The sequence below is a fragment of the Pseudomonas sp. GL93 genome (assembly GCF_003408955.1).
GTDB lineage: Bacteria > Pseudomonadota > Gammaproteobacteria > Pseudomonadales > Pseudomonadaceae > Aquipseudomonas > Aquipseudomonas paracarnis.
The window spans coordinates 1-218,122 of sequence record NZ_NKRF01000129.1 but is presented as its reverse complement, the minus strand read 5'-3'; the positions used below and the strand labels follow the sequence as shown (position 1 = coordinate 218,122).

Genomic DNA, 218,122 nt, shown 5'->3' with positions numbered 1-218,122 from the left:
AGGCTAGCGTGTAGTCACGCTGGCTCCGCCTTTTGCCTGAATCCATTGACTCCTCCTGAAGATAGGTCAGAAGGCGTAAACCTTATTCAGGACGGGACACCAGGCATGAAAAAGCCCGCAGCGACGGCGGGCTTTTTCTTACAAGCAGGAGGCAGACCTCAGATAGGTCGGCTGCCGTACTTGTTATCCGGCTTCTTCGGTGGATCAGCCACCACGTTGGCCTCGACTTCCTGCACTTTGCCGCCTTTAGCGAGGAACTCTTCCATCGCACGGGCCAGGGCATCGCGCTCTTTGTTCTTGGCTTCAACGCTCGGCAATTCGTCTACCGAAACAGCCGCCTTGGCTTTGCCTTTGGCTTTGGGAGCCGCGTCATCGCCCACACTGTCATCGGCGTCGTCAGCAACGTCTTCGGCCGCTACTTCAAGACCTTCTTCGGTGTCGTCTTCATCGCCTACTTCGAGGTCGTCTTGTTCCAGATCATCGTCGCTCATGTTCTACCTCATGACTTGCGAAAAGCAGATTAGTTATAGCCCAGCTTCACCCTCTGTCGAGGTCGCCGGAAAAAAATCAACATCCACCAGATAACCAGTGGCTTACGCCCCTTCACCGTGCAAGGTGGCGAGGACTTTACGAGCACCGCCATGATCACGGTGCTCGCCCAGATAAACACCTTGCCAGGTCCCTATCGCCAAGCGGCCGGCCTTGACCGGCAAACTCAACTGGCAGCCCAGCAGACTGGCCTTGAAGTGCGCCGGCAGATCATCCGGACCTTCGTCGTTATGTTCAAACCCTGCGCGACCCTGTGGCACCAGCAGGTTGAAAAAACGCTCGAAGTCACGGCGAACCGCCGGGTCGGCATTCTCGTTGACGGTCAACGAGGCCGAGGTGTGCTGCAGCCACAGATGCAACAGGCCCACACGGCACGCCTTCAACTCAGGCAAGCCGGCAAGCAACTCGTCCGTTACCAAGTGAAAGCCCCGGGGCTTGGCCCGCAGGGTAATCAGGGTCTGTTGCCACATACAGTTCTCCGCCCATCGGCGCGCATTCTAGCGCGCTCTGGGAAAAAACAAAGTGCCGAATACGCCTTCATGCCTGTAAGACATTTGCACTCTGAAAAGTGCCGTGTGGATCCCATCACAAAGTTGATAAAAAACCCATACACCTTTAGCCAAAGACAAACACCAGACAAAAAAATGCCCGGCAAGCCGGGCATGTTTTTTTCGCGTAGTTACAAGTTGTAGCCGCGCTCGTTGTGTTGCGCCAGGTCGAGGCCAACCGCCTCTTCTTCCTCGGTGACACGCAGGCCCATGACCATGTCGAGCACCTTGAGGATGACGTAGGTCACGATCGCCGTGTAGATCACGGTGAAGCCCACGCCTTTGCACTGGATCCAGACTTGGGCCGCGATGTCGGTCACGGTGCCGAAGCCGCCCAGCGCCGGGGCAGCGAACACACCGGTAAGGATCGCACCGACGATGCCGCCGATACCGTGCACGCCGAAAGCGTCCAGGGAGTCGTCATAACCCAGCTTGCGCTTGAGGCTGGTAGCACAGAAGAAGCACACCACACCGGCGACCAGGCCAATCACCAGGGCGCCCATCGGGCCCACGGTGCCCGCCGCTGGCGTCACGGCGACGAGGCCGGCGACCACGCCCGAGGCGATACCCAGTGCGCTGGGCTTGCCGTGGGTGATCCACTCGGCAAACATCCAGCCCAGGGCCGCAGCTGCGGTGGCGATCTGAGTCACCAGCATCGCCATGCCCGCGGTGCCGTTGGCCGCCGCGGCGGAACCGGCGTTGAAGCCAAACCAACCGATCCACAGCATAGCCGCGCCCACCAGGGTATAGCCCAGGTTATGCGGGGCCATCGGGGTGGTCGGAAAGCCTTTGCGCTTGCCGAGCACAATGCACGCCACCAGGCCAGCCACACCCGCGTTGATGTGCACAACGGTGCCGCCAGCGAAGTCCAGCACGCCCCAGTCCCACATCAGGCCGCCGTTGCCGCTCCAGACCATGTGCGCAATCGGCGCATAGACCAGGGTGAACCAGATAGCCATGAAGATCAGCATCGCGGAGAACTTCATACGCTCAGCAAAAGCACCAACAATCAGCGCCGGAGTAATGATGGCAAAGGTCATCTGGAAGGTGATGAACACGGCTTCCGGAAACAGCGCCGCCGGCCCGGTGATGCTGGCCGGGGTGACACCCGCCAGGAACGCCTTGCCCATGCCGCCGAAGAAGGAATTGAAGTTGACCACGCCTTGCTCCATACCGGTGGTATCGAACGCGATGCTGTAGCCGTAGACGACCCAGAGGATGCTGATCAGGCCAGTGATGGCGAAGCACTGCATCATCACCGACAGAATGTTCTTGGAGCGGACCATGCCGCCGTAGAACAGCGCCAGGCCAGGGATGGTCATGAACAGCACCAGCGCGGTGGCAGTGAGCATCCAGGCGGTGTCGCCCGAATTGAGGACTGGAGCAGCCACTTCATCTGCCGCCATGGCCAGGCTTGGCATTACGATGGACAGCAGGGCTCCGAGCCCTGCGAATTTACGCAGAGTCATATTGTTTTCTCCTGGGGCGTTGGGGTTTGGCGGCTTAGATTGCGTCGGTATCGGTTTCGCCGGTACGGATGCGAATAGCCTGTTCCAGATTGACCACGAAGATCTTGCCGTCACCGATCTTGCCGGTGTTGGCCGCCTTGGTTATCGCCTCGATAACCCGGTCAAGATCCTTGTCGTCAATGGCGACATCGATCTTCACCTTCGGCAGGAAATCGACCACGTATTCCGCGCCGCGATACAGCTCGGTATGACCCTTCTGCCGACCGAAGCCCTTGACCTCAGTAACGGTAATGCCCTGCACGCCGATCTCGGACAGTGACTCGCGAACATCGTCCAACTTGAACGGCTTGATGATGGCAGTGACTAGCTTCATGAAAACTCTCTCCCGAATTTGGTGGACTTGCCCCAGGAAAACAAACCCGTCTCAAGTCTAAGCGCAGTGCCTGGCTTTGTAACGCATCGTCGCCTCGGCATTTGCCGTCGCGACGCCAGCGAACCACTGGTGACGAGCCCTGTACCCCGGATCCGTCGGCGCACTGCATTCGTCACAGCGACTGCATCAGTGCATGGGTCATGATCGTCTAAGCAGAAACCTTGCCAGCTCCGTAAAAACCACTGAAATCAATCCATTGCCCGCTTGTGCCCACCTAGGGGGCGCCTGCGCGGCAGCATTGCGCATCAAAACAGTGCGCGGCCGCCCGCCCCAATGCGCGAAAACCGTGCGCAGCAGAGCGTGAAAATGACTATAGACGCTGCGTGATACACTGGCGCCCAACTGTTTTCCGGAATATGTCCAATGCTCGCGCCCAAAGACTTCCTCGACGCCCTGAGCGGCCACGCCTCTCGCCTGTTCAGCGGCGACACCCCGCTGCCCCGCAATGAAATCGAAAGCCAGTTCAAGGCTTTGCTACAGAGTGGTTTCAGCAAGCTCGACCTAGTCAGCCGGGAAGAGTTTGACAGCCAGATGGTGGTGCTGGCCCGCACACGTGCGCGGCTGGAGAGCCTGGAGGCGAAGGTGGCTGACCTTGAAGCACGGTTGGCGCCATCCTCTGCTGAATAAACACGGTTAGTGTGGGAGCTGGCTTGCCTGCTCCCACATTTGTTTTGCGTTGCCGCCCGGATACGTTCTGTAAAACCTCGCCCGTCCCGCTCCATCCAGCCTCGTCTACCCTTGAAAAAACCGCAGGAAGCGGCCCTCCCATTCAAGGAACGAGCATGTCCCTCGCCATCGTCCACAGCCGCGCCCAGGTCGGTGTAGAAGCCCCAGCCGTCACTGTCGAAGTGCATATGGCCAATGGCCTGCCGTCTCTCACGTTGGTGGGTTTGCCCGAAACCGCAGTGAAGGAAAGCAAGGACCGCGTGCGCAGTGCCATCCTCAACTCGGCGCTGCAATATCCGGCCCGGCGCATCACGCTCAATCTCGCGCCTGCCGACCTGCCCAAGGACGGCGGGCGTTTTGATCTGGCGATTGCCCTGGGCATCCTGGCGGCCAGTGTGCAGGTGCCGGCCTTGATGCTCGATGACGTGGAATGCCTTGGGGAATTGGCGTTGTCCGGCGAGGTACGCGCGGTGAAGGGGGTATTGCCGGCCGCGCTGGCGGCGCGCAAGGCCGGGCGCACCGTGATAGTGCCACGCGCCAACGCCGAGGAGGCGTGCCTGGCGTCGGGGCTGAAGGTGATTGCGGTGGACCACTTGCTGCAAGTAGTGGCGCACCTGAATGGGCACGTACCGATTGAGCCCTACAGGTCCGACGGCTTGCTGTACCTGAACAAGCCTTACCCGGACCTGAGTGAAGTACAGGGCCAACTCGCGGCCAAGCGAGCATTGCTGATCGCGGCGGCGGGCGCGCATAACCTGTTGTTCAGTGGGCCACCGGGCACCGGCAAGACGTTACTGGCCAGCCGGCTGCCGGGCTTGCTGCCGCCGTTGAGCGAGCAGGAAGCACTTGAAGTGGCCGCTATCCAATCCGTAGTCAGCCTGGCCCCTCTGAGTCATTGGCCTAACCGCCCGTTCCGTCAGCCACACCACTCGGCATCCGGGCCGGCGCTGGTGGGTGGCGGCTCGAAGCCACAACCGGGGGAAATCACCCTGGCCCATCACGGGGTGTTGTTCCTGGATGAACTGCCAGAGTTTGACCGCAAGGTACTGGAGGTGCTGCGCGAGCCATTGGAGTCGGGGCATATCGTGATCTCCCGCGCCCGAGACCGGGTGAGTTTCCCGGCGCGCTTTCAACTGGTCGCGGCGATGAACCCCTGCCCTTGCGGCTACATGGGCGAACCCAGTGGGCGTTGTCGGTGTACGCCGGAACAAATTCAACGCTATCGCAACAAGCTCTCCGGGCCGCTGCTGGACCGGATTGATTTGCACCTGACAGTCGCGCGGGAGGTCACTGCGTTGAGCCCCGCCCAACAAGTCGGTGACACCACCGCGCAAGCGTCCGCTCAGGTGGCGCAAGCCCGTGAACGCCAGCACCAGCGCCAGGGTTGTGCCAATGCGTTCCTCGATCTGCCACGGCTGCGCGAGCACTGCCAGTTGGCCAAAGCCGATGAAAGCTGGCTGGAAAACGCGTGTGAGCGGCTGACATTATCACTGCGCGCAGCCCATCGATTGCTCAAGGTGGCTCGCACCCTGGCGGACCTTGAGCAAGTGGAAGGCATCGCCCGCCATCATTTGGCGGAGGCCTTGCAGTACCGACCAGCCGCAAATGGCTAGCACTTGTCAGGCAAAATCCAGCAGCAGCCTCGCCACTTCCAACACTTCTTGCAGCACCGCTTCTGCGGACTCTGCGGAAGGCTTGAGCATCAGGTCATCGGCATAGCCCATCGCCAGGGCGAAGATCTGCCGTGCAACGCGTTGAGACGACTCGCAGCGAAAGACGCCATCGGCAACGCCCCGCTCGATCACCTCGGCAAGCATGCTTTGCCATTGGGCGTTGATCACCAGATAAGCCTGAGCCATTTGCGCGTCGTGCATGGCCTCGTCCCAGGCGTCAAGCCACAGCGCCCAGCCGGCATCAGCGGTGCTGGGCAGGCAGTCGCGCAAAAAACCCACGAGCGCCTCCAGCGGTGGCGCATCGGCCAACGGCTCGCGCACTTCATCCAGTTGCTCATTGGCAAAGCGTACGAAGGCTTCACGGCGCAGTTCATTCCAGTCGCTGAAGTAGTGATAGACATGACTGCGCGACAAGCCGGCATGTTCGGCGAGGTCACGGGTGGATACATCGGCGAAACCCTTGCTGCGAAACAGCTCCAGGGCGGCGGCGATGATCTGGTCTTTACGGTCGGTACGCGACATGGGCAATTCCTTCGAGCAAAAGCGGATAAGCGGCGCTTGCTTTTTGAGCGATCGCTCAAGGATACTTGAGCAGTCGCTCAATAATAGCGTCTATTACTCCTCTGGTGCACCCATGACATCCGTCACCCCACAAATTCTGATCGAAGAAAGCAAGAAAATCGGCCAGCAGTCTGCCAGCCAAACCCTCAAGGCTATTGCCAAAGCCTATCCCGGCAAGCTGTCTTGCACCTTGTCGCTGGTGGCGCTGGAGAACGCGCTGTTGTTGGCTTACCCACTGTTTGCCGGGTTCGCGGTGGACTCGATTATCCGCGGCGATGCCACCAGTGCGTTGTTCTATGCCGCCGTGGTCATGGCGTTCTGGGTGGTCGGGGCGGCACGGCGAGCGCTGGATACCCGCACGTTCACGCGCATTTACGCCGACCTTGCGGTGCCGGTCATCCTCAACCAGCGCCAACAGAACCACAGCACCTCGAAATCGGCGGCACGGGTGGTGCTGGCACGGGAATTTGTCGACTTCTTTGAAAAGCACGTGCCAATCATCGCCACTGCGTTGGTATCGATCGTGGGCGCTGCAGTAATGCTGATCGTGATTGAGCCGTGGGTAGGCATGGCCTGCCTGGCCGCGCTGCTGCTGTGCATCACCTTGTTGCCACGCTTTGCACAGCGCAATCAGGAACTACACGAGCGCCTGAATAACCGCCTGGAGAAAGAAATTGGTCTGGTCGAAAAAGTCGGCGCGCCGACCCTGCGACGTCACTACCAGGTGCTGTCACGCCTGCGCATCTGGCTTTCAGACCGCGAGGCTGCGGCGTACCTGTTTCTCGGTACGCTCGCAGCTTTGCTGTTTGTGGTCGCGATCAGCCAGTTGGCCTTGTCCCCAGCGGTCAAGGCTGGCCACATCTACGCGGTGATGACTTACCTGTGGACCTTTGTGACCAGCATGGATGAAGCGCCAGGTATGGTCGACCAACTGGCGCGGCTCAAGGACATTGGCAAGCGCGTAGACCCAGGGCTTGGGGAGCCCTGAGCCTCAACGAAACCGATCCACCTCATGGCGCAAGCCTGCCGCCAAGGTCTCCAGTTCCTTGGCGGTAACCGCCAGGTTGGACACCACTTCACGCTGCTCGCTGTTGGCCAGCGCAATGCTCTGTAGGTTGCTGCTGAGCAAGGTCGCGGTGCTGCTCTGCTCCTGGGTAGCGGTGGTGATCGCAGCGAATTGCTGGCCGGCCGAGCGGCTTTGCTCGTCGATACGCGCCAGGGCCGAGGCCACGTCGGCGTTGCGCGACAGGCCTTCCTGCATCAGCGCATTGCCGTGTTCCATGGTGCTGATGGCGTTGCCGGTTTCCTGCTGGATGCTCTGGATCATGCCGGAGATTTCATCGGTGGCCTGGCGGGTGCGCGAAGCCAGGTTGCGCACTTCGTCGGCGACCACGGCAAAACCACGGCCTTGCTCACCAGCGCGGGCGGCTTCGATGGCAGCGTTGAGCGCCAGCAGGTTGGTCTGTTCGGCGATGGCGGTAATCACACCGACGATCCCCCCGATTTCCTGGGAACGCTGGCCCAGGGTGTTGATCACTGCCGCGGTGCTGTTCAGCGCAGTGGCGATATGCTCCAGGGACGATGACGCTTCTTGCATCGAGGTGCGGCCGATACGGGTTTGTTGAGCATTCTCTTGAGCCAGGCGCTCGGTGTTGCCCATGTTGTCGGCAATATTCAGCGAGGTAGCACTGAACTCTTCCACCGCGCCGGCCATGCTGGTGATCTCGCCGGACTGCTGCTCCATGCCTTCATAGGCCCCACCGGACAAGCCCGACAGCGCCTGTGCGCGGCTGTTGACCTGTTCAGCGGCGGTACGGATATGCGATACCATGGTCGACAGCGCTTCACCCATCTGGTTGAAACTGCGCGCCAACTGGCCGATCTCATCATGGCTGGACACGTTGAGGCGCGCACTCAAATCGCCCGCGCCCAGGGCCTGGGCCTGGCGCACCAGTTCGCTCAATGGCGCCAGCTTGCTGCGCAACAGCCACACCGTGGCGCCCACTGCCAGCAACATCGCCAGCACGCTGCCGATCACCAGGCGGATGCCGACTTCCCAGGTCACTGCGCGAATCTCAGCCTTGGGCATGCTCGCTACCACCGCCCAAGGGCCGCCTTCGAACGGCACCGAGACGCTATAGAAATCTTCGTTCTTGTCGCTCCAGAAGCGGCCTGCACCCGGTTTTTTCGCCAGGTCGAGCATCACCGCAATCGCCTGATCCGGCGCTTGCACGCCAGCCGGCGGCACCAGCCAGTGCTTTTGCTCATCCAGCAGCGCGAGGGAGCCCGTCTGGCCGATGCGGAAGCGCTTGAGGTTTTCAAACTGGGCGTTCTGGGCATCGGTGTAATCGAAACCGATGAACAGCACGGCGATGACCTGCCCACTGCTGTCACGTACGGGGCTGTATTGGGTCATGTAGGAGCGGTCGAACAACACGGCACGGCCGATGTAGGTCTGGCCGCTCACAACGCGCTGGTAGGCCGCGCCCTGACGGTCGAGCACGGTGCCAATGGCGCGATTGCCATCCTGCTTGGTCAGGGAGGTGCTGACGCGGATAAAGTCGTCGCCGCTGCGCACGAATACCGTGGCCACGCCGCCGGACATCTGCTTGAACTCATCCACCTCTTCGAAGTTGTTGTTCAGCACCTCGTTGCCCAGGTAGAGGCTTGGCGTCTGCACGCCGGCCACGGCCACGGGCTGGTCCGTACGCACACTCAAGCCGGCGCCGAAGCGCTTTTCAAACAGCCCGCTCAAACGCTGGGTGCTTTCGCGCAACGTGCTGTGGAAGGTGTTGAGTTGGTCGGCGAGCAGACGCGCCTCGCTGGCCAGGTGTTCCTCGCGGGTGGCGAGGTTGGCGGAGTCGAGGGTACGCAGGGCAAAGACCGTACTGCCGCTGATCACGACAGCCAGAATCACGGCGAGTGCAAGGCCTAACTGGGAGGCAATCCGGGCACGGGGTTGAGACATGACAGCTCCTGGCCGAGGCCAGGATCATCCTGATCTCATAGCGCTGCTCGGCAAATTATCGAGTGGGAAACGGTAGTGCACGATGGTTCCAACACCTTTCTTCGGCGGCATTTGGCAATACTTGAGCGAAACACAGGGGTATCCCGCAAACGATTGCACCAACGGCCCGCCCCCCGTTAATCGAGGCGTTCGACTTGGGGCAATTCCATCGCCTTGACTTCACCCTGAAGAAATTCCGCCAGCCGTCGCAAACGTTCGCCACCCGGGCGGGTTTTCGGCCACACCAGGTAGTAGCTTTCCCCACTGGCGACCGCCGTAGGCCACGGCAGGCTCAAGCGTCCCTGTGCCACGTCTTCGGCCACCATCAACAAGTCACCCATGGAGACGCCATAGCCTCGGGCGGCGGCGATCATGCCCAGCTCGAGCGTGTCGAACACCTGCCCACCCTTGAGTGAAACGTGAGACGACAGCCCCATGCGCTGCAGCCAGTAACGCCAGTCGCGGCGGTCCGGGGTCGGGTGCAGCAGTTCGGCGGTTGCCAGCCGCGTCACGTCCCAGGGACCGTCGTCCAACAGATTGGGGGCTCCCACAGGGATCAGCATTTCCGCAAACAGATAACTGGCCTCCCAGTCCGCCGGAAAGTGCCCGTTGCTGAGCAAAACCGCACAGTCGAACGGTTCTTGATTGAAGTCCACTTCATCGATGCTCATCCACGCACTGGTGAGCTGCACCTCATTGCCCGGCTGCAAGGCCCGGAAGCGACTCAGCCTCGCCAGCAGCCAGCGCATGGTCAAGGTGGACGGCGCCTTCATACGCAGGATGTCATCTTCGGCATTCAAGGTATGGCAAGCACGCTCCAGGGCAGCGAAGCCTTCCCGTACGCCAGGCAGCAACAAACGCGCCGCTTCCGTGAGCTGCAACGTGCGACCGCTGCGCTGGAATAATCGGCAGGCGAAATAATCTTCGAGCGTACGGATATGCCGGCTGATCGCACTTTGGGTAATCGACAATTCCTCAGCCGCGCGGGTAAACGAGTGGTGGCGGGAGGCGGCTTCAAATGCCCGCAAGGCATAAAGAGGAGGAAGACGACGAGACATGCTGAAAGCTCCGACTGCGCAATCTGGAAACCCTACCAGAATCACTCATGCATGAGTTTTAATCATGCCAATGATCGCTTTTATCCTTTTGTGCAATGCGCTGAATGCGCCGAGAATCAACCCTTCCCCACCTTCCTGACCATTCGAGTGTGATGATCATGCAACATCCGGCACGTACCGAACTCTGGGCCATTCTGCGGCTATCGGGGCCGTTGATTGCCTCACAGTTGGCGCACATGCTGATGGTGCTGACCGACACCCTGATGATGGCGCGCCTGAGCCCCGAGGCCTTGGCGGGCGGCGGCCTGGGCGCGGCGAGCTATTCGTTCGTGGCGATTTTCTGCATCGGCGTGATCGCAGCCGTGGGCACCCTGGTCGCCATTCGCCATGGCGCGGGCGATATCGACGGCGCCACCCGCCTGACCCAGGCCGGGCTGTGGCTGGCGTGGTTGATGGCGCTGGCGGCGGCGTTGCTGTTATGGAACTTGAAGCCGGTACTGCTGATGTTCGGCCAGACCGAAACCAACGTGCAAGCAGCCGGGCAATTCCTGACGATCCTACCCTTTGCCCTGCCCGGCTACCTGAGCTTCATGGCCCTGCGCGGCTTTACCAGCGCCATCGGCAAGGCCACTCCGGTGATGGTGATCAGCCTGTGCGGTACCGTGGTCAACTACCTGCTCAACCATGCGTTGATCGAAGGCATGTTCGGCCTACCGAAACTGGGCCTGATGGGCATCGGCCTGGTGACCGCCATCGTCGCCAATGGCATGGCGTTGGCATTGATGTGGTACATCCGCAGCAACCGCGCCTACGCCGCCTACCCGCTGGGCACCGGCCTGCTGCGCCTGAATACCCACTACCTGCGCGAGCTGTGGCGCCTGGGCCTGCCGATTGGCGGCACCTATGCGGTAGAGGTCGGGCTGTTTGCCTTTGCGGCGTTGTGCATGGGCACCATGGGCAGCACGCAGTTGGCGGCGCACCAGATCGCCCTGCAGATTGTCTCGGTGGCCTTCATGGTGCCGGCGGGGATGTCCTACGCGGTGACCATGCGCATCGGCCAGCATTACGGCGCCGGGCAGTTGCTGCAGGCACGCTTGGCCGGACGAGTCGGCATAGGATTCGGGGCCATGGTGATGCTGGGGTTTGCGGCGGTACTGTGGCTGTTTTCCGACCCACTAATAGGATTGTTCCTAGACCATGACGACCCGGCGTTCCATGACGTCATCGTCCTGGCGGTGAGCCTGCTGGCCGTCGCCGCCTGGTTTGAATTGTTCGACGGTGTGCAGACCATCGCCATGGGGTGTATCCGTGGCTTGAAGGACGCCAAGACCACCTTCCTGGTGGGGCTGGGTTGCTATTGGCTGATTGGCGCACCGTCGGCCTGGTTGATGGCGTTCACCCTGGGCTGGGGGCCAACAGGCGTCTGGTGGGGACTGGCACTGGGCCTGGCGTGCGCGGCGGTGAGCCTGACCTGGGCATTTGAGGCGAAGATGAAGCGGATGATTCGGCAGGAGCCGGATGCTGATGTCGGACTCCGAGCGGCCCTGCCTGACTAGCGAGTGCACGCGGCCCATGTGGGAGCTGGCTTGCCTGCGATGACGGTCGCTCAGTTAAAAATTATTAGCCCGGCACACCGCTATCGCAGGCAAGCCAGCTCCCACACTTGACCGGGTTTACAAAGCTCAACCCAACAGCGCCTGCTGGCTTTGCCCAAACATCAGGTATTCCACCAACTCCGGCAACGGCAACGGCTTGCTGATCAGGTAACCCTGGACCTGGTCGCACCCAAACAAGCGCAAAAGCTCAAGCTGTTCAGGGGTTTCCACGCCTTCGGCGACCACTTCCAGGTTGAGGTTGTGGGCCAGGTTGATCATGGCGTGCACCAGCTTGCGGTTTTCTTCGCGCTCTTCCATGCCGCCGACAAAACTCTTGTCGATCTTCAACAAGGCAATCGGCAGGCTGTTGAGGTGCACAAACGACGAAAAACCGGTGCCAAAATCATCCAGGGAAAACCGCACACCCAGCCGGCCAAGGGCGTCCATGGTCTGCTTGACCAGGTCGCTGCGGCGCATCACGGCGGTTTCGGTCAATTCGAACTCCAGCCATTGCGCTTCCACGCCGCGCTCGGCAATCAGGCGGCTGAGGGTAGACAGCAACTGACTGTCCTGGAACTGGCGAAACGACAGGTTGACCGCCATGTGCAGTGGCGGCAGGCCGCGTTCGCGCAGGTCTTGCATGTCGCGCAGGGCTCGGGAGATCACCCAGTAACCCAATGGCACGATCAGGCCACTCTGTTCGGCCAGCGGCACGAATTCGCTGGGCGGCAACAAGCCGCGCTCACCGTGGCGCCAGCGCACCAGGGCTTCGAGGCCAACGATATGGCCGTCGTCCAGGTCCAGGCGCGGCTGGTAATGCAACTCCAACTCATCGCGGCGCAAGGCCCGGCGCAGTTCACTTTCCAGGTCGGCCAGGCTGCGGGCGTTGCGGTTGATGCGTTCATTGAAGATATGGAAGGTGCAACCCTGGGTACTTTTGGCCTGCTGCATGGCGATATGGGCGTGCCACATCAACGGGTCGGCACCGGCGCGGGCGCGTGCATGAGCCATGCCCAGGCTGCAACCGATCAACAGGCTTTCGCCATCCACCCAGTAGGGCTCGGCCATCACTTCGGTGATGCGCTCAGCCATCCACTCGGCGCGCTGGGGCGCCCGGCGGGTATCGATCAACAAGGCAAACTCATCGCTGCCCAGGCGCGCCAGTTGGTCCCCGGCTTCGAGCTGGCTCTTGAGCCGCGATACCACTTGCAGGATCAAACGGTCGCCCGCCTGATGGCCGAGGGCATCGTTGGCGTGACGAAAGTTGTCCAGGTCCAGGTGACCGAGGGCCAGGCCGCGGCCGTCGTTGTCCGCCAAGCGCGCGGCCAGCAAGGTCTGGAAGCCCTGACGGTTGGCAATACCGGTGAGCGGGTCCTGCTCGGCCAGGCGCTGCAAGGTATTCTCCAGCACGCCGCGCTCGCGCACATGGCGCAGGCAGCGGCGCAATGTGTCGGCGTCCAATGCCTCCAGCACCAACCAATCGCTGACACCCAGCGGCGACACCAGTGGCTCCTGCTCCAGCAGCAATACACACGGCAGGCTGCACCGGCCGGGGCCGGGCTGCAGGCTGGGCGTGGTCAATAACACAGCACCCTGGTCGTCATCGAACAGGCGGCTTACCGAGTCCCAGTTGGGCGCACTGATCAGCACAGCCCCTTCGCCCATCGGCGCCAGGCACTCGCGCAACAACGCTGCCCACTCGGGCTCATCGGCCAGCAGCAGCAAACGCAAGGGTTCGACAGGCGTAGACACGCTAACTCCCTAGACTCTGCAAAATTTCATTAGCGGTGCCATTATGACGTGCGGCCTGACAATGACAAAGGATGACAAATGATAGGTGTTATCAAATACGCAGACTGTAAATAATAGTCTCGGATATTCCTCCACATCCTGCGGCAAAGTAGCAAAACCGGCAAATTTAGATCGAGTGGTACGTCACACCGTCGTTCTATGGCAGCAGAATCTTTCCAGCCTGTTAAAATGCCCGCCCTTTTGAACAACGACCCCTAAAATTCCGTATGTCCCGACTCAATCCCCGGCAGCAAGAAGCCGTGAACTACGTCGGCGGCCCTCTATTGGTGCTCGCCGGTGCAGGCTCCGGCAAGACCAGCGTGATCACGCGCAAGATCGCGCACTTGATCCAGAACTGCGGCATCCGCGCCCAGTACATCGTCGCCATGACTTTCACCAACAAGGCGGCGCGGGAAATGAAAGAGCGGGTCGGCACCCTGCTCAAGGGTGGCGAAGGCCGTGGCCTTACCGTGTGTACTTTCCACAACCTGGGCCTGAACATCATCCGCAAGGAGCATGTGCGGCTGGGCTACAAGCCGGGCTTCTCGATCTTCGACGAGACCGACGTCAAAGCCCTGATGACCGACATCATGCAAAAGGAATACGCGGGCGACGACGGCGTCGACGAGATCAAGAACATGATCGGCGCCTGGAAAAACGACCTGATCCTGCCCGCCGAAGCCCTGGAAGCTGCCCGCAACCCCAAGGAGCAGACCGCCGCCATCGTCTACACCCACTACCAGCGCACGCTCAAGGCGTTCAACGCCGTGGACTTCGACGACCTGATCCTGCTGCCGGTCAAGCTGTTCCAGGAGCACAAGGACATCCTGGAGAAGTGGCAAAACAAGGTTCGCTACCTGCTGGTGGACGAATACCAGGACACCAACGCCAGCCAATACCTGCTGGTGAAGTTGCTGATCGGCACGCGCAACCAGTTCACCGTGGTGGGCGACGATGACCAGTCGATCTACGCCTGGCGCGGCGCCCGCCCGGAAAACCTGATGCTGCTCAAGGAAGACTACCCCTCCTTGAAAGTGGTGATGCTGGAGCAGAACTACCGCTCCACCAGCCGCATCCTGCGTTGCGCCAACGTGCTGATCTCCAACAACCCCCACGAGTTTGAAAAACAACTGTGGAGCGAGATGGGCCATGGCGACGAGATCCGTGTGATCCGCTGCCGCAACGAAGACGCCGAAGCCGAGCGCGTCGCCGTGGAAATCCTCAGCCTGCACTTGCGCACCGACCGGCCCTACAGCGACTTTGCGATCCTGTATCGCGGCAACTACCAGGCCAAGCTGATCGAGCTGAAATTGCAGCATCACCAAGTGCCGTATCGCCTGTCGGGCGGCAACAGCTTTTTCGGACGCCAGGAAGTCAAAGACCTGATGGCCTACTTCCGACTGATCGTGAACCCGGACGACGACAACGCCTTCCTGCGCGTTATCAACGTGCCACGCCGGGAAATCGGCTCCACCACCCTGGAAAAGCTCGGTAACTACGCCACCGAACGCAAGATCTCGATGTACGCTGCCACCGACGAAATCGGCCTGGGCGAACACCTGGACACGCGCTTCACCGATCGCCTGTCACGCTTCAAGCGCTTCATGGACAAGGTGCGCGAGCAGTGCGCCGGCGAAGACCCAATCAGCGCCTTGCGCAGCATGGTCATGGACATCGACTATGAAAACTGGCTGCGCACCAACAGTTCCAGCGACAAGGCCGCGGATTACCGCATGGGCAACGTCTGGTTCCTGATTGAAGCGCTGAAGAACACCCTGGAAAAAGACGAAGACGGCGAGATGACCGTCGAGGACGCCATCGGCAAGCTGGTGTTGCGCGACATGCTCGAGCGCCAGCAAGAAGAGGAAGACGGTGCCGAAGGCGTGCAGATGATGACCTTGCATGCGTCCAAGGGACTGGAATTTCCCTACGTGTTCATCATGGGCATGGAAGAGGAAATCCTCCCGCACCGCTCCAGCATCGAAGCCGACACCATCGAGGAAGAACGCCGCCTGGCCTACGTGGGCATTACCCGCGCACGTCAGACCCTGGCCTTCACCTTTGCCGCCAAGCGCAAGCAATACGGTGAAATCATCGATTGTGCCCCCAGCCGGTTCCTGGATGAACTGCCGCCAGATGACCTGGCCTGGGAAGGCAATGACGACACCCCCACCGAGGTGAAGGCCGTTCGCGGCAACACCGCCTTGGCGGATATACGCGCGATGTTAAAGCGCTAGAATCGACTACTTTTTAATCTACTTTCGGCGCACAACGCGCCATTAGAGGAAGCTTTCCGTGGAAGCACTGCACAAGAAAATTCGCGAAGAAGGCATCGTGCTTTCCGATCAGGTCCTCAAGGTTGACGCCTTTTTGAACCACCAGATCGACCCGGCACTGATGAAACTGATCGGCGACGAGTTCGCCGCACTGTTCAAAGATTCGGGCATCACCAAGATCGTCACCATCGAAGCTTCGGGCATTGCCCCGGCCATCATGACCGGGCTGAACCTGGGTGTGCCGGTGATCTTTGCGCGCAAGCAGCAGTCGTTGACCCTCACGGAAAACCTGTTGTCGGCCACGGTGTATTCCTTCACCAAGAAAACCGAAAGCACCGTGGCGATCTCCCCGCGCCACCTGACCAGCAGCGACCGCGTGCTGGTGATCGATGACTTTTTGGCCAACGGCAAGGCGTCCCAGGCGCTGATCTCGATCATCAAGCAGGCCGGCGCGACCGTAGCCGGCTTGGGCATTGTGATCGAGAAGTCGTTCCAGGGTGGGCGTGCAGAACTGGATGCGCAGGGTTATCGGGTTGAGTCGCTGGCGCGGGTGAAGTCGCTGGCCGGTGGTGTCGTGACCTTTATCGAGTAATTACTATGTGGGAGCTGGCTTGCCTGCTCCCACATGGGGTTTTGCGTTGGGCTGTCAGTGGGCAGTGGCCTGCAGGCCGGCCAGGAGCAAGCGTTGATACAAGTCTTCCTTGATGCCCTCCGGCTTATCCAAGCGCATGCGCTGCAAATGCTTGGCAAATGCCTCCGGCTCCGGCGCGTCGAGTGCCGCCTTGCCCAACTCCAGAATCTCCGTGAGCTTGAATTTGCTCTTGAGCCAGTTCAGCGCTCGTAGCAAATCCCGCTCTTCGTCCGTGAAGTCGCTGCCCAGGGGGTATTCCGGGAACAGGCGACCATGCCTGGCCTGAATCGCCTGAAGCCGCTCTGGCGTGTTGTCGGCGAAACGCGGATCCAGCTGAAAATCCTTGGGCAATTTGCCGGCCTTTTGCGCCTGCTCAATCAAGTCGTGCTGGAACCTTGAGTCAGTGATGTTCAGCAACGCCTCGATCACCTTGGCATCCGTTTGACCGCGCAAGTCGGCAATGCCGTATTCGGTAATGACGATATCGCGCAGGTGCCGGGGAATGGTGCAGTGGCCATACTCCCAGACGATATTGGAACTGACCTCCCCAGCCGACTCACGCCAGCTGCGCAAAATCAGGATTGAGCGTGCGCCTTCCAGTGCATGCCCCTGGGCTACGAAATTGTATTGCCCACCCACACCGCTGAGCACGCGACCGTCTTCCAACTGATCGGCCACGCCCGCGCCGAGCAAGGTGACCATGATGGCGCTGTTGATAAACCGCGCATCCAGGCGCTGCAAGCGCTTGAGTTCTTCCTGGCCGTACAGCTCGTTGATGTAGCTGATGCGGGTCATGTTGAATGCCTGGCGCTTGGCGTGGGTCATTTCCTGCAGGCGCTGGTAAAAACTGCGCGGCCCCAGGAAGAAACCGCCATGGATCGACACGCCATCGGGTTGCGCGGCGTCGTCCAGGGTGCCCGCGTTGGCCTGCGTCTGGGTCGCCACATCCGGATAGACCTTGCGCCGCACGATCCCGGCATCGGCCAGTACCAGCAGGCCGTTGACGAACATCTCGCTGCAACCATAAAGGCCACGGGCGAACGGCTCGACGCCGCCTTCGCGGCTGATCAACGGCGCCCACTGGTACACATCCAAGTCGGTGAGCAACAGGCGATAGGCTTCGTTGTCGGCCTGGCGCGCCAGCAAGGCAGCCGTCAGGGCATCGCCCATGGAGCCGATGCCGATCTGCAACGTACCGCCGTCACGCACCAGGGTGCTGGCATGCAGGCCGATAAAATGATCCTGAAAGCCCACCGGCATATTCGGGGTGGAGAACAACGTGGTGCTGTCTTTTTCATCCAGCAGGTAGTCGAACTCATCCATGCCCAACTCGGCATCGCCAGGCATGTAGGGCAAATCGCTATGGACCTGGCCGACGACCAGGATGGTCTCCCCGGCCGCGCGCCGCTTGGCGATCATGGGCAGCAGATCGAGGGTGATATCCGGGTTGCAGCTCAGGCTCAGGCGGTCGGGATGCTCGCTGCTACTGGCAACCAATTGCGCCACCAGGTTCAGGCCGGCGGCATTGATGTCGCGGGCCGCATGGCTGTAGTTGCTGCTGACGTAATCCTGCTGCGCCGCGGCGCTGTGGAGCAGGCTGCCCGGCTGCATGAAGAATTGCTGCACACGGATATTCTTCGGCAGGCTGCCCTTGTGCAGGTCCGCGAGGAAATCCAGCTCGGGGTAGTCGCCAAACACCCGTTCGATGAAAGGTTCGATAAAGCGCTTTTGAAGACCGTCACCCTGCGTAGGCCGGCCCAGGCTCAAGGCGGTATAGAGCGTCAGCGCCCGTTCGGGCAACTTTGCGATGCGCCGGTACAGCGCGTTGACGAACAGGTTGGGCTTGCCCAGCCCCAGCGGCATGCCCATGTGGATATGCGCCGGCAGGCGCTCCAGTACGTCGTCAACTGCTTGCTCGATTGAACACAACTGCACCATCCGACTGCTCCCGAACATTCCATGAATTAGGGGTTGGACCGAGCTTGCCGGGTCTTTGCTGCAATGAACAGCCTGAATACTGAATCTCGGGCACAAAAAAGCCGCTCGTAAGCGGCATTTTTGACGAAGATCGACCGATTACAGCCCGGACATCTTCTTGATCGCACCTTTGAGGTCGTCGTCCGAGCAATCAGCGCACGTGCCTTTGGGCGGCATGGCGTTGATACCGGTGATGGCCTTGGCCAGGATGCCATCAAGGCCACCTTGATGATCGGCGCGTTCTTTCCATGCGGCGGTGTCGCCAATTTTTGGCGCACCCAAAAGGCCGCTGCCGTGGCACGCGTTACAGTGCTTGGCGATGATCTCATCGGGGGTTTTCGCGCCGCCGCCGCCGGCTGCCACGGCAACTTCCATGCCCTTGCATTCCTGGCCCTGGACGCAAACCTGGCCCACAGGCTCCAGGCGCTTGGCAATGTCATCATTGGTCGCAGCTTGAGCGCTGACAGCCCATAGGGCCAGTACGGTTGCTGGTGCAGCCAGCATTTTCATAATTAGGTTCACGCGTTCACCCTCAATGGTGGCTATTCACGCCTGCGGCCACGGTTTCGCAGGCGGCGAAAGTATAACGGTTAGCCCGCCCGGCCGAAACAACCCTATTAAATAAAGGGAGATTCGACCTCACGGTGTACAGCTGCGGGAACCTCTGCAACGCTGGCAGGGCGCCTCTATTCTTAAAAGTTCGCGGGTGTGGCTGCGCTGATTAGTCGCGCCGGCACGTCGAACGGATTGCGAAAACGATGAGGCCTGGTGCTTTCAAAGTAGTAGCTATCGCCCGCTTCGAGCACAAAAGTTTCAAGGCCGACCACCAATTCCAGGCGCCCTTCCACCAGAATCCCGGTTTCCTCGCCTTCATGAGTGAGCATTTCTTCGCCCGTGTCGGCACCCGGAGGGTAGATTTCATTGAGAAATGCGATGGCCCGGCTTGGGCGCGCCCGGCCCACCAGTTTCATGGTGACGGCACCGTCGGAGATGTCGATCAGCTCATTGGCTTTATAGACGATCTGCGTCGGTATTTCCTGGAGGACTTCTTCGGAGAAGAACTCGACCATGGACATGGGGATACCGCCCAACACCTTACGCAGGGAGCTGATCGAGGGGCTGACGCTGTTTTTCTCGATCATCGAAATGGTGCTGTTGGTGACGCCCGCACGCTTGGCGAGCTCACGCTGGGAAAGACCTTTGAGTTTACGGATGGATTGCAGTCGTTCGCCGACGTCCAATGCAGGAGCCTCCTAGGATTCAGGCTTTGTTGTAATTGAGCGTTATCATGGCGACAGCGTTCAGTATTTACAACACTTGGGCCTAAATCCCGGCCTGCTCGGTTCGTTGCCGGCGGCTAAGCGCCGCTATAGAGCCTTGGCACTCGGCGCAGATTGCAGAAAATCTGATAGGGAATGGTCTCGGCGGCCACAGCAACATCACTGGCGAGGATGTGCTTGCCCCACAGCTCCACAATGGAACCAAGGCCCGCCTGGGGCAAGTCGGTGAGGTCGACACACAGCATGTCCATGGAAACGCGCCCCAGCAGCCGGCTGCGCTGGCCAGCGACCAGCACCGGTGTGCCGGTGGGCGCATGCCGCGGGTAACCGTCGGCATAGCCCATGGCAACCACGCCGATGCGCATCGGCTTGGGCGTGACGAACCTGGCGCCATAGCCCACCGGCTCACCGGCCGGCAATTCGCGCACGCAGATCACTTTGGACTCCAGGGTCATCACCGGCTGCAAGCGCGCCGCAATGGCCTGGTCTTCACCAAAGGGCGTTGCGCCGTAAAGCATGATACCGGGGCGCACCCAGTCGCTGGACACGCTCGGCCAGCCCAATACAGATGGTGAGTTGCGCAGGCTGACTTCAGCCGCCAACCCCTGGCGCGCCGCCTCAAACACCGTTACCTGTTCGTTGCTGCTGACGCAATCGAGCTCATCGGCGCGGGCAAAATGGCTCATCAACACGATTTTCGCCACTTTGCCGCTAGCCAGCAGGCGCTGATACGCCTCCTGGTAATCCTTGGGGTGCAGGCCCACACGGTGCATGCCCGAGTCCAGCTTCAGCCACACTGTCAGCGGCTTGCTCAAACGAGCTTGCTCGATGGCTTCCAACTGCCACAAAGAATGCACCACGCACCACAAATCCTGCTCGATGATCAGCGGCAACTCGTCGGCTTCGAAAAAACCTTCCAGCAGCAACACCGGCGCACGAATGCCGGCGGCGCGCAGTTCCAGCGCTTCCTCGATGCACGCCACAGCAAACCCGTCGGCTTGCGCCTCCAGTGCCTGGGCCACAGGCACCGCACCATGGCCGTAGGCATCGGCCTTGATCACGGCAAGGGCCTTGGCCCCGGTGACTTCTCGGGCCAATTGGTAGTTATGGCGCAGGGCTTGGAGGTCGATCAGGGCACGGGCTGGACGCATGGCGGCAGGCTTCTAGGCAGCAAAGTCAATAAAAAACCGGTGCCGACCAACAACGTCGGCACCGGGAGAGGGATGGTTGTTAAGGCAGCGCAGCCACGACAGACAGCTCTACCAGAATTTCGGGCTCGCACAGCTTGGCTTGCACCGTGGCGCGGGCCGGGGCGACGCCTTTAGGCAGCCACTTGTCCCATACCGCGTTCATGCCAGCGAAGTCGGCGTCGATGTCCTTCAGGTAGATCGTTACCGACAGCAACTTGGACTTATCGGTACCGGCAAGGTCCAGCAAGCGCTCGATATTGACCAGGGTTTCACGGGTCTGCTGCTCAATCCCGGCGCTCATGTCGTCGCCGACCTGCCCTGCCAGGTACACGGTACCGCTGTGGACAACGATCTGGCTCATGCGCTCATTGGTGAGCTGGCGCTGGATTGACATGTTGTGCGGACTCCTGGTGGTTGCCATAACGGGAAATATCGAGACCTGCGGCGCTGATCTGCGGCGTTTTTTTCGCCATCAGGTCGGCCAGCAAGCGACCGGAACCACAGGCCATGGTCCAACCGAGGGTACCGTGGCCTGTGTTCAGGAACAGATTCTTGAACGGCGTGGCCCCCACAATCGGTGTACCGTCCGGGGTGGTGGGGCGCAGGCCGGTCCAGAAACTGGCTTGGGCCAGATCGCCGCCCTGAGGATAAAGGTCGTTGACGATCATCTCCAGGGTTTCACGTCGCCGCGGGTTCAGCGACAGGTCAAAACCGGCTATTTCAGCCATGCCACCGACGCGAATACGGTTGTCGAAACGGGTAATCGCAACTTTGTAGGTCTCATCAAGAATGGTCGAGGTCGGCGCCATTGCCGGGTTAGTGATCGGCACAGTCAGCGAATAACCTTTGAGCGGGTACACCGGCGCCTTGATCCCCAATGGCTTGAGCAGCTTGGGCGAGTAACTGCCGAGGGCCAGTACATAGCGGTCGGCGGTTTCCAGCTTGCCGTCGATCAGCACACCGTTGATACGGTCGCCTGCGTAGTCCAGGCGCTGGATGTCTTGTTCGAAGCGGAATTCCACGCCCAATTGTTTGCACATTTCGGCCAGGCGCGTGGTGAACATCTGGCAATCGCCCGTCTGGTCGTTGGGCAGGCGCAGGGCACCGGCGAGGATATTCGTGACACTGGCCAGGGCCGGTTCAACCCGGGCAATGCCGGCGCGGTCGAGTAATTCGAACGGCACGCCGGACTCTTTCAGCACGGCGATGTCCTTGGCGGCGCCATCGAGCTGGGCCTGGGTGCGGAACAGTTGGGTAGTCCCGAGGCTGCGGCCTTCGTAGGCAATGCCGGTCTCGGCGCGCAATTCGTCGAGGCAGTCGCGGCTGTATTCGGACAGGCGCACCATGCGCTCCTTGTTCACCGCATAGCGGCTGGCCGTGCAGTTGCGCAGCATCTGCGCCATCCACAGGTATTGGTCGATATCGGCAGTGGCCTTGATCGCCAGCGGCGCGTGGCGCTGAAGCAGCCATTTGATGGCCTTGAGTGGCACACCTGGCGCGGCCCATGGCGAGGCGTAGCCAGGGGACACCTGACCGGCGTTGGCGAAACTGGTTTCCATGGCAGCGGCAGGCTGACGATCAACCACCACAACGTCGAAGCCGGCCCGCGCCAAATAGTAGGCACTGGTCACCCCAATGACGCCGCTACCCAAGACCAGAACGCGCATTTTTATATCCTCATCGCGGGCTTGGCCGCTGACGTGTGTTATTCGAGCAATGATGAGCGCAGTGTAAAAAACAATCGGCAGTGCATTTCACTATATAAATGCCTATATTTGGCGACAATTCTTGGCAAAAACCCTTTTGACAGAGGCGTATCCCCTATGCGTACCAACACCCAGACCAAGCGGGAGCTGGACAAGATCGACCGTAATATCCTGCGCATCCTGCAAACCGACGGGCGCATCTCGTTCACGGAGCTGGGGGAAAAGGTCGGGCTGTCCACCACGCCCTGCACCGAGCGAGTGCGGCGCCTGGAGCGCGAAGGGATCATCATGGGCTACAACGCACGGCTCAATCCCCAGCATTTGAAGGGAAGTTTGCTGGTATTTGTCGAGATCAGCCTGGATTACAAGTCGGGTGACACCTTTGAAGAATTTCGCCGGGCCGTGCTGAAACTGCCCCATGTGCTGGAATGCCACCTGGTGTCGGGTGATTTCGACTACCTGGTGAAAGCGCGGATCTCGGAGATGGCTTCGTACCGCAAATTGCTGGGCGATATCCTGCTCAAACTCCCCCATGTGCGCGAATCCAAGAGCTATATCGTGATGGAAGAGGTGAAAGAGAGCCTGAACCTGCCGATCCCTGACTGACCCACTGACACAACACGGTCAACTGTGGGAGCTGGCTTGCCTGCGATAGCGTCGGTTCAGAGGCATAGACGTTAGCTGATCCACCGCTATCGCAGGCAAGCCAGCTCCCACAGTTTTAACCGAGTACATCCGCTAGACCAACACCTGCCGGGTACTCGCCATGTACTCATGAATCTGCTTTTCAACCCGCGGATGAATCAGCTCCACCGGCCGCCTGCCATTGGGGCACGGCAAGGTCTTGGTGGTGCCGAACAGGCGACAGATCAGCGGCCGCTCGTCATACACCGTGCAACCCTTGGGGCCCAGGTGCACGCAGTTCAGCTCGTCCATCGCCGCCTCTTGCTCGGCGGCGGTCTTGCGCGGCAGGCGCGACATTTCCTCGGGCGAGGTGGTCACCGGCCCACAGCAGTCGTGGCAACCGGGGACGCACTCGAACGAAGGAATCTGGCGACGCAGCGCGCTGATTTTCTGACTGTTGCAACTCATCGAAACCCATACCGAACGGCGAATAGACGTGGATTCTGACGCAAAACGTCCCGCGCAGACAGCGTCGTGCGACCACTGTATCCTGCGTCAAATTTTCCAGACAGGGAGGTTCCCCATGACCGCCAGCGCCCGGCACACCGCTTCCTACTACGCCGCCAGCAGCGTGCCGCAACCGGATTACCCGATGCTGACGGGCCAGGTGAACGCCGATGTGTGTGTGATCGGCGGGGGGTTCTCCGGGCTCAACACCGCCCTGGAATTGGCCGAGCGCGGCTTTCGCGTGGTGTTGCTGGAGGCGCGCAAGATCGGTTGGGGCGCCAGCGGGCGCAATGGCGGCCAGTTGATTCGCGGTGTCGGCCACGGGCTGGATCAGTTCACCCAGGTGATCGGCAGCGACGGCGTGCGCCAGATCAAGCTGATGGGCCTGGAAGCCGTGGAGATCGTTCGCGAGCGTGTGGAGCGCTTCCAGATCCCCTGTGACCTGACCTGGGGCTACTGCGACCTGGCCAACAAACCCCGCGACCTGCAGGGCCTGGCCGAGGATGCCGAAGAGCTCCACAGCCTGGGTTACCGCCACGAAGTGCGCCTGCTGCAAGCCAGCGAGATGGGGACCGTAATCGGCTCTGATCGCTATGTAGGCGGCATGATCGATATGGGTTCCGGCCACCTGCACCCGCTGAACCTGGCACTGGGTGAGGCCGCCGCTGCCCAGCAGTTGGGCGTGGCGCTGTACGAGCAATCCCAAGTGACCCGCATCGACTATGGCCCTGAGGTCAAGGTGCATACCGCCCAAGGCACTGTGCGCGCCAAGACCCTGGTACTGGCCTGCAACGCCTACCTGAACGGGCTCAACCCGCAACTGAGCGGCAAGGTGCTGCCCGCCGGCAGCTACATCATTGCCACCGAGCCCTTGAGCGAGGCGCAAGCCACCAGCCTGTTACCGCAGAACATGGCCGTGTGTGACCAGCGCGTGACGGTGGATTACTTCCGCCTGTCCGCCGACCGTCGCCTGTTGTTCGGCGGCGCTTGCCACTACTCCGGTCGAGACCCCAAGGATATCGGCGCCTACATGCGGCCGAAGATGCTGCAGGTATTCCCCCAATTGGCTGACGTGAAAATCGACTACCAATGGGGCGGCATGATCGGCATCGGCGCCAACCGCCTGCCGCAGATTGGCCGCCTGGCCGATCAACCCAACGTGTATTACGCCCAGGCCTATGCCGGCCATGGCCTCAACGCCACGCACCTGGCGGGCAAGCTGTTGGCCGAAGCCATCAGCGGCCAGCAACAGGGGCGCTTCGATCTGTTTGCCCAAGTGCCACACATCACCTTCCCCGGCGGCACCCCCCTGCGTTCGCCGTTGCTGGCCCTGGGAATGCTCTGGCACCGCCTCAAAGAACTGCTCTGATCAATCGCGCCAGAAGGGTTTCAAACCCTCATGGCGCGCCTGCTCGGCGGTCAGCCCGATGTCGCGTAACTGCTCGCGGCTCAGGTCCAGCAGGGCCTTGCGCGTATGACGACGGCGCCAGAACAGACTCCAGCGGCCAGGTGCAGGGGCAGTGAGCGCCGGCTCCTGCCCCGCTTCCAGTTCCTGACTGCGTAACGCCAGCCGTACATCGCTCATGCCGCTCATTTGACTGCCCCTCATTGGCCTGTTGCCTTGAGTGATCAGCATGCGCGGGCGGCCAGAAGCATTACAGATTCAGCCAACTTTTATTAAATCCATACAGATACTGCCTCTGCGGGGCTGAATCCTGTATTTTCCCCCTATCTGTACTGGTCCATCGGGAGCGACCACCATGACCCTTTACCTCAACCTCGCCGAATTGCTCGGCACCCGCATTGAACAGGGCTTCTATCGTCCGGGCGATCGACTGCCCTCGGTGCGGGCCTTGAGTGTGGAACATGGGGTAAGCCTGAGCACCGTGCAGCAGGCGTATCGGTTGCTCGAAGACAATGGCCTGGCGATGCCCAAGCCCAAGTCGGGCTATTTTGTTCCGGTGGGCCGTGAACTGCCGGCACTCCCCGAGATAGGCCGCCCGGCCCAACGGCCAGTGGAAATCTCCCAGTGGGACCTGGTGCTGGAACTGATTCGTGCGGTGCCGCGCAAAGATGTGATACAGATGGGCCGGGGCATGCCGGATGTATTGTCGCCCACCTTGAAGCCGCTGCTGCGTAGCCTCGCCCGTGTCAGCCGGCGCCAAGACCTGCCGGGGCTGTATTACGACAATATCCTCGGCTGTATGGAGTTGCGTGAGCAAATCGCCCGGCTGTCATTGGACTCCGGTTGCCAACTGAGCGCCGAAGATATCGTGATCACCACCGGTTGCCACGAAGCCCTCTCCGCCAGCATTCACGCCATTTGTGAGCCCGGCGATATCGTCGCGGTGGATTCGCCCAGCTTCCACGGCGCCATGCAGACCCTCAAGGGCCTGGGCATGAAAGCCCTGGAAATCCCCACCGACCCGCTCACCGGCATCAGCCTGGAGGCCTTGGAACTGGCGCTGGAACAGTGGCCGATCAAAGTCATCCAACTCACCCCAAACTGCAACAACCCCTTGGGCTATATCATGCCGGAAGCCCGTAAGCGCGCCTTGCTGACTCTGGCCCAACGCTTTGACGTGGCGATTATCGAAGACGATGTGTATGGCGAACTGGCCTACAGCTACCCACGCCCGCGCACCATCAAATCCTTCGATGAAGACGGCCGCGTGCTGCTGTGCAGCTCGTTCTCCAAGACGCTGGCGCCCGGCCTGCGCATTGGTTGGGTCGCACCGGGACGCTATCTGGAGCGGGTGCTGCACATGAAATACATCAGCACCGGTTCTACGGCCACACAGCCGCAGATTGCCATTGCCGAATTCCTCAAAGGCGGTCATTTCGAGCCTCATTTACGTAGGATGCGCACCCAATACCAACGTAATCGCGACTTGATGCTTGATTGGGTCAGCCGCTACTTCCCCGCTGGCACGCGCGCCAGCCGGCCCCAGGGCAGCTTTATGTTATGGATCGAGCTGCCGGAGGGCTTCGACACCTTGAAGCTCAACCGCGTGCTGGTGGAACAAGGCGTACAGGTGGCGGTGGGCAGTATCTTCTCTGCCTCCGGCAAGTACCGTAACTGCTTGCGCATGAACTACGCTGCCAAGCCAACGCCGCAGATTGAAGAGGCCGTGCGCAAGGTGGGTGCCGCCGCACGCAAAATGCTGGCCGAAACGGCGGACTGACCTTTCCCGAGTAATTGCCGTCATATGCCACAACCGCCCTGACCTGGAAGCAGTTTCCTTGATGATTCGACGGCTTTTACCGTTTTGCCTGTTGGGCGCCCTGGCCCTGGGCGGCTGCGCCACGGTCGATACACCGCGCATCCCCAGCGACGCCCTGCCGGCGAAGGACTCCTCGTTCGGTCGCTCGATCCAGGCCCAGGCCGCCCCCTACCAAGGGCGCTCGGGCTTCCGGTTGCTGCCCAACAGCAGTGAAGCCTTCATGGCGCGCGCCGAGTTGATCCGCAACGCCCAGACCAGCCTCGACTTGCAGTACTACATCGTGCACGACGGCATCAGCACACGCATGCTTGTGGACGAACTGCTCAAGGCCGCCGACCGCGGGGTGCGCGTACGCATTCTGCTGGACGACACCACTAGCGATGGCCTCGACCAGATCATCGCCACCCTCGCCGCCCATCCCAAGGTGCAGATACGCCTGTTCAACCCGCTGCACCTGGGCCGTAGCACCGGCATCACGCGCGCCATGGGCCGTGTATTCAACCTGTCACTGCAACACCGGCGCATGCATAACAAGCTGTGGCTGGCCGATAACAGCGTGGCCATCGTTGGCGGGCGCAATCTGGGCGACGAGTATTTCGACGCCGAACCGAACCTGAATTTCACCGACATCGACATGCTCAGCGTCGGGCCGGTGGCCGAGCAATTGGGTCACAGCTTCGACCAGTACTGGAACAGTGCCCTGAGCAAGCCTATCGATGACTTCGTCTCGAACAAACCCTCCAAGGTCGACCTCGCGGTCGCCCGCGGGCGCCTTGAAGCCTCACTGGCTCAGTCCCGTCAGCAGAACCACGCGCTGTATAACCGCCTGCGCACTTACCAGACCCAACCTCGCATGGACATCTGGCGCCGCGAGTTGATCTGGGCCTGGAACCAGGCGCTGTGGGACGCACCGAGCAAGGTACTGGCCAAGGCCGACCCCGACCCGCGACTGTTGCTGACCACTCAGCTGGCGCCAGAGCTGGCGGGGGTCAGCCATGAGTTGATCATGATTTCGGCTTACTTCGTGCCGGGCCAACCCGGGCTGGTCTACCTCACAGGGCGTGCCGATGCGGGTGTTTCGGTGCGCCTGCTGACCAACGCCCTCGAAGCCACCGACGTACCGGCCGTGCACGGTGGTTACGCGCCGTATCGCAAAGCGTTGCTGGAGCACGGGGTGAAGCTCTATGAGCTGCGCCGGCAACCCGGCGACCCCAGCGCAAGCAGCGGCCCGCACCTGTTTCGGCATGGCAGCTGGCGCGGCTCGGACTCCAGCCTGCACAGCAAGGCGATGATCTTCGACCGAGAAAAGTCGTTTATCGGCTCATTCAATTTCGACCCGCGCTCAGTGCTGTGGAACACCGAAGTCGGCGTGCTGGTGGACAGCCCCGAGCTGGCCGAACACGTGCGCAACCTGGCGCTGGAAGGGATGGCGCCAGCGTTGAGCTATGAGGCCAAACTGCAGGACGGCCAGGTGGTGTGGGTGACAGAAGACAACGGCCAGATACACACTCTGACCCGCGAACCCGGCAGCTGGTGGCGGCGGTTCAATGCCTGGTTCGCCACTCGCGTTGGCCTGGAACGCATGCTCTAAAACCCCTGCAGGAGCGAGCTTGCTCGCGAAAAACGTCAACGATAACGCAGCGCATCAGGTTTAACGCGGCGCCCTCCGGTTTTTCGCGAGCAAGCTCGCTCCTACAATTGGTTGCATTTCGAGGTCAGGCCGGCTGCGTAGCGCCGAAAGCCCCCTGGCGCAGTAACAACACCACCAACCCCAGCGCCCCTGCCGCCATCAGCAGCGCCAGCGCATGCCCACTGATCCACTGGCTGCCCGCCCCCGCCACCAGCGGCCCGATCAGGCAGCCAATGCCCCACAGCTGCGCCACGTGAGCGTTGGCACGCACCAACGCATCGTCGCGGTAGCGCTCGCCAATCAAAATCAGCGACAAGGTAAACAACCCGCCGGCACTGGCGCCGAACAGCACCCACACCGGCCAGATCAGCAAGGTGTGCATCAATAACGGCACCGCGAGGCTCGACGCCAGCAACAGCAGTGCACAGGCCAGGAACAGGGTACGTCGTGGCAGGTAGTCGGCCAGCGCGCCAATGGGCAATTGCAGCAACGCATCGCCCACCACCACCGTGCTGACCATCGCCAAGGCGATCTCGGCGGTAAAACCCTGTTGCAGGCAGTACACCGGCAACAACGTCAGAATCATCGCTTCGAAGGCAGCGAACAACGCCACGGCCCAGGCAATCGCCGGCAGGCCCAGGCAAAAGCGCCACAGGTCGCCAAACGTCACGCTGAACGAATCCGCTGTCGGCGCCCCGGTACGTCCCAGCAACAGCAACGGCGCCACCACCAAAAGGCCCGCGCCGACCCAAAAGCCGTAGTCATGGTCGGTGCCAATCAGGCCTAGCAGCAACGGCCCCGACAGCTGGCTCAAGGCATAGCTACAGCCGTAGAGCGCCACCAGCCGGCCACGCCACTGCTCGACCACCAGTTGGTTGATCCAGCTTTCGCCAAGGATGAATACGATGGTCAGAATCACCCCGATCATCAGCCTGAGCACCAGCCACACCGGGTAGCTGGGCAGGATCGCCAGCAAGCCGATGGACACCGCACCGGCCCACAGGCACAGGCGCATCAGGTTGGCAGTGCCGAGCCAGGACGCCATACGGCTGGAGACCTTGGCCCCCAGCAGCACGCCGAACGCCGGCATCGCCGCCATCACGCCAATGGCGAAACTGCCATAACCCCAGCCTTCAAGACGCAGGGATACCAACGGCATGCTGACACCCAGGGCCAGGCCAACACTGAGTACCGAGGCCAGCACGGCGAAATAAGTCGCCCAACGCATTGCCACGCTCCTGTGGATTATTGGTTCGCAGAACGAACTGTAGGAGCGAGCTTGCTCGCGAAAAACGTTAACGATGACGCGTTCATGCTGGATAAACGCGGCGCCTTCAGGTTCTTCGCGAGCAAGCTCGCTCCTACAGGGGGATCAGCAGTGTTGCTTAGAGCTTGATCCAGGTCGCCTTCAGCTCGGTGTACTTATCGAATGCATGCAGCGACTTGTCGCGGCCATTACCCGACTGCTTGAAACCACCGAACGGTGCGGTCATGTCACCGCCGTCGTACTGGTTAACCCACACGCTACCGGCCCGCAGAGCCTTGGCCGTCAGGTGTGCCTTGGAGATATCCGCCGTCCACACCGCCGCAGCCAGGCCGTATTGGGTGTCGTTGGCGATGGCGATGGCCTCTTCGGCGCTGTCGAAGGTGATTACCGACAGGACCGGGCCAAAGATCTCTTCCTGGGCGATCTTCATGGCATTGGTCACGCCGTCGAAAATCGTCGGCTCGACGTAGGTGCCGCCGGACGCTTCCAGGGTGCGCTTGCCACCCGCGACCAGCTTGGCGCCATCGGCGTGGCCAGCTTCAATGTACGAAAGCACGGTGTTCATCTGCTGCGTATCCACCAATGCACCCACAGTGGTGGCTGGGTCCAGTGGATTGCCGGGTTTCCAGCCCTTGAGGGCCTCGATCACCAGCGGCAGGAAGGTGTCTTTGATCGAACGCTCGACCAGCAGCCGCGAGCCGGCAGTGCAGACTTCGCCCTGGTTGAAGGCAATGGCACTGGCGGCGGATTCGGCGGCCGCTTGCAGGTTCGGCGCATCGGCAAACACGATGTTCGGGCTCTTGCCACCGGCTTCCAGCCAGACACGCTTCATGTTCGATTCGCCGGAGCGGATCAACAGTTGCTTGGCGATCTTGGTCGAGCCCGTGAACACCAGGGTATCGACGTCCATGTGCACCGCAAGCGCATTACCCACGGTGTGGCCATAGCCAGGCAGCACGTTGAACACGCCTTTTGGAATACCAGCCTCTACGGCCAGCGCGGCGATGCGGATGGCAGTCAGCGGGGATTTTTCGGACGGCTTCAGGATGACAGAGTTACCGGTGGACAGCGCCGGGCCGAGTTTCCAGCAGGCCATCATCAGCGGGAAGTTCCACGGCACGATGGCGCCAACGACACCCACGGGCTCGCGGGTCACCAGGCCCAGTTGATCGTGGGGCGTGGCGGCGACTTCGTCGTAGATCTTGTCGATCGCCTCGCCGCTCCAGCTCAGGGCTTGGGCCGCGCCGGGGACATCGATGTTCAGGGAATCGCTGATCGGCTTGCCCATGTCCAGGGTTTCGAGCAGCGCCAGCTCTTCGGCGTTAGCCTTGAGCAGCGCCGCGAAACGGATCATGACGGACTTGCGCTTGGCCGGCGCCAGGCGCGACCACACGCCGGAATTGAAGGTGGCACGCGCATTTTCCACGGCGCGCTGGGCATCGCTGGCATCACAGCTGGCGACAGTGGCCAGCAAGCGCCCATCCACCGGGCTGATGCATTCGAAGGTGTCACCAGAAACGGCGGCGGTGTATTCGCCATTGATATAGGCGCGGCCTTCGATCTTCAGAGCCTTGGCGCGTTGTTCCCAGTCGGCACGGGTCAGGGTGGTCATGCGAGTGTCCTCCTCTTATTGAATACAAGGGCCTGGGAGGTTTATCCCGGCGCCATCACGAATGCTTGCCCGACCAGCCTGCTGTTCGGCTCAAGGCAGCTGCCACCCTAAACCAGCGGCTGGGGATGTTTCAATATATTTGACATAACGGTGGCAAACGCCCTTGCGATGTTCATTTTAATAAACATAGACTTTGGGCTCTCCAACCGCAGGCCAGACGGGAAATGCACATGAGCATCCAGGACATCGTCGATTTCAGCCAAGCCAACACCGCCCCCGAACGCTACCGCCCTGCCGCCGAGAAAATCCTCAAGGGCGATCCCGAGCAGACACTCTACAACCACTACAACAGCCCATGCGGCCAGATGAACGCCGGCGTCTGGGAAGGTGAAGTGGGCCAGTGGAAGGTCAACTACACCGAGCATGAGTACTGCGAGATCGTGCAAGGCGTGTCGGTGTTGCGTGATGCCGAGGGGAATGCCAAGACCCTGCGGGCCGGCGACCGCTTTGTGATCCCTGCCGGTTTCAGCGGTACCTGGGAAGTGCTGGAAGCGTGCCGCAAGATCTACGTGGTGTTCGAAGAGAAAGCCTGATCATTGATTGATCGACAACGGGACGCTGAGCGTCCGAGACGGCATTCCCACGCAGAGCGTGGGAACGATCAGGCAAAAAAAAGCCCGCATCGTGAGATACGGGCTTTTTTTCACAAGGAAGAAAATCAATTACTTGATTTTGCCTTCTTTGTAGATCACGTGCTTGCGAACGCGCGGGTCGAACATTTTCTTTTCGAGCTTGTCCGGGGTAGTACGCTTGTTCTTGTCGGTAGTGTAGAAGTGACCAGTACCGGCGCTAGAGATCATTCGAATCAATTCACGCATGATAGAGCTCCTTAGATCTTGCCAGCGGCGCGGATTTCGGCCAGCACGACAGTGATGCCACGCTTGTCGATAATACGCATGCCTTTAGCAGATACACGCAGGCGAACAAAACGTTTCTCTTCTTCAACCCAGAAGCGGTGATGCTGCAGGTTCGGCAGGAAACGACGACGGGTTTTGTTATTTGCGTGGGAAATGTTATTCCCAGTCACCGGACCCTTACCGGTAACTTGACAGACTCTCGACATGCCTCAGCCCTCTAAAACCACATGCCCAACCCGGCATGGGTTGGCCGCTTAATCTCTCAGTCATTTGGCGCCAGGCGCCGCGTTTCTTTAGGGTCTTACCGGCTACACCTACAGTGAAGGAACCGGGCCCCTAGAAAAGAGCGCTGCTTTATACCAGAAAGACCCCAGTGCAACAACAACCTGTGTATTTTTAGCAGCGAGAATCTTGGCCACAAGTGCCTGAACCGCTGCCAGGAGGGGCCGCTGTAACAGCCGACCGCTCGTCGCACAGAATGATTTACAACGCCTGCGGTCACAGGGAAGTGCACGGCGAAACACGCTGAGGCGCCATCAAAACAGCATTTAGGCCAAAAGCACAGGCAAAAATGGGCTAGTCATTTATCAATCAGACCTCTACGGTAGGCTTTTTCCAGACTGCACTCGCAGATGGGCCTTCGATCTGCACAGGAAACCGAATATGCGCCTCGCTGCCCTACCGCTATTGCTTGCCCCTCTCTTTATTGCGCCGATGGCCGTTGCGGCCACCAACTTGAGCGTATGCACCGAGGCCAGCCCCGAAGGGTTCGATGTGGTGCAGTACAACTCACTGACCACCACCAATGCCTCGGCCGACGTGCTGATGAACCGTTTGGTGGAATTCGACGCGGCCAGTGGCAAGTTGGTACCGAGCCTTGCAGACAGCTGGGAAGTGTCGCCCGATGGGCTCACGTACACCTTCAAACTGCACCCCGATGTGAAATTCCATCGCACCAGCTATTTCAGCCCAAGCCGCACCCTGACCGCCGAAGACGTACGCTTCAGCTTCGAGCGCATGCTCGACCCGGCCAACCCGTGGCACAAGATCGCCCAGAGCGGCTTTCCTCACGCCCAATCCCTGCAATTGCCCACACTGGTCAAGAAAATCGACGCCCTTGACCCACTGACCGTGCGCTTCACCCTCGACCATGCCGATTCCACCTTCCTACCCGCACTGAGCATGGGCTTTGCCTCGATCTATCCGGCTGAATATGCCGATAAATTGCTCAAGGCAGGCACACCCGAAAAGCTCAACAGCCAGCCCATCGGCACCGGCCCGTTTGTGTTCGTGCGTTTTCAGAAAGATGCCGTGGTGCGTTACAAGGCCAACCCGGACTACTTCGCCGGCAAACCGGCGGTGGATAACCTGATTTTTGCCATCACCCCGGATGCCAACGTACGCCTGCAGAAGCTGCACCGCGATGAATGCCAGATCGCCCTGTCACCCAAGCCCCTGGATGTGGGCGAGGCCGAAAAGGACCCGGCACTGAAGGTGGAAAAAACTGCCGCCTTCATGACCGCATTCGTCGCCATCAACAGCCAGCACCCGCCGCTGGACAAGCCCGAAGTACGCCAGGCGATTAACCTGGCCTTTGATAAGAGCAGCTACCTCAAGGCCGTGTTCGAAGGCACCGCCGAAGCGGCCAACGGTGTCTACCCGCCGAACACCTGGAGCTATGCCAAAGAGTTGCCAGGCTACCCGCAGGACCTCGCCAAAGCCAAGGCGCTGCTGGGCCGCGCCGGGCTCAAGGACGGCTTCAAGACCACGATATGGACCCGCCCGACCGGCAGCCTGCTGAACCCCAACCCGAACCTCGGCGCCCAACTGTTGCAGGCCGACCTGGCCAAGGTTGGCATCCAGGCCGAGATTCGCGTGATCGAATGGGGCGAGTTGATCCGCCGCGCCAAGGCCGGCGAGCACGACTTGCTGTTCATGGGCTGGGCCGGGGACAACGGCGACCCGGATAACTTCCTGACGCCGCAGTTCTCCTGCGCCGCGGTGAAGTCCGGCACCAACTTTGCCCGCTATTGCGACCCCACCCTGGATAAGTTGATCAGTGCAGGCAAGACCACCAGCGAGCAAGGTGTGCGCAGCAAGCTGTATCAGCAGGCCCAGGCGCAGATCCAGCAACAGGCGCTGTGGCTGCCACTGGCGCATCCGACGGCGTTTGCCTTGACCCGCAAGAACATCGAGGGGTACCAGGTAAGCCCGTTCGGGCGCCAGGACTATTCGAAGGTCAGCCTCAAGCCCTAAGGCACACGCCCCCACCTGTAGGAGCGAGCTTGCTCGCGAAAATCGTCAACGATGACGCGGCAAGCCTGACGCCCCGCGGGGCTCTCAGGTTTTTCGCGAGCAAGCTCGCTCCTACAGAGGCTGGGTTATTACAGCCAACCGTATTCAGCCATCGACAGCGGGTCACCATCGCCCACGATGATGTGGTCCAGCACCCGCACATCCACCACGTCCAGCGCCTTTTGCAGCAGCTTGGTCAATTTTCGATCAGCCGCACTGGGCTCCGCGCTCCCCGACGGATGGTTATGACACAGGATCAACGCTGCCGCGTTGTACGCCAAGGCGCGCTTGACCACCTGTCGCGGATAGACAATCGCAGCGTCGATGGTGCCCTGGGACATGATCTCGAACCCCAGCACCCGATGCTTGGAATCCAGGAACAGGCAACCGAAGATCTCATGGGGCTCATGGCGCAGCATCGCCTTGAGGTACTCGCGCACGGCCAGCGGGCTTTCCAGCACCGAGTCAGCCCGCAAGCGCTCAGCCAGGTGGCGCCGGGACATTTCCAGCACCGCCTGCAGTTGGGCGAACTTCGCCGGCCCCAGCCCCAGATGCTGGCTGAACAGCGTCTGGCTGGCCTCCAGTAACGGGCGCAGGCCACCGAATTGCGCCAACAGATGGCGCGCCAGATCCACCGCACTTCGGCCGGCAACCCCCGTACGCAGGAAAATCGCCAACAACTCGGCATCGGACAGGCTAGCTGCGCCGCCTTCCAATAACTTCTCCCGCGGACGCTCCGCCACGGGCCAATCACGAATACTCATCCCACCTCCCTGTATCTGCTCCGCTGTTGCCCGGCGGGCGCTGTGTTATCGTAGGGCCCTCTTTTTTGCCTGCGATTTCACCTGGGGAGGGGTCATCGCAGGCGTCACTGAACTGGCATCACTGAACTGGAAAGGCAAACCAATGCAGCGTCTGTATCGGAAACGCATCGTTCTCGGCGTCGGCGGCGGCATTGCCGCCTACAAGAGCGCAGAGTTGGTTCGCAGGCTCCTGGACCAGGGCGCCGAAGTGCGCGTGGTCATGACCCGTGGCGGCAGTGAGTTCATCACCCCGCTGACCATGCAGGCCCTGTCCGGCCACCCGGTTCACCTCGACCTGCTGGACCCGGCAGCAGAAGCCGCCATGGGCCATATCGAACTGGCCAAATGGGCTGACCTGGTGCTGATCGCACCGGCCACCGCCGACCTGATCGCCCGCTTGGCCCAGGGCATTGCCGATGACCTGCTCACCACCCTGGTATTGGCCACCGACGCCACCGTCGCTATCGCACCGGCCATGAACCAGGCCATGTGGCGCGACCCGGCCACCCAGGCCAATACCCAACTCCTGCAAACCCGCGGCCTCAAGGTGTTCGGCCCGGCGTCCGGCAGCCAAGCCTGCGGCGACGTGGGCCTGGGCCGCATGCTTGAAGCCACGGACCTCGCGCAATGCGCCGCCGAGTGCTTCCAGCACCTGGCCCTGACCGGCAAGCACGTGCTGATCACCGCTGGCCCAACCCAGGAAAACATCGACCCGGTGCGCTACATCACCAACCATAGCTCAGGAAAAATGGGCTTTGCGTTGGCAGAAGCCGCGGTCGAGGCAGGCGCACGGGTCACACTGATCACAGGTCCTGTGCATCTGCCCACCCCTGATCGCGTCACGCGGATCGACGTAGTCAGCGCCCGGGACATGTTGGCGGCCTGCGAAGCCGCCATTCCCTGCGACCTGTTTATCGCCTCGGCAGCGGTTGCGGATTACCGCCCGGAGGTCGTGGCCCCGCAGAAGCTGAAGAAAGACCCTACGAGCGGCGACGGCCTGCTCCTGCAAATGGTGCGTAACCCGGACATCCTGGCCACCATCGCTACCCGTCCGGACCGTCCGTTCAGCGTCGGCTTCGCTGCCGAGACCGAGCACCTGCTGGACTACGCCGCACGCAAACTGAAAGACAAAAACCTCGACCTGATCGTTGCCAATGATGTCGCCAACCCGAGCATCGGCTTCAACAGCGAGGAAAATGCGTGCAGCGTGATCGACCGCGAACTGCACGCCACCCTTTTCGCACAGACCAGCAAGGGCAAGATTGCCCGCCAACTGATCTCTTTTATCGCCCAACGGCTGAACCAGGTTTAATGTCCATGCACGCTTTGCAAGCCAAGATCCTCGACCCACGCCTCGGCAACGAATTCCCTCTGCCGACCTACGCCACACCGGGCTCCGCCGGCCTGGACCTGCGCGCCATGCTCAAGGAGGACACCCTCCTTGAGCCGGGCCAGACCATCCTGATCCCCACTGGCCTGTCGATCTATGTCGGCGATCCTGGCTTGGCGGCGCTGATCCTGCCGCGCTCCGGCCTGGGTCACAAACATGGCATCGTGCTCGGCAACCTGGTCGGCCTGATCGACTCCGACTACCAGGGCGAGTTGATGGTGTCGTGCTGGAACCGTGGCCAGACTGCTTTCAACATCGCCGTCGGCGAGCGCATCGCCCAACTGGTACTGGTGCCGGTGGTGCAGGCGCATTTCGAATTGGTGCAGGAATTCGACGAAACCCAACGCGGCGCAGGTGGTTTTGGGCATTCCGGCAGTCACTGACTAAGCTGAACGTGGCCGGATGCAATCGTCCGGCCACGCGCCACCGCCCGGCTTTTCAGGATGAAGAATGCGCGGAAAAAATCATCGAGATTTCTCTAATGAAATCAAAGGACTACGTAAAAACAATGCTAGCGCCAAAGCGCCGATGGCATTTTTACACCACGAACTCTCTGCCGAAAACGCCGTCATACCCTTCAGTTTGAGCCTGCCGGCCAGCCACATCAGGCCTGCCTTGCCCCCTTTCAGATGGAGTTTCCCCCGCGATGAGTACCGCAGCCCGCGTAGCCCCGACCTTTCCCGACAGCATTTTTCGCGCCTATGACATCCGTGGTGTGGTCCCCAAGACCCTGACCGCCGAAACCGCCTACTGGATCGGCCGCGCCATCGGCTCCCAGAGCCTGGCCCAGGGCGAACCCAACGTATCGGTAGGCCGTGACGGCCGCTTGTCTGGCCCGGAGCTGGTCGAGCAACTGATCCAGGGCCTGGCTGACAGCGGCTGCCACGTCAGCGACGTCGGCCTGGTGCCAACCCCCGCGCTGTACTACGCCGCCAACGTACTGGCCGGCAAATCCGGGGTCATGCTCACCGGCAGCCACAACCCGTCGGACTACAACGGCTTCAAGATCGTCATCGCTGGCGACACCCTGGCCAATGAACAGATCCAGGCCCTGCACACCCGCCTGAAGACCAACGACTTGACCCGCGGCACCGGCAGCATCACCAAGGTCGATATCCTCCAGCGCTACTCCGATGAAATCACCCGTGACGTTAAGCTCGCCCGCCGCTTGAAAGTCGTGGTGGACTGCGGCAACGGCGCAGCGGGCGTGATTGCCCCGCAACTGCTCGAAGCCCTGAACTGCGAAGTAATCCCCCTGTTCTGCGAAGTGGACGGCAACTTCCCCAACCATCACCCGGATCCAGGCAAGCCGGAAAACCTGGTGGACCTGATTGCCAAGGTCAAGGAAGTAGGCGCCGACGTGGGCCTGGCCTTCGATGGCGACGGCGACCGTGTGGGCGTTGTGACCGAAACCGGTGAGATCGTGTTCCCGGACCGCCTGTTGATGCTGTTTGCCCGCGACGTGGTTGCGCGCAATGCCAACGCCGAGATCATCTTCGACGTGAAATGCACTCGTCGCCTGACGCCATTGATCAAGGAATATGGTGGTCGCCCGCTAATGTGGAAGACTGGTCACTCGTTGATCAAAAAGAAAATGAAGGAAACCGGCGCGCTGTTGGCCGGCGAAATGAGCGGCCACGTGTTCTTCAAGGAGCGCTGGTTCGGGTTTGACGATGGTATTTACAGCGCCGCTCGCCTGCTGGAGATCCTCAGCAAGGAGAAATCCACGGCCGAAGAGCTGTTTCAGACCTTCCCGAATGATATTTCTACGCCAGAGATCAATATCCATGTGACCGAGGAGAGCAAATTCAGCATCATTGACGCATTGCACGATGCGCAATGGGGTGAAGGCGCCAACCTGACCACCATTGATGGTGTGCGAGTCGATTACGCCAAAGGCTGGGGCCTGGTTCGCGCGTCCAACACCACACCGGTGCTGGTCCTGCGTTTCGAGGCGGATACCGAGGCTGAGTTGCAGCGCATCAAGGACGTGTTCCACGCCCAGTTGAAACGTGTTGCCCCTGATCTCCAATTACCGTTCTGATTTTTTGCCCGGAGCCCTGAATGACCCTCGAACGCGAAGCCGCTGCCAACACCGCCAAGGTCCTGTCCGAAGCGTTGCCTTATATTCGACGCTACGTCGGCAAGACGCTGGTGATCAAGTACGGCGGCAATGCCATGGAAAGCGATGAGCTGAAAACCGGCTTTGCCCGCGACATCGTGCTGATGAAGGCCGTAGGGATCAACCCCGTGGTCGTCCACGGCGGCGGCCCGCAAATCGGCGACCTGCTCAAGCGGTTGTCGATCGAGAGTCACTTCATCGATGGCATGCGTGTCACTGACGCGCAAACCATGGACGTGGTGGAAATGGTCCTCGGCGGCCAAGTCAACAAAGACATCGTCAACCTGATCAACCGCCACGGCGGCAGTGCCATCGGCCTGACCGGCAAGGATGCCGAGCTGATCCGTGCGAAAAAGCTCACCGTTACCCGCAAGACACCCGAGATGACCCAGCCGGAAATCATCGATATCGGCCAGGTGGGTGAAGTGGTGGGCGTGAATACCGACCTGCTCAATCTGCTGGTCAAGGGTGACTTCATCCCGGTGATCGCGCCGATCGGCGTGGGCGCCAATGGTGAGTCGTACAACATCAACGCCGACCTGGTGGCGGGCAAAGTGGCGGAAGCATTGAAGGCTGAAAAGCTGATGTTGCTGACCAACATCGCCGGCCTGATGGACAAGGAAGGCAAGGTACTGACCGGCTTGACCACCCAACAGGTGGATGACCTGATCGCCGACGGCACCATCTACGGCGGCATGCTGCCGAAAATCCGCTGCGCGCTGGAAGCGGTACAAGGCGGCGTCGGCAGCTCGCTGATCATTGATGGCCGCGTGCCGAATGCGGTACTGCTGGAAATTTTCACGGATACCGGTATGGGCACGCTGATCAGTAACCGCAAGCGTCCTTAATATACAAACGAGCCCCACCTCCTGTAGGAGCGAGCTTGCTCGCGAAGAACGTTAACGATGACGCGTTTATTCTGGATAAACGCGGCGCCTTCAAGTTTTTCGCGAGCAAGCTCGCTCCTACAGAGGGTGGGGCTTTTTGATGTGTGCCAATTATTTATTGAACGCCAAACTGCTCGCGGTACGCCTTCACCGCCGGCAAATGCTGCTTGAGCTGCGGGTCATCTTCCAGGAACTGCAACACCTGGTTCAACGACACAATGCTCACCACCGGAATGCCGAAATCGCGCTCCACTTCCTGGATCGCCGACAACTCACCGTTGCCGCGCTCCTGGCGGTTCAGGGCGATCAGCACGCCGGCAGCCTTGGCGCCGTCCTGGGAAGCGATGATCTGCATCACTTCACGGATAGCAGTACCTGCGGTGATCACGTCATCGATGATCAGCACATCGCCGGTCAATGGCGCGCCGACCAGGCTGCCGCCTTCACCATGGGCCTTGGCTTCCTTACGGTTGAAACACCACGGCAAGTCCTGCCCGTGATGCTCCGCCAGGGCGACCGCCGTCGCCGCAGCCAGGGGAATACCCTTGTAGGCCGGGCCAAAGAGTACGTCGAAGGAAATACCGCTCTCAACGATGGCTGCCGCATAGAAACGGCCCAGCTGAGCCAGGGCCGAACCTGAGTTGAACAAGCCCGCATTGAAGAAGTACGGGCTGGTGCGCCCGGACTTGAGAGTGAACTCACCGAAGCGTAAAACGCCGCGATCGATGGCAAAACGAATGAAATCGCGCTGATACGCCTGCATGAAAAAAGCCTCAGATACCACGGATTTAGCTAATTGGGTGGACGGCGTGTATCATACACGCACGCGATTTTTGGGGCCATTTATGCGGATCATCAGTGTGAACGTTAATGGTATTCAGGCTGCAGTCGAGCGTGGTTTGCTCAGTTGGCTGCAAGCACAGAATGCCGACGTCATCTGCCTGCAGGACACCCGTGCCTCCGCCTTTGAACTGGACGACCCAGCCTTCCAACTGGATGGCTACTTCCTTTATGCCTGCGATGCCGAAGTGCCCACCCAAGGTGGCGTGGCTTTGTACTCGCGGTTGCAACCCAAGGCGGTCATCAGCGGCCTCGGCTTCGAGACAGCCGACCGCTACGGGCGTTACCTGCAAGCCGATTTCGACAAGGTCAGCATCGCGACCTTGCTGCTTCCTTCCGGGCAGAACGGCGATGAAGACTTGAACCAGAAATTCAAGCTAATGGACGATTTCGCCCGTTACTTGGATAAACAGCGACGCAAACGTCGCGAGTACATTTATTGTGGCTCGCTGTACGTGGCGCAACAAAAGCTGGATATCAAGAACTGGCGCGACAGCCAGCAATCCCCAGGTTTCCTGGCGCCGGAACGCGCCTGGATGGACGAGATTGTCGGCAACATGGGCTATGTCGATGCCCTGCGCGAAGTCAGCCGCGAAGGCGACCAGTACAGCTGGTGGCCAGATAACGAACAGGCTGAGATGCTCAACCTGGGCTGGCGTTTCGACTACCAGCTGCTGACCCCAGGTCTGCGCCGGTTCGTACGCAGTGCACGCCTGCCCCGCCAGCCGCGCTTCTCGCAGCACGCGCCGCTGATCGTGGACTACGACTGGACATTGACCATCTGAGGTCGTTTTCCAGGCACAAAAAAACCGACAGTGATGTCGGTTTTTTTGTGGCCGCTCGGTTACTTGACCAGGCGCCAGGTCCACGGATACCGATAGGCAATGCCTTTGTTGGCCTTGATACCGGCGATGATCGTCAGTATCAACGCCCCGATCACCAGCACGGTCATCAGCAAGAATCCGACCACCACGAAGCCCAACAACAGGCACACCAGCCAGGCGATCGCCACGGTGATCTGGAAATTCAGCGCCTCCTTGCCCTGGTCATCGATGAGCGGGTCCATGTCCTTCTTGAACTGCCACAGGATCAACGGCCCCAGCAAGCTTCCAAAGGGAAACACCAACCCCAGGAATGCCGCAAAATGACACAACATTGCCCACTGGCGTACTTCCTTGGACGGTGCCGGAACCGGCAACTGGCTGTCATTCATGGCGTTTCTCCTTGGGGCCGGCTCAGTCAGCCAGCGCGGCGTTCTGCAATTCAAAGATTTCGGTCATGCCTTTCTGGGCCAAGGCCAGCATGGCGTTCAGCTCAGCCGGCTGGAATGGCGCGCCTTCGGCAGTGCCCTGCACTTCGATGAAACCACCGGTGCTGGTCATGACCACGTTGAGGTCGGTCTCGGCGGCCGAGTCTTCCAGGTAGTCCAGGTCCAGCACAGGCTCGCCCTGGTACATGCCAACCGACACAGCGGCGATCATCTGCTTGAGCGGGTCACCCGCCTTCAGGCCGCCACGCTTCTTGATCACTTTCAAAGCGTCAACCAGGGCCACCATGGCGCCGGTAATGGATGCCGTGCGGGTACCGCCGTCAGCCTGGATCACGTCGCAGTCGACGTAGAGCGTGACGTCACCCAGCTTGGACATATCCAGGGCGGCACGCAGGGAACGGCCGATCAGGCGCTGGATTTCCAGGGTACGCCCGCCTTGCTTGCCACGGCTGGCTTCACGCTGGTTACGCTCGCCAGTGGCACGCGGCAGCATGCCGTATTCAGCGGTCAACCAACCCTGGCCCTGGCCTTTGAGGAAGCGCGGAACGCCGTTTTCGACGCTGACAGTGCAGATGACCTTGGTATCGCCAAACTCGACCAGTACGGATCCCTCGGCGTGTTTGGTGTAGTTGCGGGTGATGCGGATCGAGCGGAGCTGATCGGCAGCGCGACCACTTGGACGTTTCATAGGGGATACCTGTACTGAGGACGAAAAACTGCCGAGCATTATAGAGCCGCAAGCCGGTTCGGGGCACTTCTAAAAAATCCGGTTACCAATGCCCGGGTTTGGGCGCCCCCCTCCCACTGCGCTACAATCCTGCGCCTCCAGACTGTAGGAGCGAGCTTGCTCGCGAAAAACGCCAACAATTACGGGGGCTTCCTGATTCAGCGCGGCGCCCTTGCGTTCTTCTCGAGCAAGCTCGCTCCTACAGGTCGGCCTGGCCAATTTCTATTTATCCAACGCGAGGTACCTCCATGGTCCACAGCATGACCGCCTTCGCCCGTGTCGAAAAAGCCGGGGCCCAAGGCACCCTCAGCTGGGAGCTGCGCTCGGTCAACAGCCGTTACCTGGAGCCGCACCTGCGCCTGCCAGAGTCATTCCGCGACCTCGAAGGTGCCGTGCGTGAAGCGCTGCGCCAGGGCATCTCCCGCGGCAAGCTGGAATGCACCCTGCGCTTTACCGAAGAAACCACCGGCAAGCCGCTGCAGGTCGACCGCGACCGCGCCGCCCAACTGGTGGCCGCAGCCGAAACCATCGCTGGGCTGATCAAGCAGCCGGCCGCATTGAACCCTCTGGAAGTATTGGCCTGGCCTGGCGTGCTGGTGGCCGACGCGGCTGACCCACAGGCCCTGAATGCCGAAGCCCTCGCCCTGTTCAACCAGGGCCTGAAGGAACTCAAGGCCGGCCGTGAGCGCGAAGGCGCCGAACTGGCGCGCCTGATCAGCGAGCGGCTGACGTCGATCGAAGCCGACGTAGTGACCCTGCGTGAGCTGGTACCACAGATGCTCGCCACCCAGCGCCAGAAGGTCCTCGACCGTTTCACCGACATGAAGGCCGACCTCGACCCGACGCGCCTGGAACAGGAAATGGTCCTGCTCGCGCAGAAGAGCGACGTGGCCGAAGAACTCGACCGCCTGAGTACCCATATCCTTGAAGTGCGCCGCGTGCTCAAGTCCGGCGGTGCCGCCGGTCGGCGCCTGGACTTCCTGATGCAGGAACTCAACCGCGAAGCCAATACACTGGGCTCCAAGGCGTTCGACCCGCGCAGCACCACGGCGGCGGTCAACCTCAAAGTGTTGATCGAGCAAATGCGCGAACAAGTACAGAATATTGAGTAAGGCAACCTCCATGACCCACAGCACCGGCACCCTTTACATCATTTCCGCCCCTTCGGGCGCGGGCAAGAGCAGCTTGGTCAAGGCCTTGACCGACGCCGACGAGCAGATCCGCATTTCGGTCTCGCACACCACCCGCGCCATGCGCCCGGGCGAAGTGGACGGCGTGCACTATCACTTCGTCGAGCGTACCGAGTTCGTCAAGATGATCGAACACGGGGACTTCCTGGAGCGCGCCGAAGTGTTCGGCAACCTCTACGGCACCTCGCAGAGCCACCTGCAGCAGACCCTGGACGAAGGCCACGACCTGATCCTGGAAATCGACTGGCAGGGCGCCGAGCAAGTGCGCCAGCTGATGCCCAAGGCGCGCTCCATCTTCATCCTGCCGCCATCGCTCCAGGCCCTGCACCAACGCCTGACCAACCGCGGCCAGGACAGCGATGAGATCATCGAGGGCCGTATGCGTGAGGCCGTCAGCGAGATGAGCCACTACGTCGACTACGACTACCTGATCATCAATGACGACTTTACCCACGCCCTGGATGATTTGAAGGCGATTTTCCGCGCCAACCAACTGCAGCAAAAGCGCCAACAGCAGCGTTTCGGCAAATTACTCGCCGAATTGCTCGGCTGATTGCCTCTTCCCAAAACAGCTGCAAGGGCCTTACATTGGCACTTGTAGCGGTTTTGCGAAGGCCTGCGAAAAATCAGCGCTTCCCTAAACGCTGGTGATTTTTTAAACTGCTTAGTCCGCTCGCCCAACCGGGCAGCGCGCATCTTGCATTCGCTCCGAGGAATACCATGGCCCGCGTAACCGTTGAAGACTGCCTAGAACACGTGGATAACCGCTTTGAGCTGGTCATGCTCTCTACCAAGCGTGCCCGTCAACTGGCCACTGGCGGCAAAGAGCCCCTGGTCCAGTGGGAAAACGACAAGCCTACCGTTGTAGCCCTGCGTGAAATCGCTGAAGGCCTGATGAGCTACGAGTTCATCGCCAACGCCGAAATCGTTGAAGACGAACCGCTGTTTGCAGCGTTCGAAGGCGAGTCCAACGAGGACGTCTAAGCCTATGCCTGGTCGACGTAGCACGGCGCGGGGTCACAGCCATCGGCAGGAGTTCACACTTTGCCGAGCATAGACGCCCTCGCCGATCGCTTATCGGCCTACCTCGGCGCAGACCAGGTCAACCTGGTTCGCCGAGCGTATTTCTACGCCGAACAAGCCCACGACGGCCAGCGCCGCCGTAGCGGTGAGGCGTATGTCACCCATCCTCTTGCGGTGGCCAATATTCTTGCCGACATGCACATGGACCATCAGAGCCTGATGGCCGCGATGCTGCATGACGTGATCGAAGACACCGGCATTGCCAAGGAAGCGCTCAGTGCGCAATTTGGCGAAACCGTGGCCGAACTGGTCGACGGGGTCAGCAAACTGACCCAGATGAACTTCGAGACCAAGGCCGAAGCCCAGGCGGAAAACTTCCAGAAGATGGCCATGGCCATGGCCCGAGACATTCGGGTGATCCTGGTCAAGCTGGCCGACCGGCTGCACAACATGCGCACGCTGGAAGTGCTGTCCGGCGAAAAGCGCCGACGCATCGCCAAGGAAACCCTGGAAATCTATGCCCCCATCGCCAACCGGCTGGGCATGCACGCCATTCGTATCGAATTCGAAGACCTGGGCTTTAAAGCCATGCACCCCATGCGTTCGGCGCGCATCTACCAGGCGGTCAAGCGCGCACGGGGCAACCGCAAGGAAATCGTCAACAAGATCGAAGAGTCCCTGAGCCATTGCCTGGCGATCGACGAGATCGAGGGCGAGGTCAGCGGCCGGCAGAAGCACATCTACGGCATCTACAAGAAGATGCGCGGCAAGCGCCGGGCCTTCAACGAGATCATGGACGTCTATGCGTTCCGGATCATCGTCGACAAAGTCGATACCTGCTACCGCGTACTAGGCGCTGTACATAATTTGTACAAGCCCCTGCCGGGCCGCTTCAAGGACTACATCGCAATTCCCAAGGCCAACGGCTACCAGTCGCTGCATACCACCCTGTTTGGCATGCACGGCGTGCCGATCGAGATCCAGATCCGCACCCGCGAAATGGAAGAGATGGCCAACAACGGCATCGCCGCCCATTGGCTGTACAAATCCAGCGGCGACGAGCAGCCCAAAGGCACCCATGCCCGCGCGCGCCAATGGGTCAAGGGCGTGCTGGAAATGCAGCAACGTGCCGGCAACTCCCTGGAATTCATCGAAAGCGTGAAGATCGACCTGTTCCCGGACGAGGTCTACGTGTTCACGCCCAAAGGCCGGATCATGGAGCTGCCCAAAGGCTCAACGGCGGTCGACTTTGCCTACGCGGTGCACACCGATGTCGGCAACAGCTGCATCGCCTGTCGGATCAACCGGCGCCTGGCCCCGCTGTCGGAGCCGCTGCAAAGCGGTTCCACGGTGGAGATCGTCAGTGCACCGGGCGCTCGCCCGAACCCGGCCTGGCTCAACTTTGTGGTCACCGGCAAGGCACGTACGCATATTCGCCACGCGCTGAAATTGCAGCGCCGCTCCGAGTCCATCAGCCTGGGCGAACGCCTGCTGAACAAGGTACTCAACGGCTTCGACAGCGCCCTGGACAAGATCCCGCAAGAGCGCGTGCAAGCGATGCTCCACGAGTACCGCCAGGAAACCATCGAAGACCTGTTGGAAGACATCGGCCTGGGCAACCGCATGGCCTACGTGGTTGCGCGCCGCCTGCTGGGCGAAGGCGAACAGCTGCCGAGCCCGGAAGGCCCGCTGGCGATTCGCGGCACCGAGGGTCTGGTGCTCAGCTACGCCAAATGTTGCACGCCGATCCCGGGCGACCCGATTGTCGGCCACTTGTCCGCAGGCAAAGGCATGGTGGTGCACCTGGACAACTGCCGCAACATCACCGAAATCCGCCACAACCCGGAAAAATGCATCCAGCTCTCGTGGGCCAAGGATGTCACCGGCGAATTCAACGTCGAGCTGCGGGTGGAGCTGGAACATCAGCGCGGCCTGATCGCCCTGTTGGCCAGCAGCGTCAACGCCGCCGACGGCAATATCGAGAAAATCAGCATGGACGAACGCGATGGTCGCATCAGCGTGGTCCAACTGGTGGTCAGCGTGCACGACCGCGTGCACCTGGCCCGCGTGATCAAAAAGTTGCGCGCCTTGACCGGTGTGATCCGCATCACCCGCATGCGTGCATAACCGATCCATTACAAGGAGTCATTCATGACCAAGACAGTTATCACCAGCGATAAAGCTCCAGCCGCCATCGGCACTTATTCCCAGGCGATCAAGGCGGGCAATACCGTCTACATGTCCGGCCAGATCCCACTGGACCCAAAGACCATGGAATTGGTTGAAGGCTTCGAAGCCCAGACCGTACAGGTCTTTGAAAACCTCAAGTCCGTGGCTGAAGCTGCCGGTGGTTCGTTCAAGGACATCGTCAAGCTGAACATCTTCCTCACCGACCTCAGCCACTTCGCCAAGGTCAACGAGCTCATGGGCAAGTACTTCGAGCAACCTTACCCAGCCCGCGCCGCCATCGGCGTTGCCGCCCTGCCAAAGGGTGCACAGGTTGAGATGGACGCCATTCTGGTCATCGAGTAAAACACCCGGCGCAGCCCCAACAGGCTGCGCCGACTTCGTTTCAGAAGGATTTCGTAATGCGCAAAGCGCTTGTAGCCTCCTCGTTGCTCGCCCTGTTGCTCGGCGGCTGTGCCAGCAACCCCGCCGACCTGGATGTGAGCGGTACCTGGATCAACCAGGCCGCCATCGACGCGGCGGCCAAGGGCGGCCCTTTGCGTGAAGCCCTGCAGTCCTATGGGCCCAACCTTGAGTGGGAGGTCAACACCAAGGCCTTGCAGGCGCGCTACTACAACGGTTTTGAAGTGGCGGAAGGCAAGTTGTTGGCTGAAAAGCCCGGCGCGTGGAACGTGGATTTCTATGGCAGCTCTGCCACCGAGCTTAAGCGCAAAGGCAAGCAACTGCTGCAAGTGGCCAACGACAACGAGCCCGAGCAGCTGTTTGCCCGCGCCAAAGACCCGGCCCCAGAAGGCGCGCCACTGGGCGCCAACTTCGAACGCGCGTTGTACGCGGCCTATATGGGCGGCGACTGGAAGATCAGCGACGGCACCGGCAGCGGTGCCACGGTGCAATTCCAGGCAGACGGCAAGGTCGCCGGCCTGCCGGGGGTTGATCGCTATTCACTCTGCCTGGCAGGCGATTGCGCTTCCATGAGCGGCGGCTATGACAGCATCTGGCTGCAACTGAACGGCCAGGGCAACCCTTGGATCTTCGCGCGCAAAGGTGAGCAACTGGAGATCTTCCAGGCGATCAATACCGCGCAGGCCGATGAAGTGCCCCAGTTCACGCCTGGCCCTCGCCAATGGTTGCTTGAAAAGTAATAACAGCCTCACCCAAATCCAAATGTGGGAGCTGGCTTGCTGTGGCGAGCAAGCCTGCTTGCGCCGGGGGGCGAAGCGCCCCCAAACAACCGGAGACTGCTGCGCAGTCAGCGGGAGCAAGCTCCCTCGCCACAGCAAGCCAGCTCCCACATTTTTTGCCGCGCTTCAGCCTTTCAGAATCGCCGCATAGCCTTCCCGGTAAGTCGGGTATGTCGGCATCCAGCCAAGCGCCTTGATACGTGCATTACTGCATTGTTTGCTGCCAGCACGGCGCACACTGGCGTCCTCGGCCCACTCGGTCACACCCAGATACTCGCGCAGCCAGGCCACTACTTCGGCCAATGGCGCAGGCGCATCGTCGACGCCGATGTAGACTTTTTCCAATGCTCCGCCCTTTTCCACATGCCGCAGCAAAAAGGCGAGCAGGCCCGCGGCGTCATCAGCGTGGATACGGTTGCCATACAACGGCGGATCAACCGCTACGCGATAGCCTTGACGCACCTGGGTCAGCAGCCATTCACGGCCAGGGCCGTAGATGCCGGTCAAGCGCACGATGGTCGCTGGAATACCGCTGTTGAGCGCCACCTGTTCAGCTTCCAGCATCACCTGCCCGGAATAGCCCTTCGCTTGCGTCTCGGACGTTTCGTCGACCCACTCGCCGTTCTGCTGCCCATACACACTGCTGCTGGAAACAAACAGCAAATGCTTGGGCGTCTGGCCGTAGTCGTCCAGCCACTCCAACACATGCAGCAACCCTTGCACGTAAGCAGCGCGATAGCCGGCCTCGTCGTGGTCGGTGGCAGCGGCGCAGTACACCAGGTAATCCCCCCCGCCGATCGGCCAGGTGTCAGGGCAATCTTTTTTGAACAGGTCGCCGGCGATGCCGACCACCCCGTCGGGCAAGCGCGAAATATCGCGGCGCAGGCCGTGAACCTCCCATTCCGAGGCCAGCAATTGGCTAGCCAGCCGACTACCCACATCACCGCAACCGGCAATCACAACAGAAGGCACAGACATCACAAAACTCCATTCTTAAAGGCGCAGATTAGCCGCCAGAGATGACCAACGGCCAGAAAAAGCACAAATAAAGTTACTGTATTACTTCTGTTAACAAGAATTACTTGCAATAATAACCGCCCATTTGTCCTCGACCCCAAGGGTCTGGAAGGACGATCACCCATTTTTTCTCTCAGGTCCGGCCAGCATGACACGTCATACAAAACCCGCTTCGCCAACCAAGCTTCACAGTCCCTCCCGCGCCTGGCGTGCGATTGCTGCGATGCTGTTCAGCGTACTGCTGGCACCGACCGCCGCCTTCGCTGACGCCACTGCCCCCGCCGCTCCGGCAGCTGCCGAGCAAAATACTACTACCCCGGCGGCGCCTGCAGTCGCGCCAGTGGCCACCGACCCGGCCCAGGCCGCCGGCGCGGCCGCCCCTGCCGACGAAACCGGCGCGGTGCTGGAAGAAGACAACACCCTGGGCATGGCCCACGACCTGTCACCATGGGGCATGTACCAGAATGCCGACGTGGTAGTGAAGGCTGTGATGATCGGCCTGGCCATTGCCTCGATCATCACCTGGACCATCTGGATTGCCAAAGGCTTCGAGCTGTTGGGCGCCAAGCGTCGTCTGCGCGCTGAAATCGTCCACCTGAAAAAAGCCACCACCCTCAAGGAAGCGAGCGAAACCGCGACCAAGAAGGGCACCCTGGCTAACCTGCTGGTGCACGACGCACTCGAAGAAATGCGCCTGTCGGCCAACACCCGCGAAAAAGAAGGCATCAAGGAGCGTGTCAGCTTCCGCCTGGAGCGCCTGGTTGCCGCCTGCGGCCGTAACATGAGCAGCGGCACCGGCGTACTCGCCACCATCGGTTCCACTGCGCCCTTCGTCGGCCTGTTCGGTACCGTGTGGGGCATCATGAACAGCTTCATCGGTATCGCCAAAACCCAGACCACCAACCTCGCCGTCGTTGCCCCCGGCATCGCCGAAGCCCTGCTGGCTACTGCCCTGGGCCTGGTTGCCGCGATTCCAGCGGTGGTGATCTACAACGTCTTCGCCCGTTCGATCGCCGGCTACAAGGCCCAGGTATCGGATGCGTCGGCAGAAGTCCTGCTGCTGGTCAGCCGTGACCTCGATCACCTGCCTATCGAGCGCAGCTCGCAACCGCACATGGTGAAAGTGGGGTAATCGGCCATGGGCCTGCATTTGAATCAAGGCGACGACGAACTCGTCGAGAACCACGAAATCAACGTCACGCCGTTTATCGACGTGATGCTGGTGCTGCTGATCATCTTCATGGTGGCGGCACCGCTGGCGACCGTGGACATCAAAGTGGACCTGCCTGCGTCCAGCGCCAAGCCGGCGCCGCGGCCAGAGAAACCGATATTCCTCAGCGTCAAAGCGGACCAACGCCTGTTCCTGGGCGAAGAAGAGGTCAAGGCTGAAACCCTGGGGCCGGTGCTCGACGCCAAGACCCAAGGCAAGAAAGACACGACGATCTTCTTCCAGGCCGACAAAGGCGTGGACTATGGCGACCTGATGAGCGTGATGGATGCCCTGCGGGCCGCCGGCTACCTCAAGGTAGGCCTGGTCGGACTTGAGACGGCAGCCAAGAAATGATCACGACGCGCCACAAACTGACGCGTTATGGCACCAGCCTCGCCGTCGTGCTGGGCGTGCATGCCGTCGCGATCATCATCGCGCTCCAATGGTCCGCGCCGCAGGCGATCCAGCTGCCACCCGCCGCCATGGTCATCGACCTGGCGCCGCTGCCAGCACCGCCGCCGCCTCCAGCACCGCCCAAGGTCGTTGCGCCGCCGCCGCCACCGGTCGAAGAGCTGCCCCTGCCGAAGCTGGCCGAGGCGCCCAAGCCAACGATCCAGGTGCCCAAGCCGGTCAAGCCCAAGCCTAAGCCACAACCGCCAAAGCCGGTGGAGAAGAAGCCCGAGCCGCCCAAGGAGAAGCCTTCCGAGGAGCCACCGAGCGAAACGCCGCCGAGCAACGCACCTGCGCAGAAGTCCGCCCAGCCGACACCGGGCCCGTCGGCACAGCAGCTGGCCGCCCAGGCATCCTGGCAAAGCACGTTGCTGGCGCATCTGCAGAAGTACAAGAAGTACCCGCCCGGCGCCCAACGCAGTGGCAAGGAAGGTATGAACCGCTTGCGCTTCGTGGTCGATGGCGAAGGCAATGTGCTGTCCTACGAACTGGAAGGCCGCTCCGGCAACGCCGACCTGGACCGTGCAACCCTTGAGATGATCCGCAAGGCTCAGCCGCTGCCCAAGCCTCCGGCAGACCTGTTGAAAAACGGCAGCGTCGAACTGGTCGCGCCGTTCGTTTACAACATCGACAAGCGTCGCCGCTGACAGAGCACTGTGGGAGGGACTTGCTCCCTCCCACAGTCGCTTGATGACGTCAGTAAAATTCCGATACTCCCCACTCAATCCCGCACAAAGTTCTGATAACGTGCGTCTATCGATTGCAGCCGGTATGCTTGGCCCGCAACCTCATGGACGCCCGCTATGACTCTCACAGAATTACGCTACATCGTGACCCTCGCCCAAGAACAGCACTTCGGCCATGCAGCCGAGCGTTGCCACGTCAGCCAGCCGACGCTGTCGGTGGGTGTGAAAAAGCTTGAAGACGAACTCGGTGTGCTGATTTTCGAGCGCAGCAAGAGTGCCGTGCGCCTCACCCCCGTGGGCGAAGGCATCGTTGCCCAGGCCCAGAAGGTCCTGGAACAGGCGCAAAGCATTCGCGAATTGGCCCAGGCCGGCAAGAACCAGCTGACCGCGCCGCTCAAGGTCGGCGCGATCTATACGGTCGGCCCCTACCTGTTCCCGCACTTGATCCCGCAACTGCATCGTGTCGCGCCGCAGATGCCGCTGTATATCGAAGAAAACTTCACCCATGTGCTGCGCGATAAACTGCGCAACGGCGAGCTGGACGCGATCATCATCGCCCTGCCCTTCAACGAAGCGGACGTGCTGACCCTGCCGCTCTACGACGAGCCGTTCTACGTGCTGATGCCGGCCTCCCACCCGTGGACCAAGAAGGACACCATCGACGCCGGCCTGCTCAATGACAAGAGCCTGCTGCTGCTCGGTGAAGGCCACTGCTTCCGCGACCAAGTGCTGGAAGCCTGCCCGACCCTGACCAAGGGCAACGACGGCGCCAAGCACACCACGGTGGAATCCAGCTCCCTGGAAACCATTCGCCATATGGTCGCTTCCGGCCTGGGTATCTCGATCCTGCCGCTGTCTGCGGTAGACAGCCATCACTACGCTCAGGGCGTGATCGAAGTGCGCCCACTCACGCCGCCGGTGCCGTTCCGTACCGTGGCGATTGCCTGGCGCGCCAGCTTCCCGCGCCCCAAAGCGATTGAGATTCTCGCGGACTCGATCCGTCTGTGTTCGGTGGCCAAGCCGCCCGTTGCGAGCTAAGCCACGGTATGACTGAGCTGTCGCAGGTGTCGGTGACGGCACTCAAGGGTGTCGGTGAGGCCATGGCCGAGAAACTGGCCAAGGTCGGCCTGGAGAACCTTCAGGACGTGCTGTTCCACCTGCCCCTGCGCTACCAGGACCGCACCCGCGTGGTGCCCATCGGCCATTTGCGCCCTGGGCAGGACGCGGTCATCGAAGGCACCGTAAGCGGCGCCGACGTGGTGATGGGCAAGCGTCGCAGCCTGGTGGTGCGCCTGCAGGACGGCACTGGCGGCTTGAGCCTGCGCTTCTACCACTTCAGCAACGCACAGAAGGAAGGCCTCAAGCGTGGCACCCGTGTGCGCTGCTACGGCGAGGCACGTCCTGGCGCGTCGGGCCTGGAGATCTACCACCCGGAATACCGCGCCATTACCGGCGATGAGCCGCCACCAGTGGACACCACGCTCACGCCGATCTACCCGTTGACCGAGGGCCTGACCCAGCAACGCCTGCGTCAGTTGTGCATGCAGACCCTGACCCTGCTCGGCCCGCAAAGCCTGCCCGATTGGCTGCCCCTGGAGCTGGCCCGCGATTATCAGCTGGCGCCCCTGGCCGATGCGATTCGGTATTTGCATCACCCGCCCGCCGATGCCGATGTGGACGAACTCGCCCTCGGTCACCACTGGGCCCAACATCGCCTGGCCTTTGAAGAACTGCTCACGCACCAGCTGTCCCAGCAACGCCTGCGCGAAAGCATGCGTTCCCTGCGCGCCCCGGCGATGCCCAAGGCCACGCGACTGCCCGCGCAATACCTGGCCAACCTCGGCTTTGCGCCCACCGGCGCGCAACAGCGCGTAGGCAATGAAATCGCCTATGACCTCAGCCAGCAAGAACCGATGTTGCGGCTCATCCAGGGTGACGTAGGCGCAGGCAAGACCGTGGTCGCTGCCCTCGCCGCCCTGCAAGCCCTGGAAGCTGGCTATCAGGTGGCGCTGATGGCACCGACGGAAATCCTCGCCGAACAACACTTCATCACCTTCAAGCGCTGGCTCGAACCCCTGGGCCTGGAGGTGGCGTGGCTGGCTGGCAAGCTCAAAGGCAAGAACCGCGTGGCCGCCCTGGAGCAGATCGCCGCCGGCGCACCGATGGTGGTGGGCACCCATGCGCTGTTCCAGGACGAAGTGCAGTTCAAGAACCTCGCGCTGGTGATCATTGACGAACAGCACCGCTTCGGCGTGCAACAACGCCTGGCCCTGCGCCAGAAAGGCGTGGGCGGGCGCATGAACCCGCACCAGTTGATCATGACCGCCACGCCGATCCCACGCACCCTGGCCATGAGCGCCTACGCCGACCTCGACACCTCGATCCTCGACGAACTGCCGCCAGGGCGTACGCCGGTCAACACCGTGCTGGTCACCGACACCCGGCGCGTCGAAGTGATCGAGCGCGTGCGCGGCGCCTGCGCCGAAGGCCGCCAGGCGTACTGGGTGTGCACCCTGATCGAAGAGTCCGAAGAGCTGACCTGCCAGGCCGCCGAAACCACCTATGAAGACCTCACCAGCGCCTTGGGTGAGCTCAAGGTGGGGTTGATCCACGGCCGTATGAAACCGGCGGAAAAAGCCGCAGTGATGGCTGAGTTCAAGGCCGGCAACCTGCAATTGCTGGTGGCTACCACCGTGATTGAAGTGGGCGTGGACGTCCCCAACGCTAGCCTGATGATCATCGAAAACCCCGAACGCCTGGGCCTGGCGCAACTGCACCAGCTGCGCGGGCGGGTTGGCCGGGGCAGTGCCGCCAGCCACTGCGTGCTGCTCTATCACCCGCCGCTGTCGCAGATCGGTCGCCAGCGACTGGGCATCATGCGCGAAACCAACGACGGTTTTGTTATCGCCGAAAAAGACCTCGAACTGCGCGGCCCCGGTGAAATGCTCGGCACGCGCCAGACCGGCCTGCTGCAATTCAAGGTCGCCGACCTGATGCGCGATGCCGACCTGCTGCCCGCCGTGCGCGATGCTGCGCAAGCCTTGCTCGAGCGTTGGCCCGATCACGTCAGCCCGTTGCTCAACCGCTGGCTGCGCCACGGCCAGCAATACGGTCAAGTCTGACCCCTATCCTGTAGGAGCGAGCTTGCTCGCGAAGAACGCCAACGATAACGCGGACATTCTGGGTGATCGCGCCGTCAGGAAGCTCTTCGCGAGCAAGCTCGCTCCTACAGGGGATCGGCGCACAGCCAACCTCGTCACAAAGAACACTTATCCGACCAACACCCGTATCAAGCTGGTTATACTCCAATGAATGTAAGAAATTGGATCAGGCCATGTCAGAAGTTGCCCTCGCCACAGCCCCACTGCCCGCCCCGCCGGTCATTCGGGCGCTGCTCGCAAAGCTCGCCATCCCCTACACGGAAGTCATCGAACAGCCTGGCCTGAACCCTGCCCGAAAGGTCCAGGCGGTGTTGCTTGAAGATGCGGTTGGCGCGCTCATGGTGCTGTTCCCCCAAAGCCAGTTGCTGGACCTTAACCGCCTCGCCGAACTCACCGGTCGCCGCCTCACGGCCGTCGCCCCCGAGCGGGTCGAACGCATGCTGGGCAAGCATGACCTGAGCCTGCTGCCTGGCTTGCCGCCCCTGACCAGCTCGCCGTGCCTGTACGAAGGCCGCTTGCTCAATGAGCCGAGCCTGCTGGTGCATTCGGGCGAAGCCGGGCTGTTGCTGGAAATCCCCACCGACGCCTTCAAGGGCCTGCTCACCAAGGCCAGCGCCGCGCAGTTCGGTGAACCCTTGAGCAACATCCGCCCGAACCTCGACCGCCCCAATGATGACCGCGAGGAAATCACCCAGGCGATGCAAGCGTTCACCGCTCGCCGTATCCAGCAACGCCTGGAAGCGACCATCGAAATTCCGCCGCTGGCCGACACCGCGCAGAAGATCATCAAGCTGCGCGTCGATCCCAATGCCACCATCGACGACATTACTGGCGTGGTGGAAACCGACCCGGCCCTTGCCGCCCAGGTCGTAAGCTGGGCCGCGTCGCCCTACTACGCCTCGCCGGGCAAGATCCGCTCAGTCGAAGACGCCATCGTGCGCGTGCTGGGCTTTGATCTTGTGATCAACCTGGCGCTGGGCCTGGCCCTGGGCAAAACCCTGAGCCTGCCCAAGGACCGCCCGCACCTGTCCACGCCTTACTGGCACCAGTCGATCTACACCGCCGCCGTGATTGAAGGCCTGACCCGCGCCATGCCCCGCGCCCAGCGCCCGGAAGCCGGCCTGACCTACCTGGCAGGTTTGCTGCACAACTTCGGCTACCTGCTGCTGGCCCACGTGTTTCCGCCGCACTTCTCGCTGATCTGCCGGCACCTGGAGGTCAACCCGCACCTGTGCCACAGCTACGTCGAGCAACACTTGCTGGGCATCAGCCGCGAACAGATCGGCGCCTGGCTGATGCGCTACTGGGACATGCCAGACGAACTGTGCACCGCCCTGCGCTTCCAGCACGACCCGACGTATGACGGGCAATACGCCGAGTACCCGAACCTGGTGTGCCTGGCGGTGCGCCTGTTGCGCAGCCGGGGGATTGGCTCCGGGCCGGATGAATCCATTCCGGACGCGTTGCTGGAGCGCCTGGGCTTGAGCCGCGAGAAGGCCGAGGATGTGGTGGGTAAAGTGCTGGATGCCGAGGTGCTGTTGCGCGAGCTGGCTTCGCAGTTCAGCCAGGGGTAAATCTGGCGCCTGTTACACCGCTATCGCAGGCAAGCCAGCTCCCACAGTTGACCGTATTTCAAAGTTCTGTGGGAGCTGGCTTGCCTGCGATGAATCCAACGCGGTGTCCCTGCCCCCCCCTCGCTCCTACAGGTGTTACTTCTTTTTCTTCGGTTTCAAATACTTGGTCAGCCCCTGGAACCAGATCACCAGTGCCGGGTTGCCCTTGATCTGGATCGACTTGTCCTGAATCCCCGTCATGAACGCCAGTTGCTTGTTCTTCGCCTGCATCGTGGCGAAGCCGTAGGCGGCATCCTTGAAGGCAATTGCGAAGGCCGGCGCCGGGTGGACACCTGAGCGGCTGGTGATGCGCTGGTCTTTGACGATGAAGTGACGGGCAACCTTGCCGTCGAGAGTCTGCAGCTGGAAGGCCAGGTCTTTGTCACCCAGTTGCTGCTGGAAGGCGGGGTTGGTGCGGCTGGCTTTGCCCATCATCAGGCCCAGCACCCACAGGAGAAGACGAAATTTCATGCACACGGCCTCGGTGTATTTATTGGAGTGGCCGCAGCAGTGTAACGATTTGCAAAAAGAACGCCACCGATCTCGCGCTTTAGGCGCAGATCGGTTGGCGTTTAACGCTTATAGCAACAAGTACTTAAACGTTAGGGCATGGCACTGGCGCCCAGTCGGCCAGGTTTGGATTGCGGCAGGTTGCTTCGATCTGGGTCTTGCCCGCACTGGCGACCTGCTTGCTTTCAGCTTGCTTGGCCTGCACGGTCTGGATGCTACGTTCGGTGGTTACCGCTTCTTTCGGCACTGTCGGCAGCACCGGCTTCTTGGCCGGCTTGACGGCTTTCTTGCCCTTGGCCGGAGCGACCACTGGCGTGGTGTCGGCGGTGGCCACGGGCACCACATCACTGCGCTGTACGCCGACCTGTTGCAGATCTTTCTCGTAGGCCTGGGTGTAGTTGTTCAGGTCTTCACTGGCCTTGCCGTTGACCGTCACGATCAGGTCATTGGACTCCTTCAGGCCCGCGACGATTTCCGCCAGGCGCTTGCGGCCTTCGGTGTCGTTGACGGTCTTGGCCTTGCGATCAGCCACCAGCTTGGTGAATGCGCTCTGGTAGCACTGCTGCGAGGCCTTGGCATAGGCGGTGCTGCGGTCGATGTCCGAGGCGCTTTTGTTGAAGTCGGTGGAGTAGGACGCGATGCGCTGGTTGTCATCGGTGATCTGTTTCTGGCGCTCGGTGTAGTAACCCGCTGCGCCGCCAGCCAGGGCGCCGCCTGCGGCACCGATCGCGGCATTGCGGCCTCGGCTGTCCTTGTCGCCGGTCAGCGCGCCCAGCAGGGCACCGCCGGCCGCGCCGATCGCGGCACCGGTGACGACCGACTTGGTCATGTCCGAATCGGTGGCGCGCAGGTGCTGCACCGGCTCGTAGCAGTTGGGGTAGTACTCGACCTTGGTGCTCGACGCTACCTTGGATGCAGGCGACGTAGCGCAACCAGTCAACACGGTGCTGAAACCAGCTGCGATCAGCAGCAGGTGACGCTTGGAAACCGCCTTACGGGAAAAAAACATAGGTGTGATCTCTGTTAAGTTTGACTTGCCCAGCACGGCCCACCGCCGCCTGAGTCCCTTCCAAGCTCGCTAGACAGCCAACGATCAAGACCGCTGACCGCTCGCTGCGAGCAATTCCTTCAAGATCGTTGCCGGGTCGGCCCGCTGTTGCTTGCGGTAGTTGCCGACATGGCGAACGAACAGTGTCGCGCGCGTCACCAGGCTCTTGCCGAGCACTGGCTTGCGATCCAACTCTTCCTTGATCCGTTGAAACTGCGCCTGGATCACCGCATCGGTGTAGCGCGTGCCGGTGGCCAGGTTGTCGATGTAAATCGCCACCGCGCCGTCCAACGCGCTGCGTCCATTGGTGATGGCCATGTCGAACAGCTGCGTGCTGGCCTCGTCCTTGCTGTCCACCGCCTGCTGGCGACTCTTGCGCAGGTTGGCCAGGCGGATGTTGTAGTTGCTGATGGTCTCGGCCACCAACGCCGCCGACTGGATCAAATTGCCCGCGGCTTCTTCGCGTTGCTGGGCGATCAGCGACACGTTGCGCTTGAGCTCTTCGTTGACCAGGCCCAGCTCGGCTTGCAGCTTGGGATCGACACTGGCGGCGATGATGCTGTCCAGGCGTTTGGTCGGGTCCTGGGCGTCGTCGATGGCATCGGTCAGCGCGGCCAGGCGGCCTTCCTTCTGCCACTGGGCGAACAGTTCCTTGTAGCGTGAGCGCGGCGCCGACAACGCGCCAATCGCCACGCGAAAACCGGTGGTCTCGTTGCTTTGCTCGGTGCCATCAGCGGCAAACAGCGGGTATTCGCGGCGCATGCCGGTGAACAACGTGCCTTCGCCTTCCAGGTAATTGCCGCCCTTGACCACAAAGCCGCCGTAGGTGCCCTGGCGGCGGCCGGCGTGTACCAGTTGGAAGGATTCCTGGACCATTTCCGCGGCGTTGCCGATCACGTCGAACATGCCGATGGGGTTAGGCAATTTAGTGCCGATAGGCATCAACCGCGCCGCCTGGCCGGTGCCGCCGGCCACTTGGTTGAACACGGCGTAATCGGCCAGCGGGCCATCGCTTTCACTGCCCTCGGCGCGCCGTGGATACAGGCGGCCTTCCAGGTCCTGGCGGCTCACCGCCTGGCCGCCGCGTGCGGCGTACTCCCACTCCACTTCGGTGGGCAGGCGCACAAAGCCCAGGCCACCGTCTTCGGCCGACGCACCGCGCCCGCTCACCGGCAACAGTTCGCGGTGGTATTTCATCAGCCAGGCGCTGTACACCGCCGAAAAACGCTCGGCTTCAAAGCGTGACAGCTTCACCTTGGGTAAACGCCCGGCCATGCCGGTGGGCGCGTCACACGCCGGCGCCGGTTCGCCGCTGGCCAGGGACTGCGCCTGGGCCATCACCTGGGCGTATTGGCGGGCGGGCACTTCGTATTTGCCGATGAAGTACAGCATGGGCTTGAGCGGGGTCTTGGCGTCGGTCTTCGGCATCTGCGGCGCGATGACCTTGCTCCAGTCCTTGGGCAAGTCCTTGAGGGTGAACTGGCCGTTGATGAAGTCGCGGCGGTAGCCGGAAATAAACGACTGCTGATACCCCGCCTCGCCTTCGGCAAAGGGGTAGCCCAGGTTGATTTCACGGTCATCCAGGGTGCCCTGGGCCAGTATGTAGGCGTAGCGGAACACCATGTTGCCTTCGCAGGGTAGCGGCAGGCTCACGTCGTCCGGCAACGGCTTGGGGTTGTCGAGCTTGTCACTTGCCTCATCGGCCCAGGCCAGCGAGGCCAGGCTCAGCGCCACGCAGGCGCCCAGTAATTTATACATCTCTGATTCCTTCAGAAGCCTGGATACGTGCCACCCGCCAACCGCCACAGGCGGCCGCCACGGCACTGACGCCGAGCACCGCCACCAGGGCCAGGCCGTAATGGCGCGCCAACAGGTGGCTGGCGTACTCGCCCGGCACCTGCACAAAAAGCTTGTTCAACGCGGCCTCGGCCAGGGCATACAGCCCAACGCTGAGCACAGCGGCAAAACCCGCGCTGTACAGCGCTTGCAGCAGCACAAACAGCAACAACGCGGCGGTGGAAAACCCCAACAGGCGCAACACCGAGAGTTCCCGATGCTTGCGCGCCACCGCCGCCAAGGTGCCCGCAAAAATCGCCGCAAACGCCCCGGCCAACGCCAGCCCGGCGATGATCCAGAACACAATCGACAGGTTGCGGCTCAACGATTGCACTTGAGCGATGGTGTGCGCCTGGGTTGAAACCAACAGGTTCTGCCCGGCGAAATACACCCGCAACGGTTCCACATCACTGAGGCTGCGCGCATACAGGCGAAACGCCGGGTAGATACGCTGTTCACTCACGCTCGCCGCTTCACCGGCCCAACCCAACGCCTGCACCGCACGGCCGTCGCGGTAATCTTCTGCCGCCTCCAGCAACGCCAGATCGGCAAACAGACCCTCGCGAGCGAAGGCCTCCAGCGGCAACACCGCCAGCACCTGCAACCGCGTGCGCTGGGCCTCGACGCGCCCCGCCACTTGCCGCGCAAAACTGGTTTCCAGCCAGTCACCGGGCCTTGCCGCGAGCTTTTCGGCGGCGGTATGGCTGAGCACGATCTGGTCCAGGCCGTGGGGCATCGGCAAGCCTTCCAACAGCGGGTCCCCGGCCGCAGTCGGTAGCATTTCCAGGCTCAGGGTGCCCACCTGCGCGGTGGCCGCAATCTGCCGTGTGCGCGGTACAGCAAACGCCACATCGCTGCGCTCCCCCAATTGCGCGATAAACGCCGAGCTGAATCGACCACCGCCCAACGGGATGATTTCACGGCTGGCGGGGGCGGTCTCCAAGCGTTCGGTCAAACTGCTAACCAGTCCAAATTTCAGCCCGAATAACACCAGCAATGGCGCAATAACCGCCACCAATGCCAGCACCGAACAGGCCGACAGCCACCCATCGTTGCGGTAGTCCTGCCACGCAAGCGAGGCAACCAGGCCGATGCGCATCAGCACGCCTCCCCGAGGGTTGCGGTGACGCCGCCGTCTGGATCGCGCTGGCAACTGATACGCCGCACCTGCAAGCCACTGGCGCGGGCCAGCGGTTCGTCATGGGTGGCGATCACACAGGCCGTACGGTGTTCGCGGGCCTGGGCCAGCAGCGCCTGCATCACGCGCTCGGCGTTGAGCGGGTCCAGGGACGCCGTCGGCTCATCGGCCAGCACCAGTTGCGGCCCATGGGCCAGAGCCCGCGCACAGCTGACCCGCTGGCGTTGGCCCACCGACAACGCCGCCGGGCGCTTGGCCAACTGATCGCTGATCTGCAACTGCTCGGCCAGGCGCGCCACCCCGCCGTCGTCCTGCAAGCCCAGCAGTTGGCGCGACAGCGCGATATTGCCGCGCACATCCAGAAACCCCAGCAAACCCCCGGTCTGCGGCACATAGCCCAGGTGCTGGCTGCGCAACGCGGCCAGCGCCGATTGCCGATCAGCACGCCACAGCGCGCCGATGTCGTGTTGGTTGAATGCAAACTGCCCCACCTGATCCGGCGCCAACACCAGCGCCAGCACGTCCAGCAAGGTGCTCTTGCCGCAACCGCTGGGGCCGACAATCGCCAGTTGTTCACCCGCGCCCAGATGCAACGCCGGGATCACCAGGCTATAGCGCTGGCTACCGACGCCCCGGCTCTTGTGCACCGCGCTCAGGTTCAGCATTACGGCAGCGTCGACAGTGGCACGCGGTACAACGCATCGCCCGGTTCGGCATCGCCGAAACGGACCCAGTTGGCCACGTCGTTATGGAAGGTTTCATACAGGCGGATTTTCGAATCCAGCTCGTCGATAAAGTCTTCCTGCTCGGCCACGCTCAATGACAACCACAGGTCCTGGGTCATGTTCAGCGACTTGCTGCGGTACGGCAGGCCTTCGAGGTATTCACCGAGCAGGCCGCCGTCAGCCAGATTACCGCCCTTGCGCAGGGCCTGGGGGTCGCGGCTCATATAGGCCGAGGCGCTGGCGATTTCCTGGAAGAAATCCTTGGGCGAGCTTTGGGTTTTGCGCGCCGCATCCACGATCAACTTCAACGATTGTTGCAGGTCGTTGAGTTGCAGCTTGGTCAGCATCACGCACACTTGGAACGCTGGCAGCGCCGGGTTGGTCAGGTCGCGGTCCGCCGTCCAGGCGCTGACTAATTGCGGTGCCTGGCTCGCAGTTTTGCGCCCGAGGAAGTCCATGTGCATGGCATAGCCGACGGCGGCGGACTTGTCCGCCAGGCTCGGCGCGGCACTGAGCAACGGCACGGGCTGCGGCGTATTGCTGCGCACCTGATGCACCAGGTTGGCGAACACCGTGCCGATCTCATCGACGCGCTCACCCAGCTTGCGCACATCGCCCCCTGGCACCGGCGTGTACAGGTCGCCGATCTGCGGGTTGGCGTCGGCGGTGAGGACGCGATACTGGCTCTCGGCGCCGGCATGGGTTTTCTTGCCGGCGTCGGTGCGCAGGTGCAGCGCGTAGATCTTGATCTGCTTGCCCAGCGCCGCCTGGCGCACTTCGGCTTCGTTCATCTGGGTGGCGGCGAACGGGTCGTTCTTGCGCAGCGCGCCGGCATCGGAGACCAGCAAGATGATGCGCCCGCCGTAGCCGGACCAATCCATGCCGTCCACTGCCTGCATCACCCCGGCAAACGCATCTTCGTTGAACGAGTGGCTGGACACCGTCGACGCTTTGACCTGGCGCGCCATATCCAGAAAGCGCTGCGGGTCGCGGCCTTGGTCGAGGCTGATCAGGGTCTTGGCGACATACTCAAGGCCCGGGGTTTTCTGGATACTGCTGCGAAAGCCGACCATGCCGAAACTGACGCTGTCCAACTCGCCGCGCTCGGCAATGCGGGTTTGCAGCTCATGCACCACGTCGCGAATCTGGTCGATGTAGGGCTGCATCGACACGGTGGTGTCCACTACCAGCACCACGGCCGTGCGGAAGGCGTCGGCATTGGCGCTGAGCGTCGGGCTAGCGGGTTTGGCAGTGGCGCGGCTGCCTGGGTCGATGGAGGCCACGTTGAGCAACTGGACCGGCTGGCCGTTGTTGTCGAAGCTTTCTTTGGAGTCAAAAATCGGCAACAGGTAGAACTGGTTTTGCGGCACCGCGCTGGCGGTGGGTTCCAGGGCCAGGACTTGCTGGTTGTCTTCACGGTTGCTCTGCGCCTTGGCCAACACGCTTCTCGCGGCGGCAGGGTCGGCCAGCAGTTTTTCCACCTCACCGGGCTGGCGCAGGAACATCACGGGGGCCCGGCCTGAGCGCTCGGTGAACTTGAGCACCAGGCTTTGTTTCCAGTCGCTGACCTGGGAGGCTGGCAGCCAACCGTCGCTGCGACCATCAGTGGCAGCGCCGACGCGTACCCACGGGCTGCCATCGACCTCCTTGCGCTGGTACACGTAGAGCACGGAAAACGCCGGCAGCGTTTTACCCGGCGTGCTCCCTGCGTCCGCTGAAAGCTGGGCGCCGGGTTTGCTGAGTACACGCTGGAACAAGGTTTTCTTGCCTGCCATCAGCAACGGGCGTTGACCACCATCCACTTCAGCGACAGCCACGGGCGGCGTCACCTTTGGCACCACGGCGGCTGGCGGCTTGGCCGGTTCATCGCCGCCGCTCAACCACCAGTAGCTGGCGCCACCAATGGCCAACGCGACGGCGACCGCCACGGCGGCCAAGGCCAATACCGGACCACGGCGCTGCTCGGACGGGGCATTGTGCTGCGTCGGCGTGACCACCGGCTGACGCACTATTGGCTGCGGCTGCGGTTTATCCGTCGGAATATCGATGGTGACAGGGGTCATGCCCGCCAGATCAAAGCTCAATGGAATCGGCAGCGGCCGTACCAGCGTGGCGTCCGATTCATCCGCCGGTAGTTGATCCAGCGCCAACAACAACGCTGCCGCATCCGGATAACGCTGCGCCGGGTCTTTGGCCAACAACTTGCGCAGCACACCCTGGTAACGCCCGTGATGCACAGGCAATTCCGGCAACGGCTCAGTCAGGTGCGCCAGCGCAGTGGAAAGCGCATCGGTGCCGCTGTAGGGCAGCTTGCCGACGAGGATTTCGTACAGCACCACACCGAGTGCGTAGAGATCGGCGCGCCCGTCGATCTCCTGGCCCCGCGCCTGCTCGGGGCTCATGTAGCTGGGTGTACCCACGGCAAACCCGGCCTGGGTGAATTGGGTGCGGTCGTCCAGCGACTTGGCGATACCAAAGTCGGACAGTACTGCCGTGCCATCGGCCCGAAACAGAATGTTCGCCGGCTTGACGTCGCGGTGCACCAGCCCTTGGGCATGGGCATAGCCCAGGGCCGAAGCAATCTGGCGGATCAGCGTCACGCCCTGCTCCGGGGTCAGCCCAGCAGCAATGCGCTCCTTGAGCGTGCCGTTGGGCAGGTATTCCATGGCCATGTAATACAGCTCACCGACGTTGCCGATGTCATGGATGGTCACCGTGTGCGGGTGCGACAAGCGCGCCAGGGTCTTGCCCTCGCGCAGGAAGCGTTCGCAGAAACTCGGGTCGGCCGCCAGCGCTGCCGCCATCACCTTCAGCGCCACTTTGCGCTCCAGCGAACGCTGGGTCGCCAGGTACACGTTGGCCATGGCACCTTCGCCAATCTCGCCTTCAATGTCATAACCCGGGATGACGATGTTCATGACGAGACCTTCACGACGAGGGTGGTGATGTTGTCCGGTGCGCCGCGATTGAGGCCCAGGTGCACCAGGCTGCGCACGATTTCATCCGGCGCGTCATGGCTGAGCACCTCGCGAATTTCGTGGTCTTCGACGGTTTTGTTGAGGCCATCGCTGCACAGCAAATAGCTGTCGCCGGGAGCGATCAACAGGTCCACTGAGGCGACATCCAACTGGGCCTCCACGCCAATGGCGCGGGTGACGATATTGGAGCGCGGATGTGTGCGGGCGTCGGCTTCGCTGAGCAGGCCGCTGTCTTGCAGGTCTTGCACGTAGCTGTGGTCGCGGGAAATGCTTTCCAGCACGCCGTCGCGCAAGCGGTACAGGCGGCTGTCGCCGGCCCACAGGCACACCCCGCGCAAGCCGCGCGCGGCGAACACCACCACGGTGCTGCCCATCATGGTCACGCCACGGTTGGCGGTTTCTTCGCGCACGGCCGCGTTGATGCGCAGCAGGTCATTACGCAGCGCCGCCGAGTATTCGTCCAGAGAGCGGCCCAGTGGTACATGGCGCAGGCTGTCGACGATCAAGCTGCTGACATAGTCCCCCGCCGCGTGCCCGCCCATGCCATCGGCCACCACCCACAGGCGGTTCTCCGGCAGATCCAGAAAGGCATCTTCGTTGACTTGGCGAACCATGCCCACATGGCTTTTGCTCGCGGATTCGTACGTCACGCCCATCTACACCACACCTTCTTGTCCGAGCAAAAACTGCGCAAAATCGCTGGCGGCAGGCAGGCCCTGGCACCGTAATAAACCGGGGGGGATACGCTGCGAACCTCGCCCCCACCACAGGCTTGCGCCCTCGCACGCCTGTTCGGCCAGCGCGGTCATACGCTGGTGCGGCACGGTGGCTGCTACCCTTTGCAGGCCGGCGAAACGGCTGTCCACCGCCCGCGGCTCGCTGGCCGGCACGCCCAACTCGTCGAGCCCGGCGTTGAAGCTTTCGAAGGTCGCGCCGCTGTCGAGGGTGCTGAGCAACAAGGTTTCAGCCTGCTCGAACCAGACGTCCGAACCGCCCACCAGCGACGCCGGGTTGGTGTCGTGATCCAGCAAGGTCACCACCGCCAGCGGAAAGTACCGCCCGACCCGGTCAATGCTCGGCATCACCACGCCCGCCGCCGCATCCGGCCCGCACACGCCCGGCGCCAGCACAAAGCGCCACAACGGGCTGACCAGGTACGCATTCAGCCAGTCAGCGCCGAGGCTGTTCTGGCTGGCGAGCAAACCCGCCGCCAGCCAGCTGTCCCACGGGCCGATAAAGCTCTGGGGCAAGGCGCGGCTGACAAAGTCGCCGCGGCTGGCCAACTTGCCGTAAAAACCCAGGGCCGTCATAGCCGCTCCGGCAGGCTGAAGCCACTGAGCACGCGGCTCTTGAACGGGTTGAACGCACTGTTGGCGCGCAACTCGTAGGCGATGCTCGCGCCATCGACCCGCAGGCGCAGGTTGAAACGGTCCGGCGAGTTGCCTGCGGTGAGGTCTGATTGCTCCAGCAGACGGAACCAGGCCCACGGGCCGTCCAGGGTGATGCCGGAGCGACCACTGGCCGATGGCGGCATGATGGAAATACGCACCACGCCAATGCTGCCGGGGTTCGGCCATTGCATCGCTACCGGGCGGCTCGGGCCGTGGTCGTAGCTCAATTGCTGGCCGTCCAGGTCAAGCAGGAACTGGGTGATGGTGGGGTCCATCGACACCGGCTTGAGCTCGAAACGCACGATGGGCTGGGTGCCACCGGATCGGAAGAACGCGTCCCGAATCGTCGCCGCACGCTGGAAGGTTTGCAGCACGCCAGGGGCAATCCCGAGCTTCTGCGCCGCCCCCGGTTGCCAGCGCCAGGTCTGTGCCGACGTGTCCACATAGGGTTGCAGGTATTTGCGGAAGTAGTTGTCCATCACCCCGCCCACGCCGAAGAACTGACCGAAGTCATCCAGGGTGGCGTCCCGCGCACTGCCCGGCGACATCGGGTAGCGCCCGGCCAACGACTGGCGATACACGTTGACCACTTCACTGACCCAGGCCGCGTTGAGCTGGTTACGCACCCCGCCCATCATGCTGTTGGTGGTGGAATTGACCACCGACTTGACCATGCCCTGCACCAGCGGTGGCTGGCGCTCGGCGTTCAGGCTGACCCGCGTGGCTGCAGCCGCCGCCTGGTTCTTGGCCTCGCCGAGCAAGGCATCGCCGCTGGCACCGACCATGGCGCTGACCTGCACATACAGTGCATTCATGTCCGACAGCAGGCCGTCGATGGCCGCCGGTTCACCTTCGTTTTTGCTGACGATGCTGTTGAGTTCGGCAAAGTGCGCGGTCACCGGATCATCCGCCGGTGCCGGGGCATTCGCCGTCGGTTGCGCCTCGCCCAGCAAGCTGCCAAGGCGCTCCTTGAGCTTGTCCACGCCGCCTTCCACTGGCACGCCTTTGGCGGCCAATTGGCGTTCTTCGGCTTGCAGGTCGGTTTCCCTGGCGACCGCCACCAACAGCTTTTTCAGCGGCGAGGTGGGGCCGGAAATCACCCGCAGCACATCGGCGGCCTGGGCCACGCTGGTGATCGGCACAAAGTCGATGTCGGCGAGCAACGCGTCCCACTGGCGCTGGTAATCCTGGAAGTACAAGCGGCGCACGTCGGCGGCCAGGCTCACCACGTTCTGCTGGTCGGCCTGTTCATGGCCCAGCACCCATTGCTCTTCGGCCAGGGTGCCGGTCTGGTTCAGGCTGCTCAGCAAGAACGCCTGGCGATAGCCCTTGGCAGTGAAGAAACCACTCAACGGCTCACCCAACGGCTTGCCGCTCTTGCGGCTGAACACTAGCGCGGCATCGCGACCGGCGGCCTCGTTGAGGCGAAAGTCCGGGATACCCTCGGGTAGCTTCTGGCGCTTGACCCGGTCGTACACGCGCTGGGCTACCGGCAATTGCTGCAATTGGCGACGCAGGTCGTCGATCAGGCGTGGGTCCAGGCGCGCGCTCGGCGGGTGGCGTTCGAACAGCGCTTGCAAGTGCCCGGCCAGGGCCTGGCGCTGGTCGGCCGGCAGGTCGCGGGGCAGGTTGCGGTCCCAGTCCAGAGCGATCCAGGCCTTGATGAAGTCCGGGTCGTAATGCTCGGTGTCGGCGAGCATCAGGTAAGCCTTGAGGCCCTCGTAGAGAAAGTCCGAGTTGCCGCCGCCGTGCAGTTGCTCTTCGATACGCGTCACCAGGCGTGGCGCGAACACGGCGATCAACAGTTTGCGGTACACGCTCGCGGACTCGGCTTCGAGCATATCGCCCTGGTACAGCCCCAGCCCTTCGGACCAGCTCGGCGAATCCCCCGCCAGGTTCTTCACCGCGTTGAGCAACGGCAGCACGGCGAGCACTTCCCGTTGTGCCGGGCTCAGGTTCTGTACGGTCTGGCCCAGGGGCGCGACCTTCTGATCGACCTGGGCGATATACGCCTGGTTGGCGCGATAGCTCACCCACCACAGGCTGCTGACCACCACCACCAGCGTGACGGTGGCCGCCAGTACGCCACGGGCGATCCACTTGCGGCGCCGCTCGACTTTCGGGTTCACCCCCACCAGGCCGCGCTCGGCAAAGGCCACGGCGGTGAAGAGTTTCTCGATGAAGTAACTGCGCCCGGTGCCGCTCTGGCGTGCCAGGTGCTGGCGGTCCAGGTTCATGCTCTGGGCCATGGCACCGATCAGGCGGTCAATCGGGCTGCCTTCCTGGGTGCCGCTGGTGAAGTACACGCCACGCAGCAACACGCGCTCTTCAAAGGCATTGGGTTTGAATACGCCTTCGAGGAAGCTTTGCAGGCAATCTTTCAACGCGCCGAACTGCTGCGCGAAGCCGTAGATCAGGTCGCGTCGTGCCGGGTCGCGCTCCTGTTGCAAGCGCTCGACCAGGCGCTCGTTGAGACGCTGCTCCAGGCCCGCGAATTCGCTTTGCAGGTGCGCCAACGGGCTGTCGCTGTTTTTGCCGTCGTCCAGGGCAAAGGTCATGCCCCACACCTGGGCGCGCTCTTCCTTGCTCAGGTTGTCGAAGAACTCCATGAAGCCCGGCACCAGGTCGAGCTTGGTGAGCATCAGGTAGATGGGGAAACGCACGCCCAGCTGCGTATACAGCTCCTGGATGCGCAGGCGAATCGCGGCGGCATGGGCTGCGCGCTCGGCGTCGGTGCCCAGCAGCAGATCCGAGAGGCTGATGGCGATAAACGCCCCGTCAATAGGCCGGCGCGAACGCTGCTTTTTCAGCAAGTCGAGAAAGCCCAGCCAGGCGGCTTTGTCCACCGTGGAGTTGCTGTCCTGGGTGGTATAGCGGCCAGCGGTGTCGAGCAATACGGCCTGGTCGGTAAACCACCAGTCGCAGTTACGCGTACCACCCACGCCCCGCACCGCACCGGCGCCCAATTGCGCCGCCAGCGGGAAATGCAGCCCGGAATTGACCAACGCGGTAGTCTTGCCCGAGCCCGGCGGGCCGATGATCACGTACCACGGCAACTCGTAGAGGTTGCGGCGCTCATCGCCGCCCAGCTTGGCCTTTTTCAGCAGTGCCAGAGCTTCGTCCATGCGCTGGCGCAGCGTGGACAGCTCTTCGGCGGTCGCGACGCTGTTGGGGTCGACCGGGGTTTCTGCGGCCAGGCTGCGCATCACTTCGGCGGCCTGGCGACGGGCCTGGATGATGCGGAACACGCGGTAGGCCACCCACAGCGCAAATACCAGCACGATCAGCGCCCAACGGCGCCCTTCGGGCACCAGCACGTCCAGCAGTGGGCCAACAAACCAGATGATCAAGCTCAGGGCAATCAGGCCCAGCACGGGGATCACCCAGCGAATCATGAAACTGAAAAACGCCTTCACTCGACGCCCTCCGCCAATACGGTGATTTCAACCCGACGATTACGGGCACGGCCTTCGGCAGTACTGTTGCTGGCCAACGGCTCGGTGTCGCTGCGGCCTTCGGCACTGAAGCGCTCAGCCTGGCCAGTCTTGGCCGCGAGAATCTCCAGCACCGACTTGGCCCGGGCTTCGGACAACGCCCAGTTGGACGGGAAGCGCAACGTGGCAATCGGGCGGTTGTCGCTGTGCCCGGTGACACGCACCTGGCCCTTGACCTTGCGGATGGCGTCAGCGATGCGCAGCATCAGCGGCTGGTAGTCATCGACGATGCTGGAGCTGGCCGAGGCGAACAGCTCATCGCCACGAATGGTCACGACAGAGCGGTCAACCTTGTCTTCCACCGCCACGCGGCCGGCCTTGATGTCGTCGGCCAGGAACCCGGCCAGGCGCGGGCGCTCAATCACTTTGGGCTGCGCCACCGGACGGTCGATGGCCTGCACCGGGATCTCGCCCAAGGCATGAATATTCTTGAACACCGGTTCGGCGTCCGAGGCCAGCTTCATGCGCAGGCCGAACAGCAACGCCAACAGCAGCGCCAAGCCAATCGCCACGGCAATCCATGGCGGCATGAATTGCGCCAGGCGATCACGGGCCACGGTCACACCGCGCCAGTGCGGCGACAGCTCACGCTCGTGCTCGCCACGGGCGCTGCGTATCGCTGCGGCGGTGCGTTCGCGCAAGGCTTCCAACTGGCTGCGCCCGTCGGTCATCACGCGGTAACGCCCTTCAAAACCCAGGCACATGCACAGGTACAACAGCTCCAGCAGGTACAGGCGTTCCCGTGGGCTTTGCAGACAGTGGTCAAGCAACTGGAAAACCTTTTCGCCACCCCAGGCTTCGTTGTGCACGGTGATCAGCAGGCTCTGCTTACCCCAGTCACTGGTGCTGCCCCACGGCGTGCTCAGCACCGCTTCATCCAAGGCGGTGCACAGCGCGTAACGGGCCAACAGCACTTCATTGCGTGCCACACCGGCGGCTTCGGCGCGTTCTTCGAACTGGCGCAGGTACGCCAGCAACTGCGCACGCAGGCTGGCCGGCGCGGGATGGGCGATGGTGTTGCGCAGCCGCGTCAACAACGCCAGCAACGGGCCGGCGGCGCTTTCCAGCGGGTTGAGGCCCTGGCTCTTGCCGGTGAGGATCGGCGCAGCCGGCATCGACAGCGGCGCAGGTTCGGCACGCGCGGGTGCAGGCTCTCGGCCACCCGGGCGCGGCATGAACTGGGTGCGGTCATCATCATTGGGATGCATCGCCAATTATCCTCGGATCGCCCAGAAGGCTAGGTTCAAGCCCGGGAACTGCCCGGCGATATGGAAGGCGAAACCGCCGGAATTATTCAGCTGCTGCCAGTGCTCGCTGCCACGGTCCAGCTCGTAGTAGGTGCTGCCTGCGTGGTAGGGCAACTGGCGTGGCGCCACCGGCAACGGCAGCAGGCCAATGCCCGGCAGTTGCAGGTTGACCATGTCGCGGATGTGTTCCACCGAGCCGACCTTGCTCTGCTGGCCGAAACGCGCACGCAGGGTTTCGCCGGGCACGTCGGCGCGTACTACGAGGATGAAACTGGCGTTGTCGAGCAGGGTCTTGTCGGCCAGCATCGCCACATGGATGCCGTAGGCTTTCTCCACAATCGGAATGGGCGTGGCTTTGCTGTCGATCAGCATCGACAGCGCTTCACGCAGGGCCGCCATCACCGGCATGAAGCTCAGGGCCAGGTCGTCGTGCTGGTACTGCGGGTATTCCTGGGGGCGACGGCTGGAGGTTGAGAAGGTGGAAAACTCACCGGCCAGGCTTACCAGTTCGCTGAAGAAGCGCTCCGGGTGCAACGGGCTCAACTGGCTGAAGTGCTGGATCAGTGGCTGGGCGCGGTTGACCAGTTGCAGCAGCATGAAGTCGGCGATCTCGGAGGCACCACCGGCACCCGAGGCCACCACGCGACCGGCCAGGGCTTCGCCACGCTGGTGCAACAGGCCCAGCAGTTCGCTGCGAAAGGCCGTCAGCGGCTTGCTCGCGACCACGTCCAGCACCGGCGGGATGTAGGTCTCGTCGAGCACCAACGCGCGATCGGCGCGCTTTTCCTTGATGCGTACCAGGCCGATGGCGGCGTAGTCGCTGATGCCGTCCTGCGCCGTCAGCAGGCGCAATGCCCGCGACCCCACCGCCACCGGTGCACGGTTTTCGAACGGGGCGTTGTCGTCGCGCACTTCACGCACCTGGCTCACGTAGCGTGCGGCTTCCAGGGTTTGGCCCTCGTCCACCGTGTCACGGGCGCCGGCGCGCTTGAGCGGCAGGGCCAGGTACACCAGGCCGTCGCGCAGGTTGTCGTCGATGTTCAACGGACTCGGCGCCAGGTCGTCCTGGGGAATATTGAACGGCGTGCCATCGGGCAACAGGCCGCGGGCCGACACGATCGCCAGCTTGCCCTGGGCCAGCAGGCCCTGGTCGATCAGCAGTTCGGAGAACCCCCAGGCTCCCGCCGACAACGGACGGCTGCGGGCATCGATCAGGTTTTCCAGGTAACGGTCATGCTGCTGGAAGTGCTGCGTTCCGATGAACATGCCTTCCGACCAGACCACGCGATTGTTCCAGGACATGGGGGCTCCGATTGCTTGTTATTGGGCTGGGCTGGATGGGGAAGCCACGACGTCGGCGCGCACAGCATGCACGTCGAGGCTGATCTGGTATTCGCTGTATTGGCGCGGCGGCACGTTGATGACCGTGCGCCATTGCGCACGGTCCAACTCGCGGTAGCCCACCAGCAAGCCGATCTGGCGCGTGGACGGGTCGAGATCGCGCTGCAGGCTCAGTTGTTGGCCGGGCTGCACCACCACTTCGTCTTGGTCCAGCAGGTCGAGACCGAGGGTCGATTGCGCACGGTCAGCCAGGGCGAAGTAATCGGAGCGTGAAAAGGTCGCGGCGTTTTTCAATTCGAAAATGCGCACCCGCACCGGCGCTGCCTGGCCATTGGCACCGGGGTTAAGCCCGGCAATCGCGTGAAAATGCAATTCGACGGCGGCCGTGTCAGCTTCGGCCTCGGCAGCCGCCTGGGGTTTGGCAGTGTCGTTGGCACACGCCGTCAGCAGCAGCGCGGTGGCGGCTGCGAGTAAAAACCTGGGAATCATCCTGCGTCCTCAATGACGTATTTAGCTATCCGTTTTATCCATTAGTGCGAGGCGTTTTCAGCGTCGCTGTCGTGCACTGTGTTCTTCGTAGGCCCGGCTGAATTCGCGACCGAACAGGTCCTGGAAATCGTCCTGGGCCTCGCGGGAAATGTTGCTGTAGAGCTCGGTGAACTGCTGCCAGTACTGGGCCTGGCGCGAACCGTTGAACAGACTGGAGAGGCCGCCGGGCTTGCCCATGCGCTCCTCCAATTGCGCCGGTTCAAAGCGCGCGAGCAGGTGCTTGATCGCCGCTTCCACGCCAGCCATTACGGCCAACTGGTGGGCGCGCAGGTCGTCGAAACTGTCACGTACGGCAAGGTCCGGCGCCATGAACGCCTGGTTGCCATGACGCAGCAACAGCAGTAACGCTTCATCGGCATTCGGGGCGAATTTCAATGGGTTGTTTTCGGCGGGGCGGATCATAGTCTGCTGCATGCGGAACTCGCTCTTGAGGCTGGCACGGGCGCGCAGTACGTCGATCAGGCCCTCGACCATCAGCCGGTAGCTGCGGCCGATGCTTTCCATCTGCGCGCAGGCGTCGGCTCTGTCCAGGCGCAACTGCTCCAGGCCCGCACCGCGCAGGAAGGCTTGCAGGAGGTCCGGTGCTGGCTCGGCATCGGCCACGGGGAGCGCAACAGGCTCAACCACGGGTGGCGGCGGGATGATCGGTGCTGGGGCGGGCGCCGCATTGACGACGGGGGCGGACGCGTCGCTGAACAGGTCCCAGTCTTCGGGAATCACCGAGCCTTGCACCGACGGCTTTTCGGGCGCCGGTACGGCCACTGGAGCCGGAGGACGAAAATCGTGTTGCTCGGACGGCACATGGTCCGCCACGGTGGGCGGCGGCACGGCGGTGGGGCTGAGGAAGTCGAACAGGTCTGGCAAAGTTTCCATGGACGAGGCGCCCTGGAACTGCGGCGCGATCATCGGCGTGGGCGCAGGTTGGCTCGCCACGGCGCCCATCAACGCTTCAAAGCTGTTGGGTGAGTCACCGGCAAATGGCTGGCTGTCGATGGCCTGCACGTTGAAGTCGATGCGCGCCTGGATTTCGTAATCGCCGATGCGGATCAACTCGCCATCTTGCAATGGCTCGCTGTTACCCCGACGCATACGAATACCTGCCTTGACCAACTCCACACCATTGGTGCTGTTATCGGTCAAGTAATAACGGCCATCTTTGTATTGAATAACGCAATGTTGCGAAGAGACGAGACGCTCAGGGTCGGGCAATACCCAGTCATTGTCAGAACTGCGGCCAATAGCCATCACGCCCTGATCCATGGACTTTTCGGGGCATTGCCCAGGGGTGATCTTGTGATAACTAGTGATAGTCAAACACAGCGACATCTTGCCTCCTTGCTGATACATCGCGCGCAGCCCGCCCAGGAGGCAGCGCCGCCCTGGAGAGTCCCGTCCTGTCGTACAAACGACCGCCAAAATCTGCTTTTGCCAGCATGATCGCTGATCTTAACTGGCTTCCATGACAAAAATCCGCTCTGGGCGCGCCTTTCGACTCGCCAGTCGCGCAGGTTGTTAAACACCGCACATCTGTCACAGAGGGCGAATAGCTTACCTTGACAAGCCATAAGTACTACACCAAAAATGCACAACTTCTTGAACATCAGTGGTGGCGCAGTAGTGGCACTCTGATTGTATGACCAAGAAAACATGCACAGTTCATTACGCAACTAGTGCATGCATTGCCCGCTGTCCAGCGGGCCGATAAGGAGATCGAATTCAGTGGATGTGCCGTTGCTGCTCACCGCCGTTTCCGCGACGTCGCCCTGTGGCGAGGACATGGAATATGACGCGCAATTTCTGCAATTGGAACGTGATGCCAAGGGCCAACCCGAACGCAGCATGGGCGACTCGATCCTGCCCGCTGAGCCGCCCGAGTGGCGCAGCATCCAGCAGCAGAGCCTGGACTTGTTGCAGCGCAGCAAAGACCTGCGCATCACCCACTTTCTGCTGCAAAGCACCCTCGCCCTCCAGGGTGTGGCCGGGCTGGCCGAAGTCCTCACGCTGATCGACGCCTTGCTGCGCCAATACTGGGCCGAGCTGCACCCGCGCCTGGATGCCGACGATGACAACGACCCCACCGTGCGCATCAACGCCCTTACCGGCCTGACCTGCGAGACCAATATTCGTCTGCTGCGCGAAAGCATCCTGACGCGCTCGCGCACCTTCGGGCCCGTGACCCTGCGCGCAGCGCTCAACGCCAGCGGCCTGCAGAGTTTCGCCGATGAGCAGTTGGGCAACCAGCAACTCAATGCCGCGTTCCTGGACAGCGACCCCGAACAACTGCAAGCCACCCGTGACGCCTTGAGCGCAGCGCGTGCGGCGTGCGAGGCCATTGAGCAACAGGTCAATGACCAAGTCGGTTCCGCCCAGGGCGTGGACCTCAGCGCCTTGAAGCAGCCGCTCAAACAGGCCCTGCAACTGCTCAATCAAGCGGTGCCAGGCACCGACAGCAGCAGCGATCCCGAGGCCGTCAGTGAAGACAATGCCCCCTCGGTCGACGCCGCCGCGCCCGCAGCCCCTCGCCCGACTGGCGACATCGCCACACGCGACGATGTGCTGCGCAGCCTCGACAAAATCCTCGCGTACTACACCCGCCACGAGCCTTCGAGCCCGCTGCCGGTGTTGTTGAACCGAGCCAAGAATCTGGTACATGCCGACTTTGCGGCCATCGTGCGCAATCTGATTCCCGATGGCATGTCCCAATTTGAAAACCTGCGCGGCCCCGAAAGCGAGTAAGCCGCCGGACCGTGCAGTAACAACACCGTCGCTCAAGCGACCAGGAGCAGCAACGTGGCGAAGCAAAGTTCTCAGAAATTCATCGCGCGCAACCGTGCGCCTCGAGTGCAGATCGAGTACGACGTCGAGCTTTACGGCGCCGAGAAAAAGGTCCAGCTGCCCTTCGTAAGGGGCGTGATGGCCGACCTCGCCGGCAAGCCTGCCGAGCCGCTGGCACCCGTGGCCGACCGCAAGTTCCTTGAAGTGGATGTCGACAACTTCGACTCACGCCTCAAGGCCATGCAGCCACGCGTCGCGTTCCACGTACCCAATGAACTGACAGGCGAAGGCAACCTGAGCCTGGACATCACCTTCGAAAGCATGGACGACTTCAGCCCGGCCGCCGTGGCCCGCAAGGTGGACTCCCTGAACCAGCTGCTCGAAGCCCGCACCCAATTGGCCAACCTGCTGACCTACATGGACGGCAAGACTGGCGCTGAAGAAATCATCATGAAGGCGATCAAGGACCCGGCATTGCTTCAGGCACTTGCCAGCGCGCCCAAGCCTGCAGGGGAGCAGTAATCATGACGGACAATACCGCCCGCGAAGGCAGCCAGATCCTGGGTACCACCGAAGAAGCCAGCGAGTTCGCGAACCTGCTGCTGCAAGAATTCAAACCCAAGACCGAGCGTGCCCGCGAAGCCGTTGAAACCGCGGTGCGCACCCTGGCTGAACAGGCCCTGGCGCAAACCGACCTGGTGTCCAACGACGCGATCAAGTCGATCGAATCGATCATCGCCGCCATCGACGCCAAGCTCACCGCCCAGGTCAACCAGATCATCCACCACCAGGATTTCCAACAACTGGAAAGCGCCTGGCGTGGCCTGCATTACCTGGTCAATAACACCGAGAGCGATGAGCAACTGAAGATTCGCGTGCTCAACATCTCCAAGCCAGACCTGCACAAGACCCTGAAGAAATTCAAGGGCACCGCGTGGGACCAGAGCCCGATCTTCAAGAAGATGTACGAAGAAGAATACGGCCAGTTCGGTGGCGAACCTTACGGCTGCCTGGTGGGTGACTACTACTTCGACCAGTCGCCGCCCGACGTGGAACTGCTGGGCGAACTGTCGAAAGTCTGCGCCGCCATGCACTCGCCTTTCATCGCTGCGGCCTCGCCGACCGTGATGGGCATGGGCTCGTGGCAGGAACTGTCGAACCCACGCGACCTGACCAAGATCTTCACCACCCCGGAATACGCCGGCTGGCGCTCGCTGCGTGAATCGGAAGACTCGCGCTACATCGGCCTGACCATGCCGCGCTTCCTGGCACGCCTGCCGTACGGCGCCAAGACCGACCCGGTGGAAGCCTTCGCCTTCGAAGAAAACACCGACGGCGCCGACAGCTCCAAGTACACCTGGGCCAACGCCGCCTACGCCATGGCAGTGAACATCAACCGTTCGTTCAAGCACTACGGCTGGTGCTCGCGCATCCGTGGCATCGAGTCTGGCGGTGAGGTGGAAAACCTGCCGGCCCACACGTTCCCTACCGATGACGGTGGCGTGGACATGAAGTGCCCGACCGAAATCGCCATCAGTGACCGCCGTGAAGCGGAACTGGCGAAGAACGGTTTCATGCCGCTGCTGCACAAGAAAAACACCGACTTCGCCGCGTTCATTGGCGCCCAGTCGCTGCAGAAACCTGCCGAATACGACGACCCGGACGCCACCGCCAACGCCAACCTGGCCGCGCGCCTGCCGTACCTGTTCGCCACGTGCCGTTTCGCTCACTACTTGAAATGCATCGTGCGCGACAAGGTTGGCTCCTTCAAAGAGAAGGACGAAATGCAGCGCTGGTTGCAGGACTGGATCCTCAACTACGTCGACGGCGACCCGGCACACTCCACCGAAACCACCAAGGCCCAGCACCCGTTGGCGGCGGCCGAAGTGATCGTGGAAGAAGTCGAAGGTAACCCGGGGTATTACAACTCCAAGTTCTACCTGCGCCCGCACTATCAGCTTGAAGGGCTGACGGTGTCGCTGCGCCTGGTATCGAAACTGCCTTCGGCAAAAAGCGCATAAGTAACGGTTGAGCTAGCTCGTTCCCACGCTCCGCGTGGGAATGCCGCCCGGGACGCTCTGCGTCCCGGTGACGCGTAGCGTCACAGGATGCGTTACCACGCAGAGCGTGGGAACGATCACCCAATCAAGTGGCCTGAGCCACACAGGGAGAAAACATGGCTGTTGATATTTTCATCAAGATCGGCGACATCAAGGGCGAGTCCATGGACAAGGCCCACAAGGACGAAATCGATGTGTTGAACTGGAGCTGGGGCATGTCCCAGTCCGGCAACATGCACGTCGGCGGTGGCGGTGGCGCGGGCAAGGTGAATATCCAGGACCTGTCGCTGACCAAATACGTCGACAAGGCTTCACCCAACCTGATGATGCACTGCGCCAGCGGCAAGCACATCGACAAGGTCAAGCTGACCGTGCGCAAGGCCGGTGGCGAGAGCCAGGTCGAGTACATGGTGATCAACCTGGAAGAAGTGCTGGTCACCTCCTTGAGCACCGGCGGTTCGGGCAGCGATGATCGCCTGACCGAAAACGTCACCCTGAACTTCGCCCAAGTGATGGTCGACTACCAGCCGCAGAAAGCCGACGGCACCAAAGACGGCGGCGCCATCAAGTTTGGCTGGAACATCCGCTCCAACACCAAACGCTGATAGCCCTTGTGGCCGTGGCCCGGTGCCACGGCCATTGTGTCCCTCTCGCAACCCGTCCGTGGAGCTGCTTTGGTGGTAACTGAAATCGCTTCCCGCGACCGTCTGCAACCGTCCCTGCTGGACCGGTTGACCGACGACGACCCGACCAACCCCAAGGAAAGCGCCGACAAACGCGTGCTGTCCCTGACCCAATTGAAGGCCTCGGTGCTGCGTGACCTGGCGTGGTTGCTTAACACCACCTCGTTACTCGATACCGATGCCACGCTGCACACCCAGGCCGGCACTTCGGTGGTCAATTACGGCCTGCCGGCTCTGGCGGGCAACAGCGCTTCGAGCGTCGATATCAAAGCCCTGGAAGCCTTGATTTACCAGGCCATCGCCACTTTCGAGCCGCGTATTTTGCGCCACACATTGCGGGTCAAGGCGCGCATGGGCCATGGCGAGATGAATCACAACGCCCTGAGTTTCGAGATTGAAGGCGACCTGTGGGCACAGCCGGTGCCGTTGCGTTTGCTGTTGCAGACCGACGTGGACTTGGAGTCCGGCCATGTGCGCGTGCTGAATGCCGACCAGCGGAGACGCCCATGAACCCGCGCCTGCTGGAGCTGTACAACCAGGAACTGCACCACGTGCGCGAAAGCGCCGCCGAGTTCGCCAAGGAATACCCCAAGATCGCCAGTCGGCTGACCCTGTCCGGCATGGACTGCGCCGACCCGTACGTCGAACGTTTGCTTGAAGGCTTCGCCTATCTCACGGCCCGCGTGCAGCTCAAGCTCGACGCCGAGTACCCAACCTTCACCCATAACTTGCTGGAAATCGCCTACCCGCACTACCTGGCACCGACGCCGTCGATGACCGTGGTGCAACTGCAGACCGACCCCGATGAAGGCTCCCTGGCCGGCGGTTTCCCGCTGCCCCGGGACACGGTGCTGCGTGCCGCCCTGGGCCGTGAAACCCAGACCTGCTGCGAGTACCGTACCGCGCACCCGGTGACGCTGTGGCCGTTGCAGGTCAGCAACGCCGAATATTTCGGCAACCCCGCCGCCGTGCTCGGACGCCTCGCCGCCAGCGAACCGAAAGCCAAGGCCGGCCTGCGCCTGACCCTGCGCACCGGTGCCGAGCTGCCGTTCAACAGCCTCGACCTGGATACCTTGCCGCTGTACCTGAGCGGCGCTGATGAACAACCGTTTCGCCTCTACGAACAGCTGCTGGGCAATGCCTGCGCGGTGTTTGCGCGCCAGCCCGGTGGCGATTGGGTCGAGCGCCTGCCCCAGAGCGCGCTGCGCTCGCGGGGGTTCGACGATGCCGATGCGGCCATGCCGGTGGTGGCGCGGGCGTTCCAGGGCTATCGCCTATTGCAGGAATACTTCGCCCTGCCCCATCGCTTCCTGTTCGTTGAGTTCGCCGAGTTGAGCCGCGCGGTCAAGCGGTGTGACGGCAAGGAGCTGGAACTGATCGTGTTGTTCGACCGCCACGAACCGAGCCTGGAAGGCAGTGTCGGCGCGGCGCAGTTCTTGCCGTTCTGCACGCCCGCCATCAACCTGTTCCCCAAGCGCGTGGACCGCATCCACTTGTCCGACCGGGTCAACGAACACCACGTGATCGCCGACCGTACGCGGCCGATGGATTTCGAGATTCACTCCTTGAGCGGCATTACCGGCCATGGCACCGGACCGGAGCAGCCGTTCTTGCCGTTCTATGCGGTGCGCGATCCGTCGCGCTATGGCCGCGACCAGGCGTATTACAGCGTGCGCCGTGAGCCACGGGTGTTGTCCAGCGACCAACGCCGCAATGGCCCGCGTTCCACGTATGTAGGCAGTGAAACCTTCGTCAGCCTGGTGGACAGCCGCCAGGCGCCGTATCGCCATGACCTGCGCCAACTGGGCGTGACGGCGCTGTGCACCAACCGCGACCTGCCGCTGTTCATGAGCGTGGGCAACGGCAAGACCGACTTCACCATGGCCGACAGTGCGCCGGTACTGGCCGTGCGGTGCGTCGCCGGGCCAAGCCGCCCGCGTGCCAGCCACGCACATGACGCCAAGGCCTGGCGCCTGATCAGCCAGTTGTCGCTCAACTATCTCTCCTTGAGCGAACAGGGCCAGGGCGCCGGCGCATTGCGCGAGCTGCTGCGCCTGTACGGCGACAGCAATGACGCCGCCCTGCAATTGCAGATCGAAGGTCTGCGCGAAGTCAGCAGCAAGGCGGTGACTCGACGCCTGCCGATGCCTGGCCCGATTGTGTTTGGCCGCGGCCTGGAAATCACCTTGGAGTTCGATGAAAACGCGTTTCGCGGCACCGGTGTGTTCCTGCTCGGTGCAGTGCTGGAGCGCTTCCTGGCACGCTACGTGTCGATCAACAGCTTTACCGAGACGGTGATCCGTACCACCGAACGCGGCGAGATCATGCGATGGAAAGCCAAGCCCGGACGACGTCCGACCCTGTGAGAACCCTGGACGCGATGCACCAGGAGCCCTGGGAGTATGACTTCTTCCAGGCATTGCGGCGCATCGAGTGCGAAACGCCCGAGCTGCCACGCCTGGGCCATTCCCTGCGCCTGGCCGATGACCCGCTGCGCCTGGGGCAGCAGGCCGATTGCACCTTCGCACCCGCCACCCTTGCCTCGGTCGACCCCGGTGGCGACGGCAAGCCGGCGCGGTTGGAGCAGTTCTTCTTCGGCCTCGGCGGCCCCAATGGCCCGCTGCCGCTGCACATCACCGAGTACGTACGCGAGCGCCAACGCAATAACGCCGACAGCACCAGCAAGCAGTTCCTGGATGTGTTCCACCATCGCCTGCTGACCCTGTTCTATCGGGCCTGGGCCGAGGCGCGGCCACCGGTCAGCCACGACCGCCCGGACGATGACTACTGGCCCGCCCGCCTCGCCGCCCTGAGTGGCCGCGGGATGCCGAGCCTGCTCAATCAAGGGCTCATCCCCGATACCGCAAAGCTGCATTACAGCGGCCATCTGTCGGCGCAAACCCGCTACCCGGATGGCTTGAAAGCGATCCTCAGCGAGTACTTCGGCCTGCCGGTAGAGATCGAAGAATACGTCGGCCAATGGCTGGAACTGCCCGAACGCAGCCGCGTGGGGGTCAGCGCCAACCAGTTGGGCGTGGACTTCTGCCTGGGCAGCCACGTGTGGGACCGCCAGCACAAATTCCGCATCCGCCTGGGCCCGCTCACGCTGGATGACTACATGGGCATGCTGCCCGGCCAACAGCCGTTCAACGAGCTGGTGGCGTGGGTGGCCGAGTACCTGGGCCATGAATTGGACTGGGACTTGAACCTGGTTTTGCAACAACCCGAAGTTCCGGCGCTGCAACTCAACGGCCAGTTCCGCCTGGGCTTCAATACCTGGCTCGGCCAACCTGCGCATGACGCCAACGACCTAATCCTGGCCCGGCATTACGCCGACCACGCCACCACCTCAAGGAATCCAGAGCATGGGTGAAATCAGTCGCGCCGCACTGTTCGGCAAACTCAACAGCGTGGCCTACAAGGCCATCGAAGCCGCCACCGTGTTCTGCAAATTACGGGGCAATCCGTATGTGGAACTGGCCCACTGGTTCCACCAGTTGCTGCAACTGCAGGACTCAGACCTGCACCGCATCATCCGTCAGTTCAACGTGGAACCGGCGCGCCTGGCCCGCGACCTCACCGAAGCCCTGGACCGCCTGCCGCGCGGCTCCACGTCGATCACCGACCTGTCCTCCCATGTGGAAGAGGCCGTAGAACGCGGCTGGGTGTATGCCAGCCTGATGTTTGGCGAAAGCCAGGTGCGCACCGGTTATCTGGTGCTGGGCATCTTGAAGACGCCGAGCCTGCGCCATGCGCTGCTGGGTTTGTCCGGCGAGTTCGACAAGATCAAGACCGAGGCCTTGAGCGAACGTTTTGATGAATACGTCGGTGACTCGCCGGAAAACGCCTTGAGCGCCAGCGACGGTTTCAATGCCGGTGTCCCTGGCGAGGCCAGCGGCGCCATGGCGCCCAGCGCGATGGGCAAGCAGGAAGCGCTCAAGCGTTTCACTGTGGACCTGACCGAACAGGCTCGCAGCGGCAAGCTCGACCCAATCGTGGGCCGTGACGAGGAGATTCGCCAACTGGTGGATATCCTCATGCGTCGGCGCCAGAACAACCCGATCCTCACCGGTGAAGCCGGGGTGGGCAAGACCGCCGTGGTCGAAGGTTTCGCCCTGCGCATCGTCGCCGGTGACGTGCCGCCTGCGCTCAAGGATGTGGAGCTGCGCAGCCTTGACGTGGGCCTGTTGCAAGCCGGCGCCAGCATGAAAGGCGAGTTCGAACAGCGCCTGCGCCAGGTTATCGAAGACGTGCAGGCCTCGCCCAAGCCGATCATCCTGTTTATCGACGAAGCCCACACCCTGGTGGGTGCCGGTGGCGCCGCCGGCACCGGTGACGCGGCCAACCTGCTCAAGCCTGCCCTGGCCCGTGGCACCTTGCGTACCGTGGCTGCCACCACTTGGGCCGAGTAAAAAAAGCACATCGAGAAAGACCCGGCCCTGACCCGCCGCTTCCAGGTGGTGCAGGTTGCCGAGCCGTCGGAAGACAAGGCCCTGCTGATGATGCGCGGCGTGGCGTCCACCATGGAAAAACACCACCAGGTGCAGATCCTCGACGAAGCCCTGGAAGCCTCGGTGAAGCTCTCCCACCGCTACATTCCGGCGCGCCAGTTGCCGGATAAATCCGTGAGCTTGCTGGACACCGCCTGCGCCCGCGTCGCCATCAGCCTGCACGCGGTACCGGCCGAAGTAGACGACAGCCGTCGGCGTATCGAGGCCCTGGAAACCGAGTTGCAAATCATCGCCCGTGAACATGCGATCGGCATTGCCACGGGTACGCGCCAGAGCAACAGCGAAGCCTTGTTGAGCGCCGAGCGCGAGCGCCTGGCGACCTTGGAAAGCCGTTGGGCTGAAGAGAAAGCCTTGGTAGATGAACTGCTCGCCACCCGTGCAACCTTGCGGGAAAAAGCCGGTGTGGTGGACAGTGGCAACGATGCGCTGCGTGCGCAATTGGTCGACCTGCAACAACGCCTCACCGCCCTGCAGGGCGAAACCCCGTTGATCCTGCCGACCGTGGATTACCAGGCCGTGGCCTCGGTGGTCGCCGACTGGACCGGCATCCCGGTGGGCCGCATGGCGCGCAATGAGCTGGAGACTGTGCTCAACCTCGACCAACACTTGAAGAAACGCATCATCGGCCAGGACCATGCCCTGCAGATGATCGCCAAGCGCATCCAGACCTCCCGCGCCGGCCTCGACAACCCGAGCAAGCCGATTGGCGTGTTCATGCTGGCCGGCACCTCGGGTGTGGGCAAGACCGAAACCGCCCTGGCCCTGGCCGAAGCCATGTACGGCGGCGAGCAGAACGTCATCACCATCAACATGAGCGAGTTCCAGGAAGCCCACACCGTGTCCACACTCAAGGGCGCACCGCCAGGCTATATCGGCTACGGCGAAGGCGGTGTGCTGACCGAAGCGGTACGGCGCAAACCCTACAGCGTGGTGTTGCTGGATGAGGTGGAGAAAGCTCACCCGGACGTGCATGAGATTTTCTTCCAAGTGTTCGACAAGGGCGTGATGGAAGACGGCGAAGGCCGGGTGATCGACTTCAAGAACACGCTGATCCTGCTGACCACCAATGCCGGTACCGAACTGATCTCCCACGTCTGCAAAGACCCGGCGAACATCCCCGAGCCGGAAGAGATCGCCAAGGCCTTGCGCCAGCCACTGCTGGAGATTTTTCCGCCGGCACTGCTCGGGCGCCTGGTGACCATTCCGTACTACCCGCTGAGCGACGAGATGCTCAAGGCGATCACGCGCCTGCAACTGAACCGCATCAAGAAGCGTGTGGAGAACACCCATAAAGTCGCGTTCGAGTATGACGACGCAGTGGTCGACCTGATCGTCTCGCGCTGCACCGAGACTGAAAGCGGCGGGCGCATGATCGACACCATTCTGACCAATAGCCTGCTGCCGGACATGAGCCGCGAATTCCTCACGCGCATGTTGGAAGGCAAGGCCTTGGCGGGAGTGCGGATCAGCAGTCGGGATAATGAACTGCACTACCAGTTCAACGATTGACCTGAAGAAACACGATCAAAACTGTGGGAGCTGGCTTGCCTGCGATAGCGGTCTGACATTCAACATCAATGTTGACTGATCCACTGCCATCGCAGGCAAGCCAGCTCCCACACTGGATTCGGTTTCTTCAGTTATTACGACACTTACGGGTTAACCGATGCTATTCAACCAAGCCTCACGCCTGGCCAAGATCACCAGCCCCCTCGGGCCGGATGTGCTGCTGCTCAACGAAATGGGCGGCGGTGAAGAGCTGGGTCGGCTGTTCAACTACGAGCTGCAACTGACGTCCCTGGACGCCAATATCGACCTCAACCAGTTGCTGGGTAAACCGATGAGCGTCGGCCTGCAACTGGCGGACGGCGGCGAGCGGCATTTCCATGGGATCGTTGCGCGGTGCAGCCAGAACATTGACCAGGGCCAGTTCGCCAGCTACCAGGTCACTCTGCGCCCTTGGCTGTGGCTGCTCAGCCGCACCTCCGACTGCCGGATTTTCCAGAACCTGAGCATCCCGCAGATCATCAAGCAGGTGTTCCGCGACCTGGGTTTCTCCGACTTCGAAGACGCCCTGAGCCGGCCATATCGCGAGTGGGAGTACTGCGTGCAGTACCGCGAGACCAGCTTCGATTTCGTCAGCCGGCTGATGGAACAGGAAGGCATCTACTACTTCTTCCGCCACGAACAGGATCGCCATGTGCTGGTGCTGGCCGACGCCTATGGCGCTCACACCAACGTGCCTGGCTATGCGTCGATCCCCTACTACCCCAAGGACGAGCAGCAGCGCGAACGCGACCATATGCACAATTGGCACCTGGCGCAGGAGGTGCAGCCGGGCTCGCTGGAGCTGAACGACTACGACTTCCAGCGCCCCAGCGCGAGCATCGACGTGCGCTCGGCCATGCCGCGCCCGCACACCGCCGGCGATTACCCACTGTACGACTACCCCGGCACCTACGTGCAAAGCGCCGACGGCGAACACTATGCGCGCACCCGCATCGAAGCCCTGCAAACCCTGCATGAACAGATCGAGTTCAGCGGCAATGCGCGTGGCCTGGGCTCGGGCCATCTGTTCAGTCTCACCGGGTTCAGTCGCCAGGACCAGAACCGCGAGTACCTGATCGTCGGTTGCCGCTACTTCATCGTGCAGGAAAGCCTGGAAAGCGGTGGCGGCTCAGGCTCGGCGCAGTTTGAAAGCAGCCTGACCTGCATCGACGCCCAACAAAGTTTCCGCCCGCTGGCCAATACTCACCGCCCCATCGTCAAAGGCCCGCAGACCGCCTTGGTGGTAGGCCCCAAGGGCGAGGAAATCTGGACCGACCAGTACGGCCGCGTGAAGGTGCACTTCTACTGGGACCGCCACGACCAATCCAACGAAAACAGCTCGTGCTGGATTCGTGTGTCGCAATCCTGGGCCGGCAAGAACTGGGGCTCGATGCAGATTCCGCGCATCGGCCAAGAGGTGATCGTCAGCTTCCTCGAAGGCGACCCCGACCGACCGATCATCACCGGGCGGGTGTACAACGCTGAGCAGACGGTGCCCTACGACTTGCCGGAGAACGCTACCCAGAGCGGCATGAAGAGCCGCTCCAGCAAAGGCGGCACGCCGGCCAACTTCAATGAAATCCGCATGGAAGACAAGAAGGGGCTGGAGCAGTTGTACATCCATGCCGAGCGTAACCAGGACATCGTCGTGGAGGTGGATGAAAGCCACTCGGTGGGGCATGACCGGAATAAAAGTATTGGGCATAACGAGACGGTGACCATCGGCAGCAACCGCCTGCGGGTTGTGCGCAATAACGACACGGTGATCGTGGGCGCAGCCAAGTCCGACAGCGCCGCCACGAGTTACACCATCGAGGCCGGCGAGAGTATTCGCCTGGTGTGCGGCGACAGCGTGATTGAGCTCAAGGCTGGCGGCGACATCAACCTGACCTGTGGCTCGTTCAACCTGTTTTCCACCGGCAGCAGCAAGATCCAGACAAAGGGAAAATTGGACATCAACCTGGGCAGTGACAAGGGCACATCGCCCGGTGCCCAAGGCGTGCAAAGCACGATCAAGTCCGCCGTCGAATCAAAATTTTCCGGTAAGCCCGGTGCTGGTCAATAACGAGATTTCGCCACCATGAACTACCTGATCAACGAAGCCCAATTCACCCTGCCCGATGCCGAGGTACAGGACACCTCGATCAATATCCTCAAGTTCGCCAAGCTGGGCACTACCCTGGTGGTGAGCCGCAGCCCCTTGGCCGATGGCGAGAGCCTGCAAAGCAATTTCGAGGGCCAGCTGAAAAAGCTCGAGCAGCAGGTCAAGGATCTGCGCTATTCCCCGGCGCAAGCGGTCAAGGTCGGTCCGGCGCAGGACATCGACGCGTTTGAAGTACAGAACCGTTTCAACAAAGGAAGCGACAACATTTACCAATATCAGCTGGCAATGCAGATACCCGGCACCCGCCAACTGATTGCACTGAGCTACGTCAAGACCCAGCCCCTGGGCTCTGCCGAGGCAGCTCATTGGGCGACACTCAAAAACACGCTCAATTTTACTGCTACGCCCTGAGTCGAGCCTGAGCGATGAGTGACGATCTTTGGGCTGCCCGCGAAGGCGACGCACTGCTGCACACCTCGGTGATGGCCGACATTCTCGGTGGTGTGCTGGAAGTGGCCGCCTATGCGGCGATCACTACCGTGGGTTGCCTGGCCGTTGCCGGGGCAGTGTTCCTCGCGACCGGTGCGACCATCGCCACCGGCGGTGTGGCACTGGTGTTGGTGGTCGGCGCGGTCGTCGGGATTACCGCTGGCCTCACGGGGGCGGACTTGAAGATATCCAGTTGGTGCGAGTCCGCCGCCAACTGGGTGTTCCCGCCGGTGATCGATGCATTCATCACCGGCGGCTCGCACAACGTGTTTATCAATGGCAAAAAAGCTGCCCGTGCAGCCGGCAAGATGACCGCCGTGCCGGTCGCGCCCAGCGAGCCGGCAGCACCCAGCTTCCTGGATATGGCGGGGGAGTTTTTCTCGCAGATGTGGCGCCCGACCGTCGCCTCGCCCGCCCCCGGCACCGAGCCGTGCCCGCTGGACACCGTGGCGTGCAACAAGCACCCACCCATGCCCCTGCAGTTTATTGCCGAAGGTTCCAGCTCGGTGTTCATCAACGGGCAGCCTGCGGCACGCAGCGGGGATCGCAGTACCTGCGACGCGAAGATTGGGACGGCTGAGGGCCTGATTTCGCCGGATGTGCGCATTGGTGGTGAGACCATTGTGGTGCAGGAGATTCGTAGCGGGAAAACGCCGGGGGTGGGGCTGGCGATTGCCGTGGTTATGGCGTTGCGGGGCAACTTGAAATGTTTTTGGACCAAGTTGCCGTGTCTAGTGGGTGGCTTAGTATTCGGTGGCGCCGTCTCGTATGCGACCAGCAAGGTCACCTCTGCGCTCAAGAGCGCCATGAATGGCTCGCCCAATCCGGTGCACAGCGCGACGGGGGCCAAGGTACTGGGCGGGGAAGAGGAGCTGGATTTCATCCTGCCCGGCCTGCTCAACATCGTGTGGCAGCGTTTTTACAGCAGCCTTGACACACGTCAGGATGGTCTTTTCGGCGCGGGCTGGAGTGTCGGCTATGAGGTGGCGATAGAGATTGATGCCGATGAAAACCTTACCTATATCGATGAGCAAGGGCGCCGCCTAGAGGTTGGCTATATCCCGTTGTCTGGCGGCGCTTTCAGCCCTGGCGAGGGCTTGGCCGTCAGGCGCAGCGCAGAGGGGGCGGTACTGATCGAGAGTACCGAAGGCTTGTACCGGCTCTTCGAAACCGACCCGTTGAACAGCGCGCGGATGCGCTTGCACCTTCTGGGTGATCGTAATGAAGGGCGGATCTTCCTCGACTACGATAGTCAGGGGCGACTGTATCGCCTGCGCGACCCCCATGACTTGATGCATGTTGAACTGAGCTACTCGGCTGAACACCCAAGGCGCGTGAGCCACATCGAACGGCGTTACCTGCGCCAGGACCATTTCGATGCGCGCAGCGACATACTCGTCAGCTATCGCTATGACCACTCCGGCGACTTGGCTGAGGTGGTGGATGCACAAGGCGCAACCCAGCGGCGCTTCGCCTATGACAGTGCTCGGCGCATGATCGAACACCAACGTTCAAGTGGCTTGTGCTGCTTCTACCAATGGGCTGAGGTGCCTGGACCGCAAGGCTCGGAATGGCGCGTCAGTCGTCACTGGACCGATGCAGGAGATCAATACACTTTCGACTACGATCTGGAAGCTGGCATCACCCGCGTCACTGACGGCCTGATGCGGGTCAGCACCCGGCATTGGAACCCGCAGTACCAGATCACTCGCTACGCCGATAACCTGGGCCATACCTGGCAGTTCGATTGGAACGAAGACCGTCAATTGGTAGGCGCGATCGACCCGAAAAACGGCCAGTGGCACTTCAATTACGACGAGTCAGGCAACCTGAGCGCGGTAATAGACCCACTCGCCAGAACCACCAGCACACAGTGGCTGGAGCACTGGGCATTGCCCAAAGTCGAAACCGACCCTGCGGGTAATAGTTGCCACTATCGATATGACCAGCGTGGCAATTGCCTCGAAGAAATCGACCCCCTGGGAAATCGTACCCGCTACGTCTATGACGGTTTCGGGCAGCCGGTGCGCATCATTGATGCCACGGAAAAAACCAGGACACTTCATTGGAACGAGTGGAGCCAACTGGTCGAAGAAGTGGATTGTTCGGGTTATCCCACTCGCTACCAATACGACGCTTTCGGCAACCTGATAGTTCGGACTAATGCAGAAGGAGAATCGCTGCGTCATCGCTACAGCGCTGAGGGGTTGCTCCTTGAGCGGCAACTACCGGATGGTCGCCTCGAACAATTTCAGCGCAACGCCAGTGGTTATCTCACAACTTATGTCGACCCTGCCGGCAATACTTTTCGCTATGCCTACAACCTGCGCGGCCAGGTCAGCCAACGCTGGGATGCACATGACCGCACAGTTGTGTTCGATCATGACGCCTACGGACGGCTTTTAAGACTGACCAACGAAAATGACGAAAGCTACCGCTTTGAATGGGACGCGGCCGACCGCGTGGTGCAGCAGCAAGATCTCGACCAGAGTCGGCGCTGCTACATTTATGATTCGTTGGATGATGTGGTAGGCGTGGACCATCTACCAGGGAAGGAAGGCGAACCGGTAGCGCCGTTGTCCCGACAGTTTCAGCGAGATCCAGTTGGACGTCTGACCAGCAAAACCACTGCGGATGGCACCACCCTTTATGAGCATGATCTGAACGATAAACTGCTGGGCGTCACCTTCACCCCACTTGACGGTGCAGAGCAAGTACTGGGTTTTCGCTATGACGCGCTGGGGCAACTGCTGGAGGAGCAAAGCACTGCAGGGTCCTTGCAGCATCACTATGACGAGTTGGGCAACCTGATTCAGACCCAGTTGCCCGACGGTCGTTGGCTGAACCGCCTGTACTACGGCAGCGGCCACCTTCATCAGTTGAATCTCAACGGACAGGTCATCAGCGACTTCGAGCGTGACCGCCTGCATCGTGAAATACAACGCACTCAAGGCCAGCAAAAGACGAGTACAGCCTACGACCGATGTGGCCGGATTCGCTCACATCAACGCCGCACCATTGACCAACCCTGGCAACTGCCACCGGTGGTGGAGACCGACTACACCTACGATCCCAGCGACAACCTGATCGGGCGCCGGCATATCAACCACCAGCATGATCATCGAGAGCAACAGGGCTACGACAGTAGCGGGCGGATCCTTGCAAGCCTTCAGCCGGGCCAGAGCGAAACCTATGCCTACGACGCGGCGGCCAACCTTTTGGACGCACCACGACAAAGCAGTCTGGTTCGACTCAACCGACTGCTTGTCTACGAAGATAAGCGTTACAAGTACGACGCCTTTGGTCGAATGATCGAAAAACGCAGTAATACCCGCGGCTTGCAACGATTTGCCTACGATGCAGAGCACCGGCTGATCGAAATACGCAACTTAAAGGGTGAGCGGGAAACCGTGGTCAAAATGACTTATGACCCGATCGGAAGGCGCATTGCCAAAACAGAGCATGACAACCAAGGGCGCTGCCTGTCGCAAGTTCGATTTGACTGGGACGGCCTGCGCTTGCTCCAAGAACATCACCACAGCCAAACCAGCCTGTATTTGTATGAAGCAGGTAGCCATGAACCGCTGGCCCGTGTGGATGGCACCGGTGAACATCAGCGCATTCGCTATTACCACAACAATCTCAATGGTCTGCCCGAGCAACTAACTGAGGCGGATGGCAGTAAGGTATGGCAGGCCCGGTATCGTGTCTGGGGAAATACGACTGAGGAAACTCGTGAGTCCTACTACATCGAAGAACAAAACCTGCGCTTTCAGGGCCAATACCTGGACCGTGAAACCGGGTTGCACTACAACACACTCAGATTTTATGACCCCGATATAGGACGATTCACCACCCCGGACCCCATCGGTTTGGCGGGAGGAATAAATCTATACGTTTACGGTAGAAATCCGATCACCTGGATCGACCCACTCGGACTCGCCGGGTGCCCGATAAGCAAAATCATTGGCAACGCCAAAAATGGAAAGGTGCGACGTGGAAAGGATTATCACGGGCGATTGGGTAATGACTTGGAGCAACATGTTTTAAGTAGCCCTCAAGGGGTCTACCAAGCCAAGAACGGCAACCTGATATTCCACAATGAAGGCAATATCGTGGTAACCCATGGCAAGGGTGGGGCTCAGGGGAACGTGATTACCAGCTATGGGCCTGGCGGACCCCGTGGCGAAAGCGGTGCGGCTATTTATGGCGGCAAATCCACTGATCCGGGCCTGCCAATAACACCTGATATGATTTTGAAAGGGGAAATCCCGAAACCAAACGGTGAGTTCATCCCCCCCGCGACCAAAATGGACGGTTTTTAAAAATGCTGATTACCCCCGACATTGAATTGATAGAAACCTCGCAACTCTATTATGAGGATGCGTCTGTCAGATGGGTTTTCGACACCAATTCTTCCGTGGTCCGCCTCGACACATCACGCAAACCGCATACGAACTCCGAGCATTGGATTTCAGAGAATTCGGATCTCTTTTCATTCTCTGAAAACGGCGACCTGGCTTGCCTGGAGCTCTCCGTACCAGGAGAAAATCATCTGGCTACTTTCAGGATCGATAAAACAATAACCGGCCGCATCAAACTTCATAAGCCGGTCTTTAACGTTCTGCCGACCATGCTCAGACTATTTGATCCTCTTGGCCGACAGTTGTCTTGCTTCATGCGCCCTCCCACTAAAAAAGAAGCGCTCACCCGAGTCAACCTTGGAAAGGACTTCACGATACTCCTGGCGGAGGATCAGTATTTCGGTTTTGAGCTGTTCAACCCTCTGGATTATTTGGTAGGCCAGAATGATGCTCCGTTGGATCCTGACAACCGGGCGGGCAGCGATGAATATCGACTGTTTGCCGCACTGCTTGACATCATGTCGGACAACACTGTCGAAGCACTCGATAACGACATGGCTGCCGTGGCCAATGAACTTAAAACAAACATATTGCCGCATATCCCATCAATCAAAAGCGCCTCCAGAAAAAACACAGTCCAGTCCTCACTGGAAGACTTCATCGACTATTACGCATGAACCCAATAGCCGCTCAGCTCGAGCCTGAGCAATGAGTGAGGATCTTTGGGCTGCCCGCGAAGGCGACGCACTGCTGCACACCTCGGTGATGGCCGACATTCTCGGCGGTGTGCTGGAAGTGGCCGCCTATGCGGCGATCACTACTGTGGGCTGCCTGGCCGTTGCCGGAGCGGTTTTCCTCGCGACCGGTGCAACCATCGCCACAGGCGGTGTGGCACTGGTGTTGGTGGTCGGCGCGGTCGTCGGTATTACCGCGGGCCTCACGGGGGCGGACCTGAAGATATCCAGTTGGTGCGAGTCCGCCGCCAACTGGGTGTTCCCGCCGGTGATCGATGCGTTCATCACCAGCGGCTCGCACAATGTGTTCATCAATGGCAAAAAGGCTGCCCGCGCTGCCGGCAAGATGACCGCTGTACCGGTCGCGCCCAGCGAGCCGGCAGCACCCAGCTTCCTGGATATGGCGGGGGAGTTTTTCTCGCAGATGTGGCGCCCGACCGTCGCCTCGCCCGCCCCCGGCACCGAGCCGTGCCCGCTGGACACCGTGGCGTGCAACAAGCACCCGCCCATGCCCCTGCAGTTTATTGCCGAAGGTTCCAGCTCGGTGTTCATCAACGGGCAGCCTGCGGCACGCAGCGGGGATCGCAGTACCTGCGACGCGAAGATTGGGACGGCTGAGGGCCTGATTTCGCCGGATGTGCGCATTGGTGGTGAGACCATTGTGGTGCAGGAGATTCGTAGCGGGAAAACGCCAGGGGTGGGGCTGGCGATTACTGCATTGTTGATGCTACGCGGCAATGTGAAGTGCTTTTGGAGCAAACTGCCCTGCCTGTTCGGCAGTGTGGTTGTAGGGGCTGGAGTCTCCTATGGCACCAGCAAGATAACCTCTGCGCTTAAGAGCGCCATGAACGGCTCCCCCAACCCTGTGCACAGTGCGACCGGCGCCAAAATTCTAGGTGATGAGGATGAACTGGATTTCGTGCTTCCTGGCCTGTTTCCCATCGATTGGCAGCGTTTTTACAGCAGTCTCGACACACGGATCGACGGTCTCTTTGGAGCGGGCTGGAGCGTTGCCTATGAGGTATCGGTCGAGATCGATAAAGACGAAAACTTGTTTTATATCGATGAACAGGGACGGCGCCTGGAGATCGGCTACATCCCTGCGTCCGGCGGAGCATTCGACCCAGTCGAAGGTCTTGCGGTCAGGCGCAGTGGTGACGCAGCGGTCTTGATCGAGAGTACCGACGGCCTGTATCGGCTCTTCGAATTCGACCCGCAGAACCACTCTCGAATGCGTCTGCAACTGCTGGGGGATCGCAATGAAGGGCGGATCTTCCTCGATTACGACAATCAGGGACGGCTGTATCGCCTGCGCGACACCCATGACTTGATGCACGTAGAACTGAACTACTCGGCCGAACACCCTCGGCGTGTAGCCTACATCGAGCGGCGTTACCTGCGCCCAGAGCATTTCGATGCCCGCATTGATGTACTCGTCAGCTACCGCTACGACAGCAACGGCAACCTCACTGAAGTTTTGGACGGGCAAGGTATAACCGCTCGGCGCTTTGTTTATGACAATGCTCGGCGAATGGTCGAACACCAATTGCCGAGTGGCCTGTGCTGCTTCTACCAATGGGCCGCTGTGTCTGGGCCATACGGTGAGGAGTGGCGTGTGAGCCGCCACTGGACAGATGGTGGTGATGAATACAGCTTTGACTACGATCTGGATGCTGGCATTACCCGTGTGACCGATGGTCTGATGCGAGTCAGTACACGGCATTGGAACGCGCAATATCAAATCACTCGTTACGTCGATAACTTAGGCCATGCTTGGCAATTCGAATGGAATCAGGATCGCCAACTGTTCGGCGCCATTGATCCTCACGAGGGTCAGTGGTGCTTTAGTTATGACGAGTCCGGAAACCTGAGTGCAGTGACCGATCCACTGGCCCGGAGCCGCAACACACAATGGCTCGAGCACTGGGCGTTGCCCCAGGTGGAAACCGACCCGGCGGGCAATAGCTGGCATTACCGCTACGACCAGCGTGGCAACTGTATCGAGGAAGTCGACCCACTGGGTAACCGTACTTGTTACGTCTATGACGGTTTTGGTCAGCCCGTACAAATCATCGATGCAACCGGAAAAACCAGAACGTTGCATTGGAACGTGTGGAGCCAACTGGTCGAAGAAGTAGATTGCTCGGGTTATCCGACCCGTTATCAATACGACGAGTTTGGAAATCTGGTGGTGCAGACCAATGCCGAAGGTGAATCGGTACGCTACCGGTACGGTCCTCAGGGGCTACTACTGGAATGCCAGCTTCCAGATGGCCGCGTCGAACTGTTCCAGCGCAGCGCAAATGGTTATCTGACTGCCCACGTTGACCCTGCCGGCAGCACCACACGCTATGACTATGACGTTCGCGGCTTGGTCAAACAACGCTGGGATGCGCATAACCGTTCGGTGATGTTCGACCATGATGCCTACGGACGACTCCGCAAGCTGACCAACGAGAATGGCGAGAGCTATCGCTTTGAGTGGGACGCAGCCGACCGCATGGTGCAGCAGCAGGATCTGGATCAAAGCCGACGCTGCTACACCTACGATTCACTGGACGATATTGTTGCCGTGGACTATCTACCGGGAACAGAGGGCGAGCCGGTAGCGCCGTTATCGCATCAGTTTCAGCGCGATCCTGTTGGCCGCCTGGTCAGTAAAACCACCGCGGACGGCACCACGGTCTATGAACACGACCTGAACGACCAGTTGGTCGGTGTCACCTTCACCGCCCTTGATGGCCGCCAGCAGCTACTCGGTTTCAGCTATGACGCGCTGGGGCAACTGCTTGAGGAGCAAAGCTCGGCAGGGTCTGTGCAGCATCGTTACGACGAGCTGGGAAACCTGGTTCAAACCGGCTTGCCCGACGGTCGATGGTTGAACAGGCTGTACTACGGTAGCGGCCACCTGCATCAGTTGAACATCGATGGAAAAGTCATCAGCGACTTTGAGCGTGATCGCTTGCATCGCGAAGTACAGCGTACCCAGGGCCAACTAAAAACGAGTACCGCATACGACCGAAGTGGCAGGGTTCGCTCACGACAGCGTCGCCGCATTGACCAGCCTTGGCAGTTGCCCCCCCTGGTCGAGACGGACTATAGCTATGACTTCAGTGATAACCTGATCGGGCGACGTCGCATAAACCACCTGCACGATCGTCAAGAACATCTGGGTTACGACAGCACTGACCGAATCCTTTTAAGCCATCAGGTTGGCCGGACCGAAACATACGCCTATGACGCCGCGGCCAATCTGCTGGACAGCCAAAATCAAGGTGGTCTCATACGACATAATCGCCTGCTCGTCTATCAAGACAAACGGTATGCCTATGATGCTTTAGGACGAATGATCGAAAAACGCAGCTCTGCTCGTGGCTTGCAGCGCTTTGCCTACGATGCGGAAAGTCGGCTGGTTGAAGTGCGAAATGAGAGCGGCAACGTGGTCAGGATGACCTATGACCCCCTCGGGCGGCGGATCGAAAAAACCGAGCATGATTACAATGGCCGCCCGTTGGGCCAGACGCGTTTCAATTGGGATGGTTTACGTCTGTTGCAGGAGTTCAAACACAGCCAAACCAGTCTGTATCTATACGAAGGTGAAAGCTACGAGCCCCTGGCCCGGATCGATGGCATCGGCCCCCTGCAGAAAACCCGCTACTACCACAATGATCTTAACGGGCTCCCGGAGCGACTGACCGAGGCTGATGGGCAAATTACCTGGCATGCGACTTATCAGGTCTGGGGCAATACCTTGGAAGAGGTGCGGGAGCCACATTACATTGAAGAGCAAAATCTACGATTCCAAGGGCAGTATCTGGATCGGGAGACGGGGCTGCATTTTAATACATTCCGGTTTTATGATCCCGACGTGGGGCGTTTTACAACGCCGGACCCTGTCGGGCTAGCAGGAGGTTTTAACCTTTATCAGTATTCTCCTAACCCCTCGGGATGGATCGATCCGTTAGGATGGGCACCTTGCGGCTCAACCACTGCTAAGCTTCAAGCGCATGCCAATGCAGCGAAGAAGGCTGTCTACAGTAACCCCCAAAGGTCATTGACCCCGAGACAAAGAGCAGCGGTGAAACGAGCCTATGATAGAGGCGATCTCGGACAAGCACGTTCTCGCTATCGCAGGTATGTAGGGCAGAGAATTGATGCAAACTTCAAAACCAGAGTAAAAAATGATCCATCATTGGGACACTTGGAGGTATCGAAATCAGGGCAGCGTCTTCCCGATGTGTATGAAACTAAAACTAAAACCTGGTGGGACCTCACGACTAAGGCTGATTGGAAAAGAGGCACGCATCAGCGGCGTTATGGGGACTGGGGCAATGGTTATGAAGGAATATTATGGTGAATGACAAAATGCCATCATTCGTACTGTCAGGCATACAGCAGGACGGGCTTGTGTTACCTAAAAAAACGCGTTTTGAAAAAGAACGTATTATCGATTGTAAATTAAAAGATGCGACGCTCTCCGATCCGATTTTCGATCAATGTATATTGGAGAGCTGCAGCTTTGAGAAAAGTGATTTTTCCGGTTCAAGATTTTTCAATAAGACCTTATTAGCCCATTGTCACTTCAAGACGGTTGACTTTCAGGCTTCAGGCTTCAGCAACAGCAAATTCGAGAACTGTACTTTCATAAGGTGCAACTTTCGAGAAGCGTCTTTGAAAGATTGCGAATTCAGCAACTGCATATTTACCCAGTGCAAGATCATTGACAACTCGTTCAATGCCAGCAAAATAAACAACCTCAAGTTTTCGGGAAAATTACAAGAGGTAAGTTTCATATCCGAACCGCCCAACACTCCCCTTCTTGTTGATTTTGAATTGTGCAAATTGGACTGGGTAACATTTCAAAACTGTGACCTTGCGCAGATTATTCCCCCCGCAGATATCCAGCACGTTTTTTTCAAAGACGTGTCAGGTCGCGCCCGTAAAGCGCTTGCATCAATTACCTCCGAGCCAGACAACCAGATCAATAAGCTATTGAAACGCCGCCTGCAAAAACTCACAACGCAACGAGGCGCGCTCTTCAACATCAAAAATCTTGAAGAGTACGAAGGGCCTGAGTTCACCAAACAGTTTATTGCGCTCCTTCAGGCAGCTCAAAAAACGTTAGGACAGCCCTGAATTAAAATTTCCTGATGATCGGGACCCAAGTTTATTAAAGACTGCAAAAGGTGGGCAGATTATTTAGATCAAAGGCGACCAAATAAACCAAATAAATCCGCCCCCTATTCAGGTTTTATGATCCCGATTTACGACTCCCGACCCGATTGGTCTGTTGGGTGGGCAGAATCTATACGTCTATGCGCCCAACCCTATTGCTTGGATAGACCCTGAGGGTCTTAAATGTCACCTGCGACCTTATTTCAAAGCATACGCCCGAATGAAAAAATTCAGAGGGCGCCTGAAAATGGAAGTGCATCATCGAATTCCTCAGATGTACATCGGCGTTAAAAAATTGTTCCCAGAATCCATGCGAACTTCGTTGTCAAACCTGCAAAGGTTGCCAAGAAACGTTCACAGAAAAATAGTGAGTCCAATGGGGGCAAGCTTCAGGAAAAATAACCCTAAGCCAACCCGTGCCCAAATCGTGAAAAAAGCGATGGAAATCGACAAAGTCATCGCCGAACATATTAACAAGGTCAATTAACCATGAAAAACATAGTCTCAAGCATTGAAAACCTCTCAACTGACCCTGAAAAGATTAAGCTATTTAGATCATATGGCACTATGGTTGTACTGAAAAACATGGGAAAAGTCACGGGGGGGCTTGACAAGGAGTACATGTCGTTCCTGATGGAGACCAACGGCGCGTCTATTCTTGATTACTGTTTTTTAGGTTTCAAAAACCGCGAACTGGGCTTGAACCTTTATGAAAATATTATGGATTTATGGCAAGCAGACAATTCATTAGCCATGAAATTTTGGGCATTCGCGGGCACCAGTGCCGGAGATGCTTTCGGCTATCTGGATTTAAAAAATAAAAAAGGCTCCCACTTCATCGCTTACTACACCCCCGACCAACCCGAGCAAGTCACTGTCATCTCTTCGTGCTTTGAGCTTTTTATGAGGAAGTTCATAGCTGAAATTCAGATACTCATTCAAGCCAATGATGATTCATTTTGGATAGAAGACAACACATGGATGACATCTCTGGAAGGCTCATCAGTTGACGATGTTGAGCTGCAAGACTTTCTTGCAACGAACAGAAGCGCCTACTACAAACTTATCGGGTAATGGCGGCAAACAAGAAGACGATTTTACTTAATAAATACCTGTCAAGTGGATGCTAAAAATCAAATAAATCCGCCCCCGTTAACCGACATAAAGATCCCCACCCTGAGGGAGTGCATGCAGAGATCTATAAACGACTGAAAAATGCAAGCCGAAAGGGGCTTGATCAATTCAAGGCCGAGCTCGCAGAGCTTAGGAAGGAGGCACTGGACCCTACCTCCACGCTTAATAAGATTTTGAGGAAAGTAGACTTATGAATTACTTCAAACTTAATCCAAACGTTACCAGTAAAAAGTGGGAAGGTTATGTAAACCTGGGAGGGCTCTTTTATAAAGGAGAGGAATTAGACGATGTCGAGCTGTCTAATAGTAGAACGCCTTGTGCCTTCGAACCCCTGCACTACGAGATTCTCGTAGATGGAAAAACAGCTCCGGTCAACACCATCGGGGCTGACTTTTTTGTATTCGACGAAGCTCTCCAAGGATTGGATAACTTGCTGACGGAGCATGTGCAATTTTTGCCCATCAGCCACGAAAAACAAAACGTGCGTTATCGTCTTCTTCACGCTTACAAACATGTCGATTGCGTCGATTGGGCGCTGTCAGAATACGAGGCGTGGCCCGAATCACATGTGGTCAAAGAGTGGCAAAATCCAAGAGGTCGTTTCTTTTTCAACCCAACGTTAAGCAGAGAAAAAATTCCAAAAAACACAGAGGTTTTTCGCTTAGAGGGCTGGGGCGGAGCTTTCAACATCGTCATTTGCGAAGCGTATAAAGATAAGTTACTGAGCCTTGACTTTGATCATTCTTTTTTGGAATTTCACTCTATTGCCCTTGTGTAACGCAGTCTTATTCATGAGGCAGTTTATTTAAATGAACGCCCATCAAATGAATAATGTCCGTCCCCTTTGCAAAAGACTGATTGAAAAAGAGGCACGCATCAGCGGCGTTATGGGGACTGGGGCAATGGTTATGAAGGAATATTATGGCGAATGACAAAATGCCATCATTTGTGCTGTCCGGCATACAGCAGGACGGGCTTGTATTACCTAAAAAACGCGTTTTGAAAAACAACGTATCATTGATTGTAAATTAAAAAATGCGAAGCTCTCCGATCCGATTTTTGATCAATGTGTTTTAGAAAGCTGCAACTTTCGAGAAGCGTCTTTGAAAGATTGCGAATTCAGCAACTGCGCATTTACACAGTGCAAGATCATTGACAACTCGTTCAATGCCAGCAAAACAGCCAATGTCACGTTTTCGGGAAAACTACAAGAAGTAAGTTTTATATCCGAACCACCCAACACCCCCCTTCTTATTGACTTTGAACTGTGCAAACTGGATTGGGTAACGTTTATAGACTGTGATCTTGAGCAGATCATTCCCCCCGCAGATCCCCAGCACATTTTTTTCAAAGACGTGTCTGTTCGCGCCCGCAAAGCGCTCGCATTGATTATCTCTGAGCCAGAAAATTCGATCAATAAGTTATTGAAACGCCGCCTGCAAAAACTCACAACGCAACGAGGTGCACTCTTCAACATCAAGAATCTTGAAGAGTACCAAGGGCCGGAACTCACCAAACAATTTATTGCGCTTCTTCAGAATACTTAAGGCAGCCCTGTATCAAAAAATCGTGATGACCGCCGCTGAGCGAATTAGTTACAGGGTGCAAGAAGAGGACAGATTATTTAAATCAAAGACGATCAAATGAATTGAATAAATCTGTCCCCTGCCCCCCTTACCTTTAAAAACCTAGTCAGCGTCTGCTTCAATCTGTTTAGCCGCAACCAGTTTTTTGATCATCTTATTCATATACGCATAGCGCTTTTCTATATTTTCCATACGCGATGTGTCAGTCGGTGCCTCCGATGACTCAGGCGCCACATACGGTGTGTAGACAAGCCCGTAGCGCTTAGCAATATCTGGCATGTGCCCTTCTATCGCATCCATTCTCTTCTCAAGGTTAGTCAGGCGCCCCTGCGTATCCGTTGGCGCGTTGGGGCTAACTCCTACAGCGGCCGCGCCTGGGCCTTCGTTGATCAAAATGATGGTGTTGGTCAATGTCTCGGTATTTAATTCAGCGCCCGTGAGGCGCGCCTGCATTTTTTGCTCTGGCGTCGCAGCAGGGTCTACGGTGCCCTTAGTGCCGTCTGGCTTATTTACTTCTGCGCCAGGCATTTTAGAATGAGCGTCGATTCTCTCTTGGAGGGCGCCCGACGCCATTTGCTGCCCCACAGTGAAGGGGCTATTGACCAAGTTGTTAGTACCCGCAGTTAAAAAAGCATTACGCACAGTCGTGGCCGCTGAAGGAGAAACCGGCGGAAAGGCATTACTTTGCTGCAAGCTGGCAATGTTATTTCCAGTATTACGTGCCCCCCCAGGACCGTTCGATCCGCCCGCTGGCTTTGGAGTAGGTCCCTTAGGCTTGGCAGGTTTAGGTGCTGAAGGGCCCGGTTTGGGAGTACTCGGTTTTGGCTTGCTGGGCGCGGGAGTCTTAGGTTTTGGAGGCTTGAGTTTGACGCCGACTTGTGGCGGATTAAATCTTCCCGCAGCACGCTTACTTCGATTCACGAGCTCTTCAGGGCTTGCTTGCGGGTATTGAGCGCGCATATTCCCCTGGCTGTCATACAGTTTATCGTTTGAACTACCTGCTGCTGTGTGCGCATTACTCGAAGCCGAGGGAGCATTCGCCTCCACTTTTTTCTCTTGGGGTAAAAGGGGCGATGGAACAAAGGGCTGATCAATTTTCATATATACACCTCTAAAATTAGTTAGAGCCGCTCCCTGCTGTCTCGCGTTATATGTGTCTTCTCGTACAGATGTAGTTCCACAGTGAAGTAAAAAACATAAACCATAAAACAGTGATTCAAATAGTCGCTACTGTATTTATTAATACCTAAGCAAGTGGCAACTACTGTTATTCCACCGGAAACGCTTCTAACGCCCAACAAAAATGGGCACCCGACCCCGTCGGCGTGCCCATCTTCTTTACCGCCCCGCCTCCCTTCGAGACGGTACCGCTTAACTTACGGGTTAACGCTGTCTTTGAGCGACTTGCCCGGCTTGAACGCTACGGTGTTGCTCGCCTTGATTTTCACTGGCTCACCGGTTTGCGGGTTTTTGCCGGTGCGGGCGCCGCGGTGGCGTTGCAGGAAGGTGCCGAAGCCGACCAGGGTGACGCTGTCCTTGCGGTGCAGGGCGCCGGTGATTTCTTCAAGGACGGCGTTGAGGACGCGGTTGGCCTGTTCTTTGGTGAGATCGGCTTTTTCAGCGATGGCGGCTGCGAGATCTGGTTTACGCATATGTGAAGCCTCTTTGACGGTTTTTTGTTGTTATGTCCGTGCTGCTCTCTGGTGGAGCAGCGCCAAGGCGCCGCAGGCTCTACTCTGCGGCAGACGGGAGTGAGGATGGCATGCCCTCGGGCGCCGCGCCAGTCTCGCGGCGGCCTTTCTCGGGGTATGAACGTGATGTTTGCGACAGAACGGGTGGTATTTACGCCAGTAACGGCGGAAGTTCTTTGTTCAGCGCCAGTTTTTCCATGACAGCGCTGCCGGTTAGTGCATAACCCAGCAGGTGGCCGCTGGCATCGCGGCACAGGGCCTTAATGTCGGCACCCTGCCCTTCGACGCTCCACACACCTTCGGTGCCTCGCGGCGCAGGTGATACCACCAGCGGGCAGACCGGGGTTTTCACCGTGATCGGCATAGGCCCATAGCTCACCGCCGTGGCATTGCCGGCCAAGGTTTGCGCCAGGGCACGGGCGCAGCTCATCAATGGCATCACGTACAACAGGTTCAGGCCATCGACCTCGGCGCAGTCGCCCAAGGCGTAGATGTTGGCGTGGGAGGTCTTGAGATGGCGGTCCACCATGATCCCGCGGTTGATTTGCAGGCCGGCCGCTGCGGCCAGGTCTACACGCGGGCGCAGGCCAATGGCGGACACCACCAGGTCACAGTGGATCACCTCACCGTCCGACAGGTGCGCTTCAAGGCCATCAGCCGTGCGTTGCAGGCGATTGAGCACCGGGCCCAGGTGGAAACGCGCGCCGATGCCTTCCAGCCCGGCTTGCACCGCTGCGGCTGCCGCCGGGTGCAGCAGGGTCGGCATGACTTGCTCACAAGGTGCGACCAGATCGATTTCATAGCCGCCCAGGATCAGATCATTGGCAAACTCACAGCCGATCAGGCCAGCGCCAAGCAGCAGCACCCGCCGTTTGCCGGCAGCGGCAGCGCGAAAGCGCGCGTAGTCTTCCAGGTCGTTGATCGGGAAAATCAACTCAGCCGCATCGCCTTCGACCGGTACACGCACGGTTTCTGCGCCCCAGGCCAGGACCAGGTCGCGATAGGTCACCGCTTCCTCGCCGATCCACAGGCGCTTGTGGCCTGGGTCGATGCCGCTGATACGGGTATGGGTGCGCACCTGGGCCTTGAGTTGCTCGGCCATGGCGCCGGGTTCGGCCATGCTCAGGCCATCGGCTTCCTTGTTCTTGCCAAAGCCGGTGGAGAGCATGGGCTTGGAGTAGGAGCGTCCGTCATCGGCAGTGATCAGCAGCAACGGGGTCTCGCTGTCGAGCTTGCGAAACTCCCGGGCGACGTTGTAACCGGCCAATCCTGTGCCGATGATCACGACAGGTGCGTTCATTCCTTTCTCCTTGTAGTACGTTTCTTAAATTCGGGATTACGCGATTTCGATCATTTCGAAGTCCGACTTACCCACGCCGCAGTCCGGGCACAGCCAGTCTTCCGGGACGTCCTGCCACAGAGTGCCTGGTGCAATGCCGTCATCCGGCCAACCGTCCGCTTCGTTGTAAATAAGGCCACAGACGATACATTGCCACTTCTTCATTACGTGCTTCCTCAGGTTCAGGCGTGTTGGCCGGCGGTCGGTGGATCCAGCGTTGCCGCGCGGCTCAGGGCGTTTTGTACTGATCGGGGCCGGCAGATGCAAGCATGTTCGACGCAAACGGCCTGTTTGGCACGGTAAAATATCAGGACGTCATGGTAAGCTCGCCGCCTCTTTTGCTGCCAATACTGACTCACCGTGCCGCACTCAATCGCCCTCCCCGATGCTTGCCAATGGCTGACCCAGAGCCTTCTGAGCCCCTTGCCCACGCCCTTGACCCTTAACTGGCTGTTTGACGAAGGCTCGCTGACGCGACGCCTGACGTGGCTGTCCAACGAGGGTTTCAGCGTGACGCCGCTGTTCGAAGGCTGGCAACCGTTGCGCGACGATGAATGCGCCGCCCTGGACCTGCCGCCGGCCAGTATCGGTTGGGTACGCGAGGTGTATTTGCGCGGGCACGGCCAGCCTTGGGTGTTCGCCCGCAGCGTGGCGGCCCGCAGTGCCTTGCAGGGCGATGGGCTGCACATGGACGAGTTGGGCAGCCGTTCGCTGGGCGAGTTGCTGTTCTGCGACCGCGCCTTTACCCGTCAGGCCATTGAAGTGTGTCACTACCCTCGTGCCTGGCTGCCGACAGCGGACCAGGCCGATAATCTGTGGGCGCGCCGCTCGCGCTTCGACCGCGAGGCGCTGAGCGTGCTGGTGGCGGAAGTCTTCCTGCCGAGTTTCTGGCACGCGCTGCATGATCATCCGGAGAACTGCTGATGTACCAACGTCTGCTCAAGTCCTTGAACCGCCTGAACCCCAGGGTCTGGGATTTCATTCAGTTGACGCGCATGGACAAGCCCATCGGCATCTACCTGCTGCTGTGGCCGACACTGTGGGCGCTGTGGATCGCCGGCAAGGGTTCGCCGTCGCTGACCAATATCGTGATTTTCGTGCTGGGCGTGGTGCTCACCCGGGCCGGCGGCTGCGTGATCAATGACTGGGCCGACCGCAAGGTCGATGGCCATGTGAAACGCACCGAGCAACGCCCGCTGGTGAGCGGCAAGATCAGTTCGAAAGAAGCGCTGGTGTTTTTTGCCGTGCTGATGGGCATCAGTTTCCTGCTGGTGCTGCTGACCAACGCCAGCACCATCCTGCTGTCCCTGGGTGGCCTTGCTCTGGCGGCAAGCTACCCATTCATGAAGCGCTACACCTATTCCCCCCAAGTGGTGCTGGGCGCGGCGTTTTCCTGGGGCATGCCGATGGCGTTTACCGCCGAGACCGGCCATTTGCCTGCCACGGCGTGGCTGCTGTACATCGCCAACCTGTTGTGGACGGTGGGCTACGACACCTATTACGCCATGCCCGACCGCGATGACGACTTGAAGATCGGGGTGAAATCCACCGCCATTCTATTTGGCGATGCCGACCGCGTGATCATCCTCACCCTGCAAGGCCTGGCGCTGGCGTGCCTGTTGCTGGCCGGTGCACGGTTCGAGCTGGGCGGGTGGTTCCACCTGGGGTTGCTGGCGGCAGCTGGCTGTTTTGCCTGGGAGTTCTGGTACACACGGGACAGGGACCGCATGAAGTGCTTCAAGGCGTTCTTGCACAACCACTGGGCGGGGTTGGCGATTTTTGTCGGGATTGTGGTGGATTACGCGGTTCGCTGAAGATTTTGGGTGACTGTTGGGACGCCATCGCGGGCAAGCCCGCTCCCACATTTGACTGTATTCGCACATCAGAATGTGGGAGCGGGCTTGCTCGCGAAAGTCTCACAGCCTCCGCGTGGTCAGGGTTTGATGATGTGCCAGACGCTACCCTTGCCATCACCCGTCTTGTCACCGGTTTTCTTGTCGTCCTTGTAGGTATAGACCGGCTTGCCTTTGTAGGCCCATTGGCTGGTCTGGTCGTCGCGGGTGATCACCGTCCAATCGCCGGTCTTGGTGTCGGTGGATTCTGCTTTCAGCGGTGGCCAGTTGGTCGCGCACTGGTCCTTGCACACTGATTTGCCATCAGCGTCCTTGTCGAAGGTGTAGAGCGTCATGCCCTTGTGATCCACCAATATCCCGTCTTTGGTCATCGCCGGCTCTGCCGCAAACGCCAGGCCTGGCAGCGTCAATACCGCAGATACCAGCAGGGCTTTCCAGGAAACAGTGCTGTAAGTCATCGGAACCTTCCTTTTGTGGTTGTCAGGATTCGGACCCAAAGGGTAGTCCAGAGTGCCGTTAATTGCCCAAGCGACTAAATTACTGTCACACGACTGCAATAATTCCGTTATCTAATGCGGCGCAAGACAGTTAAATGACAAGAGGATTGAGCATGGTTGGCAGGAGCATTCTGATCGTTGACGACGAAGCGCCCATTCGCGAAATGATCGCCGTCGCGTTGGAAATGGCCGGCTATGACTGCCTGGAGGCGGAGAACTCCCAGCAGGCCCACGCCATTATCGTCGACCGCAAGCCGGACCTGATCCTGCTCGACTGGATGCTGCCCGGCACCTCGGGCATCGAGTTGGCCCGCCGTCTCAAGCGTGACGAGCTGACCGGGGATATCCCGATCATCATGCTCACCGCCAAGGGGGAAGAGGACAACAAGATCCAGGGCCTGGAAGTCGGCGCCGATGACTACATCACCAAACCGTTTTCCCCACGGGAACTGGTGGCGCGCCTCAAAGCCGTGCTGCGCCGCGCCGGCCCGACCGATGGCGAAGCGCCTATCGAAGTCGACGGCTTGATCCTGGACCCGATCAGCCACCGCGTGACCATCGACGGCAAGCCTGCGGAGATGGGACCGACCGAATACCGCCTGCTGCAGTTCTTCATGACCCACCAGGAGCGTGCCTACACCCGTGGCCAACTGCTCGACCAGGTGTGGGGCGGCAACGTCTATGTGGAAGAGCGCACGGTGGATGTGCATATCCGCCGTCTGCGCAAAGCCTTGGGCGATGCGTACGAGAATCTGGTACAAACCGTGCGCGGTACCGGCTATCGGTTTTCTACCAAAGGCTGAACCAGCCGTTTCGTGACTTAATCGCCTGACTTAAACAGCTGACAAGGACGCATGTTCAAGTGAACCAAAACTGGCATGGCACCCTGATCCGCCACATGCTCTTGCTGGTCACCGGCTGCCTGTTGGTGGGGCTGGTCAGCGGCTACTACGGCTGGAGCCTGGCCGTGGGCATTGCCTTGTACCTGGGCTGGACCCTCAAGCAGTTGCTGCGCCTGCATGAATGGCTGCGCCAGCACAAACCCGATGAAGCCCCCCCCGATGGCTACGGCCTGTGGGGCGAGGTGTTCGACAGCATCTACCACCTGCAACGCCGCGACCAACGGGTACGCGGGCGCCTGCAAGCGGTGATCGACCGGGTGCAGGAGTCCACCGCCGCGCTCAAGGACGCGGTGATCATGCTAGACAGCGACGGCAACCTGGAGTGGTGGAACCGTGCCGCCGAGACCCTGCTGGGCCTCAAGACGCCCCAGGACAGCGGCCAGCCGGTGACCAACCTGGTGCGTCACCCGCGCTTCAAGGAGTACTTCGAGCAGGACAACTACGAAGAAGCCCTGGAAATCCCCTCGCCCACCAACGACCGCGTGCGCATCCAGCTGTACCTGACCCGCTACGGCAACAACGAGCACTTGATGCTGGTGCGCGATGTGACACGCATCCATCAGCTGGAACAGATGCGCAAAGACTTCGTCGCCAACGTCTCCCACGAGCTGCGCACGCCGTTGACGGTGATCTGCGGCTACCTGGAGACGTTGCTGGACAATGTCGACGAGATCAACCCGCGCTGGAGCCGCGCCCTGCAGCAGATGCAGCAGCAAGGCTCACGCATGCAAACCCTGCTTAACGACCTGCTGTTGCTGGCCAAGCTTGAAGCCACGGACTACCCCTCGGACAACCACCCCGTGGCGGTGCAGAGCCTGTTGCAGACGATCAAGAACGATGCCCTGGCGCTCTCGGGCGAACGCGGGCAGCAGATCACGCTGGAGGCCGACCCAACCGTATTGCTCAAGGGCAGCGAAGGCGAATTGCGCAGCGCCTTCTCCAACCTGGTGTTCAACGCGGTGAAGTACACCCAGGACAAGGGCAATATCCGCATTCGCTGGTGGGCCGACGAGCACGGCGCGCACCTGAGTGTGCAGGATTCGGGTATCGGTATCGACGCCAAGCACCTGCCGCGCCTGACCGAGCGCTTCTACCGTGTCGACTCCAGCCGCAACTCCAACACCGGCGGCACCGGGCTGGGCCTGGCCATCGTCAAGCATGTGCTGCTGCGCCATCGGGCCCGTTTGGAAATCAGCAGCGTGCTGGGACATGGCAGTACCTTTACCTGCCATTTTCCGCCGGCGCAGGTGACCCGTGAGCGAGCGGTCGAGGCCGATAATTAAGTTGAAGTGAGCACGACCTAATGTGGGAGCTGGCTTGCCTGCGATGGCGGCGGGTCAGCCAAATCATCGGTAGCAGGCAGGCCGCCATCGCAGGCAAGCCAGCTCCCACACGGGCTCTGCGACACGACTTTGCAGCCCCGCCCGGCAGCGGGCACTAGGCAAGCGCCCCGTCAGCCGCTACATTGGCCGACTTGTGCCTGCCTTTCAGGCCCACCTGTCACCCCTTATTGAACACACGGAACCTGCAAAACCCCATCATGGACCCTTCCCCTGGCATCACCCTCGCGACACTCTTCGCCGATTTCGGCATGATTCTTTTTGCACTGATCCTGGTACTGCTCAACGGTTTCTTCGTTGCGGCGGAATTTGCCATGGTCAAACTGCGCGCCACCCGCGTCGAGGCCATCGCCCATAAGAACGGCTGGCGCGGGCAGATCCTGCGTACCGTGCACAGCCAGCTCGACGCCTACCTGTCGGCTTGCCAGCTGGGTATCACCCTGGCGTCCCTGGGCCTGGGCTGGGTCGGTGAACCGGCCTTTGCGCATATCCTCGAGCCGATGCTGGGCGCGGTCGGCGTGCAGTCGCCGGAAGTGATCAAGGGCGTGTCGTTCTTTGCCGCCTTCTTCGTGATTTCCTACCTGCACATCGTGGTCGGTGAACTGGCCCCCAAATCCTGGGCGATTCGCAAACCCGAGCTGCTGTCGCTGTGGACGGCCGTGCCGCTGTACCTGTTCTACTGGGCGATGTACCCGGCCATCTACCTGCTCAACGCCAGTGCGAACGCCATTCTGCGCATCGCTGGCCAAGGCGAGCCTGGCCCCCACCATGAGCACCATTACAGCCGCGAAGAACTCAAGCTGATCCTGCACTCCAGCCGAGGCCAGGACCCCAGCGACCAAGGCATGCGCGTACTGGCCTCCGCCGTGGAAATGGGCGAGCTGGAAGTAGTGGACTGGGCCAACTCCCGGGAAGACCTGGTGACCCTGGACTTCAACGCCCCGCTCAAGGAAATCCTCGCGCTGTTCCGTCGCCATAAATTCAGCCGCTACCCAGTGTATGACGCGGTGCGCAACGAGTTTGTCGGCTTGCTGCACATCAAGGATTTGCTGCTGGAACTGGCGGCCCTGGACCATATCCCCGAATCGTTCAACCTGGCCGAATTGACCCGCCCGCTGGAACGCGTCTCGCGGCATATGCCGCTGTCGCAACTGCTGGAGCAGTTCCGCAAAGGCGGCGCGCACTTCGCCCTGGTGGAAGAGGCCGACGGCAAGATCATCGGCTACCTGACCATGGAAGACGTGCTGGAAGTATTGGTGGGCGATATCCAGGACGAACACCGCAAGGCCGAGCGCGGCATCCTCGCCTACCAGCCCGGCAAACTGTTGGTGCGTGGCGACACGCCGTTGTTCAAGGTGGAACGCCTGTTGGGCGTCGACCTGGACCACATCGAAGCCGAAACCCTGGCCGGCCTGATCTACGACACGCTCAAGCGCGTGCCGGAAGAAGAAGAAGTGCTGGAAGTTGAAGGCTTGCGGATCATCATCAAGAAGATGAAAGGGCCGAAGATAGTACTGGCCAAGGTCTTGCTGCTGGACTGACCTTCGATTGCCCAATGCAAAATTGGGCAATATCCCGAGCGTCGTGACGACCTAAATGATCGTCACGCAGGCAGCGCGTTGAAACAGATATCCACATTCATCCGCGCCGCGGCCGACAGATTGACTAGCGCATCAAGAGAACACTTGTCGATCTTGCCGTTGAGTACGTCGTTCAAGCGAGGCTGGCTGATACCCAGCCTTAGTGCCGCATCCTTCTGGGACAGCTCCCAGCTACGAATGGTGTTGCACAACTCCAACAGCAGCTTTGAGCGTAGGCGCATATTGGCGGCTTGCGCTGGCGTGTCCTCCAGAGCATCCCACACAGAGTTGAAACGTTCGGTATGTAACTTTTGATTTGTCATGGGCTTAACCTAACTCCTGCAATCTGGCACGCGCCAATTCGATATCCCGCCCTTCGGTTTTCCGTGTGGTCTTGCGCAACGCGTGCAGCACATAGACAGCTTCCGGCCGATTGACCACGTAGAACACTCGAAACGCTCCCGACTCTTCAGTGATCCGAATCTCATTGACCCCCTTCCGATCGTTTTCATCGGCTTGCAATCGAAGGGCTGCTCACCCTGTTGCAACAGATCCAACTGAAAACCGGCTGCCCTTCGGGCGTCGAGAGGAAAATCCTTGAGATCCTTGAGCGAGCTTCCTAGAAACACCACATCCTTGTGCCTTGGCATTGATTTCTCCTTTCCTGGAAAGAAAAAGCGTAATCGACGACTCAACCAAAGGCGGTGCAGCTTTGTTTCAAGGCATAGCAAAGGCTCGACAACACTGAAGCGTTATCGAGAGCCTATATCGGAACAGATATAAATCAAGCCATCCAGCAGGAATCAGACAACCGGTCGGTTGCTTGATTCAGGCCATCAGGCACCCGGCACAAAATGCTTCTGCGCCGTGCCACGGGCGATCAGGCGGGAAATGTAGTCCAGCTTCTGCGCATCCTGGTCGATAAAGCGGAAGGTCAGCTGCAACCAGTCGCTGTCGGGCTTGGGCTCGTAGGCGACGATGGCGTGCAGGTAGCCGTTGAGCCGTGCGACTTCGGCGTTGTCGCCCTGTTCAAGGTCGAGCACGGCGCTTTCCAGCACCTGAGGCAGGACCTCGCCACGCTTTACCACCAGCAACGCTTCCTTGATGCTCAGGGCCTTGATCACGCATTGCTGGGTGCCGCTTGCGAGGCGCAACTGGCCCTGACCGCGACTGCCAGCCGGCGCCGCTGCTGCGGGGGCCTTGACTGGCGGGGTGTTGAGCAGGCCTTTGCTGGGCGCCGCCACCGACGCTGGCTTGACCGCTTCGGGTTTGCCGCCGGTCAGGGCGCTCAGGGAGTCGTTGCCGAAGGCTGAGTTCATCTTGGTCGGCGCGCTGGCGATCAGTGCATCAAGGCGACCGATCTTGTGCAGGGCCTGCTTGACCTTGTTCAGCAACTGCTCGTTGGTGAACGGCTTGCTGACGTAGCCGGAAACGCCCGCCTGAATCGCCTGCACCACGTTTTCCTTGTCGCCACGGCTGGTCACCATCACGAACGGCATGGCCTTCAGGTGCGCTTGCTCGCGGCACCAGGTCAACAGCTCAATGCCGGACATTTCCGGCATTTCCCAGTCACACAGCACCAGGTCGAAGGTTTCGCGCATGAGGATGGATTGCGCCTTTTTGCCGTTCACCGCATCTTCGATCTTGATTCCGGGGAAGTAATTGCGCAGGCACTTCTTCACCAGGTCGCGAATAAACGAGGCGTCATCCACCACCAACACACTGACTTTACTCATCGACCCTTCATCCTATAAAAACGTCGGCATGCAAAACGCCTGACTGATGGCATTTTGCCAAAACTCGCGGGTCACAGAAGGACTTTATGGCGCCTGCTGTGCAAAAAATTCAGATGCCACAAACGAAAACGCCCGGCCAGAGGCCGGGCGTTAATTTCTCGGGCAACCTTACTTATCGTCAGATTCGCCCGAAACATTAGGGATTAGATCAGCAGTGCCTTCAACTTCGGCCTTCATGCGCTTGAGGCCCATGTGCCGCACGTCGGTGCCGCGCACCAGATAAATCACCAACTCCGAGATATTGCGCGCATGGTCGCCGATACGCTCCAGGGAACGCAGCACCCAGATAATGTTCAAGACCCGCGAGATCGAGCGCGGGTCTTCCATCATGTAGGTGGCCAACTCGCGTAGCGCAGTCTTGTATTCGCGGTCGATAATCTTGTCGTACTGCGCCACCGATAACGCCAGTTCGGCGTCAAAGCGGGCGAAGGCGTCGAGGGCATCGCGCACCATGTTGCGTACCTGATCGCCGATATGACGCACTTCCACGTAGCCACGAGGGGCTTCACCCTCTTCGCACAGCTGGATGGCGCGGCGGGCAATCTTGGTGGCTTCGTCACCGATGCGCTCCAGGTCGATCACCGACTTGGAAATGCTGATGATCAAACGCAGGTCCGAGGCCGCCGGCTGGCGACGGGCAAGAATACGCAGGCACTCTTCGTCGATATTGCGTTCCATCTGATTGATCTGCTCATCAATCTCGCGCACCTGCTGGGCCAGGCCCGAGTCGGCCTCGATCAGCGCGGTGACCGCATCGTTGACTTGCTTCTCCACCAGCCCGCCCATCGCCAGGAGGTGGCTGCGCACTTCCTCAAGCTCGGCATTGAACTGCGCGGAGATGTGGTGGGTAAGGCCTTCTTTGCTAATCATGTTGGCGTCCTTGGAGCGTCCGGTAAGGTGCGGAGAACCGCAGCGTCAGTGCAATCAGAACCACAGCTTCCTAGCCGTAACGACCGGTGATGTAGTCTTCGGTCTGCTTCTTCGCCGGATTGGTGAACAGGGTGTCGGTATCGCCGAACTCCACCAGCTTGCCCATGTACATGAACGCGGTGTAGTCGGAAACCCGTGCCGCCTGTTGCATGTTGTGGGTCACGATGACGATGGTGAACTTGGACTTGAGCTCGTAGATCAGCTCTTCGACTTTCAAGGTGGAGATCGGGTCGAGGGCCGAGCACGGTTCGTCGAGCAGCAACACTTCCGGCTCTACGGCGATGGTACGGGCGATCACCAGGCGCTGCTGCTGGCCGCCGGACAAACCGAGTGCCGATTCGTGCAGGCGGTCCTTGACCTCGTCCCACAATGCCGCGCCCTTGAGCGCCCACTCAACCGCTTCGTCGAGGATGCGTTTCTTGTTAATGCCCTGGATACGTAGGCCGTAGACCACGTTTTCGTAGATGGTCTTGGGGAACGGGTTGGGCTTCTGGAACACCATGCCCACGCGGCGACGCAACTCGGCCACGTCTTCGCCCTTGCGGTAGATATTGGTGCCGTAGAGGTTGATCGCGCCTTCCACACGGCAACCGTCCACCAGGTCATTCATGCGGTTGAAGGTACGCAGCAACGTGGACTTGCCGCAGCCGGACGGGCCGATGAAGGCGGTCACGCGTTGCTTGGGGATGTTCATGCTGACATCGAACAGCGCCTGCTTGTCGCCGTAGTACAGGCTCAGGCCAGGGACTTCGATGGCCACGGTTTCCTGGGCCAGGCTCAGGCTCTGCTTGTCGCGACCCAGGGCAGACATGTTGATGCCGTGGGATTGGGTTTCGTGTTGCATGGGATGCTCCCTGTGCTACCAATTCATTTCGTTGAACCGCCGGGGCGGCTTACTCAAATTCTGTGCCTGTGGGAGCTGGCTTGCCTGCGATGGCATCACTGCGGTCTTACTGATACACCGCGTCGTCTGCATCGCAGGCAAGCCAGCTCCCACATTGGATCGCATTAACTGTCCAACGCCTTGTACTTCTCGCGCAGGTGGTTACGAATCCACACCGCCGACAGGTTGAGCGTGGCAATCACCAGTACCAGCAGCAAGGCGGTGGCGTACACCAACGGCCGTGCGGCTTCGACGTTAGGGCTCTGGAAGCCGACGTCATAAATATGGAAGCCCAGGTGCATGATCTTCTGGTCCAGGTGCAAGTACGGGTAGTTGCCATCCAGCGGCAGCGACGGCGCCAGCTTCACCACACCCACTAGCATCAGCGGTGCCACCTCACCGGCGGCACGCGCCACGGCGAGGATCATGCCGGTCATCATCGCCGGGCTGGCCATCGGCAGTACGATCTTCCACAGCGTTTCCGCCTTGGTCGCGCCGAGTGCCAGGGAGCCTTCACGCACGGTGCGGGGAATGCGCGCCAAGCCCTCTTCGGTGGCCACGATCACCACCGGCACCGCCAGCAGCGCCAGGGTCAGCGAGGCCCAGAGCAGCCCCGGCGTACCGAAGGTCGGCGCCGGCAGGGCTTCAGCGAAGAACAGACGGTCGACCGAGCCCCCCAATACATACACGAAGAAACCCAGGCCGAACACGCCGTAGACGATAGCCGGTACACCGGCCAGGTTGTTCACGGCGATGCGGATGATGCGCGTCAATGTGTTCTGCTTGGCGTATTCACGCAGGTACACCGCGGCCAGTACGCCAAACGGGGTCACGATCATTGCCATGATCAAGGTCATCATCACGGTGCCGAAGATGGCCGGGAAGATCCCGCCTTCGGTGTTGGCTTCCCGTGGGTCATCGCTGAGGAATTCCCAGACCTTGCTGAAGTAGAAACCGATCTTGGTCATCGTGCCCATGGCGTTCGGCTGGTAGGCGTGCACCACTTTGCCGATGCCGATTTCCACTTCCTTGCCGTTGCCGTCACGCGCCGTCAGAGCGTCGCGGTTGAACTGTGCATGCAGGTCGGCCAGGCGCGCTTCGATGTCCTGGTAGCGGGCGTTCAGCTCGGCGCGGTCGGCGTCCATGTCAGCCTGGGCGGCGGCGTCGAGCTTGCCTTCCAATTCCAGCTTGCGACCGTGCAGGCGGATGCGCTCCAGCCCTGCGTTGATCGCGCCAATATCGGTTTTTTCCAGGCTCTTGAGCTGAGCGGCCAGCTTGTTCACGCGGTCCACTCGGGCTTGCAGCTCCGGCCACGCAGCCTCGCCTTCGGCAATCACCTTGCCGTCCTGCTTGACGTTGACCAGGGTGCCGTAGAAGTTGCCCCACTCACGACGCTCGATGGCCATCAGGTTCGCAGGCTTGGTCTGGTCCTTCAGCCACTCACCGACAATCCAGGTGAAGTCGTTGCCGTTCAGGTCGCGGTTGCCAACCTTGATCAGCTCGCGGGTCATGAATTCCGGGCCTTGGTCCGGTACCGGCAGGCCTGCGCTTTTTAGGCGCTCACGCGGCACTTCTTCTTTCTGCACCACTTCGCCGATGACGATGTGGTTGGCCTGGCCTGGCACGTTGTAGTTGGCCTGGATCAGGTCGGCCGGCCAGAAATGGCCCAGGCCCCGCACCGCAATCACCGCCAGCAAACCAATGGTCATGATGACCGCGATGGACACCGCGCCACCGCTGATCCAGACGCCTGGGGCGCCGCTCTTGAACCATCCATTCAGGGAGTTCTGTTTCACAGACTTCTACCTTTCTTAAAGCGACGAGTATTTCTTGCGCAGACGCTGACGAATCAGCTCGGCGAGGGTGTTCATGATGAAGGTGAACAACAGCAGCACCAGCGCCGAGAGGAACAGCACGCGGTAATGACTGCCGCCCACTTCCGACTCGGGCATCTCCACCGCAACGTTGGCCGCCAGGGTGCGCAGGCCCTCGAACAGATTCATCTCCATCACCGGGGTGTTACCGGTGGCCATCAGCACGATCATGGTCTCGCCCACAGCGCGGCCCATGCCGATCATCAGCGCCGAGAAGATGCCCGGGCTGGCGGTGAGGATGACCACGCGGGTCATGGTCTGCCACGGCGTGGCGCCCAAGGCCAGGGAGCCCAGGGTCAGGCCGCGTGGCACGCTGAACACGGCGTCTTCAGCGATGGAGTAAATGTTCGGGATTACCGCAAAACCCATGGCCAGGCCGACCACCAACGCGTTGCGCTGGTCGTAGGTAATGCCTAGATCGTGGGAGATCCACATGCGCATGTCACCGCCGAAGAACCAGGTTTCCAGGTACGGGCTCATGTACAGCGAGAGCCAGCCCACGAACAGGATCACCGGGATCAGGATCGCGCTTTCCCAACCATCGGGAACGCGCAGACGGATCGACTCAGGCAAGCGGCTGAAGACAAAGCCAGCCACCAGGATGCCAATCGGCAACAGCATCAACAGGCTGAAAATGCCCGGCAGGTGGCCTTCCACATACGGCGCCAGGAACAGGCCGGCGAAGAAGCCGAGGATCACCGTCGGCATGGCTTCCATCAGCTCGATCACCGGCTTGACCTTGCGGCGCAGGCTCGGCGCCATGAAGTAAGCGGTGTAGATCGCTGCGGCAACCGCCAGTGGCGCCGCCAGCAACATGGCGTAGAACGCGGCCTTCAAGGTACCGAAGGTCAACGGGGCCAGGCTCATCTTGGGTTCAAAATCAGTGTTGGCGGCCGTGGACTGCCAGACGTATTTAGGCTCGTCGTAGTTTTCGTACCAGACCTTGCTCCACAACGCGCTCCACGACACTTCCGGGTGCGGGTTATCGAGCAACAGCGGTTGCAGCTTGCCGCCCGCCTCGACGATCACACGGTTGGCCCGTGGCGACATGCCGAACAGGCCCTCGCCATCGACCACCGGGTCCACCAGCAAGGTGCGGTGGGCGGTGCTGTGGAACACGCCGAACTGGCCAGCAGCATCCAGGGCGGTGAAGCCTTTGCGGCGCTCTTCAGCGCTGATCTCGACGATGGGCGCAGTGCCCATCTGGAAGGTGCGGATCTGCTTCAGACGCTGTTCGCCATCCGGGTCACGGGCCATGAACCACTGGGCCAGGCCGCCTTTGGAGTTACCCAGGATCAGCGAGATACCACCAACCAACTGGGTGCTGGCGGTGATCTCCGTGTCGGCGTCTTCCAGCAGTTTGTAGCGCCCGTTGAGGCTCTTGTCGCGCAGGCTGAACACGTCGGCCAGGGCACGGCCGTTGATCACATACAGCCACTGCTGGCGTGGGTCGATGAAGATCGCCTTCACCGGCTCGGTCATCTGCGGCAGCTCGACACGCTTCTGCTCGCTGGTGACTTCACCGGTCATCATGTTTTCTTCACGGCTCAGGGTCAGCACGTTCAAGTGCGAACCGGCGGAACCGGCCACCACCAGGGAGGTGTCGGTGGCGTTGAGCGCAACGTGTTCCAGCGGGCGGCCGGCGTCATCCAGCACGATCGGCGTTTCGCCGTAGGGGTATTCGATCGCCGGGGTGATGGTCTTCTTGCCGTCCGGGTACGACACCTTATAGGTGTGGCGGAACACCAGGGACTGGCCATTGGACAAGCCGAGGATCACCAGCGGGCTGCCCGGCTGGTCTTCACCAATGGAAGCAACGCTGGTACCGGCGGGAATCGGCAGGTCGACACGCTTGAGCTCGGCACCGGTGTCCACGGCAAAGAACAGCGCCTGGCCTTTGTCGGAAACCCGCATGGCGACTTGGTTCTGTTCTTCGAGGGAAATCATCAACGGCTTGCCGGCGTCTTGCATCCAGGCGGGCGTCAACGCGTCTTCCTTGGTCAACGAGGCGCCCTGGAACAGGGGCGCGACCACGTAGGCGAGGAAGAAGAAGATCAGGGTAATGGCAGCCAGCACGGCGAGGCCGCCGACCAGCACATACCAACGGGTGAAGCGATCCTTGAGCGCGCGAATGCGGCGCTTGCGTTGCAGCTCAGGCGTATTGAAATCAATGCGCTTGGGAGGGGAAGTCGTCGTCATGGTGGAATTGGCCAGATCATTCATGCGCACACCCTAGCGATCCTGTATGACAGAAAGATGACAGTGCAGTGACGCAACAAATCCGCCGCGAAGCAGGGCTGGCAGCGGATAAAAAATTAGGGATGCAGACTGCTTATGTGGGAGCGGGCTTGCCCGCGATGGCATCAACACGATTTCAACGCTAAACCGCGTCGCCAGCATCGCGGGCAAGCCCGCTCCCACAAAAAAGCATGCGTCTACATCAGGTATCGCAGGCTTAGTTGCCTTCTTTCAAACCCAGGTCAGCCAGGGCCTTGGCGGCGACTTTGGCTGGCAGTGGGATGTAGCCGTCTTTGACCACCACTTCCTGGCCCTGCTTGGACAGCACCAGTTTCACGAACTCAGCTTCCAGCGGCGCCAGAGGCTTGTTCGGGGCTTTGTTGACATACACGTAGAGGAAACGCGACAGCGGGTATTTGCCGTTCAGGGCGTTTTCTTCGGAGTCTTCGATGTAGTCAGTGCTGCCTTTCTTGGCCAGTGGCACGGTCTTCACGCTGGCGGTCTTGTAGCCGATGCCCGAGTAACCGATGCCGTTCAGCGAGGAGCTGATCGACTGCACGACCGAAGCCGAGCCCGGTTGTTCGTTCACGTTTGGCTTGTAGTCGCCTTTGCACAGGGCTTCTTCCTTGAAGTAGCCGTAGGTGCCGGATACCGAGTTACGACCGAACAATTGCACTGGCTTGTTGGCCAGGTCGCCGGTCACACCCAGGTCGCCCCAGGTTTTAACGTCAGCTTTGGCGCCGCACAGGCGAGTCGAGGAGAAGATCGCGTCGACTTGCTCCATGGTCAGGTGCTGGATCGGGTTGTCCTTGTGCACGAACACCGCCAAGGCATCCACGGCAACCGGGATAGCGGTTGGCTTGTAGCCGTACTTCTGCTCGAAGGCCGCAAGTTCCGTGTCCTTCATCTTGCGGCTCATCGGGCCCAGGTTGGAGGTGCCTTCAGTCAGCGCAGGTGGCGCGGTGGCGGAGCCGGCAGCTTGAATCTGGATGTTGACGTTCGGGTATTCCTTTTTGTAACCCTCAGCCCACAAAGTCATCAGGTTAGCCAGGGTGTCGGAGCCGACGCTGGACAGGTTACCCGACACACCAGTGGTCTTGACGTACGCCGGGATTGCCGGATCAACACCAGCGGCCACCGCGTTGGCGGTCGCAACGCCAGCAGCGACAAAAGTCATTGCCGCCATCAAACGTTTCAGTTTCATGCCTTGCTCCTAGCAGATAGGGATAATTGGATCGGGGCCAAGTATCGGCAGGCCGTGTGAACACTCTATGTCTGAAATATGACAATTAGATGAAAGGCCACTATCGGGAAGCGAGGGTATGCGAAGTAAAAACGGAACAGACACGTTCCTTGTGGCGAGGGAGCTTGCTCCCGTTGGACTGCGCAGCAGTCCCATCTTTAAGGGCCGCTTCGCGACCCAGCGGGAGCAAGCTCCCTCGCCACAGTGGATCAGGCTGGCTTTAGCGGCCGCGTTTCCACAGATACCCACCTACCAGCATCCCCATCACGCATAGGACGGCCACATAGTAAGCCGGGCCCATCGGGCTCTCCTTCATCAGCAGCGACACCGCCAATGGCGTCAGTCCACCGAATACGGCATAGGCGACGTTGTAGGAGAACGACAGGCCGCTGAAGCGCACCACCGGCGGGAAGGCTTTGACCATCACGTAGGGCACCACGCCGATGGTACCGACAAACAGACCGGTCAAGGCGTACAGCGGGAATAGCCAGTCGGGATGCGCCATCAGGCTGTGATACAGCGTCCAAGAGGTTGCCAGCAGCAGCGCGCAACCGGTGACCAATACGCGACCGGCACCAAAACGGTCGGCCAGGGCACCCGAGGCAATGCAGCCCAGGCTCAGGGTCACGATGGCCAGGCTGTTGGCCTGCAGCGCCACCGTGGGGCTGAAGTGGTAGACGGTTTGCAATACGGTCGGCGTCATGAGGATGACGACGACAACGCCGGCCGACAGCAGCCAGGTCAACAGCATCGACAATACAATGGCGCCACGGTGATCGCGCAACACCGCGCGCAACGGCAGCTCGGCCGCCAGCGTCTTGCGTTGCTGCATCTCAGCGAAGATCGGCGTTTCATGCAGCCAGCGGCGCAGATACACCGACAACAGACCGAATACACCGCCAAGCAGGAAAGGAATCCGCCAGGCGTAATCAGAGACCTGTTCCGGTGTATAGGCGCTATGGATAGCGGTAGCCACCAACGAGCCCAGCAGAATACCGGCGGTGAGGCCGCTGGTCAGGGTGCCGCAGGCATAGCCGATGTGGCGCGGCGGGACGTGTTCGGAGACGAACACCCAGGCGCCCGGCACTTCGCCACCAATCGCCGCGCCCTGGATCACGCGCATCAACAACAGCAGCAGCGGCGCCCACAGGCCGATCTGTGCGTAGGTCGGCAGCAGGCCCATGATCAGGGTCGGCACGGCCATCATGAAGATGCTCAAGGTGAACATCTTCTTACGGCCCAGCAGGTCACCGAAGTGCGCCATGATGATGCCGCCCAGGGGGCGCGCCAGGTAGCCGGCCGCGAAGATGCCGAAGGTCTGCATCATGCGCAGCCATTCGGGCATGTCGACGGGGAAGAACAGTTTCCCGACCACGGTGGCGAAAAACACGAAGATGATGAAATCGTAGAACTCCAGCGCCCCACCCAGGGCAGACAGCGACAGGGTTTTGTAGTCGTTGCGGTTAAGCGGTCGTGCGGGCGGCGCAATGCTTGAAGGCACTGTGGTCATGGCAAGGCTTCTCTTATTAGTCAGATCAGGAATCCGCAACAGCGTGGGTTTGCGCCTGGCAGGTCCGGCACGATAGCAAATTGCCCGGAAAAGCACAGTCCAAACCCTTGCGCCGTATCAGCATCACCTCGCAAGCATCCCCACTTGCGAAGTCACTTATTCCCTTTCCGAATTATTATGGGGGGCGCCGAAAACGCCATCAAATACTGAGGGCCAGCGTTAAAAAGAAACAATGGTCAAACCCCTCAAGTTGAATGACCGTTTTGGCCATTTTTTTGACGCCTGGAACTCGTTTATATAGATGCACAAAATCAGGAGCAGACGGTCGTCGCGCAGGCTATCGACCGATATACTCCCAGCCCTGCACCTGTCTATTGCGTGGAAGTTGCGCGAAACCGTCGTTGGCACCGGCCAGCCGATTTCGCAGAGTTTCCCTCAAGGCGCCTTTCGAAAAACGTGACGAACGTAGTATGTTCGGGGCTGAATCGTTTTTCCAAGACGGCTATTCACCGATTACATAGTCCAAGAGTCACGGGTCAGAGGCACCCTCGGCATGATCGAACTCGAACAAGAAGATCCTATCCCGCAAGGCGATCTCGCCCTGCAAATCACCGCGCTTCCGCGTGAAACCAACGGCTTTGGCGATATCTTCGGCGGCTGGCTGGTCGCGCAGATGGACCTGGCCGGCACGGCAATGGCCAGCAAGGTCGCCGGTGGGCGCGTGGCCACCGTGGCCATCGATCGCATGGCGTTCCTGGTGCCGGTGGCCGTGGGCGCGCAGCTTTCCTTCTATACCCAGGCCCTGGAAATCGGCCGCAGCTCGATCCAGATGATGGTCGAAGTGTGGAGCGACGATCCGTTGTCCAGCGAATGGCGCAAGGTGACCGAAGCCGTATTTGTGTTCGTCGCCATCGATGGCAGCGGCCGCACGCGCTCGGTACCGTCACGGGCGCGTTAAACCTCGCCGGGTTTTGACGGTCAATTGCCCCATTGCCTGCCACTAAGAGAGCTTTGTTATGCCTACGCCCCACGTTGAGACGGTAAAAGTCGACGAGCTGGACTGCTGGCGCATCCGCCACAACGGCGCCGAGTTGATGGTGGCCCAACAGGGTGCGCATATCTTCAGTTACCAGCGCGAGGGCGAACAGCCGCTGATCTGGCCGAACCCTGAGGCCGTGTTCAAGCAGGGCAAAGGCATTCGTACTGGCGTACCGGTGTGCTGGCCGTGGTTCGGGGTGTTCGACCGCAACCCGCAAAGCGTCAAAGCCATGCGCCAGAGCGACCAGCCTGCCGGCGCCCATGGTTTTGTGCGCACCGCCCGCTGGGAACTGGCCGCCACCGAACTCGACGGCCAGACGCTGCGAGTGGACCTGGTATTGCCGGTGCCGGCTGGCGGTTTTCCAGGCTGGCCCCATCAGGTAGACCTGACGCTGAGCCTGCTGCTGGACGACCAACTGCACATCCGCCTGACCAGCCACAACCGCGGCGCCGACACCGTGACCCTCAGCCAGGCATTGCACACCTACTTCGCCGTGAGCGATGTGCGCAAGGTGCAGGTCGAGGGCCTGGACGGCGTGGATTACATCGATACCGCCGACGGGTGGACCGAGAAGCAGCAAGCCGGGCTGCTGCACTTCAGCGCCGAAACAGACCGCATTTACCTGAATACGCCGGCACAGCTGAATATCGTCGATAGCGATTGGCAGCGCCGTATCCAGCTCATCAGCGAAGGCTCGAAATCCACCGTGGTCTGGAACCCCTGGACCGAACGCGCCAAGGCTTTCGACGATATGGCCGATGACGGCTGGCAGGGTATGTTGTGCATCGAGACGGCCAACGTGCTGGACGATGTGGTGAACCTCGCGCCCGGTGAAAGCCACACCTTGGGCGTGAGCATCACGGCCCTGGCCTTGTAAACCCAATCCAATGTGGGAGCTGGCTTGCCTGCGATGCAGACAACTCGATGTGTCAGGAACACCGAGGCGCTGCTATCGCAGGCAAGCCAGCTCCCACAGGGGTTATGCTTTGGGCTTTAGAGATCAGACTCCTGCACCACCCGCACCTTCCCGGCCTCCAGCGCATACGCGGCATCCGCCAAGTCGTTATTGACCTTCTCCACCTTCAACGTGCCCGTGACCCACAGCGGCGTGTAGATATCATCCAGCTTCAGCCCCTTGGGATAGCGCACCAGCACCAGTTGGTTGGGCGGCGGTGGCGGAACATGGATACACGCGCCCGGGTAAGGCACCAGGAAGAACAGCGTGCTGCGGCCCTTGGCATCCGTTTCAAGCGGCACCGGATAGCCGCCAATGCGGATATTCTTGCCGTTCATGGCCGCTACGGTCTTGGTGGAATACATCACCGCAGGCAGGCCCTTGCTCTGCTTCAAGCCACCCTTGTCGGTGAACGTGCCTTGGGCTTCGGGGGAGTTATGGTCGATCTCGGGCATGGCCTCGAGGGCTTTCTGATCCGACAGCGGCATCAGGTCGAGCCAGTCGGTTTCCGGCAGTTCGCCAGCGTGCGCCAGGCCAGAGCCCAGCAGAAGAAGCGTTAACAGAAGACGGCGCATGGAGAGGCTCGGCAAATACAAGTGCCGAGCATTCTAGCCCTCTGCGCCTGCGCAGCGCAGAGGACTTTGTCGGCTGATTACTTCTTTTTGATCAGGCCGTAGATCACCAGCAACACGATGGCACCCACCAGCGCGCCGATGAAACCTGCGCCCTGGCCTGCCTGGTAGATCCCCAGGGCCTGACCGCCGTAGGTCGCAGCCAAGGAACCGGCGCTGCCCAGCAGGATGGTCATGATCCAGCCCATGCTGTCGTCGCCAGGCTTGAGGAAGCGCGCCAGCAGGCCGACGATCAAGCCGATAAAGATGGTTCCGATGATACCCATGGCATTTCCCTCTGATTGGTATGAGTCATGCCAAAGCCTAGTCAGGCTTTGGCATCCTGCAATCAGAGAGACGCAGAACCCCAATGGTTCCCGCCGTGGCCAGGCTTATTGTTCAGCGATCAGCGCTTCAACCTTGAGGATCTGCGCCTGCAGCGTCGCACGGTCCTTGCAACGCAGGTTGGCGTGGCCGACCTTGCGCCCGGCCTTGAAGGCCTTGCCGTAGTGATGCACGTGGCAATCGTCGATCGCCACCACACGCTCCACCGGCGGTACAGCGCCGATGAAGTTGAGCATGGCGCTCTCGCCGACCTTGGCCGTGGAGCCCAACGGCAAGCCCGCCACCGCCCGAAGGTGGTTTTCGAACTGGCTGCACTCGGCGCCTTCGGTAGTCCAGTGCCCGGAGTTGTGCACGCGCGGGGCGATTTCGTTGGCCTTGAGGCCACCGTCGACTTCAAAGAACTCAAACGCCATCACGCCGACGTAATCCAGTTGTTTGAGTACGCGGCTGGAATAATCTTCGGCCAAGGCCTGCAGCGGGTGGTCGGTGCTGGCCACGGAGAGCTTGAGAATGCCGCTGTCGTGGGTGTTGTGCACCAACGGGTAAAAGCGGGTTTCGCCATCACGGGCGCGTACGGCAATCAGCGAGACTTCGCCGGTGAACGGCACGAAGCCTTCCAGCAGGCAGGCAACGCTGCCCAGCTCGGCAAAAGTGCCGACCACATCGGCCGCGGTACGCAGGACTTTCTGACCCTTGCCGTCGTAACCCAGGGTACGGGTTTTCAACACCGCCGGCAGGCCGATGCTGGCGACCGCGGCGTCCAGGTCGGCCTGGGACTGGATGTCGGCGAAGGCCGGCGTCGGAATGCCCAGGTCCTTGAACATGCTCTTTTCGAACCAGCGGTCGCGAGCGATGCGCAAGGCTTCGGCGCTCGGGTACACCGGCACGAACTGCGACAGGAAGGCCACGGTTTCGGCCGGGACGCTTTCGAATTCGAAGGTCACCAGGTCGACTTCATCGGCCAGTTGGCGCAGGTGATCCGGGTCGCTGTAGTCAGCGCGCAGGTGTTCACCCAGGGCCGCGGCGCAGGCGTCCGGCGCCGGGTCCAGGAAAACGAAGTTCATCCCCAGCGGCGTACCCGCCAAAGCCAGCATGCGGCCCAGTTGGCCGCCACCGATTACACCGATTTTCATCGTCAACAACCTCAGGCGATGCGTGGGTCTGGATTGTCCAGCACGCTGTCTGTCTGCTCAGCACGGAATTTTTTCAGCGCCGCATGAAACTGCGGATGCTTGGCGCCCAGGATGCTGGCGGACAGCAAGGCTGCGTTGATCGCGCCGGCCTTGCCGATCGCCAGGGTTGCCACCGGGATGCCGGCCGGCATCTGCACGATGGACAACAGCGAATCCACGCCCGAGAGCATCGACGACTGCACCGGCACGCCAAGCACCGGCAGGTGAGTCTTGGCCGCACACATGCCAGGCAAGTGCGCCGCGCCGCCGGCACCGGCGATGATCACCTCGATGCCACGGGATTCTGCTTCATCGGCATACTGGAACAGCAAATCCGGGGTGCGGTGGGCGGAGACCACCTTCACTTCGTACGGAATGCCGAGTTTTTCCAGCATATCGGCGGTGTGGCTAAGGGTGGACCAATCGGACTTGGAGCCCATGATCACGCCAACCAATGCACTCATCGTCGTGCCTCTTCTCTCTGGGCGCCCGCAGGCGCGTCAAAAAACAACAAGCCACGCGGGAGACCGGCGTGGCTTGTTGTACGAATTAGTTTCGGGCCAGAACTGCCTGCGCTCAATCAGGCTGCGTTAAAAACAAACTCGGAATGCTCATTGGCTAAAGCCAACTCCGCTTCCTCGCTTGTTTTTGCCTTGCCTGATCTTCGCTCGGCGAGTTCTGACCTCGAAACGCGGCCGGTTGGACCGGCCGAAGGCCGCGCAGTATACCGTAATAATCCAGATAAACAGCCCCTGGGATGACCATCTGTCTAGCGACGCAAAGTGGCGGTTTTTTTTACTTAAGAGTCAGGCGCGAGGTCCAGTCGATGGGTCTTGGCAATGGCATCGATCACCACCGACGAGACCCCCACTTTTGCAGCGATCACAGGCCATTGCACCACCGCCTCATGCACCTCACGGATGATCTGCCTGGCCTTCAGCCCTTTGATCTGGCTGCCCACACTGAGCAGGTCATCCACCACAAAATTGTCGCGCTTACCGTTGATGCTCATCTGATGGCTGTCGACCCAGAAGTTTCCAGGCATATAGGACCAGGTAATGTCATAGGCAGGCGACAAATACCAGGTACCGTCAGTGTCCAGCAAAAAGCTGATGTTCTTGGTGTGATCGTCCTGATTTCGAGCGATAACGTTGAACACCATGCGCCTGAAAAACTGTTCCGCCTCCCGACGCCCCAGTTTCAGCGCCCTAAACACGTTCAGGGCCTCGGCGTAGGAGTACTCACCCGGTTTTTTGTAGTCGGCATGATCCAGTGCGCACAAGGTCGCGGTGTGAATCTTGTCGCCGTCATCGGTGCGGTCGAATCGCTTGGTCATGAAATGAGCACGCCCGCCCTCTTCAAGCAGACGGCACTCCGTCATTACCACACCGGCTTGCCTGGCCATCAGGTGGTAGGCATATTCGATGCGACCAAAACCCAGGCTGTCAGCAAGCACGTCAGTGTTTTTTGCGACATCGAACTTGAGCAACCAGTAGCTATAGCCTTTGGGCGCTGGAACCTGCCCTGACCGGATATGCCCTTCGCGATTGATGGCAATGATCGCCTTTGCGCGAGCGCCACCGGCACTTGTGCCCACCTGGATCAAGCGCTGCAACGCGGCGTCGTCGACGCTAGGGTCATTGGATGTCAGCCGGTCCTCCAGGCTTTGCCGCCCCGAGAGCACCTCCCCAGCCAACTGGGCCAGCGCCGCGATCTCGATGGTTTGGGCTTCATTAGCCTCCGTGTTCATGGCCGGCCGATATTCCAGCGCGCCCATACCGCGATTACCTTGGTAGAGGAGTCGATCCACCGGCGTGAACGAAAGCTTGTCGCGACCCTGCTGCGCCAACCATGCGTTGATCAATGCATTACCGAAGTCATCCGGAAGCGAGTCGGCAAAAATTGCCGGAAGCGCCTTATAGGTTTCCCGGTTCAGGTTAGTGAAGGCGTAGGTGTACCCGGCGCGGGCGGGCATGTGAATGGGCGAGATCTCAAGCCCCGTGGAGACAAACTCGGGTGAAAACTCGAACTCGCCCACCTGGGTTGTCTCGTCCCAATTGAGCGCTCCGACGTATAAACCCCATAAATAGATCTGTGCAATCACCAACGGGTGTCCTTCTTGACTGCGTCGGGCACAAGGCGCTTTTTCTGGCCCGGTACTGAGGTGGTTTCGGATGAGTCTTTGCGGGTGGTATAGGCGCGCTGACGTTTTTTCCCGGCCATTTTCGCCATCTGGATGGGGCTTGAACGCACCTCCTCGACCAGAGAGCTCAACCGATCCAGTTCCCCGATCACCCGCAATACCGCAATCAGATTGAGCAAGGTGCCCTTGCCCGCCATCAACTGCCGTAACGTCGTGCGGGAAATACCCGCCTCCTCGGCAACCGTTTCCTGATTGATGTTCTTCTTCACCCTCAAGGCTTCAACGCGCGAGCCAATCGCTTGTGCGATAGCTTGCTCACTCATCGTCGTCATTCGCATTTTGTGCAGTTCCCTGATCAAAAGATGGATTTACACAAACCTTTGATCAGTATTCTAGCCAATATTTATCCGGCAAGTGATCACATATTGAACAATACTTTTTGGGCAGAAAAATGATCAAAAAATGACAAAAATCGATCTATTGAGCACTAAACCACTCAATTTCATTCAAGCGAGACCTCGATCTCCTTGCGCCGCCCCACCTTCCAGCTTGCGCCACAACAACCGCACATTGGCCTTGCGCACCAACGCGCAGCGATACAAGCGAATCTCCAGCGGCACATGCCATTGCGGCCCGCCGCACACCACCAGTTCGCCACGTGCTAACTCTGCACGTACGCTCAACTGCGGCACCCAGGCGATACCCAAGCCTTCGAGCGCCATGCTCTTGAGGCTGTCGGCCATCGCGGTTTCGTAAATGGTAGTAAAGCGCAGGGCACGCTGGCGCAGCAGCAAATTCACCGAACGGCCCAGGAACGCGCCGGCGCTGTAGGCCAGCAGCGGCACGCTGCCCTCGCCTTCCAGGTCGAACAGCGGCTTGCCGTCGGCATCGGCGGCGCACACCGGGAGCATTTCGGTGTTGCCCAGGTGCAGCGACGGGAAAATCTCGGCGTCCATTTGCATCGCCGCGTCCGGGTCGTAGAACGCCAGCATCAGGTCGCAACCGCCTTCGCGCAGGGCGTGCACGGCGTCGCCGACGTTGGTGGCGACCAGCCGAGTGGCGATATTCAAGCCCTCGTTGCGCAACTGCGCGATCCACCGCGGGAAGAACCCCAAGGCCAAGGAGTGAGCGGCCGCCACTTGCATGACTTCACCCTGCCCGCCTTCCAGGTGATGCAAATGGCGCAGCACTTCGCCCAGCTGTTCGACCACCGTGCGCGCCGTCACCAGAAACAACTGCCCGGCCGCCGTCAGTTCCACCGGCGTGCGTGAACGGTTGACCAGCGTCAGCCCCAACGCGGCTTCCAGGCTACGGATACGCCGACTGAACGCCGGCTGGGTGACAAAGCGCCGCTCAGCCGCCTGGGAAAAACTACGCGTCGCTGCCAGGGCGCTGAAGTCTTCCAACCACTTGCTCTCAAGGTTCATCACTGCCTCCCACGGAATGCACCATTTTGGCACACACGCCCGCCAAGATAACTGGGTCACATCCACATTATGCCGTTTGTGCATAGGCCAGTGTTTAACAGCATTGGCCCAAAAAGTTCTACAAGCCTAGCATTCGCAGCGTTCCGGCCAGTTCCGGGTCCATATTGAGATGATTTCCGTCATGTCCTCTGCTGCATCTTTCCGTACCGAAAAAGACCTGCTTGGCGTACTTGAAGTACCGGCTCAAGCGTATTACGGCATCCAGACCCTGCGAGCGGTGAATAACTTCCGTCTCTCGGGCGTTCCGATTTCGCATTACCCGAAATTGGTGGTCGGTCTGGCAATGGTCAAGCAAGCAGCGGCTGACGCCAACCGCGAGTTGGGCCAGCTCAGCGAAGCCAAGCACGCCGCCATCAGCGAAGCCTGTGCTCGTCTGATCCGCGGCGATTTCCACGAAGAGTTCGTGGTGGACATGATTCAAGGCGGCGCTGGTACTTCAACCAACATGAATGCCAACGAAGTCATCGCCAACATCGCGCTGGAGGCCATGGGTCACCAGAAGGGCGAATACCAGTACCTGCACCCCAACAACGACGTGAACATGGCGCAGTCGACCAACGACGCCTACCCAACCGCGATCCGCCTGGGTCTGCTGCTGGGCCACGACGCGCTGCTGGCCAGCCTCGACAGCCTGATCCAGGCGTTCGCCGCCAAAGGTGCCGAGTTCAGCCATGTGCTGAAAATGGGCCGCACCCAGTTGCAAGACGCCGTGCCGATGACCCTCGGCCAGGAATTCCGCGCCTTCGCCACCACCCTGGGTGAAGACCTGGCCCGCCTGAAAACTCTCGCGCCAGAACTGCTCACTGAAGTGAACCTGGGCGGCACCGCGATCGGTACCGGCATCAACGCCGACCCGCGCTACCAGGCCCTGGCCGTACAACGCCTGGCCACCATCAGCGGCCAGCCGCTGGTACCGGCGGCCGACTTGATCGAAGCCACCTCCGACATGGGCGCCTTTGTACTGTTCTCCGGCATGCTCAAGCGTACTGCGGTGAAGCTGTCGAAGATCTGCAACGACCTGCGCCTGCTGTCCAGCGGCCCACGCACCGGCATCAACGAGATCAACCTGCCGGCTCGCCAGCCTGGCAGCTCGATCATGCCCGGCAAGGTCAACCCGGTGATCCCCGAAGCGGTCAACCAGGTAGCGTTCCAGGTCATCGGTAACGACCTGGCCCTGACCATGGCAGCCGAAGGCGGCCAACTGCAGTTGAACGTAATGGAGCCGCTGATCGCCTTCAAGATCTTCGACTCGATCCGCCTGCTGCAACGCGCCATGGACATGCTGCGCGAGCACTGCATCGTCGGCATCACCGCCAACGAAGCGCGCTGCCGCGAACTGGTGGAACACTCCATCGGCCTGGTCACCGCGCTGAACCCGTACATCGGCTATGAAAACGCCACCCGCATTGCGCGTATCGCTCTTGAAAGCGGGCGCGGCGTGCTGGAACTGGTGCGTGAAGAAGGCTTGCTCGACGACGCCATGCTCGACGACATCCTGCGCCCCGAAAACATGATTGCCCCACGCTTGGTCCCGCTGAAGGCCTAAGCGTTTGTTGCACCGCTCACCAGGTTGAGGGACTAGACACCTCTCACCTTTTGAGGGCCTGAAGGCTCGTTCTTCAGGCCCTTTTTTTTGCCTTGAGGTTGCTCCATGACGCCCATAAAAAATCTAATATCGCACCGCAAACCTTCCTCGCCTTACGCGACCGCGCTGAAACCTTTAATCGCCCCGTGCAGACGGATCACGCTCGCCTAGGTATAGTGCCGCCCCTCTTCGCGTCTGCGGCTGTCGGTAACGAGGCCCGGGAACCACGCGAAAGCGCATGAATAACAACACCCGCAAAAGGATGGGGATCGAGCGTCGTGCACTGCCTGGTGCCGAGCGATGCGTCGGACCGTCCTGCGTTTGCCATCAGAAAAATCAGCGAGGAACACTCCATGCTCGAAGTCATCAACGACTTCCTCTCAGGGAAAGTACTGATCGTGCTCATAGTCGGGCTCGGCGGTTATTTCACGATCCGCTCGCGTTTCGTTCAATTGCGTCACTTTTTCCACATGTTCTCGGTGTTTAAAGACAGCCTCAAGAGCAGCGCCGGTCAACTCAGCTCGTTCCAGGCGCTGATGCTCAGCCTGGCGGGCCGCGTGGGGGCCGGTAACATTGCCGGTGTCGGCATTGCCGTGACGTTGGGTGGCCCGGGTGCCGTGTTCTGGATGTGGGTCACCGCGCTGGTGGGCATGTCTTCGAGCTTTATCGAGTGCTCCCTCGGCCAGTTGTACAAGCGCACCGACGCTGAGGGCACCTACCGTGGCGGCCCGGCGTATTACATCCAGCACGGTCTGCACAAGCGCTGGCTGGGGATGGTCATGGCGTTCCTGCTGCTGGTGACCTTCGGCTTTGCCTTCAACGGCCTGCAAGCCCACGCTGTCACCCACTCGCTGAACAACGCCTTCGGCCTCGACACCACCTACACCGGCCTCGCGCTGGCGGTGTTGCTGGGCCTGGTGTTCATCGGCGGGATCAAGCGTATCGCCTCGATCGCCGACCTGCTGGTGCCGGTCAAGACCCTGGTCTACATCGCCGTGACCCTGTACGTGATCGTGCTGCAATTCGACCACGTACCGGCCATGCTCGCGACCATCGTCAAGAGCGCGTTCGGCCTCGACCAAGCCTTCGGTGGCCTGGTGGGCAGCGCGATCATCATGGGTGTAAAGCGCGGCGTGTTCGCCAACGAAGCAGGCCTGGGCAGTGCGCCTAACGTGGCGGCAGTGGCGTCGGTAGAACACCCGATCGCCCAAGGCGTGGTGCAAGCGTTCAGTGTGTTCCTCGATACTTTCGTGATCTGCACCTGCACGGCGTTGCTGATCCTGCTGTCCGGTTTCTACACCCCAGGCTTTGAAGGCGACGGCATTGCCCTGACCCAGAACTCCCTGGCGGCGGTAGTGGGTGACTGGGGCCGCATGTTCATCTCGGTGGCCCTGGCGTTGTTCGTGTTCACCTCGATCATGTACAACTACTACTTGGGCGAGAGCAACCTGCGCTTCCTGGTCGGCAACAACCGCAAGGTGCTGATGGGTTATCGCGCTTTGGTGCTGGTGCTGATTTTCTGGGGCTCCATCGAGAACCTGAGCACCGTGTTCGCCTTCGCCGACATCACCATGACCATGCTCGCGTTCGTCAACCTGTTCGCCCTGGCGTTCCTGTTCAAGATTGCCATGCGCATCCTCAACGACTACGACAACCAGCGCGCAGCGGGCATCAAGACTCCGGTGTTCGACTCCAGCCAGTTCCCCGACCTGGACCTGGACCGCAAGGCATGGCCGGCCAACCCGGTGAAAACCGAGGCGGCTCCGGCAGCTGAACTGAGCGCTCAAGCGCAACGTTAATCACGGCTAGATGACACGCCGCCCGGCCTTGGGCATGCTCTGGGCCCGGCGGCGTTTTTCGTTCAGGAGATTTTCGATGCAATCAGCTAACAACGTCATGGTGCTCTATACCGGCGGCACCATTGGCATGCAGGCCAGCGCCAATGGCCTGGCGCCCGCGTCTGGTTTTGAAGTGCGCATGCGAGAACAGTTTGCCGACGCAGACCTGCCCGCGTGGCGCTTCCGGGAAATGTCACCACTGATCGACAGCGCCAACATGAACCCTGCCTACTGGCAACGCCTGCGCAGCGCCGTGGTCGAGGCGGTAGACGCTGGCTGCGACGCCGTGCTGATCCTGCACGGCACCGACACCCTGGCCTACAGCGCGGCGGCCATGAGTTTTCAGCTGCTGGGCCTGCCGGCGCCGGTGGTGTTCACCGGTTCGATGCTGCCCGCCGGTGTGCCCGACAGCGATGCCTGGGAAAACGTCAGCGGTGCGTTGACGGCCTTGGGCGAAGGCCTGAAGCCGGGTGTGCACTTGTACTTCCACGGCGCGCTGATGGCGCCGACTCGCTGCGCGAAAATTCGCAGTTTTGGGCGCAACCCGTTTGCCGCACTGCAACGCAATGGCGGTGTCGCCCTGGCAAACAAGCTTCCCGCCGCCCTGGATTACTGCAACGACAAGGCCCCGGCCAACATCGGCGTCCTGCCGCTGGTTCCTGGCATCACTGCCGCGCAACTGGATGCACTGATCGACAGCGGCATCCAGGCGCTGGTGCTCGAGTGCTTCGGTAGCGGCACCGGCCCAAGTGACAACCCAGCCTTCCTGGCCAGTCTCCAGCGTGCGCAGGACCAGGATATGGTGGTGGTCGCGATCACCCAATGCCATGAAGGCGGCGTGGAACTGGATGTCTACGAAGCCGGCAGCCGCCTGCGCGGCGTGGGTGTACTGTCCGGCGGCGGCATGACCCGAGAAGCGGCCTTCGGCAAGCTCAACGCCTTGATTGGTGCGGGGCTGGACAGCGCCGAAGTCCGCCGCCTGGTGGAACTGGACCTGTGCGGCGAACTGAGCTGACCGGCATGTAACTTGCTCTACTTCCAGCCATCCCCTGGCTGGAAGTTCCCATGCTGCATTCCCACCTCACCACCCTCAATGCCGTGTCCCTGGTGCTGCGTACCTTCGAGGCCGAAGGCTTGCCCCATGAAGCATTGCTGGCCGGCAGCGGCATCTGTGCGGCGGATTTGAGCCGCGCCGACACGCGTATCGCCACGCATCAGGAGATGCAAGTGTGTGCCAATGCCGTGGCCCGTCAGCGTGATATCGGCTTGATCGTTGGCCGGCGTATGCATGTTTCCTCGTACGGCCTATTGGGCTATGCCCTGCTCACCAGTGCCACTTTCGGTGACGCTTTGCGCCTGGCCCTGCGGTATCCGGCGCTGTTGGGAACACTCTTCGAACTGAGCCTGGAAGAGGACGGCGAACGTATCTGGTTCACGGCCGGCGATTACCGCGAAAACCCGGCACTGACTGCCTTCAATGTCGAGCTGTGCCTGGGATCACTGAAGGTCATTTGCGACGACTTGCTCGGCCATCCACTGCCGTTGCTGGGCGCTCGGTTCGAGCACGATGCGCCGGATTATCAGACCCGCTACGCCGAGAGCTTCGACTGCCCGCTCCAGTTTCAGGCCATCGCCAACGCGTTCGCCTTTGATAAACGCTGGCTCGCCCAACCTTTGCCCCTGGCCGACGCGGTCACCCATCAGGCCATGGTCGAACGTTGCCGCAAACAGAACACCGAGTTCACCGGGCGCGAGGCCTGGCTGGGGCGAATCCGCCAGTTGCTGGCCACACAACTGCACGCCGCACCTGGGCTCGATGGCCTGGCTCAGCAGATGAACTGTTCGGCGCGTACCCTGCGCCGGCACCTGCATAACCTGGGCTGCAGCTATCAGGAACTGCTCGATGAGTTGCGCTTTGAACGCGCCAAACAGTTGCTGGCTGACCACCTGTGGCCGATCCACCGGATTGCCGAGACGCTGGGGTTCAGCGAAACGGCGAGTTTCAGGCATGCGTTCGTGCGCTGGAGCGGCGTGACGCCGAGCCAATTTCGTGCATGACGCGCCAATGAGGGGCGAATTGCGGACACATACTTTGGCCATATTGATCCCCTTTTGGCCGCTCCTGTCGTTCTCATAAACCGTGCCCGCCGCAAGACTGCATGCACCGATACAGCCTGCGGAGAACAACAAATGCTGACGATCTACTCGGACGATCACCACCTGCACCACGGCCGCTGTGAACTGATGGACGGGCAACTGATGCCCTGCTTCGAAATGCCCTCGCGTGCCGATCATGTGCTGCAACGGGTCAAGGACCGTGAACTGGGCCCCGTGCAGGCCCCTCAGGACTTCGGCCTGGCACCGCTGCAACGTATCCACAGCAGCGACTACCTCGACTTCTTCAAAGGCGCCTGGCAACGCTGGACCGAGTACGGCCAGGACGGCGACCTGTTGCCCTACACCTGGCCCGCTCGTACGTTGCGCCGCGTGCTGCCCACCAGCCTGCACGGCCAGTTGGGCTATTACAGTTTCGACGGTGGCGCGCCGATCACCGCCGGCACTTGGCAAGCGGCCTACAGCGCAGCGCAAGTGGCCCTTACGGCGCAGGCCGCCATCGCGCAAGGCGCCCACAGTGCCTTCGCCCTGTGCCGCCCGCCCGGGCATCACGCCGCCAGCGATTTGATGGGCGGTTATTGCTACCTCAACAACGCGGCCATCGCGGCCCAGGCGTTCCTTGATCAGGGCTTCAAAAATGTCGCGATCCTCGACGTGGATTACCACCACGGTAACGGCACACAGTCGATTTTTTATGCGCGCAGCGACGTGCTGTTCACCTCGATCCACGGCCATCCAGAGGCAGAATTTCCGTTCTTCCTCGGCTACGCCGATGAGCTCGGCGAGGGCGAGGGCGTTGGTTTCAACTTCAACTATCCGTTGCCGGCCGGGTCCGGCTGGCAGGCCTGGAGCGCCACGCTGGAACAGGCCTGCGCCGAGATCGAGCGCTACGCCGCCGACATCATCGTGGTGTCCCTGGGTGTGGACACGTTCAAGGACGACCCTATCTCGCAGTTCAAGCTCGACAGCCCGGACTACTTGGCCATGGGCGCGCGCATTGCCCGCCTGGGCAAGCCCACGCTGTTCGTGATGGAAGGCGGCTACGCGGTGGAGGAAATCGGCGTCAACGCCGTCAACGTGCTGGAAGGTTTTGAGGAAGCAGCCCAATGAACATACTCAAGTCGCTCGCCCTGTGCGCCGTGGTTGTCAGCGGCGCAGCCCAGGCCGAAGAAAAAACCCTGAAGGTCTACAACTGGTTCGATTACATCACGCCCAAGGCGCTGGAAGACTTCAAGGCCCTGCACCCGTCGATCAAGCTGGTGTACGACATCTTCGACACCAACGAAGCCCTGGAAGCCAAACTGCTCACCGGCAACTCCGGCTATGACGTGGTGGTGCCGTCCAACGTGTTCCTGGCCAAGCAGATCGAAGCCGGCGTGTTCCAACCTCTGGACCGCAGCCAACTGCCCAACTGGAACCACCTCGATCCCAAGCTGATGAAGCTGATCGAGGCCAACGACCCCGGCAATCAATACGCCGTTCCCTACATGTACGGCACCATCCTGATCGGCTTCAACCCAGCCAAGGTCAAGGCGGCCCTGGGCGACAACGCCCCCGTGGACAGCTGGGACCTGATCTTCAAGGAAGAGAACATCAGCAAGCTCAAGCAATGCGGCGTTGCACTGCTGGACTCGCCCTCGGAGATCCTGCCCCTGGCGTTGCAGCACCTGGGCCTGGACCCCAACAGCAGCAACCCCAAGGACTACGACAAGGCCGAAGCGCTGTTGATGAAAATCCGCCCGTACATCACCTACTTTCACTCTTCCAAATACATGGCCGATATCGCCAACGGCGATATCTGCGTGGCGGTGGGCTATTCCGGCAGTTTTTCCCAAGCCGCCAACCGCGCCAAGGAAGCCAAGAATGGTGTGACCGTGGACATGCGCCTGCCCAAGGAGGGCGCGCCGATCTGGTTCGACATGCTCGCCATCCCCAAGGGCGCCAGCAACCCGGGCGACGCCTACACCTTTATCAACTACCTGCTGCAACCCAACATAATCGCGCCGATCAGCGACTTTGTCGGTTACCCCAACCCCAACAAGGACGCCAGCGGGTTGGTCGACCCGACCATTCGTAACAACCCCAACCTGTACCCGACCGACGCGGCCATGGCCACGCTCTACACCCTCAAACCCCTGGACAGCAAAGCCGAACGCGCCAGGACGCGGGCCTGGACCAAGATCAAATCCGGCAGGTAACGCCCTGCAGATTTCACGGTAGGCCTACGTAAGCACCGCCTCCCCGGCTGGCCGAGCCCTAGCATGGAAATCCCGAGCCTGTACCTCGGGTTATTTCCATCAATCGGCCAGACAGGGAAGCCTCATGACCTCAGCCGCTGCAAACACGCCCTCTACGAACGCAAAGCGCCTGGATGAACGCTCAGCGCTGTTCACCGAACTCTACGTCGGTCCCTCATTCAGGGAGACCGCGCCCCACTTGTTGCGCCAGTCGCTGCGAGAACACTACCCAACGCAGGATATTGACCCGGACATCGCCATGGTCGGTACACCCACCTGGCAATTGATCGGCGATGAGATCATCGCCACCTTTCATGAAAAACCCGCAGGCGTCTGGGTGCAGCGCGAGAACCCCGTCGAAACACCGCCCACCACCACCCTCGATCTCGCCACCTGCGTCAATCAGGCCCAGGACCTGCTGGACGAGTTGCAAGCCTTCAAGCAACGTGCCACCGAACAAGTCGCCAACGCGCAGCGCAGCGCCATCGGCATTGAATGGCTGTATCACCAGCACGCACAGAAATTGGAGCAAGCCCGGGGCGCAGATGCCGACACCCTCGACGGCCTTAGCGAGAAGCAGAAAACCTCGATCTATCTCAGCGAAATCAATCTGAAACAGGCACAACGGTTGTTTTTCAACGTGAAATAAATCACCAACCCGTGGCGAGGGTGCTTGTCCCACACTGAACGGCTGCGCCTCGACGTATCTACCACCCTCGCCGCAACGCCGCTCGCTACCTTGCCCATTCCCGAAGCCCGTCCGGGCCATCGAATGCAGAGGAGCTGCACATGCCCAATGACACCGCTAATAACCACCGCCCGCCCAGTACCTATGAACTGCTCATCCAATTAACCACCGGCCCCACTACCCGGGAAGTCGCCGTCACCACACTGCGCTCGGCACTCAAAGAGTTGTATCCAGCGCTGAATATCGACCCCGATCTGGCCGTGGTGGTCAGCCCTCAATGGGAGGCCGTCGGTAGCACCGTCGAACGTGCACCGGCCATTGTCGAATCGCTCACTTCGGTACTGGCTCGCCAAGCATTATCCGGCGACAGAGTGACCTACATCGACGGCCAACACTTCCTCACGTTGCAACCGGACGCTGCGGATCCTGTACACCTCGCGGTGAAAGTCGATGCAATCGCACGTCTGATCAACGAGTTATCCGACCTGTTGTTCACCGCTTTCCAGGAACAGCAGTTGGACTTCTGGAACACGTCCAACGGCACCACCGGCCACCGCTGGCAGGCCTTCTCCAACGCTCTGAGGAAGGTGTGGAACATCACCGAAGAGCAAGGCCTGGGTGAACACGAATGCGCCATGGCCCGCGCGATTTTCCAGGAGCCCGACCTGGCCAGACGTTCACTGAAAGACCCTTATAAAAGCCATGCCTACCTGGTTGATGTGGATATTCTCCAGGACGGACAGTCCACCCACGCCAGCTTTCTGGACATCACCGTATTGGTGGGCGAGCACGAGAAGCGCCAGATGGTCCTGACGCACTCGCTGGTGAGCGGGTATGAGACGTTCGAGTCACTGGCCCAGTTCGGTGCCTCGCTGCCAGCACGGATGCCTGCGCCAGAGCGAGACTCTACCTTGCAATGGCGCTTGTATGAGCCCGACGGCAACTTCTTCGATGCGCTGGCCTGCACGCTGATCTCGCTGCAAATCCAGGTCATTGGCAGTTTCGGCGGATCCGCTCTGCCGGAACAGCGCGATCCTGCCGTCGCCAGCATCGTGCCCAGCATCGAAGAAATGAGCGATCACCAACTGTCGAATATCCGTGAGATTCACCAACAACTCCCGGATTGGCTGGCCTCGGCGACGGACTCCGATAACGCCGCCTACAGCCGCTATCTGATCGACCTGGCTCACCTGCATACCCATTACCAAGGCGAGACGTTTCAGGACGGCATTCCGCCCATTCGTGAATTTGCCAAAACACAGTTGAAAAGCCGTATCCGAGCCCCGGAAAAGGACGTGAGGCTGAACCTGGACAAAATCGAGATTGTTATCGAAAGCCCGGTTTTGTGGGGCACGTTCATCGTACCGGGGGCCGTGGACACTACCCGCCGCAACCTGATCGACATGGCCCTGGAAAACCTCACGGGTTTGCCCACCGGCAACACGACAGTGCACTACAACGGCAAGGACAACGGTGTACCCGCCTGGCTGACCTACCGTTATCTGAAAGACGTGATCGAAGAAATCGATATAGGCCAGTACTACCCCGCCCTGATCAAACAGAAGTTACTCGATGACCCGCTGCAATCCAGCCACCGACAGCGGCTCTACACCACTCACCTACAGACGCAACTGCCACTACTGGCTTTGCAGATGAAAATCCGCAACCAGGGCGGCATTGATGAACTCGGTTACCGCTACATCGCCGCAGTGATGCGCAGCGATGAAGATGAGCGCTACGTAGATGGGCAGCCCATCGTCATTCGCTGCCTGGCGTTCGTGCCCACCTTGCGCCCCGGCCATGAGCAAGACGTGGCTGCCAATATGTTCGTGATCAGCCCAAGGCAATCCGACACCGGCCCCTGTCTGCTTTATCGGCCCCTGCTTGAACCGGCCCTGATGCAATTTGCGTCGCAGCAAAACCTGCTGTACGCCATCAAACACGAGCGTTCCTTACGCGAATCGGTGTTGGCCTGGTTGCCTGAAGCGCAAAGGTTCAACTATGCCCAGTACGTTTTCCCCGACACCCTGCCCTCGCCCTGGACGGTGGTGCGCGCGCTGGTCGAACCGCTTACCGTGCTGTACATGAGCGGCCCGGTGACGCTGACCGATGAAGAAGTCAGGAATGACATCCTGGCGACACTGTTCAAGGCCAACGCCAATGCCCTGGTCGAGTTGGCGACACGTCAGTCGGTGTCCAACGTGCAGAAACGTTGGGCGACCTTTCGACATGCCGGCTGGCAAATATTCAATGCCGCACTGCCGTTCATGGGCCGCACCCTCGGAACCGCGGCCTGGATCTGGCAAATCATGGACGATCTGCAAGCCGCCGAGGAGGCCGTGGACAAGGATGACCAGCCTGCTTCCTGGACAGCGTTGGTGGATATATTTCTTAACCTGGGTATGGCCCTGACTCTGCACATAGCCCTGCGCCAACCTCGCCCGCAGACGCCATTCGAGGGCTTCGGGGTCGAGACCGAATCCAAGCCAACGACGATCGAAACGGCAAGTAAACCGTCCGTTGCCGAAAATAAATATTACGCGGTGCAACAAGCCAATATTCCCGACAGCCAACTTCCCGCCCAGCATCAAGGTGCCGTGCACACCCGCGGGGCTCTGAGTCAGGGCCGCCAGGGCCTGGCCAAGACACTCGACAGCTTCAACATCGCCAAACCCAAGCAGCTTGGCGAACAAGACAAGACCCCCGGGCGCCACCTGAATCTCTACCCGCTTGCAGACAAGTGGTATGCACCGGTTGGCGAACGTTGGTTCGAGGTGAGGGTGGATGACAACGACTGTGTCATCATCATCGACCCGAAAGCACCTTCGCGTACTGGCCCGCCGCTGATCGGCAACCTGGCAGGCCAATGGTTTGTCGACGTCCGCCTGCGCCTGCGCGGCGCAGGTCTTCGGAACCGGCGGCGAGCGGTCAAGGTCGATCAGCCTGCGCGCATTAACGCCCTCATGACCAAGCTCAACGCCTTCAACGCAGTCGCCGTCAGCAAACAAATAGACGTGCTTACGTCAAAGCCCGCGCTGGACGCAGCCCCCGGGCCTTCCACAGACCTGCGGCGCACGGAGTATCTGGGTAAAGTCGATAGCCGGCTCGCGGAGTACGACGAAGCGGTCAGCCAACTGAAGTCCTTGAGCATCATCGACACCGTGCCCACCTACCAGAGCAACATGAGCGGTTACCTGCAACAACAGGTGCAACTGACACAGCTTGCCATGGAACAACAACTGGTGAGCTATAGGGAGGCCTTGCAGTCGTCGTCCCACATTTTCGAAGCCGAGGTAGACATCGACTATAAAAACCAGGCGCAAAGCGCACAAACCTTGTCCACCCTGAACCAGGGGATTATCAAGCGCCTGGAGTTCATCAACGACCGCTTCAACAATCTCAATGAGCTGGGAGATGAGGGCGCGAAGGTCATTCGCAGAAGCATGAAGGAGTTGCCGCAGTTTACCCTCGTTGAACTCAAATCTCTGGAGATCAGTTTGGGCCGCTACTTGTGTATCGATGAAGAGCAAAGCCAGATCCCAGCCACGGTGCGTGAGCAGATGAGCGAGGTCGTCGATACAGCCGAACTCAATGTCGAGAGCTTCAGTGAGATTGTGGAGCGAGGCAACGGCGCATCGCTGGATGAACGTATTGATGTATTCAACAGCCTGGTTGAGCAATTTTCCAGCGTCGAGCAACGCCTGCTGGACCTGCACGCCGAACACCCGCAACACTTGCTGAAAACCCGCCTGGAAAGTTTTTGCCAGCAGATTGGCGAGTTCAGCCAGTGGGCAGTCCGCGACCTGGCCTCCCTGCTGCGAGAAAAAAAGGCCTTGGAGCCCAAGCCCGGTAGCTCAAAGGCCGCTCTCCCCCCAAGGCGCAAAGTGATCAGGACACGCCTTCACGGCTTGGTGATGGGGGAGCCCCGTGAAACCGATAGTTCCTTGGTCGACGTCAAGGCAGGCATGACCGGCAAGGTGATCGCCACGTTCCATGAGAAGACACCAGGGGTTTGGGTCAAACGGCAGAAAAACCCGCTAAACCCACCCGCACCAGCTTCTGTGGATTTGGACACCAACATCAACACCGGACAAACGTTGTTGGATGGCGAACAAGCTGAAATCCGCAAACTCCAGGGTTTTTCCCGCAAGCCCTCGTATGCACCACAAGATATTCAAGATATGTTCGATGGCTATGCAAAGGACCTGGAAAACGCTTCAAACAACATCGAACAAGCGCTGACCCGGCGCAACCTCACAGAAAGCGACCATGCTTCCGCCGCCTTGACCAACCGCAAGCTCAACGACGCGGTACAACGCTTCTATCAGCTAGGCAAGACAACCTACATTGACATGATCAAGCAGCAATCGCCCACCGTCGAGCGGGTGGACTGGCTGCACAGTCAAGGGCTGATCACTATCGTCAAGGTCGTTAGCCGTCGCGCGCTCAAGGGGCCCAGGAAGGATTATCTGGACGAGTACGAGATTCGCGATAAAGAGAGCGGCGCCGTGCTGTGGTACGCGCACTTTCACTATGAAACGAAGGATGCCGCGCTGGAGGACTTCAAAAAGGACCATCTCAAGACCCGCGAACAACGACGCCTCGGTGGTTCCCACCAACGCACCGGGCCCAGTGACTGGGACATAATAGACATCCATCGCCGCAGTATCGGCAAGCAATTGGCCAAGTCGCTGTTCTTCAACACCTGATCGCCTTATGGCAGCCAGGCCAAGCGCAAACGCGCCAGCCCCTGGGCAATGCCCGACTCAGGCACGGCAGCAAACCCCAGCACCAGGCCGGCGCGTTGATCCGGCGGTGTGCTGGAGTCTGGCAGCCAATAGGTGCTCAAGCCGTTGATCTCGACATCCACCGCACGGGCCTGCTCCAGCAACTGCTGCTCGCGGCGCAGGCTGTCGACACGCACCGTCAAGTGCAGCCCCGCCTCGACGCTGGGCAAGGGGCCGACACCGGTTAAATCATCTGGCCAATCTGCCAGCATGGCATTGCGACGGCTCAACGCCGCACGCCGCATACGCCGGACGTGGCGCTGGAAATGCCCCGCCGCCATGAATTCGGCCATTACAGCCTGAGTGCTGACTTCGGAATGACGCATGTCAACGGCACGGCGCCGACTGAAGGCCTCTACCAGACCCGGCGGCAATACCAGGTAGCCCAGGCGCAAAGCCGGAAATGCCACCTTGCCGAAGGTGCCGACGTACAGCACCCGACCATTGCGATCCAGCGCCGCCAGGGGCGACAGGGGCGCACCGGTGTAACGGTACTCACCGTCATAATCGTCCTCGACGATCCAGCCGCCAGTACGCTCGGCCCAGGCCAGCAACTCCAGGCGCCGCGCCAGGCTCATCACCACGCCCAACGGGTACTGATGGGACGGCGTGACATAGGCCACCCGGCAATCCTCAAGGCGGTTCAAGACCTTGCAGTCAATACCATCGCCGTCCACCGGCACGCCCTGCAATCGGCCACCTGCCAAAGCAAAGGCATGGCCGGCCGCGCGATAACCCGGGTTTTCCACCGCCACGCCATCCCCAGGCTCCACCAGCAGCTGTGCACAAAGGCTGATTGCCTGTTGCGCACCACTGGTGATCACTATTTGCTCAGTCGTGCACTGCAGACCTCGCGCAGTGCGCAGGTAGGCGGCGATCAAACCACGTAGACGCTCGTCACCGGCCGGGTCGCCGTAACACAGCTGCGCCAGGTCCGGCTTGCGCCAGAACGCCCCGTTAAGCTTGGCCCACACCTCAAAAGGGAATAGATCGAAGGCCGGAACCCCCACGCGAAAAGCCCGCGGCGGACCGCAAGGAGGCTGGGCAAGATGGTTATGTTTAACCCTGTCCAGGCCGCGACTGTGGATAACTTCGTTGGCCTGATTTTGTGCATAATCCCGACGATTTGTGGATAAGGCTGTGGGTAAGCCTGTTGAAAACCCTGTGGATGGTTTTGTGGATAGTTTTTTTGCTGTGGGCAGCTGTGAGACGTAGGTGCCGTCTCCCACCCGGCTTTCAATAAACCCCTCGGCATACAACTGATCGTAAGCGCGTACCACGCTGTTGCGCGAGATCGACAACGCCGCCGCCATATCACGGGTGGCAGGCAAGCGCGTGCCACTGACCAGTCGCCCATCCAGCACGCGCTGGCGCAGGGCGTCGTACAGCTGGCGTGTCAGTCCCTGGCGGCGATCCAACTCGATGCCAGTAGGGTCGAACGACATCGAGGGGACGACGGGCGGCATATTGGACCTATGAAATGAGGGCTAGATGGCTCTTACAACGAACCAATAGCCTGCCTAGGATGCAGGCATTCGCCAAGGAAAATCTCCATGTACACACCCCGCGCCTTTGCTCTCGATGACTTGCCCGAAATCCAGCAACTGATCCAGCACACCCGTCTGGCGCAGTTGGTAACCGTGGGTGAAAACGGCCTGCAAGCCAGCCACTTGCCCTTGCTGCTCAACCCCGATGAAGGGCCCAATGGCACGCTGTACGGTCACTTGGCCAAGGCCAACCCGCAATGGCGCGAGCTGCAAAATGGCGGTGAAGCGCTGGTGATCTTCGCCGGTGCCGACGCCTATATCAGCCCGGCGTTTTACCCCGCCAAGGCCGAGCACGGCAAAGTGGTACCGACCTGGAACTACATCGCCGTGCACGCCTATGGCACGCCTGCGGTATTCAGCGACGCCGAGCGCTTGCTCAAGGTGGTCACCGCCCTCACCGACCGCCATGAAAGCGGCCGCGCCCAGCCCTGGCGTGTCAGCGACGCACCGGCGGACTACATTGACGGCATGCTCAAGGCCATCGTCGGCTTTGCCCTGCCGATAGAACGCCTGGTGGGTAAACGTAAACTCAGCCAGAACCGCAGCGCCGCCGACATGGCCGGTGTACGTGACGGCCTGGCCGCCAGTGCCGATGTACGTGACCAGACCCTCGCCCGCTTTATTCCCCAAGGAGCTTCAGAATGAGCTTGATCGACATTCGCCAGGTCACCGCTGCCGACCACGCCGCCTGGCTGCCGCTGTGGCAGGCTTACTTGGCGTTCTACAACACCGAACTGCCGGACGCCGTCAGTCAAAGCACCTGGCAACGCCTGATCGACCCCAGCGAGCCGACCCATTCGGCACTGGCCTGGCAGGATGGCAAGGCGGTGGGCATGGTCAACTTCATCTACCATCGCTCCAACTGGAGCATCGAGAATTCCTGCTACCTGCAGGACTTACTGGTGGACCCGACCCAACGTGGCACGGGCGTGGGTCGCCAATTGATCGAATTCGTCTACGCCACCGCCAAGGCCGATGGCTGCTGCAAGGTGCACTGGTTGACCCATGAGACCAACGCCACGGCGATCCAGCTCTACGAGCGCATCGCCGAACGCCCAGGCTTCATCCAATTTCGCAAAGGTCTTTAAGGAGCACAGCATGATCAATTCCCTCGCTGATTGGAAAGGCGTCCCGGCGCCGACTGCGCAACGGCTCGAAGGGCGTTTTATCCACCTGGAAAAGCTCGACCCGGCGCGCCATGCCGATCAACTGTGGCAAGCCCTTGAAGGCCCAGGGGCCGACCCGAAGCTGTGGGATTACTTGCCCTACGGCCCGTTCACCGAGCGCAGTGCCTTCGACGCCTGGTTGAACAACCACGCCGCCCACAGCGACCCGTACTTTTTCAGCGTGATCGACCGTGCGACGGGCCAGGTTCAGGGCATCCTCAGCCTGATGTCCATCGTCCCGGCGCAAGGCCGTATCGAAATTGGCCACGTCACCTTCGGCGCACCGATGCAGCGCTCGCCCAAAAGTACTGAAGCGGTGTACCTGCTGGCCAAGTATGCGTTCGAGCAGGGCTACCGTCGGCTGGAGTGGAAGTGCAACAACGGCAACGCGCGGTCCAAGTACGCAGCCGAGCGCTTGGGCTTCAGTTTTGAAGGGGTGTTCCGCCAGCACATGGTGGTCAAGGGGCAGAACCGCGATACGGCGTGGTATTCGATCCTGGATTCGGAATGGCCGAAGGTCGGTGCCGGGTTTGAGGCATGGTTGTCGGAGGCGAACCAGAGTGGTTCGGGCCAGTTGAAGACACTCACAGAGTGTCGGGATTAAGGCTCACATTTGTGGGAGCTGGCTTGCCTGCGATACAGACACCTCGGTGTATCAGGCAAAACCAGTTGATGCCATCGCAGGCAAGCCAACTCCCACATTGGAGGGTGGCCACTCTCGGAACTTAGGCTCAGCCAGCCAACTTCTGGGCCAGCACCGCAATATGCTCCGGCCCGATGCCACAGCACCCCCCCAAATGGCTGGCGCCACGCGTCTTCCAATCAGCCGCCCAATGCAGGTAACCAGGCGGGTCGAGGTCGTCGCGCAACGGGTCCAGACCATCGTTGGCCGTGGCTTCCTTGGGTTGCGGTGGGAAGGCGTTGGCGTAGGCGCCGATCTGAATCGCTACACCCAATCGTTCGAAGGTTGCCCGCGCCGCATCAATGGCTGCGCCGATCACTTCCGGCTGGCTGCAGTTGAACAGCAATACCTGCACGCCCAGTTGCGCCGCCGCCTCGGCTGCGTCCGCCACCGGTTCGCCGGAGCGCAGGCGCGGCACCTCGTCGGTGTCTTCGTCTTTCAAAGTAAACGACAGCCAGAACGGCTTGCCATCCTTAGGCAGCCCGGCATGGATCGCCCGTGCTTCAGCGATCGAGCTCTGGGTTTCCGCCAGCCACAGATCGACATGCGGGGCCAGGCCGTTCACCAAGGGGGTCAGCAACTCACTGACGCGCTCGGCCTGGAACAGATCTGGGCGATAAGAGCCAAACAGCGGCGGCAGTGAGCCGGCTACCTGCACAGCTTTACCGCTGGCCTGCACCGCCCGTCGCGCCAACTCACCGGCCAGGGCGGCCAGCGCCTGCCCTTCTTGGGCAAACCGCGCTTCGCCAATGTGGAACGGCACCACCGCATAACTGTTGCTGGTGATCACATTGGCGCCGCTGTCGATGTAGGCCGCGTGCACCGCCTCCACCGCTTGCGGCGCTTCGCTCAAGGCCAGTGCCGACCATTCCGGCTGACGGAACGGTGCACCACGGCGTTGCAGTTCACGGCCCATGCCACCATCGAGAATCACTGTGCTTACTGTGCCCATATGCTTTTTACTCATATGCTTATGAAAATAACTCACTATGAGAGTCGTTCTTATAACTATTTAATGCGTACCGTTCGGTTAATAACAACCTCTTTTTTATTCAGGTGTTCGATTTTGAAATTCAGACCGCTGTTGGCCCTGGGCCTGACGATGTTGGCTGCTTCAACCCAAGCCTTTGGCGGTGCCACGCTGGATCGTGTCGAGCAGAAGAAAGAGCTGGTCGGCGTGCTGATGGAAAGCTATCCGCCGTTTTCATTTCTCAATGACCAGAACCAGCTCGACGGTTTCGACGTGGACGTGGCCAAGGCCGTGGCGCAAAAACTGGGCGTGAAGCTACGCCTGGAAACCCCGTCCTGGGACGTGATCGCCGCCGGCCGCTGGAGCGGGCGCTACGACATCTGCATCTGCTCCATGACCCCGAGCAAGGCACGCGCCGAGGTGTTCGACTTCCCGGTGGAGTACTACGCCTCGCCCGCCGTGATCGTGGTCAATGCCAAGGACGAGCGCATCCACGACGCCCGGGACCTGAGCGGCAAGAAAGTCGGCCTCACCAGCGCTTCGAGCTATGAAAGCTACCTGAACAAGAACCTGGTGATCGAAGGCGCCGAAGACACGCAGTTGCAGTACCCGTTCGAGGATGTGCAGATCGCCCCGTACGACACCGACAATGTGGCGTTCCAGGATCTGGGCCTGGGCGCCGGCGTGCGCCTGGATGCGATCCTCACCAACCTGGTCACCGCGCAGCCGCGCCTGACCCAGGACAAGCGTTTCAAGCTCGCCGGTGCGCCGCTGTACTCGGAGCCCAACTCGGTGGCCATCGAGAAAGGCGACCCGCAGTGGGACAGCAAAGTGCGTGAGGTCTTCGCCCAGCTCAAGCAGGACGGCACCTTGAGCGCGCTGTCGCAAAAATGGATCGGCGCCGATATCAGCCGATGAGTTTTCGCCTACGGCTTTACCTGACCTGGGCGGCGCTGTTCGCCCTGTTTGCGAGTTTTTTCCTGAGCTTTGACCTGAAGTTCTCGATCATCCTCGACAAGCTGCCCAACCTGGTCGGCCTGCACCTTGCGCCCAACGGCTTCCTGCAAGGTGCGGCGCTGACGCTGTTCTTGTGCCTGTGCGCCATCGTCGCATCATCGGTGCTGGGCTTTATCACCGCGTTGGGGCGCCTGTCCAAAAGTGCGGTGGCGTTCGGCATCGCCAGTTTCTACGCCTCGTTCTTTCGCGGCACGCCGCTGCTGATCCAGATCCTGTTGATCTACCTGGGCCTGCCGCAACTGGGGCTGGTACCAGGCGCCATCGTCGCCGGGATCATCGCGCTGTCGCTGAATTACGGCGCCTACCTGAGCGAGATTTTCCGGGCCGGCATCCTCGGCGTGCCCCATGGCCAACGCGAGGCTGCGCTGGCCCTGGGCATGCGTGACAGAGCGATCTTCTGGCACGTGACCCTGCCCCAGGCCATGCGCACCATCATCCCGCCGGCCACCAACCAGTTCATCTCGATGCTCAAGGATTCGTCGCTGATCTCGGTGATGGGCGTGTGGGAAGTGATGTTCCTGGCGCAGTCCTATGGCCGCTCAAGCTACCGCTATATCGAGATGCTCACGACCGCGGCGATCATTTATTGGGTGATGTCCCTGGGGCTGGAATTGATCCAGGCGCGGATGGAGCGGCATTTCGGCAAGGGCTACGTGCGGCGCGGTTGACGGTCAGGGCCTGTTGCGCCGTACCTTGATCACGCCCATCTGCAAACCGAAGGGCCGAAACACGGCATTCAGCGATTTCAGGGTTGGGTTGCCATCGCCATGTTCGATATGCACCAGGGTACGCACCGAAATTTTGCACATTCTGGCGAACTGGCTTTGGTGCAGGCCGGTCACTTCGGTGCGAAGGCGGCGTACGGCGGCGCCCAGCTCGAGCGAGCCATCGGCCAAGCCTTGTTCGACGCTTTCGATCAACAACGCACGGGCATCCATGCTGATCGTCATCTCAACCCCCACTGCTTGAGGCGCACGTCCAGTTTCCCCAATGGGATGCTGGGGTGATTCAAGGTCACAGCGGGCACGCCACTGGCCACCAAAAGATCCGGTAATGCACGCAGGTGCTCGGCTGTTTGTCGCAGGCGTTCAAAGCTTTGCTCGGGGTCGACGAGGTCGGCCAGAGCCTCGCATACCGCTCTCCAATTGATATCCCCGGCGATTTCCAAGGGTTTGGGCCATTTGGTGGTTCGAGTGACTGCTTCAGCATCCATTACCATGGGCGCCAAATCATAAATAGGGGCTAGGCGCAGCGCTTCGGGTTCCCGGATGATCGACGTATTGCGACCGTGGTTATCCGAATTACCCAGCACTTTATTCAACAAATCCCGGCGCAGGTACTCTGCAACCAGATCTGCGACTTGGTCCTCTTGCCCCACGGCTCGCCATTGAGCAACCAACAGCCTCACCACTTCCAGATGATCCATGTAGCTGCCAGGGTTCGTCACGCCCGCCAAGGAATAGATCGACTCGACAGCCAGCCGCTCAACACCGCCCTCACCCAGCCTGCGATCAAAACGATGCATCCACAGGCTGGGTTTTGTCGCCTCTTCCAGCGCCAGCCCTTCGGTGGCAACCGTTTCGATGCCAAGAGACTCAAGCGCCCGGTAATAGTGATACTCGCTTCTCAGGATATCTTGATCAGTCTGCGTGGCCTGGTTGCGCGCGAACTTGATGAACCAGTGCTGAGCGACGTCATCGTCATTCAGGATCGCGTCTGGATACAACAAGCCATCTACGCCTTGGGTCATCAACAATTTCGGTGCCTCGCCACCTGCTCCGGTAGCACCGCCTATGGCAGCACCTTGTTCATAGGCATATTCCAGGAAGCGGTTATCGCGACTGATGACATCATGCCGCGCAAATCCCATCGGTATTTCACCGCCAAGGGCTTGTATGGACTCCTTGATCCGCATGTTGCCAATTGGCGCTGGCGTACTGCGCCCCAACAAAAACAAATCGGCATCGATGGCCTGGGGTTTCTCACGACCAAGACGCTGCATCAAAAAGCGCTTTGCCGCGCCGGCTGGCGCGATATCGTGCAAAAAAGCGGGGGCTGACTTGAGCACTGTAACGTCCCAATCCAGTGGGAACCGGGCACTGACAGCGCTGCGGAAAGGCTGCTGGATATCTTCGAGGTGATCGACAAGATAATCCTGGCTGTAATGAAACCTGCAGGGCCCGACAAAACCCTTTTGCGGTTCAGGAAACTCAAGTCGCATAGCATCACGCCAGTGCCCGGCGGCGAAAATCTGCAGCGTCAAAGAGTAAGCGGTGTCTTTATGCAATTTAGTGCACCTGCTAAGCGGCGACGAGAGGAGCACCTGCAATATAGTGCATTTTTCATCAATAGATAGGCCTTACATACGCATTAAAATGCATATATAGACGTCAATTACCTAAAAATATGCAATTTAATGCAGACATCTTAACCTTCATTTTTGCGACACATTCCTGCAACCACCTTCCGTTATACAGGTCGACTCGCTTGCCATAACAAGGTCGCCCAGCATGCCCCCGTGTCCTCAACGCCTCGCGCTCGCCATCACGCTGTTGGCCAGCGGCGCTTTCATTGAAGCAGCCGCAGCCAAGACGCTGCAGATCGACACGCCTACCACCCAGGGGCAAACCCTGGGTGGCAGTGATACGTTGACCACGTCGGCGCCTGGCAGCATTACAACCTCCGGGGTGGCGGTGACGCTCAAGGACGGCACCAGCGGTTCGGGGGTGGTGGTGACTAACGCGGGCAAGCTGGTCTCCAGCGGCGGGCGGGGTATCGACAGTTCGGGGAGTGTCAGCGGGGAGCGCAGGTACAGCATTTACAACCTTGCCGGCGGGGTGATCCAAGGCGCCAATGATGCGTTGCGCATCAACAGTAGCTTTGCCAGTGGCAACTTGCTGATCGACAACAGCGGCACCATTCGTTCGGCCACCGGCCAAGGGCTGGACCTGGATGCGATGCGCAGCAGCAACGTCACCTCCACGATCATCAACCGTGCCGGTGGCTTGATTCGCGGGGAGGCCAGCGACGGCATGAAGACCGGCGCCAACGCCTCTATCACTAACTACGGCGAGATTTCCACCGGCAACACCTTCTCCCGCGATGACAAGTTCGATGGCGTGGACATCGACTCCGCCAGCGGCGTGACGGTCACCAACTACGGCCTGATTTCCGGCGGCCGTCATGGCATCACCACGGACGAGGGTGCCACGCTGACCAACTACGGCACGGTGATCGGCCGCAACGGCTCGGGCTTTGGTTCCGATGGCGACGGCAGCGTGATCAACCACGGCACCATCACCGGCGCGTTCTCCGGGCTGCAACCGGATGGCGACGGTGACGGCGTGGACATCGACAAGATCGCCCATATCGAAAACTACGGGGTCATCCAGGGTGTCGGCGCCGGTGGTGTCGACAAGAACGGCTTCGCCAACGGCAGCGAAGGGATCGCCCTGGGCGGTGGCGCTATCTACAACGCCAAGGGCGCGCTGATCAGTGGTGCCAACAATGCCATCCTGGTGGACGACGGCAGCGACGGGCCGGGGCTCGCGGCCACCACCCTGGAGAACCACGGCACGATTCAGGGCCTGGATGGCTTTGGCGTGAAGTTCGTCGGCAACTACGCCGACACGGTCATCAACAGCGGCACGATCAGCGCCAGCAATGGCTTGGCCCTGGACTTGGGCGGCGGTGATGACCACCTGATCTTGCGCAACGGCAGCCGCTTTAACGGCACGGTGGACGGTGGCAGCGGTTATGACCGACTGACCCTGGGCGACGTTGCAGGCGGCAGCTTTGGCGACAGCCGCAACTTCGAATGGCTGGAGATCAAGCAAGGCACATGGACGTTGACCGGCCAGGGTGATTTCAGCGACGGCGGCAAGATTTCCAGCGGTGCCAAGCTGGTCAACAAAGGCGGCATTGCCGGTAACCTGACGGTCGACGCAGGTGGTGTGTATGCCGGCGGCGGCTCGGTGGGTGGCCTGGTGCTGAACGGCACCCTGCAGACCAACACCGCATTGGGCACCGCCACCATCACCCGTGACGTGCACATGGGCAGCGGCTCGACCCTGGCCTATGGCGTCAACGCCGACGGTAGCAGCGCGCCGATCAAGGTCGGCGGCACCGCTTACCTCAATGGCGCGACCCTGGCGGTCAACCCCGGCGAAGGCACCTACCCCTGGCAAAGCCACTACAGCGTGCTGCAAGCCGGCAGTATTAACGGCACGTTTGGCAAGGTCACCAGCGACTACGCCTTCCTGACCCCGACCCTGGATTACAGCCCCACTCAGGTCGGCCTTACGTACACCCGTAACGACATCGCCTTCAACCAGTTCGCCAGCACCGCCAACGGTGCCAGCGCCGCCAACAGCCTGGCGGGCCTGGGCACGAACAACCCGCTGTACAACGCCTTGCTCAATACCACCACCGCCACAGCCGGGGCAGCCATCGAGCAACTGGCGGGCAGCAGCACTGCCAGCCTCACCAGCGCTACCCTTAATGCCAGCGCTCAAGTGGGCCACAGCATGCTCGCCGCCATGCACCAGGCGGGCGGCGGTGCGGGATTGCTGGTGGGGCGGGATGGCAAAGACACACCCGCACTGGCGGCCACAGGCGTACCCGCCGAGGTGCGCAACCTCAATGACCCAAACGCCCGCGGCCGCCTGTGGCTGCAAGGCATTGGCAGCTACGGCAAGCTTGATGGCGAGCACGGCAGTTACGGTTTGACCCAACGCACCAAAGGCACCGTGCTCGGCGCCGATTGGGCGCTGGACAGCGACTGGCGCTTGGGTGTGCTAGGGGGTTACTCCAAGACCGACCTGGACACCACCGGTGTCGACGGCAGCGTCGACAGCTGGCACGCCGGCGTCTATGCCCTGCGCCAGAGCGGCCCATTGGCGTTGCGACTGGGTGCGGCCTACAGCGGGCACCAGGGCGACAGTAAACGCACGCTGGCCTTCAGCGGTTTTAACGACCGCCCCAAAGGCGACTATGACGCCAACAGCCAGCAGGCTTTCGCTGAACTGGGCTACGCCATGGGCAGTGGTCGCTTGAGCGCAGAGCCGTTCGCCAACCTCGGCTACCAGCGCTATCAGCGCGACGGTTACAACGAAAAAGGCGGCGCCGCTGCGTTGCACGTGGAAGGCCAGACCCAGGACAACTTCAGCAGCACCTTCGGCCTGCGCCTGGCCCACCTGAGCCAGCTGGACAACGGCATCAGCCTCACACCCCGTGCCAGCCTTGGCTGGAAACATACCTATGGCGATGTCGACAGCACCACACGCCAGGCTTTCCTGGCCGGGGGCACCGCCTTCAATGTGCAAGGCAGTGCCCTGGATCGGGACAGCCTGTTGCTGGAAGCGGGCCTGGATGTAGGTTTATCCGCCCGCCATCGCATAGGCCTGGGCTATACCGGCGAAGTGGGCAGCAACAGCCGCAACCATGCGCTGACCGGCCAATGGCAGATGAGTTTTTAATCGCACCGTACTAGAGACAACTCCCGCAAAACGGTGGTCGATAGCCTGACAGTTATCCCCCCGCACCTCGCCTAAATTCCCGGCCTCATTCATCAGAGGTTGGGAATTCATGCCCTTTACACTTCAAAGAATCGCAATCGTCATCGGCCTGGCAGTGGCGGCAAGTTTTCAGCCCGCCCACGCGCGAGGCGATATCGAATACAGGCCCTATGGCAACCATCCCTACGACGCCGCCGACTATAGCGAGGCGTTTATACCCGAGTTCGAAGCGCCGCCCATTCCACCGCCCTTCGACGGATTCCTCACCCAGCAGGCCACTTCGCACAACGGCCTGCAGGTTGCCAAAGTACTGGAACCGGCATTGATTCAACTGGTGGCCTCCGGCGAACTGGACTCGGAAGACCTCAAGCAAGTGCAGAAATCACTCGAGCAATTGAGCAAGCAGCCCGGGGGGATCGGCGCAGCCCTTGAGCAGCTGGCCGCAAGCCAAAACGCCAACCTGGCCACCGCGACCCAGGCCAGCACGCAGCACCTGAGCCGCCAATTGCTCGCCACCCTGCGCACACGGCCTAATGACGACGGCGGCCACTTCTGGGTGCAAGGCCTGGGCAACGGCGGCAGCCTTGACGCACAACACGGCAGCGCCGGCCTGAAACACGATACCCAAGGCCTGCTATTGGGCGGTGACTGGGCGATCGACCATGCCTGGCGGGTGGGTGTCATGGGCGCCAAAACCTCCAGCCGCTTCGAGGCCCCGCGCTATGCCGCCGAATTGGACAGTTGGCACTTGGGCGGCTACGCCGTGCGCCAGGACGGCCCCTTGGCCCTGCGCCTGGGGGCGATCTACAGCAACCATGCCGGGCAGAACAAACGCAGCGTCAGCCTGCTCAATTACAACGACTCGCTCAAGGGTAATTACAACGCCAGTAGCCAGACACTGTTCTCCGAACTGGGCTATCAACTGGGCAGCGGTGGCTCCAGTGTCGAACCCTTCATCGGCCTGGGCTACCAACGCTATCAACGCGAGCGCTTCAAAGAGAGCGGCGGCGTAACCGCATTGAACGTCGGCCCACAAACCCAGCGAAACCTGAGCAGCACCGTCGGCGTGCGCCTGGCAACGTTGTATCGCTTCGACAACAACATGAGCCTCACGCCCCACCTCAGTACGAGCTGGAAGCACCTGTATGGCGACGTCAACAGCCAGGTCCGTCAAACCTCGCGCTATGCGCCAGGCCTGATCGATGGTTACACCATCACCGGCGCCGCCCTGGACCGCGATAGCCTCGACCTGCAAGCGGGCCTGGACCTTGCCTTGTCCAACCAACACAGCGTCGGCCTGACTTACACCAGCCAAGCCGGCAACCATGGCCACGACCAAGGTCTGACCGGCCAGTGGAAAATGAGCTTCTAACCCTGCCAAACACTTAAATTGCAGGCGAAAAAAAGGGGGGCACCTGCCCCCCCGAGGATTAAACGTCAGTCTCGAAGGCTGTGATCAGCCTTCGATCTCAATCAGGATTTCGCCAGGGTTGACCCGGTCGCCCTTGGCCACATGAACAGCAGTAACCTTGCCGGCAATCGCTGCCTGCACTTCGGTTTCCATCTTCATGGCTTCGGTGATCAGCACGGCCTGGCCGGCCTTGACCACGTCGCCGACCTTAACCAGCACATCGACGATATTGCCCGGCATCGCCGTGCTGACATGCCCCGGTTCGGTCGCATGCTTGCGCTTGCTGCCGCCGCTGCTGACAAACTCGTTGAGCGGTTCGAACACCACTTCTTCCGGCATGCCGTCGATGGACAGGTAGAAGTGGCGCTTGCCTTCGGCCTTTACACCGACACCGGTGATATCCACGCGGTAGCTTTCGCCGTGCACATCGATGACGAACTCGGTCGGTACGCCTTCGCCGCCAGCACGGGCCACACCGCCCGCTTCCGGGATCGGCAACAGCACTTCAGGGGCCAGGGTGCCGGCGTCGCGTTCTTCGAGGAACTTGCGCCCGATGTCCGGGAACATGGCGTAGGTCAGCACGTCTTCTTCGGACTTGGCCAATGCGCCGATTTCGCCGCGCAGCTTGGTCATTTCCGGCTTGAGCAAATCCGCCGGGCGCACGTCGATCACGTCTTCGCTGCCGATGGCCTGGCGGCGCAGTTTTTCGTTCACCGTGCCTGGTGCCTTGCCGTAACCGCCTTGCAGGTAAAGCTTCACTTCGTTGGTGATGGTCTTGTAGCGCTCGCCAGCCAGCACGTTGAAGAACGCCTGGGTGCCAACGATCTGCGACGTCGGCGTTACCAGCGGCGGGAAGCCGAGGTCTTCACGGACCCGTGGGATCTCGGCCAGCACTTCACTCATGCGGTTCAGAGCGCCCTGCTCTTTGAGCTGGTTGGCCAGGTTGGAGATCATCCCGCCTGGCACCTGGTTGACTTGCACACGGGTGTCGACGGCGGTGAATTCGCTCTCGAACTGGTGGTACTTCTTGCGCACGGCATAGAAGTACAGGCCGATCTCTTGCAGCAGTTCCAGGTCGAGGCCGGTGTCGAACTCGCTGCCTTTAAGGGCCGCTACCATCGACTCGGTGCCCGGATGGCTGGTGCCCCAGGCAAAGCTGGAGATGGCCGTGTCGATATGGTCGGCACCGTTTTCGATGGCCTTGAGTTGGCACATCGCGGCCAGGCCGGCGGTGTCGTGGGAGTGGATAAAGATCGGCAGGTTCTGCTCGGCTTTGAGTGCCTTGACCAGTTCGCCAGTGGCGTAGGGCGTGAGCAGGCCAGCCATGTCCTTGATCGCGATGGAGTCGCAGCCCATGGCTTCCAATTGCTTGGCCTGGGCCACGAACGCTTCCACGGTATGCACTGGGCTGGTGGTGTAGGCGATGGTGCCTTGTGCATGTTTGCCAGCGGCTTTGACCGCTTCAATGGCCACGCGCAGGTTACGCACGTCGTTCATTGCATCGAAAATGCGGAACACGTCGATACCGTTGACCGCCGCCTTGGCCACGAAGGCTTTGACCACGTCGTCGCTGTAGTGGCGGTAGCCCAACAGGTTCTGGCCGCGCAGCAGCATTTGCAGGCGTGTGTTAGGCAGTGCGGCGCGCAGTTGGCGCAGGCGCTCCCACGGGTCTTCCTTGAGGAAGCGCACACAGGCGTCGAAGGTCGCGCCGCCCCAGACCTCCAGGGACCAGTAGCCGACTTTGTCGAGCTTGTCGCAGATCGGCAGCATGTCGTCGGTGCGCATGCGGGTGGCCAGCAACGATTGGTGGGCGTCGCGCAGGATGGTGTCGGTTACGAAGATCTTCTTGCTCATTGTTATATTCCTCACAGGCCTGCGTGGGCGGCGATGGCGGCGGCGATGGCCAGGGCCAGCTCTTCGGGTTTGCGCTTGATCGAGTAGTTGGTCAGCTCAGGGTGGCTTTCCACAAAGCTTGTATTGAACTGGCCGCTACGGAATTCCGGGTTGCGCAGGATTTCCTGGTAGTAGGCGGCGGTGGTCTTCACGCCTTGCAGGCGCATGTCGTCCAGGGCACGCAGGCCGCGGTCCATGGCTTCTTCCCAGGTCAACGCCCACACCACCAGTTTCAGGCACATGGAGTCGTAAAACGGCGGGATGGTGTAGCCGGTGTAGATCGCTGTGTCGGTACGCACGCCGGGACCGCCGGGGGCGTAGTAACGGGTGATCTTGCCGAAGCTTGGGAGGAAGTTGTTCTTCGGGTCTTCAGCGTTGATACGAAACTGCAACGCGAAACCACGGTGCTGGATGTCTTCCTGCTTGACCGACAACGGCAGGCCGGAGGCGATGCGGATTTGCTCGCGAACGATATCGATGCCGGTGATTTCTTCGGTGATGGTGTGTTCCACCTGCACCCGCGTGTTCATCTCCATGAAGTACACCTCGCCCTCGGCGAGCAGGAACTCCACGGTACCGGCGTTCTCGTAACCCACAGCCTTGGCCGCGCGCACCGACAGGTCGCCTATGTAGGCGCGCTGTTCGGGGGTCAGCTGTGGGCTGGGGGCAATTTCGATCAGCTTCTGGTTGCGACGCTGGATCGAGCAATCACGTTCGAACAGGTGCACCACGTTGCCAAAGCTGTCACCGAGAATCTGCGCCTCGATGTGCTTGGGATTGACGATGCATTTTTCCAGAAACACTTCCGCCGAACCGAAGGCCTTGGTGGCTTCGGAAATCACGCGGGGAAAGGCTTGTTCGAGTTCTTCGCGACTGTTGCAACGACGAATGCCACGGCCGCCACCACCGGAGGTGGCCTTGAGCATCACCGGGTAACCGATACGGTCGCCTTCGGTGAGGGCTTCATGGATGTCGGCAACGTTGCCTTCGGTGCCCGGCGTAACCGGCACACCGGCCTTGATCATGCTGCGGCGCGCTTCGGTCTTGTCGCCCATGCGGCGAATCACTTCTGCCGAGGGGCCGATGAACTTGATGCCGCGCTCGGCACAGATGTCTGCCAACTCGGCGTTCTCCGACAGGAAGCCGTAGCCGGGGTGCAGCGCATCGCAGCCGGTTTCCACCGCCAGGTTCACCAGCTTGCGCGGGTTCAGGTAGCCGGCCAGAGGCTCGGCACCGATGCTGTGGGCTTCGTCGGCACGCTTGACGTGCAACGCATGGCGGTCGGCGTCCGAATAAACCGCGACCGAGCGAATGCCCATCTCGGCGCAGGCACGCACGATTCGTACGGCAATTTCACCACGGTTGGCGATCAGGATCTTTTTTATCACTTGGAAATTCCCTTGAGCCGATTTGCGTGCTTCGACCCGTTGCAGCCGGGCCGGCGCGTGACCAAATGTTTCATGACAGTCGCGAGACACACACTAAGCCCGCCAAGGGATTAACAAAAATCAATAATTATTGGGTCATGCATAAGCAAAGACTTATAGTTGGCAGAGTAGCCTGGGGCGAGGGGATATAAATAATGCGTAAGTCACTGATGAGACTGACATTACGTCAATTGCAGATCTTTCATGAGGTCTGCGATCTGCGCTCCTACAGCCGCGCAGCCGAGGAAATGTCCCTGACGCAACCCGCCGTCAGCCTGCAGATTCGTCAGCTGGAAGAGCTGATCGGCCAGCCGCTGTTCGATTATGTCGGCAAAAAACTCTACATGACCGAGGCGGCCGAAGCCCTGCAGCGCGCCAGCCGCGATATCTTCGGGCGCCTGGAAAACCTCGACATGCAGCTATCGGACATGCAGGGCTCGCTGCAGGGCCAGCTGAAACTGGCGGTGGAATCGAGCGCCAAATATTTCGTGCCGCACCTGTTTGCCGCCTTCAAGCGCCAGCATCCGGAAGTGCAATTGCAGCTCACGGTGGTCAACCGTGCCCAGGTGATCCGCAGGCTCTCGGACAATCGCGACGACCTGGTGATCATGTCCATGGTGCCCCAGGACATGGGTCTGGAGTTCCTGCCGTTTCTCAACAACCCGATTGTCGCCGTGGCGCTGCCGGATCATCCGTTGAGCCTGCAAGGGCCGCTGCGCCTGCAAGACCTGGAGCCTTATACCCTGCTCATCCGCGAACCTGGCTCTGGCACGCGACTGGCCTGCGAAGAGTACTTCAAGGAAAAACGCGTGCACTTCACCCAGACGGTAGAAGTGGCCTCGGCGGAGGCACAGCGTGAGTGCGTGGCGGCAGGGTTGGGCGTGGCCCTGCTGACGCGCCACGCCCTGAACCTGGAGCTGGCCACCGGCGGGCTCAAGGAGCTGCCGGTGGAAGAACTGCCGCTGTACCGCAGTTGGTGCCTGGTGCAGGCCAAGGCTAAACGCCTGTCACCGGTGGCCCATGCGTTCCTGGGCTTTATTCGCAGCGAACGGGTGCAGATCAGCGCGTTGGCTGAGCGTTTCGCTGGGCAGCCACGGGTGCCTGCCAATGCAGTTCCGGGTAGTCACTGATGCTCTGGAGCAACTGGCGCTCCTCGCAACGGTCTTCGATGGCGCGACGGAACGCCATGCGGCGCTGGTCTTCCTGCTGACGACGGGTCTTGACGGTGCTGTTGCTGTCTTCGTAGGGCCGGGTCATTTGGAGTCTCCCAATGCGAGTACGGGGGAGTACAGGATGGGCGCGGGGGATGACGGTTTGGCGGCGCGGGGATTACAGGATGATGAATCTTGCGAAACTGGCGCAAATTCCCTGTGGGAGCTGGCTTGCCTGCGATGGCGGTGTATCAGGCAATGAAGAGGGTAACTGGCAGACCGCTATCGCAGGCAAGCCAGCTCCCACAGGCCCTCAGTCGTCGAGGGCTTTGACGGACTTGGGCGACAACCGCAGGCTACGCAAGCTGCGCTTCACACTCTTGAGGTGGTTGACCAGGCTCGGGCCACGGGCCATGGCCACGCCCATCGCCAGCACGTCGATGACCACCAGGTGGGCAATGCGCGAGGTCAGCGGCGTGTAGATTTCGGTGTCTTCATGCACGTCGATCGCCAGGTTCACCGTGGACAGCTCCGCCAATGGCGTCTGGCTCGGGCACAGGGTGATCAACGACGCGCCGCTCTCACGCACCAGGTTGGCGGGGATCAGCAGGTCTTTGGAACGGCCGGATTGGGAAATGCAGATGGCCACGTCAGTGGGCTTCAAGGTCACCGCCGACATTGCCTGCATGTGCGGGTCACTGTAGGCCGCGGCGGTCAGCAGCAGGCGGAAGAACTTGTGCTGGGCATCGGCCGCCACCGCGCCGGACGCACCGAAGCCGTAGAACTCGACGCGCTGGGCCTGGGACATCGCGGTCACGGCCTTTTGCAGCTCCACCGGGTCGAGCTTCTCACGCACTTCCATCAGGGTGTGCAAGGTGGTGTCGAAGATTTTCAGGCTGTAGTCGGCGACGGAGTCGTCTTCATGGATTGCAAACTGGCCGAAGCTCGCACCAGCAGCCAGGCTTTGGGCCAGCTTGAGTTTCAGATCTTGAAACCCGGAGCAACCAATGGCGCGGCAGAAGCGCACGATGGTCGGCTCACTGATGCCCACGCTGTGGGCCAGGTCGGCCATGGAACTGTGCATCACGGCCGCAGGGTCAAGCAGCACATGATCGGCAACCTTGAGTTCCGATTTGCGTAACAGGTGGCGCGACTGGGCGATATGTTGCAACAGGTTCAAAGGGCAGGACTCTTGTTATTGGCAGGCGCCAGGGATGTAGCAAGCTTGTAGTTATACTACAAGAATTGTGGTTTTGCCCGTGTGATGCATCACTAAATCGCCCTGCTCCCCCCTGATTCAGCGGGCAGGCGCTATGTAGCCATAAACGCGGCCTACGCTGCGTTAAGAAAAATCTGCATTTTTACGTAACAAATCTGCCAGCCCCTCGGCCCGCAGGGGCGGGCTGATCAGGTACCCCTGTACCTCGTCACACTGCTCGCCGCGCAGGAAATCCAGCTGCTGCTGATCCTCCACGCCTTCGGCCACTACCTTGAGCGCCAACCCGTGAGCCATGGCGATGATCGCACGGGTGATTGCCGCATCCTCGCGCCCCTGGCCAAGCCCGCGGATAAAGGCCTGGTCGATCTTTACGTAGTCCACCGGGATGCGCTTGAGGTAGCTGAGGGATGAGTAACCGGTGCCAAAGTCGTCGATGGCCAGCTTCACCCCCAGGTCGCGCAATTGCTGGAAGGTGGCGATGATGTGTTCAACGCTGTCGAGCAACTGGCTTTCGGTCAGTTCCAGCTCCAAGTATTGGGGGTCCAGTGCGGTTTCCTCCAGCACTTGGCGCACCAGGCTGACCAGCTTGCCCTGGCGCAGCTGATGCACTGACAGGTTGACCGACACACGAATCGGCGCCAGCCCCTGGCGCTGCCATTCGCAGGCCTGCCAGCAGGCCTGGCGCAGCACAAATTCGCCCAACGGCACGATCAAGCCGGTTTCTTCCGCCAAACCGATAAAATCGCTCGGCGGCACCATGCCCCACTGCGGATGCTCCCAGCGGACCAACGCCTCGGCAGCCTTCAGCTTGCCAGTGGCCAGGCACAGCTTGGGTTGGTAGAACACTGTGAGCTGACGCTCGTCGATGGCTTTGCGCAGGTGGTTTTCCAGCTGCAAACGCTCCAGGGTGCTGGCTTGCAGGCTGTCGGTGAAGAACTGGAAATTATTCCCGCCCAAATGCTTGGCGTGCTGCATCGCCATATTTGCCTGGCTGACCAGTGCAGAAATTTCCCGCGCGTTATCCGGCAACAGGCTGACGCCCATCGAGGCGCTGACTACCAGTTCATGACCCTCCACGTGCACCGGCACGCGCAGTTTCGCCAGCAGCCGGGTCGCCACCCGCGCCAGGCTCGATAGGTTGCCATAGGCGTCAAACAGCACGGCGAACTCATCACCGGACAGGCGCGCAATGGTGTCGGCCTCCGGCAGCGCGTTGATCAAGCGCCGCGCCATTTTCTGCAGCAGTTGGTCGGCCACTTCATGGCCCAGGCTGTCATTGAGCAATTTGAAGCGGTCGAGGTTGATATGCAGCAGCGCAAGGCTGCGACCGCCTTGGCGCACGCGCTGGTGAGCCTCGCGCAGCCGTTCGCGAAACAGCGAACGGTTGGCCAGGCCCGTCAACTCGTCGTAGTGAGTGAGGTAGCGCATGCGCTCCTCCGACTCGCGCCGCGCGGACAGATCGGCGAAGAAGCCTACGATATGGCTGACGTTTCCCCGTACATCGCGCACCACGTTCAGCTGTAGCCATTGCGGGTAGAGTTCGCCGTTCTTGCGCGTCTCCACCAATTCACCCTGCCAAGTACCGTGGCTGAGCAACGCCTGGCGGATCAGCGGGAAGTGGCGCCGCGCATCGCGACTGCTGGGCAGTTCCACGACGTTGCGGCCAAGCATGTCGTCGATGTCAAAGCCGGTGACGCGGCTGAACGCCTGGTTCACGGCGATCAGCGCGTAGTTCGGGTCGAGGATCACAATGCCTTCGCTGGCCGCCTCGAACACCGTCGAAGCCAGGCGTTGCTGCTCCTCCACCGCCTTGCCGGCGCTGATGTCGCGGCGCGTGCCCAGCATACGGATAACGCGGCCACTGGTCGTGCGCTCCACAGCGCGCCCGCGGTCTTCGATCCACACCCAATGCCCATCGCCATGACGTATCCGGTATTCCACCTGATAATCCTCGCTGCGGCCTTTGAGATGCTCTACCAGCGCGTGCTTGAGCAGTGGCAGATCGTCGGGGTGCAGGCGCGGTTTGAGGTGGCTGAGCATCGCCGTGACGTACTCGGGCTCCAGGCCAAACAACTCTTTGAGTTGTGTGTGGTGGACCTCGTCGGTTTGCAGGTTCCAGTCCCACAGGCCCAGCTCACTGGCTTGCAGGGCCATGGCCAGGCGCGCTTCGCTTTTACTCAAGGCGAGGCTGGCAGCATCCAATTGCTGGCTGCGTTGCGCCACACGGTCTTGCAAGCCGACCTGGGCTTCACGCAAGTTCTGCTCCACCTCGCGGCGCTGCTCGACTTCGCGCACCAGGTCCTGGTTCAACTGCTCACTGCGTTGCTGCGCCTGCTGTAAATGCTCGATCAGAGCCTGGTTCTGGAAACGGCGCAACAGCCCGCGCTGGATCAGGCGGTTGACCTGCCACGCCACCAGGCTCAGGGACGCCAGCAGGATCAGGCCGAGCACACCCCAGCCTTGTTGTTGCGGGGTGCCATTCCAGAACAGGTAGACGATGGCCGGTACCAGGCACGGCAAGGCAAACGACAGGTAGGCCCAAAGACTCACGGCGTAGGCCACGCTGGCCGACAGGGTGGCGGCGCCAATCAGGCCAAACACCCAGGCCTGATGCATGAAACTGTCCGTGGGCACCAGGGCAATGGCCGCAACCGAGAGGGTCAGGCCACTGACCGCCGAGCCGAGCATGAACATACGGCGCCACACGGGCTGGGCCTGCCGGCTGGGCATGGCCGAGTCAAAGGCCGCTACTTGAATCACGCGCATCGCCACCAGGGCGAGCAGCCAGAGCAGCCAGACGCTGTCCAGCAGGTATTGATTGGGGTTCCACAGCAACCAGGCGCAGACCAGGCCATTGACCAGCATCAGTAGCGTTGGCAGCAACGAACCTTGATACAGCAGGCGCGTGCGCTCAACCGCGATTTCGGTTGCATAGTGTTTACAGATGACCTGTGCTGGGGCCGGCGAGGGGCCAAACAGGTCGGTGCTAAGGGTCATAGGCGGTGTTCTTATAATGGTGAGCCCGAAACGTCGACGGAGCATACACAAGCAAGCGCCTGGGCCAAACTGCTACAAGTCATAAAAAACCCGCTGCGATTTGCCGCAAACCTTTGGCCCAGACCGCTTGAGCAAGACACGGCACGGGTTGCGACCGATGACCAACCGGTCATCACCCCCGCCAGAATGTTCGCCGCGTCGGTAGCTTGCAGGCGTTTTGCATCGACCATCCGGCATTGGGATTTGCCCAGGCCCCCCAAGGCCCATAGAATGCGTCGATGCGCGATGATCTCTCTCTTTTGCTGAACTCCCTCAACGATGCCCAACGCCAGGCCGTAGCGGCCCCCGTTGGCCGTCAGTTGGTCCTGGCCGGTGCTGGCTCCGGTAAAACCCGAGTGCTGGTGCACCGTATCGCCTGGTTGATCCAGGTCGAAAACGCGTCCCCGCATTCCATCCTGTCGGTGACCTTCACCAATAAGGCGGCTGCCGAGATGCGTCATCGCATCGAGCAGTTGATGGGCATCAGCCCGGCCGGCATGTGGGTGGGCACTTTCCACGGCCTGGCGCACCGCCTGTTGCGGGCGCATTGGCAGGAAGCGGGGCTGAGCCAGACCTTCCAGATTCTCGACAGCGACGACCAGCAACGCCTGGTCAAGCGCGTGATCCGCGAACTGGGCCTGGACGAACAACGCTGGCCGGCGCGTCAGGCGCAGTGGTTTATCAACGGCCAGAAAGACGAGGGCCTGCGCCCGCAACATATCCAGGCCAGCGGCGACCTGTTCCTGGCCACCATGCGCAGCATTTATGAAGCCTATGAAGCGGCCTGCGTGCGCGCTGGCGTCATCGACTTCTCCGAACTGCTGCTGCGTGCCCTCGACCTGTGGCGCGACAATCCCGGTTTGCTGGCCCATTACCAGAAACGCTTCCGCCACATCCTGGTGGACGAGTTCCAGGACACCAACGCCGTGCAGTACGCCTGGTTGCGCCTGCTGGCCAAAGGCGGCGACAGCCTGATGGTGGTGGGCGATGACGACCAATCGATCTACGGCTGGCGTGGCGCGAAAATCGAGAACATCTACCAGTATTCCGAAGACTTCCCGGACGCGGTGACCATCCGCCTGGAGCAGAATTACCGCTCCACCGCCGGGATCCTCAAGGCTGCCAACGCCTTGATCGCCAACAACACCGGGCGCCTGGGCAAAGAGCTGTGGACCGACGGCGGCGAAGGCGAAGCGATCAACCTGTACGCGGCGTTCAATGAGCACGATGAAGCGCGCTACGTGGTGGAAACCATCGAAAGCGCACTGAAAACCGGCCTGGCCCGCAGCGATATCGCGATTCTGTACCGTTCCAACGCCCAATCGCGGGTGCTGGAAGAGGCCTTGCTGCGCGAGCGCATCCCGTACCGCATCTATGGCGGCCAGCGCTTCTTCGAACGCGCCGAAATCAAGAACGCCATGGCCTACCTGCGTTTGCTTGAAGGCCGTGGTAACGATGCAGCGCTGGAGCGGGTGATCAATATCCCGGCGCGTGGCATTGGCGAGAAAACCGTCGAAGCGATCCGCGACCATGCGCGCCATGCCGATGTGTCGATGTGGGAAGCCATGCGCTTGCTGATCGCCAACAAAGGCCTGACTGGCCGTGCTGCCGGGGCGTTAGGGGTGTTTGTCGAGCTGATCGAGAACCTGGCCGCAAAATGCGCGGAAATGCCGCTGCACCTGATGACCCAGACCGTCATCGAGCAGTCCGGGCTGATCGCCTATCACGAAGCGGAAAAGGGCGAGAAAGGCCAGGCCCGGGTAGAAAACCTTGAGGAACTGGTCAGCGCTGCTCGTGCGTTCGAAAACACCGAGGACGACGAAGAGCTGACGCCACTCGCCGCCTTCCTGGGCCACGCCTCGCTGGAAGCCGGCGATACCCAGGCCGATGAGCATGAAGACAGCATCCAGCTGATGACCTTGCACAGCGCCAAGGGCCTGGAATTCCCTTACGTGTTCCTGGTGGGCATGGAAGAAGGCCTGTTCCCTCACAAGATGAGCCTGGAAGAACCTGGCCGTCTTGAAGAAGAACGCCGCCTGGCCTACGTGGGCATTACCCGGGCGATGCAGAACCTGGTGATGACCTACGCCGAGACCCGACGGCTGTACGGCAGCGAAACCTACAATAAGGTGTCGCGCTTCGTACGTGAGGTGCCGAAGGGGCTGATCCAGGAAGTACGCTTGTCCAACAGCGTCAGCCGCCCGTTTGGCGGTGGCCAGCAACAGAACTCCAGCAGCATGTTTGCCGGCTCCGAAATACCGGAAACCCCGTTCAGCCTGGGCCAACAGGTCAAGCATGCGATCTTCGGCGAAGGCGTGATCCTCAACTTCGAAGGCGCCGGCGCCCAGGCCCGGGTGCAGGTGAACTTCGCCGAGGGCAGCAAGTGGCTGATGATGGGTTACGCCAAGCTCGAAGCGGTGTGAACTCCATTCCTGTAGGAGCGAGCTTGCTCGCGAAGAACGCCCAGACAATGCGTTCATCCAGAATGCCCGCGTAATCGTTGACGTTTTTCGCGAGCAAGCTCGCTCCTACAGAGAGCGGTTCAGCATGAAGGGACGGCTGCGCCCTTGTATTTCACGAGTGCGGGCCAATATCTGTAATTAGTCCTACAGACCCTTCGGATTTGGTCTTACGCAAAAGCCCGAAACATTATGCCGCTAGCCACTGCCACGACACCTGTGCAACATGGCGCGCGTGCAATCCACAAATGGGAATTCCCTATATGAAACGTTTTCTTAGCATCGCCATGGCGTTGTGCATCGGCCTGACGATGAGCCTCGACGCCAACGCCAAACGCTTCGGTGGCGGCAAAAGCTCGGGCGCGGCACCGACTCACCAGACCAGCCAGATGGCTCCATCCGCCGGTGCGGGCGGTGCTGCGGCTACTGCAGGCGCAGCCGGTGCTGCTGGCGCTGCTGCCAAGGCCGGCGGTGCTTCGCGCTGGCTGGGCCCACTGGCCGGCATCGCCGCCGGTGGCCTGCTCGCGTCCATGTTCATGGGCGACGGCTTCCAGGGCATGCAGATCTTCGACATCCTGATCATGGGCGTCATCGCCTTTTTGGTCTTCCGCTTTATCGCCGCCCGTCGCCGCAAGCAGCAGGAGCACCTGGCTCCAGCCGGCGCGCCGATGCAGCGTGAAGCGTTCGAGCAAAAGCCTGCCATGGGTTCGATCTTCGGTGGTTCGGCAGCTCCTGCCGCCCGTCCGGTGATCAACGCACCGGCCTGGTTCAACGAAGAGCGTTTCGTCGAAGCAGCCCGCAGCCACTTCCAGTCCCTGCAACAGCACTGGGACGCCAACGAAATGGACAAGATCTCCGAGTTCGTGACCCCGCAACTACTGGAGTTCCTCAAGCGCGAACGCGCCGAGATCGGTGACGCCTTCCAGTCGACCTACATCGACGACCTGCGCGTACAGCTCGATGGCGTGGACGATCGTGCCGACAAGACCATCGCCACCCTGACGTTCAGCGGTGTGTCGAAGTCCTCGCGTTTCGACCAGGGCGAAGTGTTCAGCGAAAGCTGGAACATGGAACGCGCCCAGGGCGACGACCAGCCATGGCTGGTCGCCGGTATCCGCCAGAACGGCTAATACCTGCGCGTTTGAGCGAGCGGTAACAAAAACCCCGGACGTGTCCGGGGTTTTCTATTTCACGGTTGCACTTATAGCGAGCTACTGTATAAAACGCCCCTATAAACCGCGCCATCTAGCAAGAGGATCCCGGCCGTGGAAGAAATCATCGAACAACTGCGTGAAGCCAACGAACCGGTCCCGGTTCCTTTGGAGCTACCTGACGAAGACCTGCTGGTGGAAATCGAGGAACAACTGTTCATCGACATCCCCTTTGTCTTCCGTGAATTTTTGCTGACCGTCAGCGACGTAGTCTATGGCAGCCTGGAACCCGTGACCGTCACCGACCCGCAGTCCCACACCTACCTGCCGGACGTTGCGGCCAACGCCTGGGATGCCGGTGTTGATCGCAGCCTGATCCCTATTTGCCAGGACGGCGACGACTACTACTGCGTCGAAGAAGACGGCACCGTGGTGTTGTGGTCGGCCGAAGAAGAATTGGTCACCGAAGAAACCTGGGAATCGGTGTGGCACTGGGCACGGGACGTCTGGCTGGAAAGCTGAGTCCCTTAACCTCTGGCAACCGGCTTTTGTGGCGAGGGAGCTTGCTCCCGCTGGGCTGCGAAGCAGCCCCGTCAACGCCAGTCAGTGCTCCGTATCCTTGTGGTTATCCAGCGTCTCCAGCAACGCAACCTGCATCCGCGTATGCACACGGATAAACCAGCGCCAGAGCACTGCAGCCACCGCCGCCGTGACCACGGCAATCAACACCAGCAACTTGTTGGTCGGCAGAATACTGGCCGACAAGGCTGCCAATAGCAGAAAGATCACCAGCAGCGACAAGAGGGGGATCAGCTCCGCAATCACCCTTCGCACACGCTGGGTATGACGCCCGGCCATCTCTGGCTTCACGCTCATCTCCGCCAGCAGCATCGACAGCGCCTTGAGCTTGCGATACGCCGCAATCAGGAACGGCAACGACACTAGCAGCGCCCCGCCCCAGATCAACGCCTTCTGCCAACTTTGATCGCTGACCCAGCCTTCCAGATACCCACCGATGCGCTCCGCGAAAAAGCTACCAGCAAAGAAGATCGCGATCACCAACGCCAGGTTTACCCCGACTTGCAGGATGATCTTGCGGATCATCGCGGCCAACATCGCCCCCTCGCCCTGGGGCTGAATGCTGCGCAACCATTCCCCATACATGCCGAACACTCGGCTCATACGCTTGGGCATCACCGCCGCGATCTTCAATGACAGTGGGTCCGCGCCACGAATCAGGTAGGGCGTCAGCAGCGTGGTGATCGCCGAAACGGCCACCGCCACCGGATACAGGAAGTCGCTGGTGACCTGCAGGGTCATCCCCAGCGCCGCGATGATGAAAGAAAACTCGCCAATTTGTGACAGTCCCATACCCACCCGCAGCGAGGTGCGACCATCGTTACCGGCGATAAACGCGCCCAGCCCGCAAGACAGCATCTTGCCCAGCACCACCGCCACGGTGATCACCGCAATGGGCCAGGCGTATTGCAGCAGGATCTGCGGGTCGATCATCAAGCCAATCGCCACGAAGAAAATTGCGCTGAACATATCGCGAACAGGCTCGATCAGGCGCTCGATCTTAATCAACTGGCGGGATTCAGCCATGATCGCGCCAATCAGAAAGGCCCCGAGCACCATGCTGTATTCCAACTTCACCACCAGCAAGCAGAAACCGAAGCACAGGCCCAACACGGTGATCAGCAGCATCTCATTGCTTTCGAACTTGGCCACATAAGCCAGCAGACGCGGCACCAGCAAAATACCAATCACCAGGGCAACGATCATGAACAGCGAAAGCTTGCCGACCGTGGAGAACACTTCGCCGGAGCTGACCGTGCCACTCACGGCGATGCTCGACAGCAACGCAATGATGCCGATACCCAGGATGTCCTCGACGATCAACACGCCGAAAATCAGCTGGGCGAACCGCTGGTCTTTCATCTTCAGGTCGTTGAGGGCCTTGACGATAATGGTGGTCGAGGAGATTGCCAGGATCGCGCCGAGGAACAGCGAGTCCATAGTGCTCCAGTCGAACCAGCGGCCGATCTCGTAGCCGATCCAGATCATCAGCACGATTTCCAGGAACGCCGCGATAAACGCCGTCGCTCCTACCTTGAATAGCTTGCGCAGGCTGAATTCCAGGCCCAGGCAGAACATCAGGAAGATGACCCCCAGCTCCGCCAGGGTCTTGATCGTGTCTTCATCGTGGATCAGGCCAAACGGCGGGGTGTGGGGGCCGATAATGAAGCCGGCAACGATGTAGCCCAGCACCACCGGCTGCTTGAAGCGGTGAAACAGGATGGTGACCACCCCTGCCACCAGCATGATCACGGCCAAGTCCTGGATAAAGCTGATGGCGTGCATGGCGAGGGGCTCCTTGAGGTGCAGGCGCTTTTCCCACTTCCGGCCGCGCCTTTGAAGGGTCGGAAAAGTCTGCCTTGATCGTAAGAAAAGCCCTGAGAAGGGCTTTTGAAGGGTAACACCGCGACTTCTGCTGGAAAGCCGGTGCAATATATGGAAACAGATCGCTGCGCGCGTGACGGCAAGCCGCCTGACGGCGTCCCGTTAGGGATGGCGCTGCAAAGACTATGAGTACCCGCAGAGGTGCCTTCCCCCCCAACCAATGCCTACAACCCGTGAGTGTGCTATGGAACCCGGAAACGCCCAGCTGTCGATGACGGTACTGATGACCCCTGACATGGCCAATTTCTCTGGCAATGTGCACGGCGGCACACTGCTCAAGTACCTCGACGAAGTGGCCTACGCCTGCGCCAGCCGTTATGCCGGTCGTTATGTGGTCACGCTGTCGGTGGACCAGGTGATTTTTCGCGAGCCGATTCATGTCGGTGAGCTGGTGACCTTCCTGGCGTCAGTCAACTACACCGGCAATACGTCGATGGAAGTGGGCATCAAGGTGGTGACCGAGAACATCCGTGAACGTTCGGTGCGTCATACCAACAGCTGCTTCTTCACCATGGTGGCCGTGGACGACCAGCGCAAACCTGCCGCCGTACCGCCGTTGCAGCCGCAGAACAGCGAGGACAAGCGCCGCTTTGTGCAGGCTCAGCAGCGTCGTCAGATTCGCCAGGAACTGGAAAAGCGCTACCGGGAAATCAAAGCCGACGCGCCGTAATTTGTAAACCCAATCAAAATGTGGGAGCGGGCTTGCCCGCGATAGCAGTGGTTCAGTCGATATCTCTTTGACTGAGACTCCGCCATCGCGGGCAAGCCCGCTCCCACATTGGGATCTGTGTCATTACAGGCTGATCGGTGTGGCTTCGAAGCGCACACGAGGGTGGGCAATACGGTCCTGGGCCCGCACCAGTTCCAGTTCATAACTGGCGCAGGCCTGGGTTTCCAGCAGCACTTCATGCACGGCCGCGGCGGTGAATTCAAAGGCAGCCACCAGGCTATCGCCCAACAGTACCCGCGCCAGGAACAGGCCGGACGTCAGGTCGCCCACACCCACTGGCTGACGCGGAAACGCCAGCAGGGGCCGGCGCAAGTGCCAACTGCCATCAGCCGTCACCAACAGCATTTCAAACCCTTCTGGCAGTTTGCCTGGGTAATCCAGGTGCTTGACCAACACAGCCTTGGGCCCGCGCGCCAGCAAGGCCTTGGCCATCGCCAGGCAATCGAACAGCGATTGCGGCTTGCGCCCGGCAAAACTGTCCAGCTCCAGTTGGTTGGGGCACAGGAAGTCCGCCATGGCGGCGGCTTCATCCAAGAGGAAATCGCTGACCTCCTGCGGCACGATGCAACCCTTTTCCGGGTGGCCCATCACCGGGTCGCACAGGTACAGCGCCTTGGGGTTGATCGCCTTGATGCGCGCCACACCGCTGAGGATGGCGCGGCCCTGGTCTGCACTGCCCAGGTATCCGGACAGCACCGCATCACAATTGCCCAGCTCACCAATCGCGGCAATACCCTCTACCAGCGCAGGAATTTGCTGCGGCGCCAACACTTCGCCCGCCCACTGTCCATACTGGGTGTGGTTGGAGAACTGCACCGTGTTGAGCGGCCAGACATTCACCCCGACACGCTGCATGGGGAACACGGCGGCGCTGTTTCCGGCGTGGCCGAAGACCACATGAGACTGGATCGCAAGCAGGTGAGGTGTACGTTTCATGCGGGAGATTTCCGTAAAACCGTTGAATTTCTGGCCGAGCAGTATGCGACTAAACGCAGCCTGTACGACAGACCGGCGACACAGTTAAGCTGCGCTCACTTTGTTGGAGTTCATGGAATGCTGACCCTGGGAAACATCTTCGTCTTGATGCTGCTGGCAACCGGCGCCGCCTGGGTTTGGCACAACCACGGCCTGCGTGAACGGGCGTTGGCGCGGGTCAAGCAGCATTGCGCCAAGCTCGATATCGAGCTGCTTGACGGTGCCGTGGCGCTCAAACGCATCGGTTTCGTCAAGGATGCCAATGGCCGTCGACGCCTGGCGCGCATCTATAATTTCGAGTTTACGGTAACCGGCGAAACCCGGCATGCCGGGGTCATCACCCAATTCGGCGCCCACAGCGCGCAGATCGAACTGGCGCCCTACCCGTTCGAAACCAAGGAGCCGCTGCCCAGCGCCGAGATCATCGAATTGAGCCAGTGGCGCCAGGACCACGCCAGCAAGAAACATCAGTAACGGCAGGCTGCCAGGGCGCTCTGCAATGCGGCCACGTCCTGTGGTGCGCTGAAGATCAACTCAACACGTGAATCGCGCCGCCAAGCGCTGGGTTGCCAGTGCAGTGGGCTGTTATCCACCGCGTTGGCGGACACCCAGCCCTCAACGCTGTGGATAACCAATTTGGCACGGCGCCAGTCGAGACTCGCTAGCCACTGATGCAGACGGCTGACCTCGAATCGCTGGCTTGGGTGCCAGCGCCAGCCGATGCTCCAGCCGCCCTCCTGGCTCTGGCTCAGACAGATCGGCAGCCCCGGGTCGCTCCAGATCGCCGGCATTTGCCCCACCGCTTCAGGCACGCCGAAATTATCCACAGCTACTTGGGCCTGTGCTTTCAAACCGGGCAACCGGTCGAGTGGCAGTTGCGCCTGGCGTGTCCAATGGAGCGGGCAATCGGGTAATTGCGCTTCAATCGCCTGACATTGCCCCGCGGTCAGCGTCTCGTCCTTGTTCAACACCAGCAGACCGGCACTGGCCAACGCCTCCTGTTGTGCCTGCGGCAATGGCCTGCCCGCTGCTAAAGCCTGGGCATCGAGTACCAGCACGCAAGGCTGAACGGCCAGCACGTCTTGCCATGGCGCCTGCCGCAGTTGCTTGAGCAATTGCGCCGGATGGCCCAGGCCTGAGGGTTCAATAAACAGCCGGTCCGGCTTGGCCTTACGCAACAAGCGGCCCAGCCCTACCTGGAACGGTGCGCCGTTCACACAACACAAACAGCCGCCCGCCACCTCGCCCAGGGCGATACCGTCATCGTCCTGGGTAAGTAAGGCAGCATCCAGGCCGATCTGGCCGAACTCGTTGATCAGCACCGCCCAGCGCTCGTTGGCCGGGCGCTGGGCAAGCAGGTGCTTGATCAGGCTGGTCTTGCCGGCGCCCAAGGGCCCGGCAATCACATGGGTGGGAATGTTCTGCAGCATAAGAGGCATGGTTCAGGCCGTTTAGAGCGTTTGATCCTACGCGGTTATGCCAGCCAATCCAGCGTCAGGATCAACCGTCGTTCATCGGCCTTGAGCGCCGGCGAGCGGTGGATCAGGCCATGCCCTTCATTGCCATGCCATTTGGTGCCTTTAAGCAGCGCCACCTCACCGCAATGGATCTGCTCGATGCGCTCCGTGGGCTCGGCATCCACCTGGCTCAATGCGCGCCGGTCCATGACGCCTTCACGCAACCATTGGCTGCCGATACCGGCGTAGGTGGTGATCAGCCGAACCGGTACGTGATCGACGTGAAAACGCGGGCACATGGCCTTGTCCAATAGCCGTAGACGCACGCCGATGCGCTTGGCGCCCAGCAGGCAGGCGAATGCACTGACCAGCCACGACACATCGGCGATAAACCCATCGTAGCCTTCAAGATCGCGACAGCTGGACGCCAAACCCTGCAAGTTCGGCACGGAGTCTTCGCTAACCAACTCGACCACCAAGGACTCGGCCAAGGGTTCATTGAGCGCCAAAAGCAAAGCGCCAAACTCAGCGATATGCAGGGGCAGTTGGCGCTGCCAGATTGCCAGGTTGACGCCGTCATTGAGGATATCGGACAGCGCCAGCGGCGTTTCCCCATGTGTCTGGCGGATGACGGGGCGCAGGGGGATGACCGGGGCCAACATCAGGCGACCTGCTCATACCAAGGGCCAAACGGGTCGGGCAGCAGGCGCCAACCTTCGACACCCAGGGCCATTTCTTCATCGTTGAGCAAGCAGGCGTCCAACTCGCTACGCATCTGGGCGAAGTCGATGTTTTGCCCGATAAACACCAGTTCCTGACGGCAGTCACCCGTGCTCAGCTGCCAGTTAGCCATGATCGCCGCCACGCTTTCCTCGTCCTGAGGCCACTGGCTTTTCGGCACAAAGCGCCACCAACGCCCGGCAAACCCATGGCGCATCAAGCCACCCGCCTGGGACCAACTGCCCGCATCCTGATGTTTGCTGGCCAACCAGAAGAAACCCTTGGAGCGCAACAGCTTGCCGTTGACCCAGGGGCGGTCGATAAAGTCGAAAAAGCGCTGTGGATGAAAGGGCCGGCGCGCACGGTAAGCGGTGGACGCTATGCCGTATTCTTCGGTTTCCGGCACATGCTCACCGCGCAATTCCTGCAACCAGCCCGGTGCCTGGGCGGCGCGTTCGAAGTCGAAACGGCCGGTGTTGAGGATCTTGTTCAGCGGGACTTCGCCCATGACCATCGGGATGATTTCCGCCTGGGCGTTGAGGCGCTCAAGGATGGCCATCAGTTCTTCGCGTTCGCGGCTGCTGATCAGGTCAATCTTGCTGATCAGGATGACGTCGGCGAATTCGATCTGTTCGATCAACAGGTCGGTGATGGAACGTTCATCCTCCTCACCGAGGGTTTCGCCCCGTGAAGCCAGGCTTTCGGCAGCCTGGTAGTCGAGCAGGAAATTCATACCGTCGACCACAGTGACCATAGTGTCCAGGCGTGCAATGTCGGCCAGGCTTTGCTCGTTTTCATCGCGAAAAGTGAAGGTTTCGGCCACGGGCAAAGGTTCGGAAATACCGGTGGATTCGATCAGCAGGTAATCGAACCGGCCTTCCTTAGCGAGCTTTCCTACCTCTTCAAGCAAGTCTTCGCGCAAGGTGCAGCAGATGCAGCCATTGCTCATCTCCACCAGCTTTTCTTCCGAACGATTGAGCGTGACATCACGCTGCACTTCGCTGCCGTCGATGTTGATTTCACTCATATCGTTGACGATCACCGCCACCCGCAGGTTGTCGCGGTTGCGCAGGACATAATTGAGCAGCGTACTTTTACCGGCACCGAGAAAGCCGGACAACACGGTCACAGGGAGACGATTGGGCATCAGGTATTCCTCATCAAGGTTGGCCGGTCAAACTGCCCGTTTATGGCGTTCGCGCAGCTCTTCACGTTCTTTGGCTTCGATACATAAGGTGGCGGTGGGACGCAGCAGCAGGCGTTGCAGGCCGATGGGCTCGCCGGTTTCACGGCACCAGCCGTATTCGCCACGGGCCAGCAATTCCAGGGCGTCGTCGATCTTGTCCAACAGCTTCTTTTCACGCTCCAGCAGGCGCAGTTGCCATTGGCGTTGCTCTTCGGCACAGCCGATATCCGCCAGGTCGCTGTTGGTTTCCTGCTCGCGCAGCGCCTGGAACTGCGCGTCGATACGGGCTTGCAGGTCATCACGCTGAGCCAGCAACAGTTCGCGGAAGAAGCGCTGCTGGGCCTCATTCATGTAGTCGGCCGCTGGTTGGGCCAAAAGATCGTGTTCGGTCATGGGAAGCGGTTCGCGGGTCGGGCTGTGCTTTTATGTTATAGTATAACAATACAAATAAGCCAATCCCTCTTGCTCGCCGCGACGAAGGGCGCAATGCTGGTCACCTGCCTATGTTGAGAACCTTGATGAAATACCTGCTGTGCGCGCTGCTATTGGCAGTCGCCGGGCCTGCCTGCGCCCAGGCACCCAGCCTGTTGGCCAAGTGCACACGCAGCGCCAACCTGCTGGCGTGTGTGGACCCGTTGGGCAATGCCTATAGCGTGGCAACCATCGGCAGCACTACGTATCTGCGCGGTTTCGAAGTGATCGGCAAACGCTATTGGGCGCAGACCAACAGCCGGTATGGGCAACTGACGTTCTTTACCGGGTTGGCATCGGATGGCGAGGCGTGGGTCGGCTACACGCGGCGCGTGGGCTGGACCACCATCAACCGGTTCTCCAGCTCAGGCGGCGCCAGCGCCAAGTTCACCTGCAGCCGAATGACCGGCTGTTAGACCTGGCTGTTTTTCTGCGCCTGCACCCAGGCCATGTAGCTGTTCATGGGTGGATTCTTCTGAAAGTAACGCTTGAGTCCTTCGAAAAGGCCATCCGCCACCGCCTGCTGATGACGCGCCGTGACAAGCCGCTGGGCGTCGCGCGCGTTGGAAATGAACCCCGTCTCCACCAAGATCGACGGTACGTCCGGTGACTTGAGCACGGCGAACCCGGCCTGCTCCACACGTTTCTGATGCAGGCTGGTGATGTTTTGCAGGCTGCCCAATACCGAGCTGCCCAGCTGAAGGCTGGAGGCGATGGTCGCGTTCATCGACATGTCGAGAATCACCCCAGCCAGCATCGGGTCCTTGTCCTTCAGATTGAGCAAGGTGGTGGCGCCCAGCAAGTCGGCGCCATTTTCGCGTTGGGCCATGAAACGAGCCGTAGCCGAGGTGGCGCCCCCTTCAGACAGCGCATACACCGAGGCGCCCGACGCGGTCAGCCGTGGCGCGGCGTCGGCATGCACTGAGATAAACATATCGGCCTTGTGTTTACGGGCGATGTCCACGCGCTTGCGCAGCGGCACGAAGAAGTCGTCGTTGCGCACCAGTTTTACGTCAAAACCCTTTTCGCGCTTCAAGCGTTTAGCCAACAACTGAGCAATCGACAGCACCACATCTTTTTCGCGCTGGCCTTTGGAGCCAATGGCACCTGGGTCTTTGCCGCCATGGCCAGGGTCGACCACCACGATGATGTCGCGCTTGGGATGCCCCTTGTCTATCGGCGTCACCAAGGGTGCCGGCTCAGCGGCGATTTGACGGAGCGCACGGGTCGCGTTGGTCAAATCCAACACCAGGCGATGGCCTTGGCCCTCCTGGGGCGGCAGCACGAAACTGTTGAGCTGCATGGGCTCGACCAGGTCCAGCACGATGCGCGTATCGCTCTTGCCGAAATGCCCGGAACGGATCGAGGTAATCCCACTGTTCTTCAACGCCAACTGGGAAAAGTCGCCGCTGAGCCCGGCGCCACTCAAGTCGATGATCAAGCGGTCCGGTGAGGTCAGGGAAAAGGTCTTGTATTGCACCGGGCCGCTGAGGTCGAACACCAGGCGCAGCTTGTCCTCCGAGCGCCACAGGCGTGCATTGCGAATCTGTGTGGCGTAAGCCCCCAAAGGCAAGGTGAACAGAGGGCTGACCAGCAGCAGGTTAAGGAGCTGACGTCTGTGCATGACATACACCGCAGATAAAGGAGCGTCCCTACTCGATATGACTGAACAAAGGCTGGAGCAGAAAATTCATCGTAGCTCGTATTGTTATACTATAACATGTCGAATTATTTCCAACGATGGACCTGCTTATGAACGCGCTGACTCTGCCGGATATTGCCGCGCAGGCTTCACGCCAAGCCTTGCCACTCGACTGGGTGGGGATGTGCGGCATCGCCTTGCCGATCCTGATTGACGGTCAACACCTGACCGCCACCGCTGATGCGGGCGTAAGCCTGGACGACGGCACGGCCCGTGGCATTCATATGTCACGCCTGTATCTGGCTCTGGAAATGCTCGATCAACAGCCGCTGACATCTGCACTGCTGCGTAATGTACTGCAGCGTTTTCTCGACACACATGAAGGTTTATCTAAGAACGCTTACCTGCGCATCCACACCCAGTTGCTGCTTAAACGCCCTGCCCTGGTCAGCCCATTAGCCGGTTGGAAGACCTACCCGGTGAGCATCGAAGCGCGCCTGGAAAACCAGATGTTCCACGTGGAACTAAAAATTGACGTTACTTACTCCTCAACCTGCCCTTGCTCCGCCGCCCTCGCCAGGCAGTTGATTCAGCAGCAATTTGTGGATGATTTCGCCAACACGCCGTTACAGCATGAAGCGGTGCTGGCCTGGCTCGGCAGTGCCGACGGCATCGTCGCCACACCCCATAGCCAACGCAGCAGCGCGCAGTTGCACGTCCACCTGCAAGGTACTGACCTGCCAATAGTCGACTTGATCAACGCTGCCGAAGCCGCGCTCGGCACCGCCGTACAAACCGCGGTGAAACGCGCAGACGAACAAGCCTTCGCCCTGGCCAACGGGCAGAACCTGATGTTCTGCGAAGACGCCGCACGCCGCCTGAACCTCGCCTTGAAACGCTCGGATGCCATCAAAGCCTTCCACCTCAAAGTGATCCACGCCGAAAGCCTGCACGCGCACGATGCCGTGGCTGAAAGCCGCTGGACGAGAGACTTTGCATGATCACCTGTAACTCTTTGCGCTGGGGTGCCCCCGGGCAACCGCTCACCCCGGCACTGGATTTGACCCTGGAAAAAGGCAGCCTCACCGGCATCATCGGCGCCAACGGCACAGGCAAGAGCAGCCTGCTCAAAGTCATCGCCGGCCTGCAAAAACCGCTGGAGGGAAAGGTCATTGTGGATGTTCCACGCCGTGGCGGCCTGGCCTTCCTGCCCCAGCAGCAACACTTGGACCGGCAGTTCCCCATCAGCCTGCAAGAACTGGTGGCCGCAGGTTTTTGGCGCACCCAACACACGTCACAACAACGCAGCCAACGTCTGCAAGCAGTACTCGAAGACTGGTGCCTGCTTGGCCTGGAACACCGCCCCTTGATGGCATTGTCCGGCGGCGAATTGCAGCGTGCCCTGCTGGCACGCATGAGCCTGGCCGACGCACCTGTCCTGCTGCTCGATGAACCTCACGCCGCCCTCGATGAGGATGGCCAGGCGCTGTGCTGGAAACACATCCATGCCTGGCACAACGAAGGCCGCACCCTGGTGATCGTCTGCCATGACCTGGCCTCCGTACGTCACCACACCCAGCACGTACTGCAGATCAAAAACACCGGCTGCGTATTCGGCCCCAGCAAAGAGCTGATCCGCCCGCAACCGCAGATGCAGGTGGCCTGAATGCACTTCACTGCCCACTTATGGATGCCGTTTCATGAGTTCGTCTTTATGCGCCGCGCACTCATCGGCGGTTTGGTACTGGCTTGCAGCACCGCGCCGCTAGGAGTGTTTCTGATCCTGCGGCGCATGAGCCTGATCGGTGACGCGGTGGCCCATGGCATCCTGCCCGGCGCCGCCCTCGGCTTCTGGTTCGCTGGGCTGAGCCTGCCCGCGCTGACCCTCGGCGGCCTGGGTGCGGGCCTGAGCATGGCCGGCCTGGCCGCGTGGATCACTCGCCGCACCGGCCTGCGCGAAGACGCCAGCCTCGCCGCCATCTACCCCATTTCTCTGGCCTCCGGCGTGCTGATCCTGGGCCTTGCCGGCAAGCGCCTGGACCTGCTGCACCTGCTGTTCGGCTCCGCCCTGGCCGTGGATCAAACCACCTTGACCTGCATGCTCTGGGTCTCGGGTTTCAGCCTGATCGCCATGGCGCTGATCTACAAACCGCTGCTGCTGGACACCCTCGACCCGCTGTTCCTGCAAACCGTCAGCCGCCTCGGCCCCCTCGCCCATGGCGTGTTCCTGACCCTGGTGGTGCTGAACCTGGTGATCGGTTTCCAGGCGATCGGCGCGTTGATGGTGGTCGGCTTGATGATGTTGCCGGCCATCGCCTCACGCTTCTGGAGTCGACGCCTTCCAGTGCTGATCGCGGTATCAGCGCTGCTGGGATGCCTGTCGGTGTGGTTGGGCCTGCTGCTGTCGTTCTACTACTCACTGCCCAGCGGCCCGGCCATCGTGCTGGTGGCGGGCGCTGGGTATTTGTTGTCCGTGGTGTTCGGTCCGGTGCACGGTTTGTTGCGCCGCCCGCCTTTGCTTACATCCCAATGAGGTGTTTCCCGATGCGCGCTCTACTCGTGCTGTTCAGTCTGCTGCTACCGCTTTCGATGGCCCAGGCCGCCGACAAACTCCAAGTGGTTACCAGCTTCAGTATTCTCGATGACATCACCCACCAGATCGGTGGCGAGCATATCCAGATCAGCAACATGGTCGGCCCGGACGCCGACGCCCATACCTACGAACCCACCCCGGATGACGCCAAGGCACTGCTCAAGGCCAAGGTGATTATCAAGAACGGCCTCGGTTTCGAGCCGTGGCTGGACCGCCTGGTCACCAGCACCGAAACCAAGGCAACGGTGGTCACCGCTAGCAAAGGTGTGATTTCCCACACCATGGACGAGGATGGCGAAACCATTCCCGACCCGCACGCCTGGCACAACCTGGCCAACGCCGAGATTTATGTGAGCAACATCACCAAGGCCCTGGTGGCCGCCGACCCTGCCAACAAGACCGCCTACCTGCGCAACAGCCAGGCCTACCTCAAACAAATCCATAGCCTGCTGGAAGAGGCCAAAGCCAAGTTCGGCGCCCTGCCACCGGGTAACCGCCGCATCGTCACTTCCCATGACGCTTTCGGTTACCTGGGCCAGGCCTATGGCATCCAGTTCCTCGCGCCCCAGGGCTTGTCCACCGAACGTGACCCTTCGGCCGCTGAAGTTGCCGCGCTGATCACCCAGATTCGCAAGGACAAGGTCAAAGCCGTGTTCATGGAAAACATCAAAGACTCGCGCCTGCTCAAGCAGATCGCTGACGAAAGCGGCGCACAGATCGGCGGCACGCTGTACTCCGACGCCCTCGCCGCAGAAGGCCCGGCCAGCACCTTCATCGGGCTGTTCGAATACAACCTCAACACCCTGTGCGCCGCACTGAGCCAGCCATGATCCGCAAAAATCCTTCGGGCGACCTGCCGGTGATTGCCGAATCGGCCTACGTCGACAAGACCGCGATCATCTGCGGCAAAGTCATTATTGGAGAGAACGTATTCGTCGGCCCCTACGCAGTGATCCGCGCCGACGAAGTGGATGCCAGCGGCGCCATGGACCCGATCACCATCGGCGCCAACTCCAACATCCAGGACGGCGTGGTCATCCACTCCAAATCCGGCGCAGCAGTGACCATCGGCGAATTCACCTCCATCGCTCACCGCTCTATCGTCCACGGCCCCTGCACAGTGGGCGACCGCGTGTTTATTGGCTTCAACAGCGTGCTGTTCAATTGCGCCGTGGGCGATGGGTGCGTGGTGCGCCACAACTCGGTGGTCGACGGCCGCGACCTGCCCGCCGCTTTCTACGTGCCCTCCACGACGCGTATCGGCCCCAACACCGACTTGTCGCAATTCCCGCCGGTGAGTGTCAGCGCCTCGGAGTTTTCCGAAGACGTGGCACGCACCAACGTCGACCTGGTACGCGGCTACAAAGCCCTGCAAAACGAGTTCTGAACCATGAGCCGCCTGCTGATCCGCAACGCCCGCCTGGTCAACGAGGGCCAGGTATTCGACGCCGACGTACTGATTGCCAATGGCCGTATCGAGAAGATTGCCGCCAGCATTCAAGGCGATAACGAACCGGTGGAGATCGATGCCAACGGCCAGTGGCTACTGCCAGGGATGATCGACGACCAGGTGCACTTTCGCGAACCCGGCGCGCCGGAAAAAGGCAGCTTCTACAGCGAATCGCGCGCGGCAGTGGCCGGCGGTATCACCAGCTTCATGGACATGCCCAACACCAGCCCGGCCACCCTGAACCTGGACGCCCTGACCGATAAAAAGCGCCGCGCCGCCCTGCACTCAGTGGCCAACTACGGCTTTCATTTCGGCGTGAGCAACGACAACCTCGACATCGTCGCCGCCCTAGACCCCCGTCAAGTGGCGGGGGTCAAAGTGTTCATGGGCGCCTCCACCGGCAATATGCTGGTGGACGACCCGCGCATTCTGGAGCGCCTGTTTGCCGAGGTGCCAACCATTCTGCTCGCTCATTGCGAGCACACGCCCAGCATCCTGGCCAACGAGCAGCGCCTGCGCGAACGCTTCGGCGAGCATATTCCCGCCGTGGCTCATCCGCTGATCCGCGATGCCGAGGCCTGCTATCGCTCGTCATCGTTTGCCGTGGAATTGGCCAAACGCCATGGCACGCGTCTGCATGTGTTGCACCTGACCACCGCTCGCGAACTCGCGTTGTTCGAAGACAAGCCCCTGGCCGACAAGCACATCACCGCCGAGGTCTGCCTGCACCACCTGCTGTTCAATGACCGCGATTACCATCGCCTCGGCCACCAGATCAAATGCAACCCGGCGATCAAGACCCGTGCCGACCGCGACGCGCTGCGCCTGGCGTTATTGAGTGATCGTCTGGATGTGATTGGCACCGACCATGCGCCGCATACCTGGGCGCAAAAACAGTTGGGCTATCGGCAAGCGCCTTCGGGCTTGCCTTTGGTGCAGCATGCCCTGCCGGCGTTACTGGAGTTGGTGGCCGACGGGCATTTGCCCCTGACCACTTTGGTAGCCAAGACCAGCCACCGCGTGGCCGACCTGTTTGCCATTGCTGATCGCGGCTACGTGCGCGAAGGCTATTGGGCCGACCTGGTACTGATCAAACCGGAGCCTGCCGGCAAGCCGGTCAACAGCCAGCCTATTCTCGCCCGCTGCGGCTGGACACCCTTTGCAGAGCGCAGCTTTCGCCACAGCGTGAGTACCACGCTGGTCAGCGGCCACCTGGCTTGGCACAACGGCCAGGTGGTCAACAGTTGCCAGGGTTTGCCCTTGCAATTTGGGCGTTAAGCGCGGGGTTTGACCGAACCGCAATCGTTGCCCAGCCACTGGGCGTGGCTGTCCAGGCTACCCTTCTGCTGGATCCCGGTGGCATTGAAGGTACCGTTGACGCTGGTGGTGAATTCTTTCTGGCTCTGGAACGTTGCCACGCCAGTGCCTTGGGCTTTCGGGCAACTGAAGCGGAACTTCCACTGGTTGCCGCTCTTGTCGGTGACCTCCTGTTTGCAGCCCGATTGAGGGTCGGTCAGGGGGATCGAATCGGAGGCCACCTGAGCCGGGGTCAGGCATACCTGTACGCCTTTACCGGCCATGTTGATGCCTTGTTTTTCGAGCATGGCGCGCTGTTCAGGGGTCATCTGTTGCTTGAGTTGACCGAGGATCAGCGACAAGTCCGGCAGGTCCTGGTTATCGACTTTCATATTGCTGGTGGTCAATTCCCACAAGCCCGGCGCCAGCATCTGCGCCTGCGCCGCCACAGGCAGCGACAAACCAACAACCATGGCCAAACCAAGCAGACGAGCATTCATCGGGTAACTCCTGGGTAATTGTGGGCGTTAGACGTCGTAAAGCAGCCAGTGTTGCATGGCAAATAAAATAGCGACATTCACAGCCGTTCATGGTCTTTTACGCACTGGACTGCCCGGAGTTACGTCGTTCATGGATTTCTTTGGCCCGCACTTGCTCGCCTACGTCATTGCCACGCTGCACTTTCTCGGAACGCTCGCCGCGATCCACGCAGTACTGACCGTGCGCACCGCACAAGGCTCGATCGCCTGGGCGTTGTCACTGATGTTCATGCCCTACCTGACGCTGATCCCCTACCTGATTTTCGGCCGCAGCACGTTCGACGCGTACATCCAGGCCCGTCGCCAGGCCAACCAGGAAATGCACACGGCCATCACCGAATTGAACTGGCGCCCGTGGGTGGAGGAAGCGCTCGCGGCGCGCAACTCCAGCGCCTACGCCTCCCTGCGCGCCATGCCCAAGCTGGGGCGCATGCCGTGCCTGGCCAACAATGAAGTGCGCCTGTTGATCAATGGCGATGCCACTTTCGGCGCGATCTTCGAGGCTATCCGTAACGCAAAGACCGCCGTGCTGTTCCAATTCTTCATCATTCACGATGATGAACTGGGCCGCCAATTGCAGGCTCTGCTCAAGGAAAAAGCCGCCCAGGGCGTGGCCATTTACGTGTTGTACGACCGCATCGGCAGCCACGCCCTGCCCCATCGTTATGTGCAAGCGCTGCGTGACGCTGGCGTGCAGGTCAAGGCATTCGCCACCCGCAGTGGCTGGCTCAATCGCTTCCAGGTCAACTTCCGTAACCATCGCAAGATCGTGGTGGTGGACGGCATCACCGGGTTTGTCGGCGGGCACAACGTGGGTGACGAATACCTGGGTAAAAAGCCGCCGTTGGCGCCATGGCGCGATACCCATGTGCAGGTCACAGGCCCAGTGGTGGCGTGCCTGCAGGAGTCGTTTGCCGAGGACTGGTTCTGGGCCGCACGGGAACTGCCGCCGCTGATCCTGCCGGACGCCTACCCGGAAGACGGCGTGCTCTGCCAGTTGCTCGCCAGTGGGCCAGCGGACCCTTATGAAACCTGCTCGCTGTTTTTCGTCGAGGCCATCCATGCCGCGACCGAGCGGGTGTGGATCACCAGCCCGTACTTCGTCCCCGACGAGGCGGTGTTTGCCGCCCTGCGCCTGGCGGTATTGCGCGGAGTCGATGTGCGCCTGCTGCTGCCGTCACGGCCCGACCACCGCATCGTATATGCCGCATCCAGCCTGTACGCCAACGAAGCGGTGCGAGCGGGCGTGCGGGTGTTTCGCTACACGCCAGGCTTTTTGCATCAGAAGGTGGTGTTGGTGGACAGCGAAATCAGCGCCATTGGCAGCGCCAACATGGACAACCGTTCGTTCCGGCTGAATTTTGAGGTAATGCTGCTGACGGTGGATGAAGCCTTCGCCAGCCAGGTTGAACAGATGTTGCTGGATGACTTTGCCCTGGCCCATGAAGTCAGCCAGCAAGAAAGTCGCGAGACCCGTCGCCTGCAACAACTGGGGATGCGCATTGCGCGCTTGATCTCCCCCATCCTCTAACCGCCAACACAAAATTAATGTAGGAGCGAGCTTGCTCGCGAAAAACTCACAGGCGCCGCGTTCATTCAGCAAGTACGCGTTATCGTTGACGTTTTTCGCGAGCAAGCTCGCTCCTACAGTTTTGAGCGTGATCAGCGGTAGAGATCTTCCCGCGTCCACGGCAGTTCATGCCCGCCATCGGCATGGGGTTTCACTGCCAGTATCTGGTGCAGGTTGATCCAGCCTCGGGCAAACGCATAAGCGCAACCGGCCAGGTACAGCCGCCAGATGCGTAGCGCCTGTTCCGGCACCATCTTCGCCGCTGCTTCCAGGTTGTCTTCCAGGCGTTCGCTCCAATGGTCCAATGTGCGGGCGTAATGCATACGCAGGCTTTCGACATCGACCACTTCCAGCCCTGCTTCACTGATCTGGGCGGTCATCATCGCCAGGTGCGGCAGTTCGCCATTAGGGAACACGTAGCGCTCGATAAACTCGCCGGCGCCACGGCCTACGGGGCGGCCGTCGGTGTGCTTGGCGGTAATGCCATGGTTCATCACCAGGCCACCTTCACGCACTGCGCCGAACAGGGTCTGGCAGTACTGCGCCAGGTTGGCGTGGCCGACGTGTTCGAACATGCCCACGCTTACCACTTTGTCGAAACGGCCGTCCTGGGGCAGGTCACGGTAGTCGAGTAATTGCAGGTCAACCTGGTCTTCCAGGCCTTCGGCTTTCACCCGCTCCTTGGCCAGCGCCAGTTGTTCCTTGCTCAAGGTGATACCGAACACCTTGACCCCGAACTCCCGCGCGGCATAGCGCGCCAGCCCGCCCCAGCCACAGCCCACATCGAGTAGATACTCACCCGGCTGCAGCCGCAACTTGCGGCACAGGTGGCGGAATTTGTCTTGTTGGGCCTGGTCGATCGACTCGCTGCCAGTTTCGAAATAACCGCAGGAGTAGGCCATGTCCTGGTCCAGCCATAGCTGGTAGAACTCGTTGGACAGGTCGTAATGGTAGGAGATGGCCGCGGCGTCAGTGGCCTTGTCGTGGATCGAGCGCACCGGACGACTCTCCTCGTCGTCATCGACCAAGGCGTGACTCAACTCGTCACATACCCTGATCACTTCGGTGATGGAGCCTTCCAGCTCCAGCTTGCCCTCGACGAAGGCTTGGCCCAGTGAGTCGAGCGTTGGATGGGTCAGCCTGGATACAACCGTGGGGTCCTTGACCACGATGGTGACACTGGGCTCAGGGCCCAAGTTGAATTCATGGCCGTCCCAGAGTCGAAGACGCAGCGGTAGCTGAAGATTCTGTAAGGCCGGTGGAAGTTGCGCGAGCATGAGTAATCCCCCCTTGTTTCAGACGTCTGCTGTGAGGGTAGACCATGCCCAACAAAGTAGGAAGCTATCGAATGAATAACCTCCTTCTATGGCGCTCGGCGCTCGAGCAAACCATCCTGGATCCACTGTTTCAGCCAAGTGGCCGCTTGCAGCGACGCCCCCTCTGCATAAGTGACCGCGAGCTCAGTACACAGTTCTGAAAAATTCCAACCCATGGTCACCATGCCCGACAGTGCACAGGCTTCAGCAGCGTCCAGGCTGCGGTAGTGGCAGCGGTTCTCGTAGCGCCACACCAGGCAGATTTGCGCCGGGTCCAGCGCCTGGCTGCCGGGGAAGCCGGATTCATCCTTGCTGGCTCGCCAGATCGCCACCGTGTTGAAACGGCAAAGCAGTTGCTGCACCGAAGGCGCCAGCGCAACCCGCAAGGTCGGCCAGTCCTCAGGCGCCAGGTGCGCCATATGATTGAGGGTCAGCGGCTCCCCCTGAGGTGCATCAAACGCCAAGGTAAACGCCCACTCCAGGCGTGCCAACTCAGCCAAAGGCGCACTTTGCGCAGCCATCAGATGCTCAACGATAAACATCGCAAAGCGCTCGCCCACCCAGCGCACGCTGTAATGGGCCGACGGATAACGGCGGATGTAGGCCTCGGTCAGTGAGCAAAACTCCTCATCTCCAAGCCAATACCAGATGGCACCGAAGTCATGGCGCAACACCTCTTGCAGTCGCGACAGATAGGCGTTGTGGTAAATCGCCAGGCCGGTGTCCACATCCAATGTCGGCCCTCCCAGCAAGGTGGCGGCAAAGCCGCTGTTGGCCGCGGGCGCTTCGGATAATAGATGCTGTTCAAACGCCAACTGCCAGTCGATCAGGCGCATAACGCTCTCCGGGCCAAGGCGCTGGCACCCAACTCACGGGCTTTGTTCAACTCGGTGAGCAACTCTTCGAAGGGCGGAAAATGGTCATCGCGTTCCAGCAAGGTCGACACCGGCCCCAAATGCTCCAAAGTTTGCTGATACAGCGCCCACACCGGGTCGCACACTGGATGGTCATGGGTATCGACCACATAGTCGCCATAGTCCATATGCCCCGCCAAATGCAGCTGGCGAATGCTTTCGGGTGGCAGGTTGCGAATGAAGGTCCAGGCATCAAAACCATGGTTACGTGCGCTGACGTAGACGTTGTTGACGTCCAGCAGCAGCTGGCAGCCGCTCAGGTGGGCCAAGGCGTTGAGGAACTCCCACTCGGTGAATTCATCCGCCTTGGAACGCACGTAGCTGGAGACGTTTTCCAGTACCAGCGGGCGCTGCAACACGTCCTGCACCTGACGTACACGGCCGGCCACGTGGTAAAGGCTTTCTTCGGTGTAAGGCAGGGGCAACAAGTCATGTAGCTGGTGCGCACTACCGCGGCTCCAGCACAGGTGATCGGAAATCCACGCCGGCTGAATGCGCTCTGCGAGCTGTTTGATGTGGTTCAGGTAATCCGTATCGAGGGCATGCGGCCCGCCGATGGACAACGACACACCGTGCATCACCAAGGGGTAACGTTCGGCTATCGCATCCAGGTAGTACAAGGCCTTGCCGCCCTGCACCAAGTAATTCTCGGAGATCACTTCGAACCAATCCACAGGCGGCGACTGTTCAAGGATCTGGTGGTAGTACTCACTGCGTAAACCCAGGCCGTAACCCAGACTTGGAAGGGACGCGGACATGACTCACTCCTGGGCAAAGTGTCCGCAGCGGTGGCAGGCAGCCGCCGCGGTTGCACTCGTTTGCCGGTTACTCGCCGACTTTACCGCCAGCGGCGTCGCAGGCCGATTGAGTCATGGCCTTGAAGCCCATCCCTTTGCACTCGCCCAGGCCCTTGCACGCGTGGTCCTTGGTTTTGCAGTCGTTCATGCCTTTGCAGGAGGTCACGCCGTAGCAGTGAACGGTGGCGTCTGCAGCTTGTACCTGAGTGGCCACACCTGCGAACAGAGAAGCAGCGGCCATTGCGAGGGCGGCACCAGCAGCAGCGGATTTAATGCTCATTGTTGTATTCCTCATGATCAGTAGTGGAGCCGGTCCGAACGGATTGTTCAGTCTCGACACAGCACTAGAGTGAGGCCCCCTATCGGCGTTACAGCCATGAGCAAATATTTCTGAAATTATTCGTCGAGCTTCAACAGCGGCTCCTGGAAGCGCAGCAAACGCCCAGCGTTACCCAGTACCAGCAGGGTACTGAGGTTGTGCAGCCCCGCCGCGATCATCGCACCCGCCGCCCCCAACCAGCCAAATGCGGCGAACACCACAATGGCCAGCGTCCAGCCCAAGCCAATGATCACGTTGACCTGCAACGTCTGCCGACACTGGCGACTCAAGCGCACACAGGTACCCAGGCGGCGCAAGTCGCTGCCGATCAGCACCACGTCCGCCGAGGCCAGGGCGATGTCCGCACCGCCCGCGCCCATGGCCACACCGACCACACCGGCCTTGAGCGCCAGGGAGTCGTTGATGCCATCGCCCACCACCATTGGCCTGAAGCCACTGCTGATTTCGCCCAGCACGCGGTTGAGCTTGTCTTCCGGCAGCGCTTGGGCTTCGACATCACTGATGCCCACGTCCAGCGCCAGGCTGTCGGCCACGCTTTGGCGGTCGCCGGTCAGCAGCAGTTGGCGGCCCAGGCCCAAGTCACGCAGCTCTTGCAGGGCCTGGCGCGCTTCGGGTTTGACGCTGTCGGCCAACAGCAGCCAGGCGAGGAACTCGCCGTTCAACGCCAGCCCGGCAATCGGGCCATCATGGGTGGGCACGGTGGTGGTGACGATGCCCAACTGTTCAAATAACTCCGGCCGTCCCAGCGCCGCTTCGCCCTGCTCGGTCTGGGCGACCACGCCCAAGCCCTGACGCTCGCGGATGTCGCTAAGCACCAGCATCTGCTCCTGGGTCGCCAACCCTGCCAACGCTCGGCTGACCGGGTGACTGCTTGCCGAACCGAGGCTGGCCGCCAGGTTCAGCAGCTTTTGGCGATCCGGCGCGCGGGTCTCGATGGACTGCAAGCGCAGGGTGCCAAAGGTCAGGGTGCCGGTCTTGTCGACCACCAGCGATGTCAGGTCGGCCAGTTCTTCCAGGAACGCCGAGCTGCGAATCAGGATGCCATGGCGCGCCGCCACGGCGATCCCGGCAATCGCCGTGGCCGGTGCCGACAACACCAAGGCACAGGGGCACGCTGCCACCAGCACCGCGAGCATCGCCTGGGCGTCATTGGTGACAAACCAGGTAACGGCCGCCAGCAGCAACACCAGCACCATGTAGCTGCCGGCATAGCGTTCCAGCAGCCGGGTGATCGGCGGCTTGGACCGCTCGGCGTTCTGCATCAGCGCAATGACTTTGCCCAAAGTCGATTCGTTACCGGTGCGCGTGACTTCAAGGCGCAGCAGGCCATCGAGGTTGATCGCCCCACCAAACACATGCACGCCCACGCTGGCTTCCAACGGCACCGACTCGCCGGTGATCGGCGCCGTGTCCAGGCTCGCCTGGCCGGACAACACCACGCCATCGGCCGGCACGCGGTCACCGGCACGTACTTCGACGATATCGCCGGTGTTCAAGGTGCCGTTATCCACTTCGGTGATGGTCCCGTCTGCCTGCACCAGGCGTGCGTGGCTGCGGGTGAGTTTGCCCAGGGCATGGATCGCTTCCTGGGAGCCAATCACGCTGCGCTCTTCAAGCACATGGCCAAAGATCATGATGATCGGCAGCAACGCGGCGGTGAGCAGATCACCCGTGGCCCAGGCGCCGAGCATGGCCAGGGCGATCAATTGGTCGGTGATGCCGTGCAGGCTCGGAAAGCGCAGGCTGTACCAGGCTGAACGCATCACCGGCACCGCCACCAACAGCGAAGCTACGCCCAGCAGCAGCTGGCTGACGCCGCTCTGGTCCGGCGCGAGCCAGCGCCACACCAGGCCCAGCACGAGCAAGCCCAGGGCGAGCATCGCCAAGGTCAATTGCCGGGCAGCGCTGCGCTGTTCGGCAGAGGTCAGCATGGGTGCGCTCATTGCTCGGCTCCCTGGATGATCAAGCGGGAGTCGTCTTTGGGATCGACAGTGGTCACTGAACCGGCCTGGCCGAGAATCTTCGGCAGGCGTTCACGGTACAGGCGCAACAGCAAACCGGGGTCTTTGACCTGGGCCAGGCTGGCAACGGTAGCGGTCTGCGCCTGGGCATTGGCCAAGCGCTCGCTGGCCTGGGCATGGGCGACTTGCACCTGGCGGTCAGCCTCCTGGTTGGCGGTCTGGGTGAGTTTTTCCGCTTCAGTGCGGGCGTTGGCCACGGCTTTATCGGCTTGCTGGCTGGCGGTCAGTACCGCGTTGAACGCATTCACCGCAGGCCCTGGCAGGCTCGATTGCACATCGACGCGGGTGGCTTCGATACCCAGCCCCAAGCCGCTGGCCGCCAACTCCGCCAGGCGTTTATTAATGCCTTGCACCAGGTCGCCGCGCAGCCGCTCACGGCGTTCGGCGGCGCCATTGTCGCTGCCGATCAGTTCCGGGCGGGCTACCAGGATGGTGTCCAGATCCCGCGCAGCGGTGAGGGCCACGGCGCTGCGCGTCACCAGTCGATCCAGGGCCGGCAGCACGTGGTCGCCCTGCAACACGAAGGCATAGGGCTCGGTCACCTTGTAGAACACCCGCACGTCCAACTGCACCACCCCGGCATCGCCCGTCAACAGGTAGCCGGAACCGGCCAGGGCATCGCTCAACGGCGTGGCGAAACTGGCCACGCGATCGGCCTGCAGCGCCGCATCGGAACGCAGCAGGTTTTCCACCCGGCGTTCGATCACCCGGTCGGCCGCTGGCAGCAGGACGACTTGTTCGAAAGGCTGCGGCCAAGCCAACAACAATCCGGCGTTCTGAATGCGATCGAGGGCGCCGAAATGCAGAACCACGGCGCGATTTTGCGGGTCGATCTGGCGCACATTGGAAAAGGCCCAGGCCAACGCCGCCAATACGGTGACCGCGTACAGTGCCAGGAACGTCAGGCGTCCGGCCTGGATCCACGGGCTGTCCGGGCTGTCAGGCTCGCTCATGGCTGCAGGTCCTTGGGCCCATCCACCAGGGCGCGAAAAGGCGCGGCGTCGGTACGCAGGATGATCTTGGTCCCCGGCGTGACCACCGTGCCCAGGGTATCCAGCGAGCGCAGCAGGTTGTACAGCTGCGGATTGCCAGCGTAGGCGCGGCCATAAATCTGCGCGGCTTCAACCCGTGACTGCGCTTCGATGTCGGCGGCTTTCACGGTGGCATCGGCCTGCATGATGCGCGCATCACGCTCGGCAGCGGAGCGGATCTGCGCCGCTTCGCGCTTGCCCACGGCGGTGCGTTCGGTGGCGATGGTTTCACGCTCGGCGCGCATGCGGTCAACCGTGGCGGTGAGGGTCACCGACGGCAACGTTAAGCGCTCGATGCCGACCTGCGCCACGCGCACGCCGTAGGTGGTGAGCAATTGTTGATCAATCTGCTGGCGCAACTGCGCTTCAAAATCGGCAATGCGCACTTGGCTGGCGTCGGTATTGATCAAGCTGGACAGGTCAAAGCTGGCCGCCGTGGTTTCCAACGCCGAGCCGACGAAGGTACGAATCTGCCGCGCCGCCTCATCGGGCTGGTTCTGCACCGCACGCATAAAGCGCTGCACGTTGTCGGCATCGCCCTGCACCTGCCACGCCACATAGGCCTGCACGATAATCCGCAAGCCATCGCGGGTACCCACATCCTGCAGGCCGCTGGAGGTGGTGCGCAGGCGCAGGTCCACCGGGATCGCCGCTTCGAACGGTGCCGGCCAGCGCCAGCCCAGGCCCGGCGCCAGCAGCACGCGCGCGGGGTTGCCGAAGCGGGTAATCACCGTGGCCTCGCCGGAACGCACTTGCACCAGGCTTGCCGCTGCCACGGCAAACAGCACCAGCAACACCGCCCACGCCATGCGCCGCCAGGGAAAAGGCCCGGCCGCCTGCTCATCGCCGTGATGGTGATGATGGTGGCCGTGATGGTGGTGATGACCGTGATCATGATCGTGGGAATGAGCGCTCAACAGACAGACTCCTTATTGAACGGCTTTGCGCGGCGCCGACGGGTCGGCGGGCAAGGTAAAAGAACGCAGATCGATCGTCGGCGCACCGGAGCCGCCCAAACGATGATCCAGAATAAGCAGCTTGGCCTGGGCCAGGCCCTGGCTCAGTTGGCCCAGGTACTGTTCCAGCACGAAGGCTTGGCCCGCAGCGGCGTAGGCTTTTTGTTCGGCGGCAAAGCGCAGGTTCGCTGCTTGGGCGCCGGCATTCACTTCGCGGGCACTGGCCTGGGCCTGATCGCGAGCAGTGCTGGCTTTAAGCAGCGCCTGGTTGGTCTGCTCGCTGGCCGCACCGCGTTCACGGGCAATCAGCGCCTGGGCGCCAATCTGCGCGGCTTGCACACCGTGATAAGCGTTGGCGGCCCCAGCCGGCGGATGGATCGCTTCGACCACCGTGGCGAGGATTTCCACACCGCTGTCGAGGGTTTGCAGGTCGGCTTGCACACTGCGGCCAATCTCGTCGGCGAGGCTGGTGCGCTCTTCCCCGAGTAATTCATCCAGGGTGCGCGACGCGAAATCGTGCACCAGGATGCGGCTGGCGGTGCTGCGGATCAGGGTCGGGATATCCGCGCTGTTGTAGGTGGCGGCAAGCGCAGCCTGATCGGTGAGGCCGATGCGGTAGACAAAGCGCACGTCCATATTGACGATCTGGAAGCCCTGCTTGTCGCCGCTGCTACTGGCAATGACCTGGGATTTGTCATTCACATGGCTGGCGTCCCACAGGCGGTTGGCGATCAACGGCGCCGGGCCTTCGGCTGCGGCCAGCTCCGGTGTGGCGGCGTCACTGACGCTGGTCGCCAGCTCATGCACCACGCCGTTTTCAACATTCAGTACGCGGCCCAACGGCCACGGTAAGCCCGCATGCAACCCGGGGCCGAACACCTCGACTGGTTTACCAAAGCGCTCATAAATCCCACGACCTTGCAGGGGCACTTCATGCACACCGGTCAGCGCCCAACCTACTGCCAGCACCACCAGCAGCACCGGGAAAAACGCTCGGCGCATGTAGGTAAAGGCCCAAATCTGGCGCAGGTCGATGCCAAAGCGGTTGTGCAACTCATGCTGCAACGCCAGCAAGGGCTGCGGCGGCCAACGCAGCAGGCCGGCAATGAAACTCTGTGCCATCAAGCGCGGTTCGAGGCGCGGCTGGCGCGGGCTGAACAGCGAGAGCACGCCCCTGAGCAAAAATTCCAGCGCCACCAGCGCCGGCAGCAGCCCGATAAGTGTCGCCAGGCGCAGCGGCCAGACCGACTCCGCGTTGGCAAACAGCAGGCAGATCGCGCTGAGCACCAGGCAGATAATTGCCATCCGGCTCAACTGCGCCAACTGTGAGGCTTCCGGCCATTGGGCAGCGGTTTCCTGGGCCAGGCGGCGTTCGAATACCAGCAGGCCAAACGCCAGGGCCAACGCGAGCGCTGCGCCAATACTTGCCGATTGCCCGATGGCAGCAGCGGGCAACCCCAGGTTCCAGAACTGGAGGATGCTGACCAGCGCCAGCAACGACCAGCCGCCCAACCACAGCACAGGTGCGCCAATCTGCGCCAACAGGCCGTTGCCGAACCGGTTGATCAGGCCCTTATGCCAGGGTGTGGGCTCGATGGATTGTTCGACCGCTTCACCGCTCGGCGCTTCCAGCGCCTGGGCACGCCAATCGGCCACCCACCACGCCGACTGCAAGCCGGCCACCAGCAGCAGCAAGGCCGACGCGCAGTTGATCAATACCACCGGCCACATCGACAGCGGTGCAAACAACGCTACGAACAGCGCCAATATCCAACCACTGAGGGCCAGGGTTGTCAGGCCGATACCGGCCTGGCGCAATCGACGGGCGTGGAACAGCCCCTGCTGAAAACGCGCGAGGCCTTCAACCGAAGCCCCGTCAGCCTCTAGATCCACTTGCATCTGCTCAACGCCCACTTGCACACAATTCGTTACGATATAACACGAAGCGTGAAATTTTTGTTCGAAACACCCAATCCAAATGCACCGTAAATCCCTTGTGGGAGCGGGCTTGCCCGCGAATGCGGTTTGTCAGTAAAAGATATTCTGTCTGGCACACCGCATTCGCGAGCAAGCCCGCTCCCACATTCGACCGGCGCCGTGCTTAATACAGTGACTAACCCCCTATAAACACGAGCCATCACTGGTGTCGGCTGCGATTAGTCGGCACACTTCAGAACAGTTTTTCGCGGGTTCACGGACAAGGAAGCGCCACCCCCCATGATTTCCATCTACCAACTCAAACCGCGTTTTCAAAACCTGCTGCGGCCTCTCGTGCAGCGCCTTTATGACAACGGCACCACCGCCAACCAGATCACCGTGCTGGCCGGGGTTGTTTCCCTGCTGGTGGGGTTGTTGATCGCGGGCTTTGCCCAACACCTCTGGCTGTTTGCGCTGATCCCGCTGTGGATGATTATGCGCATGGCCCTCAATGCCATCGACGGCATGCTCGCCCGGGAATTCGGCCAGCAGTCACGCCTCGGGGCTTATCTCAATGAATTGTGCGATGTGATCGCCGACAGCGCGCTGATCCTGCCCTTCGCATTGATCCCCGATGTGAGCCTGGCGCCGGTGCTGCTGGTGGCGCTGCTTGCGGTATTCAGCGAATACGCCGGGGTGCTGGGGCCGATGGTGGGCGCGTCGCGCCGTTATGACGGGCCCATGGGCAAGAGTGATCGGGCGTTCGTACTCGGGGTGCTGGCCACTGGCGTGGCGCTGGGCTGGCTCGGCGCCGGTTGGGTGGAAGCGGTGATGTGGCTGGTCGCCGCCCTGCTCGCCTATACCTTGGTCAACCGGGTGCGTCAGGGCCTCAAAGAACAACAATCTCTCCCTTCTGCATAAGGATTTTGCGATGCGCGAACAGCAACAGCACACCTTCAGTACCCATGATGGCGTCGAGCTTTTCTATCGGCACTGGCCGGCCACGGCAGGTGCCGGGCCGCGCAAGGCGATCCTGTTGTTCCATCGCGGCCATGAGCACTCGGGGCGTATTGCCCACCTGGTGGATGAACTGGGCCTGCCTGAATTCGACTTCTTCGCCTGGGACGCCCGTGGCCACGGCCAATCCCCTGGCGAGCGCGGCGACAGCCCCAGCTTTGCCACCAGCGCCCGCGACGTGCAGACCTTCTGTAACCACATCAATGCCACCTACGGCATCGAAGAGGAGGACATCGCCGTCATCGCCCAAAGCGTCGGCGCGGTGATCGCGGCCACCTGGGTTCATGATTACGCGCCAAAAATCCGCGCCCTTGTGCTCGCCTCGCCAGCCTTCAAGGTCAAGCTGTACGTGCCCTTCGCCCGCCCCGGCCTGGCACTGATGCGCAAGTTTCGTGGCAACTTTTTCGTCAACAGCTACGTCAAGGCCAAGTTCCTCAGCCATGACCCCGAACGCGTGGCGTCCTACGACAACGATCCGCTGATCACCAAGGCCATTTCGGTGAATGTGCTGCTGGGCCTGTACGAAGCGGCCGACCGGGTTGTCGCCGATGCCCAGGCGATCCAGGTGCCGACCCAACTGCTTATCTCCGGCTCCGACTTTGTGGTGCACCGGAAACCCCAGCAGCAGTTTTTCGACCGCCTCGGCAGCCTGAAAAAAGAGCTGCATATCCTCCCCGGTTTCTTCCACGACACCCTCGGCGAACGTGATCGCGCCGTGGCTGTGAGCAGCGCCAAGCGCTTTATCCTGCAGAACTTTACTCACCCGCTGGACCGCGCCAGCCTGCTGGACGCCGACAAACTCGGTGCCACCTGCGCCGAGTCCGAATCCCTGGCCGCGCCGCTGCCGCGCAATTCCCTGCGCGACCTGTACTGGCGCATGACCCGCGCCAGCATGGGCCTGGGTAAAAACCTGTCGGATGGGGTGAAGCTGGGCTTCGATACCGGCTTCGACTCCGGCAGTACCCTGGATTACGTGTATCGCAACACGCCCACCGGCAAAGGCGCGCTGGGACGGATGATTGACAGCAACTACCTCAACTCCATCGGTTGGCGCGGTATTCGCCAGCGCAAGCTGAACGTCGAGGAGTTGCTGCGCCTGGCCATGGCCAAGCTGCGTGACGACCAGCGCGAAGTACGCATTGTCGACATCGCCGCCGGCCACGGCCGCTACATCCTGGAAGCCTTGCAAGGCGTCTCGCCGCTGCCGGAATCGATCCTGCTGCGCGACTACAGCGACATCAACGTGCGCGACGGGGGCGCGTTGATTCGCGAGAAGGGCTTGGGGGACATCGCCCAGTTCGTCAAAGGCGATGCGTTCGACCGCGCTGACCTGGCCGCCCTGGCCCCCAAGCCGACACTGACCGTGGTGTCCGGCTTGTATGAATTGTTTGCCGATAACGCCATGGTCGGCGGTTCACTGGCCGGCCTGGCCGAAGCCGTGGAGCCAGGTGGTTACCTGGTCTACACCGGCCAACCGTGGCACCCGCAGTTGGAGCTGATTGCCCGCGCACTCACCAGCCACCGGCAGGGCCAGGCCTGGGTGATGCGCCGGCGCAGCCAGGCGGAAATGGACCAACTGGTCGAGGCGGCTGGCTTTCGCAAGGTCACCCAGCGCGTGGATGAGTGGGGCATTTTCACGGTGTCCCTGGCGCAGAAGATCTGAACATGCGCGAACCCGGTTTATTGAAACCAGCGGTGCTCTGGCTGCTGCTGTTGGCACCGCTGTTTTTCAGCACCTACGGCTTTGCCACCTGGGTCACCAGCCAGCGCAGCGACGTCGGCACGCTGGTGTTCGGCTGGGAAAGCCACATGCCGTTCTGGGCCTGGACCATCGTGCCCTACTGGTCCATCGACCTGCTTTACGGCTTCTCGTTGCTGCTACCCAACACACGCCATGAGCTCAAACAGCATGCGCTGCGCCTGCTGAGTGCCCAGGTGATTGCCGTGAGTTGCTTTCTGATCTGGCCACTGCGTTTCACGTTTGAGCGGCCGGAACTGGACGGTGTGTTCGGTTGGTTGTTTGCGGTGCTGGCCGGTTTTGACAAGCCCTTCAACCAGGCGCCTTCGCTGCATATCGCGCTGCTGGTGATCCTGTGGGTGATGTACCAGCGGCACGCCCAGGGGTTATGGCGCTGGGTGGTGCATGGTTGGTTCGCGCTGATCGGCGTTTCGGTGCTGACCACTTATCAACATCACTTTATCGACTTACCCACAGGCGCCTTAGCGGGGTGGTTGTGCGTGTGGCTATGGCCAGTGGAACATCCAAGCCCATTGTTGAGCGCACGGTTGACGCGAGATGCCCAACGTTGGCGCTTGGCTGTGCGCTATGGGCTGGGCGCGCTATTACTGCTGGCGCTTGCCTTGGTGCTCCGCGGCGGCTGGCTGTGGCTGCTGTGGCCAGCGGTTTCCCTGGCCTTGATCGCGGCCAACTACCTTTTGATCGGCGCGTCGGGCTTTCAAAAATGTGCGAATGGCCGTCTTACGCCTGCCGCCCGCTGGTTGTATGCGCCTTATTTGGCGTGTGCGTGGATCAATTCGCGGCTGTGGACACGCAAACATCCACAGCCGGACCTGATTGTGGATAACGTCTGGCTTGGGCGTATTCCTACAGCCAGTGAGCAAGGCACGTTCAAGGCCATTGTCGATCTGTGTGCCGAGCTGCCCATTAATCCACTGGGCCGTGCTTATGTCTGCGTGCCGGTATTGGACCTTGTCACCCCAACAACCGACGAATGCCTGGAAGCCGCACACGCCATTGAACGCCTGCAAGCGAGCGGCCCCCTGTTGGTGTGCTGTGCCCTCGGTTACTCACGCAGCGCCACCGCCGTCGCCGCCTGGCTGCTGAACACGGGCCGCGCCACCACGGTTGAGCAAGCACTGGCTATTATTCGTACAGCGCGGGCCGATGTGGTCCTGCACCCCGCACACCGTCAAGCGTTGGAGGGTTTGCCAAATGCCTGCTGATATGGAACTCCAGGTGGTCGCCAGCCTGTTGCGCCGTGGCCGATCACTGGATCAGTTATCCACAGGGCTGACACTGCTCGGCGTGCTGTTCGGCCTCGCCCAGCTGCTGTTGGCCAGTATTTCCACCATCTGCTTGCTGCTGGCCCTGTGGATGATTGTGCTGGGCCTGTTGCAAAAATATTGGGCGCTGCGGGTGGCCTTCGACGCCGACCTGTTCGCCCTGCTCGCTCGCGACACCACCCGCACGCCAGACCTGGACCAGGCCCTGCAGACCCTTGGCCTTCAATCGCCCAAACGAGCCGGTCGGCCCTGGACTGAACGCCGTCGTGGCGCCCTCAAACTGTTGCGTAAACAAGCCTGGCTGCTGGGCGCGCAAGCGCTGCTGACCCTGGGCGTCATCCTCGCCAGCCCTTGGCTACCCTTCGCCGGATAAGGAATCCCCATGTTCGAACCCGTGGTCGCCACGCTGATTACTTCCATGGCCCGCACCGTCACTGGCGCCCGCAGCCTATGGCTGGGGTGTGCGCCGGTGCCGGTGCAGCGCATCTATTTCGCCAACCACAGCAGCCACGGTGACTTCGTGCTGGTATGGGCATCGCTGCCGCAGAACCTGCGCAAATTCACGCGCCCGGTGGCCGGCAGTGATTACTGGAACAAGAGTGCGCTGCGCCGCTACATCATCAATCGTGTGTTCAATGGCGTGCTGATCGACCGTGAGCGCAAGGACCCTGTGGATAACCCCTTGCAGCCCATGCTTGCGGCGTTGGAGGATGGCGATTCGCTGATCATTTTTCCCGAAGGCACGCGCAATCTGGAGGATGGCTTGCTGCCGTTCAAAAGCGGTTTGTACCACCTGGCAAAAAGTTACCCACAGGCCGAGCTGGTCCCCGTGTGGATAGCCAACCTGAACCGGGTCATGCCCAAGGGGCGCGTATTACCGCTGCCGTTGTTATGCACCACCAGCTTTGGTGCCCCCCTGCAACTGGAAGAAGGCGAAGACAAAGCCGCCTTCCTTGCCCGCAGCCGCAACGCCCTGCTCGCCCTTGCCCCGGAGCATTCCTGAGATGGATAGCCAAACCCTGATGTTATTTGGCGGCATCGGCGCGATCCTGGTCATCGCCTCGCTGATCGGCCTGATCCTCAAGCTGCGCACCCGTGGCAACCCGAATGCCGTGATCGACAACCTCAACGCCCGTATCAACGCGTGGTGGGTGATGGTGGTGGTAATCGGCATCGCCTTTTGGCTGGGCACCGGCGCGGTGATCCTGCTGTTCTACGCGGTGTCGTTCTACGCCCTGCGTGAATTCCTCACCCTCACACCCACCCGGCGCAGCGACTACCCGGCCCTGGTGGCCGCGTTCTACCTGGCCCTGCCGCTGCAATACCTGCTGATCTACGCCGACTGGTATGGGCTGTTCTCGATCTTCATCCCGGTGTACGTGTTCCTGCTGCTGCCGATCCTCGCATCCTTAGGCGGCGACAGTACGCACTTCCTGGAACGTGCATCGAAGGTGCAATGGGGGTTGATGATCGCCGTGTTCTGCGTGTCTTTCGTCCCGGCGCTGCTGACCTTGGATATACCGGGCTATGAAGGCCGCAACCTGCTGCTGATTGCCTATCTGGTAATCGTGGTGCAACTGTCGGACGTGTTGCAGTACGTGTGCGGCAAGCTGTTCGGCAAACACAAGATCGCGCCCAACCTGTCGCCGTCGAAAACCGTGGAAGGTTTTGTCGGCGGGATCCTGTTGTCGTCGCTGATCGGCGCAGCGCTGTGGTGGACCACACCGTTCAATCCCTGGCAGTCGTTCCTGATCGCGCTGCTGATCAACTTGCTGGGGTTTGCCGGCGGGATAGTGATGTCGGCGATCAAGCGTGACCGCGGTGTGAAGGACTGGGGGCACATGATCGAAGGACACGGCGGGATGTTGGATCGGCTGGATTCAGTGTGCTTTGCGGCGCCGATCTTCTTCCACCTTGTACGCTACTGGTGGACCTGAGCCACCCCTTTCTCAAACCCGATGGAGAGCAAAATGTGGGAGCTGGCTTGCCCGCTCCCACAGGGGATATGCGCTTACCTGTAGGTTTTGTGGTGCTTTGAGGACCTCTAGCCAGCGATCTCGACATAGCTAGACTCTCCGCCGCCTGTCGCACCCGATAGCCAGCCCCAAACGAAACTCAGCGTTGTGAGCCCGGCGTGATCCACACCTACCGTGCCTCGTGACCACCCCGCGAGCAGTTCCCCATCCAGGGTTACGCACTGATAAAGCAGCTCGATGGTATTTGGACCGGTCACCCGCCCGACCTGCACTCCCAGGCGAATTCGGCCACCCTGGTAAGTGCTCGAAATCACCCCATCTTCGACTTTGTAATGAAACACGGTGCCGGTACCGGACAACCCTTGGGCGTTATTCGCGACCACGAACCGACGATTGTGCAAACGGGCTTGGACAGTGGCAGAAGGGTTTTGCATCAATACGCCTCCTTGAATTGAGCGAATCCAAAACGAAAAAAAGGGGCTGTTGAAAACAGCCCCTTTGAATTTAGAGAATTAAAACTGTCGCAGCCAGTAAAGACGCGGCTTTAACGCACATTTCAAAGCCTCGGCGGCTAATCAATCGCCGGACCTAGATGATGGCCACTACTCGTCGCCAGAACTGGCTGGAGTCTATGTCCGGGCAAGGTGCAGATAAGGCCCTAAAGATCCCAAGCATCTTCATCCATCAAGAAATTGGAGACGTATTCACGCTGCTCTTCAAGAGTTGGGCGGTCCAGAGCCCAGCCCAGATGGCAGCTAATGAACTCACCTTGCGCACCGTCGCAGTAGTAAGCCGTGCGCGCCTTCGCCAAGGTATATAAATTGATGAGTCGAGCACGAGCATGCGACTTAAGGCGACCAAAGACCATAACGTTCGGATCATCGGAGAATACCAATGCTTTACCTGGGGCGATGGCAATGATGAACAACAGGTTCTTCAGATAGTCTCCCCAGCGGGATGTGGGATAGTCAGAAGCAAGCAAGCATGGTAACTCCCAGCTGAACTCTTGCATGTGCGCTGCCACGAGACCATCTGAGAACGGCTGGTCAATTAACGGCAAAGTCTCGTTCTGAGCAAGCAACACCAACGACACCACCCCGAGCGAATCACTCGATTTAAAGTAGTCGATAACCTCATCGATTGAACGATGCGAGGACATCTGGTCGTCCTTCATCCTCTGCCGCAAGAGATCGAGTTCTGAGCGAACATCCATGGCTTTGAGGATGTCTGGATGGCGAGCTTCCAACAACGTAAGGGTGTTCGCCAGTTGCCGACGATCAGCCAGATTCCAATCTTTAACGCTACTACCACGCGCCTTCTCGATAATCCTATGACCAGCTTCGTCAATCATCGGGGTGATGTAGCTGGATTCGACCTCAAATCCGCCATCTGCAAAGTCAATACGGTACAAATCCTGAATTGAAGCAGTGTGCTTTATGGCAACCGTCTTGATTTCCATCGCACCGTTTGAAGGCAAACGACGATAGCGGAAAATTCTGCCATTCGTGTGTTGCCAAGCTTTGAGGAAGTGTTGGGGGATAAAGTGATGATTGCGTGGAGGATTCGTCATTCAGTAAAGCTCTCTTATCCAAGAACACTGTGAGGCCAGATAGATGGACTTCATACCTGCGTTAATCGCATCGGTGGGTCCGCCTAGGGCAACGCACCAGGGAGCTATAACTGAATCCCAGGCATTTAAGGCAGTTCTGAGCATAATCGCTTCAAATTCTTGACCTTGGGCATTTCACTGTACCGAAAGTCATTGCGATGGATTGACGACGAGATGATCATTCAAGAGGGATGCATCGGTGGGCCGCCTCGATATGGCAGTATGCCATACCGCCACCACCTATCATTGGATGCTAGGGCTTCGAAAGCCCGAAGATGCGACACGCCGTGCTCACTGGCGCACAGTCCAGCGTGAAAGTGGATGTCTTCGGCATCAAAGTAGAACGGCGTAGCATTCAAGCCTTGGAGATCCGCGAGGTAGACCCACAAGGCACAAAAGGTGGAACGGCAAGTGTTCATATACTTCCACCGCCGTGGCTATGTGCTATCTGCTCATCGAACATCTCTGTATGGCGATGATTCTCGCCTAAAAAGATTTCCGGGGTTAGTAGACCACTACAGTTCAGTATTCGAGAAGGTCGTTTGGCCGCCCAACATGAGTACCTTGCAATGCAGCGATCTGGGACTGTGCGTAAGCGACAGGAGATGCTCCACTGAAAACAAGCCAGGAGACGAGCTCGGGATCTTTGATTGCCGTGAGCCGTGCAAAATCAGCAAGGTTTTCATGCGCGAGTGCAACACGCTTCAGATGCCGTTTGAGCTTATCTGGTTTGCCCTTTATGTCCTCACCCTGATAATCGGAAAGCTGGGAAGCGACTTCTGAGTAGTTTCGAGCAAGGGAAAGATCCTTGCACTCGACGATGAGCACTTGGTTTCGATCCGCACGCCAAGCAAGCAGGTCTATATCGCCAGGATCAGTGGACAGTTTTCGCCCCAATATCTCTGGAAATCCGATTCCGCGCCGTACAGTCCACCCCACACCTTGAAGATCCTTTTCTAGAGACTTTTCGAAGGTATGCCCTTCCCGGGCCTCACCCAACCATTCGTCCCTCATTCCGTCAGTACGGAAGAATTCTCGTTTGAGCCGCCCAGAATGTGCTCCGTCGAAGACGTATTGCAGCGAGTTGCGCAATTGCCCTGGGGATACGATCACTAACGGGTCTTGGCTATCGTCTATCTGTAGCAACGGCCTGGCGACGGCTGACAAGCGTCGACCGAACCGCCAAGGATAGATGTCGGATAGGTCAAACTCGTCAGTCACCTCAGCCCACTTTGGACGAGTTTTGAGCACGAATCGGTCAAGGAACGCGGAAACGACCTTATCGTCGAGTCCGGCGGACTGGCCGGCATGCTCCAACTGGCGCCGCTTCATGGTGAGGATTGCCGCCTGATTAGCGATCCCAATCAACTCAAGTGCATGGACGAATTCGAGGCCTTCTTCTAGCGTAAAGCCCATTTCTGCGTTCCAGAACGCGAGAAAGCTCTCAGTATCGTCATCGTCTGTGGCAGCATCCGTGGTGCCTTCTTCGCCTATCAACTCTTCGATCTCTTCCGCTTTGGCGTAATGCTGTTTGAACCGAGCAGCGTGGGCTTCGAACCGCTCGTTGGTCGCCTTAGACAACAAAGGGTCAAGCACCATTTCTCCAAGCTCGTCGCGGAAGAGAAGGTCACCTAATGGAGATATCTGCACTTGGGCAGGTAGCGCTCCAAAGCGCACGGCGTCAGACATGCCGCCAATGCGAAAAAGTAATGCTGCTTGTGCAAGGAGCCGCCCGAGCGCCATATCGGAAGGCTCCATCCCTCCGTCAATAGGGCACGCGCAAATCGCTAGCTCAATGACTAACCGGGAGGTCAGCGCCGCGCCGGAAAAACGTCCTAACTGCTTGGCGACGGTTGTCTCGACACCGACTTCACCAGCATGCAGACCGAGTACCGCAGCAGCCGTCCGATGCCAATGGTTCTCCTCACGGCGTGCTCGTTCGCAATTCTCGAGCAGGCGGGTAAGCGTCTTCAGCCGATCGAATTGGGAAAGCTCCTCCTGCATGTCTTTCAAGAGCACATCCACTACATCGTTGAGGAGCTTGCCGACCGCCTTCTTCCCCTCGTACTGCGCCGGTGCATCGGCCGCAACCGCACGCCACCCGAGCTCAATTCTGGCGGCACCCGACTCAGTGTTTTCGATGGTCAAAAGGCGTCGGCTCAACGAGCTGGACACCCGGTCACTGAAGTCGAATGTCTCCATGATGTGGAAGCTGCGCGCGGCGTCATTGGGAACCGCGATCTGCTCGATCGCAAAGCCCTGGTCGGCTGGTGCATTGAAACGAAGCAGAGTGGCAAACGCCGTGCCGAGCGCGCGGACCAATGCGCGTTCTGCACGATTGTCCGACGCTCGAAAGCCAGCAAGAAATCCGTCTTTGAGCACTACCCTTAGTGCCCCATGCTCACGGATCCGCTCGAGCCTCCAGAAAGCATTTAGATCACGGGGAATCGCCTTACCGTCGAACTCGCTAACGTCGCCGTCACCCTCAAAGCAGAGATAAACCTTTATCGACTTCCTTGTCCTCTCATTGCCTATGGCTTCGACCGCCTCGCCAATTCGCCCAGCCCACGTGCGTACCATCTTGGCCAACTCGACAAGGAGCGCTTGATCCTCCACATCAGGTGCCTCGATCGTCACCCAGAGGGTGAGCTGCCCCTCGTAGACACAACTCAAACGTCGTGCCTCGAGCTCATCGATTGATGCATAGCACCGGCTTTCGCGCTCGGTCGGAAAGTAGTCCCCTGCTGAGGGCCGCATTACCCTATGCCATCTGCCACTGTTGTCACAAATGCGGTGCCAGTCATACCCCGTGTCTGCGGCTAACCGTACATCGCGAAGGAGATCTGTAGGAATTGAGAGCATCAGAGGCCGCTCAGGTGTGATGCGCCCCTCTGGCAATTGATCGTGCGGGACCATATGACCATCATTGGCGCGTGCCCAGCCAAGGAGATTGAGAATGCCGTTGACATTGATTAATTGAACACCGGCTCGCGAAATTATTTCCACTGCGTCCTGCACACGCCAGAAGGCAAGTGGGGACATCTCTGGCAGCGAGCCTAAGCGGAAAAAGTCTGCGCACGACATCCACTCGAACTGCCATGCCGCGGGCATTTCCGGCACCGAGCCAACAAAACCCGCACCCCAGCCACAGCCTACCCGCACGACGATGCCACGCTGGAAGCCTGGTTGTTTGGAAAGTTCAACAGCGGATTTTGCAGCACGGGCGTCGAGGATACTCGCGGTTTTCTCATCGAGCCGGAGCATGCTGCTGAAACCTTCGGCCGAGTGCAGCTGCACTGAGGGCAAGACGAATTGGAGCACCATGAAGTGGCCCACATCGACTGAAGAGTAAGAGGTCGCTGATTGGGTAGTCCCAATCCTCTCCCAAGACAACCGAATTCGCTCACCGTTACCAAACGCCGGTTTCTGAGAAAGAGTATGTACATGGGCTTGGGCTAATGCCCTGTCAAGGTTGCTCAACTCTCGCTTCTGGACGGCGAACGCTATCACCGCGTGGCGAAGCGCAATGGATAGAGCCGTGGGCAGCACAACGACAAGGTCATCATGTACGCGAAGAAGCGGGCGCTGCTCCAGCACTCCCACGCTAGGCACTTGGCTGCCGAGAGCACCGATTTGCGTGTGATCAAGAATGAAGGGGGAAAGATCTGCAATTGCCACACCGGCGGCTTTTAGCATGCGCTTCGTCAGGGTGACACGTGAACGGAGGACGCTTGCGTCAAGGCCTCCAGTTTCGAGCGAGTTGGTGTTGGTTTCAACACCCGGCTCGAATCGTTGTAGAGAAGAGTTAGCGCAAATCACGTCCGATAGCTGTAGAAGCGCCTGTGTAGAACGTTTAATCGAGATGAAATAGCCCTCTTCGGGCATACTGAAGATAACGTCGACCATCAACTGTGTGTAGAAGCCTGCGGCCTCCCAGATGCCTTCCAGAATGCGGTAATCGCCTTTCTCGTTCCCGACTATCGAGACGAATACGTCCTCGGCAGGATCTTCCCCAATGACGCTGTTCGACTCGCCAATGATCGCATACCAGCGCCGCGCATCATCGACGGTAGCTACCTGTGCGCCATGACAATGAATGAGAGCCAGAGCAGCCATCAACTCTAATCGCAAGCATTCGGACTGATGCGCAGGGAGGGTCAGCAAACTAGCGAGCAAAGCCACTGTGCCGCTACGTTCGAAGTTGGCGAGATCGGCGACAAGTCCAGCGTTGTCCTTCGCAACATCATCCAGCGAGTGGCTGGGGCTCGCCCAAGCAGCGTTCTCGGCCATAGCCTCAAACAGGGTTTGCAAATCTGGTGCAGAGAAGGAATCGTTCACGAACAGCTCCCAGCAAATTGTTGGCTAGAGGATCTTACGTGACGGGCGGAAAAGGGCCTATGGGAACTTGAGGAGGAATATGTTGTTGGGGCTGACGTCAAATTGACCCAGTGGCCGAGGTCACGCTGCTCCAGCACCAATCCGCGAAATTTCAGCAATGAAGCGGTTCACAAAGTAGGAGCGTGGGTCAGCGACTGGGTCTGTCCTGTGCCGGCGATAACACAGAAGACAAGCCGAGGGCTGCTACCCAGTCCCTGCCAACAGATCTAATTCTCTCAATCCAGACGCTGGTTTTTGAGAATTAAAACTGTCGCAGCCAACACTGACGCGGCTTCGAGCAGTTTTTAACGTTGCTCTTGGCCTGATCGGGACTCCCAAGTCGCAAGTAGAAACATTGCCATGGAGCCAGCTAGGTTTACGGCCAGTTCGGCATGTCGGGGTGCTGCCTTCGCACCATTTTTACCCTTTCCGTGCGCATCGCTGAGGCGATTTCTCAACGAGCCCAGTCCCTCTACAACTGCAGTGCAGCCTCCCAATATTTGCTTAAAGACCACCTCTTCATGCTGCGCTTTTGTCAGGTTGAGCAGCGAGGCTGTTTGCTTGTAGAGCTTGTTGAGATCAGAATTTGCTTCATGCTCGCTGTCGCCCGCTTCTTCCAGGATATGCTTGCAGACGGACTCAAGAAGCGTCCGGGCCATGGTGATCGCCCCCTCAGGATCCGAAGCACGGCGTTCAATCGCTTTAGTCCAAGCACCACGTACATGCTCGGCGTCGAAGCGGTTCATCGCTTCAGACACCACCGCATCAGACGGATGCACATCGACGGACTCTGCGTAATCAGCAAGTGCTCTGAACTCATCCCATATGAAGCTTCTACGTTCCGCGTACGACCCAAATTTTGGCTTTATGAAGCCCCAGAACTGATCTAGGTTCCGGTGCCGTTTCACCCAAGCAGGAGCAAGCGAAGCTGCACGTGGGTCGTCCAAAATGCTTTGACGGTAAAGTGGATAATCTCGCTCGTCGTCGTTGTTACCGAGTCCGGTCGCGCGGTTTACGTAGATAGCCTGTAAAGCATCAACATCGTCGATCAGAGACACTGGCGTCTTACCTCCAATGTAAGCCCATACTGGGACAGCGATTCAGGAACAGCTCCATCGTACGTCGTTCTGGAGCGTATTATTGAAATCGCCGCTCTCCACAGTACGAAGATATCATCCGACTAGGCGCTTGGTGGCAACACTCATGGGCCTAGCCATTGATTTCATACTCCTCTGGCCTGATGCTTCCAGCTTTGCATCCGTACAAGGAGTTTCCATTGCTGTCATGGATTAAGCATCTGATCGGCCAACCAGCCCGCGACTACGAAGAACGATTTGCCCAAGCCTTGAAGCGCAGCAAAAGCTGGGGCTTGACGCCCTCAGGTTTCAGGCGCACCGACGAGCGCTTTGTCAGCGAGCAAAACCTCCAAATCTTTCAGCAAGTGGCGGCAGCGCATCTATCCCATTTCCATGCTGAAGATGTTTCTCAGCAGTGCTTTGCCGTAACCGCAATGCTGAAAGCCCCATTAGAAAAAACTCTGGGGGTGCCGCTCACGTTCACCCTAGGTTATGTCGAGTACAACGGGCACAATGTTTTCCATAGCGATACCCGTGATCTCAAGACGATGCTGAAAAAAGGCGTATCTTCCCTAGCTCTAAATCTGCATGCGTGGCTCACGCTGCCAAGCCATGAGGTAATTGATATCACATTTGGCACAACCTACGGCGTGGTCAATGAAGTGCCGGATGTCATTGGCCGCATGTGTTTCCTGCATCCGGATGACATGACCGCCGATATGCAGTATCACCCGCATCTGATTGGGTGGGATTACCTGGAGCGGATCGGTGCTACGCACATCTTGCTGATGCCGTCTTGAGCCTCAATCACATCGTATGAGCCTGCTGATCATTGAAAGACGCTGGCCCTAACCAAACGATGATTCACGCTCCAGAACGCAGGCGCTACTGGCTTGCGATCAGATTGAGCTGACTTCGTCATAGAACCGCTGGAACACCGGGTCTGTCGCCCGCAGCGCCCTCATGTTCAATGTCAAAAGCGCTTTGGAGTAGACCTCGAGGTGCAGCTTTCTCTCCTGCTGCGGCAATTGATGATCAGTGGGGACTCAGCTAACAAGTAACCAGACACATCACCGGCGACATTCGCTGCCCCAGAGCCATGGTGATTCGGGCAGCCCACCGTTTTTTGAGGCGTCTCAATCTCTCTCCTCAAAATCATTATGCTCCGACCTCAGCAAAGCGCTTCCTTCTATAAAGGAAGCATGCTCAATCTCTAAAGTACATTGTCACGCAGCGTAAGGTAGAGCACTCCGACACAAAGTGAGAAGATCCTCACAAGTCCAAATGTGCTGATGGTGGCTATGGCGAGGAGCGCCTGTGCCCTCGACGCCTATCCCCTGACAACCCGCCCGACATAAGCTGACGCATGAGCAATATAGAACCAGCCCTGACCGGGCAAGATGTAGTTGAAGCTTTCAAATCTGATGTCGAGAACTTCTTTGAGGCCCGACACGGTTTTGAGCTACGTATAGAAACAGCAGGCGATGATCCAACTTGCAGAGGATCCGGCCCAACGGCACGCATCCAACTGCCCGAGACAATGATGGGACATTCCGTCGAGTCCTTCACCGATGTAGCACTTCTCCTGTTGGTACTTGGCCATGAAACCGCTCATTACCTTCATCGCCATAACGAGCATTACGATGAGTCTGCCTTAGAGTACCGGGCGCTGGAGGTCTGGGCGGATTACTTCGGCACGAAGGTGGCCATGGTGGTCATGACTCTTGGCGAGAAGACGCTGAGGTGCTTCGGCAATCTTTCGGGCGCAACAAACACCGGAAGCCGCCTCGATGCTTTGGCCTCGGCTTTGGCCAACCTGTCCGGCTCCTATTTCAATATTACCTCCCCCAAATACCCGTCAGCGAGCGAGCGGGTTTCAACCTGCATCAGAGGCATGCTGTCATTTTTCGAAGTCCAGTTCGGTCTTCAAGCTGGCGCCGAAGGAGGCGAAGCGGCATATCGCAAGGCGATGCAACCACGAACTATCGTCGAACGGGCATTGAAACTTCAGATGCGCCTATACGGCAACAGTACTCTCGGATCTCTGGCCGACACATCTCCCCGCCAGGATTGCGAATACTCAGAGCTCAAAATCATTGCCGCGATACACAGAAAGATCCAGAACGGGCAACCGGCGTTGTTCGAGGGACTAAAGCCACTGCAGTCGCAATGGCTGAGTCTCAACTACGACCTTCCAGATGAGCTGCAGGCAGCAATCGCGAAAAAACGGCGTGAACTACTGAAAAAAACTTTAGAGGATATGGATATTTCACATGGGTAATGGAGATGGCATGGAAGAGTTCGAACCCTTTGAAATTGTAACGTGTGAAATGGTTGGGGCCCCAAAAAATGGTTTTTGCCCTCTAGCCCCCGAAGCTGGCAAACCCTTTCATCCCTTCAGGATTCAAGATCCTTTTGGGCTGAGAAGCGCCATCGTACCTGTGTTTCGTCAAGACACTGCGGGACGCATCTATGGGTTGGGTACGGCGTTCAACATTGATGAGTTCGGCTCATTCTTGACGGCCCATCATGTTGTCGACTTTTCGGAGCACAACGGGCCAAGCCGACCGATACTTTTCCTTAGCATGCATGTCCTAGGGTATGGCTCCGTCCCCGTTCCTCATGACTGTTTCGTACCTGTAACGGGCTTTCATGTCGCCATGATGGATGCGAATGATCCCATGGGCGCGTTGCTGGGAAAATCCGAACGTAAAGTCGCCATAGACCTTGCCGTTTTGAAGGCTTCTCAACTCGGGCCAGGTGTGCGCTCCCCCCAGACACTGGCCGTGCGTGTTGAGGGATGGCAGCCCACTATCGGTGATGTCGTGCTCGCCGTGGGGTTCCCCGAGTTGGATCTGTCGGAGCTGGATATGGACTCGCAAAAATTACTTCTGTCAGAGGGCATGTACGGGGCCTATGGGAAAATTGTGGCAGCACACCCTCATGGCGTCACCACTTCCAATCCAAGTCCAGTGTTTGAGGTAGAGAGCGACTGGCCTCCAGGCATGAGCGGAGGCCCCATTTTCAATCGGGCAGGAGAAGTCGTTGGTATCGTCAGCCGCTCGATTCGGGCCGAGTCGGACCTTCCCGGTAGTGGATTCGCAGTAGACCTTGGTAGAAGTCACCGAATCCAGGTTTTCGCTGCCAGCTTAGATGCGCCCGGATGGCAGGTGTGTTGGGGCATGTTTTCTGAAAATGGAAATAAACTTCTTAGCGTTCATCCCTCAGATGAAGCTGCAGTGTTAGCCGGTAACTCACTTGCCCAGCCATTTAGCGTTAAAAAAATCGTGAATAGAATCGGCACTGACGAGTGGATGGCTGCATAAATTGACACAGAAGGATGTAGCTACGTTACAGGTATGGACGGGGCTGCCCCAGTGCAAGGCTTGATTATCGAAAACGCCCGGTGAGCCTCACCGGGCTTTTTTCATGAGCGTGAGGAATAGCTCAATTTTAGAAGGAGGACTAAACGATCAGAGGATGAAATTTACCAGGAGTAACGGGAGCAAAGGTGGTTCCTTAGCTTCCGTTTAAGGCGGCTCAACTGCGGTTGCTGGATGATTGAAATAGTCGTTTTAGAGCGCCTAATGGCACCCCCAAAGCCACTGAATTTCAAAACTGTAAATCCTCTTTGCAAAGCGCCGCTTTGCCATCGCGTTAACAGCGCGAGCCATGCAATGTGCAAAGAGAATAGTACGTATGCCTACCAAAGCAAAAAAATCAGCTCCAAAAGCCAAGCTTTTATCTTGGCCACCTGCAAAGACCCGAACTCTGCTTTTCATACTGATAGTGTTGTTCCGTTCTCCAGGGCCACTGATTAACGTCGATCAGAGTTCTGTCATTCATCAGACATTCTACAATTCCCCATCTAAGCACGATGCGGAAACCTCCACGATGAACAAGACTGATCCTGCGACAATCCAGCAGCAGCTTGAATTGTGGGAGGCTGCGGCGCAGCGACGGCATGCCGAGGCTCAACGCAAAGCCTCAGCAGATCTTTTGGAGGAATTACGCCAGCAGGCTGAACTCCTGACATCGGGTGCTAGCTCGTATCACCTGGATAGCATGACGAGAAGCAAGCAGCTTCCTCACTGATGTTCAATGACTGTCTGCTGATCGTAGGCAGCCTGTTCAAAGCCATTCGAAATTGATGCACCTGAAAAAGCTTGCCGTTTGGGTGCATCAACAAATCTCTCGTATGCGCCGGGGCGAACGGATCAACCGGTTTACGAGTACGAAAATTCAATAGTCAGGAGCGGCGGTGTGTCTACATCAGGCGTGAATCGTAACCGACAGCGCCACCCCCGCTGTCACTCACCAGAAGACGGACCTTGTTCATCCTGGCCTTGAAAGGCTTCCTGCATGGCTATAACGGTATGCATGGTGTTCACTTGCACCCGCGCCAATTCGTCGACACTAAGAAAGTCCAGCCTGCCATTCGGGAGCAGTTTCAGTCTGAACAAGCTCTCGGCTACATTCGATGGGTACTGCAATTTACCGCTCTTCATATTTACTAGCAGGTGATGAAATCGAAGCTCGAACTCTGCACGAGTTACCGGTGTTTCCATTGGTTGAATTCTCGGGATCATAGCGGGGTCTCAAGCTGGGCGACTGATAATTGCGCGTTTGTCATCTATCTCGCATAACCAGGCCATCCTAATGCCCGGATGCAACCGTAATGCAGCACGCTTAATTGCGAGGAAGCAACCTTCGTTCAGCGGCCCTGCTCCTCTTGCCCTACCAATTCTCCAACTGGCACGAGTCATGTCATTATTTGTGGCATTGGTCATCTGTATCAGCTTGGCCGAAGGAACGGCAGGCGTGAAACTGCCAAAGAACACCGGCTTAAATCTCACTCTCACGCATACGTCCTGTACGGAGGCCGCTCTCGACTCCGGTAATTCGGAGGAAGAGAATTCTCTGATTTGGCTTGGTGGATCCGGCTGCTCATCCGCATGATAGAAGAACGCAGTCATCCGGACACTTCGAAAGCGATCACCGTCCCAGACTCGCTCAAAAAAGTCCAGATATAGGTCATTCCCACTAGCAGGCCCGAATACCCCACCTCCCGTTTTCCTTAACGAATCCAGCCAACTCCGCGAAGGTGAGGCGAAGCCCACGACCCGCAGATGATTCATTCGTGAGGGGTTGTATACGCGGAAAATTTGGGTGATGTCAGGGAGAAGCGAGTCGAACGCCTGAGGCAATAGTGCGACTTGGAGAGCATAGCGAACTTTCGCCGTCCACCTGTCTAACACCTGGTTTGAACTGTCACCACCCCCTCTGGATACCAAATTCTCGAGCTCAATGGTTGTCTCGATAGAAAGAGGTTCGCATGCATCATGGAGGACCTGTTGCGCTTGCTCGGCGAAACTCTGGGTCACAAGCCCTAGCGCGGTGAGCTCCTGCCACTCGTCCTCACAAGACGTAGCCCAGGCTGGACACGGGACTTGGACTAAGGCCTCAAAATCGCGTTCTGCAGACCCAGGAAATATCGAGCGCACAGCCTCCAGCATCAACTTTGCGCTTTCGGAGCCTCTCAGCGCTGCTCGTTCGGAAATGCGCAACAACACGCCGAGTCGGCCCACATGTTTGCAATTACTCTGGATGCTATCAATATTTAAAGCAGGAGACAGTTGGCCCCAGAGCACGGATGGATCTGTCATCGATAAATGATCTAAAACACCACATAGAACATCCGGCAGATTGGTGCTTTCCATGCTGAAGGCCCGAGGGCCTACCATCGAGATATACCTAGGATGAGCATTTAGCAGCCAAAGGGTCAGTTCGGAGGCCTTATCCCGCCGCAACCACTTCGGATGGTCAATTGTCGCTAACAGCAGCTCCATAAGACTCGAAGACGTATCCTGTGTCCCGGCCGCCTCCAGAAATTCATATTCACTGGTGCTTTCGGGAGATTTGCCAACGAGGATCTCTATGTGTTCAACCACCAGTTGAACTAGCCCTGCACGCTCATCACACGTGGCTATACTCGAGATTTTTCTAATAACGTGAGCCGCGCGACGCCAAGCGTCAGCGTGGCGCTCGGCGAGAATGAGTGGAGCGTAGATCTTCACCACGCTGTCGGTTGAGTCCGCCCCATCACGCAGTATCGCTTCCGCTCTATCTGCGCTGTCTGACAAACTTCCCCAGATTGACCATCCGCCATGCTGAAGAAGTTTAAGCGCTGCTAAAGCTTCGTCCCGAGCCGCAGAGGCGTTACCCCTGGCAAGGTGTCGTTCAGCACGTGCAACTGCAGCGTCAGATTCGCGGCTCGAATCTGACGTGCCAAAAATTCCAGGCATAACAAACGCGTTCCTGATCGACTCGTCTTCCTCCTTCCCCTCTAAAGAGCTGCTATCCCAAGAGTCAGGGGAAAACGCGACGCCACCCGCCGCGGCAGGCAAGCCTTCGTCGGTGGCCTCATACGCCTCGCCCAATACCTCCTCGAATGATCCCAGCAGGGCTGAAGGCAAGCTGTCCCGCAGCGTCGATATGAAGCTCGCACGCTGCTCATCATCGAATTCATCCTCGCAGATGATCATCAACCGCTCGACCATCAGAGCAAGTGCGCTCCGTTCTCTCCCGACCTGTGCAGCCAATCGCGCGTAGGCTTGAGCAGAACGCTCGAGGTGGCGGCTGTCACCGAATTGATAGATCTCCAAGAGCGCCCAACAGATAGGCCAATCAGCTGCAGACCCTACCGATTCCAGCATTCGGTACAAAGCATCTTGTTCATCCAAGGCACCACCAGGAAACCGCATTCCTTTAAGGGGAGCGATACGGTCGATCTCGCCCGCGGTAGCCTCGGTCAGCAATTGCTCGGCGGTCCCGCAAGACTGACGACGGAAGTAGCGCACTGCCTTCAGAACATCCCCGCGCCCGCACAAGATGCCGAGCAGCTCGGCTTTGTCATACCGGACAAAGCGCTGAAAAGTCATCTCTCCACTGGCTATTTCTAGGCAACCGGCAACTCGCGAAAGAACACCCGCCTCCAGAGGCTCACCCTGTCGGACACCTTGAAGAGCAGTAGTCATTAGGCTCAGTTGATCCTCTTTATACCAACTCGGCCCCATGGAAAACGACAGAACAGCTTGATACGTCTGATGAGCTTCCTCTGTAGCGCCCAGTCGAACGAAGAGAGGAATGGTGCTCAGAAGTTCCGGAACCAGCTCATGACGATTCTTTACGTTTGACTGGATAAAATTCCGCCACCGCCTCAGTAAGGCGAACGCTTGGTCTTCGACCTCATCATCCAGCGTCAACTTGGTAAGGCGCTTAAGGACCTTTGCCAAAATGCTTCTGAACCCCTCGGAGTACAGACCGCACTGCACTGCAAATAGCTCATCGACTACAGATAGCAAACAATCGACATGTTCAGGAAAGACATCCGCGATGAGATCTGTCAGGCGCTCATAGATTTCGGGGAGGACGGCCTCTGGAATCCCGTAGCTATCCTTCCACTCAGAGCGTTGAGCCAGAGTAAAACGAAGCTTTTCGAAGACATGCTGCTCCAACATTTCCCAGACAGAACGCAGGCCAGCATTATCGGCGAGTTCCGAGAAATACCTTGCTGCTCCATCGCACCATGCCAAGGCCCTGCATAAGGATTCAACACCTTCCTGCCATTTAGAGGATTGGATTTCCGTCGTAACTGGACAGGACGACTGACGATCCAAGAGTCCAGCAAGGCGCCACCGAGCCATGCCCGAGTTGAAGCTAGGCATATCCATGGTGACATTATCTGCCGCTACGAATTGGAGCGGAATCAGGTCATCCAGCGAACCTACGAGATTACGCAGAACTGCGGCAGGTGCCCCCAACGAAACCATTGCATCAATGATCGATAAGCTAGGACTTGCCCGCACCTGCTCCCGCTCCTCCAGTAGCGTCTGGATGTCAGCAAACACCTTACCAAGTAAAATTCGGTCTTGAGCCAGTTCGTACCCCTTACAAAGGGCAGCATAGTTGGCGAGGAGTTGAAGGAGTGCTTGGTCGATCTCGGTTATGGATCCACCAGGATTTTTCCTTAGCGCCGATAGGCTTAGGTAGCTTCCCTTTAAGCACGCCATGGCGCCCAAATGACTGCCAAGTATCTCCGTCAAAAACTGTTCGCGGCCGCGGTCGGAATCAACGCCTCGCTGGATCGATCTAATCGAAAATACGTTGTGATGCGCCAACATCTGCCAAGCAGAATCGTCGCCTGCACGATCCCGCAATAGCAGTACCTGAGCGCGTAGCTCATTAGCGGCCATGAAATCGCCGATGGTCAATTCGTCACTCGCGTGAAGCCTCTCTATTACTGAGTCGACCTTGTCGAGAAGTTCCAGTGCGGCATCGACGTCGATATCCACAAGGCGGAGTGCCAAGCGCAAAGCCAGACGCACTGGAACAATCAAGCGACCGTGACGTACAGCATGCTGCAGCGCCTCCTGCGTCTTTCCTAAAGCGATTAGAGCGTCCGCAGCAAGGTCAGCAGAGAGCGCGAACAATGTGTCGTAGCGAAACTGAATCCGTTGAGATAGCAAGAGAAGTCGAACAACTTCGAGCAAGCCCCCTTGCTTGGCGGCCATCCCCAAGGCTTCGCTCACATCACTGAGTAAAATATCGGGCTCAGCGCCCACCGTTATGCACCGGTCGACCCATTCCTGCCTACAACTAGCAACTGCGCGAGCTTCATCAGCCGAATCGGATCTAAGGCCGTGATACACAGCGTTCAGCGTGCCATAGCGATTTCCTGGATGTGTTTCACAATACTCCGCAAGACGATGCTGAATATCCATGTTGCGCAAAGCCGTCTTTTCAATTAGGAAATCGGCGAAAGACAAGTGATAAATAGTTGTCTCCCCAGGCCGCAGCAGGAGATGTCGAATGCGCTCAAGTGTGGTGACAAGGACTACCAGTTCAGCATCATTCAGTATCTCCGCTAGCTGTGTCGTAGGGATGCCCCAACGCAAGCGCGCGATAATGGCTAGCAAGTTGATGGCGTCTGGATCAGCCAACAACTGCGGCCACAAGCTCTCGTAATAATTGCGGATGATGCCGTTGATCAGAGGCAGAGCCGCTAGCTGCTCGTCGTCGGCGCCACCGTTAGCCAAGTCGATGAGATATCGAAGGTAGAGTGCGTGTCCCTGAGCCCTGTCGCAGATGATCCTGACGGTTGCGGCACTGGCTCGCTCAGCCAGTAACGCGTCACCACAGAACGTCCTCGCTGCGTCACGGGTCAGCACCGGCATTAAAATGCAGGAATCGGTTGTCACCCTTGCACCTAGCGCCGCGGAAAGCTGGACGTAGCTGGGAGCGGCGATGACTAACTTCAAGCCATCTGGCATTCGTTGAGGTAACAAACCAATGAACGCTTCGAGGGTACCCTGACCGAGCTTCGCGGCTTCGTCGAGGCCATCCACGAAGATGATGCCGATCTTTCCTTGCGATGAATATGCTTTTGCCAATTCACTCAGCAGTTCGTTTGTGCCGGTGATCAACTCTGAGTATTTTTTTACAGAAATGCGTCCAGCGCTTCCCGTAAGGTGAAAAGACACCAACGTATTCAGCCAATCAAAGAATACGTCAGGCTGGGCAAGGTGCATTGGATTTGCAGTACCAGACCGATGCGTGAAGCTGTAAGTCCCGAAATGTTCAAGCGTCGACAGTGAGGGCTGATAGGAATCGCAGAACGTCGATTTACCTATACCGTGAGCACCCTCGATGAAGGCGTAGCCGCCCGCAGCGGTGCTGACCAGCGCATCGAAGTCTTTGGTAAATTCCTCTCGTGGGGCGAGCACCCTGTCGCCATCAGCGTCGCCTGCGGTATTGCTGAGCGGGATGGAATTCCTCAGCAAAAAATCGGATACCCTCGCTATGGAAATCGCACCTAATGACTTGTCGATCCCTAGACGCAACATACCCTGGCATCGGCCATCGCAAATAAGCGCAGCGCCGGATATTCCTTCGTACTTGCTCAGCGCTCCGGGGGCTTCTACTTGGAGATCAAGATCTATTCCCAGTTTTGGGCTATCTAGGACTCGCGATACCAGTCCCTCAAGGCGATGACCTACAGAGAGCTTCGCCATAGGAAATCCGAATGCACTAAAGCGGGTCCCTTCAGAAGGTAGCGACGCATTCAGAGCGATGGGCGGGAGATCCACCTCTCGCTCAAGCAGCAGCAGGCATATGTCGAGTGCTATCTCATCATCGACCACTATGGCGATAAGGTCTTGCGCGACCCCATTAACCTCGAAGCGGACCTCGATTTTCTTCTGCGTATCAATTGCTTCATCGACACAGTGGCGCGCAGTGATTACATGGGTACCCGTTATTAGCCAACCTGTGCCGGACTCGTCGCCACACTTGATCTGACATGTAGCGCGCGCAATTTGTGCATCAATCATTTCTTTAGGATTTCCCAATAGTGATCCAATCGGTCGCATTCTCGTGCACTCTAAATGGCGTGTTGCTCCGAGAGCGATGCCTGCGAAGGAGGCTCGAGGCTGGCGTCGCATAGTTCAAAAAAATCGTGCGCGAAAAATCTGCAGGCCGATCGACGATTGCTGCAAGGACCTCAAAGTCCGGATGACCATGTCCCACTCCATTTGTGGACACGAGGTAAATTGGCGCGTCAATGAGTTCAAGCAGCTCTGGGCTGGTATTGCGCAAGCTGCCGTGGTGCGACACTTTCACAGCATCAAACATCATCGAACAGCCTTGTGACTTAAGCACCTGGAGCGCGTTGACCACGTCTTCTGCCCATGCGTCTGCCAACATCAACACGCGAGTCCCGCCTAGCTCGACGATAGCTGTGATTGAGCTTCCATTCGTCGTTGAGGGATCAGATTCGTGGACCTCCTCAAGCGATTTGTGACCACCAGCGGAGAGAGAAACAGAAGATGGCGGTGCCGTTTCAGGTACATGTTCACAGAAGAGTTCGAACGCGTCGTCAATCACCTCGCCGGGCCCCACGGCCCCGGTGTACCCCATCTGACGCAGACGCCTTTTCCACCACTTGAGAAATCCATCCAGTCTCTCTTGTGTGGGCCCAATTACGCGCACACTTCCTCCTGGGAGGCTGTGCACAGATGTGCGTTCTATCGCGATGCTTGCGGTTCCATCGTTAAAGTTCCAGCGGTATCCGCCTTCATAGATCAATGATGCAAGCGAGCTTCCTTGACGTGCGCTAATTTCCCCAAAGTCCGCACCAAACTCCTTCACCGGAGATGGATGACCACGTCGACAAAGCGCGTTCAAGATGTCACGGTCGGAGTTACTAATCTGTGTAAGATGCTCAGCACTCAGGCTTCGAAGGCTGTTGTGCCAAATGTCGCTGATAGGGGCTATCCGGGGTGCGGAGGTAGAGCCGTTGAGCGAGAGGAGCCGAATAAGTCCAGAAATGTGATCAGCATCGATATGGCTGGCGATGACAAGATCCAACTGCTCGCCCCTGTTTACGAGGTCAAGTAAATCACGCGCGATGTGATCATCGAACGTCTGTGCGTAGCCAGCGTCGATAAGCACGTTCGCCCCAGAAGCGCTTATCAGAAATGCATCTCCATTGCCGGCTGGGTACATCCTTAATTTCACTATCGCCTCCAGCGAACTGCCGTTTTCATCCAACAAGGTTAAGAGTCAGGTAAGCGCCATATCATGACAGGCAGGTTTCTTCCTGTCCTCCCGTGATCGAAGCACCGCTATTGCTTGGTTTCCAGTGACGGGAGGTAATTCTTATCGGTAAGCGTCCGCCCAACACACCTTGCGTGATTAAACGGGCGCCCACCTGTGCGGCAACAGCGCGGTAATCTCACTCGCACGCTGCGTCGGCAGGCGTGTAAGAACATCCTTCAAGTAAGCATACGGATCATGCCCGTTGAGCCGCGCCGACTGGATCAAACTCATGATCGCTGCCGCACGTTTACCGCTGCGTAACGAGCCCGCGAACAGCTAAAATTATTACCTTTGGATTTTGTGAATTAAAACTGTCGCAACGGGGCCCGAAATTCGCGGGTTCCAGCGTCATGTTGAGAAAGGGCAAAACTGTCGCAACCGCCCAAACAGCTGGTTCTGCACGATACTCTAGAGAATTAAAACTGTCGCAGCCACAAACGCCGCGGCTTTTAGGCGCGTTCAAGAGAACCGGCGGCTGGTTGGCCGCCGGTCGTAGAGTCATCGACGAGGGATGAAGTAGGCGACGATACCAATGGTCATCAACCAAACGTGGGTTGAACTGTTGACCGGGGTGTCACCAGGGAAAAGGATCATGGAGTACATGGCCGATTCTCCGGCCAGGGGAAGGGTCAAATTCGGGATTGAGAGTGACTGTCCTGACTTCGTATTTAGGGTCTCGCTCATCGAGTTGACCAATTCAGCCGAACCTCGATGACCACCTGTGTTCCCGGCTGCGCTTGCCCTCCAGCATCAGGTCTTGCAAGTCAACGATCGGACATCAAGGCCAACCACGCCTGTCGTTCTGCCTCGATGGGGTACAGGAATGGTAAGCGATGCCAGTAGTACCTGGCGCCCAGCTAGTTTCCCAGTAGACGGTGGGGCCAGAGTTGAACGAGTCCGCAGTGCAGAGAGGCTGCTTGAGCCGATGCACGGCTCAAGCATGAAGAGGGCGAGCGATACTGGCAGGCTCGCTCGTCAATCTTGGATCGTGAGCTTTATCCGCTCTCGCGGGCCAGCGATGTCGGGCACGTAGTCCAAGTAGGTATTTAGCATTTTCGCCGCGGTGGAAATGTCATAAGTATCAAGCACCGCCGCGATACGTTCACCCTCGAATTGTTCGAGGGCGTTGTGGTGGTGCCAGAGATCCTCTCGCCCGACGAGCCTGGACACCATGAGTGTGTACCGCCGGAACCAGTACTCAAGATAATGTTCAGGAACCTCTACAGTGCTTTCGAAATCGTTAACCTGGTCAAGATAAAAACAAGGATTGTTCGAGCTGGTGGTTTTCCCATACCAGTAGGCTTTGGTTCGTACCGTTTCAACGTTTTTCCCCAAGCAAGAAATGAAGGCGGCCAATTTTTCCAACAGGCTAAAGGAGGGATCCTCGTCCAAAGGGCTTTTGACAATCCAGGTCAGATTTATATGCCGATCATAGGCGGTGTTAAGCTCAGCATCGCTATAGTCGCGCCCAAGCAGCTTGGTGAGAGCGGATCGGAATGTGACCCAGTCCCTTGCTCTGAGCGCGATGAAAACCTCCATCAACAAGTCATGTGACCAACCTAGGCACTTGGGTAGATGTGCATCATCGCTTCTCAAAAGGCTGTTCAGTGACGCTTTACCTAGCAGCCGCAGTTTCACCTCCCTCATGACAAGGCCTACATAAAGATCTATGTCGAGTCTGTTAGCTTGACGACTGTTGCCCAAAGGCAGGTGCTCAGCCAGGTCGTCCTGCTTGATCGTGAGATGGTTCATGCCCGGATTTGCTGGGTACAAGAAAAGTACCTGCGTAGCAACGAAGCTGCTTTGAGCAAAGCGGTTTGCAACGCTTTCCATCGTGGGCAGTATGCTGTTTACCTCTTCATCGCTCATGCCAAAGGTCAGGCTCTGTTTCAAATCCGAGTAGAGCGCCACGCCGTCCCCCGGTGTCAGGATAGTTGTCGCCTCTCCTGATTTACCCCCAAAGAGCATACCGAGGGCGGAAAGAGGCAGGTTGTGACGTACTATTCACCCGAACG

182 protein-coding genes and 7 pseudogenes are annotated in these 218,122 nt (G+C 60.0%); 95 read left to right on the top strand and 94 right to left on the bottom strand.

Features of this window, described 5'->3' with window-relative positions:
* Positions 1-158: 158 nt before the first annotated feature.
* From sutA to glnK, 4 genes are all read right to left on the bottom strand, one after another.
* Positions 159-491 (bottom strand): transcriptional regulator SutA, encoded by a 333-nt coding sequence (gene sutA / locus CER19_RS26665; RefSeq protein ID WP_073526145.1) that lies wholly within the window; start codon positions 489-491, stop codon positions 159-161.
* Positions 492-593: 102 nt separating this feature from the next.
* Positions 594-1,019 (bottom strand): secondary thiamine-phosphate synthase enzyme YjbQ, encoded by a 426-nt coding sequence (locus tag CER19_RS26660; RefSeq protein WP_003195429.1) that lies wholly within the window; start codon positions 1,017-1,019, stop codon positions 594-596.
* A 209-nt stretch (positions 1,020-1,228) separates the two neighbouring features.
* Positions 1,229-2,566 carry an ammonium transporter gene (locus tag CER19_RS26655; RefSeq protein WP_020302863.1) on the bottom strand — a complete coding sequence of 446 codons (1,338 nt, stop codon included), beginning with the start codon at positions 2,564-2,566 and terminating at the stop codon, positions 1,229-1,231.
* Between the two features lie 34 nt (positions 2,567-2,600).
* Positions 2,601-2,939, bottom strand: a complete 339-nt coding sequence (gene glnK / locus CER19_RS26650; protein ID WP_002555808.1) for a P-II family nitrogen regulator — start codon at positions 2,937-2,939, stop codon at positions 2,601-2,603.
* Between the two features lie 423 nt (positions 2,940-3,362).
* Between glnK and CER19_RS26645 the strand changes: the two genes are divergently transcribed.
* Both CER19_RS26645 and CER19_RS26640 read left to right on the top strand, forming a co-directional pair.
* On the top strand, positions 3,363-3,626 hold the full coding sequence (locus CER19_RS26645) for an accessory factor UbiK family protein (protein WP_116668561.1): 264 nt from the start codon (positions 3,363-3,365) through the stop codon (positions 3,624-3,626).
* Between the two features lie 155 nt (positions 3,627-3,781).
* Positions 3,782-5,278, top strand: coding sequence for a YifB family Mg chelatase-like AAA ATPase (locus tag CER19_RS26640; protein WP_116668560.1), 1,497 nt, complete (start codon positions 3,782-3,784; stop codon positions 5,276-5,278).
* A gap of 6 nt (positions 5,279-5,284) precedes the next feature.
* On the opposite strand, the gene CER19_RS26635 is transcribed toward CER19_RS26640, so the two are convergent.
* Positions 5,285-5,860 (bottom strand): TetR/AcrR family transcriptional regulator, encoded by a 576-nt coding sequence (locus CER19_RS26635; protein WP_116668559.1) that lies wholly within the window; start codon positions 5,858-5,860, stop codon positions 5,285-5,287.
* 112 nt (positions 5,861-5,972) lie between these two features.
* Between CER19_RS26635 and CER19_RS26630 the strand changes: the two genes are divergently transcribed.
* The gene (locus CER19_RS26630; protein ID WP_178088137.1) at positions 5,973-6,887 is read left to right on the top strand and encodes an ABC transporter six-transmembrane domain-containing protein; all 915 of its coding nucleotides are present in this window, start codon (positions 5,973-5,975) and stop codon (positions 6,885-6,887) included.
* Positions 6,888-6,890: 3 nt separating this feature from the next.
* Here the strand turns inward: CER19_RS26630 and CER19_RS26625 are convergent, their stop codons facing one another.
* Both CER19_RS26625 and CER19_RS26620 read right to left on the bottom strand, forming a co-directional pair.
* Positions 6,891-8,867 carry a methyl-accepting chemotaxis protein gene (locus tag CER19_RS26625; RefSeq protein WP_116668558.1) on the bottom strand — a complete coding sequence of 659 codons (1,977 nt, stop codon included), beginning with the start codon at positions 8,865-8,867 and terminating at the stop codon, positions 6,891-6,893.
* A gap of 176 nt (positions 8,868-9,043) precedes the next feature.
* Positions 9,044-9,964, bottom strand: a complete 921-nt coding sequence (locus tag CER19_RS26620) for a LysR substrate-binding domain-containing protein (protein ID WP_014720465.1) — start codon at positions 9,962-9,964, stop codon at positions 9,044-9,046.
* 152 nt (positions 9,965-10,116) lie between these two features.
* Here CER19_RS26620 and CER19_RS26615 point away from each other — a divergent pair, with 152 nt between their 5' ends.
* A complete protein-coding gene (locus CER19_RS26615; protein ID WP_034134054.1) occupies positions 10,117-11,520 on the top strand; it encodes a NorM family multidrug efflux MATE transporter in 1,404 nt (467 codons plus the stop codon).
* A gap of 126 nt (positions 11,521-11,646) precedes the next feature.
* Here CER19_RS26615 and CER19_RS26610 read toward each other — a convergent pair whose 3' ends face one another.
* Complete coding sequence (locus CER19_RS26610; RefSeq protein WP_116668557.1) at positions 11,647-13,311, bottom strand: bifunctional diguanylate cyclase/phosphodiesterase; 1,665 nt, start codon at positions 13,309-13,311, stop codon at positions 11,647-11,649.
* A gap of 266 nt (positions 13,312-13,577) precedes the next feature.
* Between CER19_RS26610 and rep the strand changes: the two genes are divergently transcribed.
* Entirely contained in the window at positions 13,578-15,587 is a 2,010-nt protein-coding gene (gene rep / locus CER19_RS26605; RefSeq protein ID WP_003195444.1) for a DNA helicase Rep, read from the top strand.
* A gap of 58 nt (positions 15,588-15,645) precedes the next feature.
* Entirely contained in the window at positions 15,646-16,218 is a 573-nt protein-coding gene (locus tag CER19_RS26600; protein ID WP_003195447.1) for a xanthine phosphoribosyltransferase, read from the top strand.
* Positions 16,219-16,272: 54 nt separating this feature from the next.
* On the opposite strand, the gene CER19_RS26595 is transcribed toward CER19_RS26600, so the two are convergent.
* The 6 genes from CER19_RS26595 to dadA all read right to left on the bottom strand — a co-directional run bounded on the left by CER19_RS26595 (position 16,273) and on the right by dadA (position 22,371).
* Positions 16,273-18,195 carry an acetyl-CoA hydrolase/transferase C-terminal domain-containing protein gene (locus CER19_RS26595; protein ID WP_116668556.1) on the bottom strand — a complete coding sequence of 641 codons (1,923 nt, stop codon included), beginning with the start codon at positions 18,193-18,195 and terminating at the stop codon, positions 16,273-16,275.
* 138 nt (positions 18,196-18,333) lie between these two features.
* Positions 18,334-18,744 carry a cytochrome c5 family protein gene (locus tag CER19_RS26590; protein ID WP_034129081.1) on the bottom strand — a complete coding sequence of 137 codons (411 nt, stop codon included), beginning with the start codon at positions 18,742-18,744 and terminating at the stop codon, positions 18,334-18,336.
* Between the two features lie 182 nt (positions 18,745-18,926).
* Positions 18,927-19,475, bottom strand: coding sequence for a cupin domain-containing protein (locus CER19_RS26585; RefSeq protein WP_014720470.1), 549 nt, complete (start codon positions 19,473-19,475; stop codon positions 18,927-18,929).
* A gap of 116 nt (positions 19,476-19,591) precedes the next feature.
* Positions 19,592-20,665 carry an alanine racemase gene (gene alr / locus CER19_RS26580; protein WP_116668555.1) on the bottom strand — a complete coding sequence of 358 codons (1,074 nt, stop codon included), beginning with the start codon at positions 20,663-20,665 and terminating at the stop codon, positions 19,592-19,594.
* Positions 20,666-20,744: 79 nt separating this feature from the next.
* Entirely contained in the window at positions 20,745-21,098 is a 354-nt protein-coding gene (locus tag CER19_RS26575) for a RidA family protein (RefSeq protein ID WP_057710571.1), read from the bottom strand.
* A complete protein-coding gene (gene dadA, locus CER19_RS26570; RefSeq protein WP_116668554.1) occupies positions 21,070-22,371 on the bottom strand; it encodes a D-amino acid dehydrogenase in 1,302 nt (433 codons plus the stop codon). Before dadA ends, CER19_RS26575 begins: the two co-directional genes overlap by 29 nt.
* Before the next feature lie 156 nt (positions 22,372-22,527).
* Here dadA and CER19_RS26565 point away from each other — a divergent pair, with 156 nt between their 5' ends.
* A complete protein-coding gene (locus tag CER19_RS26565) occupies positions 22,528-23,016 on the top strand; it encodes an Lrp/AsnC ligand binding domain-containing protein (RefSeq protein WP_003176896.1) in 489 nt (162 codons plus the stop codon).
* Between the two features lie 132 nt (positions 23,017-23,148).
* On the opposite strand, the gene CER19_RS26560 is transcribed toward CER19_RS26565, so the two are convergent.
* Positions 23,149-23,502 carry a YkgJ family cysteine cluster protein gene (locus tag CER19_RS26560; protein ID WP_003195461.1) on the bottom strand — a complete coding sequence of 118 codons (354 nt, stop codon included), beginning with the start codon at positions 23,500-23,502 and terminating at the stop codon, positions 23,149-23,151.
* 115 nt (positions 23,503-23,617) lie between these two features.
* Between CER19_RS26560 and CER19_RS26555 the strand changes: the two genes are divergently transcribed.
* Positions 23,618-24,910 carry an FAD-binding oxidoreductase gene (locus CER19_RS26555; RefSeq protein ID WP_116668553.1) on the top strand — a complete coding sequence of 431 codons (1,293 nt, stop codon included), beginning with the start codon at positions 23,618-23,620 and terminating at the stop codon, positions 24,908-24,910.
* Here the strand turns inward: CER19_RS26555 and CER19_RS26550 are convergent, their stop codons facing one another.
* Positions 24,911-25,135 (bottom strand): DUF1127 domain-containing protein, encoded by a 225-nt coding sequence (locus tag CER19_RS26550; RefSeq protein ID WP_116668552.1) that lies wholly within the window; start codon positions 25,133-25,135, stop codon positions 24,911-24,913.
* Positions 25,136-25,301: 166 nt separating this feature from the next.
* On the opposite strand from CER19_RS26550, the gene CER19_RS26545 reads away from it, so the two are divergent.
* Positions 25,302-26,726 (top strand): PLP-dependent aminotransferase family protein, encoded by a 1,425-nt coding sequence (locus CER19_RS26545; protein ID WP_116668551.1) that lies wholly within the window; start codon positions 25,302-25,304, stop codon positions 26,724-26,726.
* A 61-nt stretch (positions 26,727-26,787) separates the two neighbouring features.
* Positions 26,788-28,356: a phospholipase D family protein gene (locus CER19_RS26540; protein WP_116668550.1), complete on the top strand. Its 1,569-nt coding sequence runs from the start codon at positions 26,788-26,790 to the stop codon at positions 28,354-28,356.
* A gap of 124 nt (positions 28,357-28,480) precedes the next feature.
* On the opposite strand, the gene CER19_RS26535 is transcribed toward CER19_RS26540, so the two are convergent.
* Both CER19_RS26535 and CER19_RS26530 read right to left on the bottom strand, forming a co-directional pair.
* A complete protein-coding gene (locus CER19_RS26535; protein ID WP_116668549.1) occupies positions 28,481-29,623 on the bottom strand; it encodes an MFS transporter in 1,143 nt (380 codons plus the stop codon).
* 157 nt (positions 29,624-29,780) lie between these two features.
* Positions 29,781-31,274 carry an aldehyde dehydrogenase gene (locus CER19_RS26530; RefSeq protein WP_116668548.1) on the bottom strand — a complete coding sequence of 498 codons (1,494 nt, stop codon included), beginning with the start codon at positions 31,272-31,274 and terminating at the stop codon, positions 29,781-29,783.
* A 230-nt stretch (positions 31,275-31,504) separates the two neighbouring features.
* Here CER19_RS26530 and CER19_RS26525 point away from each other — a divergent pair, with 230 nt between their 5' ends.
* Positions 31,505-31,867: a cupin domain-containing protein gene (locus tag CER19_RS26525; RefSeq protein WP_014720478.1), complete on the top strand. Its 363-nt coding sequence runs from the start codon at positions 31,505-31,507 to the stop codon at positions 31,865-31,867.
* A 129-nt stretch (positions 31,868-31,996) separates the two neighbouring features.
* Here the strand turns inward: CER19_RS26525 and rpmG are convergent, their stop codons facing one another.
* Complete coding sequence (rpmG, locus tag CER19_RS26520) at positions 31,997-32,152, bottom strand: 50S ribosomal protein L33 (RefSeq protein ID WP_003176906.1); 156 nt, start codon at positions 32,150-32,152, stop codon at positions 31,997-31,999.
* A gap of 11 nt (positions 32,153-32,163) precedes the next feature.
* Complete coding sequence (rpmB, locus tag CER19_RS26515; protein WP_003176907.1) at positions 32,164-32,397, bottom strand: 50S ribosomal protein L28; 234 nt, start codon at positions 32,395-32,397, stop codon at positions 32,164-32,166.
* Between the two features lie 457 nt (positions 32,398-32,854).
* On the opposite strand from rpmB, the gene CER19_RS26510 reads away from it, so the two are divergent.
* The gene (locus CER19_RS26510; protein ID WP_116668547.1) at positions 32,855-34,447 is read left to right on the top strand and encodes an ABC transporter substrate-binding protein; all 1,593 of its coding nucleotides are present in this window, start codon (positions 32,855-32,857) and stop codon (positions 34,445-34,447) included.
* Positions 34,448-34,476: 29 nt separating this feature from the next.
* Positions 34,477-34,567, top strand: a pseudogene (locus CER19_RS29265) (outer membrane lipoprotein carrier protein LolA); the annotation flags it as partial.
* Between the two features lie 8 nt (positions 34,568-34,575).
* Here CER19_RS29265 and radC read toward each other — a convergent pair.
* The gene (radC, locus tag CER19_RS26500) at positions 34,576-35,250 is read right to left on the bottom strand and encodes a DNA repair protein RadC (RefSeq protein WP_116668546.1); all 675 of its coding nucleotides are present in this window, start codon (positions 35,248-35,250) and stop codon (positions 34,576-34,578) included.
* A gap of 142 nt (positions 35,251-35,392) precedes the next feature.
* On the opposite strand from radC, the gene coaBC reads away from it, so the two are divergent.
* From coaBC to argB, 4 genes and pseudogenes are all read left to right on the top strand, one after another.
* The gene (coaBC, locus tag CER19_RS26495) at positions 35,393-36,601 is read left to right on the top strand and encodes a bifunctional phosphopantothenoylcysteine decarboxylase/phosphopantothenate--cysteine ligase CoaBC (protein WP_003195481.1); all 1,209 of its coding nucleotides are present in this window, start codon (positions 35,393-35,395) and stop codon (positions 36,599-36,601) included.
* 5 nt (positions 36,602-36,606) lie between these two features.
* On the top strand, positions 36,607-37,062 hold the full coding sequence (gene dut / locus CER19_RS26490) for a dUTP diphosphatase (RefSeq protein ID WP_116668567.1): 456 nt from the start codon (positions 36,607-36,609) through the stop codon (positions 37,060-37,062).
* A 254-nt stretch (positions 37,063-37,316) separates the two neighbouring features.
* Positions 37,317-38,723: pseudogene (locus CER19_RS26480) on the top strand (phosphomannomutase/phosphoglucomutase); the annotation flags it as partial.
* Between the two features lie 20 nt (positions 38,724-38,743).
* A complete protein-coding gene (gene argB / locus CER19_RS26475; RefSeq protein ID WP_032894535.1) occupies positions 38,744-39,649 on the top strand; it encodes an acetylglutamate kinase in 906 nt (301 codons plus the stop codon).
* Positions 39,650-39,803: 154 nt separating this feature from the next.
* Here argB and pyrE read toward each other — a convergent pair whose 3' ends face one another.
* Positions 39,804-40,451, bottom strand: coding sequence for an orotate phosphoribosyltransferase (gene pyrE, locus CER19_RS26470; RefSeq protein ID WP_017735762.1), 648 nt, complete (start codon positions 40,449-40,451; stop codon positions 39,804-39,806).
* An 82-nt stretch (positions 40,452-40,533) separates the two neighbouring features.
* Between pyrE and CER19_RS26465 the strand changes: the two genes are divergently transcribed.
* Positions 40,534-41,313 carry an exodeoxyribonuclease III gene (locus CER19_RS26465; protein ID WP_003195493.1) on the top strand — a complete coding sequence of 260 codons (780 nt, stop codon included), beginning with the start codon at positions 40,534-40,536 and terminating at the stop codon, positions 41,311-41,313.
* Between the two features lie 59 nt (positions 41,314-41,372).
* On the opposite strand, the gene CER19_RS26460 is transcribed toward CER19_RS26465, so the two are convergent.
* Together CER19_RS26460 and rph are read right to left on the bottom strand one after the other, a co-directional pair.
* Entirely contained in the window at positions 41,373-41,741 is a 369-nt protein-coding gene (locus tag CER19_RS26460; RefSeq protein ID WP_003195495.1) for a DUF4870 domain-containing protein, read from the bottom strand.
* Positions 41,742-41,763: 22 nt separating this feature from the next.
* Positions 41,764-42,486 carry a ribonuclease PH gene (gene rph / locus CER19_RS26455; RefSeq protein WP_003195497.1) on the bottom strand — a complete coding sequence of 241 codons (723 nt, stop codon included), beginning with the start codon at positions 42,484-42,486 and terminating at the stop codon, positions 41,764-41,766.
* A 287-nt stretch (positions 42,487-42,773) separates the two neighbouring features.
* Here rph and CER19_RS26450 point away from each other — a divergent pair, with 287 nt between their 5' ends.
* The 6 genes from CER19_RS26450 (at position 42,774) to CER19_RS26425 (ending at position 48,067) form a co-directional block, all read left to right on the top strand.
* A complete protein-coding gene (locus CER19_RS26450; protein ID WP_116668544.1) occupies positions 42,774-43,637 on the top strand; it encodes a YicC/YloC family endoribonuclease in 864 nt (287 codons plus the stop codon).
* 10 nt (positions 43,638-43,647) lie between these two features.
* Entirely contained in the window at positions 43,648-44,268 is a 621-nt protein-coding gene (gene gmk, locus CER19_RS26445; protein WP_019818119.1) for a guanylate kinase, read from the top strand.
* Positions 44,269-44,435: 167 nt separating this feature from the next.
* Entirely contained in the window at positions 44,436-44,699 is a 264-nt protein-coding gene (gene rpoZ, locus CER19_RS26440; RefSeq protein ID WP_003195508.1) for a DNA-directed RNA polymerase subunit omega, read from the top strand.
* Positions 44,700-44,759: 60 nt separating this feature from the next.
* Complete coding sequence (spoT, locus tag CER19_RS26435) at positions 44,760-46,865, top strand: bifunctional GTP diphosphokinase/guanosine-3',5'-bis pyrophosphate 3'-pyrophosphohydrolase (RefSeq protein ID WP_003195510.1); 2,106 nt, start codon at positions 44,760-44,762, stop codon at positions 46,863-46,865.
* Between the two features lie 24 nt (positions 46,866-46,889).
* Positions 46,890-47,270, top strand: a complete 381-nt coding sequence (locus CER19_RS26430) for a RidA family protein (protein WP_116668543.1) — start codon at positions 46,890-46,892, stop codon at positions 47,268-47,270.
* Positions 47,271-47,326: 56 nt separating this feature from the next.
* On the top strand, positions 47,327-48,067 hold the full coding sequence (locus tag CER19_RS26425) for a hypothetical protein (RefSeq protein ID WP_116668542.1): 741 nt from the start codon (positions 47,327-47,329) through the stop codon (positions 48,065-48,067).
* Between the two features lie 165 nt (positions 48,068-48,232).
* Here CER19_RS26425 and CER19_RS26420 read toward each other — a convergent pair whose 3' ends face one another.
* A complete protein-coding gene (locus CER19_RS26420) occupies positions 48,233-49,084 on the bottom strand; it encodes an SDR family oxidoreductase (RefSeq protein WP_116668541.1) in 852 nt (283 codons plus the stop codon).
* Between the two features lie 187 nt (positions 49,085-49,271).
* Between CER19_RS26420 and exbB the strand changes: the two genes are divergently transcribed.
* The 6 genes from exbB to CER19_RS26390 all read left to right on the top strand — a co-directional run bounded on the left by exbB (position 49,272) and on the right by CER19_RS26390 (position 56,204).
* Entirely contained in the window at positions 49,272-50,255 is a 984-nt protein-coding gene (gene exbB, locus CER19_RS26415) for a tonB-system energizer ExbB (protein ID WP_116668540.1), read from the top strand.
* 6 nt (positions 50,256-50,261) lie between these two features.
* Positions 50,262-50,687, top strand: coding sequence for a TonB system transport protein ExbD (gene exbD / locus CER19_RS26410; RefSeq protein ID WP_003195519.1), 426 nt, complete (start codon positions 50,262-50,264; stop codon positions 50,685-50,687).
* Complete coding sequence (locus tag CER19_RS26405) at positions 50,684-51,430, top strand: energy transducer TonB (protein ID WP_003195521.1); 747 nt, start codon at positions 50,684-50,686, stop codon at positions 51,428-51,430. The genes exbD and CER19_RS26405 overlap by 4 nt, the downstream gene beginning before the upstream one ends.
* Before the next feature lie 156 nt (positions 51,431-51,586).
* The gene (locus tag CER19_RS26400; protein WP_003195523.1) at positions 51,587-52,507 is read left to right on the top strand and encodes a hydrogen peroxide-inducible genes activator; all 921 of its coding nucleotides are present in this window, start codon (positions 51,587-51,589) and stop codon (positions 52,505-52,507) included.
* A gap of 8 nt (positions 52,508-52,515) precedes the next feature.
* Positions 52,516-54,591 carry an ATP-dependent DNA helicase RecG gene (recG, locus tag CER19_RS26395; RefSeq protein WP_116668566.1) on the top strand — a complete coding sequence of 692 codons (2,076 nt, stop codon included), beginning with the start codon at positions 52,516-52,518 and terminating at the stop codon, positions 54,589-54,591.
* A 212-nt stretch (positions 54,592-54,803) separates the two neighbouring features.
* Positions 54,804-56,204, top strand: a complete 1,401-nt coding sequence (locus CER19_RS26390; RefSeq protein WP_116668539.1) for an aminoacyl-tRNA deacylase and HDOD domain-containing protein — start codon at positions 54,804-54,806, stop codon at positions 56,202-56,204.
* Positions 56,205-56,339: 135 nt separating this feature from the next.
* Here the strand turns inward: CER19_RS26390 and CER19_RS26385 are convergent, their stop codons facing one another.
* The 13 genes from CER19_RS26385 to tagH form a co-directional block, all read right to left on the bottom strand.
* On the bottom strand, positions 56,340-56,714 hold the full coding sequence (locus tag CER19_RS26385; protein WP_003195530.1) for a hypothetical protein: 375 nt from the start codon (positions 56,712-56,714) through the stop codon (positions 56,340-56,342).
* A 124-nt stretch (positions 56,715-56,838) separates the two neighbouring features.
* Entirely contained in the window at positions 56,839-57,762 is a 924-nt protein-coding gene (tagQ, locus tag CER19_RS26380; RefSeq protein ID WP_116668538.1) for a type VI secretion system-associated lipoprotein TagQ, read from the bottom strand.
* Positions 57,763-57,846: 84 nt separating this feature from the next.
* On the bottom strand, positions 57,847-59,559 hold the full coding sequence (locus CER19_RS26375) for an SUMF1/EgtB/PvdO family nonheme iron enzyme (RefSeq protein ID WP_116668537.1): 1,713 nt from the start codon (positions 59,557-59,559) through the stop codon (positions 57,847-57,849).
* Positions 59,552-60,736, bottom strand: a complete 1,185-nt coding sequence (locus CER19_RS26370; RefSeq protein WP_116668536.1) for an FtsX-like permease family protein — start codon at positions 60,734-60,736, stop codon at positions 59,552-59,554. The genes CER19_RS26375 and CER19_RS26370 overlap by 8 nt, the downstream gene beginning before the upstream one ends.
* On the bottom strand, positions 60,736-61,440 hold the full coding sequence (locus CER19_RS26365; protein ID WP_116668535.1) for an ABC transporter ATP-binding protein: 705 nt from the start codon (positions 61,438-61,440) through the stop codon (positions 60,736-60,738). Before CER19_RS26365 ends, CER19_RS26370 begins: the two co-directional genes overlap by 1 nt.
* Positions 61,440-64,418, bottom strand: a complete 2,979-nt coding sequence (locus CER19_RS26360; RefSeq protein ID WP_116668534.1) for a serine/threonine-protein kinase — start codon at positions 64,416-64,418, stop codon at positions 61,440-61,442. The genes CER19_RS26365 and CER19_RS26360 overlap by 1 nt, the downstream gene beginning before the upstream one ends.
* The gene (locus CER19_RS26355; protein WP_003195541.1) at positions 64,415-65,134 is read right to left on the bottom strand and encodes a PP2C family serine/threonine-protein phosphatase; all 720 of its coding nucleotides are present in this window, start codon (positions 65,132-65,134) and stop codon (positions 64,415-64,417) included. Before CER19_RS26355 ends, CER19_RS26360 begins: the two co-directional genes overlap by 4 nt.
* Positions 65,135-65,788, bottom strand: a complete 654-nt coding sequence (tagF, locus tag CER19_RS26350; RefSeq protein WP_116668533.1) for a type VI secretion system-associated protein TagF — start codon at positions 65,786-65,788, stop codon at positions 65,135-65,137.
* Complete coding sequence (gene tssM / locus CER19_RS26345) at positions 65,785-69,285, bottom strand: type VI secretion system membrane subunit TssM (protein WP_116668532.1); 3,501 nt, start codon at positions 69,283-69,285, stop codon at positions 65,785-65,787. Before tssM ends, tagF begins: the two co-directional genes overlap by 4 nt.
* Entirely contained in the window at positions 69,282-70,571 is a 1,290-nt protein-coding gene (locus tag CER19_RS26340; protein WP_116668531.1) for a DotU family type VI secretion system protein, read from the bottom strand. Before CER19_RS26340 ends, tssM begins: the two co-directional genes overlap by 4 nt.
* Positions 70,572-70,577: 6 nt before the next feature.
* Positions 70,578-71,912 carry a type VI secretion system baseplate subunit TssK gene (gene tssK, locus CER19_RS26335; protein ID WP_116668530.1) on the bottom strand — a complete coding sequence of 445 codons (1,335 nt, stop codon included), beginning with the start codon at positions 71,910-71,912 and terminating at the stop codon, positions 70,578-70,580.
* Between the two features lie 18 nt (positions 71,913-71,930).
* Entirely contained in the window at positions 71,931-72,440 is a 510-nt protein-coding gene (gene tssJ, locus CER19_RS26330) for a type VI secretion system lipoprotein TssJ (RefSeq protein WP_116668529.1), read from the bottom strand.
* A 57-nt stretch (positions 72,441-72,497) separates the two neighbouring features.
* On the bottom strand, positions 72,498-73,826 hold the full coding sequence (gene tagH, locus CER19_RS26325) for a type VI secretion system-associated FHA domain protein TagH (RefSeq protein ID WP_116668528.1): 1,329 nt from the start codon (positions 73,824-73,826) through the stop codon (positions 72,498-72,500).
* 393 nt (positions 73,827-74,219) lie between these two features.
* Between tagH and tssA the strand changes: the two genes are divergently transcribed.
* From tssA to CER19_RS26235, 19 genes and pseudogenes are all read left to right on the top strand, one after another.
* Complete coding sequence (gene tssA, locus CER19_RS26320) at positions 74,220-75,236, top strand: type VI secretion system protein TssA (RefSeq protein WP_116668527.1); 1,017 nt, start codon at positions 74,220-74,222, stop codon at positions 75,234-75,236.
* A 54-nt stretch (positions 75,237-75,290) separates the two neighbouring features.
* Complete coding sequence (gene tssB, locus CER19_RS26315) at positions 75,291-75,797, top strand: type VI secretion system contractile sheath small subunit (RefSeq protein WP_116668526.1); 507 nt, start codon at positions 75,291-75,293, stop codon at positions 75,795-75,797.
* Between the two features lie 2 nt (positions 75,798-75,799).
* Positions 75,800-77,296, top strand: coding sequence for a type VI secretion system contractile sheath large subunit (gene tssC / locus CER19_RS26310; RefSeq protein WP_003195559.1), 1,497 nt, complete (start codon positions 75,800-75,802; stop codon positions 77,294-77,296).
* 155 nt (positions 77,297-77,451) lie between these two features.
* A complete protein-coding gene (locus tag CER19_RS26305; protein WP_003195562.1) occupies positions 77,452-77,940 on the top strand; it encodes a type VI secretion system tube protein Hcp in 489 nt (162 codons plus the stop codon).
* Between the two features lie 72 nt (positions 77,941-78,012).
* Positions 78,013-78,528, top strand: coding sequence for a type VI secretion system baseplate subunit TssE (gene tssE / locus CER19_RS26300; protein WP_116668565.1), 516 nt, complete (start codon positions 78,013-78,015; stop codon positions 78,526-78,528).
* Positions 78,525-80,384 (top strand): type VI secretion system baseplate subunit TssF, encoded by a 1,860-nt coding sequence (gene tssF / locus CER19_RS26295; RefSeq protein WP_116668525.1) that lies wholly within the window; start codon positions 78,525-78,527, stop codon positions 80,382-80,384. The genes tssE and tssF overlap by 4 nt, the downstream gene beginning before the upstream one ends.
* Positions 80,348-81,391 carry a type VI secretion system baseplate subunit TssG gene (gene tssG, locus CER19_RS26290; protein ID WP_116668524.1) on the top strand — a complete coding sequence of 348 codons (1,044 nt, stop codon included), beginning with the start codon at positions 80,348-80,350 and terminating at the stop codon, positions 81,389-81,391. The genes tssF and tssG overlap by 37 nt, the downstream gene beginning before the upstream one ends.
* Positions 81,384-84,038: pseudogene (gene tssH, locus CER19_RS26285) on the top strand (type VI secretion system ATPase TssH). Before tssG ends, tssH begins: the two are co-directional and overlap by 8 nt.
* Positions 84,039-84,195: 157 nt before the next feature.
* On the top strand, positions 84,196-86,142 hold the full coding sequence (locus tag CER19_RS26280; protein ID WP_116668523.1) for a type VI secretion system Vgr family protein: 1,947 nt from the start codon (positions 84,196-84,198) through the stop codon (positions 86,140-86,142).
* A gap of 15 nt (positions 86,143-86,157) precedes the next feature.
* Positions 86,158-86,592, top strand: a complete 435-nt coding sequence (locus CER19_RS26275; protein ID WP_116668522.1) for a DcrB-related protein — start codon at positions 86,158-86,160, stop codon at positions 86,590-86,592.
* A 14-nt stretch (positions 86,593-86,606) separates the two neighbouring features.
* The gene (locus tag CER19_RS26270) at positions 86,607-90,995 is read left to right on the top strand and encodes an RHS repeat-associated core domain-containing protein (protein ID WP_256660545.1); all 4,389 of its coding nucleotides are present in this window, start codon (positions 86,607-86,609) and stop codon (positions 90,993-90,995) included.
* A 2-nt stretch (positions 90,996-90,997) separates the two neighbouring features.
* Positions 90,998-91,711 (top strand): hypothetical protein, encoded by a 714-nt coding sequence (locus CER19_RS26265; protein ID WP_116668521.1) that lies wholly within the window; start codon positions 90,998-91,000, stop codon positions 91,709-91,711.
* Positions 91,712-91,742: 31 nt separating this feature from the next.
* Positions 91,743-96,125 (top strand): RHS repeat-associated core domain-containing protein, encoded by a 4,383-nt coding sequence (locus tag CER19_RS26260; protein ID WP_116668520.1) that lies wholly within the window; start codon positions 91,743-91,745, stop codon positions 96,123-96,125.
* Positions 96,122-96,904 carry a pentapeptide repeat-containing protein gene (locus tag CER19_RS26255; protein WP_178088136.1) on the top strand — a complete coding sequence of 261 codons (783 nt, stop codon included), beginning with the start codon at positions 96,122-96,124 and terminating at the stop codon, positions 96,902-96,904. The genes CER19_RS26260 and CER19_RS26255 overlap by 4 nt, the downstream gene beginning before the upstream one ends.
* A gap of 124 nt (positions 96,905-97,028) precedes the next feature.
* Positions 97,029-97,130, top strand: a pseudogene (locus CER19_RS29520) (RHS repeat-associated core domain-containing protein); the annotation flags it as partial.
* Positions 97,131-97,163: 33 nt separating this feature from the next.
* A complete protein-coding gene (locus CER19_RS26250; RefSeq protein ID WP_256660550.1) occupies positions 97,164-97,430 on the top strand; it encodes a hypothetical protein in 267 nt (88 codons plus the stop codon).
* Positions 97,431-97,432: 2 nt separating this feature from the next.
* On the top strand, positions 97,433-98,017 hold the full coding sequence (locus tag CER19_RS26245; RefSeq protein ID WP_116668517.1) for an SMI1/KNR4 family protein: 585 nt from the start codon (positions 97,433-97,435) through the stop codon (positions 98,015-98,017).
* A 250-nt stretch (positions 98,018-98,267) separates the two neighbouring features.
* A complete protein-coding gene (locus tag CER19_RS28920) occupies positions 98,268-98,855 on the top strand; it encodes a hypothetical protein (protein WP_178088135.1) in 588 nt (195 codons plus the stop codon).
* A 235-nt stretch (positions 98,856-99,090) separates the two neighbouring features.
* Complete coding sequence (locus tag CER19_RS26235) at positions 99,091-99,624, top strand: pentapeptide repeat-containing protein (RefSeq protein WP_178088139.1); 534 nt, start codon at positions 99,091-99,093, stop codon at positions 99,622-99,624.
* 141 nt (positions 99,625-99,765) lie between these two features.
* Here CER19_RS26235 and CER19_RS29260 read toward each other — a convergent pair whose 3' ends face one another.
* The 4 genes from CER19_RS29260 to CER19_RS26215 form a co-directional block, all read right to left on the bottom strand.
* Positions 99,766-100,764, bottom strand: coding sequence for a type III secretion effector protein (locus CER19_RS29260; RefSeq protein ID WP_256660544.1), 999 nt, complete (start codon positions 100,762-100,764; stop codon positions 99,766-99,768).
* A 275-nt stretch (positions 100,765-101,039) separates the two neighbouring features.
* Positions 101,040-101,315 (bottom strand): HU family DNA-binding protein, encoded by a 276-nt coding sequence (locus CER19_RS26225; protein WP_003195589.1) that lies wholly within the window; start codon positions 101,313-101,315, stop codon positions 101,040-101,042.
* Positions 101,316-101,505: 190 nt separating this feature from the next.
* Positions 101,506-102,654 carry an NAD(P)/FAD-dependent oxidoreductase gene (locus CER19_RS26220; RefSeq protein ID WP_116668515.1) on the bottom strand — a complete coding sequence of 383 codons (1,149 nt, stop codon included), beginning with the start codon at positions 102,652-102,654 and terminating at the stop codon, positions 101,506-101,508.
* Positions 102,655-102,690: 36 nt separating this feature from the next.
* Positions 102,691-102,858, bottom strand: a complete 168-nt coding sequence (locus CER19_RS26215; protein WP_014720509.1) for a rubredoxin — start codon at positions 102,856-102,858, stop codon at positions 102,691-102,693.
* Positions 102,859-103,053: 195 nt separating this feature from the next.
* Here CER19_RS26215 and CER19_RS26210 point away from each other — a divergent pair, with 195 nt between their 5' ends.
* Positions 103,054-103,617, top strand: a complete 564-nt coding sequence (locus CER19_RS26210; RefSeq protein WP_116668514.1) for a chorismate lyase — start codon at positions 103,054-103,056, stop codon at positions 103,615-103,617.
* Positions 103,617-104,507, top strand: coding sequence for a 4-hydroxybenzoate octaprenyltransferase (ubiA, locus tag CER19_RS26205; protein ID WP_116668513.1), 891 nt, complete (start codon positions 103,617-103,619; stop codon positions 104,505-104,507). Before CER19_RS26210 ends, ubiA begins: the two co-directional genes overlap by 1 nt.
* Positions 104,508-104,626: 119 nt before the next feature.
* Here the strand turns inward: ubiA and CER19_RS26200 are convergent, their stop codons facing one another.
* Positions 104,627-105,004, bottom strand: a complete 378-nt coding sequence (locus tag CER19_RS26200) for a hypothetical protein (RefSeq protein WP_116668512.1) — start codon at positions 105,002-105,004, stop codon at positions 104,627-104,629.
* Positions 105,005-105,156: 152 nt separating this feature from the next.
* Between CER19_RS26200 and phoB the strand changes: the two genes are divergently transcribed.
* From phoB to CER19_RS26185, 3 genes are all read left to right on the top strand, one after another.
* On the top strand, positions 105,157-105,846 hold the full coding sequence (gene phoB / locus CER19_RS26195) for a phosphate regulon transcriptional regulator PhoB (RefSeq protein ID WP_003195617.1): 690 nt from the start codon (positions 105,157-105,159) through the stop codon (positions 105,844-105,846).
* Positions 105,847-105,941: 95 nt separating this feature from the next.
* Positions 105,942-107,228, top strand: a complete 1,287-nt coding sequence (gene phoR / locus CER19_RS26190; protein ID WP_256660548.1) for a phosphate regulon sensor histidine kinase PhoR — start codon at positions 105,942-105,944, stop codon at positions 107,226-107,228.
* Positions 107,229-107,485: 257 nt separating this feature from the next.
* Positions 107,486-108,826, top strand: a complete 1,341-nt coding sequence (locus tag CER19_RS26185; RefSeq protein ID WP_003195620.1) for a hemolysin family protein — start codon at positions 107,486-107,488, stop codon at positions 108,824-108,826.
* Between the two features lie 62 nt (positions 108,827-108,888).
* Here CER19_RS26185 and CER19_RS26180 read toward each other — a convergent pair whose 3' ends face one another.
* The 10 genes and pseudogenes from CER19_RS26180 to CER19_RS26140 form a co-directional block, all read right to left on the bottom strand.
* Entirely contained in the window at positions 108,889-109,188 is a 300-nt protein-coding gene (locus CER19_RS26180) for a helix-turn-helix domain-containing protein (RefSeq protein ID WP_116668510.1), read from the bottom strand.
* 4 nt (positions 109,189-109,192) lie between these two features.
* Positions 109,193-109,515 (bottom strand): annotated as a pseudogene (locus tag CER19_RS26175) (type II toxin-antitoxin system RelE/ParE family toxin).
* A gap of 186 nt (positions 109,516-109,701) precedes the next feature.
* Entirely contained in the window at positions 109,702-110,601 is a 900-nt protein-coding gene (locus CER19_RS26170) for a response regulator (RefSeq protein WP_116668509.1), read from the bottom strand.
* A gap of 168 nt (positions 110,602-110,769) precedes the next feature.
* Positions 110,770-111,531, bottom strand: a complete 762-nt coding sequence (gene phoU, locus CER19_RS26165; protein WP_003195624.1) for a phosphate signaling complex protein PhoU — start codon at positions 111,529-111,531, stop codon at positions 110,770-110,772.
* A gap of 70 nt (positions 111,532-111,601) precedes the next feature.
* Complete coding sequence (gene pstB, locus CER19_RS26160; RefSeq protein WP_003195626.1) at positions 111,602-112,435, bottom strand: phosphate ABC transporter ATP-binding protein PstB; 834 nt, start codon at positions 112,433-112,435, stop codon at positions 111,602-111,604.
* Positions 112,436-112,599: 164 nt separating this feature from the next.
* Positions 112,600-114,270, bottom strand: coding sequence for a phosphate ABC transporter permease PstA (gene pstA / locus CER19_RS26155; RefSeq protein ID WP_034129126.1), 1,671 nt, complete (start codon positions 114,268-114,270; stop codon positions 112,600-112,602).
* A gap of 15 nt (positions 114,271-114,285) precedes the next feature.
* A complete protein-coding gene (locus CER19_RS26150; RefSeq protein ID WP_178088138.1) occupies positions 114,286-116,319 on the bottom strand; it encodes an ABC transporter permease subunit in 2,034 nt (677 codons plus the stop codon).
* Between the two features lie 484 nt (positions 116,320-116,803).
* Positions 116,804-117,790, bottom strand: a complete 987-nt coding sequence (locus CER19_RS26145) for a phosphate ABC transporter substrate-binding protein PstS (protein ID WP_003195633.1) — start codon at positions 117,788-117,790, stop codon at positions 116,804-116,806.
* Between the two features lie 148 nt (positions 117,791-117,938).
* Positions 117,939-118,040, bottom strand: a pseudogene (locus CER19_RS29515) (N-acetyltransferase); the annotation flags it as partial.
* A 9-nt stretch (positions 118,041-118,049) separates the two neighbouring features.
* On the bottom strand, positions 118,050-119,330 hold the full coding sequence (locus CER19_RS26140; protein ID WP_165861679.1) for an MFS transporter: 1,281 nt from the start codon (positions 119,328-119,330) through the stop codon (positions 118,050-118,052).
* Positions 119,331-119,892: 562 nt separating this feature from the next.
* On the opposite strand from CER19_RS26140, the gene CER19_RS26135 reads away from it, so the two are divergent.
* Both CER19_RS26135 and CER19_RS26130 read left to right on the top strand, forming a co-directional pair.
* The gene (locus CER19_RS26135) at positions 119,893-120,297 is read left to right on the top strand and encodes an acyl-CoA thioesterase (RefSeq protein WP_003176975.1); all 405 of its coding nucleotides are present in this window, start codon (positions 119,893-119,895) and stop codon (positions 120,295-120,297) included.
* A 58-nt stretch (positions 120,298-120,355) separates the two neighbouring features.
* Positions 120,356-121,255, top strand: a complete 900-nt coding sequence (locus CER19_RS26130) for a D-hexose-6-phosphate mutarotase (RefSeq protein WP_116668506.1) — start codon at positions 120,356-120,358, stop codon at positions 121,253-121,255.
* 116 nt (positions 121,256-121,371) lie between these two features.
* On the opposite strand, the gene CER19_RS26125 is transcribed toward CER19_RS26130, so the two are convergent.
* From CER19_RS26125 to CER19_RS26095, 7 genes are all read right to left on the bottom strand, one after another.
* Positions 121,372-121,908, bottom strand: a complete 537-nt coding sequence (locus CER19_RS26125) for a DUF3299 domain-containing protein (protein WP_057701925.1) — start codon at positions 121,906-121,908, stop codon at positions 121,372-121,374.
* Positions 121,909-121,985: 77 nt separating this feature from the next.
* The gene (locus CER19_RS26120; RefSeq protein ID WP_116668505.1) at positions 121,986-122,231 is read right to left on the bottom strand and encodes a GlsB/YeaQ/YmgE family stress response membrane protein; all 246 of its coding nucleotides are present in this window, start codon (positions 122,229-122,231) and stop codon (positions 121,986-121,988) included.
* Between the two features lie 105 nt (positions 122,232-122,336).
* The gene (locus tag CER19_RS26115; protein ID WP_116668504.1) at positions 122,337-123,422 is read right to left on the bottom strand and encodes a 5-(carboxyamino)imidazole ribonucleotide synthase; all 1,086 of its coding nucleotides are present in this window, start codon (positions 123,420-123,422) and stop codon (positions 122,337-122,339) included.
* A gap of 11 nt (positions 123,423-123,433) precedes the next feature.
* Positions 123,434-123,925 (bottom strand): 5-(carboxyamino)imidazole ribonucleotide mutase, encoded by a 492-nt coding sequence (gene purE, locus CER19_RS26110; protein ID WP_003213411.1) that lies wholly within the window; start codon positions 123,923-123,925, stop codon positions 123,434-123,436.
* A 335-nt stretch (positions 123,926-124,260) separates the two neighbouring features.
* Complete coding sequence (locus CER19_RS26105; protein ID WP_116668503.1) at positions 124,261-125,565, bottom strand: type II toxin-antitoxin system HipA family toxin; 1,305 nt, start codon at positions 125,563-125,565, stop codon at positions 124,261-124,263.
* Positions 125,562-125,927, bottom strand: coding sequence for a helix-turn-helix domain-containing protein (locus tag CER19_RS26100; RefSeq protein ID WP_256660541.1), 366 nt, complete (start codon positions 125,925-125,927; stop codon positions 125,562-125,564). Before CER19_RS26100 ends, CER19_RS26105 begins: the two co-directional genes overlap by 4 nt.
* A gap of 183 nt (positions 125,928-126,110) precedes the next feature.
* Positions 126,111-127,031, bottom strand: coding sequence for a LysR substrate-binding domain-containing protein (locus tag CER19_RS26095; RefSeq protein ID WP_003195655.1), 921 nt, complete (start codon positions 127,029-127,031; stop codon positions 126,111-126,113).
* 181 nt (positions 127,032-127,212) lie between these two features.
* On the opposite strand from CER19_RS26095, the gene aspA reads away from it, so the two are divergent.
* The 8 genes from aspA to CER19_RS26055 all read left to right on the top strand — a co-directional run bounded on the left by aspA (position 127,213) and on the right by CER19_RS26055 (position 140,263).
* On the top strand, positions 127,213-128,637 hold the full coding sequence (aspA, locus tag CER19_RS26090; protein ID WP_003195657.1) for an aspartate ammonia-lyase: 1,425 nt from the start codon (positions 127,213-127,215) through the stop codon (positions 128,635-128,637).
* A 392-nt stretch (positions 128,638-129,029) separates the two neighbouring features.
* On the top strand, positions 129,030-130,475 hold the full coding sequence (locus CER19_RS26085; RefSeq protein WP_034129133.1) for a sodium:alanine symporter family protein: 1,446 nt from the start codon (positions 129,030-129,032) through the stop codon (positions 130,473-130,475).
* A 76-nt stretch (positions 130,476-130,551) separates the two neighbouring features.
* Positions 130,552-131,529 (top strand): asparaginase, encoded by a 978-nt coding sequence (locus CER19_RS26080; RefSeq protein ID WP_116668501.1) that lies wholly within the window; start codon positions 130,552-130,554, stop codon positions 131,527-131,529.
* A gap of 50 nt (positions 131,530-131,579) precedes the next feature.
* Positions 131,580-132,572: an AraC family transcriptional regulator gene (locus CER19_RS26075; RefSeq protein WP_116668500.1), complete on the top strand. Its 993-nt coding sequence runs from the start codon at positions 131,580-131,582 to the stop codon at positions 132,570-132,572.
* Positions 132,573-132,704: 132 nt separating this feature from the next.
* Complete coding sequence (locus tag CER19_RS26070) at positions 132,705-133,739, top strand: histone deacetylase family protein (RefSeq protein WP_116668499.1); 1,035 nt, start codon at positions 132,705-132,707, stop codon at positions 133,737-133,739.
* A complete protein-coding gene (locus CER19_RS26065; RefSeq protein ID WP_116668498.1) occupies positions 133,736-134,827 on the top strand; it encodes a polyamine ABC transporter substrate-binding protein in 1,092 nt (363 codons plus the stop codon). The genes CER19_RS26070 and CER19_RS26065 overlap by 4 nt, the downstream gene beginning before the upstream one ends.
* A gap of 124 nt (positions 134,828-134,951) precedes the next feature.
* The gene (locus tag CER19_RS29255) at positions 134,952-135,515 is read left to right on the top strand and encodes a hypothetical protein (RefSeq protein WP_116668497.1); all 564 of its coding nucleotides are present in this window, start codon (positions 134,952-134,954) and stop codon (positions 135,513-135,515) included.
* Positions 135,516-135,655: 140 nt separating this feature from the next.
* Positions 135,656-140,263, top strand: coding sequence for a dermonecrotic toxin domain-containing protein (locus tag CER19_RS26055; RefSeq protein ID WP_116668496.1), 4,608 nt, complete (start codon positions 135,656-135,658; stop codon positions 140,261-140,263).
* 5 nt (positions 140,264-140,268) lie between these two features.
* On the opposite strand, the gene CER19_RS26050 is transcribed toward CER19_RS26055, so the two are convergent.
* Positions 140,269-141,807 carry a PLP-dependent aminotransferase family protein gene (locus tag CER19_RS26050; protein ID WP_116668495.1) on the bottom strand — a complete coding sequence of 513 codons (1,539 nt, stop codon included), beginning with the start codon at positions 141,805-141,807 and terminating at the stop codon, positions 140,269-140,271.
* Between the two features lie 87 nt (positions 141,808-141,894).
* Here CER19_RS26050 and CER19_RS26045 point away from each other — a divergent pair, with 87 nt between their 5' ends.
* From CER19_RS26045 to CER19_RS26035, 3 genes are read left to right on the top strand one after another with little or no spacing between them, the layout of a single operon-like run.
* On the top strand, positions 141,895-142,533 hold the full coding sequence (locus CER19_RS26045; RefSeq protein WP_116668494.1) for an FMN-binding negative transcriptional regulator: 639 nt from the start codon (positions 141,895-141,897) through the stop codon (positions 142,531-142,533).
* Positions 142,530-142,976: a GNAT family N-acetyltransferase gene (locus CER19_RS26040; RefSeq protein ID WP_116668493.1), complete on the top strand. Its 447-nt coding sequence runs from the start codon at positions 142,530-142,532 to the stop codon at positions 142,974-142,976. The genes CER19_RS26045 and CER19_RS26040 overlap by 4 nt, the downstream gene beginning before the upstream one ends.
* Positions 142,977-142,986: 10 nt before the next feature.
* A complete protein-coding gene (locus CER19_RS26035) occupies positions 142,987-143,658 on the top strand; it encodes a GNAT family N-acetyltransferase (protein WP_116668492.1) in 672 nt (223 codons plus the stop codon).
* A 127-nt stretch (positions 143,659-143,785) separates the two neighbouring features.
* On the opposite strand, the gene CER19_RS26030 is transcribed toward CER19_RS26035, so the two are convergent.
* Positions 143,786-144,688 carry a homocysteine S-methyltransferase family protein gene (locus CER19_RS26030; protein WP_116668491.1) on the bottom strand — a complete coding sequence of 301 codons (903 nt, stop codon included), beginning with the start codon at positions 144,686-144,688 and terminating at the stop codon, positions 143,786-143,788.
* Positions 144,689-144,802: 114 nt separating this feature from the next.
* Here CER19_RS26030 and CER19_RS26025 point away from each other — a divergent pair, with 114 nt between their 5' ends.
* The gene (locus tag CER19_RS26025; protein WP_116668490.1) at positions 144,803-145,624 is read left to right on the top strand and encodes an ABC transporter substrate-binding protein; all 822 of its coding nucleotides are present in this window, start codon (positions 144,803-144,805) and stop codon (positions 145,622-145,624) included.
* On the top strand, positions 145,621-146,391 hold the full coding sequence (locus CER19_RS26020; protein WP_014720547.1) for an amino acid ABC transporter permease: 771 nt from the start codon (positions 145,621-145,623) through the stop codon (positions 146,389-146,391). The genes CER19_RS26025 and CER19_RS26020 overlap by 4 nt, the downstream gene beginning before the upstream one ends.
* A gap of 3 nt (positions 146,392-146,394) precedes the next feature.
* Here the strand turns inward: CER19_RS26020 and CER19_RS26015 are convergent, their stop codons facing one another.
* Both CER19_RS26015 and CER19_RS26010 read right to left on the bottom strand, forming a co-directional pair.
* Positions 146,395-146,673 (bottom strand): helix-turn-helix domain-containing protein, encoded by a 279-nt coding sequence (locus CER19_RS26015; protein WP_116668489.1) that lies wholly within the window; start codon positions 146,671-146,673, stop codon positions 146,395-146,397.
* Positions 146,670-148,010 carry a type II toxin-antitoxin system HipA family toxin gene (locus CER19_RS26010; protein ID WP_116668488.1) on the bottom strand — a complete coding sequence of 447 codons (1,341 nt, stop codon included), beginning with the start codon at positions 148,008-148,010 and terminating at the stop codon, positions 146,670-146,672. The genes CER19_RS26015 and CER19_RS26010 overlap by 4 nt, the downstream gene beginning before the upstream one ends.
* A 223-nt stretch (positions 148,011-148,233) precedes the next feature.
* Between CER19_RS26010 and CER19_RS26005 the strand changes: the two genes are divergently transcribed.
* Both CER19_RS26005 and CER19_RS26000 read left to right on the top strand, forming a co-directional pair.
* Complete coding sequence (locus CER19_RS26005) at positions 148,234-151,200, top strand: autotransporter domain-containing protein (RefSeq protein ID WP_116668487.1); 2,967 nt, start codon at positions 148,234-148,236, stop codon at positions 151,198-151,200.
* Positions 151,201-151,309: 109 nt separating this feature from the next.
* Positions 151,310-152,611 (top strand): autotransporter domain-containing protein, encoded by a 1,302-nt coding sequence (locus tag CER19_RS26000; RefSeq protein ID WP_116668486.1) that lies wholly within the window; start codon positions 151,310-151,312, stop codon positions 152,609-152,611.
* Positions 152,612-152,695: 84 nt separating this feature from the next.
* Here the strand turns inward: CER19_RS26000 and oadA are convergent, their stop codons facing one another.
* Positions 152,696-154,504 (bottom strand): sodium-extruding oxaloacetate decarboxylase subunit alpha, encoded by a 1,809-nt coding sequence (gene oadA / locus CER19_RS25995; protein WP_094773988.1) that lies wholly within the window; start codon positions 154,502-154,504, stop codon positions 152,696-152,698.
* Between the two features lie 11 nt (positions 154,505-154,515).
* Complete coding sequence (locus CER19_RS25990; protein WP_003195732.1) at positions 154,516-155,931, bottom strand: acetyl-CoA carboxylase biotin carboxylase subunit; 1,416 nt, start codon at positions 155,929-155,931, stop codon at positions 154,516-154,518.
* Between the two features lie 194 nt (positions 155,932-156,125).
* Between CER19_RS25990 and CER19_RS25985 the strand changes: the two genes are divergently transcribed.
* Positions 156,126-157,100: a LysR family transcriptional regulator gene (locus CER19_RS25985; RefSeq protein ID WP_116668485.1), complete on the top strand. Its 975-nt coding sequence runs from the start codon at positions 156,126-156,128 to the stop codon at positions 157,098-157,100.
* Here the strand turns inward: CER19_RS25985 and CER19_RS25980 are convergent.
* The 3 genes from CER19_RS25980 to CER19_RS25970 form a co-directional block, all read right to left on the bottom strand.
* Positions 157,030-157,227 carry a PA3496 family putative envelope integrity protein gene (locus CER19_RS25980; RefSeq protein ID WP_020302818.1) on the bottom strand — a complete coding sequence of 66 codons (198 nt, stop codon included), beginning with the start codon at positions 157,225-157,227 and terminating at the stop codon, positions 157,030-157,032. The two genes, CER19_RS25985 and CER19_RS25980, sit on opposite strands and share 71 nt — an antisense overlap.
* Positions 157,228-157,434: 207 nt before the next feature.
* Complete coding sequence (hexR, locus tag CER19_RS25975; RefSeq protein WP_116668484.1) at positions 157,435-158,301, bottom strand: transcriptional regulator HexR; 867 nt, start codon at positions 158,299-158,301, stop codon at positions 157,435-157,437.
* 162 nt (positions 158,302-158,463) lie between these two features.
* On the bottom strand, positions 158,464-161,337 hold the full coding sequence (locus tag CER19_RS25970) for an EAL domain-containing protein (RefSeq protein WP_116668483.1): 2,874 nt from the start codon (positions 161,335-161,337) through the stop codon (positions 158,464-158,466).
* Positions 161,338-161,615: 278 nt separating this feature from the next.
* On the opposite strand from CER19_RS25970, the gene uvrD reads away from it, so the two are divergent.
* From uvrD to CER19_RS25955, 3 genes are all read left to right on the top strand, one after another.
* Positions 161,616-163,799, top strand: a complete 2,184-nt coding sequence (uvrD, locus tag CER19_RS25965) for a DNA helicase II (RefSeq protein WP_014720554.1) — start codon at positions 161,616-161,618, stop codon at positions 163,797-163,799.
* A 299-nt stretch (positions 163,800-164,098) separates the two neighbouring features.
* Positions 164,099-164,965 (top strand): Tim44 domain-containing protein, encoded by an 867-nt coding sequence (locus CER19_RS25960; RefSeq protein ID WP_003195740.1) that lies wholly within the window; start codon positions 164,099-164,101, stop codon positions 164,963-164,965.
* A gap of 135 nt (positions 164,966-165,100) precedes the next feature.
* Entirely contained in the window at positions 165,101-165,508 is a 408-nt protein-coding gene (locus CER19_RS25955; protein ID WP_014720555.1) for an SMI1/KNR4 family protein, read from the top strand.
* An 81-nt stretch (positions 165,509-165,589) separates the two neighbouring features.
* Here the strand turns inward: CER19_RS25955 and CER19_RS25950 are convergent, their stop codons facing one another.
* Positions 165,590-167,350 carry a cation:proton antiporter gene (locus CER19_RS25950; RefSeq protein WP_057975224.1) on the bottom strand — a complete coding sequence of 587 codons (1,761 nt, stop codon included), beginning with the start codon at positions 167,348-167,350 and terminating at the stop codon, positions 165,590-165,592.
* A gap of 283 nt (positions 167,351-167,633) precedes the next feature.
* Between CER19_RS25950 and CER19_RS25945 the strand changes: the two genes are divergently transcribed.
* On the top strand, positions 167,634-168,119 hold the full coding sequence (locus CER19_RS25945) for an acyl-CoA thioesterase (RefSeq protein WP_003195747.1): 486 nt from the start codon (positions 167,634-167,636) through the stop codon (positions 168,117-168,119).
* Positions 168,120-168,242: 123 nt separating this feature from the next.
* On the opposite strand, the gene pdxY is transcribed toward CER19_RS25945, so the two are convergent.
* Positions 168,243-169,115 carry a pyridoxal kinase PdxY gene (gene pdxY, locus CER19_RS25940; RefSeq protein WP_003195749.1) on the bottom strand — a complete coding sequence of 291 codons (873 nt, stop codon included), beginning with the start codon at positions 169,113-169,115 and terminating at the stop codon, positions 168,243-168,245.
* 117 nt (positions 169,116-169,232) lie between these two features.
* Between pdxY and CER19_RS25935 the strand changes: the two genes are divergently transcribed.
* Positions 169,233-169,628, top strand: a complete 396-nt coding sequence (locus tag CER19_RS25935; protein WP_003195752.1) for a DUF3301 domain-containing protein — start codon at positions 169,233-169,235, stop codon at positions 169,626-169,628.
* Here the strand turns inward: CER19_RS25935 and CER19_RS25930 are convergent.
* From CER19_RS25930 to dksA, 4 genes are read right to left on the bottom strand one after another with little or no spacing between them, the layout of a single operon-like run.
* Positions 169,622-170,584 (bottom strand): GTP-binding protein, encoded by a 963-nt coding sequence (locus CER19_RS25930; protein WP_116668482.1) that lies wholly within the window; start codon positions 170,582-170,584, stop codon positions 169,622-169,624. The genes CER19_RS25935 and CER19_RS25930 overlap by 7 nt on opposite strands.
* Positions 170,585-170,628: 44 nt before the next feature.
* On the bottom strand, positions 170,629-171,273 hold the full coding sequence (locus tag CER19_RS25925) for a DUF1826 domain-containing protein (RefSeq protein ID WP_116668481.1): 645 nt from the start codon (positions 171,271-171,273) through the stop codon (positions 170,629-170,631).
* Positions 171,273-172,478, bottom strand: a complete 1,206-nt coding sequence (gene zigA / locus CER19_RS25920; protein WP_116668480.1) for a zinc metallochaperone GTPase ZigA — start codon at positions 172,476-172,478, stop codon at positions 171,273-171,275. The genes CER19_RS25925 and zigA overlap by 1 nt, the downstream gene beginning before the upstream one ends.
* A gap of 27 nt (positions 172,479-172,505) precedes the next feature.
* On the bottom strand, positions 172,506-172,910 hold the full coding sequence (gene dksA, locus CER19_RS25915; protein ID WP_116668479.1) for an RNA polymerase-binding protein DksA: 405 nt from the start codon (positions 172,908-172,910) through the stop codon (positions 172,506-172,508).
* Between the two features lie 125 nt (positions 172,911-173,035).
* Here dksA and CER19_RS25910 point away from each other — a divergent pair, with 125 nt between their 5' ends.
* Positions 173,036-173,404 carry a glutamine synthetase gene (locus CER19_RS25910; RefSeq protein WP_116668478.1) on the top strand — a complete coding sequence of 123 codons (369 nt, stop codon included), beginning with the start codon at positions 173,036-173,038 and terminating at the stop codon, positions 173,402-173,404.
* Here the strand turns inward: CER19_RS25910 and CER19_RS25905 are convergent.
* The gene (locus tag CER19_RS25905; protein ID WP_116668477.1) at positions 173,401-174,612 is read right to left on the bottom strand and encodes an N-acetylmuramoyl-L-alanine amidase; all 1,212 of its coding nucleotides are present in this window, start codon (positions 174,610-174,612) and stop codon (positions 173,401-173,403) included. The genes CER19_RS25910 and CER19_RS25905 overlap by 4 nt on opposite strands.
* A 128-nt stretch (positions 174,613-174,740) precedes the next feature.
* Here CER19_RS25905 and folE2 point away from each other — a divergent pair, with 128 nt between their 5' ends.
* The 6 genes from folE2 to CER19_RS25875 are packed head-to-tail and all read left to right on the top strand — an operon-like array spanning position 174,741 to position 179,951.
* The gene (folE2, locus tag CER19_RS25900; RefSeq protein WP_116668476.1) at positions 174,741-175,631 is read left to right on the top strand and encodes a GTP cyclohydrolase FolE2; all 891 of its coding nucleotides are present in this window, start codon (positions 174,741-174,743) and stop codon (positions 175,629-175,631) included.
* Positions 175,628-176,296 carry a metal ABC transporter ATP-binding protein gene (locus CER19_RS25895; protein WP_116668475.1) on the top strand — a complete coding sequence of 223 codons (669 nt, stop codon included), beginning with the start codon at positions 175,628-175,630 and terminating at the stop codon, positions 176,294-176,296. Before folE2 ends, CER19_RS25895 begins: the two co-directional genes overlap by 4 nt.
* Positions 176,297-177,163, top strand: coding sequence for a metal ABC transporter permease (locus CER19_RS25890; RefSeq protein WP_116668474.1), 867 nt, complete (start codon positions 176,297-176,299; stop codon positions 177,161-177,163).
* An 11-nt stretch (positions 177,164-177,174) separates the two neighbouring features.
* Entirely contained in the window at positions 177,175-178,053 is an 879-nt protein-coding gene (locus CER19_RS25885; RefSeq protein WP_116668473.1) for a metal ABC transporter substrate-binding protein, read from the top strand.
* Positions 178,050-178,610, top strand: a complete 561-nt coding sequence (locus CER19_RS25880; RefSeq protein WP_005792581.1) for a DapH/DapD/GlmU-related protein — start codon at positions 178,050-178,052, stop codon at positions 178,608-178,610. Before CER19_RS25885 ends, CER19_RS25880 begins: the two co-directional genes overlap by 4 nt.
* A 3-nt stretch (positions 178,611-178,613) precedes the next feature.
* Positions 178,614-179,951 carry a dihydroorotase gene (locus CER19_RS25875; protein ID WP_116668472.1) on the top strand — a complete coding sequence of 446 codons (1,338 nt, stop codon included), beginning with the start codon at positions 178,614-178,616 and terminating at the stop codon, positions 179,949-179,951.
* On the opposite strand, the gene CER19_RS25870 is transcribed toward CER19_RS25875, so the two are convergent.
* A complete protein-coding gene (locus CER19_RS25870) occupies positions 179,948-180,469 on the bottom strand; it encodes a DUF3617 domain-containing protein (RefSeq protein WP_014720569.1) in 522 nt (173 codons plus the stop codon). The two genes, CER19_RS25875 and CER19_RS25870, sit on opposite strands and share 4 nt — an antisense overlap.
* Positions 180,470-180,599: 130 nt before the next feature.
* Between CER19_RS25870 and cls the strand changes: the two genes are divergently transcribed.
* Positions 180,600-182,039, top strand: coding sequence for a cardiolipin synthase (gene cls, locus CER19_RS25865; protein WP_116668471.1), 1,440 nt, complete (start codon positions 180,600-180,602; stop codon positions 182,037-182,039).
* A 131-nt stretch (positions 182,040-182,170) separates the two neighbouring features.
* On the opposite strand, the gene cfaB is transcribed toward cls, so the two are convergent.
* The 8 genes from cfaB to hflK (CER19_RS25820) form a co-directional block, all read right to left on the bottom strand.
* On the bottom strand, positions 182,171-183,355 hold the full coding sequence (cfaB, locus tag CER19_RS25855) for a C17 cyclopropane fatty acid synthase CfaB (protein ID WP_116668469.1): 1,185 nt from the start codon (positions 183,353-183,355) through the stop codon (positions 182,171-182,173).
* Positions 183,356-183,441: 86 nt separating this feature from the next.
* Positions 183,442-184,230: a DNA-binding domain-containing protein gene (locus CER19_RS25850; RefSeq protein WP_116668468.1), complete on the bottom strand. Its 789-nt coding sequence runs from the start codon at positions 184,228-184,230 to the stop codon at positions 183,442-183,444.
* The gene (locus tag CER19_RS25845; RefSeq protein WP_116668467.1) at positions 184,221-185,066 is read right to left on the bottom strand and encodes a DUF692 domain-containing protein; all 846 of its coding nucleotides are present in this window, start codon (positions 185,064-185,066) and stop codon (positions 184,221-184,223) included. Before CER19_RS25845 ends, CER19_RS25850 begins: the two co-directional genes overlap by 10 nt.
* Positions 185,067-185,133: 67 nt before the next feature.
* Positions 185,134-185,385, bottom strand: a complete 252-nt coding sequence (locus CER19_RS25840; RefSeq protein WP_116668466.1) for a hypothetical protein — start codon at positions 185,383-185,385, stop codon at positions 185,134-185,136.
* A gap of 116 nt (positions 185,386-185,501) precedes the next feature.
* On the bottom strand, positions 185,502-187,388 hold the full coding sequence (locus tag CER19_RS25835; protein WP_116668465.1) for a heavy metal translocating P-type ATPase: 1,887 nt from the start codon (positions 187,386-187,388) through the stop codon (positions 185,502-185,504).
* On the bottom strand, positions 187,385-188,419 hold the full coding sequence (gene hflK, locus CER19_RS25830; RefSeq protein ID WP_032894397.1) for a protease modulator HflK: 1,035 nt from the start codon (positions 188,417-188,419) through the stop codon (positions 187,385-187,387). The genes CER19_RS25835 and hflK (CER19_RS25830) overlap by 4 nt, the downstream gene beginning before the upstream one ends.
* Positions 188,416-189,417, bottom strand: a complete 1,002-nt coding sequence (gene hflC / locus CER19_RS25825) for a protease modulator HflC (protein ID WP_165861678.1) — start codon at positions 189,415-189,417, stop codon at positions 188,416-188,418. The genes hflK (CER19_RS25830) and hflC overlap by 4 nt, the downstream gene beginning before the upstream one ends.
* Positions 189,418-189,426: 9 nt before the next feature.
* A complete protein-coding gene (gene hflK, locus CER19_RS25820) occupies positions 189,427-191,352 on the bottom strand; it encodes a protease modulator HflK (protein WP_116668563.1) in 1,926 nt (641 codons plus the stop codon).
* Positions 191,353-191,670: 318 nt separating this feature from the next.
* Here hflK (CER19_RS25820) and CER19_RS25815 point away from each other — a divergent pair, with 318 nt between their 5' ends.
* From CER19_RS25815 to CER19_RS25790, 6 genes are read left to right on the top strand one after another with little or no spacing between them, the layout of a single operon-like run.
* A complete protein-coding gene (locus tag CER19_RS25815; RefSeq protein WP_116668463.1) occupies positions 191,671-192,291 on the top strand; it encodes a CDP-alcohol phosphatidyltransferase family protein in 621 nt (206 codons plus the stop codon).
* Between the two features lie 10 nt (positions 192,292-192,301).
* On the top strand, positions 192,302-194,050 hold the full coding sequence (locus CER19_RS25810) for a bifunctional alpha/beta hydrolase/class I SAM-dependent methyltransferase (protein ID WP_116668462.1): 1,749 nt from the start codon (positions 192,302-192,304) through the stop codon (positions 194,048-194,050).
* A 2-nt stretch (positions 194,051-194,052) separates the two neighbouring features.
* Positions 194,053-195,351: a phosphatase PAP2/dual specificity phosphatase family protein gene (locus tag CER19_RS25805; protein WP_116668461.1), complete on the top strand. Its 1,299-nt coding sequence runs from the start codon at positions 194,053-194,055 to the stop codon at positions 195,349-195,351.
* Complete coding sequence (locus tag CER19_RS25800; protein ID WP_054896098.1) at positions 195,341-195,784, top strand: hypothetical protein; 444 nt, start codon at positions 195,341-195,343, stop codon at positions 195,782-195,784. Before CER19_RS25805 ends, CER19_RS25800 begins: the two co-directional genes overlap by 11 nt.
* Before the next feature lie 9 nt (positions 195,785-195,793).
* Complete coding sequence (locus CER19_RS25795) at positions 195,794-196,414, top strand: 1-acyl-sn-glycerol-3-phosphate acyltransferase (protein WP_116668460.1); 621 nt, start codon at positions 195,794-195,796, stop codon at positions 196,412-196,414.
* A gap of 1 nt (position 196,415) precedes the next feature.
* Entirely contained in the window at positions 196,416-197,348 is a 933-nt protein-coding gene (locus CER19_RS25790; RefSeq protein ID WP_057710628.1) for a phosphatidate cytidylyltransferase, read from the top strand.
* A gap of 107 nt (positions 197,349-197,455) precedes the next feature.
* Here the strand turns inward: CER19_RS25790 and CER19_RS25785 are convergent, their stop codons facing one another.
* The 4 genes from CER19_RS25785 to CER19_RS25770 all read right to left on the bottom strand — a co-directional run bounded on the left by CER19_RS25785 (position 197,456) and on the right by CER19_RS25770 (position 204,431).
* On the bottom strand, positions 197,456-197,821 hold the full coding sequence (locus CER19_RS25785) for a hypothetical protein (protein WP_116668459.1): 366 nt from the start codon (positions 197,819-197,821) through the stop codon (positions 197,456-197,458).
* Between the two features lie 224 nt (positions 197,822-198,045).
* Positions 198,046-198,957, bottom strand: a complete 912-nt coding sequence (locus CER19_RS25780) for a DUF4238 domain-containing protein (protein WP_116668458.1) — start codon at positions 198,955-198,957, stop codon at positions 198,046-198,048.
* A 561-nt stretch (positions 198,958-199,518) separates the two neighbouring features.
* A complete protein-coding gene (gene upx, locus CER19_RS25775; RefSeq protein WP_116668457.1) occupies positions 199,519-203,334 on the bottom strand; it encodes an anti-phage protein Upx in 3,816 nt (1,271 codons plus the stop codon).
* 344 nt (positions 203,335-203,678) lie between these two features.
* Entirely contained in the window at positions 203,679-204,431 is a 753-nt protein-coding gene (locus CER19_RS25770; RefSeq protein WP_116668456.1) for an abortive infection family protein, read from the bottom strand.
* A 218-nt stretch (positions 204,432-204,649) separates the two neighbouring features.
* Between CER19_RS25770 and CER19_RS28910 the strand changes: the two genes are divergently transcribed.
* The 4 genes from CER19_RS28910 (at position 204,650) to CER19_RS25750 (ending at position 208,544) form a co-directional block, all read left to right on the top strand.
* Positions 204,650-205,249, top strand: a complete 600-nt coding sequence (locus CER19_RS28910; RefSeq protein ID WP_178088134.1) for a hypothetical protein — start codon at positions 204,650-204,652, stop codon at positions 205,247-205,249.
* A gap of 566 nt (positions 205,250-205,815) precedes the next feature.
* Complete coding sequence (locus CER19_RS25760) at positions 205,816-206,730, top strand: hypothetical protein (RefSeq protein ID WP_116668455.1); 915 nt, start codon at positions 205,816-205,818, stop codon at positions 206,728-206,730.
* Positions 206,731-206,740: 10 nt separating this feature from the next.
* Positions 206,741-207,775 (top strand): serine protease, encoded by a 1,035-nt coding sequence (locus CER19_RS25755; RefSeq protein WP_165861677.1) that lies wholly within the window; start codon positions 206,741-206,743, stop codon positions 207,773-207,775.
* A 373-nt stretch (positions 207,776-208,148) separates the two neighbouring features.
* The gene (locus CER19_RS25750; RefSeq protein WP_116668453.1) at positions 208,149-208,544 is read left to right on the top strand and encodes a hypothetical protein; all 396 of its coding nucleotides are present in this window, start codon (positions 208,149-208,151) and stop codon (positions 208,542-208,544) included.
* A gap of 215 nt (positions 208,545-208,759) precedes the next feature.
* Here CER19_RS25750 and avs1c read toward each other — a convergent pair whose 3' ends face one another.
* From avs1c to CER19_RS25720, 5 genes and pseudogenes are all read right to left on the bottom strand, one after another.
* Positions 208,760-209,017 carry an AVAST type 1 anti-phage system protein Avs1c gene (gene avs1c, locus CER19_RS29510; RefSeq protein WP_116668562.1) on the bottom strand — a complete coding sequence of 86 codons (258 nt, stop codon included), beginning with the start codon at positions 209,015-209,017 and terminating at the stop codon, positions 208,760-208,762.
* A 30-nt stretch (positions 209,018-209,047) separates the two neighbouring features.
* Complete coding sequence (avs1b, locus tag CER19_RS25740) at positions 209,048-214,840, bottom strand: AVAST type 1 anti-phage system protease Avs1b (protein ID WP_165861676.1); 5,793 nt, start codon at positions 214,838-214,840, stop codon at positions 209,048-209,050.
* Positions 214,841-214,844: 4 nt separating this feature from the next.
* The gene (gene avs1a, locus CER19_RS25735; RefSeq protein ID WP_218568488.1) at positions 214,845-216,062 is read right to left on the bottom strand and encodes an AVAST type 1 anti-phage system MBL fold metallo-hydrolase Avs1a; all 1,218 of its coding nucleotides are present in this window, start codon (positions 216,060-216,062) and stop codon (positions 214,845-214,847) included.
* A gap of 141 nt (positions 216,063-216,203) precedes the next feature.
* A pseudogene (locus tag CER19_RS25730) lies at positions 216,204-216,383 on the bottom strand (transposase domain-containing protein); the annotation flags it as partial.
* 699 nt (positions 216,384-217,082) lie between these two features.
* A complete protein-coding gene (locus CER19_RS25720; protein ID WP_116668449.1) occupies positions 217,083-218,018 on the bottom strand; it encodes a hypothetical protein in 936 nt (311 codons plus the stop codon).
* Positions 218,019-218,122 lie beyond the last annotated feature (104 nt).

Excerpts from the sequence above, each read along its gene's own strand:
- sutA (WP_073526145.1), bottom strand. The coding sequence starts at position 491 with ATGAGCGACGATGATCTGGAACAAGACGACCTCGAAGTAGGCGATGAA.
- CER19_RS26660 (WP_003195429.1), bottom strand. The coding sequence starts at position 1,019 with ATGTGGCAACAGACCCTGATTACCCTGCGGGCCAAGCCCCGGGGCTTT.
- CER19_RS26655 (WP_020302863.1), bottom strand. The coding sequence starts at position 2,566 with ATGACTCTGCGTAAATTCGCAGGGCTCGGAGCCCTGCTGTCCATCGTA.
- glnK (WP_002555808.1), bottom strand. The coding sequence starts at position 2,939 with ATGAAGCTAGTCACTGCCATCATCAAGCCGTTCAAGTTGGACGATGTT.
- CER19_RS26645 (WP_116668561.1), top strand. The coding sequence starts at position 3,363 with ATGCTCGCGCCCAAAGACTTCCTCGACGCCCTGAGCGGCCACGCCTCT.
- CER19_RS26640 (WP_116668560.1), top strand. The coding sequence starts at position 3,782 with ATGTCCCTCGCCATCGTCCACAGCCGCGCCCAGGTCGGTGTAGAAGCC.
- CER19_RS26635 (WP_116668559.1), bottom strand. The coding sequence starts at position 5,860 with ATGTCGCGTACCGACCGTAAAGACCAGATCATCGCCGCCGCCCTGGAG.
- CER19_RS26630 (WP_178088137.1), top strand. The coding sequence starts at position 5,973 with ATGACATCCGTCACCCCACAAATTCTGATCGAAGAAAGCAAGAAAATC.
- CER19_RS26625 (WP_116668558.1), bottom strand. The coding sequence starts at position 8,867 with ATGTCTCAACCCCGTGCCCGGATTGCCTCCCAGTTAGGCCTTGCACTC.
- CER19_RS26620 (WP_014720465.1), bottom strand. The coding sequence starts at position 9,964 with ATGTCTCGTCGTCTTCCTCCTCTTTATGCCTTGCGGGCATTTGAAGCC.
- CER19_RS26615 (WP_034134054.1), top strand. The coding sequence starts at position 10,117 with ATGATCATGCAACATCCGGCACGTACCGAACTCTGGGCCATTCTGCGG.
- rep (WP_003195444.1), top strand. The coding sequence starts at position 13,578 with ATGTCCCGACTCAATCCCCGGCAGCAAGAAGCCGTGAACTACGTCGGC.
- CER19_RS26595 (WP_116668556.1), bottom strand. The coding sequence starts at position 18,195 with ATGGTGCAGTTGTGTTCAATCGAGCAAGCAGTTGACGACGTACTGGAG.
- CER19_RS26590 (WP_034129081.1), bottom strand. The coding sequence starts at position 18,744 with ATGAAAATGCTGGCTGCACCAGCAACCGTACTGGCCCTATGGGCTGTC.
- alr (WP_116668555.1), bottom strand. The coding sequence starts at position 20,665 with ATGCGTCCAGCCCGTGCCCTGATCGACCTCCAAGCCCTGCGCCATAAC.
- CER19_RS26575 (WP_057710571.1), bottom strand. The coding sequence starts at position 21,098 with ATGTCAATCCAGCGCCAGCTCACCAATGAGCGCATGAGCCAGATCGTT.
- dadA (WP_116668554.1), bottom strand. The coding sequence starts at position 22,371 with ATGCGCGTTCTGGTCTTGGGTAGCGGCGTCATTGGGGTGACCAGTGCC.
- CER19_RS26565 (WP_003176896.1), top strand. The coding sequence starts at position 22,528 with ATGCGTACCAACACCCAGACCAAGCGGGAGCTGGACAAGATCGACCGT.
- CER19_RS26560 (WP_003195461.1), bottom strand. The coding sequence starts at position 23,502 with ATGAGTTGCAACAGTCAGAAAATCAGCGCGCTGCGTCGCCAGATTCCT.
- CER19_RS26555 (WP_116668553.1), top strand. The coding sequence starts at position 23,618 with ATGACCGCCAGCGCCCGGCACACCGCTTCCTACTACGCCGCCAGCAGC.
- CER19_RS26550 (WP_116668552.1), bottom strand. The coding sequence starts at position 25,135 with ATGAGCGGCATGAGCGATGTACGGCTGGCGTTACGCAGTCAGGAACTG.
- CER19_RS26545 (WP_116668551.1), top strand. The coding sequence starts at position 25,302 with ATGACCCTTTACCTCAACCTCGCCGAATTGCTCGGCACCCGCATTGAA.
- CER19_RS26540 (WP_116668550.1), top strand. The coding sequence starts at position 26,788 with ATGATTCGACGGCTTTTACCGTTTTGCCTGTTGGGCGCCCTGGCCCTG.
- CER19_RS26535 (WP_116668549.1), bottom strand. The coding sequence starts at position 29,623 with ATGCGTTGGGCGACTTATTTCGCCGTGCTGGCCTCGGTACTCAGTGTT.
- CER19_RS26530 (WP_116668548.1), bottom strand. The coding sequence starts at position 31,274 with ATGACCACCCTGACCCGTGCCGACTGGGAACAACGCGCCAAGGCTCTG.
- CER19_RS26525 (WP_014720478.1), top strand. The coding sequence starts at position 31,505 with ATGAGCATCCAGGACATCGTCGATTTCAGCCAAGCCAACACCGCCCCC.
- rpmG (WP_003176906.1), bottom strand. The coding sequence starts at position 32,152 with ATGCGTGAATTGATTCGAATGATCTCTAGCGCCGGTACTGGTCACTTC.
- rpmB (WP_003176907.1), bottom strand. The coding sequence starts at position 32,397 with ATGTCGAGAGTCTGTCAAGTTACCGGTAAGGGTCCGGTGACTGGGAAT.
- CER19_RS26510 (WP_116668547.1), top strand. The coding sequence starts at position 32,855 with ATGCGCCTCGCTGCCCTACCGCTATTGCTTGCCCCTCTCTTTATTGCG.
- radC (WP_116668546.1), bottom strand. The coding sequence starts at position 35,250 with ATGAGTATTCGTGATTGGCCCGTGGCGGAGCGTCCGCGGGAGAAGTTA.
- coaBC (WP_003195481.1), top strand. The coding sequence starts at position 35,393 with ATGCAGCGTCTGTATCGGAAACGCATCGTTCTCGGCGTCGGCGGCGGC.
- dut (WP_116668567.1), top strand. The coding sequence starts at position 36,607 with ATGCACGCTTTGCAAGCCAAGATCCTCGACCCACGCCTCGGCAACGAA.
- argB (WP_032894535.1), top strand. The coding sequence starts at position 38,744 with ATGACCCTCGAACGCGAAGCCGCTGCCAACACCGCCAAGGTCCTGTCC.
- pyrE (WP_017735762.1), bottom strand. The coding sequence starts at position 40,451 with ATGCAGGCGTATCAGCGCGATTTCATTCGTTTTGCCATCGATCGCGGC.
- CER19_RS26465 (WP_003195493.1), top strand. The coding sequence starts at position 40,534 with ATGCGGATCATCAGTGTGAACGTTAATGGTATTCAGGCTGCAGTCGAG.
- CER19_RS26460 (WP_003195495.1), bottom strand. The coding sequence starts at position 41,741 with ATGAATGACAGCCAGTTGCCGGTTCCGGCACCGTCCAAGGAAGTACGC.
- rph (WP_003195497.1), bottom strand. The coding sequence starts at position 42,486 with ATGAAACGTCCAAGTGGTCGCGCTGCCGATCAGCTCCGCTCGATCCGC.
- CER19_RS26450 (WP_116668544.1), top strand. The coding sequence starts at position 42,774 with ATGGTCCACAGCATGACCGCCTTCGCCCGTGTCGAAAAAGCCGGGGCC.
- gmk (WP_019818119.1), top strand. The coding sequence starts at position 43,648 with ATGACCCACAGCACCGGCACCCTTTACATCATTTCCGCCCCTTCGGGC.
- rpoZ (WP_003195508.1), top strand. The coding sequence starts at position 44,436 with ATGGCCCGCGTAACCGTTGAAGACTGCCTAGAACACGTGGATAACCGC.
- CER19_RS26430 (WP_116668543.1), top strand. The coding sequence starts at position 46,890 with ATGACCAAGACAGTTATCACCAGCGATAAAGCTCCAGCCGCCATCGGC.
- CER19_RS26425 (WP_116668542.1), top strand. The coding sequence starts at position 47,327 with ATGCGCAAAGCGCTTGTAGCCTCCTCGTTGCTCGCCCTGTTGCTCGGC.
- CER19_RS26420 (WP_116668541.1), bottom strand. The coding sequence starts at position 49,084 with ATGTCTGTGCCTTCTGTTGTGATTGCCGGTTGCGGTGATGTGGGTAGT.
- exbB (WP_116668540.1), top strand. The coding sequence starts at position 49,272 with ATGACACGTCATACAAAACCCGCTTCGCCAACCAAGCTTCACAGTCCC.
- exbD (WP_003195519.1), top strand. The coding sequence starts at position 50,262 with ATGGGCCTGCATTTGAATCAAGGCGACGACGAACTCGTCGAGAACCAC.
- CER19_RS26405 (WP_003195521.1), top strand. The coding sequence starts at position 50,684 with ATGATCACGACGCGCCACAAACTGACGCGTTATGGCACCAGCCTCGCC.
- CER19_RS26400 (WP_003195523.1), top strand. The coding sequence starts at position 51,587 with ATGACTCTCACAGAATTACGCTACATCGTGACCCTCGCCCAAGAACAG.
- recG (WP_116668566.1), top strand. The coding sequence starts at position 52,516 with ATGACTGAGCTGTCGCAGGTGTCGGTGACGGCACTCAAGGGTGTCGGT.
- CER19_RS26390 (WP_116668539.1), top strand. The coding sequence starts at position 54,804 with ATGTCAGAAGTTGCCCTCGCCACAGCCCCACTGCCCGCCCCGCCGGTC.
- CER19_RS26385 (WP_003195530.1), bottom strand. The coding sequence starts at position 56,714 with ATGAAATTTCGTCTTCTCCTGTGGGTGCTGGGCCTGATGATGGGCAAA.
- tagQ (WP_116668538.1), bottom strand. The coding sequence starts at position 57,762 with ATGTTTTTTTCCCGTAAGGCGGTTTCCAAGCGTCACCTGCTGCTGATC.
- CER19_RS26375 (WP_116668537.1), bottom strand. The coding sequence starts at position 59,559 with ATGTATAAATTACTGGGCGCCTGCGTGGCGCTGAGCCTGGCCTCGCTG.
- CER19_RS26370 (WP_116668536.1), bottom strand. The coding sequence starts at position 60,736 with ATGCGCATCGGCCTGGTTGCCTCGCTTGCGTGGCAGGACTACCGCAAC.
- CER19_RS26365 (WP_116668535.1), bottom strand. The coding sequence starts at position 61,440 with ATGCTGAACCTGAGCGCGGTGCACAAGAGCCGGGGCGTCGGTAGCCAG.
- CER19_RS26360 (WP_116668534.1), bottom strand. The coding sequence starts at position 64,418 with ATGAACATCGTCATCCCGGGTTATGACATTGAAGGCGAGATTGGCGAA.
- CER19_RS26355 (WP_003195541.1), bottom strand. The coding sequence starts at position 65,134 with ATGGGCGTGACGTACGAATCCGCGAGCAAAAGCCATGTGGGCATGGTT.
- tagF (WP_116668533.1), bottom strand. The coding sequence starts at position 65,788 with ATGACGGCCCTGGGTTTTTACGGCAAGTTGGCCAGCCGCGGCGACTTT.
- CER19_RS26340 (WP_116668531.1), bottom strand. The coding sequence starts at position 70,571 with ATGCATCCCAATGATGATGACCGCACCCAGTTCATGCCGCGCCCGGGT.
- tssK (WP_116668530.1), bottom strand. The coding sequence starts at position 71,912 with ATGTCCTGGAACAATCGCGTGGTCTGGTCGGAAGGCATGTTCATCGGA.
- tssJ (WP_116668529.1), bottom strand. The coding sequence starts at position 72,440 with ATGATTCCCAGGTTTTTACTCGCAGCCGCCACCGCGCTGCTGCTGACG.
- tagH (WP_116668528.1), bottom strand. The coding sequence starts at position 73,826 with ATGTCGCTGTGTTTGACTATCACTAGTTATCACAAGATCACCCCTGGG.
- tssC (WP_003195559.1), top strand. The coding sequence starts at position 75,800 with ATGACGGACAATACCGCCCGCGAAGGCAGCCAGATCCTGGGTACCACC.
- CER19_RS26305 (WP_003195562.1), top strand. The coding sequence starts at position 77,452 with ATGGCTGTTGATATTTTCATCAAGATCGGCGACATCAAGGGCGAGTCC.
- tssF (WP_116668525.1), top strand. The coding sequence starts at position 78,525 with ATGAACCCGCGCCTGCTGGAGCTGTACAACCAGGAACTGCACCACGTG.
- tssG (WP_116668524.1), top strand. The coding sequence starts at position 80,348 with ATGGAAAGCCAAGCCCGGACGACGTCCGACCCTGTGAGAACCCTGGAC.
- CER19_RS26280 (WP_116668523.1), top strand. The coding sequence starts at position 84,196 with ATGCTATTCAACCAAGCCTCACGCCTGGCCAAGATCACCAGCCCCCTC.
- CER19_RS26275 (WP_116668522.1), top strand. The coding sequence starts at position 86,158 with ATGAACTACCTGATCAACGAAGCCCAATTCACCCTGCCCGATGCCGAG.
- CER19_RS26270 (WP_256660545.1), top strand. The coding sequence starts at position 86,607 with ATGAGTGACGATCTTTGGGCTGCCCGCGAAGGCGACGCACTGCTGCAC.
- CER19_RS26265 (WP_116668521.1), top strand. The coding sequence starts at position 90,998 with ATGCTGATTACCCCCGACATTGAATTGATAGAAACCTCGCAACTCTAT.
- CER19_RS26260 (WP_116668520.1), top strand. The coding sequence starts at position 91,743 with ATGAGTGAGGATCTTTGGGCTGCCCGCGAAGGCGACGCACTGCTGCAC.
- CER19_RS26250 (WP_256660550.1), top strand. The coding sequence starts at position 97,164 with ATGAAAAAATTCAGAGGGCGCCTGAAAATGGAAGTGCATCATCGAATT.
- CER19_RS26245 (WP_116668517.1), top strand. The coding sequence starts at position 97,433 with ATGAAAAACATAGTCTCAAGCATTGAAAACCTCTCAACTGACCCTGAA.
- CER19_RS28920 (WP_178088135.1), top strand. The coding sequence starts at position 98,268 with ATGAATTACTTCAAACTTAATCCAAACGTTACCAGTAAAAAGTGGGAA.
- CER19_RS29260 (WP_256660544.1), bottom strand. The coding sequence starts at position 100,764 with ATGAAAATTGATCAGCCCTTTGTTCCATCGCCCCTTTTACCCCAAGAG.
- CER19_RS26225 (WP_003195589.1), bottom strand. The coding sequence starts at position 101,315 with ATGCGTAAACCAGATCTCGCAGCCGCCATCGCTGAAAAAGCCGATCTC.
- CER19_RS26220 (WP_116668515.1), bottom strand. The coding sequence starts at position 102,654 with ATGAACGCACCTGTCGTGATCATCGGCACAGGATTGGCCGGTTACAAC.
- CER19_RS26215 (WP_014720509.1), bottom strand. The coding sequence starts at position 102,858 with ATGAAGAAGTGGCAATGTATCGTCTGTGGCCTTATTTACAACGAAGCG.
- ubiA (WP_116668513.1), top strand. The coding sequence starts at position 103,617 with ATGTACCAACGTCTGCTCAAGTCCTTGAACCGCCTGAACCCCAGGGTC.
- CER19_RS26200 (WP_116668512.1), bottom strand. The coding sequence starts at position 105,004 with ATGACTTACAGCACTGTTTCCTGGAAAGCCCTGCTGGTATCTGCGGTA.
- phoB (WP_003195617.1), top strand. The coding sequence starts at position 105,157 with ATGGTTGGCAGGAGCATTCTGATCGTTGACGACGAAGCGCCCATTCGC.
- phoR (WP_256660548.1), top strand. The coding sequence starts at position 105,942 with ATGCTCTTGCTGGTCACCGGCTGCCTGTTGGTGGGGCTGGTCAGCGGC.
- CER19_RS26185 (WP_003195620.1), top strand. The coding sequence starts at position 107,486 with ATGGACCCTTCCCCTGGCATCACCCTCGCGACACTCTTCGCCGATTTC.
- CER19_RS26180 (WP_116668510.1), bottom strand. The coding sequence starts at position 109,188 with ATGACAAATCAAAAGTTACATACCGAACGTTTCAACTCTGTGTGGGAT.
- CER19_RS26170 (WP_116668509.1), bottom strand. The coding sequence starts at position 110,601 with ATGAGTAAAGTCAGTGTGTTGGTGGTGGATGACGCCTCGTTTATTCGC.
- phoU (WP_003195624.1), bottom strand. The coding sequence starts at position 111,531 with ATGATTAGCAAAGAAGGCCTTACCCACCACATCTCCGCGCAGTTCAAT.
- pstB (WP_003195626.1), bottom strand. The coding sequence starts at position 112,435 with ATGCAACACGAAACCCAATCCCACGGCATCAACATGTCTGCCCTGGGT.
- CER19_RS26150 (WP_178088138.1), bottom strand. The coding sequence starts at position 116,319 with ATGCAAGACGCCGGCAAGCCGTTGATGATTTCCCTCGAAGAACAGAAC.
- CER19_RS26145 (WP_003195633.1), bottom strand. The coding sequence starts at position 117,790 with ATGAAACTGAAACGTTTGATGGCGGCAATGACTTTTGTCGCTGCTGGC.
- CER19_RS26135 (WP_003176975.1), top strand. The coding sequence starts at position 119,893 with ATGATCGAACTCGAACAAGAAGATCCTATCCCGCAAGGCGATCTCGCC.
- CER19_RS26130 (WP_116668506.1), top strand. The coding sequence starts at position 120,356 with ATGCCTACGCCCCACGTTGAGACGGTAAAAGTCGACGAGCTGGACTGC.
- CER19_RS26125 (WP_057701925.1), bottom strand. The coding sequence starts at position 121,908 with ATGCGCCGTCTTCTGTTAACGCTTCTTCTGCTGGGCTCTGGCCTGGCG.
- CER19_RS26120 (WP_116668505.1), bottom strand. The coding sequence starts at position 122,231 with ATGGGTATCATCGGAACCATCTTTATCGGCTTGATCGTCGGCCTGCTG.
- CER19_RS26115 (WP_116668504.1), bottom strand. The coding sequence starts at position 123,422 with ATGAAAATCGGTGTAATCGGTGGCGGCCAACTGGGCCGCATGCTGGCT.
- purE (WP_003213411.1), bottom strand. The coding sequence starts at position 123,925 with ATGAGTGCATTGGTTGGCGTGATCATGGGCTCCAAGTCCGATTGGTCC.
- CER19_RS26100 (WP_256660541.1), bottom strand. The coding sequence starts at position 125,927 with ATGAGTGAGCAAGCTATCGCACAAGCGATTGGCTCGCGCGTTGAAGCC.
- CER19_RS26095 (WP_003195655.1), bottom strand. The coding sequence starts at position 127,031 with ATGAACCTTGAGAGCAAGTGGTTGGAAGACTTCAGCGCCCTGGCAGCG.
- aspA (WP_003195657.1), top strand. The coding sequence starts at position 127,213 with ATGTCCTCTGCTGCATCTTTCCGTACCGAAAAAGACCTGCTTGGCGTA.
- CER19_RS26085 (WP_034129133.1), top strand. The coding sequence starts at position 129,030 with ATGCTCGAAGTCATCAACGACTTCCTCTCAGGGAAAGTACTGATCGTG.
- CER19_RS26080 (WP_116668501.1), top strand. The coding sequence starts at position 130,552 with ATGCAATCAGCTAACAACGTCATGGTGCTCTATACCGGCGGCACCATT.
- CER19_RS26075 (WP_116668500.1), top strand. The coding sequence starts at position 131,580 with ATGCTGCATTCCCACCTCACCACCCTCAATGCCGTGTCCCTGGTGCTG.
- CER19_RS26070 (WP_116668499.1), top strand. The coding sequence starts at position 132,705 with ATGCTGACGATCTACTCGGACGATCACCACCTGCACCACGGCCGCTGT.
- CER19_RS26065 (WP_116668498.1), top strand. The coding sequence starts at position 133,736 with ATGAACATACTCAAGTCGCTCGCCCTGTGCGCCGTGGTTGTCAGCGGC.
- CER19_RS29255 (WP_116668497.1), top strand. The coding sequence starts at position 134,952 with ATGACCTCAGCCGCTGCAAACACGCCCTCTACGAACGCAAAGCGCCTG.
- CER19_RS26055 (WP_116668496.1), top strand. The coding sequence starts at position 135,656 with ATGCCCAATGACACCGCTAATAACCACCGCCCGCCCAGTACCTATGAA.
- CER19_RS26050 (WP_116668495.1), bottom strand. The coding sequence starts at position 141,807 with ATGCCGCCCGTCGTCCCCTCGATGTCGTTCGACCCTACTGGCATCGAG.
- CER19_RS26045 (WP_116668494.1), top strand. The coding sequence starts at position 141,895 with ATGTACACACCCCGCGCCTTTGCTCTCGATGACTTGCCCGAAATCCAG.
- CER19_RS26040 (WP_116668493.1), top strand. The coding sequence starts at position 142,530 with ATGAGCTTGATCGACATTCGCCAGGTCACCGCTGCCGACCACGCCGCC.
- CER19_RS26035 (WP_116668492.1), top strand. The coding sequence starts at position 142,987 with ATGATCAATTCCCTCGCTGATTGGAAAGGCGTCCCGGCGCCGACTGCG.
- CER19_RS26030 (WP_116668491.1), bottom strand. The coding sequence starts at position 144,688 with ATGGGCACAGTAAGCACAGTGATTCTCGATGGTGGCATGGGCCGTGAA.
- CER19_RS26020 (WP_014720547.1), top strand. The coding sequence starts at position 145,621 with ATGAGTTTTCGCCTACGGCTTTACCTGACCTGGGCGGCGCTGTTCGCC.
- CER19_RS26015 (WP_116668489.1), bottom strand. The coding sequence starts at position 146,673 with ATGACGATCAGCATGGATGCCCGTGCGTTGTTGATCGAAAGCGTCGAA.
- CER19_RS26005 (WP_116668487.1), top strand. The coding sequence starts at position 148,234 with ATGCCCCCGTGTCCTCAACGCCTCGCGCTCGCCATCACGCTGTTGGCC.
- CER19_RS26000 (WP_116668486.1), top strand. The coding sequence starts at position 151,310 with ATGCCCTTTACACTTCAAAGAATCGCAATCGTCATCGGCCTGGCAGTG.
- oadA (WP_094773988.1), bottom strand. The coding sequence starts at position 154,504 with ATGAGCAAGAAGATCTTCGTAACCGACACCATCCTGCGCGACGCCCAC.
- CER19_RS25985 (WP_116668485.1), top strand. The coding sequence starts at position 156,126 with ATGCGTAAGTCACTGATGAGACTGACATTACGTCAATTGCAGATCTTT.
- CER19_RS25980 (WP_020302818.1), bottom strand. The coding sequence starts at position 157,227 with ATGACCCGGCCCTACGAAGACAGCAACAGCACCGTCAAGACCCGTCGT.
- CER19_RS25970 (WP_116668483.1), bottom strand. The coding sequence starts at position 161,337 with ATGACCCTTAGCACCGACCTGTTTGGCCCCTCGCCGGCCCCAGCACAG.
- uvrD (WP_014720554.1), top strand. The coding sequence starts at position 161,616 with ATGCGCGATGATCTCTCTCTTTTGCTGAACTCCCTCAACGATGCCCAA.
- CER19_RS25960 (WP_003195740.1), top strand. The coding sequence starts at position 164,099 with ATGAAACGTTTTCTTAGCATCGCCATGGCGTTGTGCATCGGCCTGACG.
- CER19_RS25950 (WP_057975224.1), bottom strand. The coding sequence starts at position 167,350 with ATGCACGCCATCAGCTTTATCCAGGACTTGGCCGTGATCATGCTGGTG.
- CER19_RS25945 (WP_003195747.1), top strand. The coding sequence starts at position 167,634 with ATGGAACCCGGAAACGCCCAGCTGTCGATGACGGTACTGATGACCCCT.
- pdxY (WP_003195749.1), bottom strand. The coding sequence starts at position 169,115 with ATGAAACGTACACCTCACCTGCTTGCGATCCAGTCTCATGTGGTCTTC.
- CER19_RS25935 (WP_003195752.1), top strand. The coding sequence starts at position 169,233 with ATGCTGACCCTGGGAAACATCTTCGTCTTGATGCTGCTGGCAACCGGC.
- CER19_RS25930 (WP_116668482.1), bottom strand. The coding sequence starts at position 170,584 with ATGCTGCAGAACATTCCCACCCATGTGATTGCCGGGCCCTTGGGCGCC.
- CER19_RS25925 (WP_116668481.1), bottom strand. The coding sequence starts at position 171,273 with ATGTTGGCCCCGGTCATCCCCCTGCGCCCCGTCATCCGCCAGACACAT.
- zigA (WP_116668480.1), bottom strand. The coding sequence starts at position 172,478 with ATGCCCAATCGTCTCCCTGTGACCGTGTTGTCCGGCTTTCTCGGTGCC.
- dksA (WP_116668479.1), bottom strand. The coding sequence starts at position 172,910 with ATGACCGAACACGATCTTTTGGCCCAACCAGCGGCCGACTACATGAAT.
- CER19_RS25910 (WP_116668478.1), top strand. The coding sequence starts at position 173,036 with ATGAAATACCTGCTGTGCGCGCTGCTATTGGCAGTCGCCGGGCCTGCC.
- CER19_RS25905 (WP_116668477.1), bottom strand. The coding sequence starts at position 174,612 with ATGCACAGACGTCAGCTCCTTAACCTGCTGCTGGTCAGCCCTCTGTTC.
- folE2 (WP_116668476.1), top strand. The coding sequence starts at position 174,741 with ATGAACGCGCTGACTCTGCCGGATATTGCCGCGCAGGCTTCACGCCAA.
- CER19_RS25895 (WP_116668475.1), top strand. The coding sequence starts at position 175,628 with ATGATCACCTGTAACTCTTTGCGCTGGGGTGCCCCCGGGCAACCGCTC.
- CER19_RS25890 (WP_116668474.1), top strand. The coding sequence starts at position 176,297 with ATGCACTTCACTGCCCACTTATGGATGCCGTTTCATGAGTTCGTCTTT.
- CER19_RS25885 (WP_116668473.1), top strand. The coding sequence starts at position 177,175 with ATGCGCGCTCTACTCGTGCTGTTCAGTCTGCTGCTACCGCTTTCGATG.
- CER19_RS25880 (WP_005792581.1), top strand. The coding sequence starts at position 178,050 with ATGATCCGCAAAAATCCTTCGGGCGACCTGCCGGTGATTGCCGAATCG.
- CER19_RS25875 (WP_116668472.1), top strand. The coding sequence starts at position 178,614 with ATGAGCCGCCTGCTGATCCGCAACGCCCGCCTGGTCAACGAGGGCCAG.
- CER19_RS25870 (WP_014720569.1), bottom strand. The coding sequence starts at position 180,469 with ATGAATGCTCGTCTGCTTGGTTTGGCCATGGTTGTTGGTTTGTCGCTG.
- cls (WP_116668471.1), top strand. The coding sequence starts at position 180,600 with ATGGATTTCTTTGGCCCGCACTTGCTCGCCTACGTCATTGCCACGCTG.
- cfaB (WP_116668469.1), bottom strand. The coding sequence starts at position 183,355 with ATGCTCGCGCAACTTCCACCGGCCTTACAGAATCTTCAGCTACCGCTG.
- CER19_RS25850 (WP_116668468.1), bottom strand. The coding sequence starts at position 184,230 with ATGCGCCTGATCGACTGGCAGTTGGCGTTTGAACAGCATCTATTATCC.
- CER19_RS25845 (WP_116668467.1), bottom strand. The coding sequence starts at position 185,066 with ATGTCCGCGTCCCTTCCAAGTCTGGGTTACGGCCTGGGTTTACGCAGT.
- CER19_RS25840 (WP_116668466.1), bottom strand. The coding sequence starts at position 185,385 with ATGAGCATTAAATCCGCTGCTGCTGGTGCCGCCCTCGCAATGGCCGCT.
- CER19_RS25835 (WP_116668465.1), bottom strand. The coding sequence starts at position 187,388 with ATGAGCGCACCCATGCTGACCTCTGCCGAACAGCGCAGCGCTGCCCGG.
- hflK (WP_032894397.1), bottom strand. The coding sequence starts at position 188,419 with ATGAGCGAGCCTGACAGCCCGGACAGCCCGTGGATCCAGGCCGGACGC.
- hflK (WP_116668563.1), bottom strand. The coding sequence starts at position 191,352 with ATGCAAGTGGATCTAGAGGCTGACGGGGCTTCGGTTGAAGGCCTCGCG.
- CER19_RS25815 (WP_116668463.1), top strand. The coding sequence starts at position 191,671 with ATGATTTCCATCTACCAACTCAAACCGCGTTTTCAAAACCTGCTGCGG.
- CER19_RS25810 (WP_116668462.1), top strand. The coding sequence starts at position 192,302 with ATGCGCGAACAGCAACAGCACACCTTCAGTACCCATGATGGCGTCGAG.
- CER19_RS25805 (WP_116668461.1), top strand. The coding sequence starts at position 194,053 with ATGCGCGAACCCGGTTTATTGAAACCAGCGGTGCTCTGGCTGCTGCTG.
- CER19_RS25800 (WP_054896098.1), top strand. The coding sequence starts at position 195,341 with ATGCCTGCTGATATGGAACTCCAGGTGGTCGCCAGCCTGTTGCGCCGT.
- CER19_RS25795 (WP_116668460.1), top strand. The coding sequence starts at position 195,794 with ATGTTCGAACCCGTGGTCGCCACGCTGATTACTTCCATGGCCCGCACC.
- CER19_RS25790 (WP_057710628.1), top strand. The coding sequence starts at position 196,416 with ATGGATAGCCAAACCCTGATGTTATTTGGCGGCATCGGCGCGATCCTG.
- CER19_RS25785 (WP_116668459.1), bottom strand. The coding sequence starts at position 197,821 with ATGCAAAACCCTTCTGCCACTGTCCAAGCCCGTTTGCACAATCGTCGG.
- CER19_RS25780 (WP_116668458.1), bottom strand. The coding sequence starts at position 198,957 with ATGACGAATCCTCCACGCAATCATCACTTTATCCCCCAACACTTCCTC.
- CER19_RS25760 (WP_116668455.1), top strand. The coding sequence starts at position 205,816 with ATGAGCAATATAGAACCAGCCCTGACCGGGCAAGATGTAGTTGAAGCT.
- CER19_RS25755 (WP_165861677.1), top strand. The coding sequence starts at position 206,741 with ATGGAAGAGTTCGAACCCTTTGAAATTGTAACGTGTGAAATGGTTGGG.
- CER19_RS25750 (WP_116668453.1), top strand. The coding sequence starts at position 208,149 with ATGCCTACCAAAGCAAAAAAATCAGCTCCAAAAGCCAAGCTTTTATCT.
- avs1c (WP_116668562.1), bottom strand. The coding sequence starts at position 209,017 with ATGGAAACACCGGTAACTCGTGCAGAGTTCGAGCTTCGATTTCATCAC.
- avs1b (WP_165861676.1), bottom strand. The coding sequence starts at position 214,840 with ATGATTGATGCACAAATTGCGCGCGCTACATGTCAGATCAAGTGTGGC.